Origin of the sequence: Pelomicrobium sp. G1, assembly GCF_051905455.1 — a bacterium.
Classification (GTDB): Bacteria; Pseudomonadota; Gammaproteobacteria; order Burkholderiales; family UBA6910; genus Pelomicrobium.
The window spans coordinates 160874-385666 of sequence record NZ_JBQACR010000001.1 but is presented as its reverse complement, the minus strand read 5'-3'; the positions used below and the strand labels follow the sequence as shown (position 1 = coordinate 385666).

The 224793-nt window shown below is 67.2% G+C and carries 213 protein-coding genes, 3 pseudogenes, 1 CRISPR repeat array and 2 riboswitches (1 of these 219 running past the window's edge); of the genes and pseudogenes, 129 read left to right on the top strand and 87 right to left on the bottom strand.

Translation table 11 applies throughout. The annotated features are described in order from the left end of the window. The 3 genes in view from ACTFO6_RS01905 to ACTFO6_RS01895 are tightly spaced (at most 14 nt apart) and all read left to right on the top strand, a layout consistent with a single transcriptional unit that may run on beyond the window. Positions 1 to 479, top strand: the 3' portion of a protein-coding gene (locus ACTFO6_RS01905) for a hypothetical protein (RefSeq protein WP_439932738.1). Its footprint begins 289 nt before the window's first position; the window shows 479 of its 768 coding nt (coding positions 290-768); its start codon lies beyond the left edge, outside the window; the stop codon is at positions 477 to 479. Further along, on the top strand, positions 476 to 1027 hold the full coding sequence (locus ACTFO6_RS01900; protein ID WP_439932737.1) for a TlpA disulfide reductase family protein: 552 nt from the start codon (positions 476 to 478) through the stop codon (positions 1025 to 1027). The genes ACTFO6_RS01905 and ACTFO6_RS01900 overlap by 4 nt, the downstream gene beginning before the upstream one ends. A gap of 14 nt (positions 1028 to 1041) precedes the next feature. Next, positions 1042 to 1857, top strand: coding sequence for a ferredoxin--NADP reductase (locus ACTFO6_RS01895; protein WP_439932736.1), 816 nt, complete (start codon positions 1042 to 1044; stop codon positions 1855 to 1857). A gap of 44 nt (positions 1858 to 1901) precedes the next feature. Here ACTFO6_RS01895 and ACTFO6_RS01890 read toward each other — a convergent pair whose 3' ends face one another. Both ACTFO6_RS01890 and ACTFO6_RS01885 read right to left on the bottom strand, forming a co-directional pair. Beyond that, positions 1902 to 2045 (bottom strand): hypothetical protein, encoded by a 144-nt coding sequence (locus tag ACTFO6_RS01890; RefSeq protein WP_439932735.1) that lies wholly within the window; start codon positions 2043 to 2045, stop codon positions 1902 to 1904. Positions 2046 to 2083: 38 nt separating this feature from the next. Continuing rightward, on the bottom strand, positions 2084 to 3304 hold the full coding sequence (locus tag ACTFO6_RS01885) for an MFS transporter (protein ID WP_439932734.1): 1221 nt from the start codon (positions 3302 to 3304) through the stop codon (positions 2084 to 2086). Between the two features lie 418 nt (positions 3305 to 3722). Here ACTFO6_RS01885 and ACTFO6_RS01880 point away from each other — a divergent pair, with 418 nt between their 5' ends. The 3 genes from ACTFO6_RS01880 (at position 3723) to ACTFO6_RS01870 (ending at position 7276) form a co-directional block, all read left to right on the top strand. After that, positions 3723 to 5123 carry an FAD-linked oxidase C-terminal domain-containing protein gene (locus ACTFO6_RS01880; protein WP_439932733.1) on the top strand — a complete coding sequence of 467 codons (1401 nt, stop codon included), beginning with the start codon at positions 3723 to 3725 and terminating at the stop codon, positions 5121 to 5123. Beyond that, a complete protein-coding gene (locus ACTFO6_RS01875) occupies positions 5116 to 5844 on the top strand; it encodes an aldolase (RefSeq protein ID WP_439932732.1) in 729 nt (242 codons plus the stop codon). The genes ACTFO6_RS01880 and ACTFO6_RS01875 overlap by 8 nt, the downstream gene beginning before the upstream one ends. 76 nt (positions 5845 to 5920) lie before the next feature. Continuing rightward, positions 5921 to 7276 carry a DUF3422 family protein gene (locus ACTFO6_RS01870; protein ID WP_439932731.1) on the top strand — a complete coding sequence of 452 codons (1356 nt, stop codon included), beginning with the start codon at positions 5921 to 5923 and terminating at the stop codon, positions 7274 to 7276. Between the two features lie 110 nt (positions 7277 to 7386). Here ACTFO6_RS01870 and ACTFO6_RS01865 read toward each other — a convergent pair whose 3' ends face one another. The 19 genes and pseudogenes from ACTFO6_RS01865 to ACTFO6_RS01775 form a co-directional block, all read right to left on the bottom strand. Further along, the gene (locus ACTFO6_RS01865; protein ID WP_439932730.1) at positions 7387 to 8046 is read right to left on the bottom strand and encodes an adenosylcobinamide amidohydrolase; all 660 of its coding nucleotides are present in this window, start codon (positions 8044 to 8046) and stop codon (positions 7387 to 7389) included. A 7-nt stretch (positions 8047 to 8053) separates the two neighbouring features. After that, positions 8054 to 8782 carry an adenosylcobinamide-GDP ribazoletransferase gene (locus tag ACTFO6_RS01860; RefSeq protein ID WP_439932729.1) on the bottom strand — a complete coding sequence of 243 codons (729 nt, stop codon included), beginning with the start codon at positions 8780 to 8782 and terminating at the stop codon, positions 8054 to 8056. A gap of 3 nt (positions 8783 to 8785) precedes the next feature. After that, positions 8786 to 9385 (bottom strand): histidine phosphatase family protein, encoded by a 600-nt coding sequence (locus tag ACTFO6_RS01855; RefSeq protein ID WP_439932728.1) that lies wholly within the window; start codon positions 9383 to 9385, stop codon positions 8786 to 8788. Next, positions 9382 to 10437, bottom strand: a complete 1056-nt coding sequence (gene cobT / locus ACTFO6_RS01850) for a nicotinate-nucleotide--dimethylbenzimidazole phosphoribosyltransferase (protein WP_439932727.1) — start codon at positions 10435 to 10437, stop codon at positions 9382 to 9384. The genes ACTFO6_RS01855 and cobT overlap by 4 nt, the downstream gene beginning before the upstream one ends. A gap of 76 nt (positions 10438 to 10513) precedes the next feature. Then, positions 10514 to 11035, bottom strand: coding sequence for a bifunctional adenosylcobinamide kinase/adenosylcobinamide-phosphate guanylyltransferase (gene cobU, locus ACTFO6_RS01845; protein WP_439932726.1), 522 nt, complete (start codon positions 11033 to 11035; stop codon positions 10514 to 10516). Continuing rightward, positions 11032 to 12513 (bottom strand): cobyric acid synthase, encoded by a 1482-nt coding sequence (locus tag ACTFO6_RS01840; RefSeq protein WP_439932725.1) that lies wholly within the window; start codon positions 12511 to 12513, stop codon positions 11032 to 11034. Before ACTFO6_RS01840 ends, cobU begins: the two co-directional genes overlap by 4 nt. A gap of 151 nt (positions 12514 to 12664) precedes the next feature. Continuing rightward, positions 12665 to 13564: a cobalamin-binding protein gene (locus ACTFO6_RS01835; RefSeq protein WP_439932724.1), complete on the bottom strand. Its 900-nt coding sequence runs from the start codon at positions 13562 to 13564 to the stop codon at positions 12665 to 12667. A gap of 14 nt (positions 13565 to 13578) precedes the next feature. Then, positions 13579 to 14592, bottom strand: a complete 1014-nt coding sequence (gene cobD / locus ACTFO6_RS01830; RefSeq protein ID WP_439932723.1) for a threonine-phosphate decarboxylase CobD — start codon at positions 14590 to 14592, stop codon at positions 13579 to 13581. Continuing rightward, complete coding sequence (gene cbiB / locus ACTFO6_RS01825; RefSeq protein WP_439932722.1) at positions 14585 to 15508, bottom strand: adenosylcobinamide-phosphate synthase CbiB; 924 nt, start codon at positions 15506 to 15508, stop codon at positions 14585 to 14587. Before cbiB ends, cobD begins: the two co-directional genes overlap by 8 nt. After that, positions 15508 to 16125: a cob(I)yrinic acid a,c-diamide adenosyltransferase gene (cobO, locus tag ACTFO6_RS01820; RefSeq protein ID WP_439932789.1), complete on the bottom strand. Its 618-nt coding sequence runs from the start codon at positions 16123 to 16125 to the stop codon at positions 15508 to 15510. Before cobO ends, cbiB begins: the two co-directional genes overlap by 1 nt. Before the next feature lie 108 nt (positions 16126 to 16233). Continuing rightward, positions 16234 to 16703, bottom strand: a pseudogene (gene bluB / locus ACTFO6_RS01815) (5,6-dimethylbenzimidazole synthase); the annotation flags it as partial. 92 nt (positions 16704 to 16795) lie between these two features. Next, positions 16796 to 17566: an ABC transporter substrate-binding protein gene (locus ACTFO6_RS01810; RefSeq protein ID WP_439932788.1), complete on the bottom strand. Its 771-nt coding sequence runs from the start codon at positions 17564 to 17566 to the stop codon at positions 16796 to 16798. Positions 17567 to 17659: 93 nt separating this feature from the next. Next, complete coding sequence (locus tag ACTFO6_RS01805) at positions 17660 to 18982, bottom strand: cobyrinate a,c-diamide synthase (protein ID WP_439932721.1); 1323 nt, start codon at positions 18980 to 18982, stop codon at positions 17660 to 17662. Positions 18983 to 19003: 21 nt separating this feature from the next. Continuing rightward, the gene (locus ACTFO6_RS01800; protein ID WP_439932720.1) at positions 19004 to 19585 is read right to left on the bottom strand and encodes a hypothetical protein; all 582 of its coding nucleotides are present in this window, start codon (positions 19583 to 19585) and stop codon (positions 19004 to 19006) included. 38 nt (positions 19586 to 19623) lie between these two features. Next, positions 19624 to 21483, bottom strand: coding sequence for a TonB-dependent vitamin B12 receptor (gene btuB, locus ACTFO6_RS01795; RefSeq protein ID WP_439932719.1), 1860 nt, complete (start codon positions 21481 to 21483; stop codon positions 19624 to 19626). 128 nt (positions 21484 to 21611) lie between these two features. Then, positions 21612 to 21839: riboswitch (cobalamin riboswitch) on the bottom strand. A gap of 92 nt (positions 21840 to 21931) precedes the next feature. Next, the gene (locus ACTFO6_RS01790) at positions 21932 to 22612 is read right to left on the bottom strand and encodes an MBL fold metallo-hydrolase (protein ID WP_439932718.1); all 681 of its coding nucleotides are present in this window, start codon (positions 22610 to 22612) and stop codon (positions 21932 to 21934) included. Between the two features lie 66 nt (positions 22613 to 22678). Continuing rightward, on the bottom strand, positions 22679 to 23035 hold the full coding sequence (locus ACTFO6_RS01785) for a hypothetical protein (protein WP_439932717.1): 357 nt from the start codon (positions 23033 to 23035) through the stop codon (positions 22679 to 22681). Continuing rightward, on the bottom strand, positions 23032 to 23328 hold the full coding sequence (locus ACTFO6_RS01780; RefSeq protein WP_439932716.1) for a CDGSH iron-sulfur domain-containing protein: 297 nt from the start codon (positions 23326 to 23328) through the stop codon (positions 23032 to 23034). Before ACTFO6_RS01780 ends, ACTFO6_RS01785 begins: the two co-directional genes overlap by 4 nt. A gap of 8 nt (positions 23329 to 23336) precedes the next feature. Next, positions 23337 to 25397 carry an ASKHA domain-containing protein gene (locus tag ACTFO6_RS01775; protein ID WP_439932715.1) on the bottom strand — a complete coding sequence of 687 codons (2061 nt, stop codon included), beginning with the start codon at positions 25395 to 25397 and terminating at the stop codon, positions 23337 to 23339. Between the two features lie 301 nt (positions 25398 to 25698). On the opposite strand from ACTFO6_RS01775, the gene ACTFO6_RS01770 reads away from it, so the two are divergent. Together ACTFO6_RS01770 and ACTFO6_RS01765 are read left to right on the top strand one after the other, a co-directional pair. Continuing rightward, a complete protein-coding gene (locus ACTFO6_RS01770; RefSeq protein ID WP_439932787.1) occupies positions 25699 to 29184 on the top strand; it encodes an FAD-dependent oxidoreductase in 3486 nt (1161 codons plus the stop codon). A 186-nt stretch (positions 29185 to 29370) separates the two neighbouring features. Beyond that, on the top strand, positions 29371 to 30222 hold the full coding sequence (locus ACTFO6_RS01765) for a hypothetical protein (protein WP_439932714.1): 852 nt from the start codon (positions 29371 to 29373) through the stop codon (positions 30220 to 30222). Between the two features lie 347 nt (positions 30223 to 30569). On the opposite strand, the gene ACTFO6_RS01760 is transcribed toward ACTFO6_RS01765, so the two are convergent. After that, positions 30570 to 31022 carry a MarR family winged helix-turn-helix transcriptional regulator gene (locus ACTFO6_RS01760; protein WP_439932713.1) on the bottom strand — a complete coding sequence of 151 codons (453 nt, stop codon included), beginning with the start codon at positions 31020 to 31022 and terminating at the stop codon, positions 30570 to 30572. A gap of 255 nt (positions 31023 to 31277) precedes the next feature. Between ACTFO6_RS01760 and ACTFO6_RS01755 the strand changes: the two genes are divergently transcribed. Continuing rightward, entirely contained in the window at positions 31278 to 32228 is a 951-nt protein-coding gene (locus ACTFO6_RS01755) for an LLM class flavin-dependent oxidoreductase (RefSeq protein ID WP_439932712.1), read from the top strand. A gap of 37 nt (positions 32229 to 32265) precedes the next feature. Here the strand turns inward: ACTFO6_RS01755 and ACTFO6_RS01750 are convergent, their stop codons facing one another. Further along, positions 32266 to 33171 carry an alpha/beta hydrolase gene (locus tag ACTFO6_RS01750; RefSeq protein WP_439932711.1) on the bottom strand — a complete coding sequence of 302 codons (906 nt, stop codon included), beginning with the start codon at positions 33169 to 33171 and terminating at the stop codon, positions 32266 to 32268. A gap of 139 nt (positions 33172 to 33310) precedes the next feature. Here ACTFO6_RS01750 and ACTFO6_RS01745 point away from each other — a divergent pair, with 139 nt between their 5' ends. The 16 genes from ACTFO6_RS01745 (at position 33311) to ACTFO6_RS01670 (ending at position 46766) form a co-directional block, all read left to right on the top strand. Then, positions 33311 to 33706 carry a hypothetical protein gene (locus ACTFO6_RS01745; RefSeq protein WP_439932710.1) on the top strand — a complete coding sequence of 132 codons (396 nt, stop codon included), beginning with the start codon at positions 33311 to 33313 and terminating at the stop codon, positions 33704 to 33706. Between the two features lie 113 nt (positions 33707 to 33819). Then, a complete protein-coding gene (locus tag ACTFO6_RS01740; RefSeq protein ID WP_439932709.1) occupies positions 33820 to 35103 on the top strand; it encodes a hypothetical protein in 1284 nt (427 codons plus the stop codon). A 15-nt stretch (positions 35104 to 35118) separates the two neighbouring features. After that, positions 35119 to 36450 carry a multicopper oxidase family protein gene (locus ACTFO6_RS01735; RefSeq protein ID WP_439932708.1) on the top strand — a complete coding sequence of 444 codons (1332 nt, stop codon included), beginning with the start codon at positions 35119 to 35121 and terminating at the stop codon, positions 36448 to 36450. An 11-nt stretch (positions 36451 to 36461) separates the two neighbouring features. Then, entirely contained in the window at positions 36462 to 36947 is a 486-nt protein-coding gene (locus ACTFO6_RS01730; protein ID WP_439932707.1) for a cupredoxin domain-containing protein, read from the top strand. Between the two features lie 94 nt (positions 36948 to 37041). Then, on the top strand, positions 37042 to 37410 hold the full coding sequence (locus ACTFO6_RS01725) for a copper-binding protein (RefSeq protein ID WP_439932706.1): 369 nt from the start codon (positions 37042 to 37044) through the stop codon (positions 37408 to 37410). A gap of 134 nt (positions 37411 to 37544) precedes the next feature. After that, the gene (locus tag ACTFO6_RS01720) at positions 37545 to 37934 is read left to right on the top strand and encodes a DUF302 domain-containing protein (RefSeq protein ID WP_439932705.1); all 390 of its coding nucleotides are present in this window, start codon (positions 37545 to 37547) and stop codon (positions 37932 to 37934) included. Between the two features lie 170 nt (positions 37935 to 38104). After that, positions 38105 to 38782 carry a Spy/CpxP family protein refolding chaperone gene (locus ACTFO6_RS01715; RefSeq protein ID WP_439932704.1) on the top strand — a complete coding sequence of 226 codons (678 nt, stop codon included), beginning with the start codon at positions 38105 to 38107 and terminating at the stop codon, positions 38780 to 38782. A 697-nt stretch (positions 38783 to 39479) separates the two neighbouring features. Continuing rightward, positions 39480 to 39938, top strand: a complete 459-nt coding sequence (locus tag ACTFO6_RS01710) for a cupredoxin domain-containing protein (RefSeq protein ID WP_439932703.1) — start codon at positions 39480 to 39482, stop codon at positions 39936 to 39938. Positions 39939 to 39951: 13 nt separating this feature from the next. Next, entirely contained in the window at positions 39952 to 40710 is a 759-nt protein-coding gene (locus ACTFO6_RS01705) for a response regulator transcription factor (protein WP_439932702.1), read from the top strand. Further along, positions 40707 to 42281: a sensor histidine kinase gene (locus ACTFO6_RS01700; RefSeq protein ID WP_439932701.1), complete on the top strand. Its 1575-nt coding sequence runs from the start codon at positions 40707 to 40709 to the stop codon at positions 42279 to 42281. The genes ACTFO6_RS01705 and ACTFO6_RS01700 overlap by 4 nt, the downstream gene beginning before the upstream one ends. A gap of 150 nt (positions 42282 to 42431) precedes the next feature. Continuing rightward, positions 42432 to 42815 carry a hypothetical protein gene (locus ACTFO6_RS01695; RefSeq protein ID WP_439932700.1) on the top strand — a complete coding sequence of 128 codons (384 nt, stop codon included), beginning with the start codon at positions 42432 to 42434 and terminating at the stop codon, positions 42813 to 42815. 284 nt (positions 42816 to 43099) lie between these two features. Next, positions 43100 to 44413, top strand: a complete 1314-nt coding sequence (locus ACTFO6_RS01690; protein WP_439932699.1) for a porin — start codon at positions 43100 to 43102, stop codon at positions 44411 to 44413. A 198-nt stretch (positions 44414 to 44611) separates the two neighbouring features. Continuing rightward, a complete protein-coding gene (locus ACTFO6_RS01685) occupies positions 44612 to 44869 on the top strand; it encodes a hypothetical protein (RefSeq protein WP_439932698.1) in 258 nt (85 codons plus the stop codon). Positions 44870 to 44983: 114 nt separating this feature from the next. Next, positions 44984 to 46126, top strand: coding sequence for a hypothetical protein (locus tag ACTFO6_RS01680; RefSeq protein ID WP_439932697.1), 1143 nt, complete (start codon positions 44984 to 44986; stop codon positions 46124 to 46126). 12 nt (positions 46127 to 46138) lie between these two features. Then, a complete protein-coding gene (locus ACTFO6_RS01675) occupies positions 46139 to 46432 on the top strand; it encodes a c-type cytochrome (RefSeq protein ID WP_439932696.1) in 294 nt (97 codons plus the stop codon). A gap of 1 nt (position 46433) precedes the next feature. Beyond that, positions 46434 to 46766, top strand: a complete 333-nt coding sequence (locus tag ACTFO6_RS01670; protein WP_439932695.1) for a c-type cytochrome — start codon at positions 46434 to 46436, stop codon at positions 46764 to 46766. Positions 46767 to 46845: 79 nt separating this feature from the next. Here ACTFO6_RS01670 and ACTFO6_RS01665 read toward each other — a convergent pair whose 3' ends face one another. From ACTFO6_RS01665 to ACTFO6_RS01655, 3 genes are all read right to left on the bottom strand, one after another. Continuing rightward, positions 46846 to 47331, bottom strand: coding sequence for a cupredoxin domain-containing protein (locus tag ACTFO6_RS01665; RefSeq protein WP_439932694.1), 486 nt, complete (start codon positions 47329 to 47331; stop codon positions 46846 to 46848). Positions 47332 to 47373: 42 nt separating this feature from the next. After that, entirely contained in the window at positions 47374 to 48273 is a 900-nt protein-coding gene (locus ACTFO6_RS01660) for a copper resistance protein B (RefSeq protein WP_439932786.1), read from the bottom strand. A 148-nt stretch (positions 48274 to 48421) separates the two neighbouring features. Next, the gene (locus ACTFO6_RS01655; protein WP_439932693.1) at positions 48422 to 50251 is read right to left on the bottom strand and encodes a copper resistance system multicopper oxidase; all 1830 of its coding nucleotides are present in this window, start codon (positions 50249 to 50251) and stop codon (positions 48422 to 48424) included. 344 nt (positions 50252 to 50595) lie between these two features. Between ACTFO6_RS01655 and ACTFO6_RS01650 the strand changes: the two genes are divergently transcribed. From ACTFO6_RS01650 to ACTFO6_RS01540, 23 genes and pseudogenes are all read left to right on the top strand, one after another. Then, the gene (locus ACTFO6_RS01650; RefSeq protein WP_439932692.1) at positions 50596 to 50940 is read left to right on the top strand and encodes a hypothetical protein; all 345 of its coding nucleotides are present in this window, start codon (positions 50596 to 50598) and stop codon (positions 50938 to 50940) included. Positions 50941 to 51095: 155 nt separating this feature from the next. Beyond that, positions 51096 to 51674 carry a hypothetical protein gene (locus ACTFO6_RS01645; RefSeq protein ID WP_439932691.1) on the top strand — a complete coding sequence of 193 codons (579 nt, stop codon included), beginning with the start codon at positions 51096 to 51098 and terminating at the stop codon, positions 51672 to 51674. 141 nt (positions 51675 to 51815) lie between these two features. Continuing rightward, a complete protein-coding gene (locus ACTFO6_RS01640) occupies positions 51816 to 52175 on the top strand; it encodes a hypothetical protein (RefSeq protein ID WP_439932690.1) in 360 nt (119 codons plus the stop codon). Between the two features lie 25 nt (positions 52176 to 52200). After that, complete coding sequence (locus tag ACTFO6_RS01635; protein ID WP_439932689.1) at positions 52201 to 53874, top strand: ABC1 kinase family protein; 1674 nt, start codon at positions 52201 to 52203, stop codon at positions 53872 to 53874. A gap of 72 nt (positions 53875 to 53946) precedes the next feature. After that, a complete protein-coding gene (locus ACTFO6_RS01630) occupies positions 53947 to 56385 on the top strand; it encodes a heavy metal translocating P-type ATPase (RefSeq protein WP_439932688.1) in 2439 nt (812 codons plus the stop codon). Positions 56386 to 56395: 10 nt separating this feature from the next. Beyond that, positions 56396 to 57268 (top strand): class I SAM-dependent methyltransferase, encoded by an 873-nt coding sequence (locus tag ACTFO6_RS01625; protein WP_439932687.1) that lies wholly within the window; start codon positions 56396 to 56398, stop codon positions 57266 to 57268. A gap of 108 nt (positions 57269 to 57376) precedes the next feature. Continuing rightward, positions 57377 to 57724, top strand: a complete 348-nt coding sequence (locus ACTFO6_RS01620) for a hypothetical protein (protein ID WP_439932686.1) — start codon at positions 57377 to 57379, stop codon at positions 57722 to 57724. Between the two features lie 23 nt (positions 57725 to 57747). Continuing rightward, on the top strand, positions 57748 to 58605 hold the full coding sequence (locus ACTFO6_RS01615; RefSeq protein ID WP_439932685.1) for a response regulator transcription factor: 858 nt from the start codon (positions 57748 to 57750) through the stop codon (positions 58603 to 58605). Further along, positions 58598 to 60169 carry an ATP-binding protein gene (locus ACTFO6_RS01610; protein ID WP_439932684.1) on the top strand — a complete coding sequence of 524 codons (1572 nt, stop codon included), beginning with the start codon at positions 58598 to 58600 and terminating at the stop codon, positions 60167 to 60169. Before ACTFO6_RS01615 ends, ACTFO6_RS01610 begins: the two co-directional genes overlap by 8 nt. A gap of 140 nt (positions 60170 to 60309) precedes the next feature. Then, positions 60310 to 60564 (top strand): SHOCT domain-containing protein, encoded by a 255-nt coding sequence (locus ACTFO6_RS01605; protein ID WP_439932683.1) that lies wholly within the window; start codon positions 60310 to 60312, stop codon positions 60562 to 60564. A 117-nt stretch (positions 60565 to 60681) separates the two neighbouring features. Beyond that, positions 60682 to 61131, top strand: coding sequence for a hypothetical protein (locus ACTFO6_RS01600; RefSeq protein WP_439932682.1), 450 nt, complete (start codon positions 60682 to 60684; stop codon positions 61129 to 61131). A 273-nt stretch (positions 61132 to 61404) separates the two neighbouring features. Then, a complete protein-coding gene (locus tag ACTFO6_RS01595; RefSeq protein WP_439932681.1) occupies positions 61405 to 61614 on the top strand; it encodes a DUF2933 domain-containing protein in 210 nt (69 codons plus the stop codon). Then, positions 61611 to 62279 carry a methyltransferase family protein gene (locus ACTFO6_RS01590; protein ID WP_439932680.1) on the top strand — a complete coding sequence of 223 codons (669 nt, stop codon included), beginning with the start codon at positions 61611 to 61613 and terminating at the stop codon, positions 62277 to 62279. Before ACTFO6_RS01595 ends, ACTFO6_RS01590 begins: the two co-directional genes overlap by 4 nt. Before the next feature lie 52 nt (positions 62280 to 62331). Next, positions 62332 to 63519 carry a thiolase family protein gene (locus ACTFO6_RS01585; protein ID WP_439932679.1) on the top strand — a complete coding sequence of 396 codons (1188 nt, stop codon included), beginning with the start codon at positions 62332 to 62334 and terminating at the stop codon, positions 63517 to 63519. An 18-nt stretch (positions 63520 to 63537) separates the two neighbouring features. Next, positions 63538 to 64329, top strand: coding sequence for a hypothetical protein (locus ACTFO6_RS01580; protein WP_439932678.1), 792 nt, complete (start codon positions 63538 to 63540; stop codon positions 64327 to 64329). Then, positions 64326 to 66749, top strand: a complete 2424-nt coding sequence (locus tag ACTFO6_RS01575) for a heavy metal translocating P-type ATPase (RefSeq protein WP_439932677.1) — start codon at positions 64326 to 64328, stop codon at positions 66747 to 66749. The genes ACTFO6_RS01580 and ACTFO6_RS01575 overlap by 4 nt, the downstream gene beginning before the upstream one ends. Before the next feature lie 56 nt (positions 66750 to 66805). Next, a complete protein-coding gene (locus ACTFO6_RS01570) occupies positions 66806 to 68572 on the top strand; it encodes a DUF3141 domain-containing protein (RefSeq protein WP_439932676.1) in 1767 nt (588 codons plus the stop codon). Positions 68573 to 68755: 183 nt separating this feature from the next. Continuing rightward, positions 68756 to 68839 (top strand): annotated as a pseudogene (locus ACTFO6_RS01565) (enoyl-ACP reductase FabI); the annotation flags it as partial. A gap of 31 nt (positions 68840 to 68870) precedes the next feature. Continuing rightward, entirely contained in the window at positions 68871 to 70043 is a 1173-nt protein-coding gene (locus ACTFO6_RS01560; RefSeq protein ID WP_439932675.1) for an MFS transporter, read from the top strand. Positions 70044 to 70813: 770 nt separating this feature from the next. Beyond that, positions 70814 to 72166, top strand: a complete 1353-nt coding sequence (locus ACTFO6_RS01555) for a TolC family protein (protein WP_439932674.1) — start codon at positions 70814 to 70816, stop codon at positions 72164 to 72166. A gap of 28 nt (positions 72167 to 72194) precedes the next feature. Continuing rightward, the gene (locus ACTFO6_RS01550) at positions 72195 to 73808 is read left to right on the top strand and encodes an efflux RND transporter periplasmic adaptor subunit (protein ID WP_439932673.1); all 1614 of its coding nucleotides are present in this window, start codon (positions 72195 to 72197) and stop codon (positions 73806 to 73808) included. A gap of 1 nt (position 73809) precedes the next feature. After that, positions 73810 to 76932 (top strand): efflux RND transporter permease subunit, encoded by a 3123-nt coding sequence (locus tag ACTFO6_RS01545; protein ID WP_439932672.1) that lies wholly within the window; start codon positions 73810 to 73812, stop codon positions 76930 to 76932. Between the two features lie 815 nt (positions 76933 to 77747). Further along, entirely contained in the window at positions 77748 to 78011 is a 264-nt protein-coding gene (locus ACTFO6_RS01540; RefSeq protein ID WP_333840308.1) for a hypothetical protein, read from the top strand. 99 nt (positions 78012 to 78110) lie between these two features. On the opposite strand, the gene ACTFO6_RS01535 is transcribed toward ACTFO6_RS01540, so the two are convergent. Next, positions 78111 to 78878 (bottom strand): hypothetical protein, encoded by a 768-nt coding sequence (locus ACTFO6_RS01535; RefSeq protein ID WP_333840307.1) that lies wholly within the window; start codon positions 78876 to 78878, stop codon positions 78111 to 78113. A gap of 487 nt (positions 78879 to 79365) precedes the next feature. On the opposite strand from ACTFO6_RS01535, the gene ACTFO6_RS01530 reads away from it, so the two are divergent. From ACTFO6_RS01530 to ACTFO6_RS01460, 15 genes are all read left to right on the top strand, one after another. After that, the gene (locus ACTFO6_RS01530) at positions 79366 to 79761 is read left to right on the top strand and encodes a hypothetical protein (protein ID WP_333840304.1); all 396 of its coding nucleotides are present in this window, start codon (positions 79366 to 79368) and stop codon (positions 79759 to 79761) included. A 163-nt stretch (positions 79762 to 79924) separates the two neighbouring features. Continuing rightward, the gene (locus ACTFO6_RS01525) at positions 79925 to 80836 is read left to right on the top strand and encodes a F510_1955 family glycosylhydrolase (RefSeq protein WP_333840302.1); all 912 of its coding nucleotides are present in this window, start codon (positions 79925 to 79927) and stop codon (positions 80834 to 80836) included. Positions 80837 to 80867: 31 nt separating this feature from the next. Beyond that, positions 80868 to 81428: a c-type cytochrome gene (locus ACTFO6_RS01520; protein ID WP_333840300.1), complete on the top strand. Its 561-nt coding sequence runs from the start codon at positions 80868 to 80870 to the stop codon at positions 81426 to 81428. Further along, entirely contained in the window at positions 81425 to 82666 is a 1242-nt protein-coding gene (locus tag ACTFO6_RS01515) for a c-type cytochrome (RefSeq protein WP_333840298.1), read from the top strand. Before ACTFO6_RS01520 ends, ACTFO6_RS01515 begins: the two co-directional genes overlap by 4 nt. 6 nt (positions 82667 to 82672) lie before the next feature. Then, positions 82673 to 83305, top strand: coding sequence for a DsbE family thiol:disulfide interchange protein (locus ACTFO6_RS01510; protein WP_333840296.1), 633 nt, complete (start codon positions 82673 to 82675; stop codon positions 83303 to 83305). Next, positions 83302 to 83904, top strand: coding sequence for a TlpA family protein disulfide reductase (locus ACTFO6_RS01505; protein WP_333840294.1), 603 nt, complete (start codon positions 83302 to 83304; stop codon positions 83902 to 83904). Before ACTFO6_RS01510 ends, ACTFO6_RS01505 begins: the two co-directional genes overlap by 4 nt. Positions 83905 to 83911: 7 nt before the next feature. After that, positions 83912 to 84742: an SCO family protein gene (locus ACTFO6_RS01500; RefSeq protein ID WP_333840292.1), complete on the top strand. Its 831-nt coding sequence runs from the start codon at positions 83912 to 83914 to the stop codon at positions 84740 to 84742. An 18-nt stretch (positions 84743 to 84760) separates the two neighbouring features. Further along, complete coding sequence (locus ACTFO6_RS01495; protein ID WP_333840290.1) at positions 84761 to 86377, top strand: multicopper oxidase family protein; 1617 nt, start codon at positions 84761 to 84763, stop codon at positions 86375 to 86377. 315 nt (positions 86378 to 86692) lie between these two features. Beyond that, positions 86693 to 87436 (top strand): cytochrome c biogenesis CcdA family protein, encoded by a 744-nt coding sequence (locus tag ACTFO6_RS01490; protein WP_333840288.1) that lies wholly within the window; start codon positions 86693 to 86695, stop codon positions 87434 to 87436. A 122-nt stretch (positions 87437 to 87558) separates the two neighbouring features. Continuing rightward, on the top strand, positions 87559 to 88173 hold the full coding sequence (locus ACTFO6_RS01485; RefSeq protein WP_333840286.1) for a class I SAM-dependent methyltransferase: 615 nt from the start codon (positions 87559 to 87561) through the stop codon (positions 88171 to 88173). Between the two features lie 107 nt (positions 88174 to 88280). Continuing rightward, positions 88281 to 88637, top strand: coding sequence for a hypothetical protein (locus ACTFO6_RS01480; RefSeq protein WP_333840284.1), 357 nt, complete (start codon positions 88281 to 88283; stop codon positions 88635 to 88637). A gap of 67 nt (positions 88638 to 88704) precedes the next feature. Further along, on the top strand, positions 88705 to 89988 hold the full coding sequence (locus ACTFO6_RS01475) for a TolC family protein (RefSeq protein WP_333840282.1): 1284 nt from the start codon (positions 88705 to 88707) through the stop codon (positions 89986 to 89988). A 33-nt stretch (positions 89989 to 90021) separates the two neighbouring features. Continuing rightward, the gene (locus ACTFO6_RS01470) at positions 90022 to 91236 is read left to right on the top strand and encodes an efflux RND transporter periplasmic adaptor subunit (RefSeq protein ID WP_333840281.1); all 1215 of its coding nucleotides are present in this window, start codon (positions 90022 to 90024) and stop codon (positions 91234 to 91236) included. Between the two features lie 9 nt (positions 91237 to 91245). Then, positions 91246 to 94368 carry an efflux RND transporter permease subunit gene (locus ACTFO6_RS01465; RefSeq protein ID WP_333840279.1) on the top strand — a complete coding sequence of 1041 codons (3123 nt, stop codon included), beginning with the start codon at positions 91246 to 91248 and terminating at the stop codon, positions 94366 to 94368. Beyond that, positions 94365 to 94715 carry a P-II family nitrogen regulator gene (locus ACTFO6_RS01460; RefSeq protein ID WP_333840277.1) on the top strand — a complete coding sequence of 117 codons (351 nt, stop codon included), beginning with the start codon at positions 94365 to 94367 and terminating at the stop codon, positions 94713 to 94715. Before ACTFO6_RS01465 ends, ACTFO6_RS01460 begins: the two co-directional genes overlap by 4 nt. A 58-nt stretch (positions 94716 to 94773) precedes the next feature. Here the strand turns inward: ACTFO6_RS01460 and ACTFO6_RS01455 are convergent. After that, positions 94774 to 95052, bottom strand: a pseudogene (locus tag ACTFO6_RS01455) (MerR family DNA-binding protein); the annotation flags it as partial. A gap of 180 nt (positions 95053 to 95232) precedes the next feature. Here ACTFO6_RS01455 and ACTFO6_RS01450 point away from each other — a divergent pair. Continuing rightward, positions 95233 to 95847, top strand: a complete 615-nt coding sequence (locus ACTFO6_RS01450) for a hypothetical protein (RefSeq protein ID WP_333840275.1) — start codon at positions 95233 to 95235, stop codon at positions 95845 to 95847. Here the strand turns inward: ACTFO6_RS01450 and ACTFO6_RS01445 are convergent. From ACTFO6_RS01445 to ACTFO6_RS01370, 16 genes are all read right to left on the bottom strand, one after another. Next, positions 95837 to 97015: a putative sulfate/molybdate transporter gene (locus tag ACTFO6_RS01445; RefSeq protein ID WP_333840273.1), complete on the bottom strand. Its 1179-nt coding sequence runs from the start codon at positions 97013 to 97015 to the stop codon at positions 95837 to 95839. The genes ACTFO6_RS01450 and ACTFO6_RS01445 overlap by 11 nt on opposite strands. A 52-nt stretch (positions 97016 to 97067) precedes the next feature. After that, a complete protein-coding gene (locus tag ACTFO6_RS01440; RefSeq protein WP_333840271.1) occupies positions 97068 to 98312 on the bottom strand; it encodes an MFS transporter in 1245 nt (414 codons plus the stop codon). Between the two features lie 51 nt (positions 98313 to 98363). Next, a complete protein-coding gene (locus ACTFO6_RS01435; RefSeq protein WP_333840269.1) occupies positions 98364 to 98732 on the bottom strand; it encodes a HEAT repeat domain-containing protein in 369 nt (122 codons plus the stop codon). A gap of 140 nt (positions 98733 to 98872) precedes the next feature. Further along, positions 98873 to 99340, bottom strand: coding sequence for an HAD family hydrolase (locus ACTFO6_RS01430; protein WP_333840267.1), 468 nt, complete (start codon positions 99338 to 99340; stop codon positions 98873 to 98875). A 15-nt stretch (positions 99341 to 99355) separates the two neighbouring features. Continuing rightward, positions 99356 to 99772, bottom strand: a complete 417-nt coding sequence (locus ACTFO6_RS01425) for a universal stress protein (protein WP_333840265.1) — start codon at positions 99770 to 99772, stop codon at positions 99356 to 99358. Beyond that, positions 99769 to 100854, bottom strand: a complete 1086-nt coding sequence (locus tag ACTFO6_RS01420) for a cation:proton antiporter (RefSeq protein ID WP_439932671.1) — start codon at positions 100852 to 100854, stop codon at positions 99769 to 99771. The genes ACTFO6_RS01425 and ACTFO6_RS01420 overlap by 4 nt, the downstream gene beginning before the upstream one ends. Continuing rightward, complete coding sequence (locus tag ACTFO6_RS01415) at positions 100851 to 101219, bottom strand: DUF190 domain-containing protein (protein WP_439932785.1); 369 nt, start codon at positions 101217 to 101219, stop codon at positions 100851 to 100853. Before ACTFO6_RS01415 ends, ACTFO6_RS01420 begins: the two co-directional genes overlap by 4 nt. Before the next feature lie 19 nt (positions 101220 to 101238). Beyond that, the gene (gene crcB / locus ACTFO6_RS01410; protein WP_439932670.1) at positions 101239 to 101625 is read right to left on the bottom strand and encodes a fluoride efflux transporter CrcB; all 387 of its coding nucleotides are present in this window, start codon (positions 101623 to 101625) and stop codon (positions 101239 to 101241) included. A 102-nt stretch (positions 101626 to 101727) separates the two neighbouring features. Next, positions 101728 to 101801: riboswitch (Fluoride riboswitch) on the bottom strand. Positions 101802 to 101889: 88 nt separating this feature from the next. After that, positions 101890 to 102612: a cytochrome c biogenesis CcdA family protein gene (locus tag ACTFO6_RS01405; protein ID WP_439932669.1), complete on the bottom strand. Its 723-nt coding sequence runs from the start codon at positions 102610 to 102612 to the stop codon at positions 101890 to 101892. Further along, positions 102575 to 102883: a glutaredoxin domain-containing protein gene (locus ACTFO6_RS01400; protein ID WP_439932668.1), complete on the bottom strand. Its 309-nt coding sequence runs from the start codon at positions 102881 to 102883 to the stop codon at positions 102575 to 102577. Before ACTFO6_RS01400 ends, ACTFO6_RS01405 begins: the two co-directional genes overlap by 38 nt. Before the next feature lie 13 nt (positions 102884 to 102896). Next, on the bottom strand, positions 102897 to 103439 hold the full coding sequence (locus ACTFO6_RS01395) for a heavy metal-responsive transcriptional regulator (RefSeq protein ID WP_439932667.1): 543 nt from the start codon (positions 103437 to 103439) through the stop codon (positions 102897 to 102899). A 276-nt stretch (positions 103440 to 103715) separates the two neighbouring features. After that, positions 103716 to 104696 (bottom strand): NHL repeat-containing protein, encoded by a 981-nt coding sequence (locus tag ACTFO6_RS01390; protein WP_439932666.1) that lies wholly within the window; start codon positions 104694 to 104696, stop codon positions 103716 to 103718. A 19-nt stretch (positions 104697 to 104715) separates the two neighbouring features. Beyond that, positions 104716 to 105636 carry a transporter gene (locus ACTFO6_RS01385; RefSeq protein ID WP_439932665.1) on the bottom strand — a complete coding sequence of 307 codons (921 nt, stop codon included), beginning with the start codon at positions 105634 to 105636 and terminating at the stop codon, positions 104716 to 104718. Next, the gene (locus ACTFO6_RS01380; protein ID WP_439932664.1) at positions 105614 to 105943 is read right to left on the bottom strand and encodes a heavy-metal-associated domain-containing protein; all 330 of its coding nucleotides are present in this window, start codon (positions 105941 to 105943) and stop codon (positions 105614 to 105616) included. Before ACTFO6_RS01380 ends, ACTFO6_RS01385 begins: the two co-directional genes overlap by 23 nt. A 30-nt stretch (positions 105944 to 105973) precedes the next feature. Next, the gene (locus ACTFO6_RS01375) at positions 105974 to 106480 is read right to left on the bottom strand and encodes a DUF7482 domain-containing protein (RefSeq protein WP_439932663.1); all 507 of its coding nucleotides are present in this window, start codon (positions 106478 to 106480) and stop codon (positions 105974 to 105976) included. Between the two features lie 53 nt (positions 106481 to 106533). Continuing rightward, positions 106534 to 109014 carry a heavy metal translocating P-type ATPase gene (locus tag ACTFO6_RS01370; protein ID WP_439932662.1) on the bottom strand — a complete coding sequence of 827 codons (2481 nt, stop codon included), beginning with the start codon at positions 109012 to 109014 and terminating at the stop codon, positions 106534 to 106536. 345 nt (positions 109015 to 109359) lie between these two features. Between ACTFO6_RS01370 and ACTFO6_RS01365 the strand changes: the two genes are divergently transcribed. The 7 genes from ACTFO6_RS01365 (at position 109360) to ACTFO6_RS01335 (ending at position 115956) form a co-directional block, all read left to right on the top strand. Next, positions 109360 to 110997, top strand: coding sequence for an acyl-CoA dehydrogenase family protein (locus tag ACTFO6_RS01365; protein ID WP_439932661.1), 1638 nt, complete (start codon positions 109360 to 109362; stop codon positions 110995 to 110997). A 196-nt stretch (positions 110998 to 111193) separates the two neighbouring features. Then, positions 111194 to 111520, top strand: a complete 327-nt coding sequence (locus tag ACTFO6_RS01360; protein WP_439932660.1) for a hypothetical protein — start codon at positions 111194 to 111196, stop codon at positions 111518 to 111520. A gap of 33 nt (positions 111521 to 111553) precedes the next feature. After that, positions 111554 to 112072 carry a glycine zipper 2TM domain-containing protein gene (locus ACTFO6_RS01355; protein WP_439932659.1) on the top strand — a complete coding sequence of 173 codons (519 nt, stop codon included), beginning with the start codon at positions 111554 to 111556 and terminating at the stop codon, positions 112070 to 112072. A gap of 83 nt (positions 112073 to 112155) precedes the next feature. Further along, positions 112156 to 112536 carry a PepSY domain-containing protein gene (locus tag ACTFO6_RS01350; protein WP_439932658.1) on the top strand — a complete coding sequence of 127 codons (381 nt, stop codon included), beginning with the start codon at positions 112156 to 112158 and terminating at the stop codon, positions 112534 to 112536. A gap of 65 nt (positions 112537 to 112601) precedes the next feature. Beyond that, complete coding sequence (locus ACTFO6_RS01345) at positions 112602 to 113285, top strand: response regulator transcription factor (RefSeq protein WP_439932657.1); 684 nt, start codon at positions 112602 to 112604, stop codon at positions 113283 to 113285. Beyond that, positions 113282 to 114619 carry an ATP-binding protein gene (locus ACTFO6_RS01340; RefSeq protein ID WP_439932656.1) on the top strand — a complete coding sequence of 446 codons (1338 nt, stop codon included), beginning with the start codon at positions 113282 to 113284 and terminating at the stop codon, positions 114617 to 114619. The genes ACTFO6_RS01345 and ACTFO6_RS01340 overlap by 4 nt, the downstream gene beginning before the upstream one ends. 83 nt (positions 114620 to 114702) lie before the next feature. Further along, positions 114703 to 115956: a class I SAM-dependent methyltransferase gene (locus ACTFO6_RS01335; RefSeq protein ID WP_439932655.1), complete on the top strand. Its 1254-nt coding sequence runs from the start codon at positions 114703 to 114705 to the stop codon at positions 115954 to 115956. A gap of 45 nt (positions 115957 to 116001) precedes the next feature. Here the strand turns inward: ACTFO6_RS01335 and ACTFO6_RS01330 are convergent, their stop codons facing one another. Then, positions 116002 to 116703 (bottom strand): sulfite exporter TauE/SafE family protein, encoded by a 702-nt coding sequence (locus tag ACTFO6_RS01330; protein ID WP_439932654.1) that lies wholly within the window; start codon positions 116701 to 116703, stop codon positions 116002 to 116004. A gap of 147 nt (positions 116704 to 116850) precedes the next feature. Next, positions 116851 to 118272, bottom strand: a complete 1422-nt coding sequence (gene hemN / locus ACTFO6_RS01325) for an oxygen-independent coproporphyrinogen III oxidase (protein WP_439932784.1) — start codon at positions 118270 to 118272, stop codon at positions 116851 to 116853. 151 nt (positions 118273 to 118423) lie between these two features. Here hemN and fnr point away from each other — a divergent pair, with 151 nt between their 5' ends. Then, a complete protein-coding gene (gene fnr / locus ACTFO6_RS01320; protein WP_439932653.1) occupies positions 118424 to 119170 on the top strand; it encodes a fumarate/nitrate reduction transcriptional regulator Fnr in 747 nt (248 codons plus the stop codon). Positions 119171 to 119200: 30 nt separating this feature from the next. Here the strand turns inward: fnr and ACTFO6_RS01315 are convergent, their stop codons facing one another. The 11 genes from ACTFO6_RS01315 to ACTFO6_RS01265 form a co-directional block, all read right to left on the bottom strand. After that, on the bottom strand, positions 119201 to 119578 hold the full coding sequence (locus ACTFO6_RS01315; protein WP_439932652.1) for a hypothetical protein: 378 nt from the start codon (positions 119576 to 119578) through the stop codon (positions 119201 to 119203). Continuing rightward, positions 119575 to 119709: a DUF3149 domain-containing protein gene (locus ACTFO6_RS01310; RefSeq protein WP_439932651.1), complete on the bottom strand. Its 135-nt coding sequence runs from the start codon at positions 119707 to 119709 to the stop codon at positions 119575 to 119577. Before ACTFO6_RS01310 ends, ACTFO6_RS01315 begins: the two co-directional genes overlap by 4 nt. Before the next feature lie 19 nt (positions 119710 to 119728). After that, positions 119729 to 120277, bottom strand: a complete 549-nt coding sequence (locus ACTFO6_RS01305; RefSeq protein ID WP_439932650.1) for a FixH family protein — start codon at positions 120275 to 120277, stop codon at positions 119729 to 119731. Beyond that, positions 120249 to 121691: a cytochrome c oxidase accessory protein CcoG gene (gene ccoG, locus ACTFO6_RS01300; protein WP_439932649.1), complete on the bottom strand. Its 1443-nt coding sequence runs from the start codon at positions 121689 to 121691 to the stop codon at positions 120249 to 120251. The genes ACTFO6_RS01305 and ccoG overlap by 29 nt, the downstream gene beginning before the upstream one ends. Positions 121692 to 121832: 141 nt before the next feature. Then, positions 121833 to 122741, bottom strand: coding sequence for a cytochrome-c oxidase, cbb3-type subunit III (ccoP, locus tag ACTFO6_RS01295; protein WP_439932648.1), 909 nt, complete (start codon positions 122739 to 122741; stop codon positions 121833 to 121835). Continuing rightward, positions 122738 to 122932: a cbb3-type cytochrome oxidase subunit 3 gene (locus ACTFO6_RS01290; protein ID WP_439932647.1), complete on the bottom strand. Its 195-nt coding sequence runs from the start codon at positions 122930 to 122932 to the stop codon at positions 122738 to 122740. The genes ccoP and ACTFO6_RS01290 overlap by 4 nt, the downstream gene beginning before the upstream one ends. 4 nt (positions 122933 to 122936) lie before the next feature. Then, a complete protein-coding gene (ccoO, locus tag ACTFO6_RS01285; protein ID WP_439932646.1) occupies positions 122937 to 123551 on the bottom strand; it encodes a cytochrome-c oxidase, cbb3-type subunit II in 615 nt (204 codons plus the stop codon). A gap of 10 nt (positions 123552 to 123561) precedes the next feature. Beyond that, positions 123562 to 124989, bottom strand: coding sequence for a cytochrome-c oxidase, cbb3-type subunit I (gene ccoN, locus ACTFO6_RS01280; protein ID WP_439932645.1), 1428 nt, complete (start codon positions 124987 to 124989; stop codon positions 123562 to 123564). Between the two features lie 127 nt (positions 124990 to 125116). Further along, positions 125117 to 125290 (bottom strand): cbb3-type cytochrome oxidase assembly protein CcoS, encoded by a 174-nt coding sequence (gene ccoS, locus ACTFO6_RS01275; protein ID WP_439932644.1) that lies wholly within the window; start codon positions 125288 to 125290, stop codon positions 125117 to 125119. 57 nt (positions 125291 to 125347) lie between these two features. Beyond that, positions 125348 to 127882: a heavy metal translocating P-type ATPase gene (locus ACTFO6_RS01270; RefSeq protein WP_439932643.1), complete on the bottom strand. Its 2535-nt coding sequence runs from the start codon at positions 127880 to 127882 to the stop codon at positions 125348 to 125350. 160 nt (positions 127883 to 128042) lie between these two features. Beyond that, positions 128043 to 128666, bottom strand: coding sequence for an OmpW/AlkL family protein (locus ACTFO6_RS01265; RefSeq protein ID WP_439932642.1), 624 nt, complete (start codon positions 128664 to 128666; stop codon positions 128043 to 128045). A gap of 283 nt (positions 128667 to 128949) precedes the next feature. On the opposite strand from ACTFO6_RS01265, the gene ACTFO6_RS01260 reads away from it, so the two are divergent. From ACTFO6_RS01260 to ACTFO6_RS01155, 22 genes are all read left to right on the top strand, one after another. Continuing rightward, a complete protein-coding gene (locus ACTFO6_RS01260) occupies positions 128950 to 129531 on the top strand; it encodes an isochorismatase family protein (RefSeq protein WP_439932641.1) in 582 nt (193 codons plus the stop codon). Positions 129532 to 129547: 16 nt separating this feature from the next. Then, complete coding sequence (locus ACTFO6_RS01255; RefSeq protein ID WP_439932640.1) at positions 129548 to 130873, top strand: nicotinate phosphoribosyltransferase; 1326 nt, start codon at positions 129548 to 129550, stop codon at positions 130871 to 130873. A gap of 153 nt (positions 130874 to 131026) precedes the next feature. Beyond that, positions 131027 to 131563 (top strand): superoxide dismutase family protein, encoded by a 537-nt coding sequence (locus ACTFO6_RS01250; RefSeq protein ID WP_439932639.1) that lies wholly within the window; start codon positions 131027 to 131029, stop codon positions 131561 to 131563. A gap of 115 nt (positions 131564 to 131678) precedes the next feature. Continuing rightward, complete coding sequence (locus ACTFO6_RS01245; RefSeq protein WP_439932638.1) at positions 131679 to 132374, top strand: hypothetical protein; 696 nt, start codon at positions 131679 to 131681, stop codon at positions 132372 to 132374. Positions 132375 to 132440: 66 nt separating this feature from the next. Further along, on the top strand, positions 132441 to 133136 hold the full coding sequence (gene aat / locus ACTFO6_RS01240) for a leucyl/phenylalanyl-tRNA--protein transferase (protein ID WP_439932637.1): 696 nt from the start codon (positions 132441 to 132443) through the stop codon (positions 133134 to 133136). Positions 133137 to 133216: 80 nt separating this feature from the next. Next, positions 133217 to 133954: an arginyltransferase gene (locus ACTFO6_RS01235; protein WP_439932636.1), complete on the top strand. Its 738-nt coding sequence runs from the start codon at positions 133217 to 133219 to the stop codon at positions 133952 to 133954. A gap of 28 nt (positions 133955 to 133982) precedes the next feature. Beyond that, positions 133983 to 134666 carry a response regulator transcription factor gene (locus ACTFO6_RS01230; RefSeq protein ID WP_439932783.1) on the top strand — a complete coding sequence of 228 codons (684 nt, stop codon included), beginning with the start codon at positions 133983 to 133985 and terminating at the stop codon, positions 134664 to 134666. A gap of 81 nt (positions 134667 to 134747) precedes the next feature. Beyond that, positions 134748 to 136070, top strand: a complete 1323-nt coding sequence (locus ACTFO6_RS01225; protein WP_439932635.1) for a sensor histidine kinase — start codon at positions 134748 to 134750, stop codon at positions 136068 to 136070. A 233-nt stretch (positions 136071 to 136303) separates the two neighbouring features. Further along, a complete protein-coding gene (locus ACTFO6_RS01220; protein WP_439932634.1) occupies positions 136304 to 137128 on the top strand; it encodes a glycosyltransferase family 2 protein in 825 nt (274 codons plus the stop codon). 1 nt (position 137129) lies between these two features. After that, positions 137130 to 137426, top strand: a complete 297-nt coding sequence (locus ACTFO6_RS01215) for a lipid-A-disaccharide synthase N-terminal domain-containing protein (RefSeq protein ID WP_439932633.1) — start codon at positions 137130 to 137132, stop codon at positions 137424 to 137426. After that, positions 137423 to 139054 carry an ArnT family glycosyltransferase gene (locus tag ACTFO6_RS01210; protein ID WP_439932632.1) on the top strand — a complete coding sequence of 544 codons (1632 nt, stop codon included), beginning with the start codon at positions 137423 to 137425 and terminating at the stop codon, positions 139052 to 139054. Before ACTFO6_RS01215 ends, ACTFO6_RS01210 begins: the two co-directional genes overlap by 4 nt. A 37-nt stretch (positions 139055 to 139091) precedes the next feature. Further along, the gene (locus ACTFO6_RS01205; protein WP_439932631.1) at positions 139092 to 140474 is read left to right on the top strand and encodes a UDP-glucose dehydrogenase family protein; all 1383 of its coding nucleotides are present in this window, start codon (positions 139092 to 139094) and stop codon (positions 140472 to 140474) included. 321 nt (positions 140475 to 140795) lie between these two features. Next, a complete protein-coding gene (locus tag ACTFO6_RS01200; protein ID WP_439932630.1) occupies positions 140796 to 141824 on the top strand; it encodes a quinone-dependent dihydroorotate dehydrogenase in 1029 nt (342 codons plus the stop codon). Positions 141825 to 141982: 158 nt separating this feature from the next. Next, entirely contained in the window at positions 141983 to 142558 is a 576-nt protein-coding gene (gene rsxA, locus ACTFO6_RS01195; protein ID WP_439932629.1) for an electron transport complex subunit RsxA, read from the top strand. A gap of 16 nt (positions 142559 to 142574) precedes the next feature. Then, positions 142575 to 143126: an electron transport complex subunit RsxB gene (gene rsxB / locus ACTFO6_RS01190; protein ID WP_439932628.1), complete on the top strand. Its 552-nt coding sequence runs from the start codon at positions 142575 to 142577 to the stop codon at positions 143124 to 143126. Further along, entirely contained in the window at positions 143081 to 144664 is a 1584-nt protein-coding gene (rsxC, locus tag ACTFO6_RS01185) for an electron transport complex subunit RsxC (protein WP_439932627.1), read from the top strand. The genes rsxB and rsxC overlap by 46 nt, the downstream gene beginning before the upstream one ends. 26 nt (positions 144665 to 144690) lie before the next feature. Continuing rightward, positions 144691 to 145725 (top strand): RnfABCDGE type electron transport complex subunit D, encoded by a 1035-nt coding sequence (locus ACTFO6_RS01180; protein WP_439932626.1) that lies wholly within the window; start codon positions 144691 to 144693, stop codon positions 145723 to 145725. Then, positions 145722 to 146372: an electron transport complex subunit RsxG gene (rsxG, locus tag ACTFO6_RS01175; protein WP_439932625.1), complete on the top strand. Its 651-nt coding sequence runs from the start codon at positions 145722 to 145724 to the stop codon at positions 146370 to 146372. Before ACTFO6_RS01180 ends, rsxG begins: the two co-directional genes overlap by 4 nt. Further along, positions 146369 to 147043, top strand: a complete 675-nt coding sequence (locus tag ACTFO6_RS01170; RefSeq protein ID WP_439932624.1) for an electron transport complex subunit E — start codon at positions 146369 to 146371, stop codon at positions 147041 to 147043. The genes rsxG and ACTFO6_RS01170 overlap by 4 nt, the downstream gene beginning before the upstream one ends. Before the next feature lie 6 nt (positions 147044 to 147049). After that, complete coding sequence (locus tag ACTFO6_RS01165) at positions 147050 to 147466, top strand: hypothetical protein (protein WP_439932623.1); 417 nt, start codon at positions 147050 to 147052, stop codon at positions 147464 to 147466. Between the two features lie 31 nt (positions 147467 to 147497). After that, positions 147498 to 148205 (top strand): endonuclease III, encoded by a 708-nt coding sequence (gene nth, locus ACTFO6_RS01160; protein WP_439932622.1) that lies wholly within the window; start codon positions 147498 to 147500, stop codon positions 148203 to 148205. Positions 148206 to 148217: 12 nt separating this feature from the next. After that, positions 148218 to 148649: a DUF1841 family protein gene (locus tag ACTFO6_RS01155; RefSeq protein WP_439932621.1), complete on the top strand. Its 432-nt coding sequence runs from the start codon at positions 148218 to 148220 to the stop codon at positions 148647 to 148649. A gap of 100 nt (positions 148650 to 148749) precedes the next feature. On the opposite strand, the gene ACTFO6_RS01150 is transcribed toward ACTFO6_RS01155, so the two are convergent. Further along, positions 148750 to 149088, bottom strand: coding sequence for a c-type cytochrome (locus ACTFO6_RS01150; protein WP_439932620.1), 339 nt, complete (start codon positions 149086 to 149088; stop codon positions 148750 to 148752). Between the two features lie 26 nt (positions 149089 to 149114). Beyond that, positions 149115 to 149417 carry a c-type cytochrome gene (locus ACTFO6_RS01145; protein ID WP_439932781.1) on the bottom strand — a complete coding sequence of 101 codons (303 nt, stop codon included), beginning with the start codon at positions 149415 to 149417 and terminating at the stop codon, positions 149115 to 149117. A gap of 204 nt (positions 149418 to 149621) precedes the next feature. On the opposite strand from ACTFO6_RS01145, the gene ACTFO6_RS01140 reads away from it, so the two are divergent. Together ACTFO6_RS01140 and ACTFO6_RS01135 are read left to right on the top strand one after the other, a co-directional pair. Continuing rightward, positions 149622 to 151433, top strand: a complete 1812-nt coding sequence (locus tag ACTFO6_RS01140) for a SulP family inorganic anion transporter (protein ID WP_439932619.1) — start codon at positions 149622 to 149624, stop codon at positions 151431 to 151433. A 54-nt stretch (positions 151434 to 151487) separates the two neighbouring features. Beyond that, a complete protein-coding gene (locus tag ACTFO6_RS01135) occupies positions 151488 to 153650 on the top strand; it encodes a SulP family inorganic anion transporter (RefSeq protein ID WP_439932618.1) in 2163 nt (720 codons plus the stop codon). On the opposite strand, the gene ACTFO6_RS01130 is transcribed toward ACTFO6_RS01135, so the two are convergent. After that, positions 153612 to 154679 (bottom strand): sulfite exporter TauE/SafE family protein, encoded by a 1068-nt coding sequence (locus ACTFO6_RS01130; RefSeq protein ID WP_439932617.1) that lies wholly within the window; start codon positions 154677 to 154679, stop codon positions 153612 to 153614. The genes ACTFO6_RS01135 and ACTFO6_RS01130 overlap by 39 nt on opposite strands. Continuing rightward, the gene (locus tag ACTFO6_RS01125) at positions 154680 to 154925 is read right to left on the bottom strand and encodes a hypothetical protein (RefSeq protein ID WP_439932616.1); all 246 of its coding nucleotides are present in this window, start codon (positions 154923 to 154925) and stop codon (positions 154680 to 154682) included. It lies immediately after the preceding gene. Between the two features lie 172 nt (positions 154926 to 155097). Between ACTFO6_RS01125 and ACTFO6_RS01120 the strand changes: the two genes are divergently transcribed. Continuing rightward, the gene (locus tag ACTFO6_RS01120; protein WP_439932615.1) at positions 155098 to 155649 is read left to right on the top strand and encodes a cob(I)yrinic acid a,c-diamide adenosyltransferase; all 552 of its coding nucleotides are present in this window, start codon (positions 155098 to 155100) and stop codon (positions 155647 to 155649) included. 25 nt (positions 155650 to 155674) lie between these two features. On the opposite strand, the gene ACTFO6_RS01115 is transcribed toward ACTFO6_RS01120, so the two are convergent. The 4 genes from ACTFO6_RS01115 to ACTFO6_RS01100 form a co-directional block, all read right to left on the bottom strand. Beyond that, positions 155675 to 156817, bottom strand: a complete 1143-nt coding sequence (locus ACTFO6_RS01115; protein WP_439932614.1) for a 3-deoxy-7-phosphoheptulonate synthase — start codon at positions 156815 to 156817, stop codon at positions 155675 to 155677. A gap of 103 nt (positions 156818 to 156920) precedes the next feature. Continuing rightward, entirely contained in the window at positions 156921 to 158405 is a 1485-nt protein-coding gene (tldD, locus tag ACTFO6_RS01110) for a metalloprotease TldD (protein WP_439932613.1), read from the bottom strand. Positions 158406 to 158412: 7 nt separating this feature from the next. Continuing rightward, complete coding sequence (locus ACTFO6_RS01105) at positions 158413 to 159294, bottom strand: carbon-nitrogen hydrolase family protein (protein ID WP_439932612.1); 882 nt, start codon at positions 159292 to 159294, stop codon at positions 158413 to 158415. 85 nt (positions 159295 to 159379) lie between these two features. After that, positions 159380 to 163204 (bottom strand): YhdP family protein, encoded by a 3825-nt coding sequence (locus ACTFO6_RS01100; RefSeq protein WP_439932611.1) that lies wholly within the window; start codon positions 163202 to 163204, stop codon positions 159380 to 159382. A gap of 500 nt (positions 163205 to 163704) precedes the next feature. On the opposite strand from ACTFO6_RS01100, the gene glnE reads away from it, so the two are divergent. Next, positions 163705 to 166416 (top strand): bifunctional [glutamate--ammonia ligase]-adenylyl-L-tyrosine phosphorylase/[glutamate--ammonia-ligase] adenylyltransferase, encoded by a 2712-nt coding sequence (gene glnE / locus ACTFO6_RS01095; RefSeq protein WP_439932610.1) that lies wholly within the window; start codon positions 163705 to 163707, stop codon positions 166414 to 166416. 9 nt (positions 166417 to 166425) lie between these two features. Here the strand turns inward: glnE and ACTFO6_RS01090 are convergent, their stop codons facing one another. Next, a complete protein-coding gene (locus ACTFO6_RS01090; RefSeq protein WP_439932609.1) occupies positions 166426 to 167736 on the bottom strand; it encodes an adenylate/guanylate cyclase domain-containing protein in 1311 nt (436 codons plus the stop codon). 243 nt (positions 167737 to 167979) lie between these two features. Here ACTFO6_RS01090 and ACTFO6_RS01085 point away from each other — a divergent pair, with 243 nt between their 5' ends. The 6 genes from ACTFO6_RS01085 to ACTFO6_RS01060 all read left to right on the top strand — a co-directional run bounded on the left by ACTFO6_RS01085 (position 167980) and on the right by ACTFO6_RS01060 (position 173168). Continuing rightward, complete coding sequence (locus tag ACTFO6_RS01085; protein ID WP_439932608.1) at positions 167980 to 168900, top strand: branched-chain amino acid transaminase; 921 nt, start codon at positions 167980 to 167982, stop codon at positions 168898 to 168900. 9 nt (positions 168901 to 168909) lie between these two features. Next, a complete protein-coding gene (locus tag ACTFO6_RS01080) occupies positions 168910 to 169116 on the top strand; it encodes a zinc-finger domain-containing protein (RefSeq protein WP_439932607.1) in 207 nt (68 codons plus the stop codon). 98 nt (positions 169117 to 169214) lie between these two features. After that, positions 169215 to 170249 (top strand): lipopolysaccharide heptosyltransferase II, encoded by a 1035-nt coding sequence (gene waaF / locus ACTFO6_RS01075; protein ID WP_439932606.1) that lies wholly within the window; start codon positions 169215 to 169217, stop codon positions 170247 to 170249. Further along, positions 170246 to 170668, top strand: coding sequence for a YybH family protein (locus ACTFO6_RS01070; RefSeq protein ID WP_439932605.1), 423 nt, complete (start codon positions 170246 to 170248; stop codon positions 170666 to 170668). Before waaF ends, ACTFO6_RS01070 begins: the two co-directional genes overlap by 4 nt. A gap of 24 nt (positions 170669 to 170692) precedes the next feature. Continuing rightward, the gene (locus tag ACTFO6_RS01065; protein ID WP_439932604.1) at positions 170693 to 171727 is read left to right on the top strand and encodes a hydrolase; all 1035 of its coding nucleotides are present in this window, start codon (positions 170693 to 170695) and stop codon (positions 171725 to 171727) included. A 64-nt stretch (positions 171728 to 171791) separates the two neighbouring features. Beyond that, positions 171792 to 173168, top strand: a complete 1377-nt coding sequence (locus ACTFO6_RS01060) for a phosphomannomutase/phosphoglucomutase (RefSeq protein WP_439932603.1) — start codon at positions 171792 to 171794, stop codon at positions 173166 to 173168. Between the two features lie 7 nt (positions 173169 to 173175). Here the strand turns inward: ACTFO6_RS01060 and ACTFO6_RS01055 are convergent, their stop codons facing one another. The 9 genes from ACTFO6_RS01055 to thiL form a co-directional block, all read right to left on the bottom strand. Beyond that, on the bottom strand, positions 173176 to 173817 hold the full coding sequence (locus ACTFO6_RS01055) for a MarC family protein (protein WP_439932602.1): 642 nt from the start codon (positions 173815 to 173817) through the stop codon (positions 173176 to 173178). A 105-nt stretch (positions 173818 to 173922) separates the two neighbouring features. Next, positions 173923 to 174378, bottom strand: coding sequence for a PaaI family thioesterase (locus ACTFO6_RS01050; RefSeq protein ID WP_439932601.1), 456 nt, complete (start codon positions 174376 to 174378; stop codon positions 173923 to 173925). Between the two features lie 15 nt (positions 174379 to 174393). Continuing rightward, positions 174394 to 177012: an alanine--tRNA ligase gene (gene alaS / locus ACTFO6_RS01045; RefSeq protein WP_439932600.1), complete on the bottom strand. Its 2619-nt coding sequence runs from the start codon at positions 177010 to 177012 to the stop codon at positions 174394 to 174396. A gap of 24 nt (positions 177013 to 177036) precedes the next feature. Further along, positions 177037 to 177480 (bottom strand): recombination regulator RecX, encoded by a 444-nt coding sequence (gene recX / locus ACTFO6_RS01040; RefSeq protein WP_439932599.1) that lies wholly within the window; start codon positions 177478 to 177480, stop codon positions 177037 to 177039. A gap of 28 nt (positions 177481 to 177508) precedes the next feature. After that, entirely contained in the window at positions 177509 to 178528 is a 1020-nt protein-coding gene (gene recA, locus ACTFO6_RS01035; protein ID WP_439932598.1) for a recombinase RecA, read from the bottom strand. A gap of 127 nt (positions 178529 to 178655) precedes the next feature. Beyond that, complete coding sequence (locus tag ACTFO6_RS01030) at positions 178656 to 179051, bottom strand: YkvA family protein (protein ID WP_439932597.1); 396 nt, start codon at positions 179049 to 179051, stop codon at positions 178656 to 178658. Further along, positions 179048 to 179542 carry a CinA family protein gene (locus ACTFO6_RS01025; RefSeq protein WP_439932596.1) on the bottom strand — a complete coding sequence of 165 codons (495 nt, stop codon included), beginning with the start codon at positions 179540 to 179542 and terminating at the stop codon, positions 179048 to 179050. The genes ACTFO6_RS01030 and ACTFO6_RS01025 overlap by 4 nt, the downstream gene beginning before the upstream one ends. 5 nt (positions 179543 to 179547) lie before the next feature. Further along, on the bottom strand, positions 179548 to 180051 hold the full coding sequence (locus ACTFO6_RS01020) for a phosphatidylglycerophosphatase A family protein (protein ID WP_439932595.1): 504 nt from the start codon (positions 180049 to 180051) through the stop codon (positions 179548 to 179550). Beyond that, positions 180035 to 180991 (bottom strand): thiamine-phosphate kinase, encoded by a 957-nt coding sequence (gene thiL / locus ACTFO6_RS01015; RefSeq protein ID WP_439932594.1) that lies wholly within the window; start codon positions 180989 to 180991, stop codon positions 180035 to 180037. Before thiL ends, ACTFO6_RS01020 begins: the two co-directional genes overlap by 17 nt. Before the next feature lie 257 nt (positions 180992 to 181248). On the opposite strand from thiL, the gene ACTFO6_RS01010 reads away from it, so the two are divergent. The 11 genes from ACTFO6_RS01010 (at position 181249) to ACTFO6_RS00960 (ending at position 189761) form a co-directional block, all read left to right on the top strand. Further along, entirely contained in the window at positions 181249 to 182139 is an 891-nt protein-coding gene (locus ACTFO6_RS01010; RefSeq protein ID WP_439932593.1) for a hypothetical protein, read from the top strand. Positions 182140 to 182215: 76 nt separating this feature from the next. Next, the gene (locus tag ACTFO6_RS01005) at positions 182216 to 183559 is read left to right on the top strand and encodes a TAXI family TRAP transporter solute-binding subunit (protein WP_439932592.1); all 1344 of its coding nucleotides are present in this window, start codon (positions 182216 to 182218) and stop codon (positions 183557 to 183559) included. 124 nt (positions 183560 to 183683) lie between these two features. Further along, entirely contained in the window at positions 183684 to 184007 is a 324-nt protein-coding gene (locus ACTFO6_RS01000; RefSeq protein ID WP_439932780.1) for a YnfA family protein, read from the top strand. A 23-nt stretch (positions 184008 to 184030) separates the two neighbouring features. Continuing rightward, on the top strand, positions 184031 to 184498 hold the full coding sequence (locus tag ACTFO6_RS00995; RefSeq protein ID WP_439932779.1) for a hypothetical protein: 468 nt from the start codon (positions 184031 to 184033) through the stop codon (positions 184496 to 184498). Between the two features lie 8 nt (positions 184499 to 184506). Continuing rightward, complete coding sequence (locus tag ACTFO6_RS00990) at positions 184507 to 184923, top strand: DUF488 domain-containing protein (RefSeq protein WP_439932591.1); 417 nt, start codon at positions 184507 to 184509, stop codon at positions 184921 to 184923. Next, positions 184920 to 185720, top strand: a complete 801-nt coding sequence (locus ACTFO6_RS00985) for an amidohydrolase family protein (protein ID WP_439932590.1) — start codon at positions 184920 to 184922, stop codon at positions 185718 to 185720. Before ACTFO6_RS00990 ends, ACTFO6_RS00985 begins: the two co-directional genes overlap by 4 nt. Continuing rightward, positions 185717 to 186142: a thioesterase family protein gene (locus ACTFO6_RS00980; protein ID WP_439932589.1), complete on the top strand. Its 426-nt coding sequence runs from the start codon at positions 185717 to 185719 to the stop codon at positions 186140 to 186142. Before ACTFO6_RS00985 ends, ACTFO6_RS00980 begins: the two co-directional genes overlap by 4 nt. A gap of 11 nt (positions 186143 to 186153) precedes the next feature. Further along, entirely contained in the window at positions 186154 to 186522 is a 369-nt protein-coding gene (locus tag ACTFO6_RS00975) for a YidH family protein (RefSeq protein ID WP_439932588.1), read from the top strand. A 68-nt stretch (positions 186523 to 186590) separates the two neighbouring features. Next, complete coding sequence (gene aceK, locus ACTFO6_RS00970; RefSeq protein WP_439932587.1) at positions 186591 to 188360, top strand: bifunctional isocitrate dehydrogenase kinase/phosphatase; 1770 nt, start codon at positions 186591 to 186593, stop codon at positions 188358 to 188360. A gap of 98 nt (positions 188361 to 188458) precedes the next feature. After that, positions 188459 to 189112 (top strand): hypothetical protein, encoded by a 654-nt coding sequence (locus ACTFO6_RS00965; protein ID WP_439932586.1) that lies wholly within the window; start codon positions 188459 to 188461, stop codon positions 189110 to 189112. Between the two features lie 13 nt (positions 189113 to 189125). After that, a complete protein-coding gene (locus tag ACTFO6_RS00960; RefSeq protein ID WP_439932585.1) occupies positions 189126 to 189761 on the top strand; it encodes a hypothetical protein in 636 nt (211 codons plus the stop codon). 69 nt (positions 189762 to 189830) lie between these two features. Here ACTFO6_RS00960 and ACTFO6_RS00955 read toward each other — a convergent pair whose 3' ends face one another. The 6 genes from ACTFO6_RS00955 to ACTFO6_RS00930 all read right to left on the bottom strand — a co-directional run bounded on the left by ACTFO6_RS00955 (position 189831) and on the right by ACTFO6_RS00930 (position 195940). Continuing rightward, positions 189831 to 190448 (bottom strand): ABC-type transport auxiliary lipoprotein family protein, encoded by a 618-nt coding sequence (locus tag ACTFO6_RS00955; RefSeq protein WP_439932584.1) that lies wholly within the window; start codon positions 190446 to 190448, stop codon positions 189831 to 189833. Then, positions 190445 to 191407, bottom strand: a complete 963-nt coding sequence (locus tag ACTFO6_RS00950; RefSeq protein ID WP_439932583.1) for an MlaD family protein — start codon at positions 191405 to 191407, stop codon at positions 190445 to 190447. The genes ACTFO6_RS00955 and ACTFO6_RS00950 overlap by 4 nt, the downstream gene beginning before the upstream one ends. An 8-nt stretch (positions 191408 to 191415) precedes the next feature. Continuing rightward, on the bottom strand, positions 191416 to 192216 hold the full coding sequence (locus ACTFO6_RS00945; RefSeq protein ID WP_439932582.1) for an ABC transporter ATP-binding protein: 801 nt from the start codon (positions 192214 to 192216) through the stop codon (positions 191416 to 191418). Continuing rightward, the gene (locus tag ACTFO6_RS00940; RefSeq protein WP_439932581.1) at positions 192216 to 193337 is read right to left on the bottom strand and encodes an MlaE family ABC transporter permease; all 1122 of its coding nucleotides are present in this window, start codon (positions 193335 to 193337) and stop codon (positions 192216 to 192218) included. Before ACTFO6_RS00940 ends, ACTFO6_RS00945 begins: the two co-directional genes overlap by 1 nt. A gap of 184 nt (positions 193338 to 193521) precedes the next feature. Continuing rightward, the gene (locus ACTFO6_RS00935; RefSeq protein WP_439932580.1) at positions 193522 to 194289 is read right to left on the bottom strand and encodes a response regulator transcription factor; all 768 of its coding nucleotides are present in this window, start codon (positions 194287 to 194289) and stop codon (positions 193522 to 193524) included. A gap of 436 nt (positions 194290 to 194725) precedes the next feature. Beyond that, positions 194726 to 195940 carry a bifunctional alpha/beta hydrolase/OsmC family protein gene (locus ACTFO6_RS00930; protein ID WP_439932579.1) on the bottom strand — a complete coding sequence of 405 codons (1215 nt, stop codon included), beginning with the start codon at positions 195938 to 195940 and terminating at the stop codon, positions 194726 to 194728. A gap of 89 nt (positions 195941 to 196029) precedes the next feature. Between ACTFO6_RS00930 and ACTFO6_RS00925 the strand changes: the two genes are divergently transcribed. The 4 genes from ACTFO6_RS00925 to rmuC all read left to right on the top strand — a co-directional run bounded on the left by ACTFO6_RS00925 (position 196030) and on the right by rmuC (position 199256). Beyond that, positions 196030 to 196134 carry a 30S ribosomal protein THX gene (locus ACTFO6_RS00925; RefSeq protein WP_333843740.1) on the top strand — a complete coding sequence of 35 codons (105 nt, stop codon included), beginning with the start codon at positions 196030 to 196032 and terminating at the stop codon, positions 196132 to 196134. Positions 196135 to 196154: 20 nt separating this feature from the next. Further along, the gene (locus ACTFO6_RS00920; RefSeq protein ID WP_439932578.1) at positions 196155 to 196430 is read left to right on the top strand and encodes a cupin domain-containing protein; all 276 of its coding nucleotides are present in this window, start codon (positions 196155 to 196157) and stop codon (positions 196428 to 196430) included. Between the two features lie 18 nt (positions 196431 to 196448). Next, a complete protein-coding gene (locus tag ACTFO6_RS00915) occupies positions 196449 to 197432 on the top strand; it encodes a helix-turn-helix transcriptional regulator (RefSeq protein WP_439932577.1) in 984 nt (327 codons plus the stop codon). A 420-nt stretch (positions 197433 to 197852) separates the two neighbouring features. Continuing rightward, the gene (rmuC, locus tag ACTFO6_RS00910) at positions 197853 to 199256 is read left to right on the top strand and encodes a DNA recombination protein RmuC (protein WP_439932576.1); all 1404 of its coding nucleotides are present in this window, start codon (positions 197853 to 197855) and stop codon (positions 199254 to 199256) included. A 116-nt stretch (positions 199257 to 199372) separates the two neighbouring features. Here the strand turns inward: rmuC and ACTFO6_RS00905 are convergent, their stop codons facing one another. From ACTFO6_RS00905 to ACTFO6_RS00890, 4 genes are read right to left on the bottom strand one after another with little or no spacing between them, the layout of a single operon-like run. Beyond that, complete coding sequence (locus ACTFO6_RS00905) at positions 199373 to 199804, bottom strand: type II toxin-antitoxin system VapC family toxin (protein ID WP_439932575.1); 432 nt, start codon at positions 199802 to 199804, stop codon at positions 199373 to 199375. Further along, a complete protein-coding gene (locus ACTFO6_RS00900) occupies positions 199801 to 200085 on the bottom strand; it encodes a type II toxin-antitoxin system Phd/YefM family antitoxin (protein ID WP_439932574.1) in 285 nt (94 codons plus the stop codon). The genes ACTFO6_RS00905 and ACTFO6_RS00900 overlap by 4 nt, the downstream gene beginning before the upstream one ends. Positions 200086 to 200115: 30 nt before the next feature. Beyond that, positions 200116 to 200811, bottom strand: a complete 696-nt coding sequence (locus ACTFO6_RS00895; protein WP_439932778.1) for a type II toxin-antitoxin system VapC family toxin — start codon at positions 200809 to 200811, stop codon at positions 200116 to 200118. A gap of 8 nt (positions 200812 to 200819) precedes the next feature. Further along, complete coding sequence (locus ACTFO6_RS00890) at positions 200820 to 201107, bottom strand: type II toxin-antitoxin system Phd/YefM family antitoxin (RefSeq protein WP_439932573.1); 288 nt, start codon at positions 201105 to 201107, stop codon at positions 200820 to 200822. A gap of 163 nt (positions 201108 to 201270) precedes the next feature. Here ACTFO6_RS00890 and ACTFO6_RS00885 point away from each other — a divergent pair, with 163 nt between their 5' ends. The 7 genes from ACTFO6_RS00885 (at position 201271) to ACTFO6_RS00855 (ending at position 216044) form a co-directional block, all read left to right on the top strand. Beyond that, positions 201271 to 202215 (top strand): SEC-C metal-binding domain-containing protein, encoded by a 945-nt coding sequence (locus ACTFO6_RS00885; protein WP_439932572.1) that lies wholly within the window; start codon positions 201271 to 201273, stop codon positions 202213 to 202215. Between the two features lie 411 nt (positions 202216 to 202626). Then, entirely contained in the window at positions 202627 to 205170 is a 2544-nt protein-coding gene (gene cas3g, locus ACTFO6_RS00880; protein WP_439932571.1) for a type I-G CRISPR-associated helicase/endonuclease Cas3g, read from the top strand. Further along, a complete protein-coding gene (locus tag ACTFO6_RS00875) occupies positions 205167 to 205676 on the top strand; it encodes a nucleotidyl transferase AbiEii/AbiGii toxin family protein (protein WP_439932570.1) in 510 nt (169 codons plus the stop codon). Before cas3g ends, ACTFO6_RS00875 begins: the two co-directional genes overlap by 4 nt. Continuing rightward, positions 205673 to 208132, top strand: coding sequence for a type I-G CRISPR-associated protein Cas8g1/Csx17 (gene cas8g1, locus ACTFO6_RS00870; RefSeq protein ID WP_439932569.1), 2460 nt, complete (start codon positions 205673 to 205675; stop codon positions 208130 to 208132). Before ACTFO6_RS00875 ends, cas8g1 begins: the two co-directional genes overlap by 4 nt. A gap of 11 nt (positions 208133 to 208143) precedes the next feature. Beyond that, positions 208144 to 209157, top strand: coding sequence for a type I-G CRISPR-associated RAMP protein Csb1/Cas7g (cas7g, locus tag ACTFO6_RS00865; protein ID WP_439932568.1), 1014 nt, complete (start codon positions 208144 to 208146; stop codon positions 209155 to 209157). Between the two features lie 6 nt (positions 209158 to 209163). Next, the gene (gene csb2, locus ACTFO6_RS00860; protein ID WP_439932567.1) at positions 209164 to 210699 is read left to right on the top strand and encodes a type I-G CRISPR-associated protein Csb2; all 1536 of its coding nucleotides are present in this window, start codon (positions 209164 to 209166) and stop codon (positions 210697 to 210699) included. A gap of 89 nt (positions 210700 to 210788) precedes the next feature. Further along, positions 210789 to 216044, top strand: coding sequence for a DUF4011 domain-containing protein (locus ACTFO6_RS00855; RefSeq protein ID WP_439932566.1), 5256 nt, complete (start codon positions 210789 to 210791; stop codon positions 216042 to 216044). Between the two features lie 125 nt (positions 216045 to 216169). On the opposite strand, the gene ACTFO6_RS00850 is transcribed toward ACTFO6_RS00855, so the two are convergent. Both ACTFO6_RS00850 and ACTFO6_RS00845 read right to left on the bottom strand, forming a co-directional pair. Next, positions 216170 to 216550, bottom strand: coding sequence for a type II toxin-antitoxin system VapC family toxin (locus ACTFO6_RS00850; protein ID WP_439932565.1), 381 nt, complete (start codon positions 216548 to 216550; stop codon positions 216170 to 216172). Between the two features lie 13 nt (positions 216551 to 216563). Next, positions 216564 to 216812, bottom strand: coding sequence for a type II toxin-antitoxin system Phd/YefM family antitoxin (locus tag ACTFO6_RS00845; protein WP_439932564.1), 249 nt, complete (start codon positions 216810 to 216812; stop codon positions 216564 to 216566). Between the two features lie 182 nt (positions 216813 to 216994). On the opposite strand from ACTFO6_RS00845, the gene ACTFO6_RS00840 reads away from it, so the two are divergent. From ACTFO6_RS00840 to cas2, 3 genes are all read left to right on the top strand, one after another. Further along, on the top strand, positions 216995 to 217744 hold the full coding sequence (locus ACTFO6_RS00840) for an ERCC4 domain-containing protein (RefSeq protein WP_439932563.1): 750 nt from the start codon (positions 216995 to 216997) through the stop codon (positions 217742 to 217744). A gap of 140 nt (positions 217745 to 217884) precedes the next feature. Beyond that, positions 217885 to 219594 carry a CRISPR-associated endonuclease Cas4g/Cas1g gene (gene cas4g/cas1g, locus ACTFO6_RS00835; protein WP_439932562.1) on the top strand — a complete coding sequence of 570 codons (1710 nt, stop codon included), beginning with the start codon at positions 217885 to 217887 and terminating at the stop codon, positions 219592 to 219594. A 2-nt stretch (positions 219595 to 219596) separates the two neighbouring features. Next, a complete protein-coding gene (gene cas2 / locus ACTFO6_RS00830; RefSeq protein WP_439932561.1) occupies positions 219597 to 219890 on the top strand; it encodes a CRISPR-associated endonuclease Cas2 in 294 nt (97 codons plus the stop codon). Positions 219891 to 220095: 205 nt separating this feature from the next. Then, positions 220096 to 224754: direct repeats of the CRISPR family, unit length 36 nt; unit sequence GTTATCCGCGGCGAATCGCCGCGGCCTCATTGAAGC. Positions 224755 to 224793: the final 39 nt, after the last annotated feature.

The window sequence follows — 224793 nt, the reverse complement described above, 5'->3', positions numbered from 1 at the left end:
AGATCCCCCCCTCCGATGCCGTGGCGGTGCTCGCCAAGGCCGTGGAGAGCTTGAAGCCCGTCGTGCTGATCGCCGAGGAACGGGGAGCGGTCCTCGCCCTGGAGGCCGCCGACCTCTGGCGCCGGGAGGCAGGCGCTTCGGCCTCCATGCTCAAGGGGACCATTCTACTGTCTCCCAACTTCTACGCCGCCACGCCCGATCCCGGCGAGGAGCCGCGCTACGTCCCGGCCGCGACGGCGAACCACCTCCCCGTGGCCATCATCCAACCCACCCTGTCGCCCTGGTACTGGTGGGTGGACGAGCTGAAGGCGCGCCTCGCACGCCACGGCGCGCCGGTGTACGTCTATTACCTCCAGACGGTGCGGGACCGCTTCTACTTCCGCGAGGACGCCACCGAGGACGAGCAGGCCATGGCCGCCAGGCTTCCCGCGGTGCTGGAGTCGGCGTGGAAAAAGATCAACGGGAGGAATCCGTCATGAGGAAGCCCGTCGCATGGATGATCCTGCTCCTCGCCTTGCCCTTGGCGGACATCGCCGATGGGCGGGAGTTGAAGCCCCACACCGGCGAAACCCCGCCCCTCGCCCTGCCGGACCTGAACGGGCGCGTGCATCGCCTGGAGGACTACCGGGGCCAGGTGGTGCTGGTCAACTTCTGGGCCACCTGGTGCTCGCCCTGCCGCGCGGAGATGCCCTCCATGCAGCGGCTCCAGGACAAGCTCGCCGGCCGGCCGTTCACCATCCTGGCGGTGGACATGGGCGAAACCGAGGCCGAGGTCCGGGATTTTCTCAAGGAGGTACCGGTCCGCTTCCCCATCCTCCTGGACAAGGACGGCGCCGCCCTGAGGGCGTGGAAAGTGCGGGCCTTTCCCACCAGTTTCGTGGTGGACGCGGAAGGCCGGATCCGCTACTCCCTCTTCGGTGCCAAGGAGTGGGACGACCCGGACGCGCTGGAGAAGGTCGGCGCTTTAATCCAAGGGGCTTCGACCCGCCGGGCGGGCGGCGAGGGCCCCAAGACCCAAACCCGATGAACCGAACGGGCGCGATGGCCAGCGACGCCGAAAAAGGCACGGTGAGTCAGGCGAAATCGCAAGCGACCGGGCACCGCCCAGCGGCGGCCAAGTTCGTCGAAGGGCGGGTGGTGACCCTCAAGCCCTGGACCGAGCGGCTGTACTCGATCCAGGTGGAGGCGGCCGTGGAGCCCTTCCGGGCGGGACAATTCGGGCGCCTGGCGCTTCCCGGAGACGATGGCGAGATGATCGTCCGCCCCTACTCCTTCGTGAACGCCCCTTTCGAACGGCCCCATGAGTTCTACTTCATCACCCTGGAGAACGGCCCCCTCACCCAGCGGCTGGTGAAGCTGCGTACGGGAGATCCCATCTGGATCGCTCCCCGGGCCTCGGGCTTCATGACCCTTGCTGACATCCAGGACGCGGACTTCCTGTGGCTCCTCTCCACCGGCACCGCCCTCGGCCCGTTCCTCTCCATCTGCAAGACGGAGGAACCCTGGCGGCGATTCAAGAAGGTGGTGCTGGCCCACGCGGTACGCTACGCGAAGGAGCTCACCTACCAGGAGACGGTGCGGGCCATCGCCGAGCGGCGGGGAAGCCAGTTCGTTTACGTGCCCTTCGTCACCCGGGAGGATACGGACTTCGCCCTCAAGGCCCGGGTTCCCCAGGCGATCCAGGACGGGCGGCTGGAAGCCCGGGCGGGCGTGCCCCTCGCCGCCGAAGGCTCCCAGGTCATGATCTGCGGCAACCCGGACATGGTGAGCGACACCAGTGCCGTGCTGGAGGCCCGGGGCTTCAAGAAAAACCGGCGCAAGGACCCCGGCCAGATCACCGTGGAGAACTACTGGTAGGCCGCTCCGGCGGCGAGGCGCGTGGGCCGGCACCCCGGACCGCTTCAGCACAGCCGCAGGTTGGAAAACCACAAAAGGGCGTCGGGGTCCAGGTAGCCGCGGAAGGCCCACACCCCGAGGGTGGTGAGCGCCGCCACCAGCGCCACCGCCACCCAGGCCCAGGGGCTCCCGTCCAGTGCGGTTTTCATAGCCCGCGGGAGCCCGAAGACTTCCCCATGCCTCGAAGTCATTTCACTGGCGCTCCGGCGAAAGAGGCGGGTCTCAGCTCCCGGTCGTCGATGGGCCAGTGCAGGAGGGCCGCCAGCACCCCCAGGCCGATGGTGATGGCCCAGACCGCGTCGTAGGTGCCAGTCAGGTCGAACAGAAAACCGCCCAGCCACACACCCATGAAGCTTCCCACCTGATGACCGAGAAACACGAAGCCGAACAAGGTCGAGAGATATTTTACGCCGAAGATCTGGGCCACGACCCCGTTGGTGAGGGGCACGGTGCTCAGCCACAGGAGCCCCATTCCGGCGGCGAACAGGTAGACGGAAACCTCGGTGATGGGGACGAGCAGGAACACCGAGATCACCCCCGCCCGGACGAGGTAGATGCCCGCCAGGAGGTATTTCTTCCGGTAGTGCCCGCCCAGCCACCCGGCCGCGTAGGTGCCCACGATGTTGAACAGCCCGATCAGGGCCAGCGCCATCATCCCCGCCCGGGCAGGCAGCCCCTGGTCGGTCAAGAAGGCCGGAAGATGCACGGCGATGAACACCACCTGAAAACCGCACACGAAGAAGCCGAAGCACAGAAGCCGGAAACCCGAGTGCCCGCCCGCCTCCACCAGGGCCTCCCGCATCGTCTGCCCCGAAAGGGCGCCAGCGGTCCCGCCGTCCCGGCGCTCCGCCAAGGCCGCGGAGAGGGGCGCCATGAACGCCGCCAGGACGGCGAGGATCAAGAGCGCCTCGAACCAGCCCAACGCCCCGATCAAGGACTGCTCCACCGGCAGCATGATGAACTGGCCGAAGGAACCGGCGGCCCCGGCAATGCCGAAGGCCATGCTGCGCTTGTGGGGCGGAAAGGCCCGGCCGAGGGCTCCGTAGACCACCGAAAAGGCCGTACCCGAGAGCCCGAGCCCTATGAGCAGCCCGGCGCTCAAGGAAAGGGTGAGCGGGCTGTCCGAGTAGGCCATCAGGGCCAGGCCCAGGGCATAGAGCACGCCGCCCGCGGCCAGCACCCGCCCCGTCCCGAACCGGTCGGCCACCATGCCGGCGAAGGGCTGCGCCAGGCCCCAGACCAGGTTCTGGAGCGCGATGGCGAAGGCGAACACTTCCCGGCCCCAGCCGTACTCGCCGCTCATGGGCTGGAGAAACAGCCCGAACCCGTGGCGAATGCCCAGGGAAAGGGTCAGGATCACGCCCCCGAAGAGAAGGGCGACGGCGGGGGTGCGCCAGGATCCTCTCACGTTTCTCACCTCTGGCAAGGACGCGCTCATGGAATCAGGAGTATAGGCCTGCCCGCCGCCGGGACAAGGAACAGATCCCCGGCCGAGCGTTGCCCCTCTGTGCCGGTGCGAGCGCCGGAACGGCGCCCAGCGGGTCCGTCCCGTTGGCGGGGTAGACGAACGAAAGTGTAACAGACCTGCGACATCTTCCAGCGCGAAAACGCTTGCCTCATGCCAAACGAATAGGGATGTGGAAAAGCCGCTTGAGAAATTGCTGGGATTTTTCCCGGATGCGCTGGTGCACTCCTGCACGATGCCCCAGGCCCCGCCAAGCTTGACCCTGCCGCATGACTCTGTACCGCCTGATGGCCAAACACGGGCTCAAGCATTGAGCTCCGTTTGCGTTTAGAATCGTCCCATGTTGCCGCGAGACCTATCCATGGGCCGTTCAACTCCGCTTCCCGACGATCTTCTCGACGACCTTCGTGCGATCGTGAGCAACCGTCTCTCCACGTCGGCCGCGGTTCGCGCCCATCACGGCAAGGACGAGTCGTACCATGCCCCCCGCCCGCCCGACGCGGTGGTGTTTCCCGAGAGCACGGAAGAGGTACAGGCCATCGTGGCTGCCTGCCGTCGCCACCGGGTACCCATCGTGCCTTTCGGCGCCGGCACGTCGGTGGAGGGCCAGGTCCTCGCCACCCATGGGGGCGTGTGCGTGGATTTCACCCGCATGGATCGCATCCTGGCGGTGCATCCCGAGGATCTGGATGCCACGGTGCAGGCCGGCGTCACCCGGGAGCAATTGAACGACCATCTGCGGCACACGGGGCTTTTCTTTCCCATCGACCCCGGCGCCAACGCCACCCTGGCCGGCATGGCCTCCACCCGCGCCTCCGGCACCAACGCCGTGCGCTACGGCACCATGCGGGAGAACGTGCTGGGGCTCACCGTGGTCACCGCCAGCGGCCGGGTGGTGCGCACCGCCCGGCGCGCCCGCAAGAGCGCCGCGGGCTACGATCTCACGCGCCTGTTCGTGGGCGCCGAGGGCACCCTGGGGCTCATCACCGAGGTGAGCCTGCGGCTTCACCCGGTGCCCGAGGCCATCTCCGCCGCCGTCTGCCCTTTCCCCAGCGTGAGCTCCGCCGTCGCCACGGTGATCCAGACCATCCAGTCGGGCATTCCCATCGCCCGCAGCGAGCTGCTGGACGCGTTGACCATGCAGGCGGTCAACCGCTACGCAAAAACCGGGTACCGGGAGGCGCCCACCCTGTTCCTGGAATTCCATGGAACCGAAGCGGGGGTGGCGGAACAGGCCCGCGCCGTAGAGGCCATCGCCCGGGAGCACGGCGGCGTGGATTTCCAATGGGCCACCCGGCCCGAAGAGCGCAGCCGCCTGTGGAAAGCCCGGCACGAGGCGTACCTCGCCTGCCTGCAGCTCGTTCCCGGCCGCCGGGCCCTGGTAACCGACGTGTGCGTTCCCATTTCGCGGCTGGCCGAATGCATCGAGACCACCTTGGAGGACATCGCCCGGACGCCCCTGCCGGTGCCTCTCTTCGGTCACGTGGGCGACGGCAACTTCCACTTGATCGTCCTGGTGGATCCCCAGGACTCCGGGCACCTCAGGGAAGCGCGAACCCTCAACCACCGGCTGGTGGAGCGGGCCCTGGCTCTGGACGGAACCTGCACCGGCGAGCACGGCGTCGGCGTCGGCAAGCGCGACTACCTGCGGGAGGAGCTGGGGGATGCCGTGGACCTGATGGCCGCCATCAAGCGAGCCCTGGACCCGGACAACCTGTTCAACCCGGGCAAGATCCTGCCGGAGGACGCCGCCGGTGGGTGATCCGTTGAAGCAGGCGCGCATCGATCTCGCCGCCGCCCTGCGCGCGGCCGAGGCGTTGGGCTTCCACGAAGGCGTGTGCAATCACTTCAGCGTCAAAGCCCCGGGCGCGGCCGATCGTTTTCTCGTCAACCCGTTCGGCCTCCACTGGCGCGAGATCACCGCGAGCCGCCTGCTCCTGGTGGACGCGGAGGGCCGGGTGCTGGAGGGGGAAGGCCGGGTGGAGAAGACGGCGCTCTGCATCCATACCGCCCTCCACCGCCGCAACCCCCGCGCCGCCTGCGTGCTCCACACCCACATGCCCTACGCCACGGCGCTGGCCATGACGGAGGGCGGCGAGCTTCTCCCCGCGGGGCAGAACGCCCTGCGCTTCTACGGCGACATCGCCTACGACGACGCCTACAACGGGCTGGCGCTGGACGAATCGGAGGGGGACCGCATCGCCGCCGCGCTGGGCGATAAGCGCGTCCTCTTCCTCGCCAATCACGGCGTCATCGTGGTGGGGAAGAGCGTCGCCGCCGCCTTCGACGACCTCTACTACCTGGAGCGGGCGGCCCAGGCCCAGGTGCTGGCCCTGTCCACGGGGCTGCCCTTGAGGCGCGTGCCGGACGAGATCGCCCGCCGCACCTTCCAGGAATTCACTTCCACCGACAGCTATGCGATCCTCCACTTCGAGGCGCTGAAGCGGCTCCTGGCCGGGGTCGATCCCGATTACACCGCCTGAGGCGTCGCGGCCTGCGCCAGGGACCGGGGCTCTGCTATCCTTCGCCGGGAAGCCGACCCTCCCGGAGGACAGGACCTTGGACGCGCCCCACCCCTATTCCGCCTGGCTGCTGAATCCCTTGCCCGAGCGGGAAGCCTTGGTGAACGAGCTCCACGCGCGGCCCTTCATGGCGCTGCGCGCGCCCCTGGAGGCTTCCCACCTCGCGGTGCTTTCCGGCGAGCTGGAAAACGAGCGCAACCGGGAGCATCTCGCCGAGCTGTGTCGCCGCTTCGGCACCGCGCCGCCAGCGCCGGCGGCAAACTACCATGTGGCCGACCTGGGGGAAGCGCTCGTGCGCTGGGAGCGACACACTGAGTTCACCACCTACACCTTCTACCGGCAAAGACCCTTCGCCGAGCCGTTCCGGGATCCGGCCATCGCCCACGTCCCGGCGGACTGGCTGCGTCAATTGCCGGGCCAGCTCCTGGTGGCGGTGCATCTCGCCCTGGAGAACGCCGCCGCGCAAGAGCGGGATGCGGCGAACCTGGCAGCCTTGTGCGGCTCCGACCGCTACGTGGGCTCCCTCATGGCCGGCGGCAAAGCTATCGCCTGGAGCGACTTCCGGCTCAATGCGGACGGCTTCGTCCGCATCCTGGCCCGGGACCGGGGGCTCAACGACCGCCAGGCGGGCCGGCTGGTGCAGCGGCTGCTGGAGGTGGAAACCTACCGCACGGCGGCCCTGCTCGCCTTTCCCCTGGCGCTGAAAATCCGTCCCCGGCTGCGGGAGCTGGAGCTGGAGCTGACCGGGCTCACCGGCCAGATCGCCGAGGTCAAGGACTTGGAGACGGAACAGGCGCTGCTCGCGGCGCTCACCCGCCTGGACGCGGAAACGGCGCGGCTCGCAAGCCAGACCAGCTATCGCTTCGGCGCCGCCCGGGCCTATTACAGCCTGGTGCGCCGGCGCATCGCCGAGCTGCGGGAGAGCCGCATCGAGGGGCTCCAAACCTGGAGCGAGTTCATGGACCGGCGGCTCGCCCCAGCCATGGAGACTTGCGAGTCGGTCAGCGCCCGGATCAACGCCCTGGCGGTGCGGGTCGCCCAAGCGGGCAACTCCCTGCGTACCGTGGTAGATGTGGCCCTCCAGGCCCAGAACCGGGACCTGCTGCGCTCCATGAACCGCCGGGCGCAACTGCAGCTCCGGCTGCAGCAGACGGTGGAGGGCCTCTCGGTGGTGGCCATCAGCTACTATGCCATCGGGTTACTGGGGTACGGCTTCAAAGGTCTTGCCAACTTCTTCCCGGGCCTTGACCCTGAGCTGCTCCAGGCGGGAAGCCTCCTGGTGGTGGTGCCCCTGGTGTGGGCCGGGGTCCGGCGCCTGCGGCACCTGGTCATGCCCGAGCCCGGACCGCCTTCAATCGATCGCGATCAAGCGCGCCCTTCCATGCGCTCGTAAAGGGCATCGCGGTCCGTCAATTCCACCCCCGGGCGCAGCCGCCCGCGCACCGTGACCCACTTCAACTTGAACGACCGATTGCGGGCCGCCTTCTCGCGAACGCGAATCGCTCACCTCAGAGCTCGCGAGCGCTCCCGCGCCTGCTGGAGCGCCTGCTCGAACGCCCGCGCCACGCACCAGCCCACAGGCGTAACGGCGCCCGCGTACCGGGCCGAAGGGCCCGGGGCGAGCGCCACGGTCACCGTGTCGGTGCTGGTGCCGGTGGCCGGATGGCCATCGGGCGTGCGCAGCCCGGCGAGCGCCCGGGCCTTCACCTCGGCGATCAAGTGCACCAGTTCCACCCGAGCGGCTTCGGGCAGTGCGGCTTCCACGATCACGCACGCGTTGATCGTGTGGGGAACGGTCCCCTCGAACACGGGGCTCAGCCCCGGGGCGGAGAGGTTGCCCAGGCCCGCGGTCACCAGGGCGCAGGCGCGAAACCCGTCCCGCGCCGCGCTTCCTTCACCGTAGCGCTCCACCCGGGCCGCGGTGAGGCAGCCGGTGGTCTCCTCCGCGGGAAGCCCCAGGGACGCCAGCCGGGCGGCGATCCAGCCTTGGAGGTCGGCCTCGCAGAAATCGAGCCCCACGGAGTGGTTCACCCAGAATCGGCTCCGCACCCGCCCGCCCCGGTAGGGAGCGCTGGACAGGACCGGGCGACAAGCGCCGAGTTCGACCACCAGCGCGCCGCTTGCGAGCGTCACGCGAAAAGGCGCGTGCAGGGTGTCGAACATGGTGGGCCTACGTCACGGCCGCCATCAGCACCGCGGCCTCGGCGATTTCGATGAGCGCGCCGGCGGTGTCGCCGGTCGTGCCCTGGAGGCGCGCCATCATGAGCCAGCGCAGCAGGGCGAATACAAGGCCGGCTATCGCCACAATCACTAAGCCGCGTCCCGCGTTCAGCACCAGGATCGCCACCACGGCCGCACCGGTGCTGACGATGGCCTGGCGCCGCGGCAGATGGGCCGCCAGGGCGCTACCCAGGCCCCCTGGGCGCACATAGGGTGTGGTCAGGAACAGCACGGGAACCAGGGCCCGGCCGGCGAAGGGAGCGACGGCGAGGCAGAGCCAGGCACCGTTCCCGATCGCGGCCTCCAGGGCCGCGAACTTGGCGATCAGCACCACCGCCACCGCCACCACCGCCGCTGCGCCTCGGTGCGGGTCCTTCATGATGGCCAGGGTGCGGTCGCGGTCGCCGTGACCCCCCAGCCAGGCGTCGGCGCTGTCGGCCAGGCCGTCCAGGTGCAGGGCCCCCGTGACCGCGACCCACAGGGCCAGGAGCAGGGCCGCGGCGACGCCGGGGGACGCGCCTTGCAGTATCCAGCCGAAGCCCGCCAGCAGGCCCCCCAGCAGGAGCCCGATGGCGGGGTACCAGGCGATGGAGCGGCCCACGTCCTCCTCCCGCCAATCTCCCTGCGTGACGGGCAGGCGGGTCAGGAACTGGAGCGCGATCAGGAACGGCTGGAGCATCGCTCAAGACGATCCGCGGCGCGGGGGTCCGGAAAGCTCGCCGGACACTTCCGGTTGCCATCGAACCCGGTGCCCCAGTGGCACCGGAATCGCCAACCCGTCCGCAGCCGACCGGCCCGCGAGATGGGCCCGCACCACCCGGATCGGCCCGCCGTGGGTGACGATCAACACCCGCTCGCCGCGGCAGCGCGAAACCAGCTCGCGCCACGCGGCCAGCACCCGGTCCCGGAACGCGGGCACCGGCTCGCCCCCCGGCGGCGGATGGGCCAGGGGATCGCGCCAGAACCGTTCCAGGGCCTGGGGGTCCTCGGCCATCAGCGCCTCGGCGGTCCGCCCCTCCCAGGCGCCGAAACCGATCTCCCGCCACCGCTCGTCCACCACGAGCGCCACGACCTGCCGCGCCGCCAGTGCCCGGGCGAAGGCCGCGCAGCGGGCGAGGGGCGAGGTCACGATCCGGTCCCAGGGTCCCTGTCCTTCCACGGCCGCTTCCATCTGCTGCCAGCCGGCGGCCGTGAGCGGGTCATCGGTGCTTCCCCGATACCGGGGCCCGCCCTCCGCCTCCCCGTGGCGGAGCAGGTCGATCCACCCCTTTCCAGGCGTCACCGGGCCTTCTCCGAGACGCCGGCCTCGGCGAAGGTGGCCATCTCGGCGTGCAGGGCGCAGGCCAGCCGCAGAATGGGCACCGCCACCGCCGCCCCGCTCCCCTCCCCGAGGCGCATGCCCAGGTGGAGGATCGGCTCGGCCGCCAGCGCCTGGAGCAGGCGCCCATGGCCGGGCTCGGCGGAGGCATGGGCATAGAGCAACCATGGCGCAGCGCCCGGGCAGCGGCGCACCGCCACGAGGGCCGCGCAGGTGGCGATGAAGCCGTCCACCAGCACCGGCAGCCCCGCCTGGGCGCAGGCCACGTAGGCGCCTGCGAGGGCCGCGATCTCGAAGCCGCCCACGCAGCGCAGGACTTCCAGGGGATCGCCCAGCCCGGCACGATGGAGCGCCAGGGCCCGCCCCACCACGTCCGCCTTGCGGGCGACGCCGGCCGCGTCGAGCCCCGTGCCCGGGCCGGCCAGGCGCTCGGGCGCCTCGTCGAGCAGCGCACAGGCGAGGGCCGTGGCGGCGGTGGTGTTGGCGATGCCCATCTCGCCGCCGATGAAAAGCGCCGCGCCCGCCTCCCGGGCCCGCAGCGCCGCGGCGCGGCCCGCTTCCAGGGCGATCCCGAGCTGGGCGGCGGACATGGCGGGTTGCCGGCAGAAGTTGGCGGTCCCCGCACCGGCCCGGCAGGAGACGACGCCGGGGAGCGGTCCGGGATCCCGCACCGTGCCCACGTCCACCACCTCCAGCTCGGCGCCCAGGTGCCGCGCCAGCACCGAAATGGCCGCGCCGCCCCGGGCGAAGTTGCGCACCATCTCCACCGTCACCGTCTGGGGAAAGGCGGAGACACCCTCCTCCGCCACGCCGTGGTCGGCGGCGAACACGGCGATGCGCACCCGTTCCACCGACGGCCGCTCCCGCCCCTGCAGGCCCGCCAGGCGCACGGCGAGCTCCTCCAGGCGCCCCAGGGCGCCGGGGGGCTTGGTGAGGCGGGACTGGCGCAGCCGCGCCGCTTCTTGAGCGCCGCGATCCACCGGCGCGGCCGGAGCGTCGATCCATGACGATGACACGTATCGATTCCTCGTCAAACGGGATCTCGAAAACGATGTCGGGAACCCCATCGGCGAGCCTCGGGCACGGCTCGCCTCACGGCGCCGGCCCTTTCAGCGTGAGGGGCAGCCCCGCCGCGGTGAGGATCACCCGGTCGCAGAGGGCGGCGAGGCGCTGGTGCAACACCCCCGCTTCGTCGCAATAGCGCCGGGACAGGGCATCGACGGGGATCACCCCCAGGCCGGTCTCATTGCCGACGAGTATCACCTGGCCCGGAAGCCCGGGCAGCGCGGCGAGGAGCGCTTCGCGCTCCCGGGCGAGCGCCTCCGCTTCGGCGCTGCAGAGCAGGTGGGTGAGCCACAGGGTGAGGCACTCCACCAGCAGGCAGCGGTCTTCGCGACCATGGGCGACCAGCGCCCGGGCGAGCCGCATGGGTTCCTCCACTGTCACCCACTCCGCTGGCCGCCGCCGGCGATGCTCCTCGATGCGCCGGCCCATCTCCTCGTCCCCCGCCGTGGCGGTGGCCACGTAGATCACCTGGAGCCCGCTGTCGCGCGCCAGCCGCTCCGCCAGCCGGCTCTTGCCCGAGCGCACGCCGCCGAGGATCAGCGTCTTCACTTCGCCGCCGCTGCGCCCGTGCCGGAGTCCAGGCCGAGGATCGCCAGGATCCGCGCCATGTCCAGGTGGTCTTCGCACGCGTCCGTCAGCCGGTCGAGGGCCGCTTCCCGCAGGGCGGGGTAATCGGGCGTCTCGGGTGCTTGCACGCCCGCCCAGGCGAGCAAGGCGTCGCAGGCGGGACGGGACTCGAACAGGCCGTGGAGGTAGGTGCCGAGGATCTGGCCGTCCTCCGAGATGGCGCCGTCATGGCGGCCGTCGAGCCGCACCAGCGGCCGCGCAAGGGCAGCTCCCCGGCTCACGCCGCAGTGGATCTCGTAGCCGGTCACGGGGGCGTCGCCGAAGATCAGCGTGCCACGCACGTTGGCGAGCTGCTTTTCCGCTTCCAGCACCGTGACCAGGTCCAGGAGCCCGAGCCCGGGGCTCGCGCCGGGCGGGCCTTCCAGTCCCAGGGGATCGGATATCGCCCGGCCCAGCATCTGGAAGCCGCCGCAGATGCCGATGAGCTTGCCGCCGTAGCGCAGGTGGCGATAGATGGCCCGCTCCCAGCCGTTCTCCCGCAACCATTGGAGGTCCGAGCGCACGCTCTTGCTGCCAGGAAGGACGATCAAGTCCGCCGGCGGCACCGGTTCACCGGTGCCCACGAAACGCACGTCCACCCGGGGATGCAGTCGCAGGGGATCGAGATCCGTGTGGTTGCTGATGTGGGGAAAGACCGGCACCACGAGCTTGAGCGCGCCTGTGTCCTTGGTGGGCTGGGAATCATCGATCGCATCCTCCGCCTCCAGGTGCAGCCCGTGCAGGTACGGGAGCACCCCCAGCACCGGGCGGGCGGTGCGGCCCTCCAGCCAATGGAGGCCGGGCTCCAGCAGCTTGAGATCGCCGCGGAAGCGGTTGATCACCCATCCCCGCACCCGCGCCCGCTCCGAGGGGGAAAGCAGCTCAAGCGTGCCCACCAAGTGGGCGAACACGCCCCCCCGGTCGATGTCGGCCACGAGAAGCACCGGGCAGTCCACCGCCTCGGCGAAGCCCATGTTGGCGATGTCGTTGTCCCGCAGGTTGATCTCGGCGGGGCTGCCCGCCCCTTCCACCAGCACCACCTCGTATTGCGCGGCCAGACGACGGAAGGATTCCAGCACTGCCGCCCGGGCCCGGGCCTTGTAGGCGTGGTAGCCCAGGGCGTCCATGGTGCCGATGGCGCGCCCCTGGAGGATCACCTGGGCGCCCACGTCCGTGTTAGGCTTGAGGAGCACCGGGTTCATGTCGGTGGTGGGGGCCACGCCCGCGGCCTGAGCCTGCACCGCCTGGGCCCGGCCGATCTCGCCCCCATCCGCGGCAACAGCGCTGTTCAACGCCATGTTCTGGGGCTTGAACGGCGCCACCCGCACCCCGCGCCGGACGAGGGCCCGGCACAAGCCCGCCACCAGGGTGCTCTTGCCCGCGTCCGAGGTGGTGCCCTGGATCATCAGCGTATGCGCCATGACGTCATCCTATGGTTTCCGTTTGGGTAGAATGCGCCTCGGCGCACCGTCCTGCCGGCGGCTGATCGGTGCGTTTCGCTGCGCTCAACACACCCTACAGCTTTGCGTTTCAATTTTTTTCTGTGGTTAAGAAATCTCGGCCCCCGGGCTATCACTTCCGCGCGTGGGCGCTGCGGCTGCGCACCGCGTCCAGGGCCTGGCACAGCCGTTCGGCGCCGTCCAGGATGCGGGGCGTGGGCCGCTGCAGAAGATCGGAAGGCACGAACACCAGGTTGCCCTGCTTCACCGCCTCGATCTGGGGCCAGCGCCGCCACCCCTCCAGCCACTCCGGGTAGGCTTCCCCCATGCCCCCGGCCACGATCACCTGGGGGTTGGCGACCAGCACCGACTCCACGTTGAGCATGGGCGTGAGGGTGTGGACCGAAGCGAACACGTTGGTCCCGCCGCACAGCTCGATCACGCGGCTGATGAGATGCTCCCCGTTCACGGTCATGAGGGGCCTGTCCCAGATCTGGTAGAAGACCGAAACCCTGGGCTCGCCCCCGTAGCGGGATTGGAGCCGGCGCCAGCGGTCGCGGAAAGCGCCCGCCGCCTTCTGCGCTTGCGCCCCGATCCCCGCCAAGGCTCCCAGGCGCTCGAGATTGGTCGCCACCTGCTCGAAGGTGCGGATCTCGGTCACGTAAAGGGTCAGCTTCAGGTCGCGGAGCTGCCCCAGCAACCGCGGGTCGTTGCCGCTCGCCCAGCCCACCACCAGGTCCGGCGCGAGGGCCATGATGCGTTCCGGGTCCGGGGAAACGTAGCTGCCCACCCGGGGGATTTTCTTCGCATCGGGCGGGTAATCGCTCCATTGCACGGCACCCACCACGGAGCGCCCGGCACCGGCTGCGAACAGCAGTTCCGTCGCGTGGGGCGCCAGGCTCACGATGCGCTGCGCGGGCTGGGCGAGCCGCACTTCGTTTCCCACGTCGTCGCGCACCACGATCTCGGCTTGGGCGGCCGCCGCGAGGACCCATGCGAGCAGGGCCCACCCCCAACGCCGCAGAATCTCCATGCAGCTCTTTCCCGTCATCTCGCCGCCCGTTCGAGACGGGGCGCGGCGCGCGCCCATTCATCCAGCGCGAGGGCCAGGCGCTCCCACGGGCCGCCGCCGGCGGGAAGCCCGAAGCGCAGCCCCGGCGGATCGGCGAAGGCGCGCACGAGGATGCCCCGCCGTGCGAAGAATTCCCAGGCTTCCGCGGCGCGGGGCGTCTTCACCCACTGGAACAGGGCGGTGCCTCCGGCAGGCGCGAGGCCCGAAGCGGCGAGCAGTCGGGCCAGCCGCTCGCTCGCCGCGGGCAGCATGCGGCGCGTCTTCTGCTGCCAGCCGGTGTCCGCCAGCGCCGCGGCGGCCACGTAACGGGACGGGTTGGCTACCGCCCATGGCCCCATCGCTTCCTCCAGCCTCGTCAGGAGCCTGGGTTCACCCAGCACGAAGCCCGCTCGAATGCCGGCGAGGCCGAAGAACTTCCCCAGGGAGCGCAGCACCACCAGGCCCGGCCAATGGTTGACCGGGGCGAGGCTTTCCTGGGGAGTCGCGTCCATGAAGGCCTCGTCCACCACCAGCCAGCCGTCCCGAGCCGCCAGCGTCTTACGCCAAGCCAGCAGGGCCTCGCGGCCGAAACGTTCGCCGGTGGGATTGTTGGGGCTCGTCAGCACCAGCACGTCCACCGGCGGCACGCCGGCGCGCAAATCGGCTGCCGAGACGCCGATCACGTCATGCCCCGCCGCGGCCCAGGCTCGGCGATGCTCGCCGTAACCCGGCTCCAGCACCGCCACGCGTCCCGGAGGCCGCAGCCGCGGCAGCGCCTGGATCGCCGCCTGGGTGCCGGGCACGGGCAGCAGGGAAGACGCGCCGTAATAGGCCCGGGCCGCCTCTTCCAGCCCGTCCCCCGCTTCCGGCAGCCGCCGCCAGCACTCGGCGGGCACGGCGGCGACCGGCCATCCCCGGGGATTGATTCCGGTGGAAAGGTCGATCCACTGCCGCAGCGGAATGCCGTAGCGCTGCGCCGCCCGGCGCAGTTGGCCGCCGTGCTCAAGCATTGATCCATGCTCCTGTCATTAAGACACACAGCCACAGCCAGGTGCCGCGCCGGACCAGGGCCGTCGCTCGTGCAATGTCGGCTACGCCGGGAGCTTTTCCTTCACCCAAAGCCGGGCGTATTTTCAGCGCCCCGTGGTATTGGGCCGGACCGCCCAGCTTCACCCCCAGGGCGCCGGCGCCCGCCGCCATGACGGGGCCCGCGTTGACGCTGTCCCACGCGGGTCCCTGGGCCCGCCAGCAGCGCATCGCGCCCTCGAACCGGCCAAGGGCGGCGTAGGTGAGGGCCGTCAGGCGCGCCGGCAGGTAATTGAGCCCATCGTCCAGCCGCGCCGCTGCCCAGCCGAAATGAAGATACCGCGGCGTGCGGTAGCCCCACAGGGCATCCAGGGTGTTGGCAAGGCGGTACAGGACCACGCCGGGCGCCCCGGCCAGCGCGTACCAGAACAAGGCGCCGAAGACGGCGTCGTTGCCGTTCTCCAGCACCGACTCCACCGCTCCCCGCGCCACGTCCTCGGGCTCCATCGCCCCCGTGTCCCGGCTCACCATGTCCCCAACCCGCCGGCGAGCGTCCTCGAGCGTCCCCGCCTCCAGGGCGCCCGCCACGCGCTGGGCGTGCTCCTCCAGGCTTCTGCCGCCGAGGGCGAGATAGAGCAACGCGGTTTCCGCGGCCACGCCGATCCAGGGCCCCTGGGCCGCCGCCCACCACGCCGCGGCGACGAACGGCAGGACCGCGAGCGCCAGCGCCACCATGCCGCGCCAGCGCCGCGCCGAGGGCGCGGCCTCTGCGCCGCCGTAGAGGGCGCGTTCGATGCCGCTGGCCAGCCGCCCGAACCCCACCAGCGGATGGAAGCGCCGGGGCTCCCCCAGCAGGCGGTCCAGCAACACCGCGGCGAGGGCGACGAAGGCCGTCTGCATCACAGCTCGATGCCCTTCTGGGCCCTGACCCCGACCTCGAAGGCGTGCTTGACCGCCTGCATCTCGGTCACGGTGTCGGCCACGGCGACGAGCTCGGGCTTCGCCCCGCGTCCGGTGATGACCACGTGCTGCATGGTCGGCCGCGCCCTGAGCGCCGCGATCACCTCTTGCACCGGCAGATAGCCGTACTTGAGCACGATGTTCAGCTCGTCCAGCAGCACGAGCTGGTACGACGCCTCCTCCAGCATGGCCCGGGCCCTGTCCCACGCGGCCCGGGCGGCGCGGATGTCCCGCTCCCGGTCCTGGGTCTCCCAGGTGTAGCCCTCGCCCATCACGTGGTAATCCACTTCGGGGAAGCGGCGGAAGAAAGCCGCTTCGCCGGTGGCGAAGCGGCCCTTCACGAACTGCACGATGCCCACCCGCATGCCGTGGCCCAGGGCCCGGGCCACCATGCCGAAGCCCGAGCTGGACTTGCCCTTGCCGTTTCCCGTGGCGATGACGACGACACCCCGGTCCTCACCGGCCTTCGCGATCTTCGCGTCCACCACCGCCTTCTTGCGTGCCATGCGCCAGCGGTGGCGCTCATACAGATCCGGCTTCTCGCCGCTTTCCCTCATCGGGTTCTCCTTCGCTGCGTTTTCCGCGGATCGGTCCCACGCGTTCTCGTACACCAGCGCTTCCAGCGGAACGCGCCGGGCCCAGCCCTCCCGCTCCAGCATGGGCCGTTCGTAAAACGCCTCCACGTGTCCCACGCACAGGATCGCCACCGGTCGGCTTCCTTCGGGCATCGCCAGCAATCGGGCGAGGGCGTCCGGATCGAACAGGGAAACCCAGCCCACGCCGATGCCCTCGGCCCGGGCTGCCAGCCAGAGGTTCTGGATCGCGCAAGCGACCGAACAGAGATCCATCTCCGGCAGGGTGCGCCGCCCGAACACGTGCCGCTCCCGCCCCGCCATCAAGGCCACCACCAGCAGCTCGCCGCATTCGCGCACGCCCTCCACCTTCAGCCGCATGAACTCGTCCCTGCGCTCTCCCAGCGCTTCGGCGGTGCGCTGGCGCTCCTCTTCCACCAGCCGGTGGATCCCGGCCCGCAGCACCGGTCGGTCACCCGCACGAAGCGCCACGGCTGCATGAACCCCACGCTGGGGGCGAGATGGGCCGCCGCTAGGAGCCGGGCCAGAAGCCCCGGGTCCACGGGATCGGGGAGAAAGTGGCGCACGTCCCGCCGCTCGGCGATGACCCGATAAACCGCCTCGATGTCCCCGTCGCTGTAACGGTGCCGGTCGCTCACGTCACCGCTCCTGCCCAACGCCGGATGATCCGGTGCACCTGGCGCAGCCCGTCGGTGAGGCACGCCGGTCCCGGCTGCAGGATGTCCGCCGACTTGATCTCGTAGAGATGCCCGTGCCGCACGGCCGGGACGTCCTGCCACCCGGGGCGCGCCGCCACCTGCTCGGGACGGAATTTCTTGCCGCACCAGGAGCCGATGATGATATCCGGCGCGCGCCGCGGCACCTCCAGGGAGTCGGCGATCACCCGATCCCGGGCCATGGGGCGCCGGGCCAGCTCGGGGAAGCAGTCGATGCCGCCGGCGATCTCGATCAGCTCCGACACCCAGCGGATGCCCGAGATCTGGGGGTTGTCCCATTCCTCGAAGTAAACCCGCGGGCGGCGGGGAAGCTCGCCGGCTTGCCGCCGGACCTCCTCCATGCCTGCCTCCAGCCTCTGGATCAGCTCCTCGGTCTTCTCCCGGGCGCCCACTATCGCGCCCACCGTGGCGATCATGGACAGGATCTGCTCGACCGAGCGCTGGTTGAAGATGCAGACGTTGACGCCCCGGCGGATGAGCTCGGCGGCGATGTCGGCCTGGAGGTCGGAAAAGCCGAAGACCAAGTCCGGCGCAAGGGCCAGGATCTTGTCGATCTTGGCGCTGGTGAAGGCCGACACCTTGGGCTTTTCCTTGCGGGCGCGGGCCGGGCGCACGGTGAAGCCGGAAATCCCCACGATGCGGTGCTCTTCCCCCAGGAGGTAAAGGGTCTCGGTGGTCTCCTCGGTCATGCACACGATGCGGCTCGGCAGGCGCGCCCCGATTGCCGCGCCGCGGGCGAGGTTGCGGGAGCTGGGGAGCGGTTTGCCCTGGGCCATTTTCGTTCAAGGCTTGAAAAAGGCCGCCACGGCGCGCGGATTGGACGGAAAGTAGAAGTGCACGTAGGAGGCGGTGAGGCGTCCGATCCGGTACACCGCCTCCCCGGGATCGCCCCGGGGGGTGACGGCCCGCGCCCAGGGCTCGAGGCCGGTGGTGAGCCGGGAGTGATGGAACGTGTGCCCGCGCACGGGGCCCTCCGGCGTTTGCACCTCTTGCAAGCCGAGGGCGGCGAGCCGTTCCTGCATCACCGCCTCGCCCGGCACCAGGCCCGCCATGGGCGCCCGGTGCCCCTCATGGGTCAGAGCTTCCAGCAAGTAGAGCATACCCCCGCACTCGGCGAGGATGGGTTTTCCGCGCTCATGATGGGCTCGCAGCGCCCGCCTCATGCCTTCGTTCCCGGCGAGCCGGTCCAGGTGCAGCTCCGGGTAGCCCCCTGGCAGCCAGACGCTGTCCACCGGCGGCAAGTTGTCATCCTCCAGGGGCGAGAAGAAGATGAGCTCGGCGCCCAGCCGGCGTAGCAGATCCAGGTTGGCTGGATAAAGAAAAGAAAACCCGGCGTCCCGGGCCACCCCGATCCGCACCCCTTCGAGGAGGCGTTCCACGTCCGAATCCGCCGGCTTGGCAAAAGCCACGGGCGCCGGCAGCTCCGCCGCCCCGGTGGCCGCCACGGCTTGCGCCGCCGCGTCGAGCCGGGCGTCCAGGTCGCCGATCTCCTGGGCTTGAAACAGCCCGAGATGCCGGTCGGGAAGCGCCAGGTCCGCCCGGTTGGTCACCGCGCCGAAAAACGTAAGCCCGGGCGGCAGACTCGCCTTCAGAAGCTCCCCATGGCGCGGCCCCCCGACCCGGTTGGCCACAACCCCCGCTACCCGCAGCCCCGGCCGGTAAGCGGCCAGGCCGTAACACACGGCACCGAAGGTCTGGGCCATGGCGAAAGCGTCCACCACCAGCAGCACCGGGAGGCCCAAAGCGATCGCCAGGTCGGCGCTGCTGGGCTCCCCGTCGTAGAGCCCCATCACCCCCTCCACCAGGATCAGGTCCGCCTCCCCTGCCGCCTCGAACAGGCGGCGACGGCACTCCGCCTCCCCCACCATCCACAGGTCGAGCGGGTACACCGGCGCGCCGGAGGCCCGCTCCAGGATCATGGGATCCAGGAAGTCAGGCCCGGTCTTGAACACCCGCACCCGCCGGCCCTGCCGGCAGTGCAGGCGGGCGAGGGCCGCGGTGGCCGTGGTCTTCCCCTGCCCCGAGGCCGGCGCGGTCACCAGCAGCGCCGGACAGTGCCGGAGTGCAGCGGTCTGGGGCGAAGACTCAAGGGCGCCTTGCGGCATGGCCGATGGCGGAGAGCAGAGTTACGAGGACTGGTTTACTCCATCCGGGCGCGGATGCGCAAGCCAGCGAAGGAACCTGTATCCGGCCAGGCCCAGCGCAGCATAGAAGAAAGCGTACAGCGCATAGCGCGGGTAGTAGCGGGCCACGCGGGCCGCGTACTCCGATCCGCTCAGCTCCAGGAAGTAACCCGAAAGCAAGTAGAAACTCCCGTTGGAGATCAGGAAGGCGGCGGTAACACCGGCGAGAAGCGCCGCTGCTGCGCGCGCCCACCCGCGGCTGCCGCCCATTCCTTCCCGCCCGCACCAGCGCCCCGCGAGCCACAGGGCCCCGTAGGCAAAGGCGAGGAACGGATAGGCGGGCGTCACGCACCAGCCGCTCACCCCACCCACGGTGATGGCGAGAAAATCGATCGCGGCGGCCTCGGCGAGAAACGCGGCAAACCATCCCGCCGAGCGCAGGGACATGCCTGCCAGGAAGAACACGGCCCAGGACGCATCGGGAAGCTGTACCGCCGAGCCGAAATGGTGATAGCGAGTGGCGGCCATCAGGGCGGCAAGGCCAAGGCCGGCCAGGAGCGGAGAAAGGCGATCAAGCGCATGCACGATGAGGTCCTCCTTTGATGTAACGCTAAATAAACCCATCACCCGCCCTGGGGCCGGTAGCGCAGGGTGACGAACACATTAGTGCCGTTCTGGGGAAAGAAGGCGGCCGTCTCGTACTCCTTGTCCAACGCGTTCCCCACCTTGAGCTGCACCGCCCAGTCCTTGTGGGGCCGGTACTCGGCCCGCAGGTCCAAGGTGGCGTAACTTCCCAGGCGGCGAGTGTTGGCCAGATCGTCAAAGCGCCGGCCCTCCGCCACCACGGTGGCGCCGACGGTGAAACGCCCGATGTCCCGGTCCACGTCTAGCCGGAAGGACTGCTCCGCCCGCCGCGGCAACACCTTCCCGCGGTTCGGTCCGCTGCTCCGGTTTTCCGGGTCCAGGAGGGTGGCGTGGGCCGCGATCCGCCAGTCGGCCACCGTTCCGCTCGCGATGCCCTCGATCCCCCGGAGGCGGGCCTCGTCGATGTTCTGGGGCAGGAAGGTAGCTGCGTCGAAGGCGATCAGATTGTCCACCTGGGTCTGGTACGCATGAAGGGACCAGCGCCAGGCGCGCCCGATGCCTTCCAGCCCCACCTCTACGCTTCGGGACTCCTCCGGCTGGAGGTTAGGGTTGCCGAAGCCGGGGAAGAACAGCTCGTTGAACGTGGGCGCCTTGAACGCCGTGCCGTAGGAAGCGGTGAAGCGCAAGCCCTTGATGAGCTCGTAGCCCCAGGCCGCGCTGCCGGTGGTCTCGCCGCCGAACTGCTCGTTGTCGTCGTGGCGCAGGGACGCTTGCAGGTCGTTGGCGCCCAACCGGGCCAAGTACTGGGCGAAAAATCCCTCGTTGCGGCGAGAGGTCACTGGAAAGGCAGTGGTGCTGTCCACCCGGTCGTTCTGGTGGTCGAAGCCGACGGTGGCGAGCTGATTCGTCCCCAGGGCGATGTCGTTCTGCAGGGAGAACAGGTCGCGCCGGGTGTCGAAACGGGTCCGGAATGCGCCGTTCAGGAAGTTGTCCGATTCGTCCCGGCTCTGGCCGGCGGAGAGGGATACCTGCCACCGGGAGAGGGGCGAAAACTTCAACCGCCCGCCGATCACCTGCTGCACCGACTCGGACTCGTTGACGAAAGTGCCGTCGAACTCGTTCTGCCCCTTGGCGCGCAGGGCGTGGAAATCCACCTCCGCGCCGTTGTCGAAGCGGTGCCCCAACCGCAGCGAGCCGGCGCGGTTGCGATAGCCGTCGGCGTCGGGCTCGATGGTGAAGCAGCCCGCGCCCCCCGGGAACGGTTTGCCGGTGCAGGCGTTGAACCCCTGGGTGTCCAGGTTGCTCAGGCCCAGGTGGAACCAGCTCCGCTCGCCGCCCCCCTGCAAGCCCGCTACCAGGGACGAGGTGCTGTGAGTGCCAGCGCCGGCGCTGAAGTAGGGCGTGAGAGCCCCTCCTCCCCGGCGGGTAAAGATCTGGATCACGCCGCCGATAGCCTCCGACCCGTACAGGCTGGAGCGGGGGCCGCGCACCACCTCGATGCGCTCGATCTGCTCCATGGGAAAGTCTTGGAACGCGGCCTGGCCCAGGGTGGCCGAGCCGACCTTGATGCCGTCGATCAGCACCAGCACGTGGTCGGACTCGGTGCCGCGCAGAAACAAGGACGTGCTCTTCCCGAGCCCGCCGTTGTTGGCAATGGAAATGCCGGCGAGTCCCCGCAGCACCTCCTGGACGGACAACGCTTGGCTGCGCTCGATGTCCTCCCGGGTGATCACCGTGACCGACGCCAGGGTCTCGTCGGCGGTCTCCGCGGTGCGGCTGGCGGTGACGATCACCGGCGCGAGGGCCACCATCTCCTTTGCCGGCTGTGTCTCCGCCCCCAAAGATCCGCTGCAAACGGCCAGCAACGCCAAGCCCGCCGGCCCGTAGGCTTTTTTCATCGCTTCTCCTCCGCCCGCGCGCACACCCGCGGCAGGCCTCACGTGATTGAGAACGGATCCGGAGGAAGGATGAAACGGAGCGTGCGCTGGAAAAGCCGCCGGGCGCCGTCGGACCGCCCTCCGCGATCCCCCTGCGATCGCTCCAGGCCGGTCTCCGGGCTTGCGAGTGGAGCGGTGTTGAGCCGTCCGGGTCTGCGCCTTCCCGCGCTCGTCGCGCAGTGGCGTTGATGCAGACCCTTTACTCGCTTACCGTTGCGGGGGCAGCGCCGGCTTTGCCCGATCGATCCGGACGCACCGGCTTCCCGTTTCACTGGGTCGGCGGCCGCCGGCCCAGTACCTGAAGCTCCTTGCAATGTATCGACGAGGGGATGGGCGTGTCAAGGAGACCAGGCTCGCGCCCGCTTCAAAGGGGGCATGAGCCCCACGCAACCCGTCTGCCCGAAGGGCGTTACAGGTCGATGGTCATCCCGTCGAACGCGCACGTTTCGGGAACGGAGGCCGCGTGCCGCAGCATGTCTTCCGACATGTGGGTGAGCACCACGCGCTTGGCCGCCAGGCGGCTCAAGTGCCGGCGCAGCCCCGCGTAGGTCATGTGCCACTTGATAGGCTTTTCGTAGAAGTAGCATTCGACGATCAGCAGGTCCGCTCCGTGGGATGCCGCCACGATGTCCTCCGTCCACTCCGTATCCCCGGTGTACGCGATGACCTTGCCCGCACACTGGACCCGCAACATGATTGGATGCGTGTCCGGATTATGAACGGCCCGCCACGGCGTCACGTCCAAATCCAGGATGCGGTTCGCTGCTCCAAACGACAGCTCCCGGCACTCCACCGGGAACTTGGGCTTCATCCCGTGACTTCCCGGGAACAGGGCTTCGCGGATTATGTCCAGCCGCTCGATGAAGCCCCGTGGACCGGCGATGGTGAGGGGGCGATCGCGCTTGCTCTGAAGCATGGCGTCGATCAGCAGGAACGGGACTCCGGCGCAATGATCGCCGTGCAGATGGGTGAGGAGAATGGCGTCGATGCTGTTCGGATGGACGCCCTGGGCCTTCATCGCGATGAGCGACGAATCCCCGCAGTCGATGAGGAATCGGGTCGAGTCGGCCTCCACCAGGATGCAGGTCATGAACCGCCCCCCGCTCCCGTAGGAGTCTCCGGAGCCAAGGAAGCGTACGCGCACGCCCACCGGCAGCTACTCGATCAGCGCCGGCCGGGAAGCAGGTGAATGAATGCCCGACGCGTACTCCGCCCCCGCCTGTAGGCCTTCGATGCTCTGCAAGCGTTTTTCCGCCAGCTTTCGCACGAAATCCAGGCACAGGGAGGCGAACACCCGGGCGCGCGGGTGGTCGCGGAAATAGTACACGCCGTCGATGCTGCCGCCGGATTGAAACCGCTGGGCCAGTAGCGTCGCCACGTCCAAAGACGTCTCGGGCACCTGCCCTTCGCCCGCCTCTTCCCCCGCGCGGCGCAGGGCAACGACCAGGTTATGCTCGACGATCACGCAAAAGATGTCGGATTTACCCATATAGGCAGTGGCACCGCGGCTCATGCGCCCTCGTCCCAGCCCACGGCGGCCTGCAGGGGGATCGAGGAGCGTCGCTGCCCGCGGCAGTTGCCGAAGCAGTAGGGCTTGTTGTCCGAACGCTTGCACCCGCACATGTAGAACGTTTCGGTGATCGGGGCAACGAAGGCGATAGGCTTGAACCCGCTGTCGCCGTGGGAACCGTCGCACCAGGGCTGGGTGGCCGACAGGCCACAACTGCACCAGAGATAGGTCTGTCCTTCCTCCACCGGCACGGCATAGGGACCGATCTGGGGCGAAACGGGCAGGTCGCGGGCCATGATGCCTCCTAATCGCTCCGCTCCGGCGCCCGCCCCTGGCGCGGGGGCAGCGGCACCGCCGCCGCCAGGCGTGGAAACGGATCGACCGCGTTGGGAATGCTCATGGCCGCCACGAAATACTCCTGGAACTTGGGCGCGATGGCGGTCTCCACCTTCTCCACGCGCCGGATGACCCGCTCGATTTCTTCCCGCGCCGCCCTGGACAGCAGCGCAATGCGCGCACCCGTGCCCGCCGCGTTGCCCACCGAGCTGACCCCTTCCAGATCGCAGTCCGGGATCATGCCGAGCACCATGGCGTACTTCACGTCGATGTAGCTGCCGAAGGCCCCGGCGAGATAAATCCGGTCCACGCGGTCGACCCGCATTTCATCCATCAGCAGCTTCGCCCCCGAGTAGCAGGCCGACTTGGCCAGCTGGATGGCCCGGATGTCGCCGGGCACCACCTTCACCACGCGCTCGCCGCTCCGGTACAGGACATACTCGAACGCCCGTCCGCGCGGGATGAAATGCGGATGGTTCCTCACTTCCTTGCCCTTGGCCAGCATGCGTCCGGTCTCGTCGATCACGCCCGCCAGGTACAACTCGGCCACTGCCTCGATGATGCCCGAGCCGCAGATGCCGGTGACACCCGTTTTGGCGACAGCCTCCTCGAATCCCGGCTCGTCGGACCAGGCCTCCACGCCGATCACCTTGAACCGGGGCTTGAGGGTTTCCCGGTCGATGCGCACGCGCTCGATGGCGCCGGGCGCCGCGCGCTGGCCGCAACTGATCTGGGCGCCTTCGAAGGCGGGCCCGGTGGGGCTAGAAGCGGCGATCAGCCGGTCACGGCTGCCCAGCACGATTTCGGCGTTGGTGCCCACGTCGATGATGAGCGTCAGCTCGTTGCCCGCGTGGGGCTGCTGGGAAAGAATGACGCCGGCGGTATCGGCGCCCACGTGCCCGGCGATGCACGGGAGGAAATAAACCCGGGCCCCTGGATTCAGATTGAGCTGAAGATCCCGGGCGAGCACGGTGACCCCGGTATCCACAACGAGGGGGAAAGGCTCCATGCCGAGCTGGGTGGGGTCGATCCCCAGCACCAGGTGATGCATGGTGGGATTGCCGACCACCGTCATCTCGACCACGTCATCGAGGGCGACGCCCGCCTCCTCGGCCACCTGGGCGACGAGGCTTCTCAACGCTTCCCGTACCGCTGCGGTAAGCGCCTGCGCCTGGCCCTCGTTCTGCTGAAGATAGGAGATGCGGCTCATTAGATCTTCGCCGAAGCGGATCTGGGGATTCATCATTCCGGCGCTGGCCAGCACTTCTCCCGTCCCCAGATCGCACAGGTGGCCCGCGATGGTGGTGGTTCCCACGTCGACCGCCACGCCGTAGATCCGCTCCTTGAAGCCGGGCCAGACGGCGATCAGGGTCTTGCCCTCCCGCACCGCCACCGTGCCCTTCCAGTCGCCTCCGTACGTGTTGCCGGCGCGCATGGCGGGCGATAGCCGCTGCAGGAAGGCGAGATCGGCTTCCAGGCCGGCAAGCCCCCACTCCCGCTCCAGCACCTTCTTGAGCCGCGTCAAATCGCAGGTCTGGTCCGCCATGCTGGGGCGCGGCAGCTCGGCATAGTAAAGCTTCACCACCGGGTCGATTTTCAGATCCCGGATCGGGTCCGCCCGCTTGCGCACCATCTGGCGGTGAATCTGCGAGTCGGGCGGCACGTCGATCACCACGTCCCCGAGAAGCCGGGCCTGACAGGAAAGGCGCCGCCCTTCCTTCAGCCCCTTGAGGCGCGCGTACTTCTTCTCCGTCTCGCCGGGCGGGCTGAGATGTCCGGCCGCGGATGTGATCTTGAGCTTGGCGAATTCGCCCGTGGAGAGAATGATCTGGCAGCGGCCGCATACCGCCCGGCCGCCGCAGACCGAGTCCAAGTCCACGCCCAGGCTGCGGGCGGCCGTGAGCACGGGAGTGCCCACCGGAAATTCCCCGCGCCGCCCCGAGGGCGTAAACACCACCCGCGCGGTAGCCGCTGGGCTCCGGGCTGCGTCCTCGTCCTTTCCAGCGGTCTGTATGGCCTCCAGCGTCATGGCGGCATCGGCGATTCGGAATACGGGTTTACGGGCCTATTTTCTTTGGATTAGCCTTACGTCCCTGGGATATCTCGTCAACCGGCTGCAAGGCATGGGGACCATGCGCTCGACGCATGGGCCGAACGGCTCACCAGGGCGCGGCCGCTTGCGCTGGCCCGTATACTGATCCCGTTGGGGAATCTCTCGGGATGTCGCGCCAGGAACCGCGGCCGTGGGGCGCGCCGCACCGCCCGCCGAATCGGGTGCACCGGCGAACGGGCGGCACATCGCAGCGTCCAATGGACCAGCAAACATGGATATGGACACACTGAAGCTTGCTTTCGGTCTGACTTTTTCCGACCTCTACGAGCGCTCGGGCATCGAGCGCATCGACCGGCTTTTTCTCGAGCATCTGCGGCGCAGCGCGCCACAGGTGTACGAGCAATTGGTCGCGGCCCGGGCGCGCCCCGAAGCGATCACCAAATTCCAGTACTCCCGGCTTCTGGTGGACGCAGCCCCGCATCTGGACGCCTTTCTCGGACGGCTCTTCGGCATCGAGGCGGAAGTCGCGCGCCTGAACGCCCAGCACGAGGCTGCGCAACAGATCTACCGGGTCAAGCGCCAGTTCGTGCAGCGCCGGGCGCTCCATGCCCGCTCTCCGGAGGAGGCGGAACGGGAGGACGGGACGGCCCTGGCGCGGACGCTAGAGCAGCGCATGGGAGAAGCCTTCTCGGAGGCCGCGTTCGCGCGCCACGTGGAGCGCTGGCTCGCCGAGGGCGACGAGGCCGCCCTGGCGCTCGCCGAACGCTACAGCGCCTGGGCGGTGCGCACGGCCGCCGGACGCTCACGCCACGCCGCCGGCACGCTGTTCAAGGTCCCCGCCAGGCTCGATCCCGCGCGGCTGGTGGAGGCGGCGCCGGAAGCCGCCGACGCGATCGCGCCCCTGCGCATGAGCGAGGCCCATCTGCGCCGGCGCGACGGGTTCCACCTCACCGATTCCGGCATGGGCGAGGCGGCGGTCCTCGATCAGGCGAACTACTGCCTCTGGTGCCACGGCCAGTCCAAGGACTCCTGCTCCGTGGGGCTGCGGGACAAGGGGGGCGGCTTCCGCGTCAACGCCCTCGGCGCCGCCCTCACCGGCTGCCCGCTGGAAGAGAAAATCTCCGAGATGAATTTCGCCAAGGCCCATGGGGCCTCCCTCGGGGCGCTCGCCATCGTCACGGTGGATAACCCCCTCGCCGCCGCCACCGGCCACCGCATCTGCAACGACTGCATGAAGGCGTGCATCTACCAGAAGCAGGAGCCGGTGGACATTCCCCAGATCGAAACGCGGGTGCTGAAGGACGTTCTGGCACTGCCCTGGGGATTCGAGCTCTACAGCCTCCTCACCCGCTGGGCGCCCCTTCATCTCACGCGGCCGGTGCCCCGCCCCGAGACGGGCTACAAGGTGCTCGTGGTGGGCCAGGGACCGGCGGGCTTCAACCTCGCCCACCACCTGCTGAACGAAGGCCACACGGTGGTGGCCATCGACGGCCTGAAGATCGAGCCGCTGCCGGAGTCCCTCTCCGGCGTCACGCCGGACGGCCGGCGAGTACCGTTCCATCCGATCCGGGACGTGGGCGCCCTGTGGGAGGACCTGAGCGAGCGGGTGATGGCGGGCTTCGGCGGGGTGGCCGAATACGGAATCACCGTGCGCTGGGACAAGAACTTCCTCAAGCTCGTGCGCCTGCTCCTCGAGCGGCGACCGGGTTTCGCCCTCTTCGGCGGGGTGCGCTTCGGCGGCACCTTCACGCCGCAGGACGCGCTGGCCCTGGGCTTCGATCACATCGCGCTTGCCACCGGCGCCGGCCGGCCCACCGTGGTGCCGATGGAAAACGCCCTCGCCCGGGGCGTGCGCATGGCCTCCGATTTCCTGATGGCGTTGCAATTGACCGGCGCGGCCCGGTCGGATTCCATCGCCAATCTGCAGATCCGCCTGCCGGCGGTGGTGATCGGCGGGGGCTTGACCGCCATCGACGCCGCCACCGAGACGCTGGCCTACTACCCGGTGCAGGTGGAGAAGTTCCTTTCCCGCTACGAAATCCTGGCGGCGGAGCAGGGGGAGGAGGCGGTGCGCGCCGATTGGAGCGCCGAGGACGCGGCCATCGCGGAGGAGTTCATCGCCCACGCCCGGTCGATCCGCGCCGAACGGGCGGCGGCCGCCCGGGAAGGGCGCGCCCCCTGCCTGCGGGAACTACTGGACGCCTGGGGCGGCGTCACCCTCGTCTACCGCCGGCGGCTCGCGGATGCGCCGAGCTACCGCCTCAATCACGAGGAAGTGCGCAAGGCCATGGAGGAAGGCGTGCGCTTCGCCGAGAACCTGCAGCCGGTGGCGGTCCTCACCGACGATTTCGGCGCCGCCCGGGGGCTACGGCTCAAGCGCGCCGGCGACGGCGGCGAGGTGGCGCTTGCGGCGCGCACCGTGCTCATCGCCGCCGGCACCCAGCCGAACACCGTGCTGGCGCGGGAGCTTCCCGGGCATCTGCCGCCCCTGGACGGCGCCTACTACCAAGCCTTCGACGAAGAGGGGCGGCCCGTCGCGCCGGAGCGCAGCCCCAAGCCGGCGAAACCCCATGTGCTCATGGCGCTGTTTCCCGACGGGCGGGCCATGAGCTTCTGGGGCGACCTGCACCCGTCCTACGCCGGCAACGTGGTCAAGGCCATGGCCGGCGCGAAGCAGGGCTATCCGGTGGTCACGGGCAGGCTCAGGGCGCGGTCGCCCGAGCCGGTGGCGCCGGAGACCTTGCTCGCCACGCTGAATCGAGAGCTTCGGCCCACGGTGCACGCGGTCCACCGCCTGACGCCCACCATCGTCGAGGTGGTGGTCCGCGCGCCCATGGCCGCCCGCCGCTTCCGCCCGGGACAGTTCTATCGCCTGCAGAACTTCGAGGCGTACGCGCCCCGGGCCGACGGGACGCGCCTCGCCATGGAGGGGCTCGCCCTCACCGGCGCCTGGGTCGATGAACAAAAGGGGCTCCTGTCGCTGATCGTCCTGGAGATGGGAGGATCGTCCGACGTGTGCTCGCTGCTCAAGCCCGGGGAGCCGGTGGTGGTGATGGGGCCCACCGGCGCCCCGACCGAGATCCCCGCGGGCGAGACGGTGCTGCTGGCCGGCGGGGGCCTGGGCAACGCGGTGCTGTTCTCCATCGGCCAGGCGCTGCGCGCCAACGGCTGCCGCGTGCTCTACTTCGCCGGCTACAAGCGCCTCGCCGACCGATACCACGTGGAGCGGATCGAAGCGGCGGCCGATACGGTGGTCTGGTGCTGTGATGAAGCGCCCGGGTTCATTCCGGGCCGGCTCCAGGACCGGGCTTTCGTCGGGAACATCGTGCAGGCGATGGAGGCCTACGCCCGGGGTGAGCTGGGGGAGCCGCAGCCGCCCCTCTCGGCAGTGGACCGTATCATCGCCATCGGCTCGGAGCGCATGATGGCCGCCGTCGCCCAGGCGCGCGCCGGGTGTCTCGCCCCGTATCTGAAGCCCGGCCACGGGGCCATCGGCTCCATCAATTCGCCGATGCAGTGCATGATGAAGGAGATCTGCGGCCAGTGCCTGCAACTGCACCGGGACCCCGCCACCGGCCGGGAGGAAGTGGTCTTCTCCTGCTTCAACCAGGACCAGCCGCTCGATCACGTGAGCTTCGCCTGCCTCGCCTCAAGGCTGTCCCAGAACGCGCTACAGGAAAAGCTCACTGCCCGCTGGGTCCGACGCTGCCTCGGCCGGCTGATCCCCGGCGACGAACGGGCGGCCCGCCAGGCCGGCGGCTAGCCCAACCTCCACAGTTGCCTTTAATTTTTGCCGATAGTGGCCGGCTGTAGCGCGGCCGCAACAGTTCGTTTTCAGAGTGAAGTGGCGCGCGGCCAGGCGCAGGCGCGGGCTGATCCTGGGTGCTTCGTGAGAATGTGCTCATGTACCTTCGGCACACAGGCGCACAGGAAGAACGGCAAGACCCACGTGTATTGGCGCCTGGTGCGCTCGGTGCGTCACGGCCGGGAGGCGGTGCAGGAGACGGTGGCGCAGCTGAGGGAACTTGATGCTGAGGCTCGGACGCGGGCGCAGGTGCTGGCGCGCTCAATCACCGGCGGGGCGCAGAGCGCGCAGCGCGATCTGTTTGCCGCCGAGGACGGCGCCGATGCGGTGCCGGTGCAGCTCGGTAAGGTACGGCTGGAGCGCATGGCACGGCGCATCGCCAAAGCCAAACGCCGCTTGGATGGCAGAGCGCTCGAACGCCAGATCGGGCAGCTGCTGGAGCGTAACGCCCGGGCCGCGGCCCGCTATTCGATCGCCCTCGAAGACGACGATACCCACGACTCGGGCCTGCGGCTCAAATGGCGCGCCCATCCCGAGTGGGACGAGTGGGCGAACCTCTCTGAGGGCACTTATATCCTGCGCAGCAACGTGCACGAGTGGAGCGACGAAGAGCTCTGGAAGACCTACCTCCAGCTCACCGAAGCCGAAGCGGCCTTCCGCATTCACAAGTCCGATCTGGCAATTCGCCCCATCTGGCATCAGAAGGCCGAACGCATTCAAGCGCACATCCTGGTGTGCTTCTTGGGCTACGCGCTGTGGAAGACGCTGCAACAGTGGCAACCGCGCGCAGGTCTGGGAGATTCGCCACGCACGATCCTCACCGAACTCTCGCGCATCACCAGCGCCGATGTCGTGCTGCCCTTGGCGGATGGTTCGAGGCGCGAACTCAAGATTCGCTGTGTCGTGCACCCCGATCGCAGTCAAGCGCTACTCATTGACCGTCTGGGCCTTACCCTGCCTGAGCGCCTTCGCGCGCCACAGACCGTCGAAATGTAGTGCCAACTGCGGACCTTAAGCCCCTGATCTACCAACATTCACACCCGCGAACTGTGGAAGTTGGGCTAGCTCCCCGACCGCGGAATGACAAACAACCCGCTTTTATGCCCGTAGGGTGCGTGAAGCGAAGCGAAACGCACTGAAACGACGCTGGGTGCGCGGTGCGCCGAGGCGCACCCTACGAGAACTCGGTCAACAGATCGATCAGCACTAGCGGCGCCGTCGAAATCCGGCCGCCCCCCGGTGGCAAGGGACCGCGTCATCCGCACGTTCACCACCCGGACGCGGAGACCGCGAAGCGTGAGCCTGGACGTCGCAGCCGCGGGTTCCATCATCAGAGGCACTCCTCAAGGCAGGTTGATCGGTTCGTAGCCGGCCCCTTCGTCCTTGACGCCCAGGTTGGCCACTAACCGGGTCATTGCCCGATCCAGGTCTTCCAGCACCTTGTCCGGCAATTTGTACAGGGACTCCGGCAGCAGGCTCATGGCGGGTCCCGGCGCGTCCTTGAGCAGCCGCAAGCCTGCATCGGTGGCGAACAGCCGGACCACCCGCTGATCCGCCCGATCGCGGACACGCTCAATGAGCCGTCGCTGCTCCAGCTTGTCCAGCAGGTTGCTGGCGGTGGACGCGTGCAGCGACATGGTGCGGGCGAGATCGGCGACGCGCAGCCCCGGCCGCTTCGCCAGCTCCGATAGCGCCCAGAGCTGGGGAGCGCTCACGCCGCAGTGGCTCTCCACCCAGCGGGAGTGCTGGACCGACGACTTGAACACGATGCGAAACTTGCGCAGCACCTCGTGCACGCGCCGGTCATGCCCGTCCGCGCGATCCTGGGGTGGCTGGGAGCGGGTCCGGGAAACGGCCGAGCGCCTTCGCCGCGCGGGCGGGCTGGGCAGGGGCGCCGGGGGAGTGGCGCCCGAATTTTTCCTGGGCGGGCGGCGACCGGACATGAGAAAAAACAGCGGTGACAGGCGCATCTTAGCACCGCTATTTCGTTATTGCACAAAATAGTTTTTTACAATAGTATTTAACGGGTGCATCGGCTAGGGAGAAAACCCATGAAGTTCGGCGTCAGGCTGGCGGTGCAGGGGGAAATGGGGGCCCAGGGCCAGGGCTGGGACTACGCGCGCACGATGGCCCTGGAGGCGGAAGCCCTGGGGTTTGACAGCGTCTGGCTGCCGGACCACGTGATCAACGCCCACATGGAAAAGAAGACGCCGATGCTGGAGAACTGGACCGTGCTCTCGGCTCTGGGAGCCCTCACCCACCGGGTCGTCTTCGCCGGCCACACGTTCAACAATTCCCTGCGCCATCCCGCGGTGATGGCGAAGATGGCCGCCACCTTCGACGTCATGTTCAACGGCCGCCTCATCTACTCCCTGGGCTCGGCCTGGTTCCGCCACGAGAGCGTGAGCTACGGGCTTCCCTGGGACGAGCACGGGGACCGGGTGGCCCGGCTGCGGGAAGCGCTCCTCATCGCCAAGGCCCTGTGGACTCAGCCGGAAGTGACTTTCCACGGCCGCTTCTACCGGCTGGAGGAAGCTTATCTTGAGCCGAAGCCGGTGCAGAAGCCCCATATCCCCATCTGGGTGCCGGGGGACTCGCCGGCGATCCGGGACCTGGCCGCCGAGCTGGGCGACGCCTGGCTGTTCTACTCCAAGCCGCCCGAGACCGTGGCCGGGTACGCCGAGGACATGCGCCGCCGTACCGGCGGGCGGCGCCTGCCCATGGCCACTTCCACCGTGTGCCTGGCGGGTCTCCCGGACGAGGAGGTTAAAAAATGGAGCGTGCTCTACGCGAAAGAGCGCGCCCACCGTTTTCCCGTGCCGCCCACGCCCGCGGACGTGCTCAACGAGAACCTGTGGGGGCCGGTGGAGCGCTGCGTGGAGCGCATCCGCGCCTGGGGGGCCGCCGGCGTCGAGCACCTGGTGATCCAGCCGATTCCGCCCCTGGAGGGCATGCGCTTCTTCGCCCGGGAGATCATGCCGGCGTTCAAGCAAAGCAAATAATCACCACAGAGGCACAGAGGAAAGAAGGAACTGGCCGTCAGTCGTCCTCCCACTCGTCCTCTTCTTCCTCGGGCTTTTCCTTCTCTTCCTCCCGGTCCAAACCCATCAGCCGGATCGCCGCGGCGTGGAGCGCCGATCCCTTGCGGCCCAGCTCCTCGATGACGTTCAAATGGTGGAAGCCGGGCATGGGCACCTCTTCGATCTGGAGGTTCTCCTTCCAGCGCTCCACCAGCAACTCCGTCTGGAGCCGGAATTCGCTGCTCTCCTCCCCTCCCACCGCCACCGTGAGGGGAGCCTTCACCCGCGGTTCCATGTACACGGGGCTCAACGCCCGGGCAGCCTCCGCGGTGAGCCGCAGGTCGGCGTTCATGCTGGTTTCCACCAGGGGCGCCAGGTCGTAGATCCCGCTCACCGCCAGGCCTCCCTTGATCACCTTGGGGGTCAGCCCCGAGTACACCCGGTCCCAGTCGGTGACGTACAGCATGGCGACCAGATGGGCCCCGGCGGAATGGCCCGCGACGAAGAGCTTGCCCGGATGGGCGCCGTAGTCGCCGGCGTTGCGCAGCAGCCACACCACCGCCTCCCGCGCCTGCTCCACGACGTCGGCCACCGCGACTTTGGGCGCGAGATCGTAGTTGACCATGGCCACGGTGACGCCCGCTTCCCCCAGGGCCGGCGCCAGGAAGGAAAAATCGCTCTTGTCCAGGGAGCGCCAATAGCCCCCGTGGAAATACACGAACAGCGCCCGGCTCGGCCCCTGGGACAGAAACACGTCCAGGGTCTGCTTTTCCCCCTTGCCGTAGCGCACGTCCAGGGCGCAGGGCCATTCGGCCCGCACCCGCGCGGACGCCTCGGCCCAGCGGGCGAAAATCTGGGGATGGTCGGGAATCGCCGCCCGGGCGTTGTACTGCCGCTCGAAGAACGGATCGATGCTGGGTTCCATGGCTGACTCCTGTACTCCTCTGGCACGCTTGAGAATCCTTGCGGATCGAGGAACTCGGCCGATGTCCTCCTGTCTACGAGCATGTTTGCCCGAAGCGAGGCCACTGCCGTATACTGCCGCCCGTGTCCATTGTAATGTAATGAAACGCATTGTCCTCCTGCTGCTGGCCTTCTGGCTGCCCGCCCAGGGCTTCGCCGGCATCGCGATGCCCTTCTGCGGCACCCACGGAAACGGCGGCCCCCCCGCCGATCATGGCTGGCACACCGTCCATCTGGCCCACCACGGGGTGCCCCACGATTCCCAAGGCCTTGATCACCAAAGCCCCGCCGCGGACCCGCCCGCTTCCCAGGACGGGGATTCCCGGGGTTTGCCCGCCTGCGACGGCTGCAGCCTATGCCAGCAGTGCAGCGCGCCGGCCCTCCCCGCGGCGACCGTCACGGCCCGCCCGGTGATCGCGGACGCCCAGCCGACCCTGGCGGTGCTCGCGCCCCGGCCGGTCTTTCTCGCCTCCTTCCAGCGGCCACCCCTCCTCTGAACCCCATTCCGTCGGGCGGCTGAAACCGCCGCCCCGGGGCGCGACGATTCGCGCCCTCCTCCTGCTCCACGTCCAGCGCGGAGCCGGTTTCAACTGGAAATGGGAGTCAGCTTATGTCGCAAATCCCTCGCGGAGCGTTGGCCCTTGCGGCCGTCGCTCTGGCCGCCGCCCTCGGCTTCCCTCCGGCCGAAGCGGCGCAAGACCGGGCAGGCGGCCCCCGCCTGCCCAACCTGCAAGGAGGCTCCTACGCCCGCGGCGTCGAGCCCGCGGTGGAAGCCCTGCTCGCCGGGCCCCTGACGCTGCACGACGCGATCCGCATCGCCCTGGTGACCAACGCCGAGCTCCTGCGGGAGTACCGGGAACTGGGGATCACGCCTTCCGCCCTGGTGCAATCGGGCCTGCTGGCCTCCCGGGCGGCGCCCTTGCAGGTGCGCAGCGATTTTCTCGGCCTGCCGCTTGCCACGGCGACACAACCCTTGCGCGCCCCGGACGAGCTGCGCGCCCAGGTGGCCCGGACGGCCCTGGCCGTGAGCCGGGAAGTGGCCGGAGCCTACCTGGATCTCGCCCTCGCCGAGGCGCTCGCGCCCCACGCCGAGCAACTGGCCGAGGCCGCCCTGGCCGCTGCGGAGCTCGGGGACGGCCAGCGGAAGGCGGGCAACGCCAGCCTCCTCAAAACGCTTCCTCATCGTGTTCAGCTCGCCGAAGTGACCCTCGAGCGGGACCTCGCCCGGGTCGCCCTCGCCAACGCTCAGCGGGAGCTGGCGCGGCGCTTGAGCCTCGTGCCGGGCAGCCGTCCCTTGAAGACCGCGGGGCTTCCCGCGCTACCCGACACCCTGCCCCAGTGGCAAGGATTGCCGGCTTTCGCCTGGGCGAACCGGCTGGATGCCCGCCGGGCCGAAGAGCGGTTCCGGGCCGACAACCCCACCGGCTATGCCTCTGCGCTGCCCGAGACCCGGGTGCGGTTACCCCTCCTCGCGCCGGATAACCTCTACCGCCTCCCGGCACCGGTACCCAAGGCGGAGCTTGAACTGCTGGAAATCCACCGGAGCGTGGCGGCGGAGGTGGCTGAGCGGGAGGCGCGCCTGCGGCTCGCCTACGCCAGGGCCGACGGCTACCGGGCCACCGTGCTGCCGGTGAAGGCCGCGCTGGTGGACGAGACGCTCAAGCACTACAACGGCATGCTGGTGGGCGTCTACGACCTGATCGAGGCGAAGCGGGAGGAGCTGGAAGCGCGCAAGCAATACCTCGAAGCGGTGCGGGACTTCTGGATCGCCACCCTGGACCTGGAACAGGCGGTGGGCGGCGAGTTGCCGCAGCCCGTCGCTTTCAACTATGCCGAACCGGCCGCGCCCCAGGAAACGCTCAAAACCGGCGCCGCCCACGCCGGCCAACACTGAAATTGGAGTGACACGATGGATCGCAGACGTTTTCTCGCTACGAGCGGCGGCGCCGCGCTGGGCATCGCCCTGCTCAAGCAGGCGGCCGCGGCCGCCAGGACGGCGCCGGAGGCCCGCACCCAGCCGCCGCCCGCCCCCGCCGCCGGGGCGCCGTACCGGCCCGTGGTCACCCTGAACGGGCGCAGCCTCCCCTTTCGCATGAAGGATGGAGTGAAGGAGTTCCACCTCGTCGCCGAGCCGGTGAAGCGGGAGATCGCGCCGGGCATGGTGGCGAACCTGTGGGGCTACAACGGCTCCTCCCCCGGCCCCACCATCGAAGCAGTGGAAGGCGACCGGGTGCGCATCTACGTCACCAACCGGCTGAAGGAGCACACCACCATCCACTGGCACGGCATCTTCCTGCCCAACGGCATGGACGGGGTGGGCGGCCTCAACCAGCCCCAGATCCCGCCGGGCAAGACCTACGTGTACGAGTTCACGCTGAAGCAGAACGGCACCTTCATGTACCACCCCCATGCCGACGAGATGTTGCAGATGGCCATGGGCATGATGGGCATGTTCGTGGTCTACCCGCGCCACCCGGAGGAGCGGCGCGTGGACCGGGACTACTGCTTCATCCTGGCCACGTACAAGTTCGATCCCGGCACCTACACCCCGGATCCCTCCGAGATGCTGGATTTCAACATCTGGACCTTCAACAGCCGCACGTTTCCGGGCATCGATCCCATGGTGGCCCGCACCGGCGAACGGGTGCGGGTGCGCATCGCCAACCTCTCCATGACCAGCCACCCGATCCACATCCACGGGACCCGCTTCTGGGTGACCGGCACCGACGGCGGCTGGATCCCGGAGAGCGCCCGCTGGCCGGAAACCTCCGTGGACGTGCCGGTGGGCGCGATCCGGGTGGTGGAGTTCGTGGCGGAGGCCCCGGGCGACTGGGCGTTCCATTGCCACAAGCCCCACCACACCATGGGTCCCATGGGCCACGGCGTGCCCAACATGCTGGGCGTGGACCAGTCCAGGCCCGCCGAGCGCCTGGCGGATCTCATGCCGGGCAAGCATTACATGCCCATGGGCGAGCACGGCATGGCGGAGATGCAGGACATGGCGGCCATGGCCCACATGATGCCCCTGCCGGAGAACACGCTGCCCATGATGACGGGCGAAGGGCCCTTCGGCCCCATCGAAATGGGCGGCATGTTCACCGTGGTGAAGGTCCGCGACGACCAGAAGCCGGGGGATTACTCGGACCCCGGTTGGTACGAGCACCCCAAAGGCACGGTCGCCTGGGAGCTGGACGAGAAAAGCGCCCGGGAGCTGATGGCCGGTTTCAACCCGCAACAGTGAAAGGAGAGCCCATGAAACGCACGATCGCATCCCTCGTACTGCTCGGCGCCAGCACGGCCGTGACCGCCGCAGGCGTTCATTCCGGCGGCCACGGCGGCGCTTACAGTTTCGGCGAACCGGGCAAGCCCCATGAAGTCACCCGAACGATCGAGATCAAAGCGACGGACGACATGAAGTTCCTGTTCGATCTGCCTGCCATCAAACAGGGCGAGACCATTCGCTTCGTCATCACCAATACGGGCAGGCTTACCCACGAGTTCTCTCTGGGTGACGAGGCGACCCAGCGGGCCCACGCCAAAATGATGGAAAAAATGCCCGGCATGAAGCACGAGGGCGATCCGGCGGCGGTCACCCTCGCCCCTGGCGAAACCAAGGAGATCATCTGGAAGTTCAACAAGCCGATCAACGGCAAGGTGGTCTTCGCCTGCTTCCACGACAACCACCACCGGGCGGGCATGACGGCCAGGGTGGACTTCGAGAAGGCGAAGCAGAACTGACGCCCGGACCGGGCGGAAAAGGTGCAAGAACGCAACACGCGCTCTCGCATCAAGCCCCGGCCAGAAGGGGAACAAAGGCGAAAAGGAGATTTCCATGAAAGCGATCGTCTTCGGCGTCATCCTCGCGGCGCTATACACCGGCGCCGCACCGGAGGCCGCGGCGCAAATGAAAGACCACGGCGGCATGTCCCAGAAGGACCATGGCGGCACGGGCATGCCGATGCAGGGCGCGGAGGCCCACAAGGCCACCGGCCTGGTCAACACGGTCGATGCCGAGCGTGGCATGGTGAACGTAACCCATGGCCCGATCCCCAGTCTCAAGTGGCCCCAGATGACGATGGATTTTGAGGTGGCGGACAAAGCGATGCTGGAAGGGTTGAAACCCGGCATGAAAGTGGAATTCGAGCTGGGAAAGAAAAAGGCCGGCGGCTACGCCATCACGTCGATCCGCCAAGCGAGATAGCGCAGCGGAAGGCACGGCGAGGGATCTATTGAGAGGGCCGAGCGTCCGTCAGGCATTTCGAGGACCCTCGCCAATTGCCGCTCGTCCATCAGAATATTAGAATGAATTGATCTTTCAAAGGAAAGGAGGCGCCGATGTATGGATTCAACCTCACGGTAGACGGCCCCTTCGACGCCGTGGTGGAGCGCGTGGCCGAAGCGCTCAAGAAGGAGGGCTTCGGCGTGCTCACCGACATCGACGTGAAGGCGACGCTCAAGGCCAAGCTCAACATCGACCGCAAGCCCTACCGCATCCTGGGCGCCTGCAATCCGCCGCTCGCCCACCGGGCGCTCGACGCCGATCCCGATATCGGGCTGCTGCTCCCGTGCAATGTTGTCGTGCGCGAAGAAGACGACGGCCGCATCTGGGTCGGCTTCATGGATCCGGAAGCGGTGCTCAAGCTGGTGGACAAGCCCGAAGTGCACACGCTGGGCAAGGAAGTGCGGGCGCGCCTCGAACGGGTGCGGGACGCGCTCAAACGATGAAGGATTCGCCGACGGGTGCGTCTGCCGGGCTCCGATTTGATGTAAATCAACATGCCGGTTGTCGTTATGCGGTATTTTTTCCGTCCATGTCGAGTATCCGACCAGTAAACGCTTTTCGCGCGCCTCTCATCACGTTGTTTTTCTCTTCGTACTCGAAAAGGAGCATTGCCATGAAACGCATCGATGTACGCAGGACACTCGCCGCCGGGACGCTCGCCGGGGTCGCCGCGCTGGGCGCAACCGCGCTGGCTCAAGGACATCAAGAGGGCGGCTACGGCATGGGGCCGGGCATGATGGGACCCGGGATGGGCATGGGTCCGGGCATGATGGGCGGATACGGTCCAGGGCCCCGCGGCGGGTATGGGCCGGGCGGCGGTTACTGCCCCGGTTACGGAATGGGCATGGGTCCCGGCATGATGGGCGGTGGCATGATGGGTGGTTACGGCCCAGGCATGGGGATGGGAATGATGGGCCCCGGGATGATGGGCGGCTATGGGCCCGGCATGGGGATGGGGCCTGGCATGATGGGCTACGGTCCCCTCGGCACATTGAATCTCACCGACGACCAGCGCAAGAAGATCGAGGGGATCCATGAAGAAGTCCGCAGGAAGCAGTGGGATCTGATGGGCAGAATGATGGAAGAGCGGCAGAAGCTGGCCAACCTGCTCTGGGCCGAAAAGCGCGACAACAAGGCCATCCAGGAGCAATACAAGAGGCTCCAGGACCTGCGCCAGCAGCACCTGCAATTGCGCCTCGAAGCCCACGACAAGCTCGAAGGGGTACTCACCAGGGAGCAGAAGGAGCAGCTCAGGCGCTTCGGCCCGTGGTGGGCGCAGGACATCGAGTAGCGCCCTGACCCGAAGGCCGGCGGCCACACCCTCAGTCGGAGCAAAAAAATACCATGAACCGGCCGACCCGAACGTTTCTCATCCACCTTCTCCTGTTGATTCTTTCGCTTCAGGCGTTCGCGGCGGACCAAATGGATGAGATCGATTATCGCCCGAGCGCATCGCTAACGATTGCTTCGATGGTGGAAACGGGCGATCGCGAAGGCGACCAGCCAGCGTCGCCAGCGCCTTCCTGCAAGAATGTCCTATCCCAGCATCAGGTGTGCACCTGGGCTGGCCTTCCGGTAACAGCGCCCGCACGGGGCCCTGTTGCCGCGCCGTTCCGCTTCTCCATCGAAGCCGCCCGGTTTTCCAGCCTCACTCCCGCCCCACCGAAACGCCCGCCGCTAGCCTGACCCCGACCCTCCGGGGCAGGCGCCCGGCCCGCCGCGGATCGCCGCGGCGCGCGCGGCGTTTTCCGCCGTTTCTCTTGCGCCCCCGCTTTGCAAGCGGAGCCGCCTCGCACGGCCCCGGTCCGGCGTGCTATGCCGCCGGCAACGCCGGTAAGGGGAGCGCGTGACCTCGATATCGCTTGGAGCGAATCGCGTGCTAACTCGCTGAGAACATCATGCGAAGTTCCGTTCGTATGCTAGGCGCTTGTGGGAACCACACTCGCCCTTGTTCGCGTATCGGCCGGGCTCAAGATGCCGACATGAAATTGCCGGTTGCGCTCCTCGTCCTCGCCTTTTCCGGCTTGGCCGTCGCTCAAGGAAGCTCCGGAGGAAGCCATTCCTTCGGAGCTCCGGCCCAGCCATCGGAGGCCACCCGGATCGTGCCTGTCAAAGCGACCGACGACATGCGGTTCGTGTTCCCGCGTTCTTTCACAATCCAGCAAGGCGACGTCATCCGCTTCATTGTCGTAAACGCGGGAAGAATCGAGCACGGATTTTCCATCGGCGATGGAGCCTCCCAGCACACCCGCGCCGCGACGATGAAAAAGCGGCCGGACATGGAACACGCCGACGATCCGTCGGCGGTGACCCTCAAGCCGGGCGAGATCAAGGAGATTACCTGGCGTTTCGACAAGCCGGTCGAGGGCGATGTCGTCCTCGCCTGCCACCTGCCGGGCCATTACGAAGCGGGGATGGTGAGTCGCGTTCCTTTCGTCAAGCGATGAGATGGAATTCACCATGATCCACCATGGCTCTCCAGCCGCAAGCCCATCGAAAGACCCGGGTAGCCGCACCTGGCGCGTTCTCATCATCGAAGATCAGCAGGACGTGGCGCAACTGGTCGGCAAACAGCTTGCCGATCAGTTGTCCTGCAAGGTCAAACTGGTCTCGGATGGGGCCGCCGGCCTCGCCTTGGCGGAAACGAGGCAGTTCGACCTCATCATCCTCGACGTGATGCTGCCCGCCATGGACGGCCTGGAGGTCTGCAAACGGCTCCGGGCAAGCGGCAACCGGGTGCCGATACTCATGTTGACCGCCCGCTCATCGGACCTGGACCGGGTCTTGGGGCTGGAGCTGGGAGCGGACGATTATCTCGCCAAGCCCTTCCAGATGGCGGAACTGGTCGCCCGGGTGAAAGCATTGTTCCGGCGCATCGAAGCCTTCTCCAGGCCCGAAGCGGACGGTGCCCCGGAACCCGTGCAGGTCGGGGACCTGGTCATCGATCCGTCCCGCCGCCAGGTATCGGTGGGCGGGACGCCGGTCGAGCTCACGGCCAAGGAGTTCGACCTCCTGCTGTATTTCGCGCGCAACCCCGGGAGGGTGTACACGCGCGCCCAGCTCCTGGACGCCGTCTGGGGATATGGCCACGAGGGATACGAGCATGCAGTCAACTGCATGATAAACCGGCTACGGGCGAAGATCGAGCGCAACCCGGCCTCACCCCGATACCTGATAACCGTACGCGGCGCGGGCTATAAGCTATCCGAACAGGTATGACCCGTCCGCCGCTCGGGCTCCCGACTCTCAAAGCCAAGCTGGTAGCGGTCCTGCTCATCCTGTGCAGCGCGATAAGCGCGCTGTTCCTCGTTGCGGCGCGCCTTTTCCATGATACGTACCATCAGGAGATCACCCAGTTCGTCAACCGGGCGCTGGCCGCCAATTTCCTGACCGAATCCGTCCTGGCGCCGCGAAGTCTCGCCGATCTCGCTCAGTTGCAGGGCGCCCTCGACCACCTGGCGCAGGTCAATCGCGACGTCGAGATCTATGTCCTCGATGAGCGTGGCCGCATCCTCATGTCGTCGCTGCCGCCCGGGCAGATCGCCTTGACCCACGTCTCCCTCGCGCCGATCCGGCAGATGCTTTCGGCCGAGCCCGCGTTCCCGATTCTTGGGGACAATCCCAGGGATCCCGGGCGAAAGAGCGTGTTCTCCGTCGCGCCTTTTGCCCTGCCCTCGGGAGAAACGGCGTTTCTTTACGTGATCCTCGGCGGAGCCGATCGGGACGACGCCACGCGGGCGCTGCGGCGCAGTTACGCCGCCAAGGAATACGTTCTGGTCAGCCTCAGCGGCGTGGTGGTCGCGTTTACTGCGGCCTTTATAAGCATCGGCCTGATCACCCGCCCGCTCCGGCGCCTGATCTCGGCCATGGACGATTTCCGCAACTCGCAGTTCACGAAAACACCGGTGCTGCCGGAAGTCACCAAAGACCCTCCTGGAGATGAGCTCCAGCGCCTGAGCTACACTTTCGCGCAGATGGCGCAGCGCATCGTCGACCAGATGCAGGCGTTGCGCCAGACCGACGCGGCGAGGCGCGAATGGGTCACCCACCTGGCCCACGACTTGAAGACGCCCCTCACTTCGCTGCACGCCCACCTGGAGACCCTCCTCGACGAGACGAAGCTCACCCCTTCCGAGAGACGTCTCTACGTAGAGACCGCGATCCGGCAGACGCAAGGTCTCGCGAAAATGGTCAAGCGTTTACTGGACCTGGCCAAGCTCGAGTCCAACGAGATAATTCCCAACCTGGAACCCTTTCAGCTTTCCGATCTCGTACAAGACGTCATCCAGAAATTCTCCTTGACCTCCAGCGCCCAAGGGTGTTCCCTCGTCATGGAGGCGCCGGATGACGTCCCGCTGGTCATGGCCGACATCGGGCTCATCGAGCGCGTGCTGGAAAACCTGATCGACAACGCCCTGCAGCACACGGGCGCGGGCGGGCGCATCCGGGTATGCCTGATCCCGCGCGGCGCCCGGGTGATCGTGGAAGTCGACGATACCGGCACCGGGATCAGCGCGGAGCAATTGCCCCACATCTTCGACCGGTTCTACCGCGCCGAGAAGGAGCGTCCCGGCGCTTCCGAACACGCCGGGCTCGGGCTCGCCATCGTCAAACGCATCCTCGAGCTCCACGGCGTCGCCATAACCGTGGAAAGCAGCCCGGGGCTGGGCAGCACGTTCCGCTTCGCCCTTCCTGTCGTCGCACCGAACGCCGGCCATTCCAGCAAGACGCCCGCCCTCAGTTCCGGCGACACCGCTCTGCGCAGTCGGCCGCAACGTCATCCGACGTAAGCGCCCCCGGCCCGCCTCCGCGCAGCGACCAGAAAAAATGAGCTTGCTGCGATTATGCGGAGACCTTTCTGGTCGATAGTTAACGTAGGCGCGCAATGCGCGCCTGTTTCCCAGGCTTTCCGATCACGTGTCAACGCAAGGAGAAAAATCATGTCGACCAAACGGTCTCGAAACGCGGCTTCGTTCGCGTATGCCGCGGCGCTCTTGGGCGCCACCCTGGCTACCGCTCCGGTTCTCGCGGCCGACCGCCATCAAGGACGCACCGCCGAGCCGGTTCCGCAGGAACGCTGCATCACGTGGCTCGAACGGGAGATGCAGATCACCGACGGCTATGACGGGTACGCCATGTCCCAAATCCCCCTGTGCCCCGCGGAATCCGGCAAGGGCGCGGCCAAACGGGGTGTCGAGGGACGGGAGGGTTTCCCCCCGGCTGCCTCGCGCGAACAGGAACGCTGCATCACCCGATTCGAGCGGGATATTCAGATCACCGATGGCGTCGACGGCTACGCCCTGTCCAGATTGCCGCTGTGCTGAACGGGCGGCTCCCCATGCCGGGCCGGAGGGTGCGCAGCGCGCTCATCACGGGGCGGTTCTTTGACGCGCCCCGTTGGCCAGGAACGCGAGTGCCGGGGGTGGTAAGACCGTTTATCGCGTTTCCTGGGAGTGAGAAGTTTTTGAGATGTTTTCGCGATATTCCTAAGACCTAAAGCAACGATCATCGCGCGGGTGTTGCTTCGAAAGCCGTGTCGCCGGGGAGGAAGGTCCGATGCGCCCGGCCCGAGGCAACGCGGCCATTAACCCACTCAGAGGAGAAACGAATGATGACCAGCTCGATGAAAAAGAAAGTCCTGGTGTTGGCGGTGGCGGGCGCTTTCGCTGCTCCCGCAGCCGTGCTGGCCCAGGGAAAGGCGGAAGCGGAAAGCACCCCTCACGACGCCCTGCACAAGGGACGCGAGTCGGGCAGCGTCACGATCTACGGCACGTTGAACGTCGATTACGAACTCGTCAAGCGGGAGGGCGCGACCGCGGCCGGGGTGCCGCTCAATAGCCTGGTTCCCGCCGGAACCGGGGTCAACAGCGCCCGCCGGGACCGGGTCTCGTCCAACTCTTCCAATATCGGCTTCCGGGGTACCGAAGACCTGGGCGGCGGGCTGAAAGCCGTCTGGCAAATCGAGTCGGCCATCGCCATGGACGGCGGTACGAGCACATTGGCCGGCCGGGATACCTATGCCGGCTTGACCGGCAACTGGGGTACCCTCCTCTTCGCCGGCAACCACGACAGCCCCTACAAGCGCGCGGTGCAGGGCAAAGATCCCTTCTACGCGACCGGCGTCGCCACCCAGAAGGGCATCCTGGGCAGCCCGGGCTTCAACGTCGCCAGCGTGAACGCGGTGTCCGGAATCACCGTGGGCGGCAATGCCGGTGGGACGATTCAGCAGAACGCCGGATTCGACGCCCGGCTGAACAACATGGTGTTTTACCGGAGCCCGGTGTTCAACGGATTCTCCGGAGAAATCGCCTATGGGGCCCGCGAACAGAAAACCCCGACGCTGAAACCCTCGGTCGTATCTTTGCAGGTCCGCTACGAGCAGGGGCCCTATTTCCTCACCTATGCCTACGAGCGCCGGGACGACGTGTTCGGCCTGAACTCCATCGTCGCCGGGACCGTGCCCACCGCCGGGTCCTCCGAGGACACGGCGAACAAGGTCGGCGCGGGATACAGGTGGGACGGCAGATGGGGCAGCACCGAGTTCCTGGCGGTGTGGGAGAACCTGGACTACGAGACCAGCGTTCCCGCCAGCGGCGTGACCGCGTTCGACCGGGACGCATGGGTGGTGTCGGCGACCCATCGTTTCGCCAACCACCGAGTGAGCGTGTCCTACAGCGATGCCGACGAGGGCTCCTGCACGCTGGCAACCGGAGGGCCCTGCTCCACCAGCGGCCTGGGCGCCAAGCAGTACGCGCTGGGTTACGCCTACAGCTTCTCCAAGCGCACCGACGGCTACCTGCACTGGACCAAGATCAAGAACGACGCCGCTGCTTCCTATAACTTCGGCGTGACCGGCGCGCCTGCCGCCGGTCCCGGCGCCGATCCCCAGGCCATCGCCCTGGGCTTGCGTCACCGGTTCTAAGAGCGGCTGGGTGGCCGCCCATTTTCGTGCTGTCGCGGGCGCGAATGCCGGCTAAGCCCGGCGCGATGGGCAGCCGCCAACTCGGCGATGCGGCCGCGTTCTCCTCTGACGGCCGCATCGCCTTCATTTATCAACCTCGCGCGCTCCCCCACCTTCGATGGAATCTCCCGCTTTTTATCTGGAACAGGAGACAGGCAAATGAAAGCCGCCCTACTGATGGTTTTCGCCGCGGCGCTCGCCTTCGGCGTCAGCGACTGGTCCCATGCCCAAGGCCGCCACGATGAGGGCGTGAGCCCCCATGCGCAGAAGGAGAAAAAAGCGCAAGACGCGGGAAAGAAAGCGCCGAAGCGCTCCGGCGGCCGTCACGACGAGGGGGTAGACCCCCATACGCCCCGCGCAACCCAGGAGGCCGGCAAAGCAAGAGCCCCGGACGCCGAGGGAAAGACCCAGAAATGAGGCCGATCGCCGTACTTCTCACACCGGGAGACTCGCATGCGCAGTAGGTCACGATTGATCCATTTCGGGCTATTGAGCACCCTGGCGGCAATCGGCGCCGGGTCAGGGGCCGCCGTGGCGGCTGACGATACCCAAGCGCTGAAGGCCGAAATCGAAGCCCTCCGGAAGGAGGTCCAGGAACTTCGCGCCCTGGTCAAAAAGGCGCCGCCGACCGAGGAGGTTGCCGCGCTCCGTCAAGAGGTGGCGAAGGCCCGGTCGGAATGGAAGGACGTCGGCTCGACCAAGCACTTCGCCGGATACGCCGACGTGGGCTACACCGACGCGAAGAACGGCAGCGGCCTCTTCGATCTGGCGCGGTTCAACCCCGCGTTCCATTACCAGTACCAGGACCTGGTGCTGCTCGACGCGGAGCTGGAGATCGCGGTGGACGAGGACGGCGGCACCGAGACGGGACTGGAGTTCGCCACGATCAGCCTGCTGGCCCACGACTATGCGGCGGTGTACGCCGGCAAGTTCAACAGCGGCATCGGCCAGTTCCGCCAGAACCTGCACCCGGGGTGGATCAACCGGCTGCCTTCGACGCCGGTGGGCTTCGGCCACGATCAGGCCGCTCCGACGTCCGAGGTGGGCGCCGGCGTGCGCGGAGGTCTTCCGCTGGGACCGATGCGGGCAACCTACGACCTGTGGGTAGGCAACGGGCCGCGGCTCGAGCTGAACGCGGCCGGCGACGAGATCGAAATGATCGAGGCGGAAGGCGCCACCAGCGATCCGGACGGGAAAAAGGTCTTCGGCGGGCGGATCGCGCTGCTGCCCCTTCCCAAGCTGGAGCTGGGCCTCTCTGCTGCCCGCGGCAAGGTCGCCGTGGTCACAGACGGGACCGCCGAGGCCGCCCGGGACTACGACGTCTTGGGCGCCGACGCCGCCTATCAATGGAAGAACCTGGACCTGCGTGGCGAATACGTGCAGCAGAAAGTCGGCGGCCTGGCGGGGAGCGTCGCCCCTGCGGGCGGAAAATGGAAAGCCTGGTATCTCCAGGCGGCGTACCGGCTGGCCCCCACGAAATGGGAAGGCGTCGTGCGCTACGGCGACTACAACACGCCGCACGCCGACCAAGACCAAAAACAATGGGCCTTGGGCGTCAACTACTGGTTCGCGCCCAACCTGGTCGGCAAGATCGCCTACGAGTGGAACAAGGGCTTGACCGGGACTCCCAACGATGACAACCGGTGGCTGCTCCAGGCGGCCTACGGCTTCTGAGGACAATGCGCCATGAGTAACCGAAATCTGTCACGTACGGCAGCCCTGGCGATGGCGGCATCGCTGCTCGCCATCACCCTGGCGACGGGAATCGCCCGCGCGGAAGAACAGAAAACCGATCCCGCGGCCTTCGCCCGGGGCGCGAAAGCATGGGCCGACAACTGCGCCCGTTGCCACAATCTGCGCGACCCGAAAGAGCTGCGCGACGACCAGTGGAAACCGGTAGTCACGCATATGCGCATTCGCGCCGGGCTGACCGGCCAGGAGGCGCGGGACATTCTACTGTTCTTGCAGGGGAGCAATTGAGATGAAGGCATGGGCGGCGGTGGCAATCGGCGCGGTATTCGCGGGTTGCGCAGGCGCGTCCCTCGCCGACAGCCGCGGCAAGGCGGTTTACGAGCAAACGTGCATCGCCTGTCACGGAGCGGATGGAAAGGGCGCCGTTCCCGGGGCACCGGACCTTACCAAGAAAGGGGGGCCGCTGGCGAAGGCGGACGCAGTTCTGCTGGAAAACATGATCAAGGGCTTTCAGACCCCGGGCTCGCCCATGGCGATGCCGCCCAGGGGCGGAAATCCAACGCTCACGGAAGACGACCTCAAGGCGGTCCTCCGGTATATGCGGGCGGCGTTCGGTTCTTGAGGGGCCGCCTTGGCCCGCGCGGCCCGTTTCCTCTCTGATCTGTCCCCTGCCGCTGCTACTTTCCGGCTCGGCGCGCCGATCACTCGACCTCCACCTTTCCTACCATGCCGGCTTCGAAATGGCCGGGTACGAGGCACGCGAAATAGACCGTGCCCGGTTTGTCGAATTGCCAGACGATGCCCCCGACCCTCCCCGCAGGCACGGACGTCATGTTGGGTTCGGCGTGCTTCATAGCGGGGTTCCCGCGCATCATGGTGGCATGCTCCTTCAGCTCCTCCAGGGTGCCGATCACCATCTCATGCTGGAGCTTGCCGGCGTTGCGCACGAAGAAGCGGACCGTCTCGCTCGCTTTCACCTTGATCTGATCGGGCGTGAATCGCATGGTGTCGTCCATCGTGACCTCTATGGTGCGGCCCGCCCTCACCGGATCGCCAGGCTTGCCTGCCATCGACACATGCATGTCCTTGTGCATGCCGGCCATGTCATGGCCGCCGTCGTGATTGCCGGCGGCCTGCTCCATCGCCGGGAGTACGCCGAGGACCAGGATCGAGAATGTCTTTTTCATACGGCTTGCTCCCTTCGGGTTGAGTTGCCTTGAACGGTCGAATCAGAACCAGAAACGCAGTCCCGCGATGAATCGCGCTTCGTTCGGATCTTCGCCGGCGGCACGCGCCAGATCTTCCGTACCCCCGAACCTGCGCGACCATTCCACACCCACGTAAGGGGCAAGCTCGCGGTAAATTTCGTAGCGCAGGCGCAGCGCCGCGCTGGCGACGGACAGCCCACTGCCCAGTCCGCGCGCGGCGTCGCGCTTGCCGTAGAAATCGGCTTCGATCCTCGGCTGCAGGATCAGCCTCTGGGTCAGGAGCAGGTCATACGAGACGTCCAGCCGCAGCGCGCTGCGCCCCTTGTTGCCGACGTAACCGGCGACTTCCACCTCGAACCAGTAGGGCGCCAGCCCCTGGACGGCGAACGCCAGCCAGGTCCGGTCCGGCCCCTCCCCGCCGTCGTAGCGCACGCCGAGCTGCGCGTCCCAGAAGGAGGCGATGGCATGCCCCCACAAGAGCTCGGTACGCGCTTCCTTGAAATTGCCGCCGTCGCGTTCACCTTCGGCCTTCAGTACCGCCCGGTCGTAGGTGCGCCCGTACCAGGCCTGCAGGTCGTACTCCACGGAGGAGTTACCGTCACCGCGCATGTATTCCAGGTTATCCACCAGCAACGACCCGAAGCCGTGCTCATCCGCAAGCTGCAATTTGCGCGGCCCGAAGTCGTAACCGCCCGAATAGGCGTGCGGATCCCGGGCATCGGGCGGGGCCGCACCCCCCTGCATCGATCCGTGGTCCATCCCCGCATCGCGTATCCGGCCGGCCTCCCCGTCCGTGCCCCTGGCTGCGCCGCTGCCGCGGCTCGGGTCCTCCGCAGGCGCGGGCGATGTGGCATGCCCCGCGTGCGGACCCGCCGGCGCTAGCGGGTTCTGCGCCCAGGCTGGGGATAGGCCAGGCGCCATCAGGATGGCGGCGGCAAGCGAAACCACGCTTGAAGCGATTCTTTGCGCCGGTCCCGGCGCAGCCGGAATGAAACGCGGGAAAGCGCCGAACGAACTCACCTGGTTGCGCACCATTGTTATCCTTCTGCTGGATTGGGTTGGGCCGCGCTCAGGCCACAACCACTTCCCGGAACATGCCCGCGTCCATGTGGTATAGCAGGTGGCAATGCCAGGCCCAGCGGCCGAGCGCATCGGCGGTGACCAGGAAGGTGACCCGCTGGGCCGGCTGCACGTTGATGGTGTGCTTGCGCACCTGGAAGCGCTCGTCGGGGCTTTCCAGCTCCTGCCACATGCCGTGGAGGTGCATGGGATGGGTCATCATCGTGTCGTTGACGTGGACGACGCGCAGGCGCTCGCCGTAGCGGAAGTGCACCGGCGTGGACCTGCCGAATTCCAGGCCATCGAACGACCAGGTGAAGCGTTTCATGTTGCCGGTCAGGTGCAGCTCGACCTCCCGCTCCGGACCCCGCACGTCGAGCGGCCCGCCGATCGTGTGCAGGTCGGCGTAGGTCAGTACGCGCCGGCCGTTGTTACGCAGACCGACGCCGGGATCATCCAGGTTGGTCCGGGGGTAATCGACGCGCATGTCCACGCCCGGGCCGTATTCGGTCCGCGCGTGGCGCACGCGCACCGCGCCGGCCCCCATCCCCATACCGCCGGGCACGGCGTGCTGGCCATGATCCATGGCCGGCATGGCGTGGCCGCCGTGATCCATGCCCTGCATCCTTTCCATGCCCGGCATGGCCTGCGCGCCGTGATCCATGCCGTCCATGCCCGACATCCCCGGCATGTTGCCGTGATCCATCGCCCCCATCATGTCGGCCATGGTGAGCGGCTCGGGTTTGTCCAGCGCCGGAACGGGAGCCTCCATGCCGGCCCGCGGGGCGAGCGTGCCGCGGGCGTAGCCGGTGCGGTCCATCGACTGGGCGAAGATCGTGTAAGCGCGGTCGTCCTTGGGCTCGACGATCACGTCGTAGGTCTCGGCGACGCCGATGCGGATCTCGTCCACCGTCACCGGCTCCACGTCCTGGCCGTCAGCCTGGACCACGGTCATCTTGAGATCGGGGATGCGCACATCGAAGAAGGTCTGCGCGGCGCTGTTGATGAAGCGCAGCCGCACCCGCTCGCCGCGCCGGAACAGGCCGGTCCAGTTGCCCGCCGGGGTGATGCCGTTCAGGAGGTAGGTGTAGGTGTAACCGGAGATGTCGGCGAGGTCGGTCGGGCTCATGCGCATCTGGTTCCACATGCGGCGCTTGTCGACGGCCGCACGCATGCCCTCCTTCGCCGCGTCGCGGAAGAAATCCACCACGGTCGGCTGGTTGAAGTTGTAGTAGTCGCTCTGCACCTTGAGCTTCTTGAGCACCCGCATCGGGTCCTCGTCGGTCCAGTCGGCGAGTTGCACCACGTATTCGCGATCGAAGCGGATCGGGTCTTTTCCCGCCGGATCGATGACGATGGCGCCGTACATTCCGGTTTGCTCCTGGAACCCCGAGTGGGAGTGGTACCAGTAGGTGCCCGCCTGCTTCACCCGGAAGCGGTAGACGAACGTCTCGCCGGGCGCGATGCCCCGGAAGCTGATGCCGGGAACGCCGTCCATCTCGAACGGCAGGAGGATGCCGTGCCAGTGGATGGAGGTGTCCTCCGGGAGCCGGTTCGTGACGCGCAGGGTCACGTTGTCACCCTCGCGCCAGCGCAAGACCGGCCCCGGGATCGAGCCGTTGATGGTGGTCGCCATGCGCGGGCGACCGGTGAAGTTGACCGGCGTCTCGGCGATGGTCAGATCGAACTCGGTGCCGAGGAGCATCGGGGGCGTTCCGGTGGCCGTCGCTGCCGCGCCTGCCCACGACGGCCTGAGCCAAGGCGAAAGCCCGAAGAGCACGCCGCCAGCAGCTATGCCCTGGAGGAATCGCCGGCGAGGGAAACGAGGAGCGGGAAACATCAGGAGGGGTTGGGCACTACGCTTCAGAAAATCGATAGGAATGCTCGCCGCTTTAAGTTCTCAATCAACGCCCTCGCAAGCGCCTCGGATTCTTGGCGCTCGACGAGGTCTTCCATAACACTCGCGTCCAACCCGCCGTTGCGCTTCCCGGTTGAGTCCGACTTGTAAAATACTCGCGGAACTTCGCAGTTTCTTCGCAATTCTCTTTCAAGATTTTCGCCCCGCCTTGGCCTTTTCCCTCATGACCCAGGGCTCTTGGTAAAATACCGTTGTTTGATCTACGTCAAAGGGCGCCGCTCGGCTTGGATTAACCTTGAAAGCAAGATCGATTCGATACCTACTCCATGTTGCGGCGATTCAAACGGTTCGTAGTGCTTCTGCTGGCCCTCAGCCTGCCGGTGCAAGGCGTGGCCGCAGCGCTGTCTTTGGCCGGGGGGCATCACGACGCGCCCCCCGCCATCGATACCAGCACCCAGCTCGCGGGGGACGGCGGCTGCCACCACGACCCATCCGCAGGCCACGCCCCCGGCGATCACTTCAAGGCCTGCCACCATCTCGCCGGCGCCTTTCCCATCCCTTCGGCGCCGGTCGTTTGCCCTCTTCCTGATTCGGACGTCTATGGCTCGGCAACGCCCGGGGCCCTCTCGTCGTTCGTTCCCGAGCAGCCTCGCCGCCCTCCCCTCGCCTGAATTCGCGGCCCCGCTTTGCGGGGCGAGCACGACCGTGTTGCGGCAGATCGCTGTACGTCGCAAATACTGGCGTTCCCCGCTCCGTTTTTCGAAACGGGCCACGTGGATTTACCCGAAATTGCAGCAAACCACCCTCTCAACCGAAAGGAAATGCCATGAAACGGCCATTGATCATCGCCATGACCCTCGTCGCCCTCGCCTCCGCCCCGGCCTTCGCCGTGGAGGAGCACCACCCCGACCAGAAACCCGGAGCGGCGGCCCCCGCAGGGGACAAGGCCGGGCCACCGGCCGCCGCCGACAGCGGCAAGATGGTGCAAAAGATGAAAGCCAATACCCAGAGGATGCAGGAACAGCTCGACAAGATCGCGCGCGCCAAGGATCCCCAGGAGCGCCAAATGCTGCTTCAGGAGCACATGCAGACCATGCGGGAGAACATAATGATGGGCCAGTCCTTGATGATGGGCGGCCCGGGCGCCGCTCCCGGCATGGGCATGATGGGCGGCATGGGGCCCGGTGGCATGATGGGGCCCGGGATGATGGGCATGTGCCCCATGATGGGCATGATGGGCGGCGGCATGATGGGAGGCATGGCGGGCGGCATGGGAGGAATGGCCGGCGGCATGGCGCCCGAGGTCATGATGAACCGCATGCAGCAGATGGAAAAACGACTGGACATGATGCAGATGATGATGGAACAGATGCTGAAGCCCCAGGCTCGGCCAGCACAGAAATAGGCCTCTGGACCCAAAGACTCACATATCCCTACGCCGAGGAAGACGCGCTCCGCGACATGGTGCGCCTTAAATGCAGTGCTGCGCCGCTGCCCGGCGGACCCGGCTGAATTTATCCCGGAGGGGCGATAAGGCAACCGCAAGATGCGAAAACAGCAGGAAAAGAATGGTAGCGGCAATAGCCGGCGGCGACGCGCGCTGCCGGCCCGAACCGCAGCCGAAGGCACGTTCCCCGGAAACACAGCCGTGGGCGATACTAGCTGGAAAGTCTACGCACTCGCGTTTGCGACGACCGGCGCGGCCGCATACATCCTGTGTGCGTTCTTTGACGCGCTGTTTCCGCCTTTCGGCCTGCTTGCATGGCTCGCGCCAGCGAGCCCTTGGCCGATCACGGGCGGTCCCTTGGGTTACGCCTTTGGTCTTGCCCTCTCCGCAGCCGCCGGTTTTGTGCTTGGTGCGATCTACGCCGGCGCATGGAGGTTCTGGAGGCGGAGACTGGGGTGAGGCAGTGCGCACCGGTACGGGCCAAATGAACGAAGCCACGCCGGCGACGGCGCATCTGCCGGTGCGCGAGCTGCCGCGCCTGGCGCATATCTTGGGCGTGGCGGCGGCGCAGGGCTTCGGGCGCTACGTGGAGCGGCTGCGCCTCAAGGCGCAGCTCCCGGGCGGCCCGGCCACGCAGGCCGCCGGCGACGCGCGGCGCTTCCGCGCGGCCCTCGAGGAGCTCGGGCCCACGTTCATCAAGTTCGGCCAGGCCTTGAGCGTGCGCCAGGACCTGTTTGCCGAAGAGGTGATCGCGGAGCTGCAGCAGTTGCAGGACCGGGTGCCGCCGTTTCCGGCGGCGCAGGCGCGAGCCATCGTCGAGGAGGAGCTCGGAGCGCCGGTGAGCGAGCTCTTCGCCGCGTTCGACGAGACGCCGCTCGCCGCCGCCTCCATCGCCCAGGTGCATCACGCGCGCCTGCGGGACGGCACGGCGGCGATCGTGAAAGTGCAGCGGCCAGGCATCGAGGAACTCATCCGCGCGGACGTCGAGATCCTGCGCTTCCTCGCGCGGCTGCTCGCGCGGCACGTGCCCGAGGCGCGGCGCTACGACCCGCCGGGGCTCGTCGATGAGTTCGCGGAGCGCATCTCGCTCGAGCTCGATTTCCTGCGCGAGGGGCACAACGCGCAGCGCTTCCGCGCCGACTTCCGCGACGAGCCCGCGGTCTACGTACCGCAGGTGTTCTGGGAGCTCTCGAGCCGGCGCGTGCTCACCATGGAGCACAGCACCGGCCAGCGCATCGGGCCCGAGTATCCCGCGGATGCCGCCGAGCGCCGCCGGCTCGCGCAGACGCTCACGCGCCTCACCCTGGTCCAGATCTACGAGCACGGTTTCTTCCACGGCGACCCGCACCCTGGCAACGTGTTCATCCTGCCGGACGGGCGCCTGTGCTTTCACGACTTCGGCATCGTCGGGCGGCTGTCGCGGCGCGATCAGGAGAACCTGAGGCATCTGTTCCTCGCCGTGGTCGCGCGCGACGCGGAGTGGCTGGCCGACACCTATCTCGACATGGGCGGCGTGCCCGCGGGGATAGACCGCGCCGCGTTCGTCCGCGACCTCGGCGAGTCGCTCGATCGTTACTACGAGGCGTCCGCCCGCGGCGCCTCCTTCGGCGAGGTGCTGCAGCAGTTCATCCGCCTAGGCAGCCGCTACGAGATCCGGCTGCTGCGCGAAACCCTGCTGGTCGCGAAGGTGTTCATGATCCTCGAGTCCGTGGCGCGCACGCTCGATCCGCAGTTCGACATGATCGCCGCGTTCGAGCGCTACGCGCCTGGCCTGCTCCTGCGCGGGCTCGTGCCGGGCATCGAGGCCGGCCGCGACCTCGCCAGGGCGTACCGCGCGTTGAGCGCGCTGCGTCGCGCGGCGGGCGAGCTGCCGGCGGCCCTGTCCGAGGGCCTGCGCGCGGTCAGCCGCGGCGAGGCGCGGCTGCGCCTCCAGCACGACCCGCTCGACAGCCTCGAGCGCCACATCGACCGCGCGAGCAACCGCCTGAGCTTCAGCCTGATCATCGCCGCGGTCGTGGTCGGCTCCTCGCTCGTGATGGCGTTTCACACCGGCCCGCACTACGAAGGCATCCCGCTGCTCGGGCTGATCGGCTACGTCATCGCGGCGCTGCTCGGGGTCGCCTGGGCGGTGGCGATCCTGCGTTCGGGGAAGTTCTGAAACTGCGGCGCGCGGGTGTCGGCCGGCAGTCTCCCGCCACCGCAACTTATTGAGAGATATTGAGAGATTCCTATGGCGATCGACCCTGTCTGCGGCATGACGGTCCAGGAGAAGGAAGCGGCGGGTTCGTTCGCCTATCAGGGCAGGAGCTATTACTTCTGCTCCGCCAAGTGCCTGAACGAGTTCAAGACGAATCCCGAGGCATATGTGCACGCCGAGGCCGAGGTGATTCCCATGAAGATGGCCGTAGGCCAGAGCCACACGGGGCAGGCGCACGTGCACGCCGCGCCCCCGCCGAGGGCGAAAGTCGCCCAGGACCTCGCCAAGGACCCGATCTGCGGCATGGTGGTGGAGAGAGACAAGGCGCTCAAGGTCGAACGCGGCGGGCGCACGTACTACTTCTGCTCGGCCAACTGCGTGCGCACCTTCGAATCGCCCGAACAGGAGCTAAAGGCGATGAAGACGCGGGTGATGATCGCGCTCACCGGCGTGCTCGCGCTCGCTGTCTTACGCGCCGCCGCGTTCATCGCGCTCGCCGCCGGCGCCACCATCGTCACCTGGGCGCCGATCCCGGCGCTTCCCTGGTTCACCTGGGGCATGTGGCTGTTCCTGCTGGTGACCCCGGTGCAGTTCATCGGCGGCTGGGGCTTCTACAAGGGCACTTGGACGGCGATCAAGACGCGCACGATCAACATGGACACGCTGATCGCGCTCGGCACCACGGTCGCCTACGTCTACAGCGTGGCGGTGGTCTTCTTCCCCGAGGTGCTGCCGGTGAAGGTCGAGGAGCGCGACGTGTACTTCGAGGTCTCAGCCGTGATCATCGCCTTCGTTCTGCTCGGCAAGTACATGGAAGAACTGATCAAGAGGCGCTCCTCGGCCGCGGTCCGCAAGCTCCTCGATCTCAAGCCCGCCGTCGCCTGCGTCATCCGCGACGGGCAGGAGATGGAGGTGCCGGCCGAGGGCGTCATGGTCGGCGAGGTCTGCGTCATCCGCCCGGGCCAGAAGGTGCCGACCGATGGCGTCGTGGTGGAAGGCAGCTCGGCGGTGGACGAGTCCATGCTGACCGGCGAGTCCATGCCGGTGGAGAAGAAACCGGGCGATGAGGTGATCGGCGGGACGCTGAACCGCACCGGGCTACTGCACTGCAAGGCGACCCGTGTCGGCGCCGACACCGCCCTCGCCCAGATCATCAAGATGGTCGAGGAAGCGCAGGCCTCGAGCGCCCCGATCCAGCGCATCGCCGACCGGGTGACCGCCTATTTCGTGCCGGCCGTGGTGGTGACGGCATTCGCCGCCTTCGCCGGCTGGTGGATGCTGGGCAATTTCCCGCAGGGACTGCTCGCTTTCATCGCGGTGCTCATCATCGCCTGCCCGTGCGCTCTCGGCATCGCGACACCCGCCGCGCTCATGGTCGGTGTGGGCAGGGGCGCGGAGGCCGGCATCCTGATCCGCGGCGGCGAGGTGCTCGAGCGCGCGCAGAAGCTTACGACCGTGGTGTTCGACAAGACCGGCACGCTCACGCGCGGGGAGCCGAACGTGACCGACATCGTGCCGCTCGCGGAGCTGTCCGAGGCCGAGGTGCTGCGGGTCGCAGCCGCCGTCGAGGTGGGCTCGGAGCACCCGCTCGGCGAGGCGATCGTGCGTGCGGCGAAGCACCGCAATATCGCGCTTCCCCCTATTCGTGATTTCGAAGCGATCCCCGGACACGGGATTCGCGGAAGAGTGCCATCTCCTCCCCATCCCTCCCCCATCAAGGGAAAGGGGGGTTCCATGCTCTCCCCCTGCGTGGGGGAAAGCGGGATGGAGGGTGCGCGCGAAGTGCTGCTCGGCAATCGGCGTCTGTTCCAGCGCGCGGGCATCGACACCACCGCGGCGGAGGCCGAGATGGTGCGCCTGGAGGGCGAGGGCAAGACCGCGATGCTCGTGGGCTGCGACGGCAGGCTCGCCGGCATCATCGCCGTGGCGGACACCCTCAAGCCCGAGGCGAAGGAGGCCATCGCCGCGCTCAAGCAGGAAAAGGTCGAGGTGGTCCTGCTCACCGGCGACAACCGCCGCACCGCCAACGCGATCGGGCGCGAGCTCGGCATCGAGAACGTGATTGCCGAGGTGCTGCCCGGCGACAAGGCGCGCGTGATCCAGGACCTGCAGAAGCAGGGCAAGGTGGTCGCCATGGTGGGGGACGGGGTGAACGACGCCCCGGCGCTCGCGGCCGCCGACATCGGCATCGCCATCGGCTCCGGCTCGGACGTGGCCAAGGAGACCGGCGGCATCATCCTGGTGCGCGACGACGTGCGCGAGGTGGTGACGAGCATCCGGCTCGCGCGCGCGACCATGCGCAAGATCAAGCAGAACCTTTTCTGGGCGTTCATCTATAACACGGTAGGCATACCGGTGGCGGCTCTCGGGTTCCTGAACCCGATCATCGCGGCAGCGGCCATGGCGCTTTCCTCTTTGTCGGTGATCGTCAACTCGGCGTTGCTCAAGAGAGCAAGGCTGGCGAGCGTGTGAAGGCGTTCCGATGGAAAAACGCTCTTCCGCGAACCGCTGGGCCTGGATTTGCCCTCCTCTGGCGCTGGCGCTGGTCTCCATGGTGCTCATGTGGTGGGGCTTTACCCTCTTGACGGCCCTTCTGATCGCGCTGCTCCTGGTGTGCCCGGCGCTCATGCTCTGGGGCCTGATCGTCGCCCGCCGCCTGCCCGATGTTGAGCGGCACGCAGCGCAACGAACGCGGGGGATGACTCTCAACTGGCTCGCCCCTGTCTATGACCCGTACTGCCGGGCGGTCGGTTTGGGCGCCCCATTCCGGGAGGAAACGCTTCGTTACGCCGGGCCCAGACCCGGGGAACGGATCCTTGACGTGGGCTGCGGTACCGGGGTGCTCACCCGCCTTGCGGCGCGGGCGGTCGGTCCGTCGGGGTCCGCCGTGGGAATAGACCCCGCGCCGGCGATGATCGCCGTGGCGCGGGAGAACGCCCAGTCGGAAGGGAGCGCGGCGGAGTTCCGGGTCGCTTCCATCGAGCGACTGCCCTTCCCAGACGCGAGCTTCGACCTGGTTCTGGCGAGCCTCATGCTCCATCACTTGCCGCCAGACGTGAAACGCATGGGGCTGAAAGAGGTTTACCGGGTGCTAAAGCCCGGAGGGCGCCTGGTGATCGTCGATTTCGACCGCCCGGGGGGTCTCTGGTGGTGGCTTGCGGTGTGGCCGTTCCTGTTGCTGCCCATGACCGCAGACAATTTGCGGGGATTGATTCCCCGCTATGCGGAGGAAGCGGGTTTCGAACCGGTGAAGCTCCTGGGGCGCCGGGCGCAGTTGCTGAGCTTTTGGGCGGCGACGAAGCCCGTGTTGCAGGCCGCGGGACATCCCGGCAATTTCCACGCCGCTTTCCCGTGACGATTTCGTTACCAATGCAGCGGAAAATGGGCACCGTCAGGCAGGCGAAAACGCGGATGTGCGCGAAGCGCCCCTGCACACTGTAGCTCAACTTACGGAGGTATCATCATGTCGCAAAGACCGACCCTGAAAAGCCTGATTTCCGCCCTCGGCCTGGTTGCCGCCTTCTCCACCGGCGTCGCGATGGCATCATCCCTCGATGACGAAAGGGTCAAAACGGACGGCAACGCCTACGCGATCGGCGCCCCGGGGCTCGTTGAAAAGGGGCCCATCGCCGGCCTGGGGGCTGCCAAATTCGCCAAGGACCTCGAGCACGAGCTTTCGAAGACCGACGGCAGCGATCACCCGTACGGCGGGTATCCAAAGGCTGCTGGCGGACGAGTCGCAAACCCGCAGCTCGAGCACTTCCGGCGCCAGACGGATGGTGAGTTCCACCCGCTTCCGGTGGCGAACTGACGGCCCCGCCCCTGAAAAAGCCCTTGGCCGCGGCGGAGCGCGGCGGCCAAGGGCCGGACAGACCGATGCCTATTTCGAAGCATTCCGGTCCTGAGTGGAACGACGGCCCTGCCCTGCGGGCACCCCGTACCGCCGGGGCTGATCGAGAGGAACAGGCGATGACCCGCAGCGTGCTGGTCATCGAAGACCATCAGAACATCGCCCGATTGGTGAAGCTTCATCTCGAAGACTTCGGTTGCCGCGTGGAGCTCGCCTACGACGGCCCCACCGGGCTGGCCCGGGGGCGGGCGGGAGACTTCGACCTGATCGTGCTGGATCTGAGCCTTCCCGCCTTGGACGGGCTTGAGGTCTGCCGCCGGCTTCGCGAAGAGCGGATTTATACCCCCATCCTCATGCTCACTGCCCGCTCTGGAGAAGACGACCGCGTTACCGGGCTGGAAGCGGGGGCGGACGACTATCTGGCCAAGCCTTTCAGCATCGCGGAATTCATGGCTCGGGTAAAGGCCATATTCCGGCGCAGCGAAATATACCAGCCGCGCAATGGCCGCGAATCCGTCCCCTTGCGATTCGGCGAGCTCGAAATCGACGAGCTCAAGCGCACCGTCACCGTGGCCGGCCGCGAAATCCCGATGGCCCCCAAGGAATTCGAATTGCTCCTGCTCCTTGCGCGGAATCCAGGCCGCGTCTTCACCCGGGCCCAGATCTTGGATGTCGTGTGGAGTTACGACTACACGGGGTACGACACCACGGTCAAGTCCCACATCAACCGCATACGGGCCAAGATCGAGCGTGACCCCGCCAATCCCCGTTACATCCTGACCGCATGGGGAACGGGGTACAAATTCTCGGATGCCGATCCGGAAAAGGATGATCTTGTTTAATACGCTTTTTCGCAAACTAGCCGCGGTCATCGTCGGGATCAGCCTGATCCTGGCGATGCTCGAGTTGCTGGTGCTGCGGGCCTACCACGAACACTATCACCTGGAGGCGCGCCAGCAGGTCAACGCGGGACTGGCCCAGCGTCTCGTCAGCGAACGGCGTCTTCCGCTATCTGGCGACCGAAGCGTGGTCGAAAGCGCGCTGCGCTCGCTTACCTCGGTCAATCCATCTATCGACGTCTACCTTGTCGCCGGCGACGGAACGATCCTGGCGGGTTCAACCCCTGGGGACGCCCTGATGGCCGCGACCATCGACATCGATCCGCTCAACGCGTTCGTCGCGGGAACCGCCCGCTTTCCGATCCTGGCTGACGATCCGCGGGACCCTGCCCATCCGAAGATCTTTTCCGCTGCCCGGATCCCGGGCCTGGAGAACGGGTCCGTCTTTCTGTACGTGCTGCTGCGGGGCGAAGAGCAGGATGCCGCAGCCGCCGGCGTCAAAAGGTCCCATGCCTACCGGGAATGGGCCCTCTATCTCGTTGCAGGAACGCTCCTGGCGGCGGCCGCGGGATTGATCCTGATACGGATATTGACGGCCCCTTTGCGCCGCCTCGTCGCCGCGATGAACCAGCTCCACGCGCAACTCGCGACCCCCGAGGGACCCGAATGCGCCCCAAAATCCCTTCCCAGGAGCCGCGACGAGGTCGGAGATCTCTCCAAGATTTTCGCCCAGATGGCCGAACGAATCCGCTCCCAGATGACTCGCCTGAAGGAGACCGACGTCGTAAGGCGGGAAATCCTGACCCATATCGCCCATGACCTGCGCACCCCGCTGGCGTCACTGCGGGGCTACCTGGAGACCCTGTCCGCCAAGCCCCATCTTCCCGAAGCCGACAGGCAGCGTTACATCGGGATCGCGGCGCAGGAGGCCGGTCATTTGAGCTACCTCGTGGATCGCCTGTTTGAGCTGGCCCGGCTCGAATCGCCGGATGCCCGAATCGTCCGCGAGCCGTTCGACCTCTCCGAGCTGATCGGCGAGGCGCTCCACAAGGTCGGCGGCACCGCAGCGAAGCGGGGTGTGCGCCTCGAAGCTGCGCCATCGGCGAGCGAAATCGACGTCGTGGGCGATCCCCGGCTTATTGAGCGAGTCCTGGTCAACCTGTTGCAAAACGCGATTAGGCACACTCCCAGCGGGGGAAGCGTCGCCGTACACGCGTCGAACGAGGGATCCGCCATCCGCATCGAAGTGGCGGATACCGGTTGTGGAATCGCACCGGAGGATCTTCCCCGCATATTCGACAAGTTTTATGTCGGCCGGCGTACCCCAGGTGAATCCCGGGACGGAAGCGGGCTGGGACTCGCGATCGTAAAGCGGATACTCGACCTCCATGGTCAAAGCATCGAGGTCGAAAGCCGTGTTGGACAAGGCAGCGTGTTCCGCTTTCGCCTCCCCAAGCTTGCGATAGCCGGGCAGACCGATGGATCAACTCACGGGATCGTGAAGCAAGCTCGCCCGGAGGATCCGCGCCCGTTTCCGATCGAGAAAGCGAACCTCGATTCATCGTAAAAGACGATGCCCGAAAAGACCCGCCTTGCTGCGGAGCTCGCCTGCGCAGCAAGGTTTCCGTGAAAGGACGGAAGGTCAAACGTCAGGCACGGATACGCTGCATGGAATGAAATCTGAATCAACGACTCGCAGGAGAAGCCATGATGTGGGGTGGATACGACGGATACGGATGGGGCTGGGGCATGGGGTTCGGCATGATCAGCATGGTGCTTTTCTGGGTGCTGGTCATCCTCGGCATCGTGATCCTGGTGAAGTGGATCGCGGCGGGTTCTTCAAGCGGCGGCGGCAGCGCGCCGCGGGAGAAAACCGCGCTCGATATCCTCAAGGAGCGCTACGCCCGCGGGGAAATCGACCGCGAGGAGTTCGAGCAGAAGAAGCGCGACCTCGCGGGTTGAACCGCATCCCGGAAGCTGGCGAGCGGGGCGTCGAATGCCCGGTGCGCCCGCTCCGCCATCAAGGAAAACCACGGATCCAGGGACGAAGCCATGCCAGTCAGAACAAGGAGGACCGTCATGAAACCCGCAACTTTTCCAGTGAGGGTGCTGGCCGCGGTCGCCGCGTTCACCCTCTCCACCTATGCCGGCGCCGCGCACAATCCGCAACACGCAACGGCCGATGGTCTCGAGATCTACTACGGGGTTCTCCCCGCGGCGATGGTGCGCGGGCACGAGAAAGAACACAGCGGGAAACCGCAAGCGTCCAGGGACTTCCACGTCGTGGTGACTCTCTTCGACAAAGCCACTGGCCGCCGCATCACCGAAGCAAAAGTCGCGGCCCGGATCGCCGAGGTCGGCCTTGCCGGGGAAGAGAAGTCCCTCGAGCTGATGAAAGTCAACGAGGCGATGAGCTTCGGAAATTATTTCAGGATGTCCGGTCCTGGACCTCACCGGATCGAGTTGTCCATCCGGCTCCCTGGCGCCCATCGACCGATTCAGGCTCGATTCGAATACCGGCAACCATGAAAGGCACGTTGCGTCGTTTCAAAATCCCCTGCCGGGACGCCCACCTGGCGCGTCCCGGCGGGTCCACGCGGCCGGCGCCCCTCGCACCCGCGGAACGTGGTCTCGATCAAGGAACGCGAAACAAGAGAGAAAGCTTAGATGAATCTGAGAAGTTTCATGGGTAACCTTTTTACTGCTCCCCACCATTACCGGGCTTCCTATAAATAACCGCCTGAAGGCATGTCTATGGCTTCCGAACACCCCTCCAGCCCGCAGCCAACGGGGAAGTCCCGCGTGAACTGGGTCCTGCTCGGCTTCATCGCCGTGGCGGCCTTTTTCCTGTTCACCGAGCATCGAGCTCACCTGCTGGGCGTGCTTCCTTTTCTGATCCTGCTCGCTTGCCCGCTGCTCCATCTCTTCATGCACAGAGGACACGGCGGGCACGGTTCCCACAGGCATGACACGCCGTCGCGCCGCGGTCCGAATTCTGGAGACACAACATGACCGAACCGGCTTCAGCGCCCGCCTACGGCCTGTGGGCGCTGGTGATCATCAATTCCCTGGTGTTCATCATTTTCGCCTTCAGTTTCTTCAAGCCGCGCACGGGCCGCGACTGGCGCTCGTTCGGCGCGTATTCGGCGTTCATCGTGGCGCTGTTCACCGAGATGTACGGCTTTCCGCTCACGATCTACTTCCTCTCGGGCTGGCTGCAGAGCCGCTATCCCGGCGTCGACTGGTTCTCGCACGATGCCGGGCATCTGCTCGAAGTGCTGTTCGGCTGGAAGGCCAACCCCCACTTCGGCCCGTTCCACATTCTCAGCAATCTCCTCATCTTCGCCGGCTTCATCCTGCTGGCGAGGGCCTGGAAGGTGCTGTATGAGGCCCAACAGGCAGGCAACCTGGCCACCACCGGGCCCTATGCCTACGTGCGCCATCCCCAGTACGTCGCCTTCGTGCTGATCATGTTCGGTTTCCTTTTGCAGTGGCCGACGATCCTGACGCTTGTCATGTTCCCGGTGCTGGTATGGATGTACGTGCGCCTCGCCCGTCACGAGGAACGGGAAGTGCTGGCGGAATTCGGCGACGCTTATGCCCGCTACCGCGACAGCACGCCCGCCTTCATCCCGAAGCTCGGCAGTTTGTTGAAGGCCGGAAGCAAAAGCCCATGAGCAGCGCTGGCTTCGCCGTTTCGAAAACGTCACTTTTCATGGAGAACAGAAAATGCCGAACAGAGAAGTCGTGCTTTGCGCCCCGGTCCGTACCGCCATCGGCACCTACGGGGGCTCATTGAAATCGGTCCCCGTGGCCGAGCTCGGGGCGGTGGCGATCCGCGAGAGCCTCGCCCGCGCCGGCCTTGCCCCGGAAGCGGTGGAAACGGTGGTATTGGGTCAGGTGATCCAGGCCGGCGCCAAGATGAACCCGGCGCGCCAGGCGGCGGTTAGCGCCGGGCTCCCCGTCGGCGTCCCGGCGATGACCGTCAACCGCGTGTGCGGCTCCGGCGCCCAAGCCATCGCCTCGGCGGCCGCCGAAATCATGGCCGGCGCCGCGCGCTGCGCCATCGCCGGCGGCATGGAGAACATGGATCAGGCGCCTTACCTGATAAGCAATGGCCGCTGGGGCTATCGCATGGGGGACGCCACGATTCACGACAGCATGCTGTACGACGGCCTGAACGACGCCTTTTCTTCCCAGCACTCCGGCTGGCACACCGAGGACCTGGCGGCGAAGTCCGGCATCGGCCGCGAGGCCCAGGACCGCTGGGCGCTGCGCTCCCAGAGCCGCTTCGCTGCCGCCCAGGCCGCGGGCAAGTTCAAGGACGAGATCGTTCCCGTGGAGGTGCCCGGCCGGAAAGGCCCAGAGGTGTTCGCAACCGACGAGCACAACCGCCCGGACACGACGCTGGAGTCCCTTTCCAAGCTCAAGCCCGCGTTCCGCAAGAACGGCACCATCACCGCCGGCAACGCCCCGGGCCTGAACAGTGGCGCGGCGGCTATGATCGTGGCGGAGCGAGGGTTCGCCGAGGAGAAGGGCATCGCGCCCGTAGCCCGGCTCGTGTCCTACGGCGTCGGTGCCGTGGAGCCGGGCATGTTCGGTCTGGGCCCCGTGCCCGCGATGCGCCGGGCGCTGGCCCAGGCCGGCTGGAAACTGGGCGACATCGAACGCATCGAAATCAACGAGGCCTTCGCCGCCATCGCCATCGCGCTGGTGCGGGAACTCGGTCTGGCCGAAGACATCGTCAACGTGGAAGGCGGCGCCATCGCCCATGGGCACCCGATCGGCGCGACCGGCGCAATCCTGACCACGCGGCTCCTGCACTCGATGCGGCGCGACGGGCTCAAGCGCGGCGTGGTGACGCTGTGCATCGGCGGCGGCCAGGGCATCGCGCTGGCGATCGAAATGCTCGCTTGAAGCGGGGCGTGGATCGCCATGTCAAAGACCTCGGCGGCGCGCGGATACCACGACTGCCCCTTGAGCGAGAAGCTGCTCTACAGCGCGTTCCTGGTCGTGGCGGGCATCGGCTACCTGCTGGCCATGACCTATCTCTACCTCAGCCATGCGGGCCACGATGGAAAGCCCGGCCTGTCGATCGAAGACATCGTGTTCAACTATTACGGTAACCGCAGCGGCACCCGGCTCGAAGCGGCGATCCGCGGACCGATGGCCGGGTATATGCGGCCCGAGGAGCGGCACCATGTCGTCGCCTGGCTCAAGTCCGGCGCCACAGAGAAGGGCTTCAAAGAGAACGTGTGGCCCATCCTGCAGAAGAACTGCATCGCCTGCCACAGCCCCCGATCCGGACTAAAGGTCCCCGACCTGTCCAGCTTCGACGGGGTGCGGCAGGTGGCGGCGGTGGATACGGGCGAGTCGCTGGGGACGCTGGTGAAGCTTTCGCACATCCACCTGTTCGGCATCAGCCTGCTCCTTCTCGGCGTGGGAATGATATTCCGTCGGGCGTCGCTTCCGGATTGGCTCCGCGGGACGCTCATGCTGCTGCCGTTTGCCGCCATGCTCGCCGATATCGGCTCCTGGTTCCTGGCCAAGTGGGACCCGGTCTACGCCTACACGGTCGTGATCGGCGGCGCGCTGCTTGGGCTCGCTCTGGCCGCCCAGATTTTGATTTCCCTCTTTCAGATCTGGTTCCTCGGGTCCCCGCCCGAGCGCGAGGAACGCGCGGAAGCGTCCGGAAGATTTCTGGGCAACGAAAGGAAAGCGGTATGAAGACCAGCGTCATCGAAGTTGGCGACCTGCTCTCGGCGCTGAGCGCCCGCGGCGTGGAGAAGCAACTGAGGCGCCTGCCCGGCGTGATCCGGGCCGAGGTGAATTGCGTCTCGGGTAGCGCCACCGTGGCATACGACGAGACGGTAACCAGCCTCAAGGCCATCAAGGCCAAGGTGCGCGAGTGCGGCTACCACTGCGCCGGGGAGATGGTGCCCAAGCACGTGTGCAAGCCTGAAGACCCGCCGTCGCCGGCTGCGCTGGCGCCGCCGGCGTTGGGCCCTGGGCATGGCGCCCACGCCGGGCATGCACGCCACGTCGAGCCTGCTGCACCGCCCAAGCCGGTGGCCGAGCACGCCGAGCACGCCGTGGAAGCCATGGCGCATGAGATGGGCCACGGCGAAGGCCACGACATGCAGGCCATGGCGCGCGACATGCGCAACCGCTTCTGGGTGGCGTTCGCCTTCACCCTGCTGATCCTTCCGTATTCCCCCATGGGTTTGGACATCGAGCCGCTCAAGCCGCCGTTCGGGCTCGCTCTGGACCAGTGGCTGTTCATCCCCGCCAGCGCCGCCGTGCTGTGGCCGAGCTGGCCGTTCTTCGTCGCCGCTTGGCGCGCCCTCAGGAACGGCGTACTCAACATGGCGGTGCTGGTCGTTCTTTCCGTGGGCACCGGATACGTGTTCAGCGTCGGCTCGACGTTCTTTTTCGAGGGCGTGCAGTTCTACGAGGCGGTGGCGGTACTGCTGGTTTTCATCCTGCTCGGTCATTGGCTGGAGATGCGTGCGCGGGCGGGGGCGAACGATGCGATCCGGGCGCTGATGGATCTCGCGCCGCCGATGGCAAACGTCGTCCGGGAGGGGCGCGAGGTGCAGATCCCGACGGCCGAGGTGGTCGTGGGCGACATCGTCGTCGTGCGACCGGGCGATAAAATCCCGGTGGACGGCGAGGTGATCGAGGGCGAGTCCCTGGTGGACGAATCGATGCTCACCGGCGAATCGATGCCGGTGAAGAAGAGCGTCGGCAGCCAGGTCGCCGGCGCGACCATCAACAAGAGCGGCAGCTTCCGTTACCGCGCCACCAGGGTCGGCGCCGAGACGGCGCTCGCGCAGATCGTCAAGCTGGTGCAGGAAGCGCAGAACTCCAAGGCGCCGGCCCAGCTCCTCGCCGACAAGGCGTCCCAATGGCTGGTGCTGATCGCGGTCGTGATCGGGCTCCTCACCTTCGTCGCCTGGTACTGGTGGATCGGACAGTCCCTGCTCTTCGCGCTCACGCTCACCATCACCGTATTCGTCATCGCGTGTCCGGATGCGCTGGGTCTGGCGACGCCGATGGCGGTGATGATCGGCACCGGGCGTGGCGCGCGCCACGGCATCCTGATCAAGAACGCTTCGGCCCTGGAGAACGCGACCAAGCTCGACGTCGTCATCTTCGACAAGACGGGCACGCTCACCCAAGGCAAGCCCGAGGTGGTCGATGTCGCTGCGGCCGCGGGGCGCACCCCGGACGAAGTGCTCTCGCTCGCCGCGGCCGTGGAAAAGCACTCCGAGCACCCGCTTGCGCACGCGATCCTGGAGCGCGCGGGGAAGAACGACTTGGCGCTGAGCGCCGGGCGATTCACGAACGTGGACGGCATGGGCGCCAAGGCGGTGGTGGACGGCGATCCGGTGCTGATCGGTAACCGGCGGCTGATGGACGCCGAGCGCGTGGACATGGCGGGCATGGAAGCAAAGGCTTCCGAGATGCAGGGCGCCGGACGGACCGTGGTCCACGTCGCACGGGCTGGCAAGCTGTGGGGGCTCATTGCCATCGCCGACGCGCCTCGTCCCACCGCAGCGGCGACCGTCCGGGATCTGCGCGCCCGGGGCGTGAAGGTCGCCATGCTGACCGGAGACAATCAGGCCACCGCGGAGCGTATTGCCAAGGAGCTCGGCATCGACATCGTGCTGGCCGAGGTGCTGCCAGGCCAGAAGGCGGACGAGGTGAAGAAGCTCCAGGCCCAGGGCAACCGGGTGGGGATGGTCGGCGACGGGATCAACGACGCCCCCGCCCTCACCCAGGCCGACGTGGGCTTCGCCATCGGCGCCGGCACCGACGTGGCAATGGAAAGCGCCGACGTGGTGTTGATGAGGAGCGACCCGTACGACGTGGTCGCGGCGATCGAGCTTTCCCGCCACACCTTGCGCAAGATGCACCAGAACCTGTGGTGGGCGGTAGGCTATAACGTGGTGGCGTTCCCGATCGCCGCCGGCGTCTTTTATCCCCTCACCATCAGCCCGGAGATCGCCGCCCTCGCCATGTCCGGCAGCTCGCTGATCGTGGCGGTGAACGCGCTCATGCTGAAGCGGGCGAAACTGGCCGGTTTCGGCGAGCCGTCGGCCCCGGCGATTCCCGTGACCGCGGCCGCGCATTCGCATCGTTGAGCGGCGGAACCCGGGTTATGCAATGCCCAGCGATCCCCGACACACAACCCAAGGAGATGGCAATGGCAACCACCGTCAAGAAAACAGCGGTTAAATCCGCTTCCCAGCCGGTGCCGGCGACGCCTCCCGCCCCAGGTGAGACTCCGGTGGCGGCCCAGACCCCCTCCACGCCCCTCTCGCCCCCGAATCTGCTGGAAGAGGCCTGGCGCTACCAGGTGGACCTGTGGCAGCGCAGCCTGCTGTTCCTGGACACGCTGCGCGAACGGGCGAACGACATGCTGGCCCACGAGCAGGCGGGCCTGCCGCCCGTGCTCGACTTCGACTACGAGACGATCCTGGACGCCCGGCGCTTCGAGCAGCCGGCAAATTACGCCCTCCTGCGCATTACCGGCGCCGGTACCGACCGGCTGGAAGAGTGCGTGGACGAGGCGAAGCGCCCGGTCATCATCATTGACCCGCGCGCCGGTCACGGTCCCGGTATCGGCGGCTTCAAGCGCGATTCAGAGGTGGGCATGGCGCTGCACGAAGGCCACCCGGTCTACTTCGTGATCTTCTTTCCCGAGCCGTGCCCGGGACAGACGCTCGCCGACGTGCTCCACGCCCTGCGCCGTTTCGTGGAAGAAGTGAGCCGCCGTCACGGCGGAAAAGCGCCGGCCCTCTACGGCAATTGCCAGGCGGGCTGGGCAGTGACGCTGCTCTCCGCCGATTGCGAAGGGCTGGTGGGGCCGGCGGTGCTCAACGGCTCTCCCCTTTCCTACTGGGCGGGGGAGTCCGACGTCAACCCCATGCGGCTTGCCGGCGGCTTTGTCGGCGGCGCCTGGCTGGCCCACTTTCTCGCCGACCTGGGCGACGGCCGCTTCGACGGCGCCTGGCTGGTGCAGAACTTCGAGAACCTGAAGCCCGCCAATGCCTTGTGGGACAAGTACTACCACCTGTTCGCCAACGTGGACGAGGAGCGGGAGCGCTTCCTCGACTTCGAGCGCTGGTGGAACGGGTTCTATTTCCTGAGCCGCGAGGAGATCGTGGCCATCGTGGAGAACCTCTTCATCGGCAACCAGCTCGAGCAGGGCACCATGCGCATCTGCGAGGGCTGCATTGCGGACTTGAAGCGCATCCGCAACCCCCTCGTGATCTTCGCCTCCCATGGGGACAACATCACGCCGCCCCATCAGGCGCTCAACTGGATCCCGACGGTCTATCCCACCACCGAGGCCCTCAAGGCGGCCGGGCAGCGCATCGTCTATCTCATCAACCCCCACGTGGGGCACCTCGGGATTTTCGTTTCGGCGAGCGTGGCCCGGCTGGAGCACCGGGCGATCCTGGAGAGCCTGGACGAGCTGGAAGCGCTCCCGCCGGGTCTCTACGAGATGAAGATCCTGAATCCCACCGGAGACCCCGACTGCCACAAGCCCCAGTACTCCGTGCGTTTCGAGGCGCGGGATATCGAGGATATCCGCTTCGACTACCCGCGCAGGGCATTCGAACGGGTGCGGGAGGTCTCCGAATTGAACGAGCGTCTGTACAGCGCCTTCCTCAGCCCCTGGGTCCAGGCGGCGGCGAACCCGCTGAGCGCCTTGTGGCTCAAGTGGATGCACCCCATGCGCACGAGCCGCTATCTCTTCTCGGAGAAGTTCAGTCCGTGGATGGCGGGCGTAGCTGCGCTGGAGCCGCTGGTGCGGCAGCAGCGCCAACCTCCGGGTGAGAACAACCCGTATGGGATGATAGAACGCGCGGCGAGCGCCCAGATATCGGCCACGCTGGACCTGTACCGTGCGATCAGAGACCAGGCCGTGGAACTCGCTTTCGGCAGGATCTACGGGTGAACCGGCAGCGTTTCGAGGCCTCGCCCGACCAGTACGCCGCCAAAGCCCCCGGCGAACGGCCCGTCGGAGGATCCAGCCATCATGGTCGCCGGCGTTCTGGCTGCTGAGGCTCGGTTCGACAGCTTGAGCGCCCGTTCGACACCTGCATCCGGCATGGAGTAAAACGATGCACCCGGGAAGTCTCAAGGGGAAAAAGGGCTCGTCGTGGGCATCGCCAATGAACGGAGCATCGCCTGGGGCTGCGCCAAAGCCTTTCGCGCTGGCGGGCGCTGGACGCCCCGGGACGCTCATCGTGCTCATGGCGACGGCATTTGCGGTAAGCATGGGCTACGGCGTCGCCATCCCCTTGCTGCCGGAGATCATCGAGCGCTTTTCGGACGGCAGTCGGGGTCTTCCGGCCGCCTGGTACGCGGGATTGCTGCCGGGGGCCTACACGGCCGCCCTCTTCGCCTTTGCCCCCGCGCTCGGAGCGCTTTCCGACCGCCTCGGGCGGAGGCCCATGATGCTAGGCGGTATGGCGGCGTATGCGCCAGCGCTCGCGCTGTTCGCCGCCGCCCCAACCCTGGCGGCTGCAATCGCGGCCCAGGTGCTGGCGGGAGTTGCCGCCGCCGCGGTCCTGCCCGCCGCGCTCACCGCCACCGGTGAAAGCGGCGAGCGTGATCAGGCTTTCCTGCGCCTGGCCTGGGTGAGCGCTGCTTCGCTGCTGGGATTCCTTGCCGGACCGGCGCTCGGAGGCTGGCTCGGAGACAGGCAGGAGAGTGGAATCGGGTTGCCTTTCCTGGTTGCGGCGGGCATCACCGCCCTCGCCGCGACGGGAGCGGCTGTCCTCGTCCCCGAGACAGCCCGTTGCCGCCAGCCGGACCCGGGAAAGAGACTCGGGCAGCCGCGTCGCAGCCACATCAAGCTCGCGATGGCGCTGGCGGTGACGGTCCTCGTGACTTACGGCCTGGGCTCCTTCGAAGTCGGCTTCTCCCTGTTCGGGGAAGCGCGTCTTGGCCTTGACCCTTCTCGGCTGGGACACCTGTTCGCGCTCTGCATGGCCGTCATGATTCCGGTCCAACTCGCGATCTTTCCCCGCCTCCTGCGAACCTTCCGCCCGACCCGGGTGAGCGCCGGAGCACTGGCGGCCTTGGGGATTGGCCTCGCCATGCTGCCCGTCGGGGAAAACGTCATGCTGGCGGCCGCAGCGATCGTCTTAATCGCCGCCGGGGCGGGTGTGCTCCTGCCGGCGCTGAGTTATTGGGTGTCGCTCGACGCCGCCCACGCCCCAGGAGCGGCGCTTGGAAAACAGGTGGCGGCGTTCAGTCTGGGACAAGCCCTGGGATCCGTGGCTGCGGGGGTGCTGTTCGAGGTCATGCCCTCGGCGCCATTCTGGGTCGCGGCGGCGCTGGCCTTGGTCGGGGCGCTGGCAGTTGCGAGCCCGGGCCGACGGACGGCGCTCGGGCTCTCGAAGCCGCCCCCACTCCCGTAGAGCAACGCGATGATGCACGACTTTTCCCCCGCTCCAGGCGGCCAGCACCGAGGCTGGTGCGCCGCGGCAGCCTCGATCATGATTTCGACTTGACGTAGATCAAACCGCCACCCGGTCGATGCTGCTACGTTGGCTACGATGTTCATTTATGACTTGAGAAATTCCATGATTCCCGCCCACCGGCTCGGCGCCGCGGCGGTGCCCGATGGCTTTTGGCAGAGGCCCGTTTGGAACGGTTGTATTCACCCTTGAGCCGTCGATCGTCTATACTGCCGCCGCCATGACCCGCCGCCTGAGGATCTGGATCGCCTCGCTGCTCATACTCTGGCTCCCGCTCGCCGGGACGCTGGCGAGCGCGGCTCCTGATGGCTTTCATGCCCATGCGGCGGCTTCTCCCGATTACGGCAGCCTTGACTCGAATCACCTGGACGGTTGCGACCGGGAGTCAGCTCCCGCCTCGCTCTTGTGCAATTGCCTGCTATGCCATTCCGGCGGCTTCTTGCACTCTGACGTTTTGACCTTAGGCGCGGTGCCGCTCACCGAGCACCGAGCGGACCACACCATGCCGCGGCCCCGCGGATTCATACCCTCCCCACCCAAGCGACCACCCCTCGCGTGACGGCGAGCCTGTCCGGCTGAGGTCAAGCAGCACCGCTTGGCCCGACCTTCGGACAGGCCCGCTCCAAGAGATCTTAGCCCTCGCGGCCTGCGAGCGATCGCTGCAGGCTGCACGTATTCCGGACCGAAGGAGATCGTCGGGGAGAAACGAAATGAAGCACAAGTGGATGGCGGTGGTGCTGCTGGCGGCGACGGCGCTGCCTGTGGCTTCCCGCGCGCAGCAAGCCGCCGACGGCCTTTTCGATCACCTGAGAAGCGCGACACCCGGGCAGCTCGCCCGCGCGGACGGCCGTGAACAGGCCCCACAGAAGCCAGTCCTCATCGCTCAACTCGTCGCGGAAGCGCTCGAAAACAACCCCGAGATCCAGGCGGCGCGGCGGGAGTGGGAGGCGGCGCAGCAACGGGTTCTTCCCGCGGGGGCGCTCGACGATCCGATGCTGGAGGCGGGAATCGTCAATCTTCCGGCGGAATCGCTGAGTTTCCGGCGCGAAGACATGACCATGAAAATGATCGGTCTCGCCCAGAGGCTCCCCTACCCCGGCAAGCGCCGCTTGCGCCAGGACCTGGCCGCCAAGGACGCGGAGTCGATCGGCCACGGCTACCAGGAGACTGTCAACCGGGTCATCCGGGACGTCAAGCTGGCCTACTTCGATCTGGCCCTGGTCGTGGAATCCGCCCGGCTGGTGGAAAGGAACAAGCGGATCCTGGAGCAATTCCTGCAGATCGCCGAGGCCCGGTACGCGGTGGGACAGGGCAGCCAGGCCGACGTGCTCAAGGCCCAAACCCAGCTTTCGAGAATGAACGACGAGCTGATCCGCCTGGCCCGCGAACGGGAGACGATCGAAGCCGAGCTCGGCCGGGCCCTGGGCCGCAAACCGGGTTCTCTGGCCCTGCTGCCGGAGATGCCCCCCCTCCAGGAGACGGCATTGCAACCGGAAGCGTTGCGGGAGATGGCAATAAAGGGCCGCCCCCAGCTTCTCGCCCTGCAAAGCCTCATCGCCCGCAGCGAAAAGGCGCTCGATCTCGCCCGCCAGGAGTATTACCCGGATTTCGACGTGCGGCTCTCCTACGGCCAGCGTGACCGGATGCCGGACGGGGCTCCCCGCGAGGACATGGTGAGCCTCACTGTCGCCATCAACCTGCCGGTGTGGCGCGAAACCAAGCGGGCCCCGCGCGTCGCCGAGGCCGTAGCCATGCGGGAACAGGCATCGGAAATGTACGAGGCACAGCTTAACGAGCTCACCGCCAGGCTGCGCCAGCAGGTGGCCGCTGCAGAGCAAAACCTTCGCTCGGCCCGGCTTTACGAGACCGGGATCCTGCCCCAGGCCCGGCTCGCCGTGGAGGCCGCCCTCGCCGCGTACAGAGTCAACCGGGTGGATTTTTTCACCCTGCTGGACAACCAGATGACGGTCTTCAACTTCGAGATCGCCCATGCCACGGCCCTCGTCGGCTATCGCAAGGCGCTGGCGGAGGTCGATTTCCTGACCGGCAAACAGGCGTTCTAGAGCACTTGATCCCGACTGGAGATGAATCGTGAAACCGATCGCAATCGCGACGACAATGCTGGCCCTGGCGGCCACCGCCCTGGGAACCGGTTATTGGTGGGGAGCGAACAGGCAGGCGGCGCCTGCGGTTCAGGGCGCGTCCCAGCATTCCCCAGCCCAGCCGGAGCGGAGGATCCTCTACTACCGCAACCCCATGGGCCTTCCGGACATCTCGCCGGTGCCGAAAAAGGACCCCATGGGAATGGACTACATCCCGGTCTACGAAGGCGAAGAACCCGAGGGGGGCGAGGCGCTGGTCAAGATCAGCCTGGACAGGGTGCAGAAGCTGGGGGTCAAAACCGAAGCCGCGGCAGCGCGCGAGCTCCAGCGGACGGTGCGGGCAGTGGGGGCGCTGGAAGCGAACGAGCGCCAGCTCTACACCGTCACCCCCAAGTTCGAGGGCTGGATACAGAAGCTCCACGTGAACGCCACCGGGGAACCGGTCCGGCGCGGCCAGCCCCTGATGGACGTCTACAGCCCGGACCTGATCACCGCCCAGCAGGAGTACCTGATCGCCTGGAAAGGTCTGCAAGCAGTCAAGGAGGGCGCCCCGGAGATTCAGGAGAGCATGCAGCGGCTCGTCGAGAGCACCCTGCAGCGGCTGCGCAACTGGGACATCTCCGAGCAAGAGTTGCTGCGCCTGCAACGGGATGGCCAGGTCACCCAGTTCCTCACGCTGCGCTCGCCGGTCGACGGTGTGGTGCTGGAAAAGCCCGCGTTGCAGGGCATGCGCTTCATGCCAGGCGAAGTGCTGTACCGCATCGCCAACCTGGCTTCGGTATGGCTCCTAGTGGACGTTTTCGAGCAGGACCTAGCCCTGGTGCGCCTGGGGCAACCCGCCAGAATCCGCATCGACGCCTACCCGGACAAGGTGTTCGGCGGCAAGGTGGTGTTCATCTATCCTACGGTCGCCCCCGAGACACGCACCGCCAAAGTGCGCATCGAGCTGCCTAACCCCGGCGGCCTGCTCAAGCTTGCCATGTACGCCCGGGTGGAGATCATATCCAGTCCCAACAAGGCCAAGGTCCTCGCCGTTCCCGATTCCGCAGTGCTGGACAGCGGGGTACGTCAAGTCGTGCTGGTCGAGCGGGGTGAAGGGCTGTACGAGCCCCGGGAGGTGAAGCTGGGAGCGCGGGCCGACGGCTACGCGGAAGTGCTCGAAGGGATCAAAGAAGGCGAGCGCGTGGTGGTCAGCGCCAACTTCCTGATCGACGCCGAGAGCAATCTGAAAGCGGCCCTCGGCGCCTTCGGCCACGGCGCCCATGGTTCCAAGCCGGGAGAAGACGGGCAGGTCAAACCCGCCGCACCTGCCGCAGCGCCCTCACCCGCCGCTCACCGCGGCGAAGGCAGCATCAAGACGATAGATCTCTCCCGCGCCATGGTGAAGCTCGCCCATGGCCCGATCGACAGCCTCCAATGGCCGGCAATGACCATGGATTTCCGCGTCAAGGATCCGGCGTTGCTCCAGAGCCTGAAACCAGGCCAGAAGATCGCCTTCGAGCTGGTGGAGGAAGCAGGCGGCGAGTATGTCATCGCCCGCATCCAGCCGGCGGGCGCCAGCCCCGCCGCCAGCGGCCCCATTTCCGGCCACAAGGGGCATTGAAATGCTGAACCGCATCATCGAGTGGTCCGTGCGCAACGTGTTCCTGGTCCTCCTCGGCACGTTCTTCCTCGTCGCGGCGGGTATCTATACGGCGATCAAGACGCCGCTGGACGCGATCCCGGATCTTTCCGACGTGCAGGTGATCATCTACACCGAGTACCCGGGCCAGGCGCCCCAGGTGGTAGAGGACCAGGTCACCTATCCCCTCACGACGGCCATGCTGGCCGTTCCTAAGTCCAGGGTGGTGCGCGGGCTTTCCATGTTCGGCGCCTCCTTCGTCTACGTCATCTTCGAGGACGGGACCGACATCTATTGGGCCCGCTCGCGGGTTCTGGAATATCTCAACTACGTCTCCGGGCGCCTGCCGCGGGGCGTAACGCCGTCCCTGGGGCCCGACGCCACCGGGGTAGGCTGGGTCTACCAGTACGCCGTGATCGGCGCGCAGCGCACCCTGGCGGAGCTGCGCACCCTCCAGGACTGGTTCCTGCGCTACCAGCTCACCAAGGCCCAGGGAGTGGCTGAAGTGGCGAGCGTGGGCGGTTTCGTCAAGACCTATCAGGTCACCGTGGACCCTCGCAAGCTCCAGGCCTACGGCATCCCCCTGTCCCGGGTCTCCCAGGTCATCCGCGACAGCAACCGGGACGTGGGCGGCCGGGTGATCGAGATGGCGGAGACCGAATACGTGGTGCGGGGCCGAGGCTATCTGCGCGACATTTCAGACATCGAGAACCTGGTGGTCAAGGCAGAGAAAGGCGCGCCGGTGTTGGTCGGCAACATCGCTCGGGTCGAACTGGCGCCGGACGAGCGCCGTGGCCTCGCCGAGCTGAATGGCGAAGGAGAAGTGGTGGCAGGCATCGCGGTCGCCCGCTACGGCCAGAACGCGCTGGACGTGATCCACAATCTGAAAGCGAAAATGGAGGAAATCTCCTCCGGCCTGCCGCAGGGCGTGTCGCTGCAAGCCGTGTACGACCGCTCTGACCTGATCCACCGGGCCATCGAGAACCTGCGTAACACGCTGATCGAGGAAAGCCTCATCGTTGCGCTGGTGTGCATCATCTTCCTGATGCACGCGCGCAGCGCGCTGGTGGCTATCGTCATGTTGCCCATCGGCATCCTGATCGCGCTGATCGCCATGTATTGGATGGGGCTCAATTCCAACATCATGAGCCTGGGCGGCATTGCCATCGCCATCGGCGCCATGGTGGACGCGGCGATCGTCATGATCGAGAATGCCCACAAGCATCTCGAGCGTCTGGATCCCAAGGCGTCCCGCCTGGAAGCGATCATCGTGGCCTGCCGGGAAGTGGGACCCGCCCTGTTCTTCAGCCTGCTGATCATCACCGTTTCGTTCCTGCCCGTTTTCGCGCTGGAAGCCCAGGAAGGCCGGCTCTTCAAGCCGCTGGCGTACACCAAGACCTTCGCCATGGCCGGAGCCGCCTTCCTGTCCATCACCCTGGTCCCGGTGCTGATGCTGCTGTTCATCCGCGGCCGCATCCCGCCGGAGCACAAAAACCCCATCGTCCGGTTCTTGCACTGGGCCTATCGCCCGGTCATCGGCTGGGCCTTGCGCTGGAAGAAGCTCACCATCGTCGCCGCGGTGGCGGCGCTCGCGGTCACCGCCTATCCCGCGATGAAACTGGGCAGCGAGTTCATGCCCGTGCTCAACGAAGGATCGCTGCTTTACATGCCGACCACCCTCCCGGCGCTGTCGGTCACCGAGTCCGCCAGACTGCTGCAGACCCAGAACAAAATCCTCAAGAGCTTCCCCGAGGTGGCCTCGGTGTTCGGCAAGGCGGGCCGCGCCAACAGCGCCACCGACCCGGCGCCGCTGGAGATGTTCGAGACCGTCATCAACCTGAAGCCGGAGTCCGAATGGCGACCCGGCATGACCGTCGACAAGCTGATCGCGGAGATGGACCGGGCGTTGCAGATTCCCGGTGTCTCCAACGCCTGGACCATGCCCATCAAGGCGCGCATCGACATGCTCTCGACCGGCATCCGCACCCCCATCGGGGTCAAGGTGTTCGGCAAGGATCTGGTTGAAATCGAGAAGATCGCGAAGGAAATCGAGACCGTGGTGAAAACGGTACCCGGCACCACCAGCGCCTACGCCGAGCGGGTCACCGGCGGCTATTACCTGGACATCGTGCCCGACCGCCTGGCCCTCGCCCGCTACGGCCTGACGGTGGGCGATTTACAGGAGGTGATCGGCGCTGCGCTGGGCGGCGAGATGGTGACCACCACAGTGGAGGGTCTCGAGCGCTTCGGGGTCATCGTGCGTTACCCTCGCGAGCTGCGCGACGATCCCCAGAAGATCGCCACCCAGGTGCTGGTGCCCATCATGGGCGGCGCCATGATCCCCTTGGGGCAGGTGGCGAGCGTCAAGCTGATCAAGGCGCCGCCCAGCATCCGCACCGAGAACGCGCTGCTGGCGGCGTATATCTTCGTGGACATTCGCGACCGCGACATCGGCGGCTACGTGGCCGACGCGCAGAAAGCGGTCCTCGAAAAGGTCAAGTTCCCCCCCGGCTATTACGCCACCTGGAGCGGCCAGTTCGAGTACATGGAGCGGGCCAAGCAAAGGCTTTCCATCGTCGTTCCGCTGACCCTCGTGATCATCTTTCTCCTGCTGTACTTCAACTTCAAGCGGCTCACGGAAACCCTGATCGTCATGCTCTCGGTGCCCTTCTCGCTGGTGGGCGGGATCTGGCTCATGTACCTCCTGGGCTACAACCTGAGCGTGGCGGTGGCGGTGGGGTTCATTGCCCTCGCGGGGGTAGCAGCGGAGATTGGCGTGATCATATTGATTTATATGGACCACGCACTGCGGGCGATAACCCAGAGGCGCCAGGCCGCGGGGGAGCGGATAAGCGCGACCGATGTCCACGACGCCGTGATACAAGGGGCGCTGCTGCGGGTGCGGCCCATCATGATGACGGTGTTTGCCATCACGGCGGGCCTTTTGCCGATCATGTGGGGCAGCGGCACCGGTTCAGAGGTCATGCGCCGCATCGCCGCGCCCATGGTGGGCGGCATGGTCTCCGCCACCATCCTCACGCTGATCGTGATCCCCGCGATTTATGCGCTGGTGAAGGCATTCGCCCTCCACCGGCAGGCCTCCTGAACGAGTCCAACCAATGAGGCGGGGTTTACCGAAAAGACGAAGGCGGAGGCCGTGACCGCTGCCATCATGGAAGCCGCCCACACAGGGGTTCCGGGCGACGGCATCGTGGCCGTCCTTCCGGTGGATAAAGTGTTCCACATTCGCACCCGGTCCGAGGTAGCCCCTGCCGACTTATAGGAGGCATCCAAGCGAGCGAAACCAGGCGTGCAGGCTCCCCATGGAATTCCTTCCGCATCAACCCCCCTCTCTGCCGCCGGCAGCGGGATTTGCTTCCGCCGGCGCATGCGCTCGTCTCACGAACCGAGCGGGGGGGCCCGAGTCTAATCCTGCAAGGGAAGGTTCATGTCCCGCACCGGTAGAAAGATAACGATAGCGTTCGCGCTCGCCGCCTGGTTGTCGGTTGCGTGGGGGAGCATGGGCGCCATGGCCTGCCAGGGCGGCCATGGGGATGGGAAGACAGCCATCGCCCTGACCGCTGCAATCCCTTGCCAGGGTTGCCAGGAACCGGGGAACGTTCCAGGGGCGCCGTGCGCGCAGCCGGGGCCCTGCGTCTCGTGCGGCGCATCCTTCGCCCCGCCTCAAAACGCGAGCCCTCTCCCGCAACACGTTGTTTCTGCGATGCCAGCGCCCGCCTTCGGCGGACCCCAGCACATCGCCGAAATTCCTCGACATCCTCCTCGCCGCCCGAGCGCCGGGCTTTGATCGCCGGCCCAGGCTACTCGACAAGAGACCGTCGGTCGACGTGAGGGGTCCAAGAGCGAGTCCCCCGCCGATGGGCAGGTAGCTCCCTTGCTTTTCCAATCGGAGGCTGAATCATGAAACGCCTTATTCTTCTTTCCGTCATCGCCGCCGCCGGCTTCGCATCGGCAGCAGCTCTGGCCGGTCGTGACGAATCCCAGATGATGGAGCTGCACCGCGCCATGAAAGCGAAAGAAGCCAAGCATCAAACAGTCGAAGCGACCCGGGGCACCGGACCCGCGGCCGAAGGCCGCGCCGGTGACACCCGGGAGGCGAAAGAAGGGGTTCCTGGAAAGGAGCTGTTTAAGCGCGTCCACCCGAAAAACGCCTACAGCTACTGAGCCTCCAGGGGTTCTGTAACCGCCGACAGCGCGGCGTGGGGTTTGCCCCGCGCCGCGCTTCTTTCCGGGGAGACCGAGCCCCTGTGCCGGGCCCGAGCGTCAGTTATGCATGCCGCCCTGTGCCGCCCGCTCGGAGGAAGCCATGTCCATTCGCGTCCCAGGGACGGCACCGGGCACCAGCAGGGCGGATACTTGCTGCAGGAATCGGCGGTGCTTCTCGGGTACGGCCCGATGCCAGCCGGCCAGGTATTCAACGAACGGCTTGGACGCTTCGCCCGGATGGCTGTTGAGGTAACGCAGCACTTCCCAGCGGGCGGGGTTGGACTCGAACAACGGCAACAGCGCATTGGCGCAGACCTCGTTGTCATCGCGCCGGTAGGGGTCCTCCCGCAACGCCTGTTCCCGCTGCGCCACCCAGGCCGCGAGGTCCATGGCCCGCACCGCGTGGCGGTGAGGCTCGCTCTGCAGCCGGTCCGCATACTCCCGTAGCGCCGGGGCGTAGCCCGCCCAGTGCGGGTAGGGCGCCTCCGACGCCCACCGGACCGCCATGCGCTTGAGCGTAAACAGCGCCGCCGCCTCGCACAGGGATTCCTCGAACCACTGGTTGGGCGCGACTGGATCGCCGTGGCGGAATTCTTTGCGCTCGAAGTTGGACAGCACGTGGCAGAACTCGTGGGCGAACTGGTAGGCGTACTGGGCCCAGCGCCGGTTCCTGGCGGTGAGCTGGACCACGTATTCACCCCGGGTGCTCTTCTCGTAGTACACCTTCGGGTTGCCGGAACCGGGGATGACCCGAATCGGTGCCAACGCATGCCCAGGGAAAAACACCCACAGCTCCTTGGCCACCGAATAAAGCAGCACCTCCACAACATCCCGGCTTGCCGTTCCCCAATCCCCCGCCTCGACCTGAATAACTAAACCGTCGCCGCCAACTCCCGAGGTAGAGGAAACCGGCTCGCTCCACGCCAAGGAACTGGCCAAAAGCAAGCTCAAGGGAGCGGCAGACAAAGTAAAGAGACGCATCGGCGGACACCGGCCACTTGAACGGGTTCTGAACCTCCATGAGCATGCCCCGTGCCATTCCCCTCTCCGGTTTATTTCTCTCAAAAATACAGGAAGTTGTGAACATTCACGGTCCGCTTGGCGGGGACCGGGGTGGATGGGTCTGGCCATCCTGGTGCATCGTTTACCCCTTGTGCACCATACTGGTGCGCCGTAACGTCGCTGGTCCAGTTCAGGGGAGTCCGAAATCTCTATCCAAAAAGAAGCTGAAATACCGGCCCTTTGTGAAATTGCGGGTTAAAATTCAGCTCACCCATGAACTCACGGAACAATCGCTGAGTCTTACAGGGCAATGAAACGCCGGCCTTTCCCCCGGATTTTCCACCGTACGCTCGCGGTGCTGGGCCTGTTGCTCGTTGTGCAGACGGGCCTGGCGGCCCAGATTTGCCTGGCCATCCTGGGCAGTGCACCGTCAGCGGCGGCCGCCCAGGCGGCTGGCGGCGCTCCCGACCTGGCCACGGCCCCGTGCTGCGACCATGCTCCGAAGCCCGCCGATTGCCTGGCCAATCCCTACGGCCTGGAGCCAGGTGTGCCCATGGAGCTGCCGTCGGCGAATCTCGTCCCGCCCCTGCTCGTGGCGTGGGCCGCGCACCCCTTGCCGAGGCCCGAAGCCGGTGCCCGGCCGCCTTTGGCAAGCCCCCGTTCCGAAGTCCCCATCCCCATCCGCCTGCACCGCTACCTCAGTTAGCCTGGGGGGCGCGCGGTTACCCTACGCCCGCGGTCTGTGCTCGCGCGCGCAGCGTCTTCGTCGTCCCTTCCCGGACGCTTGCCCGACGTTCCCGAAAGAAGCGGGACCTGCGGGGAGCATCCAGGCATTGACGGATGTCACTCCATCGATGGGAGCATCTTTGATGAAAAAACGAAAACCCTTCTTCGGGCCCTTGGTTCTGCCGTTCATCGCGGCCCTCGCCTTGGCCCTGCCGGGGGCGGTTTCCGCCCAGTCCGGCGTCACCCTCACCCACGTGCACGGCCTTGCCTACAGCGCCGACGGTACGCGGCTCTACATCCCGAGCCATCACGGCCTTGCGATCTATAACGAAGGGCATTGGGCCAAGGCCCCCGGACCGCAACACGACTACATGGGCTTCTCGGCCACCCGGGAGCGGTTCTACAGCAGCGGGCACCCGGCCCCCGGGACCGGGTTCAAGAACCCGTTCGGCCTCATCCGCAGCGACGACGACGGCAAGAGCTGGCAGCGCCTCGGCCTGGAAGGGGAATCCGATTTTCACGTGCTCGCCACCGGGTACGAAACCAACGCGGTCTATGTCTACAACCCGCACCCCAATTCGCGCATGCCCCGGCGCGGCCTCCACTACACCCTGGACGACGGTTTCGCCTGGCGCCCCGCTGAAGCCAAGGGGCTCGCCGGGGACGTCATCGGCCTCGCCGTGCATCCGAGCGATCCCAAGACGGTGGCCGCCGCGACCCAAAGCGGGATCTTCCTCTCGAAGGATGCCGGCGCCACCTTCGAGCCAGTGATGACGGGAGTCCAAGGTCTCGCCGTGTTCTTCGACCTGGACGGCAAGCGCCTGTGGGCCGCGACTTTCCACGGCCAGCCGGCCCTCACCCAGGTGGATCTGGCAACCCGCGGGAAAAAGCCCGTGACCCTGCCCCCGCTCACGCGGGACGCCGTGGCCTACATCGCCCAGAACCCCAAGCGCCGGGACGAATACGCCATCGCCACCTTCGAGCGCAGCGTCTATCTCACCCGGGATGGGGGCAAGACGTGGACCCAGATCGCCGACCGGGGACGCACCTTGTGAGTCCAGGCATTCCAGTCCGGGAGCTTGCGCCATGAGCGAAACCGAGAAGCCGCCGTTTCCGAAGTGGATCTCCCGGTTGATCGCCGGCGGGATCATTGCCTTCGCCGCCGGGTTTGTCGCGTTCGCCTACTGGGCGACGCGCCCGGACGCGCCGGAGGCGAGGTGGCCGCGTTCCGACGCGCCCCGTGCGGAGGGATCCCGCCAGGGCACGACCGCGGCCCCAGGGGCGGACGCAGCTCTGGTGGCCCTTGGAAAGAGCGTTTACGACCGCCACTGTGCCGCCTGCCATGGCGCCAACCTGGAAGGCCAGCCCGACTGGCAGCGCCGTCGTCCAGACGGGCGCATGCCCGCCCCGCCCCATGACGACTCGGGCCACACCTGGCATCACCCCGAGCCCGTGCTCTTCGGCATCGTCAAGCACGGGCTCGTCCCGCCCTACGCGCCCCCCGGCTACCAGAGCGACATGCCAGCGTTCAAGGACATCCTCTCCGACGAAGAGATCCGGGCGGCGTTGGCCTTCATCGAGAGCCGCTGGTCACCGAAAGTCATCGAGTGGCGCAAGGAAGCCCTGGCGGAGCAGGAGGTGAAATGACGAGTCGCAGCGCCTTCGAAGCGCTTTTCGCGCCGCGCTGGGTCCGGGACCTGCAATCGTGGCGCTTCATTTTTCTTGCCTACGTCCCCACCCTGGCGGCGCTGAGCCTCGCCTGGGAGGTCGCCCAGCTCCCCCTCTACACCCTGTGGGCGTCGGCCCTGCCCGAGATCGCCTTCGCCGTCGCCCATTGCACCGGCGGCGACGTGCTGATCGGCCTCTCGGCCCTCTTCACCGCCCTCCTCCTCACCCGCGCCGGAGCGCTGCCCCAATGGCGCTGGCCCTGGGTGACCGCGGTCGCGGTGACCGCCGGTACGGGCTACACCGTCTATAGCGAGTGGCTCAACACCGCCGTGCGCAAGAGCTGGGCCTATTCGGAGCTGATGCCCGTCGTGCCGCACCTGGAGGTGGGCCTGTCGCCCCTCGCCCAGTGGCTCGTGGTGCCGGCGGCTTCCCTATGGATCGCGCGCCGCCTTTTCCTGGGAAACCGAATCCAGCCGGCCGGGAGCAGCGTCGCGAAAGAGGAGAGGAGAAACACGATGAACACGCTCTGGCTGCCCGCCGCGCTGAGCCTGGCGCTCCTCGGTACCGCCGTTCCCGCGGATGCCGATGCCGCGGGCGATCCCGCCCGGGGCGCCCAGGCCTTCCGCGCCTGCGCAGCGTGCCACTCCATCGAGCCGGGACAGCACCTGACGGGCCCGAGCCTGGCCGATGTCTTCGGGCGCAAAGCGGCGACGGTGGAAGGTTTCCAGCGCTACTCCAAGGCGCTCAAGGATTCCGGCGTGGTGTGGGACGAAAAGACCCTGGACGTTTGGCTACAGGATCCAGCGAAGCTCATTCCAGGCAACCTCATGACCTTCCGCGGCATCCCCGACGCCCGCGTGCGCGCCGACCTGATCGCCTATCTGAAGGCGGCCTCCGAGGGCAAAGCGGCTTCCGCCCCGACCGGCAGAGGCGGCATGATGCAGGCGCCTCGGCTTGCCGATCTCAAGAAGGCCGACCCGGAGAGCCTGGTCAAGGAAATCCGCTACTGCCGCGACACCTACCACGTCACCACCGCCGACGGCGAGACGTTTCCCATCTGGGAATTCAACCTGCGGTTCAAGACCGATTCCAGCGATCGGGGACCCAGGAAGGGCCAACCAGTGCTGTTCGGCGCCGGCATGATGGGCGACCGGGCCTTCGTGGTGTTTTCGGACCCGGCCGAGATCTCGGCCTTCGTCAAGAACCAGTGCCCATAGACGCGAATGACCCCTAAAGCGAATAACGCCGGCAGCACCCCCGCCGCCCAGCCGCGCCGCGCGCTGCGCTGGACCGCGCTCGTACCCGTGGCGCTGTTTGCGGGAATCGTCACCTTGTTCGCGGTCGGTTTGACCCGCGATCCGCGGGAGATTCCTTCGCCCCTCGTCGGCAAGCCGGTGCCTCCATTCGACCTGCCGCCGGTGAAGGGCCGCTCGCTGGGGCTCGCGAGCCGCGACCTCAAGGGCGAGGTGTCCCTGGTCAACGTCTTCGCCTCCTGGTGCGTCGCTTGCCGGATCGAGCACCCCATTTTTTTGCAACTCCAGCGCGAAGGCCTTATCCCTATCCACGGGCTCAACTACAAGGACCGGCCGGACGACGCGGCCGCCTGGCTGGACACTCTGGGGGATCCCTATACCCGCACCGGCGCGGATCTCGACGGCCGGGTCGCCATCGACTGGGGCGTCTACGGAGTGCCGGAGACGTTCCTGATCGACCCCAACGGCCGGATCGCCTACAAGCACATCGGGCCCATCACCCCCGAAGTCCTGGAACAAAAGCTTCGCCCGCTGATCGCCCGGCTGCAGGCCGAAGCAGCCTCCGCGGGCGCTTCGAATCCGCGCCCGGGAGGCTCGCCGTGAACAGGACCGGGCTCATCGCGGCGGGCCTGGCCGTGCTCGGCCTCTCGGTCGCGGGCGTGGTTCGCGAATTGAGCACGGCGCGGGACGAGACCCGCGGCGATCCGACCCCGGAAGTCGCCGCCGACGGAAAACTCCCGGGATTCGCCCCCGTCGAGGCCCGGCGTCCCGTGCCGCCGCTGCGCTTCGTCGACGCAGACGGCAAGCCGCGCGCCCTCGCCGATTTCCGCGGGCGCGTGATCCTGCTCAACCTCTGGGCCACCTGGTGCCCGCCCTGCCGCAAGGAGATGCCTAGCCTTGCCCGGCTGCAGGAAAAGCTCGGCGGCCCGGACTTCGAGGTGGTGGCCCTGTCCATCGACCGGGGAGGCCTCTTCGCGGTGCAAAGTTTCTTCGACGAAATGGATCTTCGCCATCTCAAGATCTACGTGGACGCTAGCGCGGAGGCGATGGCGGCGCTGGGCGCGGTCGGGCTTCCCACGACGCTGCTGGTGGACCGCAAAGGGCGGGAGCTCTGGCGCGTGGTGGGGCCCGTGGAATGGGACAAACCCGAGGTCGTGGAGCGCATCCGGCGCTACTTGAAGGACGGCGCTCGCGAATCGTGAATCCGTGATGATTCGATTGACCGTATTGCTTCTGAGCCTCGGGCTCTTCGCCGCGTTTTCCGCTCGGGCCCACTCCCCCGACGAAGTGCTGCGGGAGCTGCGGGAAAAGGAGCCCTACCTCCAGCTCGCGGACCGGGAAGCGCCGGGCTTCGCCCTGGAAGACCCGTCCGGCCGGAAAGTCGCCCTCGCCGATTTCCGCGGCAAGGTGGTGGTTCTCAACTTCATCTACTCGCGCTGCACCGACGTCTGCCCGCTGCACAGCGAGCTGATCGCCCGGATCCAGGAGCAGGTCAACACCACGCTGATGCGCGACCAGGTGCAGTTCATCACGGTTGCGACCGACACCGAGGACGCCGCGGCCACCGCCCAGCTCATGCGCGCCCACGGCAAGGCCCACGGCCTCGACCCCGCCAATTGGGTGTTCCTGTACCGGGGCGCCGGAAAGCCCGACACCGGGATTCAGCTTGCCAAAGCCTACGGGCTGGAGTTCACCCAGGCGGCGGAGGGCCTCCAGATGCACGGTGTGGTCACCCACGTCATCGATCAAGCGGGAATCCTGCGGGCTCGCTTTCACGGCCTCAAGGTCCAGCCGCTCAGCGTGACCGCATTCATCAACACGCTGCTCTACCCGGACCATCACGGTCCCGCTGCCGCTTCGGCGGCCGCCCCGACCGCCGCCGGCAGCCCGTCGGAGCGCAAGCCATCCTGGCCGGGCGGTGTCTTTTTCCAGGCGGCGCTGGGAGCGGGTTTCGCAGCTCTGGGCATCGGAGGGTTCCTGCTGCACCGGCGCCGCCGGCAGCGCAGGCAGCTCGTCCAAAGAGGCCCAAGCCCTGAATAACGGAAGGAGATAGATGCCATGTGGACGCGACGCCGATTTCTGTTGACCACCGCCGCCTCCGCGGCGACCCTGGCGATCCCGATCGAGGTAAAACGCGCCCTCGCCGGCGAGGAACCCGACCTGGTGCTGCGGGTCACGGCTTCTCCGGACCGCAAGCCGATCTGGTCCGGGCCCGAGACCAGGGTGCTGCGCTATCGTGCGGAAGTCCTCAAAGGGCGGCGGGACGCGGTGCGCCCCGCTTCGAGCTATCTGGGTCCCACGCTGGAATTGCGGCGCGGCGAGCGGGTGCGCATCCATTTCGAGAACCGAATGAACGAGCCCAGCATCATCCACTGGCACGGGATGATCGTGCCGGACGTGGCCGACGGCCATCCCCATCACGCAGTCGGCCCGGGGAGCGAATACATCTATGACTTCACCGTGCGAAACCCGGCGGGGACTTATCTCTACCACCCCCATCCCCACGGGCTCACCGGCAAGCAGGTGTACTACGGCCTGGCAGGGCTTTTGATCGTGCGGGAACGGGGGGAGCTGACCTACGGCCTTCCCGCGCCCGAGCACGAGTTGAGCCTGGTCATCCAAGACCGGCGCATCGGCCGGGAAAACCAGTTCGCGTTCAAGCGCATGATGATGGACGACATGAACGGCGTGCTGGGCGACACGGTGCTCGTGAACGGCTTGCCCGATGCGGCGTTCAAGGTCTCCCCTCGCAGTTACCGGTTGCGGCTCGCCAACGTGTCCAACGCGCGGATCTACAAGCTCGCCTGGTCCGACGGCCGCCCGATGCGCGTCATTGCCACCGACAACGGCCTCCTCTCCTCGGCGGAGGGCACCCAGACCCGTCCGTACGTGGTGCTGGCGCCGTTCGAGCGGGTCGAGCTGCTGGAGGACTTCGGCGAGCGCCGCGCCGGCGCGGAGGTCGCCCTGGTGAGCCAGGCGTTTTCCGGCCTGGAGATGATGGATGGAATGATGGATGGCATGATGGGTGGAGGCTCCGGAGGCATGTCTGGGGGCATGATGGGCCGCGACATGGGCGGAATGATGGGTGGAATGATGGGCCGTGGCATGGGCGGCATGATGGGCGGGATGATGAGAGGCATGATGGGCTCCGGCCAGGGCGAGGAGCTTCTGGTCGCCCGCTTCACCGTTTCGACCGAAGCGCGCGTGCGCAGCGAAGCGCTCCGCCTCCCCGAGCCGACGTCCGATGTGCGCGAAGGGAAGCATGCGATTTACACCCAACTCGCGTTTCGCCACATGCGAGGTTTTTTCAACGGACGCCGCTTCGAGATGGGGGTGGTCGCGGACGACGAGCGCCTTCCCCTGAACGAAGGGACCGTGTGGACGTTTTCCAACGACGGGCCGGGAATGCCCATGCCCCATCCCATCCACATCCATGGGGTGCGTTTCCGCATCCTCGAACGCAGCGGCGGGAACATACCCGAGGACCTGCGGGAGGGATTGATCGACGCGGGCTACAAGGACACCTTCCTGATCTTTCCCGACGAGCGGGTGCGCGTGCTCGTCGCGCCCACGGAGCCGGGACTTTTCATGTACCACTGCCACAACCTGGAGCATGAAGACGGCGGCATGATGCGCAACTGCCTGTTCGGATCGGACGCTACGGGGAAAGGATGAGCCTCGTAGGGTGCGCTCTAGCGCACCGCTGCCTGGTTTACAGGCCACGGCAGCGCGTTCCGCTGCGCTCTACGCACCCTGCGAAACCCGGTTACCGCAAGTTTCCGTGGGTCCCTCTCCCGGCGGGAGAGGGACAGGGAGAGGGTCCGCCTGGGAAGGGACGGGCTGTCATTCGGGTATACAACGCTCAGTACACGGTCCCCTAGTGGCCTGTCCCGAAAATAACTTGTGCAAGGTTGAGCATGACGATCGGACCTCCTGGCCCACCTGCGAGCACCTCCCCTCGGCGAGGTATTTCCGGGACAAGACACTAGCATGATCGAAAGTTCCGCCATCGGCCTGACCGCCGCCTTCGTGGCAGGCATCGTTTCGTTTCTTTCCCCCTGCGTGCTGCCGCTGGTGCCCGCCTACGTTTCCTATGTCGCCGGCAAGTCGCTACATGGTTCAGCACTGCAGATGGACGCTCGCACCCGGTTGAATGCGGCGGTCATGAGCCTGTTCTTCGTCCTGGGTTTCAGCACCGTCTTCATCGCCTTAGGCGCCAGCGCCACGGCCCTCGGCCGGTTGCTGCTCCAGTACCGGTATGAAGCGAACATCGTGGGCGGTGCCATCATCATCGTCTTTGGGCTTTTCATGCTGGGCATGATGCGCCACGTGTCCTGGTTTCACCGGGACCTGCGCTTCCACCCTCGGCTCGCCGGGGGGCATCCCGCGGCCGCCTTCGTGCTAGGGCTCGCGTTCGGCTTCGGCTGGACGCCGTGCATCGGCCCGGTGCTGGGCGTGATCCTCACCGCCGGCGCCATGCAGGAGTCCATATCGACGGGCGTCAGGCTGCTCACCGCCTACGCCCTCGGCCTCGGCGTGCCGTTCCTGCTCTCCGCGCTCTTCCTGCGGGAGCTGCTGGGCCGACTGAAGGCCTTGCGCCACGCCGGCCGGCCGCTCCAGGCGGCGGCTGGCGTCGTCATGGTGCTCATGGGTATTGCCATGATGACGGGCCAGCTCACGGCGTTCAGCTACTGGCTGCTGGAAACCTTCCCGGCCCTGGGGCGCATCGGATAAAGCCCGTCAAATAGGCGGATAATAGCCGGTGCGAAGGGACGGCCCGCTCACGGGTTGTCCACCTCGAACCGGGCCTATCTGGGCAGGTCATATCGCTTCCAAACGGAACGAAGGAAGGGATCATGAGTTTTTACGACAAGTGGATCCTGCCGCGGCTCACCGACCTGGCGATGCGGAACAAGGAGGCCACCCGCTACCGGGCCCAGCTTCTCCCCCAGGCCCGGGGCGTCACCCTGGAGGTCGGGGTCGGCTCCGGGCTCAACCTGCCCTTTTACGGGCCGCAGGTGGATCGGCTCTATGCGGTCGATCCGTCGGAAGAGCTCCTGCGCATGGCGGAGAAAAAGGTGCGTGGAGCGCCTTTCCCGGTGGAGCTTCTCGCCCGCTCGGCCGAGGAGATTCCGATCGATGACCGTTCCATCGACACCGTGGTCACCACCTGGAGCCTGTGCAGCATCCCCAATCCCCTCAAGGCGCTCGCCGAAATGCGGCGGGTGCTGAAACCGGGAGGCGTGCTGCTCTTCGCCGAGCACGGGCTCGCGCCGGAAGCCTCGGTCCAGCGCTGGCAGCGCCGGCTCAACCCCCTGTGGAACAAGCTCGCCGGCGGCTGTAACCTAGACCGGAAAATGGACGAACTGGTCCGGGGGGCGGGTTTCCGCATCCTGGAGCTCGCCACGGAATACGCGAAAGGACCGCGGCCGATGAGCTACATCTATTTCGGCCGCGCGGCGCCGGGATGAGTGGAATACGCAACCGCCGAATGTCAACCGCCGAATTGCCCCGCCGAGTTTCTATCGGTATACTCTGGCTTGCCCCGCCGAGTTTCTATCGGTATACTCTGGCACCCATGAAGTACAAGGTCGCGACCATCTGGTCGTTCATTTTTGCCCTTCTACTGAATCTGCTGGCTTCTGCTCCGCAGCTGTCGGCGGCGGCGCTGGAGCAGCCGCTGGAAACGTGGAGACTCGCTCCAGACGCTGGGAGCAAAGCTGATCCCGCGGCGCCTGATCGTTTCAACGGAAACGTTTACGACACTTGCCTTAGCCATCTCGGCTTTCATTTCCTGGGGCAGCCGGTGATCATTGGCCCCATAGCCACCGCGCCTTTGCCCACGGCCCGGCCCGCAATGGGCCCGTCTTCCCTCATTCCTAGTCTCTCGCCCAAGGGCCTTTACCGACCTCCCCGTACCTTCTTCCGAGCCTAGCCGTTCCAGTTTGTGAACCGCGGCGTTGCGCGCGTAGGCGCGCGTGCCGAGCTCGCGAAGGAAACCCATGGTGGACACCCATACCCGCGCGCGGCTGCCGCGCGCTACGGCGGCGCTTGCGCTGGCCCTTGCGCTTGCCGCCTCTTCGGCGGCGGCCGAAACGTACACCTTTGATCAGGCCATCGAGCTCGCCGAACGGACTAACCCCGCCTTGCAGTCAGCGCAGGCTGCCCTCAGGGCAGCGGAAGGAGAGAAGACGGAGTCCGATGCACCGCTACGGAACAACCCGGAACTCTCCGGAGAGCACCGCTGGCGGACCACGCCAGTGCCCGGGTTAGCCGACGAAAAGGTCCGCGAGTGGCAACTGGGCATCGCCCAGACGTTCGAGATCGCCGGACAGCAGGGCTACCGGCGCCAGGCGGCCGAGGCGGCGCTCGCAGAAGCGAAGGAAAACGTCGAAGCCGTGCGCCGCAGGATCCTGGCCGAGGTGGAGCAACGATTCTTCAAGCTGCTCGCGCTCCAAGAACGCTTGGCGCTCGAGCAGCGATCACTCGAGCTAATAGAAAACGCCGCCCGGCTGACGCAGCGGCGAGTCGCTGCCGGCGAGGACAGCCGCCTCGCGGGAAATCTCGCCCGCGTGGAAGCGGAACGGGCGCGGAACCAGATTGCCATGCTGGAGGAACAACTGATCGACGCCCGCTCCGAGCTGGCAGCGACGCTGCAGCTTCCCCAAGGAGTGGCACCGCAGGCGGTCGGAGATCTGTCCACGCCTCCACCGGCGTATACCCTCCGGGAATTGCTCGACGCCGCAACCCAGCGGCCCGACCTGCGGGTCTTGGGACACCGGGAACGGGCCGCCCGGGGCCGCCTGTCCTTGGAGCGCGCGAGCGTGTATCCGGATATTACCGTCGGGCTATTCACCGAGCGCGAAAGCTCGAACACGAGTCGCGAACGCATTAACGGCCTGAGTCTCTCGATTCCCTTGCCCTTGTTTCGCCGCAACGAGGCAGGCATCGGCCGGGCCACGACGGAGCTGACCCAGGTCGAGATCGAGCGCCGTCGCGCGCTGCGCGACGCCCGGGCGGAAGTGAGCGCCCTGTGGAGCAAGCTGCAGAGCCTGCGCACCCGGGTCGATCGCCTTGCCGGCTCCGTGTTGCCGAGCCTGGACGAGAACCAGCGGCTCTCCGCCAAGGCCTACGAAGCGGGGGAAATCGGGCTGGTCGAGCTGCTGCTGGTGAACCGTCAGACGCTGGACGCCCGCCGCGAGCTGCTGGAAGCGGAGGCCGAGCTGCGCCTGGTACAGGCTGAGCTCGCACGTGCAGCCGGGATTCCCTCGCTGTCCGGCCGCTGACCATTTCGAACACTGTTTCCCTTGGAGCACCCCATGAAACCGAACTTCGTGGGTCCCGCCGCGGCGCTGGCCCTGTTCATCGCATCGCTCGCCCTCGCCGCCTGTGGCGAGAACCGTCCCGCCGATACCACGGTTTCGTCACCTACCGGCAGGTACGCCGATGAGAAAGCACACAATGGGGAAAGCCGTGACGCCCACATCGGGGAAAACGTGCTCAAGCTCTCCGCGGAGGAGCGGAAAAAGGCCGGTGTTCGGGTCGAAGCCGTGGCCGAGGGAAAGGTGAGCGAAACGCTCACTGTCACCGCCACCATCCGCCCTAATCGCGAGCGCTACGCCCTGGTGACGCCGCAGGTCGGCGGGCGTGTCGTCAAGGTGAACGCCGCCCTCGGCGAGCGGGTGCGAGCCGGCCAGGCGCTGGCACTCATCGACAGCGCCGAACTGGGCGACGCCTACGCCGCCTTGCGCCAGGCGCGGAGCGAGCATGCCGTGGCGCTGGCAGCATTCCAGCGCGCCGAAAAGCTCCGCACCGAGCAGGTTATCCCGGAGAAGGGCTTCCTCGAAGCCCAAGGTAACCTGGAGAAGGCGAGCGCGGCCCTGCGCGCTGCCGAAGACCGGTTGCGCCTTTTGGGAGGTTCGCCCAAGGAGGAAGGCGCCGGGACTTCGGTGGCGCCGGTGCTGGCGCCATTCGCCGGAATGATCGTGGAGAAGTCGGCCGTGATGGGCGAAGTAGTGGCCAGGGACAAGGTGCTTTTCACCGTCGTCGACCTGTCGGTCGCGTGGATCGAGGCCGCCGTCTTCGAGCGGGATTTGGCCAAGGTGCGCGTCGGTGCCCCGGCGGTGGTAATGGTCGCCGCCTACCCGGAAGAATCATTCCGCGGGGAAATCGCCTACATCGACAGCGTGCTGGACAAGGAAACACGCACGGTAAAGGTGCGGATCGAAGTCCCGAACCGGGACGGCCGCCTGAAGCTCGGCATGTTCGCCAGCGCCGCCATCGAAACCCCCGGCCGGCGCTCAGGCCTCAGCGTGCCCGACGAAGCGGTGGTGCTGGTGCAAGGGCGGCCCACCGTGTTCGTCGAGGAGGGCGAAGGCTTCGAGGCGCGCACCGTCGAGACCGGCGAGCGCATCGGCGGCCGAACGCTGATCGCCTCCGGCCTCGCGCCCGGGGAGAAGGTGGCAGTGGCGGGAGCTTACGCGCTGAAAGCCCGCATGCTCAAGTCGCAGCTCGGCGAAGGCCACGCCCACTGAGGAGCCGCCATGCTGAATGCCATCGTCGACCTCTCCCTGCGTTACCGCGTCCTGGTGCTGCTCGGGTTTGCGCTGATCGCTTTTCTCGGCGCACGCGCCTGGCAGCAGGTGCCGGTGGACGCCTTTCCCGACGTCACCCCCAACCAGGTCAACATCTACACAGAATCGCCGGGCCTTGCCGCCGAGGACGTGGAAAACCTGCTTACCATCCCGATCGAAACGTCCATGGCCGGTCTTCCCGGGGTGGAGTACATCCGCTCGGTCTCGCTGTTCGGCCTGTCCTACGTCAGCGTGTATTTCCGCGACGACGTGGACATCTATTTCGCCCGTCGATTGGTGAACGAGCGCCTGCAGGACGCCAAGGGGCGAATCCCGCCTGGCTACGGGGAACCGGAACTTGGTCCCAACAGCTCCGGCCTGGGCCAGGTGTTCTGGTATACGGTCGAATCTGCGGACCGCAAGCTTTCCGCAATGGACCTTCGCACGCTGCACGACTGGAGCGTCCGGCTGTTGCTGCGCACGGCGCCCGGTGTCGACGACGTGACGTCCTGGGGTGGGTTCGAACGGCAGTACCAGGTGCTGATCGATCCGCGCAAGCTGATCAAGTACGGCCTCACGTTCAGGACGGTGATGGAGGCACTCGCCGCCAACAACCGCCAGGTGGGCGGGCAGTACGTAAACCTGGGACGGGAACAGTACCTGGTTCGCGGCCTAGGCCTGGTGGGCTCCGTCGCGGACATCGAGAGCATCGTGGTGGCCGAACGGGAAGGCATCCCGATCCGGGTGCTGGACGTGGCGCGGGTCCAAGAGGGACCGGCATTGCGCTTCGGCGCGGTTACGCGCAACGGCGAGGAGACGGTCCTTGGCATCGCGCTTGCCCGCATCGGGGAAAACGCTAAGAACGTGGCCGATGCGGTGAAGCAGAAGCTCGCCCTGGCCAAGCAGGCGCTCCCCGCGGGCGTCGCCATCAACCCGGTATACGACCGCACCGATATCGTGGAAAAAGCGCTCTCCACTGCAGAGCGGGTGCTGGTCGAAGGAGCGGTGCTGGTGGCGATCATCCTCTTTCTGTTCCTTGGCGAGCTGCGTTCTGCGCTGGTGGTGATCGTCACTCTGCCGCTCGCCATGCTGATCGCCTTCATCCTCATGCAGCATTTCGGCCTTTCCGCCAATCTCATGTCCTTGGCCGGCCTCGCCATCGGCATCGGCATGATGGTGGACGGCGCCGTGGTGATGGTGGAAAACAGCTTCCGGCTGCTCGCCCATTTAGGCGGCAGGCAGTTGAACCGCACTCACGTGATCCTGGAGGCGGCGCGAGAAGTGGCCAACCCCATCGCGTTCGCCATCCTGATCATCATCGTGGTGTTCCTGCCGCTGTTTTCGCTGACAGGCCTGGAGGGCAAGCTGTTCAAGCCCATGGCCTATACCATCAGCTTCGCCATGGCAGGGTCGCTGCTCCTCACCCTGACGCTGGTGCCGGTGCTCTCGTCCCTGGTGCTCAAGCCTAGCGCCGAGCGGGAGACTGCACTGATGCGCTGGGCCAAGGCGGGGTACTTGCCTCTACTGCAGTGGGCCCTCGATCGCAAGCGGGTGGTGGCCGGGATCGGGCTGGCGCTGCTGGTTGCGGCGGCGGCCGTTTTCCCCTTCCTCGGTAAGGAGTTCATGCCGACCCTGCAGGAGGGCGCCATCATGTTTCGCGTAACCGGCATACCGTCGACCTCGTTGGAGGAATCGGTGCGCGTGTCCAGGCAGATGAGCGCTGTCCTCCGGGAACGTTTTCCCCAGACTACGTCGGTGGTCGCCACCATCGGCCGAGCCGAGAAAGGCGAAACCACGGACGCCAACTACATGGAGGTGCTGGTGGAGGTAAAACCGCAGAGTGAGTGGCCCGAAAAGCTGAGCATGCCGGAACTTTCCGACCGCATGCGCGACACCCTGGAGAAGGAAATTCCCACGGTGGTATTCTCCGCCACACAGCCTATCCAGATGCGGGTCGAAGAGCTGATCTCGGGCGTGCGCGCGACCCTGGCGCTGAAGGTCTACGGGCCCGAGCTGGCCATGCTTGACCGCCTGGCGGAACAAATAAAGCCGGTGCTGGAGTCTGTGCCCGGGATCGCCAACCTGTCGCTGGAAGCCAACAAGGGCAAACCGCAGGTGGTGGTGAAAGTGGACCGCGACCGAGCCGCGCGCTACGGCATCAACGCCGACGAGCTGCTGGAGGTGGTCCGCGCGGGCATAGGCGGCGAGGCGGTGAGCACGCTGATCGACGGCAACCGCCGCTTCGACATCGTGGTGCGGCTGGATGAGCCGTTCCGCAACAGCGTTCGTGCCATCGAAAGCGTCCCTGTGCGCACTGGCGAGGGTGCCCTGGTACCCCTATCGGCGCTCGCCACGGTGACCACCGACGAGGGTTACACCTTCGTCCGGCGCGAGCAGTTGAGCCGCTACGCAGTGTTGCAGATGGACGTTCGGGGACGCGACGTGGACGGCTTCGTCCGGGAGGCGCAAGCCAAGATCCTGGCCCAGGTCGATCTGCCGGAGGGCTACTGGATCCAGTGGGGTGGCGCCTTCGAGAACCAGCAGCGAGCGCTCGCTCGGTTGGCAGTCATCGTCCCGCTCACCATCGGGCTCATCTTCGTGCTGCTGTACACGGCGTTTAACTCGCTCACCTACGCGGCGCTCATCATCGCCAACGTGCCGTTTGCGGTGATCGGCGGGGTGTTCGGGCTCTTCGTGACCGGGCAGTACGTCTCGGTACCGTCGGCGATTGGGTTCATTGCGGTGTTCGGCGTGGCGATGCTCAACGGCATCGTGCTCGTCTCCTTATTCAACGAGCTGCGCCGCAGGGGCTATTCCGTGCGCGAAGCGGTACGCGAGGGTGCAGCACTGCGCCTGCGGCCGGTCCTGATGACCGCGTCGGTCGCGATCCTCGGCCTGATTCCGATGCTCCTTTCGCAAGGAGTCGGCGCGGAGACCCAGCGGCCGCTTGCCACGGTGGTGGTGGGTGGTCTCTTCACCTCCACCACCCTCACCCTGCTGATACTGCCGCTCGCCTACGAATGGGTCGAAACTTGGCGCGAGCGGCGGCAAGAGGCAATGACCAACGACAACGCCAACGGAGGACAGCCATGAAAGAGATCAAGGCCTTCGTTCACTTGAACCGGGTCGCCGATGTGATCCAGGCGCTGAGCGATGCGGGCTACCTCGGTTCGGGGGGCCCGGCCGCATGCCACAACCTCAACGTTTCCCATACCGAGAGCCTGCTGCGCGCGCTGGACTCCGCCGAACAGCGATATTCGATGGAACTGGCGCGGTCGGTCATCCGCGAGGCCAAGCTTGAGCTTCTGTGCAGGGACGACGACGCCTCGGCCATCGTTGATCTCATCGAAAAGTACGGGCGAACCGGGCAGCAGGAGGCGGGCTGGGTCCTGGTGAGCGCGGTGGAGCAAGCCGTGCGTATCAGCGGCGCGCGCGTTTAAGCCATCGCACCTTGCCCGCCTGGCATCGGGAAGGAGCGCCACACGCCCGGGGCGGTGTTCAACTGGCGCAATGGTCCGAGTGCAAGCACTGATGGTGATCGGCCAACACTTCGATCACGCGGCAATCGGCCACCTGGCCGCCGGCGCATTGGGCGATCATACGGTTCAGTTCCTCCCGGAGCGCAACCAGCCGCCCGATACGGCGCTCCACCTGCTCCAACTGCTCCCGCGCGATGCGGTCGGCAACAGTGCACGTTTGCTCGGGGTGATCGGCAAGCCGCAGCAGCTCGCGGATCGCCGGCAACGGGAATCCCAGCTCCCGGCTGTGGCGGATGAACAAAGTTCCCGGCCGGCGCCCGGGGGTCGAATGCCACACCAGAGGCTCGGCACGAGACTCCCGGATCCGCCAGAGGTCCGCGGACCGCAAAGCTGCGGTACCGACCGCTGCCAAATCGTAACGGCCGGAACAGGCGGCCACCCCGAGCCCGCACCCGGACGCACGTTCCGGGTCCAGGGGTTGGACTGCGCTGACGAAGTCCAGGCGTTGCAGGCCGCTGTCGGTCCGGTAGTCGGCGGCGCGGACCGGCTCGCCTTCGACGTGATCAACTGGCGCATGACCGTGGCGGAGAGCGCATCCCAGGTGCCGGATCGGGTCATCCTCGAGGCCGTTGCGCGGACCGGGATGCGCGCCGAGCGCCTGTCCCCTGGCGCACCACCGGCGGGCTTTGACACCCGACGCCACTCCGCACAGGCGTGGCTCACCGCATTGAGCGGGATCGCTACGGCGGCGGGCTTCGTGCTGGACATCTTGTGGGCGGGCGGGCTCCACGAGGCCTTGCGGCTGCCCGGCGGCCACGAGGCCAACGCAACGCCACTTCCGGTGATGGCCGCCTACGCGCTGGCGATCCTGCTTGGCGGACGCTACGTGATCGTCAAAGCGTGGCACGCCGCGAGGCAGCTGCGACCGGACATGAATCTGCTCATGACCATCGCCGTCGCTGGTGGGCGCGTCGCTGCTGGTGGTCGCCAACGCGCTGTGGCTCCTGTCGGCAACCGATGTGCCCACAACCGTGTCCTCGATCAACCCACCTGCAGCAGCCGCAGTGGAGCGAGGAAGCTCCTCATAGCCTGAGCCACCCGCGGCGGTGGATAGCGTGGGCGGCCATGCCGGCAACGAAAGCGAGCCCCACGTTCCACACCGCGAGCCCCGCCGTCACCAGGGTGATGAACCGCTCCCGCTTGTCGCGGCTGAATTCGCACGCCCCGAGGGCGAGCTGGGCGCCGGTGAGGAACAGGATCACGCCGAGGATCGGCTGCGGCAGCAGGCGGAACAGGGCCTCCACCGAGCCGCTGAAAAACAACCCGAGCACCGTGAGAAGGGCGCCGAGGATGATGAGGGCGCCGCCGGTGCGGGCGCCGAAGCGCACGTGCCCGGCCATTCCGCCCGCGCCGTGGCACATGGGCACACCGCCCACTGTAGCGCCGAACAGGTTGAGCACGCCGGTGGAAGTGGCCACCGTGCGCTCGGAGACCTTGCGGTCGGGGAACAGGCGGTTGTTCTCCTCGGTGATGGCAATGATGGCGTTGCCCAGGGTGAGGGGAACCTGAGGCAGCGCCAGGAACACGGCGCCGATCAGGAAGGCGTCCAGCGTCAGGCCGGAAAGGGCGAACGAGGGCAGTCGCAGCTCGAGCCGCGCCTCCACCAGGCTTCCGATAAGCTCCGGGCTCTGCACTGCGCCCGCGCCGAACCCGAACAGGAGCAGCGCGAACATGGCGGGAAACGTGCGGTTGGTGAGCAGCAGCACGGTCCCCGCCAGCCCGAAAGCGCTCAGGAGCCATCCCTTCGACATCCATTTGGCGCCCTGCAGCATGAAGCTCATGCCCAGGCCAAGAACAATCCCGACCACTACCGGCCGAGCCACCAGGCGCGCCACCCGGTCGGCGGCACCGGTAAGCCCGAGAGCGAGCCAGACGAGCCCCGTGACCAGGGATGCGCCGTACACCGCCGCGGGCGTAACGACGAAGGTCTGGGCCGCCTGGGCCGTGGCGATGGCCCCCACCGCCTTCATGGGCTGCACCGGGAACGGGGTGCGATAGTAGGCGCCGCACACCAGCATCGGAATCCCGAACCCGAGGAGTATTCCAAGAGGATCCATCTTCAGGACGCCGATGTAGGCGACGACGAAGGGGATCAGCGTCCCGAGATCCCCGAACGCCCCGGCCCATTCCAGGCGGTCGAAGCGGTTGCCCCGGACAGCTTCCGGCGCGGAGGCGGAGTCGGACTTCTCGATGGGTTTCATGCAGAGATTTTAACCGGCTCGTTCCCGAACCGCTCGAGGACGGTGCATCCGGTCAAACAGGGGAATCGCGGAAGGCGTCCCCGTTTCGGGCCGTCGGACGCCTGCCCCGGACCAGGAGGATCGTCAGGGCGAGGGCGCTGAAAGCGGCCCCCGCGATAAACGTGAACGAAGCTCCGAACCGGTCCCACAGCAGCCCCGCCAAAGCGCTGGCGAGGAGCATGGCGAGGCCGCTCATCAGATTGAAGAAGCCGTAGGCGGTGCCCCTCAATTCCGCCGGCGCGGCGTCGGCCACCATGGTCGCCAAGAGCCCCTGGGTGATGCCCATGTGCAAGCCCCACAAAGCGATGCCGGTCCCTACCCAGCCCCAGTGGTGGCTATACGCCAGCGAGAGGTCCGCGCCGATCAGGATGGAAAGCCCCAGTACCAGCAGTCGGGTGTGGCTCATCCGGTCGGAAAGCCTGCCGAAGGGATAGGCCGAAGCCGCATAGACCACGTTCATGCCGATCAGCACCAGGGGCGCGAGGGCCACGGGCAATCCTCCCTGCTGGGCGCGCAGGATGAGAAACGCCTCGGAAAAGCGCGCCAGGGTGAACACGGCGCCGATCGCCACCACCCACCAGTAGGCGGCCGACAGCCGGCGCAGGCTCTCCCGGCGGATCGGATGGACGATCCCCTGCCCCGCCTGCCGTTCCGGCTCCCGCACGCCGAAGAAGAGGAGCGCCACCGCCAGAAACCCGGGGATGACGGCCACCCAGAACACGGCCCGGAAATCGTTCGCCCACAGCAGCATCAACCCCATGGCGAGCAGGGGCCCGAGAAAGGCCCCCACCGTGTCGAGGGATTGGCGCAGACCAAAGGCCGCCCCGCGCACTTCGGGGGGCGCGATGTCCGCCACCAGCGCATCTCGCGGCGCTCCGCGGATGCCCTTGCCCACCCGGTCCATGAGCCGCGCGACGAGGACCAGGCCGGCGCTCGTCGCCAGGGCGAACAAGGGTTTGGAAAGCGCTCCCAACCCGTAGCCCAGGAGGGTCAGGGGCTTGCGCTTTCCCCAGTAGTCGGAAAGCGTCCCCGAGAACACCTTCACGATCAGGGCGGTCGCTTCCCCCAGCCCCTCGATCAGCCCGACCACGACGGCGCTGGCACCCACGGCCGTCACCAGGAAGACCGGCAGCAGGCTGTGGATCATCTCCGAGGAGATGTCCATGAGGAGGCTGACGAAGCCGAGCGCCCAGATGGCGGGCGGAATGCCAGGGCCGGCAGAGCTGGCAATGCTTCGAACGGGTGCAGCGGCTTTCATGGGTGGTTTTTCTTGTTGCGCAGATTCCATGGAGATCCCTGTTCCTTTATTTTATTTGGATTCCGTATCGGGCGCTTCTCCTCCCAAAGCCCGCAATGCCGCCGCGCGGACCGCATGGGCGGGATGCAATTCGAGCAAGCGCTCAAGCGCCCCCACTCCGGGGTGCCGGCCCTCTATCCGTGCCAGGCTCCGGACGATCTCTAACCCCTCAACCACGTCCACCGGATGGCGCAAGGCACAGTCCACCAGGGCCGAGGCCGCGTCCGGCTCGCCCTGCCAGCCGAGGGCGATGATCGCACGCATGCGCACCTCCGACAACGGGTGTCGTAAGGCGTGCAGGAGCCTCGCGCGGTAGTCCCTTTCCTTCAGTCGCTCTTGATCCTCTCCGCAGTGGGGACAGACCCGCGCTTCGGCCGGCATCAGAGCGAAGCATTCGAGGCAAAAACAGGGTTGTCGTTCCACGTGCTCCAGTCCAGTCTCCCGGCCTCTACGATCACGTGCGGCTGGCGAGAGGCGTCTTCCCCTCACCCCAAATAGAGGAAGTGTCCAAACCCACCGGCTCAGCCTCGCAAGGTGGCTACCAGTCGCTGAGGATAAAGAAGTAGATCCAAGGCGTCGCGAATATCCCGCACGATGACCTGCGCGCTCGTCAGGGTATCTCCCCAAGCGCCTTCCTGCTGCACAACAGCGATTGCCAGCGCTGCAGCCTTCAACATCAGATGATCGTTGCGGCCGTTGCCGATGCAGGCGCAACCGGCGCCGAGATGCTCCACGTAGACTCGTTTCGCTTCGGCCTGGCCCCGCTGCGGCAGGATCGACAATTGACACGGAAGCCCCGCCAGGCGTGCGCGGGCCGTGCCGAAGGTGTCGCCGGTCACCACGTGGATGCTGAGCGCAGCGGACAGCCGCTGCAGACGCTCGCGCACATCCGGCAAAAGCTCGCCGTCGAGGGCCAGCGTGCCGTTGTAATCCAAAACGAGATGCATGAGCTCTACCGTGGCGAAATCGGGGATGTCAACTCTCAACACAGCAAAAGTCTTTCCTCAGCGCACCACCAGGACGGCGCACTCCGCGTAGCTGATCACCCGGTGGGTAACCGAGCCCAGCCGCCACCGGTCGAACGCACCCCGGCCACGGTGACCAAGGACGATCAGATCCACGGCCTGCCGCCCGGCGTATTCGAGGATTTGTTGCGCCGGATGTCCGACCGCGATCTGCAGCGACGCCATGATCCCCTGTCGATCGATCTGCTGCTTGAGCTTATCGAGCAGGCTCTGATGGTAGTCGCGCGAATGCTCGATGACTGCTTCAGTTTCCACGTCCTCGCCGAATTCCGGCACTTGGGCGACCGTCAATACGCAGAGCTCGGCTTGATAGCGGCTCGCCAGCTCAGCCGCCATGGCGAACGCCTTGGTGGAAGGCTCGGAACCATCGTAGGCCAACAAGATTTTCTTGATCATGTTTTTGCCTCCAATTTTGCCTTCGTGCCAGCCACGGTTGTGTCCTCCTGGGAACTAACTTCCTTTTTCAGGTGCAGATGGTGATGCGGAAAGAAGAAGGCGTTGGCGATCAGGGTCGGGATCACAGCACTGCCGATGACCGCGGCCACCAAGGCCGAGTACTGCGCCTGGTCGATGATCTGGCGCGATAATCCGAACAGCGCCGAGATGGTGCCGAAGGTGAGCCCTGTCGACATAAGCAGCGTGGTGTAGGTCGCCTCCTTCCCCGGTGCACCGTAAGCCTTGGTTACCGGGAACACGCCGATAAACTTGGTCCCCATCTTCACGAACAGCAACAAAAGAAACGCTCCCGGGGCAGCCATCAGCGCTGGCAACGAGACGAAAGAGCCGGCACGAATAAAATAGAATGGGGTGAGCAAACCGAAAGTGAGCGTGCGCAGGCGCCGCACCAAGGCATGATCCCTGCCCACGGTGCCCGCCAACACCATGCCGATCAAGTAGGCGGGGAGCACTGCCTCGCTATCGGCCCAAACGGCGAGCGCTCCCATGCCGAACAAGAAGAAAAGCAGAAACTTCGCCTCCAGCTCCGAGGGCCGGTTGCCATAGCGCCGGAAAGCGAGTACCGTCTTGCCATAATCAGTCATGTTGAAGCCGAACTCCAGCATTACGGCATAGACCACGGCCACCGAGGTCGTGGACATGGCGATGCCGGCGAGCCAGCTTGCCCACGGATCCCAGCCCAGAAGCCATCGGGCGGCGGCAGCGCAGCCCAAAAAAGGGACAAAAAAGCTTGCTAGACCGACAGCGGCCGCCTCCTTCCATTTAAGCCTAAAGACCTCGGGATCGAGCTCTGCGCCCGCGAGAAAGGTGAGCACGATGGCTCCGGTACCGGAAAGGAACTTGATCCACGAGGCATCCGCCCCCAAGGCTGCGGTGCCAGCCGCGGCGCCGATGAAGAGCTGGGCGATGGTGCCTACTACGATTTCGGACAGGGCGGTCGCAACGCGCAGCCAGATGGAAAGAAGGCTCGCCGCGAGCGCCAACCCGAGCCACAAAGCCGCCAGCGTCCAGGTTTCGGTCATAGTCTCACTCCTTGCGGCTCCTCCGCCACAGACGGCGGATCGCCCTCGTCCGGGTTGAGCACGCCGAAGCGGGCCGGGATGTGGGCGTAGAAAACCCGAATTTTCTCCCGCTCGACCCGTTCCAGCAGCCGCCTGGCTTCCTCCGGCGTGACGATGAACTCCACCTCCACGGTAAGGGTGCCGGCCAGCTCGAAGAAGTGGTTCTCGTGCAGCACGTGGTGCCGCCCGAATCCGGCCATGGCGCGGAATGCCGAGCCGCCGCGGATGCCCATGCGGTTGGCCTGCTCCAGCAGCCATTCCCACAGGAGGGTGTGGCGGTGGCGTGCGTTCTCGTGCACGTAGAAGCGGAGAAAAGCGCCTTCCATGGTGTCCCCTTCCATCGAATCATGCGCTCGATATGAGCTGCACACTCAAAATTCCCAGCCCTGTGAGCAGCAGCGCGCCGAACAAGTGCAGGCCTATCGCTCCGAGCGCCCAGAGATATTCGCCGCGAGCGATCAGGGATACGATCTCGGCGGAAAAGGTGGAAAAAGTGCTCAAACCGCCCAGAAAACCGGTCATGGTCATGAGCCGCGTCTCCGGTGGCAGGCCCGGATGCTTATTGAAGAAGGCAACAGCCACGCCGATCAGGAAGCCGGCAAGCAGGTTGGCAGCCAAGGTGCCGAGAGGAAGGGTAGGAAAAACGGGGTTTAGTCGATGGCCCAGCCACCAGCGCAACATCGCCCCGAGAGTGGCGCCCAAGCTGATGGCGGCAAAGCCAGAGGTACCCATCGCGCTCCTTTCTTGTTGGGTTCTTGGTGAACCGGAGCGCTGGGCGCGGGCCGAAACGTCGGAGATTTCAGATGAGCCTACGCGTCCCGAACGCTCCCGGAAACAACCGTAGGCATCATCAGCCGGCCGGAGGTAGGCCAGGCGGTTAAGGGAGGAATGCCATCTCCTTAACATAAAGTATACGCTTGTAGTCGGTCCCGCAGCAACAGGGCCGCGGGCGTTTGCGCAGCCGCAGGTCGATCGTGATCCCGGATGCCTTCTCCTTCAGCCTGTGAGGCCGGGCACGACGATGAAATATGAGTTGAGTAGGTAGAGGCCGGAGGCGATCAGAATCACGCCTCCGGCGATTTCGAAGGCCTTCTGACGCGTGCGCAAGCCTTTCAGGCTCTCCAGCCACCCTACCGCCGCCGCGCTGAGAATAATCGGCACCACGCGGCCGAGGGCAAAGGCGAGGAGCAAGACGGTGCCGAACAGGGGCGAGCCGATCCCGGCGACGATGCCGAGCAGGATCACGAGGGCGGGCGTGCAGAAGGGGCAGATGGCCACGGAAAACGGCACGCCCAGCGAAAAAGCGCCCCACGCGGTCGCCGCGGGCCTGGCGCGCAGCCGGAGCGTGGGAAGCGGAAGTTTCAGCCAGCCGGGCCACGCGAGGCCCAGCACGATCAAGAGCGGTCCCAGCACCAGTCCCCACTCGCGACCCATGAGCCGCTGCAGGCCGTTTCCGCCGAGCCCCGCGCTCAACCCGAGCAGGGCATGGGTGATCACCATCCCGAGAACGAACATCCCGCCATAGAGAAACGCCCGACCGGGCGCATGAGCCTTGGTGACATACGCCAGCGACACCGGGATCGCCGCAAGCGCCACCGGGTTGAAGCTGAACAGGAACCCAATCACGAAGCCGGCGGCCAGCGAAGCGAGGCTAGCCTGCTCGAGCGTCTGGCGCAGCGACTCAACGTCCATCGCGTTCTCTCCGGGGACCGGCCCCATCCGCACCGGCCATGCGCTCGAGCCGCTCGCGCAACTCCCGCCCGAACCGCTGGGCGCTGGGCAGCACCGGGAAAACCAGCGCCCCGTCGATGGCGATCGCCGGCGGGCTGGTCACGCCCAGCTCCACCGCGTAGTCCATTTCCTCCAGAACGTCCACCTCCCGCCAGCTCACCTTGTCCCGGCCGAAACCCTCGGCGATGGACTTGAGCGTCTCGCGAGCCCGCGCACATTTGTCGCAGCCGGGCGTTGTAAAAACCTCCACCTTAATCATCGCGCTGGGAAGGTCAGGTCTTGCGTGAACGGTTCCGTTGTCCCTCGTTCGCCACGCTGCTTTCAAGCGCATCGAGAATCGGGCATTCGTCCAGCGGCCTGGCTCCACCGTCGCAGATGTCGATCAGGCCGCTGAGCGCCTGGGACATGGCCCTGAGCGCCTTGATCTTGCCCTCTACCTGCAGCTTCTTTTGAATCACAACGCTGCGCACGTCGTTGCAGCAGGCATCGTCGTGGGTCTTCAGCTCCAGCAGCTCGCGAATCTCGGCGAGGGAAAAGCCGCACTGCTGCGCGTGCCTGACAAACCCAAGCCGCCGTACCGCCTCCGGCGTATAAAGGCGATAACCCGCCGGGCTCTTGCGAACCGGCGCGAGCAGCCCTTCCTTTTCGTAGTAGCGGATCGTGTCGATGCCGACCTCGGCCCGGCTCGCCACCTGGCCAATGGTCAGCGTATCGTGCCTGCACAAGGATGACGCGCCCGACACCACCTCCGCATCAGGGCCCGGCTTTCCTGACCTCGACGGGCGTTGCGACCCTGTCGCCTTCTTGCGTGACATGCGCGATGCTCGCTTGCTTTCCGTATTGGTTAGACCTGCGTCATCCTTCAAAGGTCGGCGTACTCCCTGCGCTCGCGCCAGCCGAGTCCCGTCACGGCCCGAGCCGCCCATCAAGCACGGGCTCTGGTCCGAGCTTCCGGCAAGGGCCTCCGCGCGGGTGACCACGATCACGGCACGGCCGGGGGGATGTTCTACTGCGATCGAGAATCACCATGCAGGATTCACCGGCGATGAGCCGGCATGCAATAGCCCGCGTTTCCGCCCGGCCAGATCCCCTCAACGCCCGGGCCGCCATTTCTGGATCCTGCTATTGAGGAAATCCGCCACGAACACCGTTCCATCTTCGGCAACCGCCACCGCGATCGCATGCCGAAACTGTCCCGGGCCACTGCCCCGTTTGCCGAAGGTGGTCAGGAAGGTGCCGTCCGGCGCGAACTTCTGGACCCGGTCGTTGTAGAAGTCGGCGACGAACACGCCGCCGTCCGGCCCGACGGCGATGCCGGTCACGGTGGCGAACCAGCCGTTGAACGGCCCGTGGACGTTCATCGCGAAGGGACCGCCCCACTTGCGCAGGAAACGCCCGTCGGGCGCGAACGCCTGCACCCGGTCCGCGTAGCCGTCGGCGACGAAGAGCGTCCCGTCCGGCGCCAGCGCCACGTCGGTGGGATAGACAAACTCGCCCGCCCAAATTCCCGGCTTTCCGGTCGTTCCCCACTGGCGAATAAACGTGCCGTCGCCTTTGAGACGCTGGATCCGATGATTGTAGAAGTCCGCGACGAAGACGTCGCCGTTGCCGGCCACCGCGACGCCCCCGGGCGCGTTGAACTCGCCCGGCCCGCTTCCTGGCCGGCCGAACGCGCGCTTCGGCGTGCCGTCGAGGGCGAATACCTGGATGCGATCGTTGAAGTACTCGGGCACGTAGAGCTCGCCGTCGCGAACGTAGAGGTTCATGGGGCGACCCAGTTCGCCCGTGCCCTCGCCGGTGCGGCCGAACTGACGCTTGAAATTGCCATCGAAGTCGAACACCTGGATACGCCCGTTGCGGGAATCCGCCACGAACACCTCCCCGCCCGCCACGGCGATGCCCGTCGGATCGTCGAACTGGCCGGGACCGTCGCCTTTTTCGCCCCAGGCTTTGACGAACGCGTAGGCGGGCTCTTTGGCGGACGGGATGAAAGCGAAGCCGCCGAGCGCGGCAAGCGAGGCCAGGACGAGAATCGTCCATCCCGCGTACTTGCCGATTACGGCGAGCGTCATGCGCTCCCCACCGCGAGAGTCAGTAATTGAAGCGGAACCCGGCATGCAGCACGTAGTCCGTCTCCAGCGCCGTCCCGCGGAGATCCTGCACCACCGGAAGCTGCACGCCCGCTCCGAAGATCCAGCGCTTGGTCACGTACTGGAGGCCGGGTGTCAGGAACAGCGTGGTTCCGCCCGAGTCGGGATCGGCCACGCCGCCGGCGCGGTTCTTGCCCCGATGGATCAGGTTGACCTCGATCACCCCGTATACGAACGCCGGCACGCCGGCGGCGAGCGCCCGCGGCCAGAGCCGGTACTGGAGCGAGGCGTCGAATCGTGCCGCATCGCCCGCCTCGAATCCGTTCGCCTCGCCGTTCATCGCGTAGCTCACCTGGCTGTCGATCTGGAAATCCAGCGTCTGGTACGTGGCCACCACGCCCGCGAACGCGTCCCAGGAGCCGGAACCCGGCTGCACATCGGGCGGGAGCCGCCCCAGAGCGTCGCGCTTGTCGTCGCCTCCGGTAGGGGCCTTGACCCCGGCAAACGGGGCGATGCGGACGGTGCGTCCAGGGTCGTCCCGACGAACCACGGTATAGCGGCCGAAGAGGCTGAGATCGCCGAAACCGCTCGCCTCCCGCGTGACCCGCTGTCCGCCGCTGCCGAGCTCGAGCTTGTTGTCCGCGTACGGCAGCACGCCGAAGAGGGCCAGATCGCCGGTCGCGCCGTACCCGAGCGCCGTGACGGCCGCCGTGCCCCGGAAGTCCCGGCCGGCGCCGCTCGGATCGTCCCCCGACCGGCCCACCACGATGAGTTCGCGGAAAACGAAATCGCCTTTGGCGACCGGCAGCGCGGTATTGAAGGTGATCGGGGCGCCAAAGACGTGGCCGCTCGCGATCCCGAGCCCGAGCGCCAGGAGCCCCTTCAACGGCCTTGCCTGGCTATTTCCGCGGTTCACCGCCATTGGATCCTCCAGGAATCTGCTCGAAAGCGCGCAAGGTAAAACCGGCGTCCTTCACCGCCTGCTGGGCGGTGGGCTCGGCGAGGGCCGCGCCGTCCTTCATGGTGACCACCACCTGCCCGCTATCGAGATCCACCTTGACCTTGTCGACCCCGTCGAGGGTGCGCAGCTTCTTCTCGATCCCGTAGGCGCAGAACGGGCACGCCAGCCCGTCCACCTGGAGCCGGTAACTCGGCCCAGCCGCCAGCGCCGTTGAAGCGATCCACAGCAGCCCCAGCGCAAATGCCAGGACGGTCAGCATCTTCCTCATTGCCGTGTTCCTCCTATCCAATCATTCCTTTCACCGCCGGCCGCCCGGCCAGGTGAGGAGCGGCATGTTGATGACGACGCCGGTCCTCTCCACCGCGATTTCGCCGCGGGACGCCGCCTGCTCCACTTCGGCGGCGCTGGTGAGCAGCCGAGCCGAACGCTCATCCTTCCAGCTCACGAGATGGAGCGCTCTCAGGGGGCTGTAGCCGTCGGCGTGGGGCGGACGGTCGAACACGTCGGCCTGGAAGTCGAAAGGTCCGTCGCCGGAAACGCCGTTCTTGAACACGTAAACCTTGGCGAGCATGTTTTGGGGGGCGTCCGCCAGGGACGGCACGACCAGCACCGGGGAGCCCTTCATGCGCGTGAGCAGCGCGGCCACCTGGGGATCGGAGGCTTCGGTGTGGATGAACAGGATCCGCTTGCCTTCCAGGTAGCCGTCCACCGGGGGCACCACCGTGCCGGTATAGAATCGGGCCGCCACGACGAAGCCGGCGACGAGCACGCCGACCAGCGCGGTCACGACGAGATTGCGCGTCATGGTTCGCTCATTCGTTTCCGTAAAACTCAACCCGCCGCGTTCAGCCCGCGCGCTCATGTCGCTTCGTAGCCCCGGGCCAGGATGGCGCGGCGTATGCCCTCCGCTCCGATCGCGTCGGGGCGATACGTCACGATGACTTGTTTCGCTTCGGGATCGCCGGCGACGCGTTCCACGCCGTCCAGCTCGAGCAGGGCTTCCCGGATCGCGACGAGACAGCGCTCGCAATGCATGTTGGCCACGACGAAGCGCGCCTCGGCGCGGCGCGGTAGCCGCCGCCTGGGAAGCAAGCGCCCGGCAAAGGAGTTGGTCAGCACCGCCGTCACGCTGGCCGCCATGGCGATCATCGCCCACACCGGATGCACCCAACCGGTCGTGGCGAGGGGCACGCCGACGCCGTTGAAGGAAAACGCGAGCGCCAGGTTCTGCACCGTCTTGCGGTAGGAAGCCCGGCCGATGTGAAACGCCTCCACGACGGCGGTCAAACGCTCGCCAATCAGCACCACGTCAGCAGACTCGATAGCAATGTCGGTTCCTGCGCCAATGGCGATGCCCACATCGGCCTGCATGAGGGCCGGCGCATCGTTGATGCCGTCGCCCACCATCGCCACCCGGTACCCCTCGCCCTGGAGCCTTCGGATCACCTCGGCTTTTTCCTGGGGCAGCACCTCGGCGTGATACTCGGCGATGCCGAGGGTCTGAGCGACGGCCCGGGCAGTGCGCGCGTGGTCGCCCGTGAGCATCACGGGGTGCAATCCTGCATCCTTTAGGCGCGCGACCGTCTCCCTTGCCTCGGGCTTCACCGGGTCGGCAATCGCGATCAGCCCCGCAAGCTGGCCATCCACCACCACGGAAATAACGGTGTTACCCTCGGCCTGCATCCGCTCGATTTTTTCCCCCGCCAGCGCAAGGTCTGCGCCCTGCTGGATCCCGAACGCGGTGCTGCCGACGGCGACGCGGCGCCCTTCCACCCGCGCCACCACGCCCTGGCCGGGGGTCGCCTGGAACTCGTCTGCCCTTGGTACCGGCAGGTGCCAGGCCGCCGCAGCGTCGCCCACCGCCCGGGCCAGGGGATGCTCGGAGACCTGCTCCGCGGCCGCGGCGAGCCGCAAGGCCGCGGCCTCGCCCCAGCCATTCAGCGCAATCACGTCTGCCACCGCCGGCTTGCCCAGCGTCAGGGTGCCGGTCTTATCGAAGACCACCTTCTTCACGTCTTTCAGCACCTGGAACGCTTCCGCCGAGCGCATGAGGATGCCCCGTTCGGCGGCCATGCCGCCGCCGCGGATCATGGCGAGCGGTGTCGCCATGCCCAGCGCGCAGGGGTAGCCCATGACGAGCACCGCAAGCGCGGCAAAAACTGCTCGCGTCCAGTCGGCTTGCCCGGCCACCGACCACGCCCCCAAAGTCCAGACCGCGATGGCGACGGCGGCAAAGGCGAGCACGGCGGGGACGTAGACCTGAAGGATGCGATCCACCAGCGCGAGCATCCCCGGCTTCAGGGCGCGCGCTTCCTCCACCTGCCGCGCGACCTGGCTAAGGAAGCTTTCCTCTCCCACCTTCGCGACGCGGACAAGAAGCGTGCCGAGCTGATTGACGGATCCGCCGATCACCCCATCGCCGGGCGACTTTTCCACCGGAATCGATTCGCCCGTCACCAGGCTCTCGTCCACGCCGGAGGAGCCCTCGACCACTTCCCCATCGACGGGAATCGACTCGCCGGGCCGCACGCGAACCAGCTCGCCCGGTTTCACTTCCGCCAGCGCAACCTCTTGCTCCCGTCCGTTGCGCACCACCCGCGCCGTGGGGGGAACCAGGGAAAGGAGCTTGCGCACCGCCTGGGAGGCGCGGGTGCGCACGAGCGCCGAGACGTACCCGGACAGGAGATGGTAGGTGGTGACGAAGACCGCCACGCCGAAGAAATCGGGCGCGGGAAACGCGGGGTCCACGTAGCCCAGGAACCCGCCGAAGAGGCCGGCGAAGGCGCCGAACTCCATGAGCACGTGCTGGTTCAGAATCCCTCGGCGCAGGCTCGCCCAGGCCATCTCCAGGACGCGCCATCCCGGGCCGAACACGGTCGAGAGCGCAAGGAAGGGCATCAGCCAATACAGCGACGCCATTCCCTCGGGCGGCAAGAGCTCCAGCCACATGAGCCCCATGGCGGCGAAGGACACAAGTGCAAAGCCCGTCGCCACCAACAAGTCATCGCGCCGCTGCCGCAGCTCGGCCTCCTCCTCCTCGAAGGCCCGGAGCCGGTCGGCGCTGCGCACGGTGTAGCCGAGCTCAACCAGGGTTTGCCGGAGCGCATCGGGCGTGACTTGGCGCGGATCAAACTCGATCAACGCTTCTTCATGCGCCAAGTTCACGTTCACGCTGCGCACGCCCGGGGTACGCCCGAGGGCCTTGCCGATGCTGGCCACGCAGAAGGAGCACGCCATGCCGCCGACGCGAAGCTGAAGCTTCGCCGCCGGACGCGGGGCGGCGGATCCCTCCGCCGCTCCGCGGCCTGTTGTAATGGTCGCTTCATGCCCATCGTTCATGGTCGTGGCGCGCTCATAACGGACACGGAGGACGGCGGACCGGCCGCCCGAAGTGCCCAATCACGGGATTGCGAAAGCATTTTTGAAGGCTAAACCCTGGAGTCCACTCCAGAGTCAAGGGAATCGCGCCGAAGGGCGGCGGGCGAAGGGCGGACGCGCTCCGGTCTCCGGGATGCGCCAGGCCCGGGTTTCGTCGGTGAGCTGGCGCAGCCAGCTCATGGTGGGCGTGGCCCCGGTTCCGCTGGGATAACAGCGGCCAGCCCGCGCACCGGGCGCTTCTCGCTTTCCGTCGGAAGCCCGCTGCCTCAGACTATACAGCGCCGCAACCGCCCGGAAGGAACCGCCATGGCCTTCGTACAATCTCCGCCCGTCCTCGGCCACCCGTTCGATGACGACTGGATGCTGCGCTCCCACCTGGCCCGGGTGCTGCCGCCGGAGGTGCAGGCGGAAGTGATTCCCGGCCTGCGGGCCCTGGGGGAGATCTGCGGAGCAGAGCTTTACCCGCTCCAACTCGCCGACCGGGTGAACGAGCCGGTGCTGATCCAGTGGGACGCCTGGGGCAACCGCGTCGACCAGATCGAGCTGACCCGCGTGTGGCAGGCGGCCGAGCGGCTGGCGGCCCAGTACGGGGTGGTGGCCACCGCCTACGAGGCCCGGCACGGGGCCTTCTCTCGGGTGCACCAGTTCGCCCTGGCCTACCTCTTCGCCCCCGCCACCGACATGTACGCCTGTCCCCTGGCCATGACCGACGGGGCGGCCCGCACCCTCCTGGAGCTCGACAACCGAGACCTCATCGAGCGGGCGGTGCCGCGCCTCACCAGCCGGGACCCGGCCCGGTTCTGGACCTCCGGCCAGTGGATGACCGAGCTCACGGGCGGCTCCGACGTGGGCCGCTCGGAGACGGCGGCGCGCCGAGACGCGGACGGCACCTGGCGGCTCTACGGGCGCAAGTGGTTCACCTCGGCCGTCACCGCCCCAATGGCCCTTGTCCTGGCCCGTCCCGAAGGCAATCCCCCGGGCGGGCGCGGCCTCGCCCTGTTCTACGTCGAAACCCGGGACGCGGAAGGACGACCGAACCGCCTCCAGGTGAACCGCCTCAAGGACAAGTTGGGAACCCGCAAGCTCCCCACCGCCGAGCTGACCCTGGACGGCACGCCAGCGGTGCCGGTGGCGGGCCTGGTGGAGGGCGTGCGTAACATCGCCCCCATGCTCAACGTCACCCGGCTGTGGAACAGCGTGAGCGCGGTGGCCTACATGCGCCGGGGCTTGGCCCTGACCCGGGACTACGCCCGCAAGCGAGTGGCCTTCGGCGCGCCTCTCTGCGATCTGCCCCTGCACGAGGACACCCTGCTCCACCTGGAGGCGGAGTTCGCCGCCGCCTTCCAGTTGGCCTTTTACCTGGTGGAGCTCAGGGGCCGGCAGGAGGCGGGAGAGATCGGCGAAGCGGACGCTTGGCTCCTGCGGCTACTCACGCCCATCGCCAAGCTTCTCACCGCCAAGCAGGCCATCGCCGTGGCGAGCGAGGTGCTGGAGTGCTTCGGTGGCGCGGGCTACGTGGAGGACACGGGGCTGCCGGTGCTTTTGCGGGACTGCCAGGTGCTTTCCATCTGGGAGGGAACCACCAACGTGCTTTCCCTCGACGCCCTACGGGCGTTGAAGGCGGCGGGGGGTCTTGCCCCCGTGGAGGACCTGCTGGCCCGACTGCGCCCTGGTGTCCAGGAGGCGGCCCTCCAGCGAGCCCTCGCCTCGGCCGAGGCGGCCCTGGGCCACGCCCGGCAGTGGTTCGCCCGGGCCGAGCAGAAAGGCCCGCCGGCCCTGGAGGCCGGGGCCCGGCGCCTCGCCACGACCTTGGGGCGGGCCATTGGGGCCGCCCTTCTCGCCCGCCACGCCCAGTGGTCCCTGGACCAGGAGGGCGACGGCCGGTGCCGGGAGGCGGCCCGGCGCTTTGCCGCCGCCGGGATCGACCAGATCCTGGATTTTTGACCCTTTCTCAACCGCTTGACCCACCTTCGGGACGCCGGGGGTTCCCGTTCAGGCCCGGTTCAGCCACGCCGCCCCATTCTTTCCCCTGGCGCGAGCGCAACCTGCCCGGTTCAAACCTGTTCAGCGGCGGTTCAGGAACCGGGGCGTAGGATGCAAGCGTAGAAAACTGGAAAAAGACTGGTAAAGGAGGCTTGAAATGAAAGGGATTCGCAAGCTCGCCCTGCTGGGATCCGCCCTGGCGCTGGTGGCCGGCCTGGGTGCTCCGGCGGTGGCTCAAGCCGACGGCGGAGACTGGCACCCCAAGCACCACTGGAAGCACGACCATTGGAAGAAGCGCCATCACTGGAAGCACCACGACTGGGTGCCTCCCGGGCACCGGTACTACCACTATCACTACTACGATTACGGGCCGCCGAGGATCATCTACCGGCCGTACTACAAGGAGTACCACCATTATTACTATCCGCGGCACTACGACCGCTACGGCAGTGATTTCACCATCATCTGGCGCGGCAGTTTCTGAGCCACCCAGCGCGTGAAAAGAAAGGAGGTTGCCATGTGGAAGAAAAAGATCGCTTTGGCCACGATGCTAACCCTGGCCACCGCCCCGGCCTGGTCCTACGAGGCCTACGAGGACTTCGATTACGCCAAGGTGAAAAGCGTCACCCCCCGCTATGAACGGATAAACGTCCCGCGGGAAGAATGCTGGACCGAGCGCGTTCCCGGCGGCTACCGGGAAACCCGCGGGCCCGACAACTACCTCGGTCCCATCATCGGCGGCATCGCGGGCGGCCTCCTGGGCTCCACCGTGGGCAAGGGCAGCGGAAAGCATGTGGCCATCGGCGCCGGCGCGGTGGCCGGCACCATCGTGGGCGCGGAGCTCTCCCGGAACGAGGCCTACGCCTACGAGCCGCCCCACGACGTGCAGCGTTGCCGGGTGGTGGACCGGTGGGAGAAGCGCATCGCGGGCTACGAAGTGACCTACCAGTACGCGGGCCGCACCTACACCACGGTGCTGCCCTATGATCCGGGCCCCCGCCTGCGGGTGCGGGTGTCCGTGGAGCCCGCCGAGTGAAGCCCCAGGCGGCCCGTGGCGGGAGGAAGCCGGCAGGGCCGCCTTTCTGTTAAAGTTCGTTTGAACCGCCGGGAGTTGTCCTCGTGACGCGGAAAAAAGGGTTGTCGGCCTCCGCCTGGCTCGCCGCCGGGCTCGGAATCGCCCTGGCGGCGACCGCCGCCTGGGCCGACCACGACCGTTTCGACCCCCGCGATGACCGGTCGGAGCGCTACTACCGGCGCTACGAGTCCCGCGAGGTCCCGCCCGGGGACTTCTACCGGGTGGACAGGCGGGACCGGGGCTCCCGTTCCCCCCGGGACGAGGCGGCGGAGCGGGCCCGTCGGGAGACCGGCGGCCGGGTGCTCTCCATCGAGGAGCGTTCCCGCCGAGACGACCGGGAGGGCTACCGGGTGCGCATCCTCACCCCGGAGGGGGAGGTCCGCTACTACGACGTGGGCCCGGGCAACGGGCGGGGGAAACGCTGAGCCGTCCCGATGAAGGGACCGGCTCCCCTGCTTTTCCGTCTCGCAAGGCCGCAAACCTGTCTCAAGTGCGCCTCCTGGTCATCGAAGACGAAGCCGACCTGCGCCGCCAGGTGACCGAGCGCCTCGCCCGGGAGGGCTACCAGGTGGACGGCACCGGCGACGGCGCGGAAGGCCTTTACCTCGCCAGCGAATACCCCTACGACGCGGCCATCGTGGATCTGGGGCTGCCGGGCATCCCGGGGCTGGAGATCATCCGACGGCTGCGCTCGGGGGGGCGGCTGCTGCCCATCCTGGTGCTCACCGCCCGGGGCCGCTGGCAAGACAAGGTGGAAGGGCTGGAGGCCGGGGCCGACGACTATCTCACCAAGCCCTTTCAGATGGAGGAGCTGCTGGCGCGGGTCAAGGCCCTGATCCGCCGCGCCGCCGGCACCGCCTCCCAGACCGTGGAATGCGGCCCCCTCCGGGTCGATCTGGCCGCCCAGAAGGTGAGCGTGAACGGTGTGGACGTGGACCTCACGCCCTACGAGTACCGGCTCCTGGAATACCTGGTGACCCACCGCAACAAGGTGATCTCCAAGGCGGAGCTTTCCGACGTCCTCTATCCCCACGACGAGGACCGGGACAGCAACGTGCTGGAGGTGCTGGTGGGGCGGCTGCGGCGCAAGCTGGACCCGGAAGGGGCGCTCTCCCCCATAGAGACCCTGCGGGGCCGGGGCTACCGCTTCGTCCTGGAAAGCGACGCCTCATGATGTCCCTGCACCGGCGCGTGGCGCTGTCCGCCGCGCTGGTGCTCGCGGCGTTCGTCACCCTCACCAGCGTCGCCCTGGAGCAGGCGTTCCGGGAAAGCGCCGAATCGGCGCGCCGGGAACGCCTCCTCGCCCAGATTTACCTCCTCCTCGGAGCGGCCGAGGAAGACGCGGAGGGCCGGCTCATCCTGCCCGAACCGCTGCCCGAGCCGCGGCTGAGCCTCCCCGGTTCCGGGCTCTACGCCCAGGTGGCCGACGCCGGCGGCGCAGTGCTGTGGCGTTCCCCTTCCGCCCTCGGGCTCGACGTTCCCTTCGCAAGCGGCCTTCCCCCCGGCGCGCGGCGCTTCGAGCGGCGCACGGACGCCGCCGGGGAGGACTACGTCGTCCAGAGCCTGGGGGTGCGCTGGGCCATCGGCGCCAATCCCCGGGATCTCACCTTCAGCGTCGCCGAGGACCTGACCGAGTATCTGCAGCAGATCCGTCGCTACCGCACCGCCCTGGGGGGGTGGCTCGCCGCCCTCTCCGTGCTGCTCCTCGCGGTGCTGTGGCTGGTGCTGCGCTGGGGACTGAAACCCCTGCGGCGCGTGGCCGCCGAAGTGGCCGCGGTCCAGGCCGGACGCCAGGAGCATCTCAGGGGAGAATATCCGGAGGAGCTCAAGCTCCTCACCGAAAACATCAACGCCCTCCTCACCCACGAGCGGGCCCAGCAGAAGAAGCTCAAGAACGCGCTTGCGGATCTGGCCCACAGCCTGAAGACCCCCCTGGCGGTGCTCCGGAGCATGAGCGATCCGGACGGGTCCGCCCCTCCTTCCCCGGCGGCGCTGGGCGAGCAGCTCGACCGCATGGGGCGTCTGGTGGAGTACCACCTCCAGCGCGCCGCGGCGGGACGGGCCGCCACCTTCAGCGGCCCGGTGGCGGTGCGGCCGATGGCCGAGCGCCTGATCGCCACCCTGGCCAAGGTCCACCGGGACAAGCCCGTGGGCACCACCGTGGCGGTGGAGGCCCAGGAGGTGTTCCGGGGCGCCGAGGACGACCTGATGGAGGTGCTCGGGAACCTCCTGGACAACGCCTACAAGTGGTGCCGCTCCCAGGTGCGGGTCGCCGCCGCGAGGAGCGAGGAGGGGCTTTCCCTCACAGTAGAGGACGACGGTCCCGGGATCGAGCCGGGGGAGGCCCAGCGGCTCCTCGAGCGAGGCGTGCGGGCCGACGAGACGGTGCCTGGCCACGGCATCGGTCTCGCCGTGGTGCGGGACGTGGCCAGCGCCTACGACGGCGCCGTCGCCATCGACCGCTCGCCCCTAGGCGGCGCGCGGGTCACCGTGCGCTTCCGCGACTGAACAGGAAGAACCGCCGCGACCATCTGGCGCGCTCCGCGGCCGGTGCTCTAAACTGTCCCGGTCGCTGCCGCCGAGGGGGACGCATGCTCTTCGAAAAAAAGATCGAAGGATTCCTGGAAGGCCTGAAAGAGAAAGGCGCCCTTCCGCTACGGGTGGAGCTGTGGAACGGCCGCGCGGTCGAGCTTTCGCCCCATGCCACGGTGTTGCTGCGCCTGAACGCCCCGGCGGCGGCCCGCTACTTCCTGCGCCCGACCCTCGCCAAGCTGGGGGAGGCCTATGTGGAAGGCCACGTGGACGTGGAAGGGCCCTTGAGGGACGTGATCGGCGCCGCCACGCGCCTCGCCGCCTACGCGGGCGCCGGCCAGGGCCGCTTGCCCGTGTGGCGCTGGGCCCATTCCCGGCGCACGGACCGGAAGGCGATCCAGTACCACTACGACGTCTCCAACGACTTCTACGCCCTGTGGCTGGACCGCCACATGGTCTACTCCTGCGCCTACTTCAAGACGGGAGACGAGGACATCCACACCGCCCAGGAGCAGAAGCTGGATCACATCTGCCGCAAGCTCATGCTGCGGCCCGGCGAGAAATTCCTCGACATCGGCTGCGGCTGGGGCGGGCTGATCCGCTGGGCCGCCAGGCACTACGGGGTCGATGCCATCGGCATCACCCTGTCGCGGTACCAGTACGAGTACGCCGCAAAGCGCATCGAGGAGGAGGGTCTCTCCGGCCGCTGCCGCGTTCTGCTGCAGGACTACCGGGACGTGCCGGGGGAGGCGGCGTTCGACAAGATCGCCAGCGTGGGCATGTTCGAGCACGTGGGGCTGAAGAATCTGCCCCGCTACTTCGGCGTCATCCAGCGGCTGCTCAAGCCCGGCGGCATTGCGCTCAACCACGGCATCACCGCCGGCGATCCCGACAGCCGCTGGTCCCCCTTAGGCGGAGGCGAGTTCATCGAGAAATACGTCTTCCCCCACGGGGAACTCCCCCACCTGTCGCTGGCGATCCGGGAGATGTCCGCCCAGCGGCTGGAAGTGGCCGACGTGGAAACCCTGCGGCTGCACTACGCCAAGACCCTCTGGCACTGGGCGGAGCGGCTGGAGCAGAACCGGGCCCGGGCGGCGGCCATCGCGGGCGAGAGGCGGCTGCGCATCTGGCGCGTGTATCTCGCCGGCTGCGCCCACGCCTTCGAGCAGGGCTGGGTGACGATCCAGCAGGTCCTCGCCTTCAAGCCCGCCCGGGCGGGCGAGAGCCCTCTGCCGTGGACCCGCGCCTATATGTACGCCCCGGCCCGGGACGCCGAAGCGGCGCAGCCGAGCGAAGCCATGCGCCTCGCCTGATCATGGCGCCCGCCGGGCACGGTTTTTCGACCAGGCAACGCCAGGCTAGGAGCGGCAGAACTCGGCGATGCCGAGGGGTAGGTTCGGGAGCCGCAGGAGCCCGGTAATGCCGAACGCCACGATCGCCGCACCCGCCCCGTAGCGCACCCAGGGACGCTGCAGAAAACCCTTCAGGCTCCCGGCGAACCAGCCCATGGCCATCAGGTTCGGAAGCGTACCCGCCCCGAAGGCCAGCATGATGAGGGCGCCGGTGACCGGGCTCGCCGAGAGGAGTGCGGTGAAGAGCACGCTGTAGACTAGCCCGCAGGGCAGCCACCCCCACACCGTGCCGGCGGCAAACGCCCGCGGCAGGCTGTCGATGGGCAGCATCCGGGCCGTCCACGGCTGGAGCCGGCGCCAAAGCAGGCCGCCGGCGCGCTCCAGGTGGGCCACGCCGCGCCACAGACCCGCCATATAGAGCCCCAGGGCGATCAGCATCAGGTTCGCGCTAGCATACAGGCCCTGCTGCACGGGAATCAGCCCTTCGGCCAGGAGCCCCGCGGAGCCGGCTGCGCCCGCCACCGCCCCCGCCACCCCGTAGCTGGCGATGCGCCCCACGTTGTAGGCCGCCTGCAGCCCCGCCCGGCGCCCCACTCCCGCTTCGCCCGCGCTGAGGGAAAGGACGCCCACGATGCCGCCGCACATGCCCACGCAGTGGGTGCCGCCAAGCAGCCCCACCAGGAACACCGAAAGAAACTCCGAGGTCATTGTTTAGGATCTTGAACCACAGAGGCGCAGAGAGCGCAAATAAAAACCAATCCTGCAATAAAGATTTCCTTCTTTCGCGCCTTTTGCGCCCTTCGCGTCGAAAACTTCCTTCTCTTCTTTCTCTATGCCTCTGTGGCGAATAGATTCTCATATCACTTTCGAATAACGGGTGCGCTGGAGGTCGGACTGGAGGTACTTGTCGAACACCATGCACACGTGGCGCACCAGCAGCCGGCCCCGGGGGGTAACGCCGATCCAGTCGTCCTCCAGGGTCACCAGGCCCCAGCGCTCCAGCTCCCTCAGCGCTTCCAGCTCCCGCTGGAAGTAGCGGCGGAAATCGATGAGATAGCCGCTTTCGATGGGCTCGAAGGAAAGCTCGAAATGGCAGATGAGGGCCTGGATCACCGCCCGCCGCAGGAGATCGTCGGCGGAAAGCTCCAGCCCACGCATGATGGGCAGCCGCCCGTCGTCCAGGGCTTCGTAATACTCCTGCAGCGCGCGATGGTTCTGGGCGTAGGTGGGCCCGATCATGCCGATGGCCGAGACCCCCAGCCCCACCAGATCGCACCCTGCGTGGGTGGAGTAGCCCTGGAAGTTGCGGTGCAGGCGGCCCTGGTGCTGAGCCACCGCCAGCTCGTCGTCCGGCTTGGCGAAATGGTCCATGCCGATGTAGAGGTATCCCGCGGCGGTCAAGCGCTCGATGGCGAGCTTGAAGATTTCCAGCTTCTCGTCGGGGCTGGGCAGCTCGGCCGGATCGATCTGCCGCTGGGTTTTGAAGACATGGGGCAGGTGGGCGTAGTTATAGAGGGCGATGCGGTCCGGGTTCGCCGCGATCACCCGCTCCAGCGTGTGAGCGAAGCCCGCCACCGTCTGCTTCGGCAGCCCGTAGATCAGGTCCAGGCTCACCGAGCGGAATCCGTGGGCCCGGGCAGCCTCGATCACGGCCACCGTCTGGGCCTCGCTCTGGATGCGGTTCACCGCCCGCTGCACCTGGGGGTCCAGGTCCTGGACGCCGAGGCTCACGCGGTTGAAGCCGAGCTCCGCCAGAACCCGCACCGTATGCGGGCCCACCTTGCGCGGGTCGATCTCGATGGAATATTCCCCCTGGGGCGACAGGGCAAAGCGGGAGCGGATGTCCTGCATCAAGCCGCCGAGCTGCTCGTCCGAGAGATAGGTGGGCGTGCCGCCGCCGAAATGGAGCTGATGCACCTCGTTGTCCCCGGCAAACAGGGCCGCCTGCAGGTCCAGCTCCTTGCGCAGGTACCCGAGATAGCTGACGGCACGGCGGCGGTTCCGAGTGATGATCTTGTTGCACGCGCAATAGAAACAGACCGTGTCGCAGAACGGGATGTGCACGTAGAGGGAAAGGGGCCGGCGGATGCCGCCGATGTTGCGCTTCGCGGCCCAGGCCCGATACGCGGCCTCATCGTAGGCTTCGACAAAGCGGTCGGCGGTCGGGTACGAAGTGTACCGGGGGCCGCTCACGTCGAAGCGGCGGATCAGCTCGGCATCGAAGGCCGGCAGGGGCGGCGCGCTTTGGAAAACTGCCTGGTGTTCGGATCGGTGCATCGCGGCGATGTGCAAGACGGTTCCCATAGGCCCCCTACTATGCCACCGGCAGCCGAAGAGCCTTTGATCTAGATCAACGGGATGCGGTGCATTAGAATTCGTTTATCTTCGTTCCAGGACCCCGCCCGGGATCGCCCTGCAGCACCCGCCTATGGCCGCCCCGCCCCCCGTCAAGGGCATCAGCCTCACGGCGCTGCGCACCGCGTGCAGCGCCTGCAACCTCCAGGAGCTTTGCCTGCCCATCGGGCTCACCCGGGAGGAGGTGGAGCGCCTGGACGCGGTGGTGTACCGACGCCGCCGCGTGAAGCGGGGCGAGCACCTCTACCGGGCAGGGGAGGGTTTCGACGCCCTCTTCGCCGTGCGTTCCGGTTTCTTCAAGACCTACCTGCTGTCCGAGGACGGGCGCGAGCAGGTGACCGGCTTTCACATGATGGGGGAGGTGATGGGGCTGGACGCCATCAGCTCGGACCGGCATCCCTGCAGCGCCGTCGCGCTGGAGGACAGCGAGACCTGCGAGGTCCCCTTCTCCGAGCTGGAGACCTTGTCGCGGGAAATGCCGTCGCTGCAGCGCCATCTGCACAAGATGATGAGCCGGGAGATCGTTCGCGACCAGGGGGTCATGCTGCTCCTGGGCAGCATGAAGGCGGAGGAGCGCCTGGCCGCCTTCCTGGTGAACCTCTCCCAGCGCTTCCAGGCCCGCGGCTACTCGCCTTCCGCATTCAACCTGCGCATGACCCGGGAGGAGATCGGCAGCTACCTGGGCCTGAAGCTGGAGACCGTGAGCCGCCTCTTTTCCAAGTTCCAGCAGGAGCGCCTCATCCGGGTGCACAACAAGGCGATCCAGATCCTCGACCCCGCGGGGCTCAACGCCTTCATCGGGCCCTGCGTGCTGCGCTAGGCGCTTTTGAGGTTTAACCTGCGTGGTAAATCATCCATCACAGCGCGGCACCCCCGGCTCCTCCCGCTTGGGGCAACCCGGCGGCCGCTCCGCGGGCGCGAGCGGGCAGCGGTTGATTTCGGCGGAGGTGCGCTGGAAGAAGCAGGTGAGGGCGCTGGAGGCGGCGGCGAAGGCCCAGAAGAGGAAGAAGCCGATGGTGTAGACCATCAGGCGGTTTTCCCCCAGCGTCTGGCCGCCCGGCAGCAGGGTGTCGCTGAAGGGCAGCTCCATGGGGTCGAACAGGCTGAAGAAAATCGCCTCCCCGATCCCGCCCACGATGAACGATGGCCACAGGATCCAGATCAATCGCCGCCCGAAGCTGCCTAGCTCCTGGGTTTCCGCTGCCTGCGGCAGGCTCGGGCAGCTCATGGCTTGGGACCTCGGGACTTTCGGGCGAGCCATACCAGCAGGAAAATCCCCATGGCGATGATGAAGCCGATGGTGAACAGGCTCAAGCGGCCGAAATCTGAGTTGAGCAGCAGTTCCAATGCCGGAGACATGTCGTTCTCGCTCCTTCGATCAGGATGAAGCGGGCGGCGGCACGAGCCGCACCGCCGGTTGCTCGGGATACCAGAGGGAACCCGTGAGCCGCCAGGTGCCGCCGTCGTCCTCGAGGCTCAACACCCAGCGCCCGGGAGCCGGGGGCGAGAGCGCGCCGCGGAACTCGCCCTTGCCCGCGGGGGCGAGCCGCAGCGTCTGGTCGAAGCCCGCCCGGGTCGGATGGATCACCTTGAGCACCAGCGCCGCCGGCGGCCCGCCGTCTTTCACCGCGAGCTCGACCGCCACGCTGCGTCCGCCCTCCTCCAGCCGCACTTGCGCGGTCACGCCCCGGCGAAGGGCGGCCCGCTCCCGGTCCAGCACCTGGTGGATGGCGAGCCCCTGCTGGTAGTAGTCCTCCACCACCAGGCCGTCGTCGCTCTTCACCGCGATCCATAGGGTCACGAAGCCGGCCGCGACCACCGCCGCGGGTCCGGCGAACAGCCCCCACACCCAGGGCTCCCGGTACCAGGGGCGCGCCCCCGGCCACCGCTCCCGCCCCTCAGCGGGCGATGAAGCTGGATTTCTCATCGGTCCTCACCCGCTCGTCGTCCACCGCCTGCACGCGAAACACCACCGGGTTCGCGCCCTTCTGCACCGCCGTCCGCTCGGCCAGCAGCCGCACCGACAGCGTGCGGGACGAGGCCCCTTCCACCTGGATCGGCTGGGGTTCCCCTTTCAGCTCGAGCCCGTCGATGCCGCTGGCGGTGACGGTGTACCGCCGCGGCCGCTCGGTAGTATTGAAGATCTGCAGCCGATACACGTTCTCCAGCCGCCCGTCCTCCGCCTCCCGCACCAGGGTCGCCCGGTCGCGGATCACGTTGACCTTGAGCGGCACCCGGAAATAGAGGGTGGCCGCCACCGCCGCCACCAGGGCGAGGAGGATGGCCGAGTAGATCAGCACCCGGGGCCGCGGCAGGTGTTTCACGATGTCCCGGTCCGAATATTTTCCCTCGATGGCGTTTTCGGTGGAGAAACGGATGAGCCCCCGGGGGTAGCCCATCTTGTCCATCACCTGGTTGCAGCCGTCGATGCACGCGCCACAGCTTATGCACTCGTACTGAAGGCCGTTGCGGATGTCGATGCCCGTGGGGCAGGCCTGCACGCAGATGCCGCAATCCACGCAGTCGCCGAGCCCCAGGGCCTTCCGGTCGGCGGAGCGGGAGCGCGCCCCCCGGGGCTCGCCCCGGTTGTAGTCGTAGGTGACGATCAGCGTGTCCGGGTCGAACATCACGCTCTGAAAGCGGGCGTAGGGGCACATGTACTTGCACACCTGCTCCCGCATCCAGCCGGCGTTGCCGTAGGTGGCGAAGCCGTAGAACAGCACCCAGAAGGTCTCCCACGGCCCCGGGGAGAATCGTGCGAGCTCCCCGAGCAGCTCCCGGATCGGGGTGAAGTAGCCCACGAAGGTGATGCCGGTCCAGAGGGAGAAGGCGATCCACAGGCCGTGCTTGGCAGCCTTGACGCGCAGCTTGCGCCAGCTCGTGGGCGCCTGGTCCAGCTTCATGCGCTTCATCCGGTCGCCCTCGACCCACTGCTCGATCCACAGGAAGATTTCCGTGTACACCGTCTGGGGGCAGGCGAAGCCGCACCACAGGCGGCCGGCGACGGCGGTGAACAGGAACAGCGCCAGGGCCGAGATCACCAGAAGCGCCGTGAGCAGGATGAAGTCCTGGGGCCAAAAGACGATGCCGAAGATGTAGAACTTGCGGTGGGCGAGATCGAACAGCACCGCCTGCCGGTCGTTCCAGGTGAGCCAGGGCAGCCCGTAGAACACGAGCTGGGTGAGCGCCACCAAGGCGATGCGCCAGTTGGCGAGGACGCCCGAGACCGCCCGCGGGTAGATCTTCTTGCGGACCTCGTACAGGGCGACTTCGAGGCTGTCGTCCGTCCCCGAAGCGTTTACCTTTTGAACCGGCCGATCCAACTGTCCAATCCCTTTCACGGGCGACGAGCCGCCCCGCCTCAATGCCACGAGGGGAGGCGGCGGCCTGGGTGTCGCCGCCTCCCCTCCCTCATGTTCCCTTTTTCCCGCCGGGGGCGTCCCCCGCCCCTGCTCCCTGGAAACGGCCTGCACGTCCGGCTTCTATTTGGTCTGCCGAGACAACCCGTACACGTAGGCCGAGAGCAGGTGGATCTTGGCCGGCGAGAGCCGCTCGCCCCAGGCCGGCATGACCCCGGTGCGCCCCTTGGTGATGGTCTCGAGGATGACGGCTTCGCTTCCGCCGTAGAGCCACACGTTGTCGGTCAAGTTGGGCGCGCCGAGCTGGGGGTTGCCCTGGGCGTCGGCGCCGTGGCAGGCGGCGCACACCACGAACTTCTCCTTGCCCTGCTCGGCCAGTTTCGCGTCGTGGGGCCGGCCGGAGAGGGAGAGCACATAATGGGCCACCGCCTTGGCCCCTTCGGGGCCGCCCACGGCGTCGATCATGGGCGGCATCACGCCCTGCCGGCCGTTGGCGATGGACGCCTTGATCGTCTCCGGATCGCCCCCGTAGAGCCAGTCCCCGTCGGCCAGGTTAGGAAAGCCCACGGAGCCGCGAGCGTCGGAGCCGTGGCATTGGGCGCAGTAGGTGAGGAACAGCCGCTGGCCCATCTCCCGCGCCTGGGGATCGGCCGCCACGGCCTGCAGGTCCTGCTGCAAGAACTTGTTGAAGATGGGCCCGTAGGTCTCCTCCGCCTTGGCCATTTCCCGCTCGAACCGGTCCTTGGAGCTCCACCCCAAAACGCCCTGGAACGTGCCGAGCCCCGGGTAGAGCACCAGGTATATCAGGGCGAACACGATGGTGATGTAGAAGAGATTGCTCCACCACTTAGGCAGGGGATTGTTCCACTCCGCCAGGTCCTCGTCCCACACGTGGCCCGTGGTGCCCACCGCCTCCCCCTTCTTGACCTTGGCCTTGGACAGGAACCACAGGAACACGGCGCAGCCGACGATGCTCGCCAGCGTCAGGACGGCCACGTACCAGCCCCAGAAGGGGCTCACGAAATCGCTCATTGCTTTTTCCTCCCGCGACGCGCTTGTTCCTTCTCGTTGCAGATGCGCTCCCGCTCCTCGCCGTCGAAGGGGGCGAGGGCGGCCTCTTCGAACCGCCGTTGGGCGCGCCCGCTCCAGGCCCAGGCGACGATCCCCACGAAACAGACGAAGGCGAGCACGGTCGCCAGGATCCTTAGGTCGTTCACATCCATGGCCTCACCTTGCGCTCCTCAACGCCGTGCCCAGCCCCTGGAGGTAAGCGATGATGGCGTCCATCTCGGTCTTGCCCTCCACTTCCTTGGGGGCGTTGGCGATCTCCTCGTCGCTGTAAGGCACGCCGATCCGCTGCAGCGCCTTCATGTGCTTCGCCACCTGGGAGCCGTCCACCTTGGCCTGGGCGAGCCAGGGATACGCCGGCATGTTGGACTCGGGCACCACGTCCCGCGGGTTCATGAAGTGGACCCGGTGCCACTCGTCGGAGTAGCGCCCGCCCACCCGGGCGAGGTCCGGGCCGGTGCGCTTCGACCCCCACAGGAACGGGTGGTCGTACACCGACTCGCCCGCCACCGAGTAGTGGCCGTAGCGCTCCACTTCCGCCCGGAACGGCCGCACCATCTGGGAGTGGCAGTTGAAGCAGCCCTCCCGCTGGTAGATGTCGCGGCCCGCGAGCTCGAGCGCGGTGAAGGGCTTGAGCCCGGGCACCGGTTCGGTGGTGGAGCGCTGGAAAAAGAGCGGTACGATCTCCACCAGCCCGCCCACCGCCACCACCAGGACGATGAGCACGATCATGAGGGCTAGGTTCTTCTCGATCCGTTCGTGCATCGAGCTCATGGCGCCCTCCTCAATGGGCCGCGGCCGGCACCGGCGCCGGCACGTTGTCCACGGCCTTGGCGCCGGCCATGGTCTTCCACACGTTGTAGGCCATGATCAGCATGCCGGCGAGGAACAGGATGCCGCCCAGCAAGCGGATCGAGTAGAAGGGATACATGGCTTTCACGCTTTCCGCGAAGCTGTAAGTGAGCGTGCCGTCGTCGTTCACCGCCCGCCACATGAGCCCCTGGGTGACCCCGGCGATCCACATGGAGGCGATGTAGAGCACCACGCCGATGGTGGACACCCAGAAATGCACCGTGATCAGGCCGACCGAATGCATCTCGCTGCGGCCCACCATGCGCGGGATCAGGTAGTAGAGGGAACCGATGGAGATCATGGCCACCCACCCGAGCGCGCCCGAGTGCACGTGGCCGATGGTCCAATCGGTGTAGTGGGATAGGGCGTTCACCGTCTTCACCGACATCATGGGCCCCTCGAAGGTGGACATGCCGTAGAACGAGACGGAGGTGACCAGGAACTTGAGGATCGGGTCGGTGCGCAGCTTGTCCCACGCCCCCGACAGGGTCATGATGCCGTTGATCATGCCGCCCCAGGAGGGCGCCAGCAGGATCAGGGAGAAGAGCATCCCCAGCGACTGGGTCCAGTCGGGCAGCGCCGTGTAGTGCAGGTGGTGGGGGCCCGCCCACATGTAGGTGAAGATCAGGGCCCAGAAGTGCACCACCGACAACCGGTACGAGTACACCGGCCGCCCCGCCTGCTTCGGAATGAAGTAGTACATCATCCCGAGGAAGCCGGCGGTCAGGAAGAAGCCTACCGCGTTGTGCCCGTACCACCATTGCACCATGGCGTCCTGGGCGCCGCTGAAGACGGAATAGGACTTCCACAGGGTGGCCGGGATCTCCAGGCTGTTCACCACGTGCAGCAGGGCGATGGTGAGGATGAAGGCGCCGAAGAACCAGTTGGCCACGTAGATGTGGGGGGTTTTGCGCCTGTAGATGGTGCCGAAGAACACGATGGCGTAGGCCACCCACACCAGGGTGATGAGGAGGTCGATGGGCCATTCCAGCTCGGCGTATTCCTTGGAGGTGGTGTAGCCCAGCGGCAAGGTGATGGCGGCAGCCACGATCACCGCCTGCCAGCCCCAGAAGGTGAACGCCGCCAGGCCATCGGAAAAGAGCCGGGTGTGGCAGGTGCGCTGCACCACGTAATAGGACGTGGCGAAGAGGGCGGAACCGCCGAAGGCGAAGATCACCGCGTTGGTATGCAGCGGCCGCAGCCGCCCGTAAGAGAGCCACGGGATGCCGTAGGTCAAATCCGGCCAGATCAACTGGGCGGCGATAATCACCCCCACCAGCATGCCCACGATGCCCCACACCAGGGTCATGACGGCGAACTGGCGGACCACCTTGTAGTTGTACGTGGCTTGCGCTTCCATTCAAGCTCTCCCCGTTGCTCAATCAAAAACCTTCCAGCCTTCCCGGCCCCCGGCTCCGAGCCCATGCCGCGCGTGGGCGCATGGATGGTAAGGGTTCCGGAACCGGCGCTTTTTGACTTAGATCAAGTCAAGGGCTGGATTCCCTCCGGTCTTTCCCCGGCCGGTCATCGTCCATAAGGATGCGATGGGCCGGCCCCTCCAGGTCGTCGAACTGCCCGCTCCTCACCGCCCACCAGAACACCGCGCCGATCAGCAGCACCAGCGTGAGGGACAAGGGAATGAGGAGGTATAAAATGTCCATTTCAGGAATCAGGGATCAGAAGCCAGGATTCCAGATCCAGCGTTACGAGTCGGAGCATCAGCGAGCGGTTTCAAGCGAGGGTCCTGCGTCCCGGTTTTCTGACCTAGTCCTGATCCCTGATTCCTGATGCCCCAGCCTCAGGGAGTTCAGCACTACCAGCAGCGAGCTTCCCGCCATGCCGATGCCCGCCATCCAGGGGGTGACGAATCCCGCTACGGCGAGGGGCAGCGCCATCAGGTTGTAGGCGATGGCCCAGGCGAAGTTCTGGCGCACGATGCGCACGGTGCGGCGTGCCACCGTAAATCCCTCCGCCAGGTCCTGGAGCCGCTCGGACGTGAGCACCATGTCCGCGCTCGCCCGGGCTGCCTGGGCCGCCTTCCCCACCGCCACCGAGACCTGGGCCCGGGCGAGCACCGGCGCGTCGTTGATCCCGTCGCCCACCATGGCCACCACCGCCCCTTCCCGCTGGAGCCGCTCAACGAAGGCCAGCTTGTCCCCGGGCGAGGCGCCGGCCACGGGGCGATCGATGCCCAGGCGCTCGGCCACGCGCCGTACCGCCGCAAGCCGGTCGCCCGAGAGCAACATGACCCGGCAGCCCGCGGCCCGCAGGCGCGCCACGGCAGCCGCGGCGTCCGGGCGAAGCGCGTCGCGGAAAGCGAACGCCGCCAGATAGCCGCCTTCGTGCCCCAGGACGACGACGATGTCATGGCGTTCCAGGAAAGCCGCGAGAGCCGGCGGCGTCGGCTGACCCGCGAGTTCGGCGACGAACTCCGGCGTGCCGATGCGTAGCCTGCGCCCGTCGATCACCGTTTCCATCCCGGCGCCCGGCACGCGCACCGGAAGGGAGCCGGCGGGAAGCGCCAAGCCCCGGGCGCGGGCGGCTTCCCGCAACGCCCGGCCGACCGGGTGCTCCGCCCCTTGCTCCAGGCCGGCGGCCAGGGCGAGGCACCCATGGGCGGGCAGCGGCCCCAGGGGGAGGACCTCCTCGAGCGTTAGATGCCCTTCAGTGAGAGTACCGGTCTTGTCGAACACCACATGGGTGGCCTTCGCCAAGGTCTCGAGGGCGTGCCCCCGGGTCACCAGCAGCCCCCTCCTCGCCAGCCGGGCGGTGGCCGCCCCCAGAGCGGCCGGGGTGGCGAGGGACAGGGCGCAGGGGCAGGTCACCACCAGCACCGCCACGGTGATCCCCAGAGCCTGTTCCGGTGCCGCCGAGGACCAGTAAAGGAAGACGCCCGCTGCCACCAGGAGCAGAGCCGCCACGAACCCGGCCGCCACCCGGTCCGCCAGGGCCGCGATGGGGGGTTTCTCCGCCGCCGCCCGATCCAGCAGCCGCAGGATGCCGGCGAGCACCGTCTCTTCCCCCACCCGTTCCACCCGCACCACCACCGGGCTCTCCACATTGAGGGAGGCGCCGATCACCCCATCGCCCGGTCGTTTCGCCACCGGCCGACTCTCCCCGGTGAGGAGGGCCTCGTCCACGGCGGTGGCGCCTTCGACCACCACCCCGTCTGCCGGCACCGCTTCCCCGGGGCGCACCCGCACGTAGTCCCCCGGGACGAGCTCCGCCACCGCCACCCGCGCCTCCTCGGCGCTTTCGGGGTACGTGGAAAGCTTCCACGCCATGGCGGGTCTCAAGCGGGCCAGGGCCTCGGAAGCGTCGGCGGCCCGCTGCCGGGCGTTCCATTCCAGGTAGCGGCCGCCCAGCAAGAAGAAGACGAACATGGTGATGGAGTCGAAGTAGATTTCCCCTACTCCGGCGAGGGTGGCCCAGACGCTGGCGGCGAAGGCGAGGCCGACGCCCAGGGCCACCGGCACGTCCATCCCTAAGCGCCGGGCCCGCAGATCGTTCCAGGCGCCGCGGAAGAATCGGGCGGCGGAAAACCCCACCACCGGCACGGTGAGGAGGAGCGCCCCCCAGCGCAGCAGCGCCCCGATGTCCCGCGGCATCTCCCCTTCCCCGGCCAGATAGGCCGGGATCGCCAGCATCATCACCTGCATCATGCCGAAGCCGGCGACGAACAGCTCCCACAAGGCCCGCCGCCGCTCCTGGCGCAGAATCGCCTCGTGCCGGCCGGGATCGTAGGGATGGGCGGTGTAGCCGATGGCGGCGATGGCCCGGAGGATTTCGGACAGACGCACCCGGGTCTCGTCCCAGCGCACCCGGGCGCGCCGGGTGGCGTAATTCACGCTCACGGCGAGGACCCCGGGCAGCCGCGCGAGGTGCTGCTCGTTGAGCCATACGCAGGCCGCGCAGCGAATCCCCTCCAGAATCAGGGAGGCCTCCCGCACGTGCTTCCCCGCCGCCCGCACGAAGCCTTGCTGCACCTTGGGCGAATCGTAGAGTTCGAGCTCCCCCAGGAACTCGGGCAGCGTCTCCCGGGGCGAGGCGGGCAGCGCGCTGCGGTGCCGGTAGTAGCTCTCCAAGCCCGCGGCCACGATGGCGCGGGCCACTGCCTCGCAGCCGGGGCAACACAGGGGGCGAGCGGCGCCCTCCACCAGCACCGTATATCGGCGGCCTTCCGGCACCGGAAGCCCGCAATGAAAACAGGCGGTGGCCGCCAAGGAAGCAGAGTTTGAGAAGAGTGCGCTCACCGCGGGGATTCCGCCAGCCACGCCCAGGCGGGCCTGGACGAAGCGCCAACAGACTTCGGAATGAATCCCTTGGGGGCCTTTCCGCCCCCAAGAATATTCCTGGTACTCGGTTATAAATTAGAATTTAATAATATTCTAATTCTAAACCTCGGCTGCCCATTCAGAACCGGTACCCGATCCCCACGCCGTAGACCCAGGGATCGATATCCAGCTTGGTCACGGTAGCCCCCGTGGCCTTGAGCCTCACGTCGGTGTCGATCCACAGGTACTTCACGTCCACGTTGAGGTACCAGTTCCCGGTCAGAGCATAGTCGAAGCCCACCTGCAGGGCCCCTCCGAAGCTGTCCTTCTCCACTTCCAGCGTATCGTTGAGGAGGTCTCGGTCGGTGAAGCGGGTGTAATTGAAGCCCGCGCCCACGTAGGGCTTGAACGCCCGATCAGGCATGAAGTGGTATTGCAGGGTGAGGGTGGGCGGAAGGTGCTTGACCGACCCGATGTCGGCTCCCATCAGGGTGACGTCGTGCTTCTGCGGGTAGGTCAGGATCAGCTCCAAGGCGATGTTTTTGGTGATGAAGTAGCTGATATCCACCTCCGGGGCCACCCGGTTGTCCACGTCCAAGGCGTCGGCGGGAAGCCCCAGGGGACCGCCGGCGGAAGAACCGGCGTCGGGATCGATGTTGACCACCCGAGCGCGGACCAGCCAGTCGCCTGTCTCGGCGTGGCTCATCACCGGCAATGCCAGGGCCACGCCCGCCACGACCATTCCTGCCAGTTCTCTTTTCATGAGTTTCTCCCAGGATGACGAAGCAAAATCGGTACGGCGGGAGCTAAAGACCTACCCCACCTGATGGTGGGAATACTAGCGGCTGCGGCGGCGCAGCATTTGATCTGGATCAAATCCAAACCAAATTCAAGGCCTGGATCAGATCCGAACTGAAACGCGAGCCAACGAATCGAGCCAAGCCCTTCGCCGCGCTCAATCTTCCTTCCTATAATCGGAAACCTGGAGCCCTCCAACTGCGTCGCAACAATGAAGGGACCGCGCAGATCAACCAGGAGGATGAACCATGACGGTGACCGTTTCTCCCGGCGATGCGCTGATCGTCGTGGACGTGCAGAACGACTTTCTTCCCGGCGGGGCCTTGGCCGTGCCCCAAGGGGACCAGGTGATCGAGCCCCTGAACCGGGCCGCTGTCCTGTTCGAGGCCAAGGGGCTTCCCGTCTTCGCCACTCGGGACTGGCACCCGGAAAACCACTGCTCCTTCAAGGCTCAGGGCGGGCCGTGGCCGCCCCACTGCGTGGCGGGGACCCGGGGCGCCGAGTTCGCCCCGGGCCTGCGGCTGCCCGCCTCCGCCGTGGTGATCTCCAAGGCCACCACCCCCGAGCGGGACGCCTACTCCGGCTTCCAGGGTACCGAGCTGGCGGAGCTGCTCAGGCGCCGGGGCGTCAAGCGGGTCGTGGTGGGGGGGCTCGCCACCGACTACTGCGTGCTGAACACGGTAAAAGACGCGCTGACCCAGGGCTTCCAGGTGCTGCTCCTGATCGACGCCATCCGCGCCGTGGACGTGAAGCCGGGAGACGGAGAGGCGGCCCGGACCGAGATGGAGCGGGCTGGGGCGGTGCCCATCACCGTGGCGGACCTGGCCTGAGGAAGCGCTCCCCTCGATGAGCCCCCTGCTCACCGATTTGTACCAGCTCACCATGCTCCAGGCCTACCTGGAGCAAGGCATGCAGGCGACCGCCGTGTTCGAGCTCTTCGTGCGCAAGCGCTCGCCCGGGCGAAATTTTTTCGTGGCGGCAGGGCTGGAGCAGGCCCTCGAGTACCTGGAAAACCTGCGCTTCCGGGACGAGGACCTGCGCTGGGTGGCAGAATCGGGACTGTTCAAGCCGGGTTTCGTGGACTTCCTCGCCGAGCTGCGTTTCGAGGGAGACGTGTACGCCATGCCCGAGGGCACGCCCTTCTTCCCCGACGAGCCCATCCTACGAGTGGTGGCGCCGCTCCCCCAGGCCCAGTTGGTGGAGACCCGGCTCATCAACCTCGTCAACTTCCAGTCCATGGTGGCCTCCAAAGCTGCCCGCTCGGTGCTGGCGGCCCCGGGCAAGCTCCTGGTGGACTTCGGGCTGCGGCGGGCCCACGGGGCGGAGGCCGGGCTCTTGGCCGCCCGGGCCGCTTATCTCGCCGGGTTCAACGGCACCGCCACCGTGCTGGCGGGGCGGAAGTACGGCATTCCCGTCTATGGGACCATGGCCCATTCCTTCATCCAGGCCCACGATTCGGAGGCCCAGGCCTTCGAGGACTTCGCCCGCGCCTTTCCCAAGAACGCGATCCTGCTCATCGACACCTACGACACGGAGCGGGCGGCCCGGCGGGTGGTGGAGCTCTCCCGCAAGCTGGCGGCGGAGGGCATTCAGATACGGGGGGTGCGCATCGACAGCGGCGATCTGGCGAGCCACGCCCGCAACGTGCGGCGCATCCTGGACGAGGGGGGGCTGCGGCGGGCGATCATCTTCGCCAGCGGCAACCTGGACGAGGAGAAGCTCGCCGCCCTGGTCCAGGGGGGCGCTCCTATCGACGGCTTCGGCGTCGGCACCAGCCTCACCACCTCCAGCGACGCCCCCTTCCTCGACTCGGTGTACAAGCTCCAGGAGTACGCCGGCCGGGCCCGCCGCAAGCGCTCCGAGCAGAAGGCCACCTGGCCCGGGCGCAAGCAGGTCTATCGCCGCTACGACGGGAAGGGCTTCCTGGCGGGGGACGTGCTCACACTGGAGACCGACCCCCAGAAGGGGGAACCCTTGCTGGTCCAGGTCATGGCGGGCGGCCGCCGCACCGGCCCTTCCCCCGCCCTCAAGGAGATCCGGGAGCGGACCCTGGCCCAATACGCCCGGCTGCCGGAAGCTCTGCGGGGGCTCAGCCCGGCCCCGCCCTATCCCGTGGAAGTGGCGCCGGCGCTGCGGGCGCTGGCGGAGGAAGTGGACCGCTCGGAATCCTAGAGGCCGCGCGAAGGCCTGGATTGCCGCGGGCTTGCCCACCGCCGCCCTGCCGGTTCCCCATTAAACGGGTGCCCGGGGACCACTTTCCTTAGCCGCCGGCCCGGCTACAATGGGAAGGCGCCTCGCTTCCTTTTGCGCCAAGAGGAGAAAGCCATGAAAAAAACGCTACTTGCTGCCGCTTCCGCCCTGCTGCTTTCCGCCTGCGCTTACCTTCCCTTCCAGTCCGGGCCCTCCGCCGTCGCCGAGCTCAAGCCCTTGAAGGGAAGCGGCGTCACCGGAACCGTGAACTTCACCCAGAAGGGGGACAAGGTGCTGGTGGTGGCCGAAGTGAAGGGGCTCAAGCCCGGGCCGCACGGCTTCCATGTCCACGAGAAGGGCGACTGCAGCGCGCCGGACGGCATGAGCGCCGGCGGACACTTCAACCCCCATGGCAAGAAGCACAGCGGGCCCAACGACCCGGATCGCCACGCCGGCGACCTGGGGAACATCGTGGCGGATGCCAGCGGCAACGCCAGGCTGACCCTGGAAACGGACGCCCTCTCCATCGGCTCGGGGCCGGGCAACATCCTCGGGCGCAGCGTGATCGTCCACGCCGACCCCGACGATTTCAAGACCCAGCCCCACGGCAACGCGGGCGCCCGCATCGCCTGCGGCCTCATCGTCGCCAAGGCAGGCAGGAGCGGGTATTGAGGCACCTGCGGGCGGAGGGCGTTGCCCCGGCCGGTTGACAGGGGCGGCGGCCAGAGGCTTAGATTAATCCTATCGTTTGGGTCTTCCACCGCCAGCCATGGAACGCCGCCACTTCATGAAAGCCTGCGCCGCCGGCGCGCTCCTCGCCGCCTCCAACCCCCAGGCCCTGGCCGCCCAGGCGGTATCGCCCCGCTACTACGCCAGGGCCCTCCTGGTGGACCTAGAGGACAAGCCCCTCCGAGCCTCGGCCCTCGCCGCGGGCACCAATTACATCTTCCACTACCCCTTCGGCGGCACGCCCTGCTTCCTCCTCGACCTGGGCAAACCCACCCAGCGGGACGTGAGGCTCAGGACCAGTAACGGCCAGACCTACGTCTGGGCGGGAGGCGTCGGGCCCCGGCGCTCCATCGTCGCCTATTCGGCCATCTGCGCCCACAAGCTGGCGTACCCGACCAAACAGATCAGCTTCATCAGCTACCGCAGCGCCTCGGAAGGCTCCACCTTTGCCCGGCCCAACATGATCCACTGCTGCGCCGAGCACAGCGAGTACGACCCGGCCAGCGGGGCCCGGGTGGTGGGCGGGCCGGCGGATCAGCCCCTGGCGGCCATCCTGCTGGAGCACGATCCGGTCGCCGACCAGTTGTACGCCGTCGGCACCCTGGGGGGGGAGCTGTTCAACGAGTTCTTCCAGAAATACGACTTCCGCCTGGTGCTGGAGCATGGCTCCGACACCCTGCCCAAGACGCCGGTGACCCGGATCACCCGGGTGGCGGAACTCGCCCGTTATTGCGAGCAGCGGGTGCGCTGCTAGGCGTTCCCGCTCGCGCGGGACGGCAGCCGCTCTCCTCCATCTCCGCCCCTCTCCCGCCGCTCCAGGATGATCCCCTGGCTCAACGCCCATACCCCGTTTCCGCCGGTCGAAACCGCTCTTGCTTCCCCCAACGGGCTGCTCGCGGCCGGCGGCGACCTCTCCCTCGCCCGGCTCCTGGACGCCTATCGCCGGGGGATCTTCCCCTGGTTCAACGAAGGCGAGCCCATCCTGTGGTGGAGCCCGGACCCGCGCATGGTGCTGTTTCCGCCGGAGATCAGGATCTCCCGCTCGTTGCGCAAAACCTTGCGCCACCGCCGCTACGAGATCCGCTGCGACACCGCGTTTCGCCGGGTGATGGGCGCCTGCGCCGCCCCGCGGCCCGGTCAGGCGGGCACCTGGATCTCCCCCCTCATGATGGAAGCATACGAGGGGCTGCACCGGGCCGGCTATGCCCACTCGGTGGAGACCTGGATCGACGGGGAGCTGGCGGGCGGGCTCTACGGGGTGGCCCTGGGACGGGTTTTCTTCGGCGAGTCCATGTTCTACCTCGTTCCAGACGCTTCCAAGATCGCCCTGGTGCACCTGGCGCGCCAGCTCGAGCGCTGGGGCTTCGGGCTGATCGACTGCCAGATGACCACCCCGCATCTGCGCTCCCTGGGGGCGCGGGAGATCCCTCGCAGCGACTTCACGCGTCGCCTGGCGGAATTGGTAAACTATGGAGGCGTCACTGGAAAATGGCGCTTCGACGCCGACCTGGTGTGACGGGGAGCTTAAGCCGGGAGGGCGGTCGGAAGGCTTATGAACGGACGTGATCCCACTTGACCGGAGCTTCGGGTCTGACCATGGCTTTGCTCAACGACTTTCCCCTGTCGGTGCTCCAGTTCTACGCCACGGCGCCCTACCCCTGCAGCTATCTCCCGGGGCGGCTCGCTCGCAGCCAGGTGGCCACTCCGAGCCACCTGATCGACACCCGGGTGTACGGCGAGCTGGTGCGGGCCGGCTTCCGCCGTAGCGGCGCCTTCACCTACCGGCCCTACTGCGACCATTGCCGCGCCTGCGTGCCGGTGCGGGTGGTGGTGGACGAGCTCAAATCCAACCGCTCCCAACGCCGGGCCTGGAAGCGCCACCGGGACCTGCGGGCGAGCGTCCACAACTTGCACTACAGCGCCGCCCATTACGCCCTCTACCTGCGCTACCAGGCCCACCGCCACGCGGGGGGCGGCATGGACCAGGACAGCCGGGAGCAATACCGCCATTTCCTCCTGCAGAGCAACGTCACGTCGAAGCTGGTGGAATTCCACGAAGGAACGGAGCTCCGGATGGTAAGCATCATCGACGAGCTGTCCGACGGGCTGTCGTCGGTCTACACCTTCTTCGAGCCCAACGTGCCGGGAGCGAGCTACGGCACCTACAATATCCTGTGGCAGGTCCACCTGTGCCGCGAGCTGGGGCTGCCCTACCTCTACCTCGGCTACTGGATCGCCGAAAGCCGCAAGATGGCTTACAAGATCCAGTTCCAGCCCATGGAGGGCCTGGTCAACGGCCGGTGGCAGCGGCTGGCGCCGCCCGCGCCGGCGTGACCCGCTCCCGGTGCTCCATTCTTTGGCGATGCGCATCCTGATCGTCGAGGACGATAAAAGCATCGCCACCAACCTCTACGATTTCCTGGAAGCGCGGGGCCACGTGGTGGACGCCGCTGCCGACGGCGTTACCGGCTTGCACCTGGCCATCACCCACGACTTCGACGCCATTCTGCTGGATCTCAACCTGCCCGGCATGGACGGCGTGACCCTGTGCCACAAGCTGCGGGAGGAGGCGGGCAAGGACACGCCAGTGCTCATGCTCACCGCCCGCGACACCCTGGAGGACAAGCTGGAGGGTTTCTCCTACGGCGCCGACGATTACCTGGTCAAACCTTTTTCCCTGCGAGAAGTGGAAGCCCGCTTGACCGCCCTGCACAAGCGCCACACCGGCCGCGTCACCCACCGCGAACTGAAGGTGGGAGAGCTCAGCTTTGACCCCCGCACGCTATCGGTCCGCTTCAGCGGCAAGCCGGTCAAGCTTCCCCCCAAGGCGATCCGCCTGCTGGAAGTGCTCATGGCCCAGCCGGACCGGGTGTTCTCCCGGGCCGAGCTGGAAACCGCGATATGGGGCGAGCCCCAAGAGTCGAGCGACACCCTGCGCAGCCAGATGTACGTGCTGCGGCGGGCGCTGGCGGCCGCGGCAGGCTACGATCCGATCGAGACCGTGCACGGTCTCGGCTACCGCTTGCCCGCGACCCATGCACGCTAGCGCGCGAACCGCGCCTGAACTTGGGGTCACCGCGGGTCTCTGTGCGCCGTGACACCGGTCTCCCGGCGCGTAGGTGAAAAAATGCGGGCTAAGCTGGGATTGCGCACCCGCACCGCGCTGACCATCGCCGCCGTCAGCCTGCTCCTGGTGGTGGTTCAGTCGGTGGCGGTGGTCATGCTCACCGAAGAGCAGGAAGACGATCTCGTCACCCAGATCCTGGACGGTCAGCTGCGCCGGCTCGAAGAGCAGATCCGGCTTGGGCAGGTGCCCGAACTGCCGGCAGGCGAGGACTTCCAGGGCTACCTCGCCCGCACCCCTGACGAGCGATCGCAGGTACCGGCCGCCTTCCGTGACCTGCCCCCCGGCACCACGGAGCTCGAGCGCAACGGACGCGAGCTGCACATCGAGGTCCGCCGCGTGGGCGAGGCCACGTTGTACCTGGTGTACGACGCGACCCCCCACGAGGAACGCGTGCGGGAGTTCGGTCACCTGATGGTGCTCGCCGTGCTCACCATGGCGGTCATCACCGCCCTGTTGGGTTACTGGGTTGCGGGGCTCCTGGTGCGCCAAGTCACCGATCTCGCCCGGCGCGTGGCACGGTTGCGCACCGAGGATGATGCGCCGCCGACGGCCGCCGATTATCAGGACGAGGAAATCGCCAGTCTCGCCCAGGCGATCGCCGACTATCACCGCCGCGCCGCCGAACTCCTTCGTCGCGAAAAGGAGTTCACCGCCAACGCGAGCCACGAGCTGCGCACGCCGCTGACCGCCATCAAGACCGGCTGCGAGCTGCTCGTTCAGGATCCCAGCTTGTCGGACAAGGCACGCCGGCGGGTCGAAGCGCTGGCCGGCGCCGCAGCGCGCATGGAGGAATCGATCCGCGCCTTATTGTTTCTCGCCCGGGAAACTGCGACCCCCGTTGCGGAAACGATAAACGTGCGCGAAGCGGTACATGAGGCACTGGCGCCGTTGCGGGAAACGCTGCGGACGCGGCCGGGTGTGCACCTTGAAATCGACGTCGATGCCAGCGCCACCCTGGAAACCGATCGCATCGCCCTACAGCTCACGGTCGCCAACCTGCTGAAGAACGCGATCGCCCATACTTCCCATGGCCAGATTCGGGTCAGCTTCCGCGGGTCGGTGCTAGAGGTGAGCGATACCGGCAGCGGTATCGCCGAGCACGACCTGCCGCGGATCTTCGACCGCTTCTACCGCGGCCAAAACGATGCCAGTACCGAAGGCACCGGACTCGGGCTCGCCATCGTGCGCTCCATCGCCGACCGGCTCGGCTGGCGTATAGCCGTGGAAAGCCAGCTAGGCAAAGGCACCCGCTTTCGCATCGAGTTCCCGGGTTCCTCATCCTCGCTCCCACCCACGCCCGCTCCCGAGACCGGGCACGGATAAAGCCGCAGGCGCCCGTGCCGCCCGGCCGCTGCAGGCGGAGGGCAGATGCCGCTTTCAAGAAATCAAACATGACCTTGCCGGGTTCACGATAAGGGCCATTTTCGCCAGCGCATGACTCGGGGAGGAACCCATCCCTGGACGAGGTTCCTCACAAATCCCTCACAAATCCCTCACGCGATCTCGACCGCACTCCGATTAGTATCCCCCTCCATTCTGAACACGACGAGCCGGGCATGGACGGGGTTTGTCCGTTCCACCGGCCAGCGATGGAACTCAAAGAGATCCTGAACATTGATGCGTCTCGGGGTACCCTTTCAAGGCGCCACCCAGTGGTCAGCGCGCTCTCTGCAGTCATTCCCCTGCACAACGAGGCGCCGAATCTGGCCCGCCTAGTGGCGGAGCTGGAAGCAACCCATGCCGGTCTGCCGCCGTTAGAGGTCATTTTTATTGACGATGGCAGCAGCGACGGCACCGTGCGTGAACTGAAACGGCTCGCCGCGGGCCGGCCGTGGCTGCGCTTCGTGCGTCATCGCCATAAATGCGGCCAGAGCACGGCGATACGCACGGGCGTCAGGGCGGCCCGCCACTCCTGGATTGTCACCCTCGACGGCGATGGTCAGAACGATCCCGCAGACATCCCACGCCTGATCGAAGCGCTGGAGAGGCATCCAACCCCAGAGCGGGTCCAGCTCGTGGCCGGTCAGCGCCGCCGCCGAGAAGACCCGTGGCTTCGGAAGCTGTCCTCGCGCATCGCCAATGCCGTGCGCAGCCGCGTGCTGGGAGATCGTACACCCGACAGCGGTTGCGGACTGAAGTTGATTCGCCGCGACGCTTTTCTGGAATTGCCCTACTTCGATCATATGCACCGTTTCCTACCGGCGCTGGTCCAGCGCCAAGGGGGTGAAATCGTGCTCGTCGAGGTCAATCACCGGCCGCGGCTCGAAGGCCGCTCTCACTATGGCATCGGCAACCGTCTGTGGGTCGGGATCGTCGACCTGCTGGGCGTGCTGTGGTTGAAACGCCGCTACCGCCGGGCCGACATTGAAGAAGGCTGCTGAGATGAATGCAGAAATGTTCTGGTTGGGATTGGGTTTTCTCGGTCAATCGCTGTTCTCCATGCGTTTCCTGGTCCAGTGGTGGGCGAGCGAACGGCGCAAAAGAAGCGTGGTGCCGCTCGCCTTTTGGTATTTCAGCCTTGCGGGTGGCGCTGCGTTGCTCGCTTACGCAGTCTACCGCGCCGACCCCGTTTTCATCGTCGGCCAGATGGGCGGATTGGTGATCTACGCCCGCAACCTTCACCTCATTTCCCGTGAACGCCGGCAGACGGCCGGCGTTCACGGACGCGAACCGGCATGAAGAGCGCCCGCTTGACCGGTCTCGCGTTCGTCATCGGCCTTTGGTTCCTGCCGGCATTCGTGACGCTGGAGTTCCGACCCATCCTGCCGGTCGACGAAACCCGTGTGGTCAGCGTCGCGTGGGAGATGTGGAATCGGGGGGATTTCCTGGTTCCGTATCTGAACGGCGCGCCTTACAGCGACAAGCCCCCGCTTTTATTCTGGATCATTCAGCTGGGCTGGGCAGCGGCCGGCGTCAATACCTGGTGGCCACGGCTGGTGCCGCCGCTGTTCGCGCTCGGCTGTCTCTATGTCACGCACGCCCTCGGACGGCGCCTGTGGCCGCACACGTCCGAAGCCGCCGGCGGTGCAGTGCTGGTGCTCGCGGGAACCGCCTTCTGGTCGGCATTCTGCACCGGCCTGGTCTACGACATGACGCTCGCCTTTTTCGTGCTGACCGGCACGGCTGCGCTGCTGCACGCGTGGCAGGAAAAGCGGTGGAGCAGTTTCGCCCTGTTCGGTATCTCGGCTGGCCTGGGGATCTTGACCAAAGGACCGGTTGCCCTGCTCCACCTGGGGATTCCCGCGCTGACCGCCCCGCTGTGGATGCGCGAAAACCGGCCGCAATGGACACGCTGGTATCTTGGCGTGGCGGCCGGTGCGGCGGTCGGGCTTGGGCTCGCCGCCGCCTGGGCGTTTCCGGCGGCCCAAGCCGGCGGCGATGCGTACGCCCAGCAAATCCTCTGGCACCAGACGACTGGACGCGTGGTGTCGGCATTCGCTCACCGGCGCCCGCTCTGGTGGTATCTCCCCCTGCTGCCGTTGCTGCTGTTTCCCTGGATCGTATGGCCGCCGCTGTGGCGCGCGTTGCACCCGCTGGTCGCCACCCGACCGGACAGCGGCATTCGTCTGATGCTGGTATGGAGCGGCGTCGGTTTGGCCGCTTTCTCGGCTTTTAGCGGTAAACAGGCGCATTACCTCCTGCCGCTGCTGCCGCCATTGGCCCTGCTGGCTGGTCGCGGTCTCGTCGAAAGCCCGACGGTCCGCCCGGGCGACGCCCTGTTCCCTGCCGCCGGCCTGGTGCTCTTCGGCGGGCTGCTCTCCTTTACGCCGATTCTCGGACCGAAGCTTCACTTGCCCGCGTGGGTCGCGGAGCTTCCAGTGGTGACCGGCCTCACCATTGCCGGGGCCGGCGTCGTCCTGGCGGTGGTCAGGCTCGAGCATCCTTTCCTCGAAGCCGCAAAGGCGGCCTTGGCGTCGGCCTTCACGGTCGCCGCCTTTCAGGCGGGGCTGTCGTTGCCCGTGTGGAACGCCTACGACCTGAACTCCATCAGCGCCCGGCTCAAGACGCTCGAAGAACAAGGCGTGCCGCTGGCCCACGTGGGCAAGTACCACGGCCAGTTCCAGTTCCTCGGGCGCTTGCAACGCCCCCTGGAAGTCATCCAGCCCCAGGACCTGCCCGCCTGGCTCGCCCGGCACCCGGCGGGGCGGGCCATCGTCTATCTTCCCCCGAACGATCCCATGCTCGACCAAGCCGAGTTCCTGCAGCCTTTCCGCAGCCGGTTCGTGGCCATCGTGGGGGCCCGCGCCGCAGCGAGCGTCGCAGCGGGACATCCGGCCGGAATGCCGGCCAGCGAGGTGACGCCGTGACCGGCGTCCAAACGGAGGCGCCGCAGGAGGGCAAGCCATGCGGCTGACCGTGCTCGGCACGGGCTACGTCGGGTTGGTGACCGGCGCCTGCTTCGCGGAAATGGGCAACCACGTGACTTGCGTGGACCGGGACGCCGCCAAGATCCAAAGGCTTGAGCGAGGCGAAGTGCCGATCTACGAGCCCGGTCTCGAGCCCCTGGTCGCGGCCAACCTGCGCCAGGGGAGGTTGCGTTTCACTACCAACCTCCCCGAGGCAGTGGCCGGCGCCGAGGTGATTTTTATCGCCGTGGGCACTCCGCCGCGCTCGGATGGCTCTGCCGACGTGGAGGACGTGCTCGCTGCGGCGCGCGATCTGGGCGCCTGCCTCGATCACGATGCCGTAGTGGTGGTGAAATCCACCGTTCCGGTCGGCACCACCGAGCGCGTGGAAGCGTTGATCACAGAAGCGCTATCCGCCAGGCGAGAAATCCTGACCGTCGACGTCGCTTTTAATCCCGAGTTCCTCAAGGAGGGCGACGCGGTCAACGACTTCATGCGGCCCGACCGGGTCATCGTGGGCAGCCGAAGCCCGCGCGCCATCGCCTTGTTGCGCATGCTCTACGCCCCGTTCACCCGCAACCACGAGCGCCTGATCGCCATGGCGGTGCGCGATGCGGAGATGACCAAGTACGCGGCCAACGCCATGCTGGCCACCCGAATCTCGTTTATGAACGAGCTGGCCACCATCTGCGAGCGGCTGGACGTGGACGTGGAGCAGGTCCGGGTCGGCATCGGCTCCGACCCGAGGATCGGCTATTCGTTTATCTACCCCGGCTGCGGTTACGGCGGATCGTGCTTTCCGAAGGATGTCCGCGCCTTGATCCGTCTGGCGCAGGACGCTGGCGTCGACCCCGGGCTGCTGCGCGCCACCGAAGCGCGCAACCAGGCCCAGAAGCGCCTGCTTTTCGACAAGCTCGCGGCGCGCTTCGGCGGGAGACTGGCCGGACTCGGATTCGGCGTATGGGGTCTCGCCTTCAAGCCCGGCACCGACGACATGAGGGAAGCCCCCGCCGTCACGCTGATTGCGCAGCTGATCGAGGCCGGGGCCACCGTCAGCGCCTTCGACCCGGCCGCGATGAATACGGCGCGAACCGTGTTCCCCAAGGCATGGTTCGATTCCGGCCGGCTCAGGCTCGCTGACGACCCTTACGACGCCCTGAGGCACGCCAGCGCGCTGCTGCTCGTCACCGAATGGAAACAGTTCCGCAGCCCGGACCTTCCGCGCATGCGCCGTATCATGCGGCTGCCCGTCATCTTCGACGGCCGCAACCAGTTCGAACCCGGGCATATGGCGGCCCAGGGCTTCGAGTACCACGGCATCGGCCGCGGCGGCCACGGGCCCGCCGAGGCCGCCGCGGCCGGCCTACAGGCCGCCGGATGAAGGCGTCCGGTCCGCGACCCATGGCGCCTGCGCTTTCGCGTCCCCGCAAATTCCTCACCTTTGCCTGACACCTTCCTCATGCGGTCCCGCGTAGCATCTGCCCCGTCTTTCCTCCCACGGGCAGCGATACGAATGCGAGGAGAACCCCCCTCTGCCTCGAGGTTCCCGGTCCATCCGCCAGCGCGGCAGCGTCGTTCGTCCTGCGCCTCGCCCTGCTTTCGAACCGCTGGCGCGTGGCGCGCCGCGTTCCAGGTGGCCGGCGAGCTCTACCGCACCCGCGTTCGGATGTCGCCCCGCCAGCGGAGCGGCTACAATCCGCCCATGCTCTATCCTTTGCTGCGCCCAGCGCTGTTCGCGCTGGAGGCGGAGACCGCCCATGCTCTTAGCCTTTCCCTGCTGGAGGCCGCCCACGCCCTGCGGCTCGACCGGCTCGCGCTCCACCCGCCCCAGGGCAAGCCGGTGCGGGCCATGGGGCTCGCCTTTCCCAACCCGGTAGGCCTCGCCGCCGGCTTCGACAAGGACGGCGCCCACGTGGACGCCCTGGGCAGCCTGGGCTTCGGCTTCATCGAGGTAGGCACGGTGACGCCGCGCCCCCAGCCGGGCAACCCCCGTCCCCGGCTGTTCCGCCTCCCGGAGGCCCAGGCCATCATCAACCGGATGGGTTTCAACAACGCGGGCATCGACGCCGTGCTCGCCAACCTGGCCCGCGCCCGCTACCGGGGCGTGCTAGGGATCAACATCGGCAAGAATTTCGACACGCCCCTGGCGCGGGCGGCGGAAGACTACCTCACCTGCCTGCGCAAAGCGTATCCCCAGGCTGACTACGTGGCGATCAACGTTTCCTCCCCGAACACCGCGGGACTGCGGGACCTGCAAGCCGAAGAGGCCCTGGACGCCCTGCTGGCCGAGCTCGCGGCCGAGCGGGAGCGGCTCTCCGACGCCCACGGCCGGCGAGTGCCGCTGGCGGTGAAAATCGCCCCGGACCTGGACGCCGCCGGGATCCAGGCCATCGCCCGGCTGCTTCTCAAGCACGGCCTCGACGCCGTGATCGCCACCAACACCACGGTGGCCCGCCCCCAGCTCGACGGGCATCCCCTTGCCCGGGAAGCGGGAGGGCTCTCCGGCGCGCCCTTGCGTCCCGCCGCCACCCGGGCGGTGCGCCTGCTCTCGGCCACCCTGGCCGGGGCGCTGCCCATCATCGCCGTGGGCGGCATCCTCTCCGGGGCCGATGCGCGGGAAAAACTGGAGGCGGGCGCCACCCTGGTACAGGTCTACACGGGGCTCGTCTACCGGGGTCCGGGGCTCGTCGCCGAGCTCCTCCGCGCCACGGCGGCGGCGCGGGAGGCCTGACACGGCCGCTTCCGTCTTCGACCTGCGGCCTTCACGGCGGACCGCGGGAATTCCTCTTCACGAACAAGGTTGTCCGCAGACGACCTGTGCGACGATAATTACAAATTGCGTTCGCGCTGCGGCTGCAGCGCTCGAATGCAGCCGAACGTTCACGCGCCATGGAAGGCTATCTGCTGATCCTGGTGAGCACGGTGCTGGTGAACAACATCGTGCTCGCGAAAGTTCTGGGCCTGTGCCCTTTCATGGGCGTCTCCAGGAAGTTAGAGACCGCCATGGGCATGGGGCTCGCGACCGCCTTCGTGCTGACCCTGGCTTCCGGGGCGAGCTATCTTATCAACCGCTATCTCCTGGGTACGGAACTCTTCTACCTTCGCACCCTCTCCTTCATCGTGGTGATCGCCGGCGTCGTGCAGTTCACCGAGATGTTCGTGCGCAAGACGAGCCCCCTACTGCACCAGATGCTGGGCATTTATCTGCCCCTCATCACCACCAACTGTGCCGTGCTGGGCATTCCCCTGCTCAACGTCCAGGCCGGCCACGATTTCGTGGAATCCCTGTTCTTCGGCCTGGGCGGCGCCCTGGGTTTTTCCCTGGTGCTGGTGCTGTTCGCCGCCATGCGGGAGCGGTTGGAGGCGGCGGACGTGCCCCCGCCCTTCCGGGGCTCCCCCATCGCCCTGGTCACCGCCGGGCTCATGAGCCTGGCGTTCATGGGGTTTTCTGGGTTGGTGAAGTGAGGACGGTAACTGAGCAATGCTGACCGCGCTGCTCATCATGGGAGGCCTGGCCGTGGGCCTGGGGGCCATCCTGGGCTTCGCCGCCCAGCGGTTGCGGGTCGAAGGCCATCCCCTGGTGGAAAAAATCGACGCCATCCTGCCCCAGACCCAGTGCGGGCAGTGCGGCTATCCCGGCTGCCGTCCCTACGCCCAGGCCATCGCCGAAGGCCGGGCAGACATCAACCAGTGCCCCCCGGGAGGCGAGGAAGGGATCAGGCAACTGGCCGAGCTGCTGGGGGTGGAGCCCAAGCCTTTGAACCCGGAGCACGGCCAGGCGAAGCCCAAGGCGGTGGCCCTGATCGACGAAAGCCTGTGCATCGGTTGCACCCTGTGCATCCAGGCCTGCCCGGTGGACGCCATCGTCGGCGCGGCCAAGCAGATGCACACGGTGATCGCCGCCGAGTGCACCGGCTGCGAGCTGTGCCTGCCCCCGTGCCCGGTGGATTGCATCGCCATGGTGGCGGTGCCGGAGCGCATCGAGACATGGAAGTGGAAGCCTCCTCTGTCTTCCCTAAAGCCCGCGGCATGAGGCGGCTCCATCGCTTCCCCGGCGGGCTCAGGCTGGAGGACCACAAGGCGCTCTCCACCGCCCGCCCGATCGAGCCCCTGCCCCTGCCCCACCTGCTCGTCGTGCCCCTCGCCCAGCACATCGGCGCAGCAGCGAAGCCCTTGGTGGCCCCGGGGCAGCGGGTGCTCAAGGGGGAGCCCATCGGGCTCGCCGAGGGCTACGTCTCCTGCAGCGTCCACGCCCCCACCTCCGGCCGGGTGGTGGCGGTGGAGCCGCGGCCCGTGCCCCACCCGTCGGGGCTTCCCGACCTGTGCGTGATGATCGAGCCGGATGGAGCGGAGCGCTGGATCGAGCGCGAGCCCATCGATTATCTCAACGCCGACCCGAGCGAAGTGCGCAACCGCCTGCGGGAAGCGGGCCTGGCGGGCCTGGGCGGGGCGGTGTTCCCGAGCTACATCAAGCTGAACCCCGGCGCCAATATCGTGCGCACCCTGGTGGTGAACGGCGCGGAGTGCGAGCCCTACATCACCTGCGACGACATGCTGATGCGTTCGCGCGCCGCCGAGATCGTAGCGGGGATCGAGATCGCCCGCCACCTCCTGGGCGCCGTGGAGGTGCTGATCGGCATCGAGGACAACAAGCCCGAGGCGATCGCGGCGATGCGGACGGCGGTGCAGGCGGGAGGGTATGCTTTCGAGATCGTGCCGGTGCCCTCCATCTATCCGGCCGGTGGCGAGAAACAGCTGCTCTACACGTTGACCGGCCGGGAGGTGCCTTCGGGCAAGCGCCCCCACGACATCGGGCTCGCCTGCTTCAACGTGGGCACCCTGTACGCCCTGGCCCGGGCGGTGCTCCACGGCGAACCCCTGATCTCCCGCGTCACCACGGTCGCCGGCAACGTGGAGGCGCCGGGGAACGTGGAGGTGCTGATCGGAACCCCGGTGGCGGACCTGGTTTCCGCCGCCCGTCCGCGCCCCGATACCGATGCCTTCATCATGGGCGGGCCCATGATGGGCTTCGTGCTCCCGGGGCCCAGGGTGCCGGTGGTGAAAGCCACCAACTGCGTGATCGCCCGCTCCCCGGCCCTGTTCCCGGCGCCGCCCCCGCCCATGCCCTGCATCCGCTGCGGCCGCTGCGCGGAAGCCTGCCCGGCGCGGCTCGCCCCCATGGACCTCTACGCCTTCGCCAAGTCCCGCAACTTCGGCAAGGCCCAGGAATACGCCCTGTTCGACTGCATCGAGTGCGGCTGCTGCAGCGCCGTGTGCCCGAGCCACATTCCCCTCGTCGACTTCTACCGCTACGCCAAGAGCGAGATCTGGGCCCGGGAGCGGGAGCGCAAGGCCGCCGACCTGGCCCGCCGCCGCCACGAGTTCCGCCTGGCGCGCCTCGCGCGGGAAAAAGAGGAGCGAGCGCGGCGGCTCGCGGAAAAAGCGGGCAAGGCCGGCCCGGACGCTCCGGACCGGGAGGCCATCCTGGCGACCATCGAGCAGGCCAAGGCGAAGAAGGCCCAGGCTTCCTCCGATCCGGTGAACCCCCCTTCTTCTGGCGAAGCGCGGTGAAGCCCCCCGGCACCGACCCCTGACCCATGCCGGCACCGTTCGTGAGCCTCGCCGGTAGCGTGCAAGGGGTCATGCTCCGGGTGCTGCTGGCGCTGCTGCCGGCGATCGCCGTGCACGCCTGGTGGTATGGCCCCGGCATCTTGATCCAGCTCGCCCTGGCGAGCGCCGCAGCGCTCGCCGCCGAGGCCCTCATGCTCAAGCTCCGGAGCCTGCCCCTCGCGCCCTTCCTGTCCGACCTCTCGGCCCTGGTGACGGCCTGGCTCCTCGCCCTGTGCCTGCCCCCCATCGCCCCCTGGTGGCTCGCCGTCGTGGGTACCGTCTTCGCCATTGCCGTGGCCAAGCACCTCTACGGCGGCCTGGGGAGCAACCTGTTTAATCCGGCCATGGTGGGCTACTGCGTGCTCATTCTCTCCTTTCCCGCCGAGATCGCCCGCTGGCCCGCGGCTACGGCCCTCGCCTCCCATCCCCTCGGGTGGACCGAAACCGCGGCCTACATCTTCTTCGGCCATCTGCCCGGCGGCCTCTCCCTGGACGCACTGACCGCCGCCACGCCCCTGGACGCGGTGAAAACCCAGCTCGCCGCCAGCCACACCCTGAACGAAATCTTCCGCCAGCCCGGCCTTGCCGAGATCTCGCCGGGCCCCGCCTGGCTCGCCCTCGCCTGCGCCGCGGGGGGGCTCATCCTGTGGCGGCAGCGGGTGATTGCCTGGCACGTGCCGGCGGCCTATCTGGCCACCCTGGCGCTGGTGGCGGGGATCTTTCACGCCGCTGATCCGGACCGCTACGCCGGGCCCCTGTTCCACCTGATCCATGGCGCCGGCGTTCTCGGCGCCTTCTTCATCCTGACCGACCCGGTGAGCGGCCCCACCACGCCCCTGGGCAAGCTGATCTTCGCCGCCTCGGCGGCCCTGCTCACCTACCTGATCCGGGTCTTCGGCGGCTACCCGGACGGGGTGGCCTTCGCCGTGCTCATCATGAACATGGCGGTGCCCTTGATCGACGCCTACACCCAGCCGCCGGTGTACGGCAAGAAGCCTCCCGGCCGCGGAGGCGGCTCATGAGCCTGGGCCCCGGGCGTTCGGCCCTGCGGGGGGCGCTGGTGCTGGCCGCCTTCGCCCTTGCAGGCACCCTGCTCCTCGGCCTCGCCTTCCAGCAGACCCGGGAGCCCATCGCCCGAGCGGAAGAGGCGGCGAAGCTAAAGCTCCTCAACCAGGTGATCCCCCCCGAACTGCACGACAACGACCTGCTGGCCGACGCCATCGAGCTTCCCGCTAACGCCCTGCTGGGGACCGACGAGCCGCGCCCCGCCTATCGGGCGCTGAAGGACGGCCGGGTCACGGCGGTGGCCTTCGAGGCGATTGCGCCCGATGGCTACAACGGTAGAATTAGGCTCCTGCTGGCGGTGTCCCCCGAGGGCCGCGTCCTCGGCGTGCGGGTCGTGGCCCACGCCGAAACCCCCGGCCTGGGTGACTACATCGACATCGCCAAGAGCGACTGGATCCGCCAGTTCGACGGGCGCGAGTTTTCGCCCGCCAGCGCGAACGCCTGGCGGGTGAAAAAGGACGGCGGGACCTTCGACGCCATGGCCGGCGCCACCGTCACGCCGCGGGCGGTAGTGAAGGCAGTGCGCAAGGCCCTCGAGTACTTCCACGCCCACCGGGACCCGCTGGTGGGGGAGAGCCTCCAGACCGGGAAGGCAGCCCCATGACTCCTCACCGTGAAATCCTGGAGAACGGCCTGTGGACCCAGAACCCGGGGCTCGTGCAGCTCCTGGGTTTGTGCCCCCTGCTGGCCGTGAGCGGCACGGTGGTGAACGCCGTGAGCCTGGGCCTTGCCACGGCCCTGGTCATGGCGATGACCGGCCTGGCGGTGTCGGCGGCGCGCAACCTGATCCCGCCCGAGATCCGCATTCCCGTGTTCGTGCTCATCATCGCGGTGCTGGTCACGGTGGTGGACCTGCTCATGCACGCCTATGTCCACGATCTCTACCTGGTGCTAGGCATCTTCGTCCCCTTGATCGTCACCAACTGCATCGTGCTCGCCCGGGCGGAAGCCTTCGCCTCCAAGCGGGGGCCCCTCGCCTCCGCCCTGGACGGGCTGGCCATGGGGCTCGGGCTCACTGCGGTGCTGGCCCTGCTGGGCGCCCTGCGGGAGCTCACGGGCAAAGGGACCCTGCTCTCGGGCCTGCATCTCGTCTTCGGGGAAGGCGCCCGGAGCTGGACGGTGCAGGTGCTGCCCGATTACGGCGGCTTCCTGCTGGCGGTGCTGCCCCCCGGCGCCTTTATCGGGCTAGGGCTGCTGATCGCCGCCAAGAACGCCCTCGACCGGCGGCGGGCGGAGCGCCGGACGGCGCCCGCGGCCCTCGCCCGCGGTGCGTGACCGGCCATGGGCGCCCATTTCCCCTTCTCCGGACGCGCCGACCGGGTGGCGGTGTACGCGTTCTTCGAGTGCCACGGGCTGAGCTTCCCGCTCCAGGAGAAGTACTACCGGTGGTGGCACGAATGGGCGCGGCGGCAAGTCATGGAGGACCCCCATCTCCTGGGGTGTAAAGGCCCCGAGCTGGAGCGCTTCCCCTACGGGCAGCACGCTTTCCACGACTTTCACCTGCACCAGTACGGCTGGGCCACCGCCCTCGCCGACCTGGGGGCGTTCATCCAGGGCACGCTCTTTCCCCGCTTGAGCGCCGAGGCCCTCGAGCGCCTGGAACAAGAGCACGGGGCCTTCCTCTCCCGGCTCAAGGAGGAGGTTTCCGCCGCGCCCCGGCCGCCGGCGCCCGAGGTGGGACGTTACCGGCATACGTGACGTCCGTATCCGGACCGCCGCGAGACGGTCGATGAACGCGTCGAAACGCCGCGCCATTTTTGAGCGCCTGCGAGCGGCGAACCCCAACCCCACCACGGAGCTGGACTACCGCACCCCCTTCGAGCTGCTGGTGGCGGTGATCCTCTCCGCCCAGGCGACCGACAAGAGCGTGAACCTGGCGACCCGCCGGCTGTTCCAGGTGGCCGGCACGCCGCAAAAGATGCTCGCCCTGGGGGAGGAGCGGCTCGCCGAATACATCCGCACCATCGGCCTCTACCGCACCAAGGCGAAGAACCTGATCGCTACCTGCCGCATCCTGGTGGAGGAGCACGGGGGGCGGGTGCCTTCCACCCGGGAAGCCCTGGAGAAGCTGCCGGGGGTGGGGCGCAAGACCGCCAACGTGATTCTCAACACGGCCTTCGGCGAGCCCACCATCGCCGTGGATACCCACATCTACCGCGTGGCCAACCGCACCGGGCTCGCCCCGGGAAAGAACGTCCGCCAAGTGGAAGAGCGGCTCACCCGGGTGGTGCCGGAGGAATTCCGCAGGCACGCCCACCACTGGCTCATCCTCCACGGCCGCTACGTGTGCAAGGCGCGCAAGCCCGAGTGCTGGCGCTGCATCATCGCCGACCTGTGCGAGTATCGGGAGAAGAACCTGGCGCCCCCCGCGCCGGGCGTGAAAAGAGAAAGCGGCGGTGCTAAGCTTGGCCGTCGGGCGCGCTCCTTCGGCGCTTGACCCCTTGCCCCGATGTTCCAGCCCAGCCGCGATCAGGCCCGGCAATTCCTCTTCGAGGCGTGGCGCAAGTACCGGGAGCGCCAGGTCTTGAGCCCCCTGGAGGACTTGGCCGTCGCCGTCATCCTGCTGCATCCCGAGTATCACCCCGTGCTGGAGGATCCGGAGCGCTACGGGGACATGGAGTACTTTCCCGAGGCGGGGGAGGTCAACCCGTTCCTGCACTTGGGCCTGCACCTCGCCGTCGAAGAGCAGCTTTCCATCGACCAGCCTCCCGGCCTCGTCGACCGGGTCAAGGCCCTGGAGAGGGGGAGCGGCTCCCGCCACGAGGCCCTGCACGCCACCATGGAATGCCTGGCGGAAACGCTCTGGCGCGCCCAGCGGGACGGCACCGCCCCGGACGCAGGCGTCTATCTCGCCTGCCTGGATCGACGGCTCGGAAAATGAACCGGGGCGCGGCATGACCCGCGCCCCGTCCTTCGGCCGGCGACCCTCGTCCGGCAGGCTTCACCCGCCCGACAGGACCCCCGAGGCAACCCCAGGAAAATCAGCGGCTGCCCGGGGGCTTGACCTGCAGGCTGCCCTTCTGGCTCGCGAAATAGGCCGCCAGGTTCCGGATGTCCTGCTCGCTCAGGTTGGCGGCGAAGCCCTGCATGATGGGATTTTGCCGCTCCCCCGTCTTGTAATCGATGAGGGCCTTCTCCAGGTAGTCCCGGTACTGGCCCGCGAGCTTGGGGTACGCGGGAGCGATGGGCGCATCCCCCGTCGGCCCGTGGCATGCGGCGCACACCTCGGTGGCGATCTTCTTGCCCGCTTCGGGACTGGCCGCCCACGCCCCCGTGGCGCCGAGCAGGCCGCACAAAGCGAGGGACAGCGTTCTTTTCATTCCTCCCCTCCTCCCCGCGGCGCCCCTCATTTGCCCGCCCCGCTGTAGTAGGCCGCCAGATCGGCCATGTCCTGGGCCGACAGGGTCGCGGCGATGGCGGTCATGGAAGGATGCTTGCGCGCGCCGCTCTTGTAGGCCTCCAGCGCCGCCACGATGTACTCGGCGCTCTGGCCCCCCAGCTTGGGCACGGTATAGACGGTGGGATAGGCGGTGCGGTAGCCCGCGATCTCGTGGCACCCGGCGCACATGGCGCTCTTTTCCTTGCCGGCTTCGGCGTCTCCCGCCGCCGCGCCGCCGGCACAGGCGATCAGGGCCATCCCGGTTACCATGGTGAGGACTTTCGTTCTTCTCATGATTCTCGATGGGACGGTTGGGAAATTCAAAGCTTCGGACTTTAATGGATCAGTCCATTCAGGTCAATGACCGCGGCCAGGGCTAAGGCAGCGCCGGCGGCCGAGGCGTGGGGCGCGCAGCCCGCGGCCCGTCCCTGGTACCATACGCCAAAATTTGCTGGCCTTCCCTCGACCTTGCACGTGTCCTTTCGATCCTGGCTCCTGACGGCCTTCCCGTTCCTGCGCTGGTGGCCCATGGTCACCCGGGACACCCTGCGGGCAGACCTGGCCGCAGGGCTCACCGCCGCCATCGTGGTGCTTCCCCAGGGCGTCGCCTTCGCCACCCTGGCGGGCATGCCGCCCGAGTACGGGCTGTACGCCGCCATGGTCCCCGCCGTGGTGGCGGCGCTGTTCGGTTCCTCGTGGCATCTCATTTCCGGGCCGACCAACGCCATCTCCCTGGTCGTCTTCGCCACCATGAGCCCGCTCGCCGTGCCCGGCTCGCCCGAATACATCAAGCTGGTGCTCACCCTCACCTTCCTCACGGGCGTTATGCAGCTCGTGATGGGGATCGCGCGCATGGGCGCCCTGGTGAACTTCATCTCCCACACCGTGATCATCGGCTTCACCGCCGGAGCAGCGCTGCTGATCATCGCCTCCCAGATCAAGAACTTCTTTGGCGTGGCCATCGAGCGCGGCTCGTCGTTCGTGGAAACCTTCCTCCAGTTCGGCGCCCAGATCGACGACATCAACCCCTACGTGTTCTCGGTGGCCGCGGTGACCCTGGTCACGGGCATCCTGTCCCGCCGCTACCTCCCCAAGATCCCCTACATGATCGTGGCCATGGTGGCGGGGAGCCTGTTCGCCTTGGGGGTCAACTGGGGATTCGGCGCCGAAACCACCGGCATCGCGACGGTGGGGGCGCTACCGGGGGGGCTTCCGCCCCTCTCGGCGCCGGACCTCTCCCTGGAGACAATCCGCCTGACCGCGCCCATCGCCTTCGCGGTCACCATGCTGGCTCTGACCGAAGCGGTGTCCATCGCCCGCAGCATCGCGGTGAAGTCGGAACAGCGCATCGACGGCAACCAGGAATTCATCGGCCAGGGCCTGTCCAACATCGCCGGCTCGTTCTTCTCCGCCTACGCCTCCAGCGGCTCCTTCAACCGCAGCGGCTTGAACTACGAGGCCGGGGCCAAGACCCCCCTCTCCGCTGTGTTCTCCGCCGTCTTCCTGGTCTTCATCCTGCTGGCGGTGGCGCCCCTGGCCGCCTACCTGCCGATCCCCTCCATGGCGGCGATCCTGTTCCTGGTGGGCTGGGGCCTGATCGATTTCCACCACATCCGCGGCATCCTGCGCACCAGCCGGTCCGAGACGGCGGTGCTGGCGGTCACTTTCTTCGGCACCCTGCTCCTCGACCTGGAGTTCGCCATCTACGCCGGTATCATCATCTCCCTGATCCTGTACCTGAACCGCACCTCCAAGCCCCTGGTGCTGGACGTCAAGCCCGATCCCGCCGAGGGCAGCTATCACTTCTCCGCCGAAACGGGGCTGCCCGATTGCCCCCAGCTCAAGATGGTGCGCATCAACGGGTCGCTGTTCTTCGGCGCGGTGAACCACGTGCAGCAGGCGCTGCAGGAGATCGACGAGCGAAACCCGCAGCAGAAACACGTGCTGATCGTGGCGAGCGGCATCAACTTCGTGGACGTGGCCGGCGCCGAGATGCTGGCCCAGGAGGCCCGGCGGCTACGCCGCAAAGGGGGCGGGCTTTACTTCTACCGGATGAAGAACGCGGTGCGGGAGCTCATGGAGCGTGGCGGCTACCTGCGAGAGATCGGCGAGGAGAACCTGTTCCCGGTCAAGAGCCACCCGGTCTCCCGCCTCTACCCTCGCCTCGACCCGGAGATCTGCCGCCATTGCCGGGTGCGCATCTTCCGCGAATGCCAAGACCGGCTTCCCAACGGGGAGCCGCGGTCCGCGGCCAACGCCGCGGGCGCGAGCCCGATGAATACCTGACCGCACCAAGGTAGGCTATAGGCCTGATGCGCAGCCGCTGCGTATCATCCCGCCATGAACGCCCGCTCCTTGACCCGCTTTTTTCCCTTCCTGGCCTGGTTCCCGATGAAGGGCTCGACCCTGCGGGCCGACCTGGCGGCGGGCATCACCGTGGGCCTGGTCCTGGTGCCCCAGTCCCTGGCCTACGCCCAGTTGGCCGGCCTGCCGCCCTACTACGGCCTATACGCGGCCTTCGTCCCGGTCATCGTGGCGGCCGCGTTCGGGTCCTCCCATCAGCTCGCCACCGGCCCGGTGGCCATGGTGTCCCTGCTCACCGGGGCGGTCCTGGCGCCCCTGGCAGCGGCCGGTTCCGAGCAGTTCGTGGCGCTGGCGATCCTGCTGGCCCTCATGGTGGGCGTGCTGCAGCTTCTCCTGGGGGTGTTACGCCTCGGGGCGCTGGTGAACTTCCTGTCCCACCCGGTCATCGTGGGCTTCACCAACGCGGCGGCCCTCATCATCGCCGCCTCCCAATTCAACAAGTTGATCGGCGTCAGCAAAGGCAGAAGCGAAAGTTTCCTCCTCGACATGTGGGGCGTGCTGCTGCAGCTCGGCGACACCCATTGGCCCACCCTGGCCATGGGTACAGGGGCCATCGGCCTCATGGTGGCGCTCAAGAAGATCGCCCCCCGGGCGCCCGGCGTGCTGGTGGCGGCGATCATTACCACTGCCCTGAGCTGGGCCGTCGGTTTCGAGAAGAAAGGCGCTGCGCGGCCCGACGAGATCGCCGACGAGGCGCTGCGCTCCATCGCCGTCGATTACCTGGCGACCCAGGCCGCCGTCGCCGAGCTGCAGCGCCGAATCGAGGCCGGCTTGAACGAGCTGCGCTCGGCGGAGCGCTCCGGCGGCGCCGGCAGCCGCCACGCGGTGGCCCTGCGCTACCAGGTGGAGATCCTACGGCTAGAGCTCGCCGATCTGGAAAATGAGAATCGCAAGCGCCTGCGGGACCTGCGCAAGTTCGCCTTCGAGCGCGCCGTGACGCCCGAGGGGCCGCGCCTTTACCTCCACGGCGAGCTGCCCGAGGGCTTGCCGGGCGACGGCCAGTTGTGGCGGATCCGCGGCATCAGCGAGGGCGAGCTGCGGCTCGCGGGCGGAGGGGAGGTGGTGGGCGCCATCCCGCCCGGGCTACCGGAGTTGCGGCTGCCCCAGGTGAGCCTGGAACGGGTCGGCGCCCTGCTCTCGGGGGCGCTGGTGATCGCCCTGGTGGGGTTCATGGAGGCGATCTCGGTGGCGAAGGCGATCGCCACCCGCACCCGGCAGCGGCTGGACGCGAACCAGGAGCTGATCGGCCAGGGCCTGGCCAACGTGGCCGGCAGCCTATTCCAGTCCTTTCCGGTGAGCGGCTCGTTCTCCAGGACGGCGGTGAACTACAGCGCCGGAGCCCGGACGGGCCTGTCCTCCCTCTTCACGGCGTGCATGGTGGTGATCACCCTGCTACTGTTCACCCCGCTGCTCTACCACCTGCCCCAAGCCGTGCTGGCGGCCATCATCATGATGGCCGTGGCGGGTCTCATCAACTTCCGGGCTATGCGCGACGTCTGGCGGGCCCATCGCCACGACGGCGTCGCCGCCTTCGTCACCTTCGCCGCCACCCTGGCCTTCGCCCCCCACCTGGACAAGGGCATCCTCCTGGGCGCGGGCCTCGCGGTGCTGCTTTACCTGTACCGCACCATGAAGCCCCGGGTGGCGGTGCTGGGACGCCACCCCGACGGCACCCTGCGGGACGCCCGCCTGCACGGGCTGCCCCTCTGCGAGCACCTGGTGGCGGTTCGCTTCGACGGGCAGCTCTATTTCGCCAACACGCCGTACTTCGAAGCCGCCATCCTGGACGTGGCGGCCCGCTTTCCCAAGGCCCGGCAGATCCTGGTGGTGGCCGACGGCATCAACCAGATGGACGCCTCCGGCGAAGAGACGGTGCGGCACCTGAACGCGCGCCTGCGGGAGGCCGGCGTCACCCTCTCCTTCTCCGGCCTGAAGCGTCAGGTGCTGGAGGTCATGGAACGCACGGGGTTGATCGAGGAAATCGGCCGGGAAAACCTGTTCGCCAGCGAGGACGACGCCCTGGAGGCGCTGGCGAAGCGCATCGATGCCCCGGACTTCGATCCCCGGACCTGCCCGCTGCTGCGCCAGCCGGGCCCCTATTCAGGCACCGGCTCCTCTTCCGCCTCGCTCAGCGCGTGATCCCGGTGGCCCCGGACCATGGCGCCCACGATGATGACGGCGCCCGTGGCGAGCGCCCCCCACCATGAACAGGAAGCTCGCGTCCTTGAACAGCTCCACGAGCTTGGGGCTCAAATCGAGCTTGCCGAGCTGGGCGAGGTAGACGGGGATCACCACGGCGCGGCTCACCGCGACAATCATCATGATGGCCCCCATGACCACCTTGATCATGTAGGGCTTTACATACGTGGTGCCGATGGCGCCGAGCTGAATGCCGAAAAGGGAGCCTGCCAGGATGATCATGGCGAGCCGGATGTCCACCAGGCCGTGCATGGCGTATTTGATCGTGCCGCCCAGACCCATCACGAAGGCGATCACCAGCTCCGTGGCGCTCGCCACCAGGCTCGGGGCCCCCAGCACGTAGATCATGCCCGGCACGCCGATAAACCCTCCTACCGCGATGGTGGCGGCCAGCATACCCGTAGCGAAGCCGAGCGGCAGGATGAACAGGAAGGAGACGCGCACCTTGGCCACCTTGAACTCCACCATGGTGCCCGGGATCTCAAGGCTTTGAACCCAGCGCGCCAGGCGGTGGGTCTGCTCTATGGAGTCACCGCCCCGACGGTAGACCTTCCATGCGTCGGCGAGCACCCATGTCCCCACGACCACCAGCACGAGCACGAACGCGGTGCTCACGTACAGGCTGGAGCCCGCTTCGCCATGGGCGGCCTTGATGGCCTGCTGGATGTCAGCGCCCACCCATACGCCCATGGCCGCCGTAGCCGCCATGAAGAGACCGAGCTTGATATCCACGTGGCCGTACTTATGGCGCTTGTACGCGCCTACCAATGCCTTCGGAAACTTGTGGCAGATATTGCTTGCGACGGCGACGACACCCGGCACCCCCATGCTCATCATGCCGGGCGTGAGCACGAAAGCGCCGCCGGAGCCGATGAAACCCGACACCAGGCCGCCGATGAAGCCGACCATCAGGAGAAACATCACCCCTGGCAGCTCGAGCTCGATGAAGTGGGGGGCGATCTGTTCCATTCAGCGCTTCCTTCCGTTCGGCTTCTTGCCGCGCACGCCCAGCACCTCCCAGAAGTAGCCCGTAAACGCCCCGTGCACGAGCGAGAAGACGAACGCCGTCGCCACCGGCAGCAGCCAGTACAACCCGTCGGTCCGGGTGTAGGCACGCATGATCTCGTCCTCGAACAGGAACAGGAGCAGGTAGAGCCCCAGGGAGCCGGCGCCGCTCAAGGCGAGGGGGAGCAGCGGTTTCTTGTCTCGTTCCATTCCCGGCGTTTTTGGTATCGGAGCGGGACGGTTCGCGCGATTATAGGGCGCCGGGTCCGGGCCCTTGATAGGGGGTTCTTATGGCGGCATCGAGCCGCTTTTGGCCCGCGACTTGACCCTTCCCTAGGCCCCGGCCGACAATGCGGCCACGTTCATCGGAGGAAGACCGCACGTGGGACACCGGCTGTCGAAGATCTACACCCGCACGGGGGACAAGGGCACCACCGGGCTCGGGGATGGCTCCCGGGTGCCGAAGGACTCGCTGCGCGTGGAAGCCTTCGGCACCGTCGATGAGTTGAACAGCGTGATTGGGCTCCTGCTCGCAGAAGAACTCGCGCCCGAAGTACGGTCGTGCCTGGTGGACATCCAGCACGATCTCTTCGACCTGGGCGGCGAGCTGTGCATTCCGGGGCATACCGCCGTCAGCGATCGGCAGGTGGAACGGCTCGAGCATCTCCTTGACGGCTTCAACGCCGACCTGCCGCCGCTCAAGGAATTCATCCTGCCGGGCGGCGCGCGCCAGGCCGCCGTGTGCCATTTCGCACGCACCGTCTGCCGCCGGGCAGAACGCCGGCTGGTCACGCTGGCCAACGCGGAGGTCGTGAGCCCCACCGCCCTCAAGTACCTGAACCGCCTCTCCGACTTGCTGTTTGTCCTGGCGCGGGTGCTCAACCGCCAGCACGGCCAGGGCGACGTGCTGTGGCAGCCGGGAAAAAACCGCTAGCCCAGCGCGCCGCCGTTTGCCGCGCTCAGGCCGCCGCCGGGGTGGCGCTGGAGGAGGCGTGGAACTTCTCCGCCAGGGCCGCCCGCTTGAGGTAGGCCTCCCGAGCGATCCTTACGTCCTCGAGGAAATAGGGCAGTTCGGCCAGGGTCAGCGCCTGGGCGCCGTCCACCAGCGCCTTGGACGGCTCCGGGTGGAAGTCCACCAGGATCATGTTGGCCCCCGCGATCACCCCCTGAGCGGTCACGTGCATGATGTCCAGCAGCCCGTCGGGGGCCATCGCTCGGGAGCCCACCGAATGAGAAGGGTCGATGCACACCGGCATGCGGGTGAGCCGCTTCACCACCGCCACGTGGGAGAAGTCGACGAAGTTGCGGTGGGGGTCTCCCATGTTGGTCTTCATGCCCCGCAGCCCGAAGATCACCTTGCGGTTGCCCTCGGAAGCCAGGTATTCGGCGGCATTCAGCGACTCGTCCAGCGTGATGCCGAAGCCGCGCTTGAACAGGACCGGAAACTCCTGCTGCCGGCCCACGGCCTTCAACAGCTCGAAGTTCTGGGCGTTGCGGGTGCCGATCTGGAGCATGACGCCGGTCGGGTTGCCCGTCATGTGCAGCGCTTCGCGGATTTGATCGATGTGATCCTCGTGGGTGATCTCCATGGCGATCACCTTGATCCCGTACTTGCCCGCGAGCTCGAACACGTAGGGCAGGCAGTCCTTGCCGTGGCCCTGGAACGAATAAGGGCTGGTGCGGGGCTTGTAGGCGCCCATGCGGGTGCACACCTGGCCGTTGTCCCGCAGCGCCCGCATCATCATCTCCACGTGCTCGCGGGTGTCCACCGCGCACAAGCCCGCGAACACGTGCAGCGTGTCCTGGCCGAAGCGCAGACCGTTGTAGTCGAAGTGGGAGAGCCGCTGGTCGTCCTTGTGGCGCCCCAGCACGCGGTAGGGCTCGGAGACGCGCACGACCCGCTCCACGCAGGGTAGGGCCTTCATATCCTCCACCGAAAGTTGCAGCGTGCTGCCGATCAGGTAGACCTCGGTCAACACCCGCTCGGTGCCCTTCTCGTGGTGGATACGGGTCTGGATGCCCGGCAGCGAGCCCAGGTGCTCCATCAACTGTTTGAACTCGGGACCGTTCAGGTCCACGTTTTCTTCGAGGATCAGGATCATGGTCGGGTCGCGCGACGCCTCGTCGCGCTTTATAAGTACCTGAAAGGGGCTGGATTATAACAGAACACGCCGCTCCCGCCGCGAAAGACCGCGGCGGGAGCGGCTATTCAGCAGTGCCGCCGACGGTGAGCCCCTCGATCTTCAGGGTGGGCTGGCCCACGCCCACCGGCACGCTCTGCCCTTCCTTGCCGCAGGTGCCGATGCCCGGATCGAGCTTCAGGTCGTTGCCGATCATGGACACACGCGTCAGCACATCGGGGCCGTTGCCGATGAGGGTCGCCCCCTTGACCGGGTAGGTCACCCGGCCGTTCTCGATCATGTAGGCCTCGGCGGCGGAGAAGACGAACTTGCCGCTGGTAATGTCCACCTGGCCGCCGCCGAAGTTGACTGCGTAAAGCCCCCGGTCCACCGAACGGATGATCTCCTCCGGATCGTGGCGGCCGGCCAGCATGTAGGTGTTGGTCATGCGGGGCATGGGGAGGTGGGCGAAGGATTCCCGCCGGCCGTTGCCCGTGGGCGCCATACCCATCAACCGGGCGTTCAGGGTGTCCTGCAGGTAGCCTCGGAGCACGCCGTTTTCGATCAGCACCGTGCACTGGGTGGGCGTGCCCTCGTCGTCCACGTTGAGGGAGCCGCGCCGCTGAGGCAGGGTGCCGTCGTCCACCACGGTGACCCCCGGAGCCGCCACCCGCTCGCCGAGGCGGCCGGAAAAGGCGGAGCTGCCCTTGCGGTTGAAGTCCCCCTCCAGCCCGTGGCCGATCGCTTCATGGAGCAGGATGCCCGGCCAGCCCGGCCCCAGCACCACGGTCATGGTGCCCGCGGGCGCCGGGCGCGCCTCCAGGTTCACCAGGGCCTGGTCCACCGCCTTCTTCGCGTAGTCGCGCAGTACTTCGTCGGTAAAGTAGGCGTAGCCGAAGCGGCCGCCGCCGCCGCTCACACCCTGTTCCCGCCGGCCCCTGGCTTCGGCGATCACCTGGACCGTGAGGCGCACCAGGGGGCGCACGTCGGCGGCCAGCAGACCCGTGCTCGAGGCAATCAGCACCACCTCGTACTCGCCGGCCAGGCTGGCGATCACCTGGGTCACCCGCGGGTCCAGCGACCGGGCGTAGCTTTCCAGCCGGGTGAGGAGCGCCACCTTGTCGGACGCGGAGAGGGTCGCCAGCGGGTCGACCGGCTCGTAGAGCCGGAGCCCCCGGGCCGGGCGTGGCGCTGGCACCGGGCGGCTTCCCCCCTGGCGGGCGATGGCCCGGGTGGTCCGAGCCGCCGACTCCAGGGCCGCCAGGCTGATGTCGTCGGAATAGGCGAAAGCCGTTTTCTCGCCGGCGACCGCCCGCACGCCCACGCCCTGGTCGATGTTGAAGCTGCCGGCCTTGACGATGCCTTCCTCCAGCGTCCAGCTCTCGGCCCGGCTGTACTGGAAATACAGGTCCGCCACCTCGACGCCCTGGGTCAAGAGCTGGCCGAAGACCCGCTCGAGCTGGGGCGTGTCGAGACACGCGGGGGCGAGCAGCCGGCTGCGGGCGGTTTCCAGCAACCGCGCCGGATCGGCGGCCTCGATGAGGGTGGCGTCGGCCAGAGGATCGTTCATGGTCCCGTCATTGTATTCGGCACCGGCGCACCGCGCGATGGGCGAGGGCCGGCAGGCTCTGCCGCAGCCGCGCCTGGTAGGCCGGGTCCACCGGGGCACTCACCACCCCGGCGCCCCGGGGAAGCCGCCCCAGCACCGTGCCCCAAGCGTCCACGATCATGGTATCGCCGTGGGTCTCCCGCCCGTTGGGGTGGACGCCCCCCTGGGCCGGCGCCACCACGTAGGCCAGGTTCTCGATGGCCCGGGCCCGCACCAGCACTTCCCAGTGGGCCCGTCCCGTGGTGGCGGTGAAGGCGGAAGGAGCAAGGATCAGGTCCACCGTTCCCATGGCCCGGTAGAGCTCCGGGAAGCGCAGGTCGTAGCAAATGGACAGGCCCACGCGCCCGAAGGGGGTATCCACCGCCACCACCTCGGTCCCCGGCTCGATGGTGGCGGCCTCGTCGTAGCGCTCCTGGCCGAGGTCAAGCCCGAACAGGTGGATCTTGTCGTAGCGGGCCGCCGCTCGCCCCTCTTCGTCGTAGAGGAGCAGGCTGTTGTAGACTTTGTCGGGCCGGCTTGCTTTGAGGGGCACCGAGCCCCCGGCAATCCAGATCCCGAACCGCCGGGCGAGGGCGCTCAGAAAGGCCTGGATCGGCCCGTCCCCCGGCGCTTCCGCTGCCTCAAGCCGATCCTGGTCCCGCAAGGGCATGAGGGCGAAGTTCTCGGGCAGCACCACCAGCCGGGCGCCGCCCGCCGCCGCCTGCTCCACGAGCCGGGCGGCTTCCTTCAAGTTCTCGTCCACCCGGGGCCCCGACACCATCTGCACCGCCGCTGCGCGGAAGGGGGAACGGGCTCCCCCCGCCTCGTCCACGAGGCCAGCCGGTGCGGCGCCGGTGTCGGCCAGCGTCATTTCCGCCCTCCGCAAGCCCCGACCCGCAGCGGGTCTCCAGTAGCCGCCGGCATCGTGGAATGGGGATGGAATACGGGTAAGCGGCTCATGGAGGCAGCAGGTTGCCGATACGTCTGGGAATTTTGGTCACCTTGGGATCCACCCAGGTTCCCGCCACGTGGTATTCAAACGCCGCCATCTGATCGAAGGGGTCCTTGAGCACCTTGGAAAGGGCCAGGGTCGCCAGGCCCACCACGGGTCCGCCGACCACGCCGGTGGCAAGGGCCGCCGTCTCGGACAGGGAGGGCATTACCTTGACCCGCAGGTTCTGGGTCTCCCGGGCGAGATCCACCTCGCCCTGCATCCTTATCCGGGCGGAAGGGCCGTCGATGGAGAGTTCCTCGGTGCGGGCGATTCCCTGGGCGAGGCGCACCTCGCCGCGGATTTTCTCAAAGGCGAAGCCCTTGCTGAAGACGTCGGTGAAATCCAGGGCGACGCGCCGGGGCAGCGCCTGCAGGCTCAGGATGCCCAGGAGCTTCGCCACCCCCGGCTCCGCCTCCAGGAATTGGCCGTCGTCGAACGCCAGGGTAAGCTGACCCGCGAGGGTCGGGTAATCCATGGCGTAGGGAACTCCGTTCCACTCCAGGGTGCCCTTGACGCTGCCCGCGCCGCCGCGCATCCCTTCCCCCAGCTTGAGGCGCGAGGCGAAGCGCCCCAGGTCGGCCACCGCCAGGTCCACGGACAACCGGGTGCGCGGGGGGCCGGGACGCCGCCGCCACTCCCCGGAAGCGGTGAGCACGCCGTCGGGATGCTCCAGGGAGAGCTTATGGATGCGCCACAACCCTCCCTGGGGTCGGGCCAGGAGCTCCAGCCGGCCGTGGGGGATCTGGTTCAGGGTGAAGCGCTCGGCCACGATGTCCAGGCCCGGGAGGTCCCGTTCCTTGGGCAACGCCTCCGCCTCGCCCCGCCCCAGGGTTTCGTCCGAGGGGATGGTGAGCCGGTCCAGGCGGGCCGTGAGCTTTCCACTGCCGGCGCCCTCCCAGGTCACGTCCCCCGCGATCTCCCGGCCGGCGAGGCGCAGCTTCAAGGTGCCCTGGCGTTGCTCCCCCGCCGCCTCCACCTCGTGGAACAGGCGGTTGAAAGCGAACAGGCGCCCCGCCCGGAAATCGAAGCCGATCAGGCCCGGACCGGTTCCGGCGCCTTCTTTGGGCATCCATTCCAGCCAGCGGTCCAGGTCGAGGGTGGGAGTCGAGCCGGTGATCCACAGCCCTTGCCGCTGCGCCTCCGCCGTCCCGGCCCCCAGCACGAGGATGCCCCGCTCCAGGGCGGCGGAGGACGGCGCGCCACTTAAGATGAGCTGGGCGGACGCCCGCTCGCCCAGGGAGACGGTGAGGGCGGAGGATCCAGGGCCGGCCGGCCGCCGGGTCACCCGCAAGGGTAGGGGCTCCTGGGCGGATTTCGCCAGGGGAGCGGGCAAGGCCAGGGCGAGCCCCTCCAGGGACGATTCCAGCGTCTCTTCGGTGGCGTCCCGGCGGATCACCTGGACGAAGTGCCAGTCGGCGGCGCCGGAGGTGAACCGAGCCCAGTTCGGCGCCCCCCTCGCCTGCCAGGCCTCGGCTTCCAGGCGCCCGCTGGCGGTCAGGCGCACTTCGTCCCCCGCGGTGGTGGCGGAAAGGCGGACCGGCCCCCCCAGGAAGCGGGCGTCGATCCCCTCCGCCGCCACCTCCCGGTCGGTGAAGCGCAGCGTTCCCGTCACTTCCTCCAGGGGCGGCACGCCGGCCAGAAAGGCGATGCGGTTGGCCTGGAAGGCGTAGGCGCCTTCCACCGTGGCGTCCCGGCTGTGGCGCAAGGGCACCGTCAGCTTCAAGGCGAGCCGCCCACTCCCCGCCGCCTCCATCCCCCGGGTGAAGCCCCCGATGCGGCTGCCCACCGGGCTCTCGTCGATGAAGCGCAAGAAGGCGCTGGTGTCCCCCTGGGCTTCCCCGGTCACCGTGAGCTGGGGTTCCGGGGCGCCCAGGTCCGGAATCACCGCCCGCACGCCGCTCACCCGGGCCCCCAGGAGGGTGCCGCGGCCCGAAGTGATCTCCATTCCCGCCCCCCGGAAAGCCAGGTCCGCTTCGATCCCTTCGATCCGGGGCCAGCCATCGGCGTAGTGGAGCTGCACCCCGGACGCCTTGGCGGTCACCCGAAACTCCCCCTGGCCCTCCTCGGCGAAGGGGAAGTGTTCCAGCGCCCCCTTGAGGACGATCTCCCCATCGGAAGCCCGACCGGCCAGGAGGGCGTCCCGCAGCCATGTCCGGGTTTCTTCGTTCACCACCCAAGGCAGATAGGCGTGGACCCGGCGGGCTTCGGCCCGGGTGAGCCTTCCGGTGAGATCGATGCGGCCGGGGCCCGAAGGGGCGGTCCAGTATCGGCCCGCGGCGCTGCCCGCCAGGTCGGCGTTGGCGAAGGTCACCTGGCGGAGACTGATCTCGGTGCCCTGCTCCCCCTTCTTCACCCATCCGCCCTGCACCGCCAATTGGTCGAAGGCCAGGGGCCGGGGGAAAACCCGGGGAAGGTCGAGCATCGCCCCCTTGCCCGACAAGGCGAAGGAGCCCGCCCGATCGCTCCCCTCCACTGTGCCGCTTAGGCCCCGGAACCCGGGCGCGTGCCCGTAGGGGCTGAGCTCCAGGGCGTCGAACCGGGCCCGCACCCGGTAGTCGCTCGCGGCGGCCAAGTCTCCCCGCCACGAAGCTTCCAGCCCCGAGACCATGCCCCGGGGCGCCAGCGCCGCGAGCCGCTGCTGCACCTCCACGGGCAAGGGCAGATGGCGGGCGAGGCTCGCCAGCACCCCCAGGTCCAGGGCGTTCGCCTGGATCTCCCACCGGACGTCCGCCCCTTCCCCGGTGCGCCGGAAGCGGAAATCAGTGGGGGCGAGGCGCAGGCCCTCCCGGGTCGTGAGGCTCAAGCCCCGGGTCGATATCTCGTACCCCCCCGCCTCCCGGTTCCAGCCGAGCCGCCCGCCCAAGGCGGTCAGGGCGAGGGGGGGCAGCTCGGGGGAAAGGGCCACCACCACGCCGGCCAACTGCACGTCCGCCGTCACCGCGACGGCTCCGCCCCCTTGGAGGGTCACCCAGGCCCTGGCGGCGCCGGTGCCCGTGCGCAGGCCTTCGGGAAGGGGAAGCCAGGGCCGCCACGCGGCCACGTCCATCCGGTCCAGGGCTAGGTACACCTCGCCCTTCAGGCTTTTCAGGTTATCGAAGAAGAGCCCCTTCTTCAGGTCGCCCCGCACCTCCAGGCGCCCGCCTCCAGCCGCCGGCGCCGAAGCTTCCAGGGCGAAGCGATGCCGCCCGAAGCCGTTTTCCAGCCGCAGCTCCACCTGGGTGAGGGCCAGGGGCGGGGCGCCCCGCAACCCGTCCTCCCATACCAGCGCGGCACCCCGCACGAGCACCGACCGCTGGCGCAGCAGCCATCCGCCCAAGGCGTTGGAGGCGCCCTCCCCGGTTCGATCTAGGGCCAGGCCCGCGACCCACCACCCGCCCTGGGGGTCCCGCCGCACGTGGACCGCCGGCGCGTCGGCCGCCAGCCGGTAAAAACCCAATTCCCCCCGCAGCAGGGCGGACCAGGAGAGGACCGCCTCCACCCGCCCCAGGGCGAGGGCGGGCTGCCCGGCGGGGTCCAGCACCCGCACCTCGCTCACCCGCAGCTCGGGCCGCAAGCCCCGCCAGCCGGCCTCCAGGCGGCCCAGGGTCACCGGAAGTCCCAGGGCTTCTTCGGCGTAGCGGGCCACGTGACCGCGGAAGGCGTCGGCGTTGGGGAACAACCCGTAGCGCAGGGCCAGGAGGGAGACCGCGAGGCCGAGGAACCCGGCCAGCAGGACGAACAGGGCGGCGCGGGAGAAATGGCGCAGGCCGCGCAACGTGGCCGACAGGGTACGGGAGAGCGGGCTCAAGGACCTCTTCCCAGGGCGTTTCGCTTAACCGGCGCCCCGGCGATTAGAATTGCGGGAAATCTTCCCCCAACCGCCGCGAAAATGGCCACCCGCGCGACGAGCCAGAGGCTCCGTTAGTTTAACCCAGATATTTCACGAAGACGCCCCTGAAATGAAGTCAAGCTGCACAGGATCAGCGAGTTTTGTTGGAAGGCAGCGTAAGAGCAATTTGTCCCGCCGGGCTCCTCGGGTCCTGGCGGGGGCGGGGCGGCCATCTTGTCGCGCTCGCGGACGGCGGATGCCTACGCCCGAAGGGCAAAGGTGCGACCCGGGAGCGGGCGACGCGCGCCTCTGCGGTCGCATCCCCGCGAAGCGGGGCCCCTGCTCCGCGCGCTGGCGCGCCTCTCCTCGCCCGTGGGCTCCACCACGGGCTTCGTCGGCTGCGGGGAACCTCTCTCGCCCGGCCCCGCCCCATCCCCCCGAGTCCCTCGTGAAATGTCCGGGTTAACCCACCTCTCCCTATGGGCGCCGAAAACCCTGCCACCTCCGGCCTGGCCACCGAGTTCCTCTCCCGCGTGCGGCGCTTGAGCCGCTACGCGGATCGCCTGCTGGCCGCCGATCCTTCCCTGGGCGAAGAGCTGGCCGCCCGGGTACGGGAACCCTACACGCCCCAGGCCATGCAGGCCTTCCTGGACGAACGGCCGGCAGGGGATCCGGGCCAGCTCGCCTCGGCCCTGCGGCAATTGCGCCGCCGGGTGATGCTGCGGGTGATGGCCCGGGACCTGGGCGGGCTCGCCACCCTGGAGGAGGTGACCGGCACCATGACGGCGCTGGCGGATCTCGCCATTACCCGGGCGCGGGACGCCCACCACGCCTGGCTGGCGCAGCGCTACGGGCACCCCGTCGGGGGCGAGACCGGCCGCCCCCAGGACCTGCTGGTGGTGGGCATGGGCAAGCTGGGAGGCGGGGAACTCAACGTCTCCTCCGACGTGGACCTGGTGTTCGTCTACCCCGAGGAGGGGCAGACCGACGGCTCCAAGCCCATCAGCAACCACGAGTTCTTCACCCGCCTGGGCCAGCGGCTCGCGGGGGCGCTCCACGACTTCACCCCCGAGGGCTTCGTCTTCCGGGTGGACCTGCGCCTGCGCCCTTTCGGAGAGAGCGGCCCCTTGGTGGTGAACTTCCCGAGCCTGGAGCACTACCTGATCACCCAGGGGCGGGAGTGGGAGCGCTACGCCTGGATCAAGGCCCGGGTGGTGTGCGGCAGCCGGGCCCAGGAGCTGGAGCGGCTCACCCGCCCCTTCGTCTTCCGCAAGTACCTGGACTTCGGCGCCTACGCCTCCATGCGCAGCCTCCACGCCCAGATCCGGGAGGAGGTGAAGCGCCGGGAGCTCATGGACAACATCAAGCTGGGCCCGGGGGGCATCCGGGAGATTGAGTTCATCGCCCAGGTGTTCCAGTTGATCCGGGGCGGCCAGGTGCCCCAGTTGCGGGCCCGCCCCACCCTCACCGTGCTGCGGTGCCTGGGGGAAATGAAGCTGCTGCCCGAGGCGGCGGTGGCGGAGCTGACCGAGGCCTACGGGTTCCTGCGCCACCTGGAGCACCGGCTCCAGTACCTGGACGACCAGCAGACCCAGTCCCTGCCGGAGTCCGCCGCCGACCGGGCCCTCGTCGCCGAGGCCATGGGCTTCGCCGGCTGGCCGCAGCTCGCCGAGGCCCTCGCCCGGCACCGGGCGGCGGTCACCCGCCATTTCGAGCAGGTCTTCGCCGGCCCCCAGCCGGCGCCCGCCCACGGCGCCCTGGAGGCCCTGTGGGAAGAACGCCTCCCCGCCGACCAGGCGACCGCCTGCCTGGCCGAGCTGGGCTACCGGGACGCCGAGTCGATCTGCGACCGGCTCGCCAAGTTCCGGCGGGGGCCCCGCTACCAGAGCCTGTCCCGCGCCAGCCAGAGGGTGCTGGACGCCCTGGTGCCGGCGGTCATCGTCTCGGCCGCCCGCCAGGCCAATCCCGACGCCACCCTGGAGGGGCTCCTCAACCTGCTGGAGGCGGTGAGCCGCCGGGCGGCCTACCTCGCCCTGCTCAGCGAATACCCCCAGGCGCTGGAGCGGGTGGCCAAGGTGGCCAGCGCCAGCCGCTGGGCCTGCGACTATCTCACCCGCCACCCCATCGTGCTGGACGAGCTGCTGGACGCCCGGGAGCTCTACAGCGCCCCCGACTGGCGCCAGGCGGCCCAGCAACTGCGCCAGCTCCTGGACGACGCCGAAGGCGACACCGAGCGGCAGATGGACGTGCTGCGCCACTTCCACCACGCCATGGTGTTCCGGCTGCTGGCCAAGGACCTGGAAGGGCTGCTCCCCGTGGAGACCCTGGCCGATCATTTGACGGCCCTGGCGGACCTGATCCTCTCCGAGGTGCTGCGCCTCGCCTGGGCCGGCCTCAAGGGCCGCCACCGGGAGGCGCCCCGCTTCGCCATCATCGGCTACGGGAAGCTGGGCGGGAAGGAGCTGGGCTACGCCTCCGACCTGGACCTGATCTTCCTCTACGAGGACCCCGACCCGGCCGCCCCCGAGGTCTACGCCAGGCTCGCCCAGCGCATCAATTCCTGGCTCACCAGCTACACCCCCGCCGGCGTGCTGTACGACACCGACCTGCGGCTGCGGCCCGACGGGGCGAGCGGCCTCCTGGTCTCGCCGCTGGAAGCCTTCGCCGCCTACCAGCGGGAGAAGGCCTGGGTGTGGGAGCACCAGGCCTTGACCCGGGCCCGCTTCGTGACCGGGGATGCGGCCGTGGGGGAAGGCTTCGAGGCGATCCGCAAGGAAGTGCTGTGCCAGCGGCGGGATCTCGCCGCCCTTAAGCGCGAGATCACGGCCATGCGGCGGAAAATGCTGGAGGCCCATCCCAACAAGAGCGGGCTGTTCGACCTGAAGCACGACCGGGGCGGGATCATCGACGTGGAGTTCACGGTCCAGTACCTGGTCCTCGGGTACTCCCACGCCCACCCGGAGCTCACCGCCAACATCGGCAACCTGGCGCTGCTCAGGCTCGCCGCCGCCCTCTCCCTCATCCCGGAGGAGCTGGCCGAGCGGGTGCGGCGGGGCTACCGGGAGTTCCGCCGCCGCCAGCACCACCTGCGGCTGAACGGGGCCCGCTACGCCCGCGTCCCCCTCGAAGAGGTGGCCGAGGCGGTGGCCGCGGTGGGCGAGCTGTGGCGCAGCGTGTTCGGGGAGGATTGACTCGGCCGCTTATCCGCTTGCGACGCTCACTGGCTCGGTGGCGAGGCCGCGCCTGCCCGGCGCCTTGCGCCCGAGGAGCCGATAGACGGCCATCTTTCCCTTGCCCTTGACCAGGATCTCCACCGGACCCTCGAAAGTGTATTCGCCGGCGAGTCGCAGGTGGGTGGCGGCGTCCACCTGGATGCAGCCCGGGGGCGCTTCCGCCGTGAGCCGGCTCGCGGTGTTCACCGTGTCCCCCCACAGGTCGTAGACGATGCGCCGAGTGCCGATGACGCCGGCCATGGCCGGACCCGAGGCGATGCCCACGTGGATGTTGAGTCCGTGGGCGCGCAGCTCGGGGTGGGCGCCGATCAGGGCGCGCATCGCCAGCGCCAGCTCCGCCACAGCCCGGTGGGGACGGAGATTCTCCGGCGCGAGCCCGCCCGCCACCATGTAGGCGTCCCCCACGGTCTTGATCTTGTCCAGCCCGTGCGCCTGCACCAGGGCGTCGAACATGGAAAAGACCTTGTCGAGCAGGGCCACCAGGCGCTCGGGGGGCAGCTCCTGGGTGAGCCGGGTGAAGTTGACCAGGTCGGCGAACATGACGATGACATCGCCATGACCGTCGGCGATGACGCTTTCGCCCGCCTTCAGCCGCCGGGCGATGGGCGCCGGCAGGATGTTGTTGAGCAGCCGCTCGCTCTTGCGCTGCTCCTCCTCCAGCAGCCGGTGCTGCTCGTCGAGGCGTGCCTTGATGCGGGCGTTCGCCGCGACGAAGTAGGCGAGGAGAGCATAGACCACGCAGGAGACGCCGGCGAAGTTCAAGGCGAAGAACACCGCGATCGCCTGCATCGGAAGGGCCGCCTGCCCGGGCGCGGCGAGGTAGTAGTCGAAGAAGCCGGACAGGGCCGTCATGGCGCCGTAGGCCACGAACCAGGGGATCGACTCCCGCGGGCCCTGCACCACCAGGGCGCCCACCGGCGCCAGCAGCGCCCACAGCATCACCCCCGAGGAGGTCACGAAGCTGCCGATGCTCCATTGCATCAGGAAGGGAAAGAACAGGAACAGGCTGAGCTGGACCAGGCGGAAGACGGCGAAGTTGCCGCCGATTAAAAAATACGTGAGGGAGGCGACCAGGGCGAGCTGGTAGGAGAGGGGCACGGTGGTGGAGAAGGCCACCCCCATGGCCCAGTAGATGGCGAGCCAGGCCATGACGCCGAAGCTCATGAGCCCGGCGGCGAAGACCAGGAGCTGGCGCTTGAGGCTCTCCTCCTCCGGCAGCGGCAAGCCCCCCCCCGCCGTCTTGAGCGCGGCCAGCGCCGATGGAAACCTGCCACCCATTGCCTGGGATTCTCCTTGTGCCCGGCTCACGGCAAGCTTGTGCATCGGGGAAGCGAAGCAAACCGTAGGCCAGTGCCGGGCCGCCCCGACGGCCCGCCGGCCGGGGATTTTCCTCTTCATAATTTGGGCCTTGCGCGCCCGGGCGCGGCGCCCGCGGGCGGCCGCGCCGCCGTGGGCGTCGGATTTTTGCAGTAAAATGTCGGCCTTTCGACGCGCTGGAGCCGCCTCATTGGAGCCGCCCTTATGTCATTAGCCGACCGCGACGGTTTCATCTGGTACGACGGCAAGCTGGTGCCGTGGCGCCAGGCCACCACCCACGTGTGCACCCACACCCTGCACTACGGCCTGGGGGTGTTCGAGGGCCTGAGGGCCTACAAGACCGCGCGGGGAACGGCCATCTTCCGCCTCGAGGAGCACACGGAGCGCCTGTACCGCTCGGCCCATATCTTCGGCATGAAGATCCCCTACGACCGGGAGACCCTGCTGGAGGCGCAAAAGGAGGTGGTGCGGGCCAACAAGCTGGAATCCTGCTACGTGCGGCCCATCGCCTTCTACGGCGCCGAGGCCCTGGGCATCTCGGCCAAGACCATCTCGGTGCACGTGGCCATCGCCGCCTGGCCCTGGGGGGCCTACCTGGGGGCGGAGGGGCTGGAGAAAGGCATCCGGGTCAAGACCTCCTCCTTCAGCCGGCACCACGTGAACGTCACCATGTGCAAGGCCAAGGCCGTGGGCAGCTATTCCAATTCCATCCTGGCCAACCAGGAGGCCACCAACGACGGCTACGACGAGGCGCTGCTCCTGGACGTGGAGGGTTACGTGGCCGAGGGCTCGGGGGAGAACATCTTCATCGTGCGCAACGGCGTGCTCTACACCCCGGACCTCACCTCCGCCCTGGAGGGCATCACCCGGGACACGGTGATCCAGCTCGCCCGGGAGGCGGGCCTCACCGTGGTGGAGAAGCGCATCACCCGGGACGAGGTCTACATTGCGGACGAAGCGTTTTTCACCGGCACCGCCGCGGAAGTAACCCCCATCCGGGAGCTGGACAATCGGATGATCGGTAGCGGTAGCCGCGGCCCGGTGACCGCCCGGCTGCAATCGATGTTTTTCGACGTGGTGAACGGCCGGTCGGAGAAGCATCTCGGCTGGCTGAGCTTCCTCTAGAGGCCGCCCATGGAAGAGAACAAGACGGAAAACCGGCAGCGGGTGGTAGAGGTGACCGCCGCCGATCTCCCTTTGCACTGCCCGATGCCGTCCCAGAAGTTGTGGAACGCCCATCCCCGGGTGTTCCTGCCGATCGAGAAGACGGGCTCGTCCCTGTGCCCCTACTGCGGCACCCTGTACAAACTGAAAGGCGGGGCGTCCTCGGGCCGCCACTGACCGCCGGCGACTGCCGCCCGGACTGCGGCCGCGGGGAGGCCCGCGGGCCGAGCCGGCCGCTTCCCAGGGCCGGGACGCCGCGACCCGGGCTTCGCTCCATGGACAAGATTCTGGTGGTGGCTCCTTCCTGGGTCGGCGACTGCGTGATGGCCCAGCCGCTGCTCGCGCGGCTCAAGGCCCGCCCCGAGCCGCCCCGCATCGACGTGCTGGCCCCGGCCTGGTCGGCCGCCTTATTCAAGCGCATGCCGGAGGTGGACGCGGTGATCGAGAACCCATTTCCCCACGGCAGCCTGCGGCTGGCCGACCGGTTTCGCCTGGGCCGGCGGCTCCAGCGCCACCGCTACGATCAGGCGATCGTGCTGCCCAACTCCCTCAAGTCGGCTCTGGCGCCCTTCTTCGCCCGCATCCCGGTGCGCACCGGCTATGTGGGGGAGGCCCGCTACGGGCTCTTGAACGACGCGCGCCTCCTCGACAAGACCGAACATCCTCTCCTCGCGGAGCGCTACGCGGCCCTCGCCGAGCCCCGGGGCGCGCCCCTTCCCCGCCCCCTCCCCCACCCCCACCTGGCGGCGGATCCGGCGGCCCGCCGGGCGACCCTCGCCCGGCTGGGCCTCCTAGGGAGCGGCCCCGTGGCCGTCTTCTGCCCCGGCGCCGAGTACGGGCCGGCGAAGCGCTGGCCGGCCGCCCACTTCGCTGCCCTCGCCCGGGCCCTCGCTGGGAAGGGTCACGCTGTATGGCTGCTGGGCTCGGCCAAGGATCGGGAGATTGCCCAGGCGATCGCGACGGCTGCCCAGGACGGGATCGCCGCCCCCGTGCTCGATCTGTGCGGCAAGACCTCCCTGGAGGAGGCGATCGACCTCATTTCGGCGGCGAGCCTGGTGGTGAGCAACGACTCGGGCCTGATGCATGTCGCCGCCGCCCTGGACCGGCCCCTGGTGGCCCTGTTCGGCTCGTCGAGCCCGGACTACACCCCGCCCCTATCCCCCCACGCCCGCATCCTGCGCCTCGGCCTGCCCTGCAGCCCGTGTTTTAAGCGGGTCTGCCCCCTGGGCCACTTCCGCTGCATGGTGGACCTGACCCCTGAACGGGTGCTGGAGGAGATCGCCCGCCTCGTCCCGGGAGGCAACCCGTGAGCCGGCGCTTCGCCAGCCCCGACGAGGCGGAGAGCGCCTTTTATGAAGCCTTCCAGCGGGCCGACCTGGAGGCGATGATGGAGGTCTGGGCCGAAGACGAAGAGGTGGCTTGCATCCATCCGGGGGGCAAGCGCCTCGATGGGCTGGAAGAAGTGCGGGAAAGCTGGCGGCGGCTGTTCTCCCGGGGACCCACCTTACGCTTCCGGATCACCCATCGCCGGGTGTGGCGCGGCGCCCTGATGGCGGTGCACACGGTGCACGAGAACATCCAGGTCGCGGGAGAGCGCTCGGGACTGGTGATCGCCACCAACGTGTACGCCCTGACTGCCGGGGGCTGGCGCCTGGTCCTGCACCACGCCTCCCCCGGCTCGGAGGAGGCGCCGCCCGAGGGCGAGCCCGGGGCCATCACCCTCCACTGAGTAGTTTTCAGCGCAGGATCCGCCGTGAACCGATCGCCCGTGCCGCCCATCGCCTACCGGCCGCCCCGCTGGCTCCCGGGCGGTCATCTCCAGACCCTCTACGCCGCGCTCCTGTGCCCCAGGCCTTCGGTGCGGCTCCAGCGCACCCGCTGGGACACCCCCGACGGGGATTTCGTGGACCTGGACTGGCTCGACGCCCCCGGCACGGGGCCTCTGATCGTGCTGTTCCACGGGCTCGAGGGCTGTTCCCGCAGCCACTACGCCCAGGCCCTCCTCTTTGAAGCGGAGCGCTGGGGCTGGCGGGGGGTGGTGGCCCACTTCCGCGGCTGCAGCGGCGAGCTTAACCGGCGGCCCCGGGCCTACCACTCGGGGGACACGGAGCACGTGGACTGGGTGCTCCATCGCCTGAAAAACCAAGAACCGGGCGCGCCGCTTTTCGCCGTGGGGGTGTCCCTGGGGGGCAACGCGCTCCTCAAGTGGCTGGGGGAGCGGGGCCCCAGCGCCCGTTCCGTGGTGCGAGCCGCGGCCGCCGCCTCGGTCCCCTTCGATCTGGCCGCCGCCGGCCGGCGGCTCGCAAAAGGATTCAACCGGGTCTACACCCGCCACTTTCTCCGCTCGCTCAAGCGAAAAAGCCTGGAAAAGCTGGAACGCTTTCCCGGACTCTACCCCGCGGACCGGGTCCGGCGGGCGCGCACGTTTGAAGCCTTCGACGACGTAGTGACGGCACCGCTCCACGGCTTCCGGGACGCGGACGACTACTGGGCCCGGGCGAGTAGCAAGCCCCATCTGGCGCGGATCGCCGTGCCGACCCTCATCGTCCACGCCCGGGACGACCCCTTTCTTCCCCAATGGGCCGTACCCCGCCCCGCCGAGGTGTCCCCCGCCGTGACCCTGGAGGTGCTGGCGACCGGAGGGCACGCCGGATTCGTCTGCGGCCCCTTCCCCGGCCATCTGCAGTGGCTGCCCCGGCGGATGCTCGGGTTCTTCGCCGGGCACGCCCCCGTCGAGCCGGCGGGGCGAGTTGGAGTAACATCCCGAGAGGATGCGCCGCTTCCCTGAGACCCGAAACGCCCCCTCGGGCGAGGACGGTGCAAAGGCCAAAGGATCGAAGGAAGGAATCGCCGTGACGGACTACCCCAAGGAAATCTTCAAGGCCTACGACGTGCGCGGGATCGTGGGGAAAACCCTCACTCCTGCCATCGTGGAGGGCATCGGCCAGGCCATCGGCTCGGAAGCCCGGGCTCGCGGCCAGAAGGCGGTCGCGATCGGTCGGGACGGGCGGCTCTCCGGTCCCGAGCTCTCCCGCGCCCTGGCCCAGGGGCTCGCGAAGAGCGGCGTGGACGTGATCGACGTGGGTCGGGTAGCGACCCCCGTGCTCTATTTCGCCACCTACGATCTTGGAACCCATTCTGGCGTCATGATCACGGGCAGCCACAACCCTCCGGATTACAACGGGCTCAAGATCGTGCTGGGCGGCGAAACCCTAGCCGGGGAGGCGATCCAGGCGCTGCGGCTGCGGCTGGAGCGGGGAGAGCTCACGAGCGGCGAGGGAACGTACCGCACCCACGACATCCGGGAAGCCTATTTCGGTCGCATCACCGGCGATGTGAAGCTCGCGCGCCGGATGAAGATCGCCGTGGATTGCGGCAACGGGGTGGCCGGCGCTTTCGCCCCCGAGCTCTACCGGCGGCTCGGCTGCGAAGTGATCGAGCTCTTCTGCGAGGTGGACGGCACCTTCCCCAACCATCATCCCGACCCCTCCGTGCCGGCCAACCTGGAGGACTTGAAACGCACCCTGGCCGCCACCGACGCCGAGCTGGGGCTCGCCTTCGACGGGGACGGGGACCGGCTGGGGGTGGTCACCAAGGACGGCCGCATCGTCTATCCCGATCGTCTGCTGATGCTGTTCGCCGCCGACGTGCTTTCCCGCAATCCCGGCGCCCAGGTGATCTTCGACGTGAAATCCACCCGCCACCTGGCGCCCTGGATCGAGCGCCACGGGGGACGCCCGGTCCTGTGCCGGACCGGCCACTCCTTCATCAAGGCCAAGCTGCGGGAGACCGGGGGCCTGCTCGCCGGCGAGATGAGCGGCCATTTCTTCTTCAAGGAGCGCTGGTACGGGTTCGACGACGGGCTCTACGCCGGCGCCCGGCTCCTCGAGTACCTGTCCAAGCAGAAGGACGTGACGGGAACGCTCCACGCCATCCCCGACGCGGTCTCCACCCCGGAGCTGCAGCTCAAGCTTGAGGAGGGGGAGAACTACGCCCTGATCGAGAAGCTGCAGAAAACCGCCCGCTTCCCCGGGGCGGAACAGGTCATCACCCTGGACGGGCTGCGGGTCGAGTACCAGGACGGCTTCGGACTCGCCCGCGCTTCCAACACCACGCCCGTGGTGGTATTGCGCTTCGAGGCGGAGAGCGAGACCGCCCTCAAAAGGATCCAGGAGGAATTCCGCCGGGTGATCCTGGAAGCGAAGCCCGACGCCCGGTTGCCGTTCTGAGAGCCCTTCACCCCGCCCAGCCGGGGAACAGGGCCTTCAAGCCCACCGCCATGGTTTCCACGGCGATGGCGGTGAGAAGCAACCCTAGCAGCCGCGTGGCCACGTTGAGGCCGGTGGTTCCCAGGCGCCGGCCGATGGGGGCGGCGAGCTGAAGCACGGTCCAGAGCAGTCCGCACACCGCCAGGATGCAGCCGAGAATGGCGAGCGTGTGGGCGAATCCCCCCCGCTCCACCGCGATGATGACGGTGCTGATGGCCCCCGGCCCCGCCAGCAGGGGGATGGCCAGGGGCACCACGCCGCCGGTGGCGTGGGCGTCGAATTCCAGGGCTTCCTTCTGGGACTGGCGGATGCCGCCGGGCTCGGCGTTGAGCATGGCAAGGGCCATCAGCAGCAGCACCAGGCCGCCTCCCACCCGGAAAGAGGCGAGGCTCCCCCCCATGAACTGGAGCACCGCTTCCCCCGCCAGGGCGAAGCCGGTGAGCACCGCCGCTACGGTGAGGGTGATCACCCGGGCGAGGCGCCGGCGTTCCCCCGGTTTCCAGCCAGCGGTGAAGGCGAGAAAGAACGGGACGATGAAAAAGGGATCGAGGACCGCGGTGAGGGTGACCAGGAACCGGGTATAGTCGGTCCAAGACGCTAGCCCCTCCATGGCGAGCACCGAGCCTCAAACCTGACTCAGGATTGCTTCCGCGGCAGGGCGCACCGTCGACCGGCGCCCCTCGGTGCGTTTCGCTTCGCTCTACGCACCCTACCGCTATTCCTTCGGGTAGAGGATCATCTCGGTGCAACGGAAGAGCGCGATCTTGCGCCCGGTGCCCTCATCGGTCACCACCGCGTCCCACACCTGGGTGCTCTTGCCCAGGTGCTGGGCCTGGGCGATCGAGCGGATGCCCCCCTCCCGCACCGTGCCCAGGAGGTTGGCCTTGAGCTCGATGGTGGTGAAGCTGCTCGCCCCCTCCGGCAGGTGGGCCAGGGTCGCGTAGCCGCAGGAGGTGTCCGCCAGGGCGATCACCGTCGCCGCGTGGAGAAAGCCGTTGGTGGCCATGAGCTCAGGCCGCACCGAGAGCCGCGCCTCCAGCCGGCCCTCCTCCACCTGTAGCACTTCCATGCCCACCAGCCCCGGGAGATGGCCGGGGCTGCGTCGGTTGAGCGCCTCCACGGTCACCTCCGGGCGCCGAAAAGTCTTGCTCGTCGATTCCTTGTCCGCCATTCGTCCTCATCCTCATCAAAGCCGCTCCTGCACCCACGAAGTGACCCCCTTCAGCGCCGCAGGCAGCTTCGCAGGATCGTTGCCCCCCGCTTGGGCCAGGTCCGGCCTACCCCCCCCTTTCCCGCCCACCTGGCTCGCCACGTAGTTCACCAGCTCCCCGGCCTTCACCTTGCCGGTCAGATCCGGGGTGACGCCGGCGATCAAGGTCACTTTCTGGCCTTCCACCGAACCCAGCACCACGATGGCGCTCTTCAGTTTCTCCTTGAGCTTGTCCACCGCCTCCCGCAGCGCCGGCGCGCCGGCTCCGTCGATGGTGGCCGCCACCACCTTGACGCCCTTCACGTCCATGGCCTGGACGGCCAGGTCGTCGCTCTGGGAGGCGGCGAGCCTGGACTTGAAGCGGTTCAACTCCTTCTCCAACTGCTTCACGTTCTCCACGATCTGGGCAATCTTCTGCGGTACTTCCTGGGGCGAAGTCTTAAGCAGGCCGGCGATGGTTTCCAGTTGCGCCTGCTGCTTCTGGACGTACTCCAGGGCCGCGTCCGCGGTCACCGCCTCGATGCGGCGGATGCCGGCCGCGACCCCGGTCTCGGAGACGATCTTGAACAACCCGATGTCGCCGGTGCGCTTCACGTGGGTGCCGCCGCACAGCTCGGTGGAAAAATCCCCCATGCCGATCACCCGCACCTCGTCTCCGTACTTGTCGCCGAAGAAGGCCAGCGCCCCGGCCTTCATGGCCTCGTCGAACTTCATGATCCGCGCCGATACCTCGATGTTGCGCCGGATCTGCTCGTTCACCAGTTGCTCCACCTGGCGGATCTGCTCCGGGGTGAGGGGCGCGGGGTGGGAGAAATCGAACCGGGTCTTGTAGGGGTCCACCAGGGAGCCCTTCTGCTGCACGTGGGGCCCCAGGACTTGGCGCAGGGCCGCGTGAAGCAGGTGGGTAGCCGAGTGGTTCCACATGGCGTGGTGGCGCGCCCAGGCGTCCACCGTGGCCGTCACCCTGTCCCCCACCTGGAGCCGGCCGGTCTTCATCGTCCCCTTGTGGCCGAAAACCTCCGCCTGGATCTTCTGGGTGTCCTCCACGGCGAAGGTCCCGTTCACCCCCGCGAGCTCCCCCCGGTCCCCCACCTGGCCGCCGGACTCGGCGTAGAAGGGGGTGCGGTCCAGCACCACTACGGCGGAATCCCCCGACTGGATCTCCTCGGTCTGGGTGCCCTCCTTGTACAGAGCCACCACCGTGGCCTCCAGCTTCAAGGTGTCGTAGCCGTGGAACTCGGTGGGCCGGCCGGCGTAGTCCACGCTCGCCCCCATCTGGAACCGGGAAGCGGCCCGGGCCCGCTCCCGCTGGCGCTGCATGGCCGCCTCGAACCCGGCGTAGTCCACCAGCACGTTGCGCTCCCGGGCGATGTCCGCGGTGAGGTCCACCGGGAAGCCGTAGGTGTCGTAGAGCTGGAACACGGTCTCTCCGTCCAGCATCTTGTCCTCGCTGCGGGCCAGCGCCTGCTCCAGCACCCGCATGCCGTTTTCCAGCGTCTCGGCGAAGCGTTCCTCCTCCTGCTTGAGGATGGCCGCGACCCGGTCCTTGGCCGCCGGCAGCTCCGGGTAGGCGTCGCCCATCACCCGCGCCAAATCATCCACTAGGCGATGGAAGAAGGGCCGCTTCTGTCCCAGCTTGTAGCCGTGGCGGATGGCCCGCCGGATGATCCGGCGCAGCACGTAGCCGCGGCCTTCGTTGCCCGGGATCACCCCGTCCACGATCAGGAAGGCGCAGGCGCGGATGTGGTCGGCGATGACCTTGAGGGAGTTGCTCGCGAGATCCGAGGCGCCCGTCTCCCGGGCCGCTGCCCGGATCAAGTCCCGGAACAGGTCGATCTCGTAGTTGGAATGCACGCCCTGGAGCACCGCCGCGATGCGCTCGAGCCCCATGCCCGTGTCCACGCTGGGCTTGGGCAGAGGGTGCAGCACCCCCTGCTCGTCCCGGTTGAACTGCATGAACACCAGGTTCCAGATCTCGATGTAGCGCTCGCCCTCGGCCTCGGGGCTGCCCGGCGGGCCGCCGGGCACTTCCGGTCCGTGGTCGTAAAAGATCTCCGAGCACGGCCCGCACGGGCCCGTGTCCCCCATGGCCCAGAAGTTGTCGCTCTGGTACTTCTGCCCCCCGGGCTTGTCGCCGATGCGGGTGACTCGGTCGGCGGGGACGCCGATCTCCTTCACCCACACGTCATAGGCCTCGTCGTCGTCCTGGTACACGGTGATCCAGGTGCGCTCCGTCGGGATCTTGAAGTGGTTGATGAGCAGGTCCCAGGCGTAGTGGATCGCCTCCCGCTTGAAGTAGTCGCCGAAGCTGAAGTTGCCCAGCATCTCGAAAAAGGTGTGGTGCCGCGCGGTGTAGCCCACGTTCTCCAGGTCGTTGTGCTTGCCGCCGGCGCGCACGCAGCGCTGGGCCGTGGCGGCGCGCACGTAGGGGCGCTTCTCGTTGCCGAGAAAGACGTCCTTGAACTGGACCATGCCCGAATTGGTGAAGAGCAGCGTGGGATCGTTTGCGGGCACGAGGGGGCTCGAGGGCACGATGGTGTGGCCCTTGGATTCGAAGTACTGCAGGAACCTGCTTCGGATTTCGCTGCTTTTCATCGCGGTACTGGGTTTACGTGATATTCACTCGTCCCCGGCCGGGCCTTTCAGAACCTTGCCGATCGCCTCGAGGCTGAACCCCCTGGACTGGAGGAAGCGGGCCTGCCGCGCCCGTTCCGCCGGCGTGCGGGGAACGCGCCCGAACTTCTTCGCCCACACCGCCCGACAGCTCGCCTCGTCCAGCCGCCGCGCCTCGCTCAAGGCCGCCTCAGCCAGCGGGCCCGCAACGCCCTTCTCCTTGAGCTCCTGGGCGATGCGCAGGCTCCCGTAGCGGCCGCCGCGGGAGGCGAGGAGCTGCTCCACGTAGCGCCGCTCCGAGAGCCAGCCTTCCCTCTCCAGGCAATCCAGCAACGCCTCCAGGTCGTCCTCTTCGTCGGCGTGGGGGGCGAGCTTGCGCTTAAGCTCCGCCCGGGTATGCTCCCGGCGGGCGAGTAGCCTCAGGGCCCGGTCCCGCAGCGTGGCCGCCACGGCCCCTCATCCCCCCGGGCCGCCCGCTTCAGGCCGTGGCCGCCTCCGCCTCGGGCGCCTTTACCCCGGCCGCCTCCCGGATCTTCATCTCGATCTCCCGGGCGATTTCGGGATGCTCCTTCAGGTACTCCCGGCAGTTGTCCTTGCCCTGGCCGATTTTTTCCCCCTTGTAGGCGTACCAGGCGCCGGACTTCTCCAGCACCCGGTAGCTCACCCCCAGGTCCACGATCTCCCCTTCCCGGGAGATGCCTTCGCCGTAGAGGATGTCGAAATCCGCCTGGCGAAAGGGCGGCGCCACCTTATTTTTGACCACCTTGGCCCGGGTCTCGTTGCCGATCACCTCTTCGCCCCGCTTGATGGAGCCGGTGCGCCGGATGTCGATGCGCACCGAGGCGTAGAACTTGAGGGCATTGCCGCCGGTGGTGGTCTCCGGGTTGCCGAACATGACCCCGATCTTCATCCGGATCTGGTTGATGAAGACCACCAGGGTGTTGGAGCGCTTGATGTTGGCGGTGAGCTTGCGCAGGGCCTGGGACATGAGCCGGGCCTGGAGGCCCATCTGGGGCTCGCCCATCTCCCCCTCCAGCTCCGCCCGGGGCGTGAGGGCCGCCACCGAGTCCACCACCACCACGTCCACGCTGCCCGAGCGCACCAGCATGTCGGCGATCTCCAGGGCCTGCTCGCCGGAATCCGGTTGGGAAATGAGGAGATTGCCCACGTCCACGCCCAGCTTGCCGGCGTAGACGGGGTCGAGGGCGTGCTCCGCGTCGATGAAGGCGGCGATGCCGCCCTGCTTTTGCGCTTCCGCGATCACCTGGAGCGCCAGGGTCGTCTTGCCGGAGGACTCCGGGCCGTAGATCTCCACGATCCGGCCCCGGGGCAGCCCGCCCACCCCCAACGCGATGTCGAGCCCGAGGGAGCCGGTGGACACCACCTGGATGTCCCGGGCCACCTCGGCCTCCCCCATGCGCATGATGGAGCCTTTGCCGAACTGTTTTTCGATCTGCGACAGCGCCGCCGCCAACGCCTTGCTCTTGTGGTCGTCCATGGATGCCCGTCCCTCGCGAACCGGATGATGGGAAAAACAAAAATTATGGCATAAGCGTCCCCAGGCGTCAGGTGATGGCGCTGCATGCCGTGGCCCGATTGCCGGGGATCTTCGTGAAATGTCCGGGCTACCGCATCCAGGCCCAGGCCGTGAGCCCGAGGGCCGCGGCGGCCGCGATCCACAGGCCCACGATGACCGCGGCGGCGACCCGGGAAACCGGCTTCCCTCCGGCGAAGGCGCCGGCGGCCCGGTCGCGGCACTCCGCCAGCACGTCGGCGGGCACCATGCGCAGGGCCAGCAGGATAGCGAGGGGCAGCAGGACCGCCTCGTCCAGGTAGCCCAGCACCGGTACGAAGTCGGGGATCAGATCGATGGGGCTCAAGGCATAGGCCACGATGAGGCCCACGAGAAGCTTGGCGTACCAAGGGGTGCGGGGATGCCGGGCGCACAGATAAAGGGCGTAGACTTCCCGCTTGAGTGCCCGGGCCCAGGCGCGCCACGATTCGCGGCAAGCTCGGTTCATCTACCTCCTCGGGCGCAGCGGGCGATTCCGTCCAGGGCCGCTTCTACCGCCTGCCGGCGCACGGCCTCCCGGTCTCCAGAGAAGCAATGGGTTTCGACCCGGGTAGACCCCTCCCGAACCGCCCAGGCGATGCACACCGTGCCCACCGGCTTCTCCCGCGTGCCGCCGGTGGGGCCGGCGATGCCGCTCACCGCCACCGCCACCTGGGCGCGGCTGCGCTCGAGGGCCCCTTGCGCCATCTCCCTCACCGCTTCTTCCGACACCGCGCCGTGGGCCGCCAGGGTGCTCGGGCGCACGCCCAGCAGCTCCTCCTTGGCCGCGTTCGAATAGACGACGAAGCCCCGGTCGAACCAGGCCGAGGCGCCGGGCACCGTGGTCACCGCCTGGGCGATCCAGCCCCCGGTGCAGGACTCGGCGGTGACCAGCATCCAGCCCGCCCCCTGGAGGGCCCGGCCCGCTTCTTCCGCCAGCCGCAGGAGTTTCGCGTCCATGCCGCCTACCCCGTGAGGGCCCGCCAGGCCGCCAGGGCGAGGAGCGTGTAGAACGCCGCGATCACGTCGTCCAGCATGACCCCGAAACCGTTCTGGAACCGCCGCTCCAAGCGGCGGATGGGCGGAGGCTTCGCCACGTCGAACAGGCGAAAGAGGAGGAAGGCGAACGCCTGCCAGAGAAGGGCTTGCGGCGTAAAAGAGAGCACCAGCAAAAACGCCGTCATCTCGTCCCACACCATGCCGCCGTGGTCATGGGCCCCCAAGGCGCGCCCCGCCCGGTCGCACGCCCATACGCCCAGAAGGAACATGAGCGCGACGAGCACCAGCAACCCGGCGTCGCCCATCCTCGGCGCAAGCCACTGGTAGGCCGGCAGCATGGCCAGGCTGGCGAAGGTGCCCGGGGCCGCGGGGATCTTGCCCAGCCCGAAGCCGAAGGCGATGAGCTGGGCCGGATCTGCCCCCAGTTCCCGCCAGGAAGGGACCTTTCCCGAGTCAGCGGAAGTGGTCAAACCCCATCCTCTCCAGGGTGATCGGCGCGCCGTCCTCCCCCCGGAGGGTGAAGCCGCGCTCCCCCGTGATGCGCCCGATGGGGGTGAGGGGCAGCCCCAGCTCCCGTCCCAGGTCCTCGATCAGCCGGCGAACTCCCGGCGGGGCGGTGAACAGCAGCTCGTAGTCGTCGCCCCCCGCCAGCATGCATTGGGCGGCGAGCCGGCGGTCGGCGAGGCGCGCCATCACCGCCGAGCGGGGCAGCCGGGAGAATTCCAGGACGGCGCCCACCTCCGAGCGCTCCAAGATGTGCCCCAAATCCTGGGCGAGGCCGTCCGACACGTCGATGGCGGCGTGGGCGATGCCGCGCAGGGCCATGCCCAACGCCACCCGGGGGGTAGGGGTGTCCAGGCGGGCGAGACAGAAGGCCGCGTCGTGGGGGTCGAGGGCGAGGCGCCGTCGCAGATGGGCCAGCGCCAGGGCCGCGTCGCCCACGGTGCCAGATATCCAGATGTCATCGCCCGCCTTGGCCCCGTCGCGCCGCAGCGCTTCCCCGTCCGGCACCTCGCCCAGCACCGTGACGCACACGTTGAGGGGACCGTGGGTGGTGTCGCCCCCCACCAGATCCACGCGGAATTGGGCCGCCAAGTCCATGAAACCCCGGGCGAACGCGCCCACCCACTCCTCGTCCGGCTCGGGCAGGGCCAGGGCCAGCAGGGTCCAGCGGGGCTGGGCCCCCATGGCCGCCAGGTCCGACAGGTTCACCGCGAGGGCCTTGCGGCCCAGCTTCTCGGGATCGGCGTCGAGGAAGAAATGCCGCCCGGCCACCAGCATGTCCGTGGACACCACCAGCTCCTGGCCGGGGGTCGGTTTCATGAGGGCCGCATCGTCCCCCACGCCCAACACGGCGCCGGGGGCGGGATGGGTAAAAAAACGGCGTATCAGGTCGAACTCGGAAACCATGCGGCAGAGCGCGTCTCAGGATGCATATTCGCGGCCGTGGGCGCCTTCGGGGAAGATGAATTTGCATTATTTTACGTGGGCCGGCGCCTGCACAGGGGCCGATTTGCTTCTATCCTTGTAGAAGGAGACGCGCCCGATGCGCGGTCCGACGGGGTCCTCGATGGTCCTTTGCGGCGGGCCATCCGGTGGATGATTCCGCAGGTCCCTGCAATGCATTTCGGGTGTCGGCCTTCCGCCTGCCCTCGGGAGGAATCGCCATGGGAAGAACCGGCACGGGAAAGATCCCGTTGATCGTCCTTGCCTTGTCCGCCATCGGGCTGAGCGGCGAGGCCTGGGCCGACGGCCTGCGCTGGCCGGGGGAGCCGTCGCCCTGGGCACCGTCCCTCTCCTCTCCTGCATCCCCAAGCGGCCTTTCCTGGCCCGGGGACATGGGTCTGAATCGACCCGCGACAGCGGGACCCAGGCTCGGCATTCCACCGGAGCGCTCCCTCGGGCTGGGCGCCCACCGCTTTATGGCCCCAGGCCGCAGCCTGCGGGATCCCATAGGATCGATGGAGCAGGGCGTGTCTCTCACCCGCCAAGGTCGGGACGGATGGTGGTGGACGGCGACACCCTTCCTCGGCGCTTCCCGGGAGGGAGCGGCCGGCTGGGGCCCGATCTACGCCTACGGCGCCGTGCTCTCCGCCGCCCGGGAGGTGTCGGCCGGACGGCGCATCGGTCTGGGGGTGGGCGTGTTCGACCGCCTGGACCGGCTCTGGGCCTTTCCCTTCCTCGCGGTGGACTGGCAGTTCACCGAACGGCTGCGGCTCACCAACCCCCTCGCCACGGGGCCCACCGGGCCCGCCGGGCTCGAGCTCAAATACCGCCTCTCCGACGCATGGGAGATCGGCGCCGGCGGCGCCTACCGCAACGCCCGCTTCCCCCTGGACGCGACGGGGCTCGCTCCCTACGGGGTCGGCGAGGAACGGGGCGTGGCGGCGTTCCTGCACCTCGCCCGCAGCCTGGGCCCGCGTTTCAGCGTGGACGTGTACGCCGGCGCGCTTCTGGGCGGCGAGCTCAGGCTGGAGAACAGTGCCGGGATCGAGCTCTACAACGAGGAGCTGGCGCCAAGCCCCGTGTTCGGCTTCAGCCTGACGGGCCGCTTCTGACCCCTGCCCCCGTCCGGCCGGGCCGTCCCGAGGACCGCGACACCGTATAATCGGCGGCTGGCTTCCGGCCGCCCCCATGGTTCGCAAGCGCCTGCGCATCTCCCAGCTCTCCGCCCGCGACTTGCTCTTCGCGGTGGCGCCCCTCGTCTTCGCTGTCGCCGCGGGGCTGTGGCTCGCCTACCAGTTCGTGAAGCCCGCGCCGCCGGACACCCTGGTGATCACCACCGGCGATCCGGAAGGCGGTTACCACCATTTCGCCCTGCGCTACCGGGAGATTCTCGCCCGGGACGGGGTCAGGCTGGAGATCGAGACGTCCGGCGGCTCGCTGGAAAACGTGGCGCGGCTGATGAACGAGGACTCGCCCGTGGAAGTGGGCTTCGTCCAGGGCGGCACCGGTTCGGCGGCCAACGCGCCCAACTTGGTGTCGCTGGGGACCATGTATTACGAGCCGTTGTGGGTGTTTTACCGGGCACCGCGCGAGATCACCCGCCTCACCGAGTTGCGCGGCAAGCGCATCGCGGTGGGCGGCGATCTTTCCGGTACCCGGGCGCTGGCCCTCATGCTCCTAGCGGTGAACCATGCCACCCAGCCCCCCACCCGACTCGTGTTCCAAGGGAGCAACGCTGCCACCGAGCTCCTGCTCCAGGGGAAAATCGACGCCTTGTTTGTGGTGGGCTCCCCCGAAGCCCCCGTGATCCGGCGGCTGCTCGCGTCCCCGGGCGTGCGGCTCATGAGCTTCGACCGGGCGGAAGCCTATACCCGCCGCTTCCCCTTCCTCACCCAGGTGGTGCTGCCCCAAGGGGCCCTCGACCTGGCCCGGGATCTTCCCGCGAGGGACGTGACCCTCCTCGCCCCCTCGGCGACCCTGGTGGCCAAGGATAGCCTGCACCCGGCCCTCGCCTACCTGCTGCTGCGGGCCGCCACCGAGGTCCACGGAGAGCCGGGCCTCTTCGCCCGCCCCGGGGAATTCCCGTCGGGAAAAGACACGGACTTTCCCTTGAGCGACGAGGCCCGGCGCTACTATCGCTCCGGCCCGCCTTTCCTCCAGCGCTATCTTCCCTACTGGGCGGCCAACCTGGTGGACCGCCTGTGGGTGATGCTTTTGCCCATCGTGGCCCTGGCCATCCCGCTTTCCCGCATCGTGCCGCCCCTTTACGCCTGGCGGGTGCACTCGCGCATCTACAAGTGGTACGCCAAGCTCAAGGCGGTGGAGCTGGACCTGGAGGAGGAACGGGACCCGGGCAAGCTGCGGGAATTACTGGAGCGGCTGGACGCCATTGAGGAGGCGGTCAACCGCATCCCCATGCCCCTCGCCTACACCGACCGGCTCTACACGTTTCGCCTTCACATCCACCTGGTGCGCCGGCGCATCGCGCTGGCACTGGCGCGGGAAAGAAGCGATGTCCTGCCCATCGATTAATGAGTCTCCGGTAAATGGTCGGTGAACCATTTACCGCTGTCCCCCTCCCCCTTTTCCCGGTTTTCGCGCGGCGAACGGTAAAATGGCGCTTCGAGCGGGCTTCCCCCCTCTTCCCATGGCGCTCCTGAAAACCACCCTGCTCTTCATTCTCACGGCCGTCGCGGAGATCGTCGGCTGCTATCTCCCCTACCTCTGGCTGCGCCAGGGCGGCTCGCCCTGGCTGCTCCTCCCGGCGGCGGCGAGCCTCGCCCTGTTCGCCTGGCTCCTCACCCTGCATCCCACGACGGCCGGGCGCGTCTACGCCGCCTATGGGGGCGTCTACGTCTTCACCGCTCTTTTCTGGCTTTGGGCGGTGGACGGGGTGGTGCCGGACCGCTGGGACCTGCTGGGAGGCCTAGTGGCCCTCGCCGGAATGGCCGTCATCATGTTCGGGCCGAGGGCGGCGTGAGCTTCCTGGAGACCTGGGAGCTCATGAGCTACGTGGTCACCGTGATCGGCCTGCCGTTCGCCATCGCGGTGTTCCTCATCGAACAGCGCAAGGAGCGGGAAAACGAAGAGGAGGAGGTCTACCAGCTCCTCTCCAACGCCTACACGGATTTCCTCAAGCTGGTGATCGACCACCCGGATCTCAAGCTCATGTCCCAGGAGCCGACGCCCAACCTTTCCGAGGAACAGCGGGAACGCATGCTGGTCATCTTCAATATGCTCATTTCCCTGTTCGAACGGGCTTACCTCCTCGCCTATGAGGAGAACATGCCGGAGAAGAAGCGCCGCCGCTGGAATTCCTGGGAAGACTTCATGCGGGAGTGGTGCCGGCGGGAGGATTTCCGCCAGCTCCTTCCCTGGCTGCTCCAGGGCGAGGACGAGGAGTTCGCCGCCTACATCCTGAAGCTCTCCCGGGAAGAGGCGGCCCGCGCCGCCGGGGCTTCGCCCGCCTGAGGCGCCACATGACTTCGAGCCGTCGCTCCCCTTCGTCCTCGCCCCGGAAAGCCGCCGGGGCGCCGTCGCCCAAGGGATTCGCCGTCCGGCGGGTCTACGATCCGCCCCGGGAAGAGGACGGGCTGCGGGTGCTGGTGGACCGGCTCTGGCCCCGGGGCTTGAGCAAGGACGCTGCCCGGGTGGACCTGTGGCTTAAGGACATCGCCCCTTCGGACGCCCTGCGCAAATGGTACGGCCACGACCCGGCCCGCTGGGACGAGTTCCGCCGCCGCTATTTCTCGGAGCTGGAGGCCCGCCGGGAACGACTGGAGGAGCTCAAGGAGCGCGCCCGCCGCGGGCGCGTGACGCTCCTCTTCGGCGCCCGGGACGAGGAGCGCAACAACGCAGTGGCGCTGCGCCAGTACCTGGAATCTGGACGGCGATGAAGATCTTCGACAGCCACTTCCACATCATCGATCCGCGCTTTCCCTTGTCGCCCAACGACGGCTACCTGCCCGAGGCGTTCACCTGCGCGGACTATCTGCGGCGCATGGAAGGGGTGGCGCTCGCGGGCGGCGCCGTGGTCTCGGGGTCGTTCCAGGGCTTTGACCAGGGTTACCTCAAGGCGGCCCTGGCAGAGCTGGGCCCGCGCTTCGTGGGGGTGACTCAGTTGCCCGCCGGCGCCACCGACGAGGAGATCCTGGCGCTCGACGCCGCCGGGGTGCGGGCGGTGCGTTTCAACCTGCGCCGGGGCGGTTCCGAGGCCCTGGAAAAGCTCGAAACCCTCGCCTGGCGCGTGCACCGCCTCGCCCGCTGGCACGTGGAGCTCTACGTCGACGCGCGGGAACTGCCGCCCCTCGCCGGCAGGCTGGTGCGCCTGCCTGCGGTGAGCATCGATCACCTGGGGCTTTCCCGCGAAGGCTTCCCCACCCTGCTGCGCCTGGCGGAGCGGGGCGTGCGGGTCAAGGCGATGGGCTTCGGGCGCGGAGACCTGGACGTACCCCGGGCGCTCAGGGACCTCTGCGCCGCCAACCCCGATGGGGTCATGTTCGGCACCGATCTTCCCTCCACCCGCGCCCCCGTGCCCTACCGGGACGAGGACCTGCGGCGGGTGCTGGACGCCCTGGACGAGGGCCAGGCGCGCAAGGTTTTATGCGACAACGCCCTCGCCTTTTACCGGCCGTGGGCTGCGGCATCATCGAGCCCGGTCAGCTCACCGCAAGCGAAAGGAGAAGCGTCGTGAAGGAATCCCTGAAACCTGGTATCGAGCACGAGTTCCGCTATCGGGTGCCCGAGTCGAAGACGGTGCCCGCCCTGTACCCCGAGTCGCCGGAATTCCAGGCAATGCCCCGGGTCTTCGCCACCGGATTTCTGGTGGGTCTCATCGAGTGGGCCTGCATCCGAGCTATCAACCCCTACCTGGACTGGCCGCGGGAGATGACGGTAGGCACCCACGTCGACCTGAGCCACGAGGCGGCGACCCCGCCAGGGCTGGAAGTGCGGGTACGGGTCAAGCTGATCGAGGTGGACGGCCGCAGGCTCGCGTTCGAGGTGGAGGCCGACGACGGCCTGCAGGTGGTGAGCCGCGGCACCCACCAGCGCTTCGTGATCGACGCCGAGCGGTTCAACGAGCGGATGCGGCACAAGGCCGCGTCGGCGAGATAGGGGCCCCTCTCATGTCCTACCTCGACGACCCCCGCGTCTTCTTCGCCGCCGAGCGCACCCTACTCGCCTGGACCCGCACCAGCCTCACCTTGATGGCGTTCGGCTTCGTGATCGAGCGCTTCGGGCTATTCCTGCACATGCTGGCGGCGGACCCCACCCGGCCGATTGAGCGCGGCGTATCGTTCTGGGTGGGGGTGGCGTTTATCGTCCTCGGCGTCATCACTGCCCTCGTCTCCACCGCCCAGTACCGCCGGGTGATCCGCCAGTTGAAACCCGTGGAGATCCCGGAGCGCTACTGGTACAACGCCGGGGTTGTCACCAACCTCGCCCTCGCCGCCCTGGGGCTGGCGATCACCCTGTACCTGCTTTCCGGCCTGTGAAACCCCCTGGCCGTTTCGGGGGCTGGCGGCTTACCATTGATGCGACCGAGCAACGCGGCAGGGAGCCCGTGAGCGTCCACGAGGACATCGCCCGCACCATCCTGGCGGGTTTCGACAAGCACTACCGCCTGTTCCGGGAGGCGAGCGCCCGGGCCAAGGAGCGCTTCGAGAACGCCGACTGGGCGGCGGCCCGGGAAGCCCAGCGGCTGCGTATCCAGATGTACGACCAGCGGGTGGCGGAGGCGGTGGCGGCGGTGCGCCAGCGCTTCCCCGGCGCCGGGGACGAATCCCTGTGGCCCCGCATCAAGCTCGCCTACATCGGGCTGCTCTACGAGCACCGGCAGCCCGAGTGCGCGGAGACGTTCTACAACTCGGTGGCGTGCCGGGTGCTGCACCGGCGCTACTTCCACAACCAGTTCATCTTCTGGCGCCCGGCCATCTCCACCGAGTACCTGGAGGGAGACGCCCCCACCTATCGCTGCCACTACCCGACCGCCCGGGGGCTGCGGCGCACGGTGACGGACATCCTCCTGAGCTTCGGGCTGCGCAATCCCTTCGAGGACCTGGGGCGGGACGTGGGCCTGCTGCTGCAGGCCCTGGAGGAACGCTTTCCCTCCCCCTGGCAGCTCCAGCCCAATTTCCAGCTCCAAGTGCTCTCCTCCCTCTTTTTCCGCAACAAGGGAGCCTACATCGTCGGGCGCGCCATCAACGGCAACCGCCAGTACCCGTTCGTGGTGCCCCTGCTGCAAAACGAGCGGCGGGAGCTCTACGTGGACACGCTCCTCCTCGAGCCGTCCCACATCGCGGTGCTGTTCAGCTTCGCCCGCGCCTACTTCATGGTGGACATGGAGGTGCCCTCGGCCTACGTGGCTTTCCTGCGGGAGCTGCTCCCGGAAAAGCCCCCGGCGGAGATCTATACCCTGCTCGGGCTGCAGAAGCACGGCAAGACCCTCTTCTACCGGGACTTGCACCACCACCTGGAGCATTCCAGCGACAACTTCTGCGTCGCCCCGGGCATCCGCGGGCTGGTGATGCTGGTGTTCACCCTGCCCTCCTACCCGTACGTGTTCAAGGTCATCCGGGACACCTTCGGCCCACCCAAGGACATGGACCGGGAGACGGTCAAGGAGAAATACCTGATCGTGAAGTACCACGACCGGGTCGGGCGCCTCGCCGACACCCTGGAGTACTCCGACGTGGCGCTGCCGGTGGCCCGCTTCGATCCGGAGCTCCTGGAGGAACTCAAGCACAATTGCGCCTCCAGCGTGGAGTTCGAGGCCGACAAGATCATCATCCGGCACATGTACATCGAGCGGCGCATGGTGCCGCTCAACCTCTACCTGGAAGACGCGGACGAGGCGCGCTTGCGGCACGCCATTCAGGAGTACGGCCAGGCGATCAAGGACCTGGCCGGGGCCAACATCTTTCCCGGGGATCTCCTGCTCAAGAATTTCGGCGTCACCCGCCACGGCCGGGTGGTGTTCTACGACTACGACGAGATCGCCTACGTGACCGACTGTGCCTTCCGGGCTCTTCCCGAAGCGCGCACGCCCGAAGAGGAGCTCGCCGCCGAGCCCTGGTACGGGGTGGGGCAGAACGACGTGTTTCCGGAACAGTTCGCCCGGTACGTGTTCACCGATCCCCGCGCCAGGACGATCTTCCTGGAGCTGCATCCCGAGCTCGTGGACCCGGCGTTCTGGCGGGAGAAGCAACGGCGCCTCCTCCAGGGCATCCAGGAAGACGTCTTCCCCTACCCGGAGTCGCTGCGCTTCTGCCGCCGCGCCCGGCCGTCACGGACGGCGGCGAGCCGGCGGGCCGCCCGGGCGGGCGCGGCCTAGATGGAAACCCGGGAGCCCAGGGCGCGGTCAACCGCAAGGAGCACCTCCCGATGACCGGCGCGAAGAACAGGTAAGCACCCCATTGCAGCGGAACCCCAGTGACGACCCTCGGCCAGCGTTTCCTGAAATTCTTCCTCCATCTCGCCCTCGGGCTCGCCGTCTTCGCCGCCCTCATGATGGGGGTGGGCTACTGGATCTATTCCAGCTACCAGCGCGGGGTGGAAGCTTCCGCCTTCGTGCAAGCTTTAGCCCAGGTCGAGCGGGAGAGCGACCCGGCGACCCTCGCCCGGGCCCTGGCCCAGGGCCTGGATCGGGCGAGCGCGGAGGATGCAGAACTCACTGTGTTCTGGCTCGAGCAGCGGGCCCACCAGGGGGCGATTCCGGCCCTCTACTTCATGGGGCTGTACGCGGAAAAGGCAGGCTGGCGGGACCGGGCGCTGGAGTTCGTCTCCGCCGCTGCCCTGGTGGGACGGGTCGACGCGGCCCGTTGCGGGTCCCCTGAGGCGATGGGGGCGGTCGAACAGCTCGAGTCCCGCCTCAACCTCGGCGCTGCGTTCGAGTTGTTGCGCCAGGACCCGGGGCGTCGGGTGCGGCTGGTGCAATGGGCCCTCGACTACGAAGAGGCGCACCGCAGCCGTCCCCGGGCGGCCTGGATCTGCGGCGCCTCGCCTGCGAACCCCGCGGCGGAGGCCGCCTGGCCCCGCCGCCGCAGCGAGGTGCGCGCCGAGTTCGAGCGCCGGTTCGCCACCTGAGCGCCCAGGCCCCATGACGAGCACCGTCTACGCCATCGCGGCAGCTTCCGCCGCCCTCGGGCTCGTGGCGTTTGCAGGCGGCCTGCGGGCGGCGTTGCGCCGTCGCCCCCTCGCCTCCCTGTCGTGGATCGCTTCCGCCTTGCTCGCCTTGGCAATTGGGGCGCTGTTCGCAACCCTCGCCGTCGCCACCCTGGGCTACCAGGCCCTCGTCCGGGAAGAAACCGCGGCGTGGATCTCGGTCACGCCCATCGGGCCCCAGCGATTCGAGGCGCGGGTGCGGCTCCCCGATGGGAAGGAGCACACCTTCCAGCTCGCCGGCGACGAGGTCTACGTGGACGCCCACATCCTCAAGTGGAAGCCCGTCGCCAATCTGCTCGGGCTGCACACCGCCTACGAGCTTTCCCGCATCGCCGGGCGCTACGCTGTCCTGGAGCAGGAGCGCACCGCCCCGCGCACCGTCTATTCCCTGGCCGAGGACAAGCCGGTAGACCTGTTCCTCTTGCGCCGGCGCTACGCCCTCCTCGCTCCCCTGGTGGACGCGGAATACGGCTCGGCCACCTTCGTGACGGTGAGCCGCCCGGCCGAGTTCGAGATCAAGGTATCCGCGAGCGGGCTGCTGGTGCGCGAAGCTCAACCGGCGTCGCGATGATTTCGTCATTGAAACGCGGGCGCCGGAGCGTTCCCCGTCGGGTTCCCGGTCCTGTCCCCCGGAGGCCCGTCACCGGGCTTTTTCCTGCACCCACCGGCTCAGGTCGTCCAGCAGCGCGGCGATCGCCCGCTGGAAGCCCGCGACCGCCCCCGGCGCGTCGTAGCTCGCCGCCGGCGCGGCTTGGTCGAAGGTCCTGCGGGCCAGCAGCCGCCGGCTGCGCCGGTCCACCAGCTCGGCGGTCAGGCGCACCCGGGCCACGCCGGGCGCGCCGGCGGCGTCGTGGTAGAGCTCGGTGAGCGTGGTGTTGAGCATCAGCTCCCCGTCCACGCCCGAAGTGCTGAGCGCCACGCTGGAGAAGGCCCCCGCCGCTTCCAACCGCGCCGCCAGAAGCCGCGTGAACGCCTGCCCGGGCCGCTCGGTCCAGAAGGCATACTGGTAGTAGCCCCGGGTGCCGGGGGCCCGGCTGAAGGCGATGGACGCGGTGTCGTAGAAGCTCTTCACTTCGGTGGGGGCCACCAGCAGCCGGGGGGACGCCCCTTGCGCCCGCGCCAGCGAGGCGGAAGGGGAAGCCCCGTCCCCCAGGACGTAATAGACGGCGGGCTGCTCCCGCAGCGTCATGCATGCCGAAAGCATGAGGAGCAGGGCAAGCCCGGCGAGCGCCGCCCCCGCCCTTGGGGTTCGCCTCATCGCTTCTCCCCCGGCCCCAGCTCGCCCGCGTGGGGGCCGAACAGCACCGCGCGGGGGTCTTCCAGCCGCCGCGCGGTGCGGGAAAGGGAATCCGCGGCCGCCCGCAGCTCCCGGGCGGTCGCCTGCAACTCCAGGTTCCCGGTGTCGGAGAGGCGCTCCAGATGGCCCGCCACCGCCCCGAGGTCCCGCTCCAGGGAAACCAGGCGCTTCCGCGCCTCGGCCAGGGTTTGCCTCGCCTCGGCCAGGGCCTCCTTCGTTCCCTGGGCAATTTCGCCCACGTGGTGATCCAGCCCCTTGGCCGCCCGGCTGACCGTGGCGCCGGCGGCGGTGAGTTCTCCGGCGGCCTGGGTCACGGCGAGGAGGGCTTCCCGCAGGGCCGGGGCCTGCTGCTCGAGCTGCAGGGTGAGGTTCTCCAGGTTGGACAAAGTGCCCCGGATCCGGGCGACGTTGTCGTCGGTGAGCACGAGCTGCAGTTGCTCCAGGGTCTTGACCCCCTCTTCGGCGAAACGGCTCAGGGCGTCGGTCACTTCCTGGGTGCCCTCGGCCTCGGCGATCACCGGGTACGGCAAGCCCGGGGGCGGCTCGGTGTTGGGCGGGCTCTTCTCATCGGTGTTGATGAGATGGATGGCCGCCAGCCCGGTCACCAGGTTGCGCACGATGGTGGCCTGGGTGCTCTTGCGCACCGGCGTGTCCGCGGCGACGCGGATCACCACCCGCACCGCGTTCACGTCCCCCTCTTCGATCTGATACCTCGCCACGTATCCCACCTTGATGCCCCTCATCTTCACGTCGCTGTTGACCTGCAGACCGTCCAGGGATTGGTGGCGGAAAAAGACGAGGAACGGCTTGGTGTCCCGCTCCAGCCCGGCCCGGTTGAGCCAGAGAATGAAGACCACCAGGGCGGCCGCCAGGACCAGGATCACGATGCCGACGAGGGCGTAGCGGGCTTGGGGTTCCATGGATCTTCTCAGCGCATCAAGTCCTGTCGGGAGTGAAAGTACTCCCGCACCCAGGGATCGTCCACCCGGGCGACTTCCTCCACCGGCCCGTCCGCCAGGAGCTTTCCGTCCCCCAGGACCAGCACCCGCCGGGCGATGCCGAACAGGGTGTCCAGGTCGTGGGTGACGAGGAGCACCGTGATCCCCAGGTTCCGGTTGAGGAACTGGATCAGCCGATCGAAACCCCGGGCGGTGACGGGATCCAGCCCCGAGGTCGGCTCATCCAGGAACAGGATCTCCGGATCCAGGGCCAGGGCCCGGGCGAGGGCCGCCCGCTTGCGCATGCCGCCCGAGAGCTCGCTCGGCATCTTGGCTGCCGCCGAGCTGGGCAGCCCCGCCATCGCCAGCTTGATGCGCACCAACGGCTCGATCAGGGCGTCCGGAATGTCGGTGTGTTCCTTGATCGGCACCGCGATATTCTCCGCGACCGAGAGGGAGGAGAACAGGGCCCCGTCCTGGAATAGCATCCCGAAACGACGGCGCGTCTCTTCCAGCTCCCGCTCGGAGGCGCTCCAGACCTCGGTGCCCAGCAGCCGCACCCGCCCCGCGGCGGGTTTGAGCAGGCCGATGATCTCCCGCACCAGCACCGATTTGCCGGAGCCGCTGGCGCCGATCAGGGCCGCGAGCTCCCCCCGCCGCACCTGGAACGACACCCCGTCGTGCACCGTGGCCGCGCCGAACCGGGTGACCAGGTCTTCCACCTCCACCACCGCCTCCGCCCCGGGCGGGGCGGCCGGCGTCTCCTGCAGGACGGCGGCCGAAGGGATCATCAGATGCCCAGCTCCACGAACAGCACCGCGAACCCGGCATCCAGCAGGATCACCGAGACGACGCACTGCACCACCGTAGAGGTGGTGGCCGCGCCGACGCTGCGGGCGTCGCGCTTGACCGCCATCCCCATGCGGCAGCCGATCAGGGCGATGAACAGAGCGAACACCGGCGCCTTGGCGAGCCCTACCCACACGTGCTTCACGGCGAGCACACTCTGCAGGCGGTCGAGGAAGGTAGGCACAGAGATGCCGAGCCGCAAGTCGGCGATCAGCATGCCGCCCAAGATGCCCATCACGTCGCCCAGAAAGGTGAGCAGGGGCAAGGCCACCACGATGGCGACGAGCCGGGGGATGACCAGCACTTGGATGGGGGAAAGTCCCAGGGTGCGGATGGCGTCGATCTCCTCGGTCACCTTCATGGTGCCGAGCTGGGCGCAGAAGGAGGCGCCGGTGCGCCCGGCCAGGATGATGGCGACGATGATGGGGGAGAGCTCCCGGGACATGGCGAGCCCCACCCCGTCCACCACGAAGATGTTGACGCCGAAGCGCTCGATCACGATGCCCAGGAGATAGGCGAACACCACGCCGATCAGGAAAGTGACCATGGCCACGATGGGGATGGCGTCCACCCCCACGGTCTCCAGATGGGACACCGTCTCGCGAGCGCGGAACGCGCGGGGTTTCGCCGCCACCCGGGCGAACTCTGCCGCCACCTGGCCCAGGAACGCGGTCATGCCCCGCAAGGCCTCGTACAGGTCCAGGGCGGCGCGGCCGATCTTCTCCACCGGCCCCAGGTGGGTCGTAGGCGGGCAGGCGGCGCTTTGCTCGAGCCGTTCCGATACCAACGTCATGACGCTCAGGTGCCGGGGAGCGAAGCGCTTGAGCTCGATGCGCTCCCGATCGAGGCCGCGGGCGGCCAGAAACTGCCAGATCACCGCTGCGCCGGAGGTGTCCAGGGCCTCCAGGCGGCTGCCGTCCAGGGCGGCGAGGGGCAGGGCTGCCACCTGGTCCAGCGCGGGCGCGATGCGGGAGAGCTGGGGCAGCCGCCACGCGCCCATCAGGTGCAGCGTCGCGCCGCCCTCGCCGGGCTCGAGGCGCAACCACGGGCTGCCGTCGGTCATGACTGGGCGCCGGTCACCGGTCCGAAAAAACGCCGGCTAGTTTAGCCCGGTTCCTCCCCGTTTGTCGCCCCGCGGGAGCCAGCGGCTCCCGCGCCGCCTATTCCTCGCCCCCAGAAAAAAAGAGCGGGCCGAAACCCGCTCAAGCTCGACGTCCCAGGGAAAAGTTCAGGCCACGGCGGGCGCTTTATCCCGCGTTGGCCCGCGCCGCATCCCGGGCGATCCCCGTCCCGGTGGACCGCTGGGGTAACTCCTTGACGCTTGGATCCGGGATACGCGCGGTTTCCAGCCGGTAGCCGAAGTTGTACACGGTGGTGAGGCGATAGCCGTTCTCGGGACGCAGGCCCAGCTTGCTGCGCAGGTGGCTCACGTGGGTGTCCAGGGTCCGGGTGGGCACATCCACGCTCTTGCCCCACACCGCTTCCAGGAGGTGCCCCCGGGAGAGCAAGCGCCCCATGTTGCGGAACAGGAACGCGGCCAGGTCGAACTCCTTCTGGGTCAGCTCCACGCGCCGGCCGTGCAGGGTCACCTCCCGCTCGTTCAGGTCCAGCACGTAGGGCGGGAACTCCAGGATCCGGGCCTCGATGCGCGGGTTAGCCCGCCGCCAGACGGCGTTCAACCGGGCGGCGAACTCCAGCGGCCGCACCGGGGGCACGATGTAGTCGTCGCCCCCGGCGTTCAGGGCGTCCGCCACGTCCCGCTCGGCGTTGCGATGGCTCACGAAGATCACCGGCATGTCGCAGGACGAGCCGCGACGCACCGCGCGCAGCACATCCACCCCGGTCATGTCGGTCAATTCCCAATCCACCAGCAGCACGTCGAAGCTCTCGCGGCCAGCGGTGACGAGGAATTGGCGGCCGCCGCCGAACACGTGGCAATCGTGCCCGGCTTTCTGCAGGCTCTGCTTGAGCTGCTCGGCCTGCTCGCGGTCGTAGACCAAAATGGCGATACGCAATTGGATACCTCCCTTCTCTTCCTAACTGGTCCGCCTCGTCCTTTGGATTGAATTTTTTTGCACCGGATTAAGTGCAAGGGCTGTGCCAGCACCCTGGCTTGCCGGCCAGGACAAGGAAAATTTTTATAATTCATGAAGATGTGAGAGGGGAGGGAACGCCTGCCTGTTTAAGAAAGGTGGGAAACCGGCCCGGCCAGCCCCGGCGGCGACTCGGCAAGTCTTGAGCCCACAAGGGAAAACAGGGAAAACGGGCGCCTTCGACGGGAAGCCGTCGGCCCTGTCGCCGCCTTCGACAGGTTAGGCGGTCCTATCGTGGGCTCGATCCCGGACGGCCAGGGAAGCCTCTGCGTGCGCTCGTCCGCCCTCCGGTCGCCTCCCACGACCACCCGCAACTGGCGCCGGGCTGGGAGAATCCACGGCGATGCCCTTGACGGGCCTATTTCAAACGGGTGGGGATCGTCACTTCGGAATGCAGGGTGCGGTGCACCGGGCACTTGTTAGCGATCTCCAGCAACCGCCCGCGCTGGGCCTCGTCGAGGGCGCCCTCGAGCTCGATCACCCGCTCGATGCGGTCCACCCTGCCCTCCTTGGTTTCGCACGTTTCGCAATCGGCCGCGTGGATCTTCTCGTGCTTAAGCTCCACCGCCACCCGCTCCAGGGGCCAGCCCTTCTGGTCGGCGTACATGCGCAGGGTCATGGAAGTGCAGGCGCCGAGGCTCGCCAGGAGTAACTGGTAGGGCGAGGGACCCGTGTCGGTGCCGCCGTAGGATTGCGGCTCGTCGGCCCGCAGCCGATGGCGTCCGGCGCAGATCGTCTGGGCGTATTTCCCGCTGCCCTCCTCTTCGACCCGCACCACCCCCTCGGGGCACGCCGGCGAGGTCTCCTGACGACTTTCACCTCGCCCCAAATACCGGCTCGCCCAGGCGGCGAGGACCCGTGCCACGTAAGCGGCGTCCTCCCGGTGCGTGATCAGGTGATCGGCCTCATCCAGGGAGACGAAGCTCTTGGGATGCTTAGCAGCCATAAACAGGCGGGCGGCGTTCTCGATGTCCACCACCGTGTCCCGGGGCGAGTGCATGACGAGGAGCGCCTTGCGCAGGTTACCGAGGCTCTTCAGGATGTTCGCCCGGGCGAGATCGTCCAGGAATTCCCGCCGGATGCGAAAGCGGCGCCCGGCGAGCTCCACCTCCGCCTCGCCCCGGGCCTCGATCTCCGCCCGGGCCGGGGCGAGCAGCCGGGCCACGTGGGCCGGCTCCGCCGGCGCGCCGATGGTGACCAGCGCCGCCGCTTCCGGGATTTCCCGGGCTGCGGCCAGCACCGCGGCGCCCCCCAGGCTGTGGCCGATGAGCAGCCGGGGGGCTTCATGCTCCCGGCGCAGGTAGGCCGCCGCGGCCACCACGTCCGCCACGTTGGAGGAGAAGCCGGTGTTGGCGAAGTCCCCCTGGCTGCCCCCCAACCCGGTGAAGTCGAAGCGCAGCACGGCGATCCCCTGGGCCTTGAGCTCGGCGCTCACCCGGGCGGCGGCCAGGCTGTCCTTGGAGCAGGTGAAGCAGTGGGCAAAAAGGGCATAGGCGATCACCTCGCCCGCCGGCAGGTCGAGGCGGGCGGCCAGGGGTTCCCCGAGGGCGCCGGGAAAGTGGATCGGCTGCATGGGAAGTTCTCCGGACGTGGGCTTCAGGTCTGCGGGATTCTCGTTAGAATAGGACCGCTTTTTACTCTTGACACGAAGGAGGGTCAACGATGGGCAAAGGCGATCGCCGCACGCGCCGAGGCAAGATCTACAATGGTTCCTACGGCGTCACCCGCCCCCGTAAAAAGAAGCAGCCGGCCCCCAAGGGCAAATAAATTCCTTCCGCGGCAGTCCCATGCCCGACTACGCGAGGGTCAAGGCCGACTGGTCGGCGCGGGGCTTTTCCTGCGACATCTGGACCGATCCGCCGGGGCGGCAGTGGATCGACTTCGTCCACGACGTGGACGAGCTGGTCATGCTGGACGCGGGCGAGCTGGAGCTCGCATTCCAGGGTAAGACCCTGCGACTGCGCCCGGGCGAGGAGGTCCTGATACCCGCCGGCGCGCGCCATAGCGTGAGAAACCCCGGGGCCGGCGAGAACCGCTGGTTCTACGGCTACCGGCGCCGCTGAAAAACGCCCCGCCGGCCCGTGGACAAATTCGACCGCATCTATCAGCTCCACCGCATCCTGCAAGGGCGCCGCAGCCCGGTATCCCTCGCCGAGCTGACAGACCGGCTGGAGTGCTCCGAACCCACGGTCTACCGGCTGCTGCGGGAGATGAAGGACTACCTGGGCGCCCCCATCGAGCACGACAAGGAGGCGGGGGGCTATGCCTACCGGCGGGACGGGGACGGGGCCGCCTACGAGCTGCCGGGACTGTGGTTCAACGCCCGGGAGCTTCAAGCCCTGCTCGTCTTCGAGCAGCTTTTCGAGTCCCTGGAGCCCGGCCTTCTTGGGGACCACCTCACGCCCCTCAAGGAGCGCATCACGGCGCTCATCCGCCACCAGCGCCTCGGGCTCACCGAGGTCGGCCGCCGCATCCGGCTCCTCGGCATGGCGGCCCGACCCGCGGGCGAGTGGTTCCACGTGCTCGCCAGCGCCACGCTCCAGCGCCGGCGGCTGCGCTTGCGCTACCACGCCCGCTCCAAGGACGAGGTCTCCGAGCGCACCGTCTCGCCCCAGCGCCTTACCCGCTACCGGGATAACTGGTACCTGGACGCCTGGTGCCACACCCGCCGGGCGCTCAGAAGCTTCTCGGTGGACCGGGTGCGCCGGGCCGAGGAGCTGGACCAGCCGGCCGAAGAGATCCCCGACGAGCGCCTCGACGAGCACCTCGCCTCGAGCTACGGCATCTTCGCAGGGCGAGCGAACCAGGTGGCCGTGCTGCGCTTCTCCCCCGAGCGGGCCCGGTGGGTGGCCGACGAGCGCTGGCATCCCAAGCAGCAGGGCCAGTTCCTGACGGACGGCCGCTACGAGCTGCAAATCCCCTTCCGAGACCCCACCGAACTCGCGATGGACATCCTGCGCTACGGGCCGGATGTGGAAGTGGTCGCTCCCGAAAGTCTGCGCGACCTGGTGGTGGAGCGCCTGAAAAAGGCGCTGGCCCAGTACGCCGCACTGAACTCCATGTAATCCGGACGCACGAGGTTGTAAGGCGATGGCGGAAACCGAGCGACCGGAAGACGGCGTGGACTGGAGGCTGACGACCTGGGAAGGGGCGCGCCGGGAGCAACTCCGGCGCTGGGCCGCCCTGCTCCTGGAGCGCATCATCCTGGCCCTGGAGGAAATGCAAGACGTGGCTGAACGGCTGTCTCAGCCGGACGCCCGCTCGAAGGCTGGCAGGGATACGCCCATAGAAAAAGGCGCCCCTGTTTGCCCCTGCCGTCGCTTGGGACCCTCGCAAGCTTGCGTTGCCCCTTCCCCGCCGTCTGAATAGAGGAAAATTTCCTTCGACCTGGGCGGCCGCTATCGCGTTTTGATCGTGAGAACCGGTAGGATTGCCGTGTGACCTGCTGGCAGCCAAGGCCGTCATGACAAATTCTTGCAAAGAGAATGCCCGTGTCCGCTGAATGGATCGCCCTGATCTTCCTGATCGCCGGAGGGCTCGCCGCCTGGTGGGTTCGCGGCCTGCTGGCAAAGACCGCGGCTGCGGCTCTGGAAGCGCGCCTGGCATCCGCGGAGCAGCAGCTCGCGGAGAGGACCCGCGAGATCGAAGCGCTCAGGGCCGAGCAGGCGCGCTCGGCGCAAGCGTTGCGGGAAGAGTCCGAGCGGCGGGTGGCGGCCGAAGAGCGGCTCGCCGCCGAGCGCCGGGCGGCCGAAGAAAAACTCAGGCTTCTGGAGGAAGCCCGAACCGCCCTCTCCGACGCCTTCAAGGCCCTCTCCGCCGAAGCGCTCCAGAGCAACAACCAGTCCTTCCTCGATCTCGCCAAGGCCACCCTGGAAAAGTTCCAGGAAGGCGCGAGAGGCGACCTGGAAGCGCGCCGGAAGGCGGTGGACGAGCTGGTCAAGCCAATCCGCGAATCGCTGGAGAAAGTCGACGGCAAGCTGGGGGAGTTGGAAAAGGCGCGGGTATCCGCCTACGCCGCGCTGAGCGAGCAGTTGAAGAGCCTGGTGGACACGCATCTCCCCATGCTGCGCAACGAAACGGCTAATCTCGTGAAGGCGCTGCGCCAGCCCACGGTGCGGGGTCGCTGGGGCGAGATACAGCTCAAGCGCGTGGTCGAGATGGCCGGGATGCTGGAATACTGCGACTTCGTGGAGCAGGAATCCCGCGCGACCGAAGAGGGGCACCTGCGCCCAGACCTGATCGTGCGGCTCCCCGGCGGGAAGCAAATCGTGGTGGACTCGAAAGCGCCGGTGGAGGCATATCTCCGGGCCGTGGAGGCGGGGGACGACGAGACCCGGCAAATGTACCTCGCCGACCATGCCCGCCAGGTGCGCGACCACATGACCGCCCTCGGTCGCAAGGCCTACTGGGGGCAGTTCGATCCCACGCCCGAATTCGTCGTGCTGTTCTTGCCGGGGGAGATGTTCTTCTCCGCCGCCCTCCAGCAGGACCCGGGGCTGATCGAGTTCGGGGTCAACGAGCGCGTGATCCCCGCCACCCCCACCACCCTCATCGCCCTGCTGCGGGCCGTGGCCTATGGCTGGCGCCAGGAGGCCCTCGCCAGGAACGCCCAGGTGGTCGCCGACCTCGGCCGGCAGCTTTACGAGCGCATCGCCAAGCTCGCCGAGCACTGGGCGAACGTCGGCGACCGGCTGGGCAAGGCCGTGGATGCCTACAACAGCGCCACCGCCACCCTGGAGACGCGCGTGCTGGTTTCCGCGCGGCGCCTCGCCGACCTCAAGGCCGCGCCGGAAGGCGTGGAGATCGAGACGATCGAGCCCATCGAGCGCGCCCCCCGGGCGCTGCAGGCGCCAGGGCTTTTACCGATATCTTCGGACGGGAAAGAATGAGGAACGACGCGCAATTCTTCAAAAGCGCAATGCGCGGCGAGTCCGCTTTGCACGGGCTCAAGCCGTTCCCGCCCCCGCGCCGGATCGCCGAGGAGGAGTGTCCGGGTCCGCTCGGTTCAAGTCAGAAGCTGCATGCCAAGCCTGACAGCGGCCTTTGTCAGGCCGCCGTCGAAGGCGGCAAAGCGAAATTCCGCAGCGGGGCCTGCGGCGCGAAAAATCGCTTCGGCAGCGGCCAAATGCACGCTGTCGTAGCCTTTCAAGCCGAAGCGTTCCGCCAGGTTTCCTGCCTGCCGGATCAGAGCTTCGTCAGCGCGCAGCCGCTCAAAACGCGGCCAAGTTCGCTCCAATTCGCGCTTGCAGGCAGCGAGCTCCCGCTCGCTGATTTCCCGCAGCCGATGCTTTCTTGCAAACGCCGCACGGAGTTCCACATAGGCGAGCAGATGACAGACGGTGAGGCTTGCTTGCCTTACCGCGTGTCCGACCAGGGACGAGCCATCTTCTCGCACGTAGAGCTTGACCAAGGCGGACGTATCCAGATAAAGGATCACTCCCGGCCCTCAATCACAATTTGCGCCAGGGTTTTCTCACCGGGCTTGATCTTGATGGGACGTTTCGCGCCTTCCGGCTTGCCGCCCTTGCCGGGAATCACAAACGGGAGCGCGCGGATACGCGCAATCGCGGCGGCTTCCGTGTCCTCCCTGCCTGTCGGCGCAGGAACCAGTCTCGCGACCGACCGGCCGTGCGACTTGATCAGCACTTCCTCGCCCGCCGCAGCCCGGCGCAGATACTCGGACAAGCGGTTTTTCAGTTCGCGGACCGAGACTTCCATGACAGTTTCCCGATGTGGCCACAACTTTTTTCATTGTAGCCACAAAACGTTGCGGCACGCAAGAAACGGTTTACAGCACGAAAACGGGTTCGCGCCCTTCCCACCGTACGAATTCCGTGCGCTCGCCTCCGCCCGGCGCCTGCGGGACCTCAAGGCCGCGCCGGAGGGCGTCGAGATCGAGACGATCGAGCCCGTCGAGCGCGCCCCGCGGGCGCTGCGGGCGGCGCCCCTTTCGTCCAGCGTGTCCAACGACGATCCGCAATGAACCGCGTCTTGCCCGCCGACCGAATCGGCATGACTCAGGGATCGAGCTTCGAGCAAAGTCAACCCCAGCTCGGCTGCGGCGCGCGCCAGTCTGGCGTCGAACACGCCAAACCGGAAGTCGGCACGGCCGCGAGTCGCGCTACAGACTCTTTCGGCAGCAGCGAGATGGATGCTGTCGTCGCCGCGCAACCGGTACCGGGCGCAAAAATCCGCCGCGCGCCGAACCGGATGCTCCTCGACCTGGATAATTTCCCGCTCCGCCCAGTGCGCATCGAGCCTACGCCGCAAGCGCCGGTACAGCGATTCATCCTTTCGCGCCTCCGCCAGACGCGCGAAAGCGCAACAAGCCTCCGCGTAGGCGAGCAAGTGCGTCGCAATGACGCTGCCCGCCCGCACGCCGCGGCGCACCGCCTCGGAATACACCTCCGGAACGAACAATTTCACCAGGGCGGAAGTATCCAGATAAAGGATTATCCGCGCTCTTCGGCCACGATCTCGGCCTGCGTTTTCTCACCGGGCTTGAGCCGCGCGACATATTCTGGCAAGCGGGGTTTGCCCTTTCCCGGCCGGATCCAGGACTGGCTGCGCAGAAAGGCCACTGCCTCCTCCTCGGAAGGCGTGTCCCGTCGTACCGATCGCGGAGCGCTCAAGCGCGCCACGGCCTTGCCCCGCGAGGTCACGATCACCTCCTCGCCGGCCGCCGCCCGGCGCAGGTATTCGGACAGGCGGCTTTTGAGTTCCCGCACCGAGACTTCCACGGCTGCCTCCCGATGTGACTACATGACACATTGTAGTCACAAAGGCTCGATATCAACGAGACGGTGGCACGCATCCGAATGGCCCTGATCTACACCCGCAAGATGGACGATGTGGGCGCTTACGAAACGAAGCCGAAGCCGCCGGCGAAAGGAGAACCACTGAGTGAACGCTGCATCCAACCCACTGCCCTTGCCCGCCTACGCTCCCGAGGAACTGGCTCGGCTCGGCCAAGACGAGCTGCTGCACCTGCTCGTCGCCGACGAAGACCGCGCCCCGCGCGCGCTCATCGACGAATGCGCCCGCCGCGGCGAAGCGATGGTAGATCGCCTCGCCGCTCTTGCACACCAGGAAGCGTTCTGGAACGACCAAATCGCTCTCGGCCAATGGTGGCTCAGACTACACGCGGTGATGATCCTGGGGCTCATCCCCAGCGAATCCGCGGGGAGACTGCTCGTCTCCTTCATGCGGCGCATGGAACGGGCGCAAGACGAGAACCTTCAGGACTGGCTCTCCGGCTACTGGCCGGCGCTTTTCCGCAACAAGCCCGAGGCGGTGGAGGCGCCCCTTCGCGAGCTGGCCCTCGAGCGCGGTGTCGATTGGTATATGCGCATCCAGGCGGTCGAGTCGATCATTGCCTTCGCCCAACGGCGCAGCGCGGACGCATTGGAAGCCGCGCTCGACTGGGCGGCGGGCATCGCCGTCGACGAATCGGAGGATTGGACGTTGCGCCTCGCGGCCGGCAACAAACTGCTCGATTTTCCCCGCGAGCGCCATCGCGCACTGCTCGAGGATCTGGCGGCGCGGCAGACGGGATGGGGCGTGCATTTCTCCCAAGACGACGTGCGGCAAGCCTTCACGGCCATGAACGAGAAACCCCAGTGGGATCGCTTCGACGATCCCTGGGCGTTTTATGCGCCCACGGCCATCGAGCGCCGCCAGGCGCGGTGGGCGGAAGAGGACCGCGGGGACGAGGAGAGCGATGAAGATGACTTCGCTGTCGAGGAACCCTATGTGCGGCCAGGTCCCAAGATCGGCCGCAACGACCCCTGCCCCTGCGGCAGCGGGAAAAAATACAAGAAGTGCTGCCTGCTCAAGGAAGAATCGTAAAGCCGGCTCGCGGGCCTGAGTTCTCGTCGAAGGAAAAAAGGAGATGCGCTGCAACGATTTCTTCCGGCGTCCCTTAGGCAAGGGTGCTCGCGCGCCCTCCAGCGATGTTGCCCCGACCTGCGGAAAGGGCCCAAGACGCGAGACCGGCCGACCGCGCTCCCGGATGATGATCTCCTTCAGCGCTTGGACGCGCTCAAGGGAGCGCGCAATTTTGTCATGCATGCCCCGAGCCGACACTCCCGTGGACGAAGCTCCTGGTAACAACCTCTTTATGACTGTAGCTACAATGCAGGTGGAGCACAAACCGCCGTTCGTCCGGAGACATTGCGCGTCGTCAATACATCCGAAAGAAAACACCTTCCCTCCACATCTTAGCGATGGGGGACACCGGGAGATCATCAGGAGAGACCCGTGACGTTCGACGATTTCTTCAGGTGCGCTTTCGGCAGGCAGACGGGTGACGATTTCAAGCCGTTCGAGTACCAGCGCCAATTGGCAGAGGAGAAATTTGACGGTCACTCATGGCCCGACCTGCTCGATGTGCCCACAGGGATGGGCAAAACCGCCGCGGTCGTGCTCGCCTGGCTATGGAAGCGGGGCTGGCGCCAGGGCGGGCGCGCGCAACCACCAGATCAGCAAACCCCGCGCCGGCTCGTCTATTGTTTGCCGATGCGGGTGTTGGTCGAGCAGACACACCAGAACGTCCAAGGCTGGCTCGAAAATCTCGGCATCCTCGGCGAGCCCGGCGAGGGTAAGGTCTCGGTGCATTTGCTGATGGGCGGCTCCGAGGATGTCGCACAGGCCACCTGGGCCGAGTATCCGGAAGAGGACATGGTCCTGATCGGCACGCAGGACATGCTGCTGTCACGTGCGCTGATGCGGGGCTATGGCATGAGCCGCTACCAATGGCCGGTCCACTTTGCGTGGTTGCACAACGACGCCTTCTGGGTCTTCGACGAGGTGCAACTGATGGGTCCGGGATTGCCTACCAGTGTGCAGCTCGAAGCGTTTCGTCGGCACTTTTCGCTTGCCAGCACCAGCCGCAGCCTGTGGGTCTCCGCTACGCTCAGCCGGGATTGGCTCACGACGGTGGACTTGGATGCCTACGCGCTCGCCGTGCACGGACTCTCCGAAGAGGAGCGGCAAAGTCCCGCTGTTCGCCAGCGGATCCAGGCTACCAAGCATTTGCGGCGTGCGGGGGTAAGCCTGAGTTCCGCAGCGAAAAAAGACCTTGCCGAATACGTTCAGTCCCTGGCGAAGCAGATCCTGAGTCAGCACAAGCCCGGCAGCACCACTTTGGTGATCGTGAATACCGTGGAGCGGGCGCAGGCGGTATATGGCGCGCTGTTTCCGGAAGCGCAGGCCGGTCGTCGCAAACGAAGCGCCCAGTCGCATGATCGCCACGAGACCGATGTCATCCTGATCCATTCACGTTTCCGAGGCCCAGATCGGCGCGCGCAGGAGGCGAAACTCTCCGCGCCGGTATCGGAGCAGGGCCGCATCGTGGTCGCCACGCAGGCCATTGAAGCCGGCGTGGACATGACCTGCCGCACGCTGTTCACCGAACTCGCGCCCTGGTCTTCGCTGGTGCAGCGCTTTGGCCGCTGCAATCGTTATGGCGAGTGCAACGAAAGCGACGGTGCAGACATTTATTGGATCGACATCGCCGACGACAAAGACGCCGCACAGCCCTATGCAACGGAAGCGCTGGCTGCAGCGCGCGCGAAGCTGCGGAAACTTGCCAGCGCCAGTCCAGGCGACCTGCCCCCAACGGACGAGGCCGCGCCATTACACCCCGTCATCCGGCGCAAGGATTTTTTGGACCTGTTCAACACAGATCCCGATCTCTCCGGCTTCGACGTGGACATTGCGCCTTACGTACGGGATGCCGATGACGCCGATGTGTTCGTCTTCTGGCGCGACTTCGGTGAAAGCCCCAACGAGCCCTTGCAACCCGGACCTGGCCGCGACGAACTGTGCCGCGCCGGATTTGGCGTGGCGAGGCAACTTCTGAAGCGGCTCGAGTACGGCCAGGCGTGGCGCTGGGACCCGCTCGCACGGCGCTGGCAGGCGCAGACCGAGAACGATCGGCTGCGTCCCGGTATGACACTGCTGGTGGCGGCTGTGGCGGGCGGCTATGGGCTGGATCTCGGGCTGTCCGCCGATCTGAAGACACCAGTCCCGCCGATTGCGCAGCCGGCGGCAATCGAAGAAGCACTGGAAGCCTACGACGACGAGCACCGCAGCCTGCTGGAGAAGCCCGTCGCGCTGCCGGTGCATCTGGCCGACGTTGAATCCGAGGCCCGGGTGCTGTGCCAGGCGCTACCGAGTGCTCATTGCGATGCGATCATCCGCGCCGCCCGCTGGCACGATCTCGGCAAAGCGCACGAAGCCTTTCAAAACATGCTGCGTGCGGCGCACGAACAAGCCGCCGGTGAGCGCTTGGGCGACGGGTTCTGGGCCAAGGCGGGCCGGAAGCCGGGAGCCAAGCCAGGCAGACCGCGTTACGTCCTGCGCGAACCGGACGGAAAGGAGATCGAGCGGCCGCACTTTCGGCACGAACTGGCGTCCGCCTTGGCTTGGCTTGCGACCCAGAACCATGCCGCGGATGAGACGACCAGCCTGATCGCCTACTTGATCGCTGCGCACCACGGCAAGGTGCGCCTGTCGCTGCGGGCGCTGCCTGAAGAGAACGAAGCTCTGGATGGTCGGCTCTTCGCGCGCGGCGTTTGGGAAGGCGACGTCTTGCCGGAAGTGCGGTTCTCAGACGGTGAGATGGTGCCGGCCTGCACTCTGCGCCTAAATCTGATGAAGCTGGGTGAGGGCGCCCAAGGCCCGTCCTGGATCACCCGCACGCGACGCCTCTTGAACGCCATCGGCCCATTCAAGCTCGCCTGGTGCGAGGCGCTCGTGCGTGTCGCAGACTGGCGTGCCTCGCGCAAGGAGCAGGCATGAAACTCGATGCCTTCGAGGCCGTGGCCAAGGTGCTCAACGAGGCGGGTGTGCGCTACCTCGTCGCCGGGGGGCTTGCGGTCAACGCGCATGGTTATTTGCGCTTCACCGCTGACATAGACCTTGTGATCGCGTTGGACGCCGGCAATGTCATCTCTGCCTTCTCCGCACTCGCCCGGATCGGCTATCGGCCGACGGCTCCCGTGACCGCCGACCAGTTCACCGACGCGACGCAGCGACAGCGCTGGATCGAGGAAAAGGGCATGCAGGTGCTCAACTTCTTCAGCGACCGCCATCGCGAGACATCCGTAGATGTGTTCGTTTACGAACCGTTCGACTTCGAACAGGAATATGAGAGGGCGCTGGCTGGCGAAATCGCTCCCGGCCTGCCCGCACGGTTCGTCTCCATCCCGACTCTGATCCGCATGAAGGAAGCGGCCGGAAGACCGCGCGACTTGGATGACATCCAGCATCTGCGCTGGATGCTCGAAGACGAGGGCAAGCCATGAGCGAACAAGAGCATATCGACTGGTCCAAGACTACCTTCGACGGCAGCCGCCGCGAACAGTTGAAACGCTGGCGTGCGCTTTCCCTGCGCGAACGGCTGGAGGCGCTGGATCGGCTGACCACCCACGCCGAGCGCACGCGCCAGGCGGCAAGCCGGGCGCCAGGTCAACAGGTGCGCGAACCGCAGCCGAGTTATTCCAGCGGCCGCGGCCGCAACGAAATCGTGCTGCACGGCTGCACGCCGATGCCACTCGCGTCCTACCTCAAGGCCCTCGCGGTTCTGCGGCTGGTCGCCGAACAGGCGGGCGATCCGGACGCCACGGGCTTCTGGCGCAACGATGTCTTCGTGCTGGGTACACGGTTGAACGAGGACGAGTTGCTGGAGTTTTTCCTGCAGCGCTATCAGCCGACGCCGATTGTTGCGCCATGGAATGGCGGCAGTGGTTTCTACTACCAAGAAGGAAAGTTGAACGAAAAAGATCCCGTAACCGGGAAGAAAGTAAAGACGGGTAAGCGCGATCAACCCACCGAAGCGACAAGGGCGCTTGAAGTTGTTGAACGATCAACTGCCTCCCGATTCGCGCTATATCGGAAAGTGATCAGTTCCGCTCGTTCAGCCATTCAGCGCTTCCAACTCGTCAAAGCGCCGGAAGCTGACGTGAAGAATGAATTTGTCGCTTACGTCCGAAATGGCATTCCTGAGGCTGCGCTCAAATGGCTCGATGCAGCCATCGTTCTCGCAGATCGAGAACCCAGGTATCCGCCGCTCCTTGGCACCGGCGGAAACGATGGAAATCTCGATTTCACCAACAACTTCATGCAGCGCCTCGCCGACGTCTTTGATATCGCCACTGGCGAGCCGAAGCCGCAAGCCAGAGAGCTTCTCTGTACGGCCTTGTTCGCTCGGCCTTCGGCGACGCTGATCGAGCGAGCGATCGGCCAGTTCTCGCCCGGCAGCGCCGGCGGCCCGAACACCACTTCTGGCTTTGAAGGCACTGCACGTATCAATCCCTGGGATTTCATTCTGATGCTGGAAGGGGCGGTGCTACTCGCCGCCTCGGCGGCACGGCGTCTGGAATCGAACAGTGCTGCGGTACTCTCGGCGCCGTTTACCGTCCGCAGCCGCCTGGCCACGGAAGGCGCCGCCGCGTCCGGCGACGACACCGACGCTCGCGGCGAGATCTGGATGCCGTTGTGGTCGTCGCCTTTTGGCATCGAAGAGGTTCTAAGCCTATTCGCCGAGGGACGCGCAGCCTTGGGCACGCGTCCAGCGCGCGACGGATTAGATTTCACTCGCGCAGTAGCTCGGCTCGGAGTGGATCGAGGCATCGCCGCGTTCCAGCGTTACGCTTTCGTCATGCGTTCCGGCAAGGCCTTCTTGGCAACGCCACTTTCGCGTTTAGCCGTGCGCCGCAATCCTCAGGCCGATCTGATTGACGAACTCGAACAGCGTGAATGGCTCGCATATGTGCAGCGCTATGCTCGAGACGACAAGGTACCAAACGCCTTCCGTGCCGCCGCCGCGCGCCTCGATGCTGCGCTGTTCGCGCTCGCGCAAAGCCCCGGACGCACGGTTGTGCAGGAGGTGCTGCGCCAGCTCGGCCGCATCGAAGCTTTGTGCGTCACCAGCCCCAAAACTCGCGAAGCGATCGGCCCCGTCCCTACTCTTTCGGCAGAATGGGTGCGCCGTGCCGACGATGGCAGTTTGGAATTCCGCATTGCGCTTGCGCTTGCTGGCCTCTCTTTGCCCGTGGAGGAAAACGGTAAACGGCAATATCTGGGCCTGCGTCCACACCTCGTGCCGATTAGTCGGGATGCCCAGTCCTGGGACAAAGACAGCCACCTCGTTTGCTGGAGCACAGGGCCGCTGACGCGCAATCTGGCGACGGTGTTGCATCGCCGCCGGCTGGAAGCGGTGCGCCTGAACGCCGAAGGGGAACTGCTGCGCAGCCGCACGGGCGCGGCGATCTCCGACGTTCATCGCTTTCTTGATGGCCAGAGCGACGATCGGCGCATCGCCGAGCTGCTGGCAGGTCTTGCGTGTGCCGATTTGAGACAGGTCGTGCAGCCGGAAGCATCGGAAGCCGTGCCGCCAATGCCTGCTTATGCAATCTTGAAGCCGTTTTTCACCCCGGAATCCCTGCTGCGTGCGATAAAGATTGACGGGCGTGAGTGGCTGCCGCCGGACCGCGGCTTGCGCCTGCCCGCGGAAATGCCCGCCCGGCTGGCCAGCGGTGACATTAGCGCTGCACTGGAGATCGCCTGGCAACGCCTGCGCGCGCTGGGTGTAAAGTTGCCCGTGCGGGAGCCGCCTTGCGCTGCCGGCCTCGACGGCCAGCGGCTGCTTGCCGTGCTGATGATTCCCATGACCTTTAGCGAGACCGGACGCCTGCTGCGCTGGCTCGATCTCATACCCGAGTCCGAATCCCCCGAGGAATCTCTCGAACACACCGCTTAAGGAGAATGCCCATGTCGCTCGACTTTTCCGCACTCCAAAATGTCCCACGTCTGCTGCTCGAGGCGCATTTGAAGCCTTTGCAGGGTACGCGCTTCCAGCCCACTGGCTTTCCCAATCTCGGTGCCGCGACCTATGACGGACCGGACGGCTCGCGGATGCTGCTGGTCGAATCCGCGCAGAGCATGGCGAATCGTTTGGAAGTCGTCTGCTGGGACAAGATCGCCGATGACTGGGTCCCGCCGCTCAAGGGATTGCCGGTCATCAAGGTGTGCGACGGAAACGGACAGCCGCTCACGAATACCGTGCTCGAAGCGCATCGTACGAACTCACCCTACATTCTGGAGGGCAAGGACGCCTCCGTTCTGAATCAGCTCAAGCGGGAATTGGCAGAAATGGAGGAAGGTCCCGTGGACATTCGCAAGCTTGCCGCTGTTCTGCTCCGGATGGATACAAACGCACTACTGCACGGCGTATTTCTCGCCAAATCGGACCTGGCCGGCGGCAGATTGCGTCTACCGCGAGCGCTCTCGGCATTCATCGAAGCGCAAGACGTGCGTGAAGCGCAGAGTGGGGGCGTAAAGAACGATCATGTCAATCCCTCGGGCGACACGTCCAAGGGTTTCGGCAACGTGCCGTTCGCTCGCTCGGAATTCACCTCGCCCAGAATTACCGCCTACTTCAACCTCGACCTTGCCCAGATCCGCGGTTACGGATTGGGCAATGCGGTGACCGAACTTCTTATCGCTTTGGGGCTCTTCAAGATCCGCGCCTTTCTCGACGAAGGTCTTCGGCTACGGACCGCTTGCGATCTGGAGTGCGACGCGCTTACCGTCACGCGTCCGTCTGGATTTACGGTGCCAGACCGCAGCACGCTGGAAAGTGCACTGCCCGGACTCATCGCGCGCGTGGCTAAGGAAAAGGGCTGGCCCGAGGATCCCAAAGCCCGCGTGACGACCGTGCGCTGGGATGCCTCGGCCAAGGCGTCCAAAAGGAGAAGCAAGGAAGGCGAAAACGCGGTCGGGTAAAGCCCAATGCTCACGATTGCCCTCACCTTCCCCGCCGGGCGTTATCACGCCACACCGTGGGGGCGGCACGTCAACGAGGCGGATATCGCCTGGCCGCCGGAACCATGGCGCCTGTTCCGCGCACTGATCGCCACCTGGCATCGCAAACTCGATGCGCACCGTTATCCACGTGAACGGCTCGAATCCTTGCTGGCGCATATCGCCGAGGCGCCCCTACCGAAGTTCCGTCTGCCCGAGGACGTGATTCACGCGCATACGCGACATTACATGCCGACCAAGGGCGACAAGCGCACCTTGATCTTCGACGCCTTCGTGCGTTTGCGCCCTGATGATCCCGTGGTCATCGCGTGGCCGGAGCTGGAACTGCCTGGCAAAGAGCAGGAGTTGCTCGACGCGCTGCTCAACATGCTCGGCTACTTCGGCCGCGCCGAGTCGTGGGTCCATGCCGAGCGTACGTCCTGGACGGATGGCTACAACTGTGTCCCCGCCGAGCAGGACGTGGACACCGAAACCGGCGAAGTAGGCGAGATCGTGCAGCTGCTCATTCCATTACCGCCGCAGCAATACGCCGATTTCCGTGCGGAGCAGATAGGTTCACGCAAGAAGCTACCCAAGAGCATTGCCGCAACCTTGCCCGAGAACTGGCTCGATGCGCTGAGCCTCGACACCGCGGACATCCAGAAAGCGGGCTGGAGCCTGCCGCCCGCCGCGCGCTGGGTCAGCTATCGGCGACCGCTGCATGCGCTCAAGGCAGTGGCGACCCAGACAGCACCGCGACGACCTGCTCACAAGACCGAACACGCCATCACCACCGCCCGCTTCGCCCTCTACGGCAAGCCGCTGCCGCGGATCGAGGACGCGGTGCGCATCGGCGAAGCCCTGCGCCTGGCCGCGATGAGGCGAGCACGGCAACGCCTCGGGCCGGACCGCATTCCTGCTGAACTCTCGGGCCACGAACTCGGGAAGGACAACCGCCACGGCCACGCCTTCTGGCTGCCCGAGCCGAACGAACGCGGCGAGATCACCCATGTGCTGGTGCATGCACCCCGAGGTTTGAGCTCGGAGGCGGTTCGTGTTCTCACCGACTTGCCATCCTTGCCACAGGGTGAGGACACAAAACTGCGTTTGCTGCTGGAAGGCTGCGGTCCGGCGCAGCTTTTCGAGCAGCTGACGCCGCTGGTGGGCACCTCGGCTGTCTGGCAAAGCCTTACGCCCTGGCTGCACCCCTGGCATCTAAAAAAGCCCGCGGCGCGCTCGCCCGAGGCCTTGTACGAAGCCCTGCTCGCACAACTACGCAGGGAATGGCACGCACGCGGGAAGGACCTGCCCGAGATCGTCGATTTCCGCGAACTGCCCGATCGCGATTTTGACGGCCGGCGCTTGAAGCCTCTGCACTACCACCGCTTCCGCGGCAAACGTGGTCTGGTTCAGCCCGACAAGCTCGGCCGCTTGCTGGAGATTCGCTTTGCTGCGCCTGTCCGAGGACCGATTGCCCTCGGCTTTGCCTGCCACTTCGGTCTTGGGCTATTCGCGCCCGCATAGGGTGTCGGAAGGAACCGAGCAAGTAGCGGAAACTAGGCACGAAGAAGGGGTGCGTAATGGATAGCGCTTCAATCGATAGAGGCAGAGCCTTGCAGGGTGAAGGCAGGGTTGAGATCGAGATCAAGGCGGATCCGACGGTCAGCTACGCCTCCTATCAGAATAACGTTCCCCTTATCCGCAGTCTCAACATTGCCAACTCTGCTGATGAGCCGTTGCGCGATATCGAGGTAACGGTACGTTGCGAGCCGCCGTTCGCTGAGCCGATGCAGCTTCGCTTTGAGCGGCTCGCGCCGGGTGAGATGCGCCGGCTCGAAGCGCTCGATCTCAAGTTCGAGCATCGCTATCTCGCGGAACTTACAGAAGCCGAGCGCGGGCGGATCTTGGTCGACATAAGGGCGGGCGGTGGGGAGATTGCCCACTTTGACCACCCCATCGAGGTGCTCGCCTACGATCAGTGGGCTGGGAGCCGCGGCCTGCCGGAGCTGCTCGCTGCTTTCTCGCTTCCGAACGATCCCGCGGTCGACCGCCTGCTCTTCGACGCCGCCGAGCTCCTCGCGCGCTCGGGCACGGGGCGTATGTTAAACGGTTATCAGTCCAGGAACCGCGAGGACGTGTGGGGGCAAATCTCGTCAGTCTACGGCGCTGTAGCAGCCGCCAACCTTCACTACAGCGTCCCTCCTGCATCGTTCGGCATGGAGGGTCAGAAGATCCGTACCCCGGATCGGGTCCTGTCGGGAGGCGTCGCCACTTGCCTCGATCTCGTAATGCTCATCACGTCGTGCCTCGAGCAGGCGGGGCTCAATCCTCTTGTTCTCATCAAGAAGGGGCATGCCTGGGCCGGCTGCTGGTTGATCAACACGACACTACCGACCGCGGTGTTCGACGATCCCCAGGCGGTGCGAAAGCGCGTCGCAAGCGGAGAGCTACTCGTGTTCGAGACGACGCTGCTCGCGCAGCGACCGGTCGCTCCGCTGCGAAGTGCCTGCGAGACGGGGTTGTCTCACCTGCAGGACGAAGCGGAGTTCCTCTTCGCCCTGGATGTAAAGCGGGCGCGCATCGAGCAGATCCGGCCGCTGCCCACCCGGACGCAAGCGCTTGCCGGAGAGGTGCCCAGGCCCAACACTGCCGACCTGCCCACGGTCGAACCCGCGCCGCCGCTCCCTCCTCTCGAGGGCGAGACGATCTTGCTCGACGAAGAGGAGCGGCCCGAAACGCCCGAGGGCCGGCTCGCACGCTGGAAGTCGAAGCTTCTCGACCTCACGTTGCGCAACCGGCTGATCAATTTCAAGCCCACCCGGACGACGCTGCCGCTGCGCATTCCCGACCCCGCACATGTCGAGGACGCCCTTTCCGAGGGCCAGGAGTGGAAGTTCCGCGCTTTGCCGCCGATCATGCAGGGCGACGATCCGCGCGTTGCGGCAGTTGCCGCACGGCGCACGGGCACCGACCCGGTCGAAGCGCTTGCCCGCGAGGCGATGCAGCGCAAGGAACTGCTTGCGCCCGTCGAGGCGAAGACGCTCGACAGCCGGCTGTATGAAATCTACAGCACCGCGCGCCTGGGTCTGGAGGAAGGCGGCGCGAACACGCTTTTCCTGGCGCTCGGTTTCCTGCGGTGGGCCGAGGACGAGCGAGCCGAGCGGACCCATCTTGCGCCGATCCTCCTCGTACCGGTCACCCTGACTCGGCAGTCGGTGCGCACCGGCTATGCCATCAGCCGGCACGACGACGAGACGATCGTAAACCCGACCCTGCTCGAGCTTCTGCGCCAGAACTTCCAGATCACGCTGAAGGGCCTCGATCCGCTGCCGGCAGACGGGGGCGGCGTGGACGTGAACAAGATCTGGCAGATCTTCCGCCTCGCGGTGAAAGAAATCCCGCGCTGGGAGGTTGTGGAAGACGTCTATCTGGGCATCTTCTCGTTCACGAAATTCCTGATGTGGAAAGACCTTCAGGATCGCGCCGAGGAGCTGAAGAAAAACCCCGTGGTGCGCCATCTGATCGAACGTCCCCATGAGCCGTTCGGGACGCCCGAGGATCTCTCCCAACGCACCGATCTGGACGAGCGCCACCCTCCAGGGAGCCTTCTTACTCCTCTGATCGCCGATTCCTCGCAATTGAACGCCGTCAGCCGGGCCGCGGCAGGGCGCGACTTCGTCCTTGAAGGGCCGCCGGGAACGGGCAAATCGCAAACCATCACGAATCTCATCGCCCACTTCCTCGGCCAGGGGAAAACCGTGCTCTTTGTCGCCGAGAAGATGGCGGCCCTCGACGTGGTGCATCGGCGGCTCAACGCGATCGGGCTGGGTCCATTCTGCTTGGAGCTGCACTCCGCCAAGGCGCGCAAGACGGAGGTGCTCGCCCAACTTCGCGCCGCGATCGAGGTTTCCAGCCGGTTCAGTGAGGAGGGTTGGGAGCGGGAAGCCGAACGGCTCGGGAGGTTGCGCGCGCAGTTGAACGAATTCGCCCGCCTGTTGCACCAGAGGCATCGCAACGGTCTGACGGTGCGTCGGGCCATGGACGTCGCAATTCAATACCGCCAATGGCCCGCCGCACCGATGCCATGGCCAGATCCAGACGTGCACGATGAGCGCACGCTCGATCAAATACGCGACCTCGCGAAAAGCATCGGTGCCGTGATCGGCGAGCTGGGCACGCTGGCGCACCATCCGCTCGCCCTAGTGCATCGCACAGACTGGACGAACGCCTGGGAGGAAAGCCTTTTCAAGCATGCAGCGGCGCTTGACACCGCCGCGGCACGTCTCCAAACGGTGGCTGAGGAGCTGGCACCTGTATTTGGGCTCAGTCTCAGCACGCCCTCTTCCGCCCTGCTGGACGCGATCGACGGCGTGGTCGATCCCCTTCTCCAGGCGGCAGGCGTGCCGCCGGGGTACGCGGCACAATGCTTCGACGCGCGCGTCCGAACGGGAATGCAGATGCTTCAACGGCACGGCGAGAAGCGGCGTGCGCTCTGGGCTCAGCTCTCGCCGGTGTTCAAGCCAGACGTGGCGCTGGCCGACGGAGCATCTCTCGCCCAGGCATGGGCGTTGGCGTCCATAACCTGGTGGCCGAAGCGCTGGTTCGCCCAGCGGGCGGTCAGCGGGCGCCTGCTGCCTTACACCGTGGATGGTAAAAGACCGCTTTCTGAAGCCATGCCCCAGCTTCTGGACGCCTTGCGCGGGCTCAATACCGAAGATCGGGCGCTGAAGGCTCTGGAAGCCCAGGCGATGGAATGGCTGGGCGCGGAGTACAAAGGTCTGGACACGGACTGGAGCGCGGTCGGGCGCTACGCACAGTGGTCTACGCAGCTCGAAGAGGCGATCGGCCGAGTCACGGCTTGCATGGAGGCGGGGGCAAGCGCCCAGGTCAAAGAACGGCTGAGAAGCGTGATTGCCGAGCGGAGCGCCGCGCTTCTTCCCGAGGGCCCGCTCGCCGAACGACTGACCGCTTTCCGCGACGCTTATCGCGCGTTCCGAGCGCATCTCGAGACGGTAAGCGCACTTGCCGGCACTACGCCGTTATTTGGAGGCGAACCGCGTGCGGCGGGGCTGCCGAGCCGCGTGCGCTTGGTCGCCGCCGGCTGGAGTTCGGCTCGACGTTCCTTAAGGCTCTGGTGCCGCTGGCGGCAGTTACGCGAGCAAGCGATCAACAGCGGGTTGGAAGCCGTCGTAGCGCGCCACGAAGCGGGCAAAATCGCCGCACGGGACATCGAAGCATACGTGGAATACTCCTACCAGGTCTGGTGGCTGAAGGCGGTGATCGATCGTGAACCGGTGCTTCGCAATTTCTCCAGCGGCGAGCACGAACGCCGAATCCACGAGTTCAGGCTCGCCGACGAACGCTTCGAGAAGCTGACCGAGAAGTACCTCGCCGCGGTGCTGGCAAGCAAGGTGCCGCAGCAGCGCACAGGGCAAAAGCCCGATCCAGAGATGGGGACACTGCTGAAGGAGCTGGCGAAGCAACGCGCGCACCTGCCGGTGCGCAAGCTGGTGCAGCGCATTCCAAATCTCCTGCGCAGGCTCAAGCCGTGCCTTCTGATGTCGCCGCTGTCTGTTGCCCAGTATCTCGACGCTTCACAATCGGCATTCGACATTGTGATATTCGACGAAGCGTCGCAGATTCCGGTGTGGGACGCAGTGGGCGCGATCGCGCGCGGCCGGCAGGTCGTGGTGGTCGGCGACCCAAAGCAGCTCCCACCGACAAATTTCTTCAATCGCGCGGACGAGATGGGAGAGGAGGTCGCAGACGATTCTGAGAACGCGCCGGTCCGGGATCTTGAAAGCATCCTCGACGAGTGCCTAGGTATGGGTCTACCTACGCTACGCCTGGAATGGCACTACCGCAGCCGCCACGAAAGTCTCATCGCGTTCTCCAATCATCGCTATTACGACTCGCGCCTGATCACGTTCCCGTCGCCTGTGACGCGGGACATGGCGGTGAAACTCGTCGCCGTGCCCGGCATCTACGATCGGGGCGGAAGCCGTACCAACCGTGCCGAAGCTGAGGCGATCGTAAAGACGATTGTCGAGCACTTTTCCAACGAGGAGCGGCGCCGCATGACGCTCGGGGTCGTGACCTTTAACCAGCCGCAACAGCGGTTGATCGAGATGCTGCTAGACGAAGAGCTGCGCAGGGCGCCCGAGTTGGAAATGCGCATCGACGAGCACGGTCCGGAACGGCTCTTCATCAAGAACCTGGAGAACGTGCAGGGCGACGAGCGGGACCTCATCCTGTTCTCCATCACCTATGGAAAGGATGCGGCCGGCCGGATGGCAATGAACTTCGGCCCGCTCAACCAGGAGGGCGGCCAGAGGCGTCTCAACGTCGCTATCACGCGAGCGCGCATGGGGGTCACGATCTTCAGCTCCATCCTCGGCGAGGACATCGACCTTTCGCGCATTCGGGCCTCCGGTGTAGCCGACCTCAAGACGTACCTCGAGTACGCGGCCAAAGGACCGCAGGCCATCGTTCAGCAGGCCGTGCCGACCGGGTTGGAATCGGAGAGCCCGCTCGAGGCAGACGTCATGCGAGCGCTCCGCGACAGAGGCTGGATCGTTCATCCGCAGGTCGGCTGCTCGGGTTACCGCATCGACCTTGCCGTGGTAGACCCCCGACAGCCCGGCCGCTACATCCTCGGCATCGAGTGCGACGGTGCGACCTATCACGCGCTTCCCACGGCCCGCGACCGTGACCGGCTGCGACAGCATATCCTGGAGGGACTGGGGTGGTCGCTTCATCGAATCTGGTCGACCGATTGGTGGACCGATCCCGAGCGCGAGCTGGACAAGCTGGAAACTGCGTTGCGAAAGGCCTCGGCTGGACGAGGTCTGTCAGATTCTATTTCCTGATTCGCGCTTTGGCCGAAGCGTGCGCCCGTCTTTTCGCGGGGGCTGCTGGACAGTCGATACGTAGGGCACTTGCGCTTTGGGAGGCAATCATCGACCGCACGCCGCAGCCTTCTTTTTGAGGGAATTCAAACCACGATGACGGCGACAACTTCCTCGAGCCCGGTGAAGTCGGAAGGATTGCGCGTGTACAACGGCAGCCCATGGGCCGCGGCGGTCGCCGCGATGAGCAGATCCGCAAGACGCGCGCGGCTCGATCGTCCCGCGGCCTTCACGGCGGCGAACACGCGGCCGTACATGCGGGCCGCTTCGGCGTCGAACGGGAGCGGGTCCCAGGTCGCGGCCGCCCATTGCAGCCTGTCCTGACGCCATGCCCGTTCCCGTTCGTCGCGGGTCGCGTGCGGTCCGGCGGCGAGCTCGGCCAGAGTGATGGCCGCGATGGCGGATTCGTCAGGAAGCAGCGCCGGGTCCACTACGTCATGGTCGATGACGACGGACGTATCCAGCAATCCCCGGCTCGTTTCAGCCATCGACGGACGAGTCGATTACCGCGTCGAGATCCGCGCGAAAGCGGTTGACGTCGATGCGTGGCGCCCGCGCCGCGGCTTCGGCAATAACCGCGCGGGGCACGAACCGGCGCGGATGGATCGGCCGCAGCTCGGCCACGGGTACGCCGTTGCGCGTGACGATGATGGTCTCGCCCGCCTGCACTTCACGGAGGATGGCGGCGGAATCGTTTCGTAGTTCGCGCTGAGTAATCGTCTTGCTCATGTCTCGAGTGTAGCAATCGTAGCACATTGTAGCAAGATGCTGGGATCGTATGATCGGCACGCGCGGGAGCGGGGTATGAGGCAGGTCACTGATTTCCATTCAAGATTTATTGCGGCTCTGAGCTTTCTCCTGACAACGAGCGGTTGCGATCACCTATGCAAGGCTTAGCAGGAAGCAAACCCATGCGGGAATCATCCATCGATTCGCGAAAGCCGATCCCGATTGTCGTGGACGACCGGGAACAGTCGAGCTCGCTGCTCCCTCTGCTCTTGGAGTCCGCTGCCTTCGAGGTTCGAGTGGAGCGGCTCAAGCTCGGCGACTACCAGGTGGACGGCCGCTTTTTGTTCGAACGCAAGACACTGTCCGATCTGGTGCTTTCCATCGAGGACGGCCGGCTGTTCAATCAGGCGCTGCGGTTTGCCCAGGCAAAAGGCTTGCGGCCAGCCCTCGTGCTGGAGGGAACTTCCAAGGACCTGGGAGGCCACGGCATGGCCTGGGAAGCTATCCAGGGCGCTTTGGTGACCGTCTGCCTATTCATCGGTCTGCCGGTGCTGAGAACCCGCTCGCCTGCGGAAACGGTCCGAACTTTTTTGTACGTGGCGCGCCAGGGGCGCACCCTGGCCCATGGAGCGCTTCCCCGCCGCGGGTGGCGACCCAAGGGCAAGGCAGCTTTGCAGCGATACCTTCTCCAAGGATTACCGGGCATCGGGCCGGCGCGCGCCACCCGGCTGCTGGAGCGCTTTGGAACCGTGGAAAGGATATTGACGGCAAGCGAAGGCGAACTGGCCTCGGTGGCCGGAATCGGCACTCACACAGCCAGGCGAATCCGCTGGGCGGTAGAGGAGCCGGGGGCACGCTACGAGCCCAGGTTTGCTGCGGAAATCCATGACCGACCGGCAAGCTCCAGCCTGTTGCCGGCTTATCCCTCGTGATCCGCTTCAAGGTCCTGCTGGTCGGGCCCACAGCGACGCTCCCAACCGATTCCCGCCAGAGAGTAACAATTTTTCAAATTGCCGGCATGACGAAAAAGGATGATCGATGTATAAGGTGAATTGCTTGACACGTTTCCGTCATGGACGACGTTCAGCAAGAGCTGCCCCTGCCCTTCCCGGAGCTCACCGGCGACATGCCGCTTTTGCCGGCGCGCATGGTGAACGAGTACCAGTATTGCCCGCGGCTTGCCTATCTGGAATGGGTGCAGGGAGAATGGGCGGAATCTTCCGACACGGTGGAGGGCCGCCATGCCCACCGGCGGGTGGACCGGCCGAGCGGTGAGCTTCCGCCGCCCGAGGAAGCCGCGGAAGGCGAGCGGATCCATGCCCGCTCCATCACCCTTTCCTCCAACCGGCTCGGCCTGATCGCCAAGATGGACCTGATCGAGGCGGAAGGCGGCCGCGTCGTCCCGGTGGACTACAAACGGGGAAAGCGGCCTCACGTGGCCCACGGCGCCTACGATCCGGAGCGGGTGCAGCTCTGCGTTCAAGGCTTGATCCTGGAGGAGCACGGCTACGCCTGCGATGAAGGGGTGCTTTACTTCACGGAGAGCCGGGAGCGGGTCCGGGTGCCCTTCGATGAAGAGCTGTGCGCCTTGACGCGCAACGCCATCGACGGATTGCGGCTCATCGCGGCTGGCGGGCAGATCCCGCCGCCGCTGGAAGACAGTCCCAAGTGCCCGCGCTGCTCGCTGGTGGGCATCTGCCTTCCGGACGAGGTGAACTTTCTTCGCCGGCAGGAGACACCGCCCCGGCCCCTGGCCGTCGCGCGCGACGAGGCGCTGCCGCTCTATGTACAGGCGCGTGGTGCCAAGGTGAGCAAGAAGGGCGAAATCCTGGAAATCTCCGTCGAGAACGAGAAGGCGCAGACCGTGCGCCTGATCGACGTTTCGCAGCTCGTGCTCATGGGAAACGTATACGTCACCACGCCCACGCTGCACGAGCTGATGGCGCGGGAGATTCCCGTCTCCTGGCATTCCTTCGGCGGCTGGTTCCTGGGCCACACCATCGGCACGGGACACAAGAACGTGGAGATCCGCACCGCCCAGTATCGGGCGAGCTTCGATCCTTTCACCTGCCTGCAGCTTTCGAAAGGCTTCGTGGTCGCCAAGATCCAGAACGCGCGGACCCTTTTGCGGCGAAACTGGAAGGGCGAGGAACGCCCCGAGGATTTGACGGCCCAATTCCAGGAAGACATCCGCCGGGCGCAGCGGGCGAAGAATCTGCCGGAGCTTTTGGGCGCCGAAGGCCAGGCGGCGGCGCGTTACTTCAGCCAGTTTGCTGCGCTACTGAGCCGCGACCGGGATGGCACGTCCATGGCCTTCGATTTCCGCACGCGCAACCGACGGCCTCCCACCGATCCCGTGAACGCGCTGCTTTCTTACGCCTATTCGCTCCTGATGCGCACCTGGACGGTGGTGCTCGCGGCGGTCGGCTTCGACCCTTACCGCGGCTTTTACCACCAACCACGGTACGGCCGCCCCGCCCTCGCCCTGGACATGATGGAGCCGTTTAGACCCCTGATCGCCGATTCCAGCGTTATCCAGGCGATCAATAACGGCGAGGTACGTCCTACGGATTTCATCAGCGCGGCAGCAAGCGTCGCCTTGACCCCCGACGGGCGCAAGCGTTTCATCGCCGCCTTCGAACGCCGGCTGAGCCACGAGATTACCCATCCGCTCTTCGGCTACAAAGTGAGTTACCGGCGCCTTTTGGAGCTCCAGGCCCGCCTCCTGGCGCGCCATCTGCTGGGCGAGATCCCCGAGTACCCCAACTTCACGACCCGCTGACTATGAACGACGAGCGCCTTTACATCGTCGCCTACGACATCCGTCATCCGAAGCGCTGGCGCAGGGTGTTCAGGATCATGCAGGGCTACGGGGAATGGCTCCAGCTTTCCGTGTTCCAATGCCGGCTGAGCCGCGAGCGGCACGCGGAATTGATTGCATTGCTGGACGGAATCATTCACCATGGCGATGATCACATTGTCCTGCTCGATCTCGGCCTGGCCGAGAGGGTCGTGCCCCGGGTCGTGAGCCTCGGAAAGACCTTCACACCCATTGAGCGTGAGCCGGTGATCGTGTGATTTTTTTTGCTTTTCGTGCGCGAGCGCTTCGGTGGCGCACCTTATCGGCTGGACCGCTCGCAAACGGTAGCTCTTTGAAAAGTCGAAGAAATTTATGAATGATGGGAATAAAAAGAAGCTTGCTGGGCATTTTTCAGAAAAATCCCGGGGAGCGCTCGCATTCTGCCTCGCGATGCCCGACGGGATGCGGCCTCCCGAAGGGACTGTTATCCGCGGCGAATCGCCGCGGCCTCATTGAAGCGTGGTGGACGAGGTGGACTTCGCCGAGACCCTGCGCCGGTTATCCGCGGCGAATCGCCGCGGCCTCATTGAAGCACCCCGTACTCCGGATGCACGAACAGCAGCCACTGCGTTATCCGCGGCGAATCGCCGCGGCCTCATTGAAGCAAGGAGAAGAAGCGGATCGGCTACCACGAGACCTCCGTTATCCGCGGCGAATCGCCGCGGCCTCATTGAAGCTCCATGGGCGGACACCGCCAGTCCGGCGGCCAAAACGTTATCCGCGGCGAATCGCCGCGGCCTCATTGAAGCCTCAAGGTCCTGAGCAATTTCCTGCATAATGCGCTGCGTTATCCGCGGCGAATCGCCGCGGCCTCATTGAAGCATGTCCACTAGGCAATCTCCGCGCACGATATGTCCCGTTATCCGCGGCGAATCGCCGCGGCCTCATTGAAGCTGCGCATGCAATTCATCCACCAGCGCGCAGTAGATGTTATCCGCGGCGAATCGCCGCGGCCTCATTGAAGCATGTGGACCACCGACACCAATCTCATGTGGACCAAGTTATCCGCGGCGAATCGCCGCGGCCTCATTGAAGCGTCGAGGCATGGGTGGCGGCCGGGCCAGTCCAACTGGGTTATCCGCGGCGAATCGCCGCGGCCTCATTGAAGCTGCGCGCTCCTGTTCGGTGGTTCGGCGGCAAGGGCAGTTATCCGCGGCGAATCGCCGCGGCCTCATTGAAGCTCGGCACCCTTGCGAATGCAGAAATGCTGGGGCTGCCCGTTATCCGCGGCGAATCGCCGCGGCCTCATTGAAGCTACGACTAGACGGAAAATGAAAGAGCTTTTGCGCGGTTATCCGCGGCGAATCGCCGCGGCCTCATTGAAGCATTATTCCGGCTCTTTTGAATTTCGAGTGGGTTAAGGTTATCCGCGGCGAATCGCCGCGGCCTCATTGAAGCCATCGCCCGACGCACCCACTTGAAGACCTTAATGCCGTTATCCGCGGCGAATCGCCGCGGCCTCATTGAAGCCCAGGTGCCGCGCTACGTCGCCGAGCTCGAGACTCACGTTATCCGCGGCGAATCGCCGCGGCCTCATTGAAGCTCGGTGACGGAACCACGTCCTCCGATTCATCGTACGTTATCCGCGGCGAATCGCCGCGGCCTCATTGAAGCCCGGGCAGCCTGGGGCGGGTAAGACTTTGTACGCCGTTATCCGCGGCGAATCGCCGCGGCCTCATTGAAGCCAGCAGAGATCAAGCCGCCGAGAAACGCCGCGAGAAAGTTATCCGCGGCGAATCGCCGCGGCCTCATTGAAGCAGGGAGGGGGGGGGGGGACTGGGACCGCCACGCGATAAGTTATCCGCGGCGAATCGCCGCGGCCTCATTGAAGCTCCGAAATTCGATTCAAGACTACCACCGCGCGAAGAAGTTATCCGCGGCGAATCGCCGCGGCCTCATTGAAGCGCCACGAGGAAGCCCAGCGTCTCCGCGTCGAGCGGAGTTATCCGCGGCGAATCGCCGCGGCCTCATTGAAGCGCGTGGAATGACTGACGAACAAATTAGGGAATTCGTTGTTATCCGCGGCGAATCGCCGCGGCCTCATTGAAGCCTGTCGCGCTTCAAAAAGTTCCCGCTGCTGCCGCAGGTTATCCGCGGCGAATCGCCGCGGCCTCATTGAAGCAAGGAGGGGGAGGATGACTGGGACCGCCACGAGACAAAGTTATCCGCGGCGAATCGCCGCGGCCTCATTGAAGCAGGCCCTTCGCGCGAAAGAACTCGAGGGACTCCCGGTTATCCGCGGCGAATCGCCGCGGCCTCATTGAAGCTAATAGTGTCTGCCGACGCGGGCCGGGGCCGTCTCGTTATCCGCGGCGAATCGCCGCGGCCTCATTGAAGCTTTCATCTTGAATGCCGGCTCGATCGCCAGTCTGAGGTTATCCGCGGCGAATCGCCGCGGCCTCATTGAAGCGCCGTCGCCGAGGTGATTTGGTCGGTCGAGGGTGGCGTTATCCGCGGCGAATCGCCGCGGCCTCATTGAAGCTGGCCCTCCATGGCCGCATCGACCCGGTCCGCAGGTTATCCGCGGCGAATCGCCGCGGCCTCATTGAAGCTTCTGGTGCCGGGGCTCTTTTACTCGCTCTGGCGGAGTTATCCGCGGCGAATCGCCGCGGCCTCATTGAAGCGCATCGAGCTTGCGGATCCGTCGCGCTCCCGGGCGCGTTATCCGCGGCGAATCGCCGCGGCCTCATTGAAGCGTCGGGGTGGACATCGGCATCCGCCGCGACCTCTTCGTTATCCGCGGCGAATCGCCGCGGCCTCATTGAAGCAGGTCCGCCGTGTTGCCCGCGTCCCGGGAGCGGGGGTTATCCGCGGCGAATCGCCGCGGCCTCATTGAAGCATTGTGATGGCCAGAAACTGCTGGCGCGACAGCCAGGGTTATCCGCGGCGAATCGCCGCGGCCTCATTGAAGCCGGGCCGCTGGGAATCAGAGTGAGCGGGACTGTATGTTATCCGCGGCGAATCGCCGCGGCCTCATTGAAGCTCGATCTCGTCCAGGTAGAGCTTGGCGACCGGCGTCGAGGTTATCCGCGGCGAATCGCCGCGGCCTCATTGAAGCCATCGCCTACGAGCGAACGCCATCAACACACCGACGCGTTATCCGCGGCGAATCGCCGCGGCCTCATTGAAGCTTTAGCGACGCGGTTGACGCGGTCCGGGCGACGTTGTTATCCGCGGCGAATCGCCGCGGCCTCATTGAAGCCGGCGCGATCCGTTCCAACCAGGAAAGAAACGATTGCAGTTATCCGCGGCGAATCGCCGCGGCCTCATTGAAGCGGGCCGGCATGGTGTACCGGCCCCTGGGGCCATGGCCGTTATCCGCGGCGAATCGCCGCGGCCTCATTGAAGCAAATCCTCCTGTGGGTCGCGCAGGTTGCGGATCACCGTTATCCGCGGCGAATCGCCGCGGCCTCATTGAAGCAGCAGGTCCGCCTTTTCCTTGGCGAGCCGCAGGTCGTTATCCGCGGCGAATCGCCGCGGCCTCATTGAAGCTCGTTGATCCCGCGCACGCTGTCCGCAATCGAGACCGGTTATCCGCGGCGAATCGCCGCGGCCTCATTGAAGCGGCCGACCTGCAGCGGGCGGTGATCCGGGCGGCGGCCGTTATCCGCGGCGAATCGCCGCGGCCTCATTGAAGCGAGTCCCATCCGGGGGAGGGCTACGGGGGCGGCCGCCGTTATCCGCGGCGAATCGCCGCGGCCTCATTGAAGCCCATGGCGTTGGGGCAACCAGCGCCGCCCGCCATCGTGTTATCCGCGGCGAATCGCCGCGGCCTCATTGAAGCTTCGATGGAGTAACGAGCAAGACGCTAGGCTTCACGGTTATCCGCGGCGAATCGCCGCGGCCTCATTGAAGCGGGTCCCGAACCAGGCTTCGGACCGTCGCCCGGATTCGTTATCCGCGGCGAATCGCCGCGGCCTCATTGAAGCTATTCCAAGAAACAGTTCTCTGCATTGAGCAAGTTGTTATCCGCGGCGAATCGCCGCGGCCTCATTGAAGCGCGGCGCCAGTTCCCGGCGCACGTCCCGCGCCACTTCGTTATCCGCGGCGAATCGCCGCGGCCTCATTGAAGCACCACCGGCCCCGCGGCGCTCGGCACATCCACCAGGGTTATCCGCGGCGAATCGCCGCGGCCTCATTGAAGCGAGACGGTCGTCGCCGCATCGACAGCGAGCGCTGCGTTATCCGCGGCGAATCGCCGCGGCCTCATTGAAGCGATTTTCGGCTGGTTCTTCGAAGACGGCACGAGGCGGTTATCCGCGGCGAATCGCCGCGGCCTCATTGAAGCGCGAGCGCTGCCGTTTTCTGTGCGCCCTGCTCCTGCGTTATCCGCGGCGAATCGCCGCGGCCTCATTGAAGCGGGAGGCGCCGCTTGTCACTTCGGACAAAGCGGGCGTTATCCGCGGCGAATCGCCGCGGCCTCATTGAAGCGGGGCCGACGAGGCGCAGGTGGTGAACGAGGCGCTCGGGTTATCCGCGGCGAATCGCCGCGGCCTCATTGAAGCAATTCTTCTGGCGGGTCTGGCCAAGCTACCGAAGCGGTTATCCGCGGCGAATCGCCGCGGCCTCATTGAAGCGCGCGGTATTCACCTTCGAGGCCAAGGCGCGACTGTGTTATCCGCGGCGAATCGCCGCGGCCTCATTGAAGCGTGCTCATGGCCCTGACGTGGACCTCGATCCATCGCGTTATCCGCGGCGAATCGCCGCGGCCTCATTGAAGCGACTTCCGACAGAATGCGATCCGCTGTCTCCTCGCAGTTATCCGCGGCGAATCGCCGCGGCCTCATTGAAGCCGCTCACCGCCACGGCTTTTCCTGCGGCGATGACCTCGTTATCCGCGGCGAATCGCCGCGGCCTCATTGAAGCACCAGAACAGGGGAGGGGAGAAACACGCCACCAGACGCGTTATCCGCGGCGAATCGCCGCGGCCTCATTGAAGCCCGGGGCTCGCGGTATGATCTGGGTGCTTGAGTAGTTATCCGCGGCGAATCGCCGCGGCCTCATTGAAGCCTGCGCTCAAACGTTTTCGTCCGCTGCTCGATCAGCGTTATCCGCGGCGAATCGCCGCGGCCTCATTGAAGCCCGGGGCTCGCGGTATGATCTGGGTGCTTGAGTAGTTAT

Excerpts from the sequence above, each read along its gene's own strand:
- ACTFO6_RS01900 (WP_439932737.1), top strand. The coding sequence starts at position 476 with ATGAGGAAGCCCGTCGCATGGATGATCCTGCTCCTCGCCTTGCCCTTG.
- ACTFO6_RS01895 (WP_439932736.1), top strand. The coding sequence starts at position 1,042 with ATGGCCAGCGACGCCGAAAAAGGCACGGTGAGTCAGGCGAAATCGCAA.
- ACTFO6_RS01890 (WP_439932735.1), bottom strand. The coding sequence starts at position 2,045 with ATGAAAACCGCACTGGACGGGAGCCCCTGGGCCTGGGTGGCGGTGGCG.
- ACTFO6_RS01880 (WP_439932733.1), top strand. The coding sequence starts at position 3,723 with ATGGGCCGTTCAACTCCGCTTCCCGACGATCTTCTCGACGACCTTCGT.
- ACTFO6_RS01865 (WP_439932730.1), bottom strand. The coding sequence starts at position 8,046 with ATGTTCGACACCCTGCACGCGCCTTTTCGCGTGACGCTCGCAAGCGGC.
- ACTFO6_RS01860 (WP_439932729.1), bottom strand. The coding sequence starts at position 8,782 with ATGCTCCAGCCGTTCCTGATCGCGCTCCAGTTCCTGACCCGCCTGCCC.
- ACTFO6_RS01840 (WP_439932725.1), bottom strand. The coding sequence starts at position 12,513 with ATGGCGCATACGCTGATGATCCAGGGCACCACCTCGGACGCGGGCAAG.
- ACTFO6_RS01835 (WP_439932724.1), bottom strand. The coding sequence starts at position 13,564 with ATGGAGATTCTGCGGCGTTGGGGGTGGGCCCTGCTCGCATGGGTCCTC.
- cobD (WP_439932723.1), bottom strand. The coding sequence starts at position 14,592 with ATGCTTGAGCACGGCGGCCAACTGCGCCGGGCGGCGCAGCGCTACGGC.
- cbiB (WP_439932722.1), bottom strand. The coding sequence starts at position 15,508 with ATGCAGACGGCCTTCGTCGCCCTCGCCGCGGTGTTGCTGGACCGCCTG.
- cobO (WP_439932789.1), bottom strand. The coding sequence starts at position 16,125 with ATGAGGGAAAGCGGCGAGAAGCCGGATCTGTATGAGCGCCACCGCTGG.
- ACTFO6_RS01810 (WP_439932788.1), bottom strand. The coding sequence starts at position 17,566 with ATGACCGAGGAGACCACCGAGACCCTTTACCTCCTGGGGGAAGAGCAC.
- ACTFO6_RS01805 (WP_439932721.1), bottom strand. The coding sequence starts at position 18,982 with ATGCCGCAAGGCGCCCTTGAGTCTTCGCCCCAGACCGCTGCACTCCGG.
- btuB (WP_439932719.1), bottom strand. The coding sequence starts at position 21,483 with ATGAAAAAAGCCTACGGGCCGGCGGGCTTGGCGTTGCTGGCCGTTTGC.
- ACTFO6_RS01790 (WP_439932718.1), bottom strand. The coding sequence starts at position 22,612 with ATGACCTGCATCCTGGTGGAGGCCGACTCGACCCGATTCCTCATCGAC.
- ACTFO6_RS01785 (WP_439932717.1), bottom strand. The coding sequence starts at position 23,035 with ATGAGCCGCGGTGCCACTGCCTATATGGGTAAATCCGACATCTTTTGC.
- ACTFO6_RS01780 (WP_439932716.1), bottom strand. The coding sequence starts at position 23,328 with ATGGCCCGCGACCTGCCCGTTTCGCCCCAGATCGGTCCCTATGCCGTG.
- ACTFO6_RS01775 (WP_439932715.1), bottom strand. The coding sequence starts at position 25,397 with ATGACGCTGGAGGCCATACAGACCGCTGGAAAGGACGAGGACGCAGCC.
- ACTFO6_RS01770 (WP_439932787.1), top strand. The coding sequence starts at position 25,699 with ATGGACACACTGAAGCTTGCTTTCGGTCTGACTTTTTCCGACCTCTAC.
- ACTFO6_RS01755 (WP_439932712.1), top strand. The coding sequence starts at position 31,278 with ATGAAGTTCGGCGTCAGGCTGGCGGTGCAGGGGGAAATGGGGGCCCAG.
- ACTFO6_RS01750 (WP_439932711.1), bottom strand. The coding sequence starts at position 33,171 with ATGGAACCCAGCATCGATCCGTTCTTCGAGCGGCAGTACAACGCCCGG.
- ACTFO6_RS01745 (WP_439932710.1), top strand. The coding sequence starts at position 33,311 with ATGAAACGCATTGTCCTCCTGCTGCTGGCCTTCTGGCTGCCCGCCCAG.
- ACTFO6_RS01740 (WP_439932709.1), top strand. The coding sequence starts at position 33,820 with ATGTCGCAAATCCCTCGCGGAGCGTTGGCCCTTGCGGCCGTCGCTCTG.
- ACTFO6_RS01735 (WP_439932708.1), top strand. The coding sequence starts at position 35,119 with ATGGATCGCAGACGTTTTCTCGCTACGAGCGGCGGCGCCGCGCTGGGC.
- ACTFO6_RS01730 (WP_439932707.1), top strand. The coding sequence starts at position 36,462 with ATGAAACGCACGATCGCATCCCTCGTACTGCTCGGCGCCAGCACGGCC.
- ACTFO6_RS01725 (WP_439932706.1), top strand. The coding sequence starts at position 37,042 with ATGAAAGCGATCGTCTTCGGCGTCATCCTCGCGGCGCTATACACCGGC.
- ACTFO6_RS01720 (WP_439932705.1), top strand. The coding sequence starts at position 37,545 with ATGTATGGATTCAACCTCACGGTAGACGGCCCCTTCGACGCCGTGGTG.
- ACTFO6_RS01715 (WP_439932704.1), top strand. The coding sequence starts at position 38,105 with ATGAAACGCATCGATGTACGCAGGACACTCGCCGCCGGGACGCTCGCC.
- ACTFO6_RS01705 (WP_439932702.1), top strand. The coding sequence starts at position 39,952 with ATGATCCACCATGGCTCTCCAGCCGCAAGCCCATCGAAAGACCCGGGT.
- ACTFO6_RS01700 (WP_439932701.1), top strand. The coding sequence starts at position 40,707 with ATGACCCGTCCGCCGCTCGGGCTCCCGACTCTCAAAGCCAAGCTGGTA.
- ACTFO6_RS01695 (WP_439932700.1), top strand. The coding sequence starts at position 42,432 with ATGTCGACCAAACGGTCTCGAAACGCGGCTTCGTTCGCGTATGCCGCG.
- ACTFO6_RS01690 (WP_439932699.1), top strand. The coding sequence starts at position 43,100 with ATGATGACCAGCTCGATGAAAAAGAAAGTCCTGGTGTTGGCGGTGGCG.
- ACTFO6_RS01685 (WP_439932698.1), top strand. The coding sequence starts at position 44,612 with ATGAAAGCCGCCCTACTGATGGTTTTCGCCGCGGCGCTCGCCTTCGGC.
- ACTFO6_RS01675 (WP_439932696.1), top strand. The coding sequence starts at position 46,139 with ATGAGTAACCGAAATCTGTCACGTACGGCAGCCCTGGCGATGGCGGCA.
- ACTFO6_RS01670 (WP_439932695.1), top strand. The coding sequence starts at position 46,434 with ATGAAGGCATGGGCGGCGGTGGCAATCGGCGCGGTATTCGCGGGTTGC.
- ACTFO6_RS01665 (WP_439932694.1), bottom strand. The coding sequence starts at position 47,331 with ATGAAAAAGACATTCTCGATCCTGGTCCTCGGCGTACTCCCGGCGATG.
- ACTFO6_RS01660 (WP_439932786.1), bottom strand. The coding sequence starts at position 48,273 with ATGGCGCCTGGCCTATCCCCAGCCTGGGCGCAGAACCCGCTAGCGCCG.
- ACTFO6_RS01655 (WP_439932693.1), bottom strand. The coding sequence starts at position 50,251 with ATGTTTCCCGCTCCTCGTTTCCCTCGCCGGCGATTCCTCCAGGGCATA.
- ACTFO6_RS01650 (WP_439932692.1), top strand. The coding sequence starts at position 50,596 with ATGTTGCGGCGATTCAAACGGTTCGTAGTGCTTCTGCTGGCCCTCAGC.
- ACTFO6_RS01645 (WP_439932691.1), top strand. The coding sequence starts at position 51,096 with ATGAAACGGCCATTGATCATCGCCATGACCCTCGTCGCCCTCGCCTCC.
- ACTFO6_RS01640 (WP_439932690.1), top strand. The coding sequence starts at position 51,816 with ATGCGAAAACAGCAGGAAAAGAATGGTAGCGGCAATAGCCGGCGGCGA.
- ACTFO6_RS01635 (WP_439932689.1), top strand. The coding sequence starts at position 52,201 with ATGAACGAAGCCACGCCGGCGACGGCGCATCTGCCGGTGCGCGAGCTG.
- ACTFO6_RS01630 (WP_439932688.1), top strand. The coding sequence starts at position 53,947 with ATGGCGATCGACCCTGTCTGCGGCATGACGGTCCAGGAGAAGGAAGCG.
- ACTFO6_RS01625 (WP_439932687.1), top strand. The coding sequence starts at position 56,396 with ATGGAAAAACGCTCTTCCGCGAACCGCTGGGCCTGGATTTGCCCTCCT.
- ACTFO6_RS01620 (WP_439932686.1), top strand. The coding sequence starts at position 57,377 with ATGTCGCAAAGACCGACCCTGAAAAGCCTGATTTCCGCCCTCGGCCTG.
- ACTFO6_RS01605 (WP_439932683.1), top strand. The coding sequence starts at position 60,310 with ATGATGTGGGGTGGATACGACGGATACGGATGGGGCTGGGGCATGGGG.
- ACTFO6_RS01600 (WP_439932682.1), top strand. The coding sequence starts at position 60,682 with ATGAAACCCGCAACTTTTCCAGTGAGGGTGCTGGCCGCGGTCGCCGCG.
- ACTFO6_RS01590 (WP_439932680.1), top strand. The coding sequence starts at position 61,611 with ATGACCGAACCGGCTTCAGCGCCCGCCTACGGCCTGTGGGCGCTGGTG.
- ACTFO6_RS01585 (WP_439932679.1), top strand. The coding sequence starts at position 62,332 with ATGCCGAACAGAGAAGTCGTGCTTTGCGCCCCGGTCCGTACCGCCATC.
- ACTFO6_RS01580 (WP_439932678.1), top strand. The coding sequence starts at position 63,538 with ATGTCAAAGACCTCGGCGGCGCGCGGATACCACGACTGCCCCTTGAGC.
- ACTFO6_RS01575 (WP_439932677.1), top strand. The coding sequence starts at position 64,326 with ATGAAGACCAGCGTCATCGAAGTTGGCGACCTGCTCTCGGCGCTGAGC.
- ACTFO6_RS01570 (WP_439932676.1), top strand. The coding sequence starts at position 66,806 with ATGGCAATGGCAACCACCGTCAAGAAAACAGCGGTTAAATCCGCTTCC.
- ACTFO6_RS01560 (WP_439932675.1), top strand. The coding sequence starts at position 68,871 with ATGGCGACGGCATTTGCGGTAAGCATGGGCTACGGCGTCGCCATCCCC.
- ACTFO6_RS01555 (WP_439932674.1), top strand. The coding sequence starts at position 70,814 with ATGAAGCACAAGTGGATGGCGGTGGTGCTGCTGGCGGCGACGGCGCTG.
- ACTFO6_RS01545 (WP_439932672.1), top strand. The coding sequence starts at position 73,810 with ATGCTGAACCGCATCATCGAGTGGTCCGTGCGCAACGTGTTCCTGGTC.
- ACTFO6_RS01540 (WP_333840308.1), top strand. The coding sequence starts at position 77,748 with ATGAAACGCCTTATTCTTCTTTCCGTCATCGCCGCCGCCGGCTTCGCA.
- ACTFO6_RS01530 (WP_333840304.1), top strand. The coding sequence starts at position 79,366 with ATGAAACGCCGGCCTTTCCCCCGGATTTTCCACCGTACGCTCGCGGTG.
- ACTFO6_RS01525 (WP_333840302.1), top strand. The coding sequence starts at position 79,925 with ATGAAAAAACGAAAACCCTTCTTCGGGCCCTTGGTTCTGCCGTTCATC.
- ACTFO6_RS01520 (WP_333840300.1), top strand. The coding sequence starts at position 80,868 with ATGAGCGAAACCGAGAAGCCGCCGTTTCCGAAGTGGATCTCCCGGTTG.
- ACTFO6_RS01515 (WP_333840298.1), top strand. The coding sequence starts at position 81,425 with ATGACGAGTCGCAGCGCCTTCGAAGCGCTTTTCGCGCCGCGCTGGGTC.
- ACTFO6_RS01510 (WP_333840296.1), top strand. The coding sequence starts at position 82,673 with ATGACCCCTAAAGCGAATAACGCCGGCAGCACCCCCGCCGCCCAGCCG.
- ACTFO6_RS01500 (WP_333840292.1), top strand. The coding sequence starts at position 83,912 with ATGATTCGATTGACCGTATTGCTTCTGAGCCTCGGGCTCTTCGCCGCG.
- ACTFO6_RS01495 (WP_333840290.1), top strand. The coding sequence starts at position 84,761 with ATGTGGACGCGACGCCGATTTCTGTTGACCACCGCCGCCTCCGCGGCG.
- ACTFO6_RS01490 (WP_333840288.1), top strand. The coding sequence starts at position 86,693 with ATGATCGAAAGTTCCGCCATCGGCCTGACCGCCGCCTTCGTGGCAGGC.
- ACTFO6_RS01485 (WP_333840286.1), top strand. The coding sequence starts at position 87,559 with ATGAGTTTTTACGACAAGTGGATCCTGCCGCGGCTCACCGACCTGGCG.
- ACTFO6_RS01480 (WP_333840284.1), top strand. The coding sequence starts at position 88,281 with ATGAAGTACAAGGTCGCGACCATCTGGTCGTTCATTTTTGCCCTTCTA.
- ACTFO6_RS01475 (WP_333840282.1), top strand. The coding sequence starts at position 88,705 with ATGGTGGACACCCATACCCGCGCGCGGCTGCCGCGCGCTACGGCGGCG.
- ACTFO6_RS01470 (WP_333840281.1), top strand. The coding sequence starts at position 90,022 with ATGAAACCGAACTTCGTGGGTCCCGCCGCGGCGCTGGCCCTGTTCATC.
- ACTFO6_RS01465 (WP_333840279.1), top strand. The coding sequence starts at position 91,246 with ATGCTGAATGCCATCGTCGACCTCTCCCTGCGTTACCGCGTCCTGGTG.
- ACTFO6_RS01460 (WP_333840277.1), top strand. The coding sequence starts at position 94,365 with ATGAAAGAGATCAAGGCCTTCGTTCACTTGAACCGGGTCGCCGATGTG.
- ACTFO6_RS01445 (WP_333840273.1), bottom strand. The coding sequence starts at position 97,015 with ATGAAACCCATCGAGAAGTCCGACTCCGCCTCCGCGCCGGAAGCTGTC.
- ACTFO6_RS01440 (WP_333840271.1), bottom strand. The coding sequence starts at position 98,312 with ATGAAAGCCGCTGCACCCGTTCGAAGCATTGCCAGCTCTGCCGGCCCT.
- ACTFO6_RS01435 (WP_333840269.1), bottom strand. The coding sequence starts at position 98,732 with ATGCCGGCCGAAGCGCGGGTCTGTCCCCACTGCGGAGAGGATCAAGAG.
- ACTFO6_RS01425 (WP_333840265.1), bottom strand. The coding sequence starts at position 99,772 with ATGATCAAGAAAATCTTGTTGGCCTACGATGGTTCCGAGCCTTCCACC.
- ACTFO6_RS01420 (WP_439932671.1), bottom strand. The coding sequence starts at position 100,854 with ATGACCGAAACCTGGACGCTGGCGGCTTTGTGGCTCGGGTTGGCGCTC.
- ACTFO6_RS01415 (WP_439932785.1), bottom strand. The coding sequence starts at position 101,219 with ATGGAAGGCGCTTTTCTCCGCTTCTACGTGCACGAGAACGCACGCCAC.
- crcB (WP_439932670.1), bottom strand. The coding sequence starts at position 101,625 with ATGGGTACCTCTGGCTTTGCCGCCATCAGCTTGGGCGCCACTCTCGGG.
- ACTFO6_RS01405 (WP_439932669.1), bottom strand. The coding sequence starts at position 102,612 with ATGGGGCCGGTCCCCGGAGAGAACGCGATGGACGTTGAGTCGCTGCGC.
- ACTFO6_RS01400 (WP_439932668.1), bottom strand. The coding sequence starts at position 102,883 with ATGATTAAGGTGGAGGTTTTTACAACGCCCGGCTGCGACAAATGTGCG.
- ACTFO6_RS01395 (WP_439932667.1), bottom strand. The coding sequence starts at position 103,439 with ATGTCACGCAAGAAGGCGACAGGGTCGCAACGCCCGTCGAGGTCAGGA.
- ACTFO6_RS01390 (WP_439932666.1), bottom strand. The coding sequence starts at position 104,696 with ATGACGCTCGCCGTAATCGGCAAGTACGCGGGATGGACGATTCTCGTC.
- ACTFO6_RS01385 (WP_439932665.1), bottom strand. The coding sequence starts at position 105,636 with ATGGCGGTGAACCGCGGAAATAGCCAGGCAAGGCCGTTGAAGGGGCTC.
- ACTFO6_RS01380 (WP_439932664.1), bottom strand. The coding sequence starts at position 105,943 with ATGAGGAAGATGCTGACCGTCCTGGCATTTGCGCTGGGGCTGCTGTGG.
- ACTFO6_RS01375 (WP_439932663.1), bottom strand. The coding sequence starts at position 106,480 with ATGACGCGCAATCTCGTCGTGACCGCGCTGGTCGGCGTGCTCGTCGCC.
- ACTFO6_RS01370 (WP_439932662.1), bottom strand. The coding sequence starts at position 109,014 with ATGAACGATGGGCATGAAGCGACCATTACAACAGGCCGCGGAGCGGCG.
- ACTFO6_RS01365 (WP_439932661.1), top strand. The coding sequence starts at position 109,360 with ATGGCCTTCGTACAATCTCCGCCCGTCCTCGGCCACCCGTTCGATGAC.
- ACTFO6_RS01360 (WP_439932660.1), top strand. The coding sequence starts at position 111,194 with ATGAAAGGGATTCGCAAGCTCGCCCTGCTGGGATCCGCCCTGGCGCTG.
- ACTFO6_RS01355 (WP_439932659.1), top strand. The coding sequence starts at position 111,554 with ATGTGGAAGAAAAAGATCGCTTTGGCCACGATGCTAACCCTGGCCACC.
- ACTFO6_RS01340 (WP_439932656.1), top strand. The coding sequence starts at position 113,282 with ATGATGTCCCTGCACCGGCGCGTGGCGCTGTCCGCCGCGCTGGTGCTC.
- ACTFO6_RS01335 (WP_439932655.1), top strand. The coding sequence starts at position 114,703 with ATGCTCTTCGAAAAAAAGATCGAAGGATTCCTGGAAGGCCTGAAAGAG.
- ACTFO6_RS01330 (WP_439932654.1), bottom strand. The coding sequence starts at position 116,703 with ATGACCTCGGAGTTTCTTTCGGTGTTCCTGGTGGGGCTGCTTGGCGGC.
- hemN (WP_439932784.1), bottom strand. The coding sequence starts at position 118,272 with ATGCACCGATCCGAACACCAGGCAGTTTTCCAAAGCGCGCCGCCCCTG.
- fnr (WP_439932653.1), top strand. The coding sequence starts at position 118,424 with ATGGCCGCCCCGCCCCCCGTCAAGGGCATCAGCCTCACGGCGCTGCGC.
- ACTFO6_RS01315 (WP_439932652.1), bottom strand. The coding sequence starts at position 119,578 with ATGAGCTGCCCGAGCCTGCCGCAGGCAGCGGAAACCCAGGAGCTAGGC.
- ACTFO6_RS01310 (WP_439932651.1), bottom strand. The coding sequence starts at position 119,709 with ATGTCTCCGGCATTGGAACTGCTGCTCAACTCAGATTTCGGCCGCTTG.
- ACTFO6_RS01305 (WP_439932650.1), bottom strand. The coding sequence starts at position 120,277 with ATGAGAAATCCAGCTTCATCGCCCGCTGAGGGGCGGGAGCGGTGGCCG.
- ccoP (WP_439932648.1), bottom strand. The coding sequence starts at position 122,741 with ATGAGCGATTTCGTGAGCCCCTTCTGGGGCTGGTACGTGGCCGTCCTG.
- ACTFO6_RS01290 (WP_439932647.1), bottom strand. The coding sequence starts at position 122,932 with ATGGATGTGAACGACCTAAGGATCCTGGCGACCGTGCTCGCCTTCGTC.
- ccoO (WP_439932646.1), bottom strand. The coding sequence starts at position 123,551 with ATGAGCTCGATGCACGAACGGATCGAGAAGAACCTAGCCCTCATGATC.
- ccoN (WP_439932645.1), bottom strand. The coding sequence starts at position 124,989 with ATGGAAGCGCAAGCCACGTACAACTACAAGGTGGTCCGCCAGTTCGCC.
- ccoS (WP_439932644.1), bottom strand. The coding sequence starts at position 125,290 with ATGGACATTTTATACCTCCTCATTCCCTTGTCCCTCACGCTGGTGCTG.
- ACTFO6_RS01265 (WP_439932642.1), bottom strand. The coding sequence starts at position 128,666 with ATGAAAAGAGAACTGGCAGGAATGGTCGTGGCGGGCGTGGCCCTGGCA.
- ACTFO6_RS01260 (WP_439932641.1), top strand. The coding sequence starts at position 128,950 with ATGACGGTGACCGTTTCTCCCGGCGATGCGCTGATCGTCGTGGACGTG.
- ACTFO6_RS01255 (WP_439932640.1), top strand. The coding sequence starts at position 129,548 with ATGAGCCCCCTGCTCACCGATTTGTACCAGCTCACCATGCTCCAGGCC.
- ACTFO6_RS01250 (WP_439932639.1), top strand. The coding sequence starts at position 131,027 with ATGAAAAAAACGCTACTTGCTGCCGCTTCCGCCCTGCTGCTTTCCGCC.
- ACTFO6_RS01245 (WP_439932638.1), top strand. The coding sequence starts at position 131,679 with ATGAAAGCCTGCGCCGCCGGCGCGCTCCTCGCCGCCTCCAACCCCCAG.
- aat (WP_439932637.1), top strand. The coding sequence starts at position 132,441 with ATGATCCCCTGGCTCAACGCCCATACCCCGTTTCCGCCGGTCGAAACC.
- ACTFO6_RS01235 (WP_439932636.1), top strand. The coding sequence starts at position 133,217 with ATGGCTTTGCTCAACGACTTTCCCCTGTCGGTGCTCCAGTTCTACGCC.
- ACTFO6_RS01230 (WP_439932783.1), top strand. The coding sequence starts at position 133,983 with ATGCGCATCCTGATCGTCGAGGACGATAAAAGCATCGCCACCAACCTC.
- ACTFO6_RS01225 (WP_439932635.1), top strand. The coding sequence starts at position 134,748 with ATGCGGGCTAAGCTGGGATTGCGCACCCGCACCGCGCTGACCATCGCC.
- ACTFO6_RS01220 (WP_439932634.1), top strand. The coding sequence starts at position 136,304 with ATGGACGGGGTTTGTCCGTTCCACCGGCCAGCGATGGAACTCAAAGAG.
- ACTFO6_RS01215 (WP_439932633.1), top strand. The coding sequence starts at position 137,130 with ATGAATGCAGAAATGTTCTGGTTGGGATTGGGTTTTCTCGGTCAATCG.
- ACTFO6_RS01210 (WP_439932632.1), top strand. The coding sequence starts at position 137,423 with ATGAAGAGCGCCCGCTTGACCGGTCTCGCGTTCGTCATCGGCCTTTGG.
- ACTFO6_RS01205 (WP_439932631.1), top strand. The coding sequence starts at position 139,092 with ATGCGGCTGACCGTGCTCGGCACGGGCTACGTCGGGTTGGTGACCGGC.
- ACTFO6_RS01200 (WP_439932630.1), top strand. The coding sequence starts at position 140,796 with ATGCTCTATCCTTTGCTGCGCCCAGCGCTGTTCGCGCTGGAGGCGGAG.
- rsxA (WP_439932629.1), top strand. The coding sequence starts at position 141,983 with ATGGAAGGCTATCTGCTGATCCTGGTGAGCACGGTGCTGGTGAACAAC.
- rsxB (WP_439932628.1), top strand. The coding sequence starts at position 142,575 with ATGCTGACCGCGCTGCTCATCATGGGAGGCCTGGCCGTGGGCCTGGGG.
- rsxC (WP_439932627.1), top strand. The coding sequence starts at position 143,081 with ATGGAAGTGGAAGCCTCCTCTGTCTTCCCTAAAGCCCGCGGCATGAGG.
- ACTFO6_RS01180 (WP_439932626.1), top strand. The coding sequence starts at position 144,691 with ATGCCGGCACCGTTCGTGAGCCTCGCCGGTAGCGTGCAAGGGGTCATG.
- rsxG (WP_439932625.1), top strand. The coding sequence starts at position 145,722 with ATGAGCCTGGGCCCCGGGCGTTCGGCCCTGCGGGGGGCGCTGGTGCTG.
- ACTFO6_RS01170 (WP_439932624.1), top strand. The coding sequence starts at position 146,369 with ATGACTCCTCACCGTGAAATCCTGGAGAACGGCCTGTGGACCCAGAAC.
- ACTFO6_RS01165 (WP_439932623.1), top strand. The coding sequence starts at position 147,050 with ATGGGCGCCCATTTCCCCTTCTCCGGACGCGCCGACCGGGTGGCGGTG.
- nth (WP_439932622.1), top strand. The coding sequence starts at position 147,498 with ATGAACGCGTCGAAACGCCGCGCCATTTTTGAGCGCCTGCGAGCGGCG.
- ACTFO6_RS01155 (WP_439932621.1), top strand. The coding sequence starts at position 148,218 with ATGTTCCAGCCCAGCCGCGATCAGGCCCGGCAATTCCTCTTCGAGGCG.
- ACTFO6_RS01150 (WP_439932620.1), bottom strand. The coding sequence starts at position 149,088 with ATGAAAAGAACGCTGTCCCTCGCTTTGTGCGGCCTGCTCGGCGCCACG.
- ACTFO6_RS01145 (WP_439932781.1), bottom strand. The coding sequence starts at position 149,417 with ATGGTAACCGGGATGGCCCTGATCGCCTGTGCCGGCGGCGCGGCGGCG.
- ACTFO6_RS01135 (WP_439932618.1), top strand. The coding sequence starts at position 151,488 with ATGAACGCCCGCTCCTTGACCCGCTTTTTTCCCTTCCTGGCCTGGTTC.
- ACTFO6_RS01130 (WP_439932617.1), bottom strand. The coding sequence starts at position 154,679 with ATGGAACAGATCGCCCCCCACTTCATCGAGCTCGAGCTGCCAGGGGTG.
- ACTFO6_RS01125 (WP_439932616.1), bottom strand. The coding sequence starts at position 154,925 with ATGGAACGAGACAAGAAACCGCTGCTCCCCCTCGCCTTGAGCGGCGCC.
- ACTFO6_RS01115 (WP_439932614.1), bottom strand. The coding sequence starts at position 156,817 with ATGATCCTGATCCTCGAAGAAAACGTGGACCTGAACGGTCCCGAGTTC.
- tldD (WP_439932613.1), bottom strand. The coding sequence starts at position 158,405 with ATGAACGATCCTCTGGCCGACGCCACCCTCATCGAGGCCGCCGATCCG.
- ACTFO6_RS01105 (WP_439932612.1), bottom strand. The coding sequence starts at position 159,294 with ATGACGCTGGCCGACACCGGCGCCGCACCGGCTGGCCTCGTGGACGAG.
- glnE (WP_439932610.1), top strand. The coding sequence starts at position 163,705 with ATGGGCGCCGAAAACCCTGCCACCTCCGGCCTGGCCACCGAGTTCCTC.
- ACTFO6_RS01090 (WP_439932609.1), bottom strand. The coding sequence starts at position 167,736 with ATGGGTGGCAGGTTTCCATCGGCGCTGGCCGCGCTCAAGACGGCGGGG.
- ACTFO6_RS01085 (WP_439932608.1), top strand. The coding sequence starts at position 167,980 with ATGTCATTAGCCGACCGCGACGGTTTCATCTGGTACGACGGCAAGCTG.
- ACTFO6_RS01080 (WP_439932607.1), top strand. The coding sequence starts at position 168,910 with ATGGAAGAGAACAAGACGGAAAACCGGCAGCGGGTGGTAGAGGTGACC.
- waaF (WP_439932606.1), top strand. The coding sequence starts at position 169,215 with ATGGACAAGATTCTGGTGGTGGCTCCTTCCTGGGTCGGCGACTGCGTG.
- ACTFO6_RS01055 (WP_439932602.1), bottom strand. The coding sequence starts at position 173,817 with ATGGAGGGGCTAGCGTCTTGGACCGACTATACCCGGTTCCTGGTCACC.
- ACTFO6_RS01050 (WP_439932601.1), bottom strand. The coding sequence starts at position 174,378 with ATGGCGGACAAGGAATCGACGAGCAAGACTTTTCGGCGCCCGGAGGTG.
- alaS (WP_439932600.1), bottom strand. The coding sequence starts at position 177,012 with ATGAAAAGCAGCGAAATCCGAAGCAGGTTCCTGCAGTACTTCGAATCC.
- recA (WP_439932598.1), bottom strand. The coding sequence starts at position 178,528 with ATGGACGACCACAAGAGCAAGGCGTTGGCGGCGGCGCTGTCGCAGATC.
- ACTFO6_RS01030 (WP_439932597.1), bottom strand. The coding sequence starts at position 179,051 with ATGAACCGAGCTTGCCGCGAATCGTGGCGCGCCTGGGCCCGGGCACTC.
- ACTFO6_RS01025 (WP_439932596.1), bottom strand. The coding sequence starts at position 179,542 with ATGGACGCGAAACTCCTGCGGCTGGCGGAAGAAGCGGGCCGGGCCCTC.
- thiL (WP_439932594.1), bottom strand. The coding sequence starts at position 180,991 with ATGGTTTCCGAGTTCGACCTGATACGCCGTTTTTTTACCCATCCCGCC.
- ACTFO6_RS01010 (WP_439932593.1), top strand. The coding sequence starts at position 181,249 with ATGGGAAGAACCGGCACGGGAAAGATCCCGTTGATCGTCCTTGCCTTG.
- ACTFO6_RS01005 (WP_439932592.1), top strand. The coding sequence starts at position 182,216 with ATGGTTCGCAAGCGCCTGCGCATCTCCCAGCTCTCCGCCCGCGACTTG.
- ACTFO6_RS00995 (WP_439932779.1), top strand. The coding sequence starts at position 184,031 with ATGAGCTACGTGGTCACCGTGATCGGCCTGCCGTTCGCCATCGCGGTG.
- ACTFO6_RS00990 (WP_439932591.1), top strand. The coding sequence starts at position 184,507 with ATGACTTCGAGCCGTCGCTCCCCTTCGTCCTCGCCCCGGAAAGCCGCC.
- ACTFO6_RS00985 (WP_439932590.1), top strand. The coding sequence starts at position 184,920 with ATGAAGATCTTCGACAGCCACTTCCACATCATCGATCCGCGCTTTCCC.
- ACTFO6_RS00975 (WP_439932588.1), top strand. The coding sequence starts at position 186,154 with ATGTCCTACCTCGACGACCCCCGCGTCTTCTTCGCCGCCGAGCGCACC.
- ACTFO6_RS00960 (WP_439932585.1), top strand. The coding sequence starts at position 189,126 with ATGACGAGCACCGTCTACGCCATCGCGGCAGCTTCCGCCGCCCTCGGG.
- ACTFO6_RS00955 (WP_439932584.1), bottom strand. The coding sequence starts at position 190,448 with ATGAGGCGAACCCCAAGGGCGGGGGCGGCGCTCGCCGGGCTTGCCCTG.
- ACTFO6_RS00950 (WP_439932583.1), bottom strand. The coding sequence starts at position 191,407 with ATGGAACCCCAAGCCCGCTACGCCCTCGTCGGCATCGTGATCCTGGTC.
- ACTFO6_RS00945 (WP_439932582.1), bottom strand. The coding sequence starts at position 192,216 with ATGATCCCTTCGGCCGCCGTCCTGCAGGAGACGCCGGCCGCCCCGCCC.
- ACTFO6_RS00940 (WP_439932581.1), bottom strand. The coding sequence starts at position 193,337 with ATGACCGACGGCAGCCCGTGGTTGCGCCTCGAGCCCGGCGAGGGCGGC.
- ACTFO6_RS00930 (WP_439932579.1), bottom strand. The coding sequence starts at position 195,940 with ATGCAGCCGATCCACTTTCCCGGCGCCCTCGGGGAACCCCTGGCCGCC.
- ACTFO6_RS00925 (WP_333843740.1), top strand. The coding sequence starts at position 196,030 with ATGGGCAAAGGCGATCGCCGCACGCGCCGAGGCAAGATCTACAATGGT.
- ACTFO6_RS00920 (WP_439932578.1), top strand. The coding sequence starts at position 196,155 with ATGCCCGACTACGCGAGGGTCAAGGCCGACTGGTCGGCGCGGGGCTTT.
- rmuC (WP_439932576.1), top strand. The coding sequence starts at position 197,853 with ATGCCCGTGTCCGCTGAATGGATCGCCCTGATCTTCCTGATCGCCGGA.
- ACTFO6_RS00900 (WP_439932574.1), bottom strand. The coding sequence starts at position 200,085 with ATGGAAGTCTCGGTCCGCGAACTGAAAAACCGCTTGTCCGAGTATCTG.
- ACTFO6_RS00875 (WP_439932570.1), top strand. The coding sequence starts at position 205,167 with ATGAAACTCGATGCCTTCGAGGCCGTGGCCAAGGTGCTCAACGAGGCG.
- cas8g1 (WP_439932569.1), top strand. The coding sequence starts at position 205,673 with ATGAGCGAACAAGAGCATATCGACTGGTCCAAGACTACCTTCGACGGC.
- cas7g (WP_439932568.1), top strand. The coding sequence starts at position 208,144 with ATGTCGCTCGACTTTTCCGCACTCCAAAATGTCCCACGTCTGCTGCTC.
- csb2 (WP_439932567.1), top strand. The coding sequence starts at position 209,164 with ATGCTCACGATTGCCCTCACCTTCCCCGCCGGGCGTTATCACGCCACA.
- ACTFO6_RS00845 (WP_439932564.1), bottom strand. The coding sequence starts at position 216,812 with ATGAGCAAGACGATTACTCAGCGCGAACTACGAAACGATTCCGCCGCC.
- ACTFO6_RS00840 (WP_439932563.1), top strand. The coding sequence starts at position 216,995 with ATGCGGGAATCATCCATCGATTCGCGAAAGCCGATCCCGATTGTCGTG.
- cas4g/cas1g (WP_439932562.1), top strand. The coding sequence starts at position 217,885 with ATGGACGACGTTCAGCAAGAGCTGCCCCTGCCCTTCCCGGAGCTCACC.
- cas2 (WP_439932561.1), top strand. The coding sequence starts at position 219,597 with ATGAACGACGAGCGCCTTTACATCGTCGCCTACGACATCCGTCATCCG.